Origin of the sequence: Streptococcus sp. NLAE-zl-C503 (assembly GCF_900104285.1) — a bacterium.
Classification (GTDB): Bacteria; Bacillota; Bacilli; order Lactobacillales; family Streptococcaceae; genus Streptococcus.
The window spans coordinates 1-230,500 of the sequence record NZ_FNJT01000003.1 but is presented as its reverse complement, the minus strand read 5'-3'; the positions used below and the strand labels follow the sequence as shown (position 1 = coordinate 230,500).

At 41.6% G+C, this 230,500-nt stretch carries 215 protein-coding genes, 3 tRNA genes, 6 pseudogenes, 1 riboswitch and 1 other annotated feature; of the genes and pseudogenes, 61 read left to right on the top strand and 163 right to left on the bottom strand.

Features of this window, described 5'->3' with window-relative positions:
* From BLS46_RS07360 to BLS46_RS07255, 21 genes are all read right to left on the bottom strand, one after another.
* Positions 1-4,177 (bottom strand): SHIRT domain-containing protein (locus BLS46_RS07360; protein WP_142350466.1); only part of this gene is annotated, 4,177 nt, incomplete at its 3' end.
* A 203-nt stretch (positions 4,178-4,380) separates the two neighbouring features.
* Positions 4,381-5,196, bottom strand: a complete 816-nt coding sequence (locus BLS46_RS07355) for an endonuclease/exonuclease/phosphatase family protein (RefSeq protein WP_093586647.1) — start codon at positions 5,194-5,196, stop codon at positions 4,381-4,383.
* A 51-nt stretch (positions 5,197-5,247) separates the two neighbouring features.
* Entirely contained in the window at positions 5,248-7,434 is a 2,187-nt protein-coding gene (locus BLS46_RS07350; protein WP_093586645.1) for a PTS transporter subunit IIBC, read from the bottom strand.
* Positions 7,435-7,662: 228 nt separating this feature from the next.
* Positions 7,663-8,589, bottom strand: coding sequence for a permease-like cell division protein FtsX (gene ftsX / locus BLS46_RS07345; RefSeq protein ID WP_093586643.1), 927 nt, complete (start codon positions 8,587-8,589; stop codon positions 7,663-7,665).
* A complete protein-coding gene (gene ftsE, locus BLS46_RS07340) occupies positions 8,582-9,274 on the bottom strand; it encodes a cell division ATP-binding protein FtsE (RefSeq protein WP_000022257.1) in 693 nt (230 codons plus the stop codon). Before ftsE ends, ftsX begins: the two co-directional genes overlap by 8 nt.
* 18 nt (positions 9,275-9,292) lie before the next feature.
* A protein-coding gene (gene prfB / locus BLS46_RS07335; RefSeq protein WP_125838340.1) for a peptide chain release factor 2 occupies positions 9,293-10,388 on the bottom strand; the annotation gives its coding sequence in 2 pieces (ribosomal slippage) (positions 9,293-10,315 and positions 10,317-10,388; 1,095 coding nt in all).
* 111 nt (positions 10,389-10,499) lie between these two features.
* Positions 10,500-11,156, bottom strand: coding sequence for a CBS domain-containing protein (locus tag BLS46_RS07325; protein ID WP_000268640.1), 657 nt, complete (start codon positions 11,154-11,156; stop codon positions 10,500-10,502).
* 132 nt (positions 11,157-11,288) lie between these two features.
* Positions 11,289-12,716 carry a cytosine permease gene (locus tag BLS46_RS07320; RefSeq protein ID WP_093586641.1) on the bottom strand — a complete coding sequence of 476 codons (1,428 nt, stop codon included), beginning with the start codon at positions 12,714-12,716 and terminating at the stop codon, positions 11,289-11,291.
* Between the two features lie 132 nt (positions 12,717-12,848).
* The gene (locus tag BLS46_RS07315; protein WP_093586639.1) at positions 12,849-14,276 is read right to left on the bottom strand and encodes a cytosine permease; all 1,428 of its coding nucleotides are present in this window, start codon (positions 14,274-14,276) and stop codon (positions 12,849-12,851) included.
* Between the two features lies 1 nt (position 14,277).
* A complete protein-coding gene (locus tag BLS46_RS07310; RefSeq protein WP_093586637.1) occupies positions 14,278-14,463 on the bottom strand; it encodes a hypothetical protein in 186 nt (61 codons plus the stop codon).
* Position 14,464: 1 nt separating this feature from the next.
* The gene (locus BLS46_RS07305; protein WP_093586635.1) at positions 14,465-16,243 is read right to left on the bottom strand and encodes a phosphotransferase; all 1,779 of its coding nucleotides are present in this window, start codon (positions 16,241-16,243) and stop codon (positions 14,465-14,467) included.
* A gap of 404 nt (positions 16,244-16,647) precedes the next feature.
* Positions 16,648-17,358 carry an ABC transporter ATP-binding protein gene (locus tag BLS46_RS07300; protein WP_000062210.1) on the bottom strand — a complete coding sequence of 237 codons (711 nt, stop codon included), beginning with the start codon at positions 17,356-17,358 and terminating at the stop codon, positions 16,648-16,650.
* Positions 17,358-18,122, bottom strand: a complete 765-nt coding sequence (locus BLS46_RS07295; protein WP_001186011.1) for an ABC transporter ATP-binding protein — start codon at positions 18,120-18,122, stop codon at positions 17,358-17,360. Before BLS46_RS07295 ends, BLS46_RS07300 begins: the two co-directional genes overlap by 1 nt.
* Complete coding sequence (locus tag BLS46_RS07290; protein ID WP_000856261.1) at positions 18,122-19,078, bottom strand: branched-chain amino acid ABC transporter permease; 957 nt, start codon at positions 19,076-19,078, stop codon at positions 18,122-18,124. The genes BLS46_RS07295 and BLS46_RS07290 overlap by 1 nt, the downstream gene beginning before the upstream one ends.
* Positions 19,079-19,081: 3 nt before the next feature.
* On the bottom strand, positions 19,082-19,951 hold the full coding sequence (locus tag BLS46_RS07285; RefSeq protein ID WP_000941418.1) for a branched-chain amino acid ABC transporter permease: 870 nt from the start codon (positions 19,949-19,951) through the stop codon (positions 19,082-19,084).
* A 119-nt stretch (positions 19,952-20,070) separates the two neighbouring features.
* Positions 20,071-21,231, bottom strand: coding sequence for an ABC transporter substrate-binding protein (locus BLS46_RS07280; protein ID WP_000726138.1), 1,161 nt, complete (start codon positions 21,229-21,231; stop codon positions 20,071-20,073).
* 87 nt (positions 21,232-21,318) lie between these two features.
* Positions 21,319-21,588 (bottom strand): YlbG family protein, encoded by a 270-nt coding sequence (locus BLS46_RS07275; RefSeq protein WP_093586633.1) that lies wholly within the window; start codon positions 21,586-21,588, stop codon positions 21,319-21,321.
* A gap of 79 nt (positions 21,589-21,667) precedes the next feature.
* A complete protein-coding gene (gene clpP, locus BLS46_RS07270; protein WP_000613467.1) occupies positions 21,668-22,258 on the bottom strand; it encodes an ATP-dependent Clp protease proteolytic subunit ClpP in 591 nt (196 codons plus the stop codon).
* Positions 22,259-22,436: 178 nt separating this feature from the next.
* Positions 22,437-23,066 (bottom strand): uracil phosphoribosyltransferase, encoded by a 630-nt coding sequence (gene upp / locus BLS46_RS07265; protein WP_084926127.1) that lies wholly within the window; start codon positions 23,064-23,066, stop codon positions 22,437-22,439.
* 88 nt (positions 23,067-23,154) lie between these two features.
* Entirely contained in the window at positions 23,155-23,622 is a 468-nt protein-coding gene (locus BLS46_RS07260) for a deoxycytidylate deaminase (RefSeq protein ID WP_000136990.1), read from the bottom strand.
* 18 nt (positions 23,623-23,640) lie between these two features.
* Positions 23,641-24,198: a TetR/AcrR family transcriptional regulator gene (locus BLS46_RS07255; protein ID WP_093586631.1), complete on the bottom strand. Its 558-nt coding sequence runs from the start codon at positions 24,196-24,198 to the stop codon at positions 23,641-23,643.
* 124 nt (positions 24,199-24,322) lie between these two features.
* On the opposite strand from BLS46_RS07255, the gene BLS46_RS07250 reads away from it, so the two are divergent.
* The 4 genes from BLS46_RS07250 to BLS46_RS07235 are packed head-to-tail and all read left to right on the top strand — an operon-like array spanning position 24,323 to position 27,408.
* Complete coding sequence (locus BLS46_RS07250; protein ID WP_093586629.1) at positions 24,323-25,168, top strand: DegV family protein; 846 nt, start codon at positions 24,323-24,325, stop codon at positions 25,166-25,168.
* A gap of 57 nt (positions 25,169-25,225) precedes the next feature.
* Positions 25,226-26,407, top strand: a complete 1,182-nt coding sequence (locus BLS46_RS07245) for an aminoacetone oxidase (RefSeq protein WP_093586657.1) — start codon at positions 25,226-25,228, stop codon at positions 26,405-26,407.
* 13 nt (positions 26,408-26,420) lie between these two features.
* On the top strand, positions 26,421-26,942 hold the full coding sequence (locus BLS46_RS07240; RefSeq protein WP_093586627.1) for a DUF1697 domain-containing protein: 522 nt from the start codon (positions 26,421-26,423) through the stop codon (positions 26,940-26,942).
* 10 nt (positions 26,943-26,952) lie between these two features.
* Positions 26,953-27,408, top strand: a complete 456-nt coding sequence (locus tag BLS46_RS07235) for an 8-oxo-dGTP diphosphatase (RefSeq protein WP_093586625.1) — start codon at positions 26,953-26,955, stop codon at positions 27,406-27,408.
* Positions 27,409-27,467: 59 nt separating this feature from the next.
* On the opposite strand, the gene BLS46_RS07230 is transcribed toward BLS46_RS07235, so the two are convergent.
* The 4 genes and pseudogenes from BLS46_RS07230 to BLS46_RS07215 all read right to left on the bottom strand — a co-directional run.
* Positions 27,468-28,013: a GNAT family N-acetyltransferase gene (locus BLS46_RS07230; protein WP_093586623.1), complete on the bottom strand. Its 546-nt coding sequence runs from the start codon at positions 28,011-28,013 to the stop codon at positions 27,468-27,470.
* 155 nt (positions 28,014-28,168) lie between these two features.
* Complete coding sequence (nadE, locus tag BLS46_RS07225) at positions 28,169-28,993, bottom strand: ammonia-dependent NAD(+) synthetase (protein WP_093586621.1); 825 nt, start codon at positions 28,991-28,993, stop codon at positions 28,169-28,171.
* On the bottom strand, positions 28,990-30,450 hold the full coding sequence (locus BLS46_RS07220; RefSeq protein ID WP_093586619.1) for a nicotinate phosphoribosyltransferase: 1,461 nt from the start codon (positions 30,448-30,450) through the stop codon (positions 28,990-28,992). Before BLS46_RS07220 ends, nadE begins: the two co-directional genes overlap by 4 nt.
* A gap of 119 nt (positions 30,451-30,569) precedes the next feature.
* Positions 30,570-30,971 (bottom strand): annotated as a pseudogene (locus tag BLS46_RS07215) (DUF6773 family protein); the annotation flags it as partial.
* Between the two features lie 231 nt (positions 30,972-31,202).
* Here BLS46_RS07215 and BLS46_RS07210 point away from each other — a divergent pair.
* The 5 genes and pseudogenes from BLS46_RS07210 to BLS46_RS10040 all read left to right on the top strand — a co-directional run.
* Positions 31,203-31,523, top strand: a complete 321-nt coding sequence (locus tag BLS46_RS07210; RefSeq protein WP_093586617.1) for an IS110 family transposase — start codon at positions 31,203-31,205, stop codon at positions 31,521-31,523.
* Complete coding sequence (locus BLS46_RS10050; RefSeq protein ID WP_257367121.1) at positions 31,510-31,740, top strand: IS110 family transposase; 231 nt, start codon at positions 31,510-31,512, stop codon at positions 31,738-31,740. Before BLS46_RS07210 ends, BLS46_RS10050 begins: the two co-directional genes overlap by 14 nt.
* A gap of 62 nt (positions 31,741-31,802) precedes the next feature.
* Entirely contained in the window at positions 31,803-31,967 is a 165-nt protein-coding gene (locus tag BLS46_RS10045) for a hypothetical protein (RefSeq protein WP_257367119.1), read from the top strand.
* Positions 31,968-32,021: 54 nt separating this feature from the next.
* Complete coding sequence (locus tag BLS46_RS10125) at positions 32,022-32,261, top strand: transposase (RefSeq protein ID WP_093586615.1); 240 nt, start codon at positions 32,022-32,024, stop codon at positions 32,259-32,261.
* Positions 32,225-32,374, top strand: a pseudogene (locus BLS46_RS10040) (IS30 family transposase); the annotation flags it as partial. The gene BLS46_RS10125 and the pseudogene BLS46_RS10040, both read left to right, overlap by 37 nt.
* A 59-nt stretch (positions 32,375-32,433) precedes the next feature.
* On the opposite strand, the gene BLS46_RS07195 reads toward BLS46_RS10040, so the two are convergent.
* The 13 genes from BLS46_RS07195 to nrdR all read right to left on the bottom strand — a co-directional run bounded on the left by BLS46_RS07195 (position 32,434) and on the right by nrdR (position 47,383).
* Positions 32,434-33,417: an acetylxylan esterase gene (locus BLS46_RS07195; protein ID WP_093586613.1), complete on the bottom strand. Its 984-nt coding sequence runs from the start codon at positions 33,415-33,417 to the stop codon at positions 32,434-32,436.
* A 317-nt stretch (positions 33,418-33,734) separates the two neighbouring features.
* Positions 33,735-35,750 carry an ATP-dependent DNA helicase RecG gene (recG, locus tag BLS46_RS07185; RefSeq protein ID WP_093586609.1) on the bottom strand — a complete coding sequence of 672 codons (2,016 nt, stop codon included), beginning with the start codon at positions 35,748-35,750 and terminating at the stop codon, positions 33,735-33,737.
* A gap of 21 nt (positions 35,751-35,771) precedes the next feature.
* Positions 35,772-36,875, bottom strand: a complete 1,104-nt coding sequence (gene alr, locus BLS46_RS07180; protein ID WP_093586607.1) for an alanine racemase — start codon at positions 36,873-36,875, stop codon at positions 35,772-35,774.
* Positions 36,865-37,227, bottom strand: coding sequence for a holo-ACP synthase (gene acpS / locus BLS46_RS07175; RefSeq protein WP_057489321.1), 363 nt, complete (start codon positions 37,225-37,227; stop codon positions 36,865-36,867). The genes alr and acpS overlap by 11 nt, the downstream gene beginning before the upstream one ends.
* Before the next feature lie 44 nt (positions 37,228-37,271).
* Positions 37,272-38,303: a 3-deoxy-7-phosphoheptulonate synthase gene (locus BLS46_RS07170; protein WP_093586605.1), complete on the bottom strand. Its 1,032-nt coding sequence runs from the start codon at positions 38,301-38,303 to the stop codon at positions 37,272-37,274.
* 1 nt (position 38,304) lies between these two features.
* Positions 38,305-39,336 carry a 3-deoxy-7-phosphoheptulonate synthase gene (locus BLS46_RS07165; protein WP_093586603.1) on the bottom strand — a complete coding sequence of 344 codons (1,032 nt, stop codon included), beginning with the start codon at positions 39,334-39,336 and terminating at the stop codon, positions 38,305-38,307.
* A gap of 79 nt (positions 39,337-39,415) precedes the next feature.
* Positions 39,416-41,929 carry a preprotein translocase subunit SecA gene (gene secA, locus BLS46_RS07160; RefSeq protein ID WP_093586601.1) on the bottom strand — a complete coding sequence of 838 codons (2,514 nt, stop codon included), beginning with the start codon at positions 41,927-41,929 and terminating at the stop codon, positions 39,416-39,418.
* Between the two features lie 160 nt (positions 41,930-42,089).
* Entirely contained in the window at positions 42,090-42,380 is a 291-nt protein-coding gene (locus BLS46_RS07155; RefSeq protein WP_093586600.1) for a hypothetical protein, read from the bottom strand.
* Between the two features lie 434 nt (positions 42,381-42,814).
* Positions 42,815-44,125, bottom strand: a complete 1,311-nt coding sequence (gene der, locus BLS46_RS07145) for a ribosome biogenesis GTPase Der (protein WP_093586598.1) — start codon at positions 44,123-44,125, stop codon at positions 42,815-42,817.
* Between the two features lie 13 nt (positions 44,126-44,138).
* Complete coding sequence (locus BLS46_RS07140; protein WP_093586596.1) at positions 44,139-44,852, bottom strand: NADPH-dependent oxidoreductase; 714 nt, start codon at positions 44,850-44,852, stop codon at positions 44,139-44,141.
* Positions 44,849-45,745, bottom strand: coding sequence for a primosomal protein DnaI (gene dnaI / locus BLS46_RS07135; protein ID WP_000446484.1), 897 nt, complete (start codon positions 45,743-45,745; stop codon positions 44,849-44,851). The genes BLS46_RS07140 and dnaI overlap by 4 nt, the downstream gene beginning before the upstream one ends.
* Positions 45,746-46,909, bottom strand: a complete 1,164-nt coding sequence (locus tag BLS46_RS07130) for a DnaD domain protein (protein ID WP_093586594.1) — start codon at positions 46,907-46,909, stop codon at positions 45,746-45,748.
* Positions 46,910-47,383, bottom strand: a complete 474-nt coding sequence (gene nrdR / locus BLS46_RS07125) for a transcriptional regulator NrdR (RefSeq protein ID WP_001203676.1) — start codon at positions 47,381-47,383, stop codon at positions 46,910-46,912. It lies immediately after the preceding gene.
* A 140-nt stretch (positions 47,384-47,523) separates the two neighbouring features.
* Between nrdR and BLS46_RS07120 the strand changes: the two genes are divergently transcribed.
* The 3 genes from BLS46_RS07120 to BLS46_RS07110 are packed head-to-tail and all read left to right on the top strand — an operon-like array spanning position 47,524 to position 49,339.
* Entirely contained in the window at positions 47,524-47,889 is a 366-nt protein-coding gene (locus BLS46_RS07120; RefSeq protein ID WP_093586592.1) for a GntR family transcriptional regulator, read from the top strand.
* A gap of 4 nt (positions 47,890-47,893) precedes the next feature.
* Positions 47,894-48,589, top strand: coding sequence for an ABC transporter ATP-binding protein (locus BLS46_RS07115; protein ID WP_084946298.1), 696 nt, complete (start codon positions 47,894-47,896; stop codon positions 48,587-48,589).
* A 15-nt stretch (positions 48,590-48,604) separates the two neighbouring features.
* A complete protein-coding gene (locus tag BLS46_RS07110; RefSeq protein WP_093586590.1) occupies positions 48,605-49,339 on the top strand; it encodes a hypothetical protein in 735 nt (244 codons plus the stop codon).
* Between the two features lie 31 nt (positions 49,340-49,370).
* On the opposite strand, the gene BLS46_RS07105 is transcribed toward BLS46_RS07110, so the two are convergent.
* Positions 49,371-50,066 carry an LrgB family protein gene (locus BLS46_RS07105; RefSeq protein WP_093586588.1) on the bottom strand — a complete coding sequence of 232 codons (696 nt, stop codon included), beginning with the start codon at positions 50,064-50,066 and terminating at the stop codon, positions 49,371-49,373.
* Positions 50,063-50,437, bottom strand: coding sequence for a CidA/LrgA family protein (locus tag BLS46_RS07100; protein ID WP_061452895.1), 375 nt, complete (start codon positions 50,435-50,437; stop codon positions 50,063-50,065). The genes BLS46_RS07105 and BLS46_RS07100 overlap by 4 nt, the downstream gene beginning before the upstream one ends.
* Before the next feature lie 196 nt (positions 50,438-50,633).
* On the opposite strand from BLS46_RS07100, the gene BLS46_RS07095 reads away from it, so the two are divergent.
* The 7 genes from BLS46_RS07095 to queF all read left to right on the top strand — a co-directional run bounded on the left by BLS46_RS07095 (position 50,634) and on the right by queF (position 54,181).
* On the top strand, positions 50,634-51,014 hold the full coding sequence (locus BLS46_RS07095) for a MarR family winged helix-turn-helix transcriptional regulator (protein WP_093586586.1): 381 nt from the start codon (positions 50,634-50,636) through the stop codon (positions 51,012-51,014).
* Between the two features lie 96 nt (positions 51,015-51,110).
* Complete coding sequence (locus tag BLS46_RS07090) at positions 51,111-51,332, top strand: DUF4649 family protein (protein ID WP_000570263.1); 222 nt, start codon at positions 51,111-51,113, stop codon at positions 51,330-51,332.
* Between the two features lie 15 nt (positions 51,333-51,347).
* Positions 51,348-51,662 (top strand): thioredoxin, encoded by a 315-nt coding sequence (gene trxA / locus BLS46_RS07085; RefSeq protein ID WP_093586584.1) that lies wholly within the window; start codon positions 51,348-51,350, stop codon positions 51,660-51,662.
* 202 nt (positions 51,663-51,864) lie between these two features.
* The gene (gene queC / locus BLS46_RS07080; protein WP_093586582.1) at positions 51,865-52,518 is read left to right on the top strand and encodes a 7-cyano-7-deazaguanine synthase QueC; all 654 of its coding nucleotides are present in this window, start codon (positions 51,865-51,867) and stop codon (positions 52,516-52,518) included.
* Positions 52,518-52,961, top strand: coding sequence for a 6-carboxytetrahydropterin synthase QueD (gene queD / locus BLS46_RS07075; RefSeq protein WP_000464575.1), 444 nt, complete (start codon positions 52,518-52,520; stop codon positions 52,959-52,961). Before queC ends, queD begins: the two co-directional genes overlap by 1 nt.
* On the top strand, positions 52,954-53,670 hold the full coding sequence (gene queE / locus BLS46_RS07070; RefSeq protein ID WP_093586580.1) for a 7-carboxy-7-deazaguanine synthase QueE: 717 nt from the start codon (positions 52,954-52,956) through the stop codon (positions 53,668-53,670). Before queD ends, queE begins: the two co-directional genes overlap by 8 nt.
* Before the next feature lie 19 nt (positions 53,671-53,689).
* The gene (queF, locus tag BLS46_RS07065; RefSeq protein ID WP_093586578.1) at positions 53,690-54,181 is read left to right on the top strand and encodes a preQ(1) synthase; all 492 of its coding nucleotides are present in this window, start codon (positions 53,690-53,692) and stop codon (positions 54,179-54,181) included.
* A 341-nt stretch (positions 54,182-54,522) separates the two neighbouring features.
* Here queF and BLS46_RS07055 read toward each other — a convergent pair whose 3' ends face one another.
* Entirely contained in the window at positions 54,523-55,191 is a 669-nt protein-coding gene (locus BLS46_RS07055; RefSeq protein WP_093586574.1) for an MIP/aquaporin family protein, read from the bottom strand.
* Positions 55,192-55,336: 145 nt separating this feature from the next.
* Positions 55,337-55,684 (bottom strand): winged helix-turn-helix transcriptional regulator, encoded by a 348-nt coding sequence (locus tag BLS46_RS07050; RefSeq protein WP_093586572.1) that lies wholly within the window; start codon positions 55,682-55,684, stop codon positions 55,337-55,339.
* Positions 55,685-55,836: 152 nt separating this feature from the next.
* Between BLS46_RS07050 and BLS46_RS07045 the strand changes: the two genes are divergently transcribed.
* Positions 55,837-56,226, top strand: a complete 390-nt coding sequence (locus BLS46_RS07045; RefSeq protein ID WP_093586570.1) for a nuclear transport factor 2 family protein — start codon at positions 55,837-55,839, stop codon at positions 56,224-56,226.
* Between the two features lie 168 nt (positions 56,227-56,394).
* On the opposite strand, the gene pepF is transcribed toward BLS46_RS07045, so the two are convergent.
* The 7 genes from pepF to BLS46_RS07010 all read right to left on the bottom strand — a co-directional run bounded on the left by pepF (position 56,395) and on the right by BLS46_RS07010 (position 62,490).
* Entirely contained in the window at positions 56,395-58,191 is a 1,797-nt protein-coding gene (pepF, locus tag BLS46_RS07040) for an oligoendopeptidase F (RefSeq protein WP_093586568.1), read from the bottom strand.
* 10 nt (positions 58,192-58,201) lie between these two features.
* A complete protein-coding gene (locus tag BLS46_RS07035) occupies positions 58,202-58,945 on the bottom strand; it encodes a 16S rRNA (uracil(1498)-N(3))-methyltransferase (protein ID WP_093586566.1) in 744 nt (247 codons plus the stop codon).
* A 1-nt stretch (position 58,946) separates the two neighbouring features.
* The gene (gene prmA, locus BLS46_RS07030) at positions 58,947-59,897 is read right to left on the bottom strand and encodes a 50S ribosomal protein L11 methyltransferase (RefSeq protein WP_093586565.1); all 951 of its coding nucleotides are present in this window, start codon (positions 59,895-59,897) and stop codon (positions 58,947-58,949) included.
* 137 nt (positions 59,898-60,034) lie between these two features.
* Complete coding sequence (locus BLS46_RS07025) at positions 60,035-60,508, bottom strand: GNAT family N-acetyltransferase (RefSeq protein ID WP_093586563.1); 474 nt, start codon at positions 60,506-60,508, stop codon at positions 60,035-60,037.
* Complete coding sequence (locus BLS46_RS07020; protein ID WP_093586561.1) at positions 60,495-60,932, bottom strand: NUDIX hydrolase; 438 nt, start codon at positions 60,930-60,932, stop codon at positions 60,495-60,497. The genes BLS46_RS07025 and BLS46_RS07020 overlap by 14 nt, the downstream gene beginning before the upstream one ends.
* Position 60,933: 1 nt before the next feature.
* Entirely contained in the window at positions 60,934-62,001 is a 1,068-nt protein-coding gene (locus BLS46_RS07015; protein ID WP_180364068.1) for a site-2 protease family protein, read from the bottom strand.
* A gap of 18 nt (positions 62,002-62,019) precedes the next feature.
* Positions 62,020-62,490 carry a DUF3013 family protein gene (locus tag BLS46_RS07010; RefSeq protein ID WP_093586557.1) on the bottom strand — a complete coding sequence of 157 codons (471 nt, stop codon included), beginning with the start codon at positions 62,488-62,490 and terminating at the stop codon, positions 62,020-62,022.
* Positions 62,491-62,605: 115 nt separating this feature from the next.
* Between BLS46_RS07010 and BLS46_RS07005 the strand changes: the two genes are divergently transcribed.
* The 4 genes from BLS46_RS07005 (at position 62,606) to BLS46_RS06990 (ending at position 65,219) form a co-directional block, all read left to right on the top strand.
* Entirely contained in the window at positions 62,606-63,877 is a 1,272-nt protein-coding gene (locus BLS46_RS07005; protein WP_093586555.1) for a replication-associated recombination protein A, read from the top strand.
* A 264-nt stretch (positions 63,878-64,141) separates the two neighbouring features.
* Positions 64,142-64,214 (top strand) — tRNA-Lys (locus BLS46_RS07000).
* Positions 64,215-64,568: 354 nt separating this feature from the next.
* On the top strand, positions 64,569-65,084 hold the full coding sequence (locus tag BLS46_RS06995) for a DUF308 domain-containing protein (RefSeq protein ID WP_000672740.1): 516 nt from the start codon (positions 64,569-64,571) through the stop codon (positions 65,082-65,084).
* 62 nt (positions 65,085-65,146) lie between these two features.
* Positions 65,147-65,219: transfer RNA gene (locus tag BLS46_RS06990), tRNA-Lys, on the top strand.
* 140 nt (positions 65,220-65,359) lie between these two features.
* Here the strand turns inward: BLS46_RS06990 and BLS46_RS06985 are convergent.
* Together BLS46_RS06985 and BLS46_RS06980 are read right to left on the bottom strand one after the other, a co-directional pair.
* Positions 65,360-66,448 carry an AI-2E family transporter gene (locus BLS46_RS06985; protein ID WP_180364067.1) on the bottom strand — a complete coding sequence of 363 codons (1,089 nt, stop codon included), beginning with the start codon at positions 66,446-66,448 and terminating at the stop codon, positions 65,360-65,362.
* Positions 66,449-66,457: 9 nt separating this feature from the next.
* Positions 66,458-67,747, bottom strand: coding sequence for a hypothetical protein (locus BLS46_RS06980; RefSeq protein WP_093586553.1), 1,290 nt, complete (start codon positions 67,745-67,747; stop codon positions 66,458-66,460).
* Between the two features lie 806 nt (positions 67,748-68,553).
* Between BLS46_RS06980 and BLS46_RS06970 the strand changes: the two genes are divergently transcribed.
* Entirely contained in the window at positions 68,554-69,699 is a 1,146-nt protein-coding gene (locus BLS46_RS06970; protein WP_093586551.1) for a low temperature requirement protein A, read from the top strand.
* A gap of 48 nt (positions 69,700-69,747) precedes the next feature.
* Here the strand turns inward: BLS46_RS06970 and BLS46_RS06965 are convergent, their stop codons facing one another.
* Positions 69,748-70,203 (bottom strand): GNAT family N-acetyltransferase, encoded by a 456-nt coding sequence (locus BLS46_RS06965; protein ID WP_093586549.1) that lies wholly within the window; start codon positions 70,201-70,203, stop codon positions 69,748-69,750.
* A gap of 69 nt (positions 70,204-70,272) precedes the next feature.
* Here BLS46_RS06965 and BLS46_RS06960 point away from each other — a divergent pair, with 69 nt between their 5' ends.
* A complete protein-coding gene (locus BLS46_RS06960; RefSeq protein ID WP_093586547.1) occupies positions 70,273-70,932 on the top strand; it encodes a prepilin peptidase in 660 nt (219 codons plus the stop codon).
* Here the strand turns inward: BLS46_RS06960 and trpA are convergent.
* From trpA to BLS46_RS06890, 14 genes are all read right to left on the bottom strand, one after another.
* Positions 70,904-71,680, bottom strand: coding sequence for a tryptophan synthase subunit alpha (gene trpA, locus BLS46_RS06955; RefSeq protein WP_093586545.1), 777 nt, complete (start codon positions 71,678-71,680; stop codon positions 70,904-70,906). The two genes, BLS46_RS06960 and trpA, sit on opposite strands and share 29 nt — an antisense overlap.
* Complete coding sequence (gene trpB, locus BLS46_RS06950; RefSeq protein WP_093586543.1) at positions 71,673-72,896, bottom strand: tryptophan synthase subunit beta; 1,224 nt, start codon at positions 72,894-72,896, stop codon at positions 71,673-71,675. Before trpB (BLS46_RS06950) ends, trpA begins: the two co-directional genes overlap by 8 nt.
* Complete coding sequence (locus BLS46_RS06945) at positions 72,874-73,473, bottom strand: phosphoribosylanthranilate isomerase (RefSeq protein ID WP_093586541.1); 600 nt, start codon at positions 73,471-73,473, stop codon at positions 72,874-72,876. The genes trpB (BLS46_RS06950) and BLS46_RS06945 overlap by 23 nt, the downstream gene beginning before the upstream one ends.
* On the bottom strand, positions 73,460-74,227 hold the full coding sequence (trpC, locus tag BLS46_RS06940; RefSeq protein ID WP_093586539.1) for an indole-3-glycerol phosphate synthase TrpC: 768 nt from the start codon (positions 74,225-74,227) through the stop codon (positions 73,460-73,462). Before trpC ends, BLS46_RS06945 begins: the two co-directional genes overlap by 14 nt.
* Complete coding sequence (gene trpD, locus BLS46_RS06935) at positions 74,224-75,228, bottom strand: anthranilate phosphoribosyltransferase (protein WP_050241878.1); 1,005 nt, start codon at positions 75,226-75,228, stop codon at positions 74,224-74,226. Before trpD ends, trpC begins: the two co-directional genes overlap by 4 nt.
* Before the next feature lie 10 nt (positions 75,229-75,238).
* The gene (locus BLS46_RS06930; RefSeq protein WP_093586538.1) at positions 75,239-75,805 is read right to left on the bottom strand and encodes an aminodeoxychorismate/anthranilate synthase component II; all 567 of its coding nucleotides are present in this window, start codon (positions 75,803-75,805) and stop codon (positions 75,239-75,241) included.
* Positions 75,802-77,163: an anthranilate synthase component I gene (gene trpE, locus BLS46_RS06925; protein WP_093586536.1), complete on the bottom strand. Its 1,362-nt coding sequence runs from the start codon at positions 77,161-77,163 to the stop codon at positions 75,802-75,804. The genes BLS46_RS06930 and trpE overlap by 4 nt, the downstream gene beginning before the upstream one ends.
* Before the next feature lie 590 nt (positions 77,164-77,753).
* Positions 77,754-78,932, bottom strand: a complete 1,179-nt coding sequence (gene trpB, locus BLS46_RS06920; protein ID WP_093586534.1) for a tryptophan synthase subunit beta — start codon at positions 78,930-78,932, stop codon at positions 77,754-77,756.
* 65 nt (positions 78,933-78,997) lie between these two features.
* Positions 78,998-79,228, bottom strand: a binding site (T-box leader).
* A gap of 35 nt (positions 79,229-79,263) precedes the next feature.
* Entirely contained in the window at positions 79,264-80,493 is a 1,230-nt protein-coding gene (locus tag BLS46_RS06915; protein WP_180364066.1) for a DegT/DnrJ/EryC1/StrS family aminotransferase, read from the bottom strand.
* A 42-nt stretch (positions 80,494-80,535) separates the two neighbouring features.
* Positions 80,536-81,228 (bottom strand): sugar transferase, encoded by a 693-nt coding sequence (locus BLS46_RS06910; RefSeq protein ID WP_093586530.1) that lies wholly within the window; start codon positions 81,226-81,228, stop codon positions 80,536-80,538.
* A gap of 103 nt (positions 81,229-81,331) precedes the next feature.
* Positions 81,332-83,074: an ABC transporter ATP-binding protein gene (locus BLS46_RS06905; protein ID WP_093586528.1), complete on the bottom strand. Its 1,743-nt coding sequence runs from the start codon at positions 83,072-83,074 to the stop codon at positions 81,332-81,334.
* Positions 83,064-84,809, bottom strand: coding sequence for an ABC transporter ATP-binding protein (locus BLS46_RS06900; protein WP_093586526.1), 1,746 nt, complete (start codon positions 84,807-84,809; stop codon positions 83,064-83,066). Before BLS46_RS06900 ends, BLS46_RS06905 begins: the two co-directional genes overlap by 11 nt.
* 54 nt (positions 84,810-84,863) lie before the next feature.
* On the bottom strand, positions 84,864-85,499 hold the full coding sequence (locus BLS46_RS06895; protein WP_000174452.1) for a DUF421 domain-containing protein: 636 nt from the start codon (positions 85,497-85,499) through the stop codon (positions 84,864-84,866).
* Complete coding sequence (locus BLS46_RS06890) at positions 85,496-85,951, bottom strand: DUF3290 family protein (protein ID WP_033606256.1); 456 nt, start codon at positions 85,949-85,951, stop codon at positions 85,496-85,498. Before BLS46_RS06890 ends, BLS46_RS06895 begins: the two co-directional genes overlap by 4 nt.
* Positions 85,952-86,084: 133 nt before the next feature.
* Between BLS46_RS06890 and BLS46_RS06885 the strand changes: the two genes are divergently transcribed.
* From BLS46_RS06885 to BLS46_RS06870, 4 genes are all read left to right on the top strand, one after another.
* Positions 86,085-86,912, top strand: coding sequence for an exodeoxyribonuclease III (locus BLS46_RS06885; protein ID WP_093586653.1), 828 nt, complete (start codon positions 86,085-86,087; stop codon positions 86,910-86,912).
* 13 nt (positions 86,913-86,925) lie between these two features.
* Positions 86,926-87,312 (top strand): bleomycin resistance protein, encoded by a 387-nt coding sequence (locus BLS46_RS06880; RefSeq protein ID WP_093586524.1) that lies wholly within the window; start codon positions 86,926-86,928, stop codon positions 87,310-87,312.
* 140 nt (positions 87,313-87,452) lie between these two features.
* Positions 87,453-87,548, top strand: a riboswitch (purine riboswitch).
* A gap of 125 nt (positions 87,549-87,673) precedes the next feature.
* The gene (locus tag BLS46_RS06875; RefSeq protein ID WP_093586523.1) at positions 87,674-88,255 is read left to right on the top strand and encodes a xanthine phosphoribosyltransferase; all 582 of its coding nucleotides are present in this window, start codon (positions 87,674-87,676) and stop codon (positions 88,253-88,255) included.
* Positions 88,255-89,517, top strand: coding sequence for a nucleobase:cation symporter-2 family protein (locus tag BLS46_RS06870; RefSeq protein WP_093586521.1), 1,263 nt, complete (start codon positions 88,255-88,257; stop codon positions 89,515-89,517). The genes BLS46_RS06875 and BLS46_RS06870 overlap by 1 nt, the downstream gene beginning before the upstream one ends.
* A 321-nt stretch (positions 89,518-89,838) precedes the next feature.
* Here the strand turns inward: BLS46_RS06870 and BLS46_RS06865 are convergent, their stop codons facing one another.
* Positions 89,839-90,093, bottom strand: coding sequence for a DUF3165 family protein (locus BLS46_RS06865; RefSeq protein ID WP_000262658.1), 255 nt, complete (start codon positions 90,091-90,093; stop codon positions 89,839-89,841).
* A 19-nt stretch (positions 90,094-90,112) separates the two neighbouring features.
* On the bottom strand, positions 90,113-91,954 hold the full coding sequence (typA, locus tag BLS46_RS06860) for a translational GTPase TypA (RefSeq protein ID WP_093586519.1): 1,842 nt from the start codon (positions 91,952-91,954) through the stop codon (positions 90,113-90,115).
* Between the two features lie 158 nt (positions 91,955-92,112).
* On the opposite strand from typA, the gene BLS46_RS06855 reads away from it, so the two are divergent.
* Complete coding sequence (locus BLS46_RS06855) at positions 92,113-92,838, top strand: 16S rRNA pseudouridine(516) synthase (RefSeq protein WP_093586517.1); 726 nt, start codon at positions 92,113-92,115, stop codon at positions 92,836-92,838.
* A gap of 40 nt (positions 92,839-92,878) precedes the next feature.
* On the opposite strand, the gene BLS46_RS06850 is transcribed toward BLS46_RS06855, so the two are convergent.
* From BLS46_RS06850 to BLS46_RS06840, 3 genes are all read right to left on the bottom strand, one after another.
* The gene (locus BLS46_RS06850) at positions 92,879-93,112 is read right to left on the bottom strand and encodes a hypothetical protein (protein ID WP_001088140.1); all 234 of its coding nucleotides are present in this window, start codon (positions 93,110-93,112) and stop codon (positions 92,879-92,881) included.
* Positions 93,113-93,198: 86 nt separating this feature from the next.
* Positions 93,199-93,579, bottom strand: a complete 381-nt coding sequence (locus BLS46_RS06845) for a rhodanese-like domain-containing protein (protein WP_049485369.1) — start codon at positions 93,577-93,579, stop codon at positions 93,199-93,201.
* The gene (locus BLS46_RS06840; protein ID WP_044135604.1) at positions 93,576-93,809 is read right to left on the bottom strand and encodes a YqgQ family protein; all 234 of its coding nucleotides are present in this window, start codon (positions 93,807-93,809) and stop codon (positions 93,576-93,578) included. The genes BLS46_RS06845 and BLS46_RS06840 overlap by 4 nt, the downstream gene beginning before the upstream one ends.
* A gap of 102 nt (positions 93,810-93,911) precedes the next feature.
* Here BLS46_RS06840 and BLS46_RS06835 point away from each other — a divergent pair, with 102 nt between their 5' ends.
* Both BLS46_RS06835 and BLS46_RS06830 read left to right on the top strand, forming a co-directional pair.
* Positions 93,912-94,820, top strand: coding sequence for a LysR family transcriptional regulator (locus tag BLS46_RS06835; RefSeq protein ID WP_001222578.1), 909 nt, complete (start codon positions 93,912-93,914; stop codon positions 94,818-94,820).
* A gap of 44 nt (positions 94,821-94,864) precedes the next feature.
* Complete coding sequence (locus BLS46_RS06830; protein WP_093586515.1) at positions 94,865-96,664, top strand: N-acetylmuramoyl-L-alanine amidase; 1,800 nt, start codon at positions 94,865-94,867, stop codon at positions 96,662-96,664.
* A gap of 31 nt (positions 96,665-96,695) precedes the next feature.
* Here BLS46_RS06830 and BLS46_RS06825 read toward each other — a convergent pair whose 3' ends face one another.
* The 17 genes from BLS46_RS06825 to BLS46_RS06740 form a co-directional block, all read right to left on the bottom strand.
* On the bottom strand, positions 96,696-97,001 hold the full coding sequence (locus BLS46_RS06825; protein ID WP_029707418.1) for a hypothetical protein: 306 nt from the start codon (positions 96,999-97,001) through the stop codon (positions 96,696-96,698).
* A gap of 226 nt (positions 97,002-97,227) precedes the next feature.
* Positions 97,228-98,097 (bottom strand): DUF6287 domain-containing protein, encoded by an 870-nt coding sequence (locus tag BLS46_RS06820; RefSeq protein ID WP_001034386.1) that lies wholly within the window; start codon positions 98,095-98,097, stop codon positions 97,228-97,230.
* 416 nt (positions 98,098-98,513) lie between these two features.
* Complete coding sequence (locus BLS46_RS06815; protein ID WP_093586513.1) at positions 98,514-105,002, bottom strand: S8 family peptidase; 6,489 nt, start codon at positions 105,000-105,002, stop codon at positions 98,514-98,516.
* 430 nt (positions 105,003-105,432) lie between these two features.
* Positions 105,433-106,218 (bottom strand): ABC transporter permease, encoded by a 786-nt coding sequence (locus BLS46_RS06810; RefSeq protein WP_049505222.1) that lies wholly within the window; start codon positions 106,216-106,218, stop codon positions 105,433-105,435.
* A 1-nt stretch (position 106,219) separates the two neighbouring features.
* A complete protein-coding gene (locus BLS46_RS06805) occupies positions 106,220-107,038 on the bottom strand; it encodes an ABC transporter permease (protein ID WP_000240152.1) in 819 nt (272 codons plus the stop codon).
* Between the two features lies 1 nt (position 107,039).
* On the bottom strand, positions 107,040-108,032 hold the full coding sequence (locus tag BLS46_RS06800; protein ID WP_049505223.1) for an ABC transporter ATP-binding protein: 993 nt from the start codon (positions 108,030-108,032) through the stop codon (positions 107,040-107,042).
* Positions 108,033-108,398: 366 nt separating this feature from the next.
* Positions 108,399-109,331: an alpha/beta fold hydrolase gene (locus BLS46_RS06790; protein WP_180364065.1), complete on the bottom strand. Its 933-nt coding sequence runs from the start codon at positions 109,329-109,331 to the stop codon at positions 108,399-108,401.
* A gap of 128 nt (positions 109,332-109,459) precedes the next feature.
* Entirely contained in the window at positions 109,460-110,341 is an 882-nt protein-coding gene (locus BLS46_RS06785) for a class II fructose-bisphosphate aldolase (RefSeq protein WP_001018995.1), read from the bottom strand.
* A gap of 139 nt (positions 110,342-110,480) precedes the next feature.
* Entirely contained in the window at positions 110,481-111,809 is a 1,329-nt protein-coding gene (vncS, locus tag BLS46_RS06780) for a sensor histidine kinase VncS (RefSeq protein ID WP_049505225.1), read from the bottom strand.
* Positions 111,806-112,462 carry a response regulator transcription factor VncR gene (vncR, locus tag BLS46_RS06775; RefSeq protein WP_049505226.1) on the bottom strand — a complete coding sequence of 219 codons (657 nt, stop codon included), beginning with the start codon at positions 112,460-112,462 and terminating at the stop codon, positions 111,806-111,808. Before vncR ends, vncS begins: the two co-directional genes overlap by 4 nt.
* 248 nt (positions 112,463-112,710) lie before the next feature.
* Positions 112,711-114,090: an ABC transporter permease subunit Vex3 gene (gene vex3 / locus BLS46_RS06770; protein ID WP_042902562.1), complete on the bottom strand. Its 1,380-nt coding sequence runs from the start codon at positions 114,088-114,090 to the stop codon at positions 112,711-112,713.
* A gap of 50 nt (positions 114,091-114,140) precedes the next feature.
* Positions 114,141-114,788 (bottom strand): ABC transporter ATP-binding subunit Vex2, encoded by a 648-nt coding sequence (vex2, locus tag BLS46_RS06765; protein WP_000173737.1) that lies wholly within the window; start codon positions 114,786-114,788, stop codon positions 114,141-114,143.
* 12 nt (positions 114,789-114,800) lie between these two features.
* Positions 114,801-116,078 (bottom strand): ABC transporter permease, encoded by a 1,278-nt coding sequence (locus BLS46_RS06760; protein WP_093586509.1) that lies wholly within the window; start codon positions 116,076-116,078, stop codon positions 114,801-114,803.
* Positions 116,079-116,347: 269 nt separating this feature from the next.
* Positions 116,348-116,433, bottom strand: a tRNA-Leu gene (locus BLS46_RS06755).
* Between the two features lie 80 nt (positions 116,434-116,513).
* Positions 116,514-117,089 carry a cysteine hydrolase family protein gene (locus BLS46_RS06750; RefSeq protein WP_093586507.1) on the bottom strand — a complete coding sequence of 192 codons (576 nt, stop codon included), beginning with the start codon at positions 117,087-117,089 and terminating at the stop codon, positions 116,514-116,516.
* Complete coding sequence (codY, locus tag BLS46_RS06745) at positions 117,089-117,877, bottom strand: GTP-sensing pleiotropic transcriptional regulator CodY (RefSeq protein ID WP_004243007.1); 789 nt, start codon at positions 117,875-117,877, stop codon at positions 117,089-117,091. The genes BLS46_RS06750 and codY overlap by 1 nt, the downstream gene beginning before the upstream one ends.
* A 281-nt stretch (positions 117,878-118,158) precedes the next feature.
* Entirely contained in the window at positions 118,159-119,736 is a 1,578-nt protein-coding gene (locus BLS46_RS06740) for a degradosome RNA helicase CshA (protein ID WP_093586505.1), read from the bottom strand.
* Between the two features lie 347 nt (positions 119,737-120,083).
* Between BLS46_RS06740 and BLS46_RS06735 the strand changes: the two genes are divergently transcribed.
* The 7 genes from BLS46_RS06735 to BLS46_RS06705 all read left to right on the top strand — a co-directional run bounded on the left by BLS46_RS06735 (position 120,084) and on the right by BLS46_RS06705 (position 128,691).
* On the top strand, positions 120,084-121,400 hold the full coding sequence (locus BLS46_RS06735; RefSeq protein ID WP_093586503.1) for an FAD-containing oxidoreductase: 1,317 nt from the start codon (positions 120,084-120,086) through the stop codon (positions 121,398-121,400).
* 164 nt (positions 121,401-121,564) lie between these two features.
* On the top strand, positions 121,565-122,770 hold the full coding sequence (locus BLS46_RS06730) for a hypothetical protein (protein WP_093586501.1): 1,206 nt from the start codon (positions 121,565-121,567) through the stop codon (positions 122,768-122,770).
* Between the two features lie 587 nt (positions 122,771-123,357).
* The gene (locus BLS46_RS06725; protein ID WP_093586500.1) at positions 123,358-124,113 is read left to right on the top strand and encodes a hypothetical protein; all 756 of its coding nucleotides are present in this window, start codon (positions 123,358-123,360) and stop codon (positions 124,111-124,113) included.
* Between the two features lie 296 nt (positions 124,114-124,409).
* On the top strand, positions 124,410-125,753 hold the full coding sequence (murT, locus tag BLS46_RS06720; protein WP_093586498.1) for a lipid II isoglutaminyl synthase subunit MurT: 1,344 nt from the start codon (positions 124,410-124,412) through the stop codon (positions 125,751-125,753).
* A complete protein-coding gene (gene gatD, locus BLS46_RS06715) occupies positions 125,753-126,535 on the top strand; it encodes a lipid II isoglutaminyl synthase subunit GatD (RefSeq protein ID WP_093586496.1) in 783 nt (260 codons plus the stop codon). Before murT ends, gatD begins: the two co-directional genes overlap by 1 nt.
* Before the next feature lie 127 nt (positions 126,536-126,662).
* On the top strand, positions 126,663-127,745 hold the full coding sequence (locus tag BLS46_RS06710) for a M24 family metallopeptidase (protein ID WP_093586494.1): 1,083 nt from the start codon (positions 126,663-126,665) through the stop codon (positions 127,743-127,745).
* Positions 127,746-127,758: 13 nt separating this feature from the next.
* Positions 127,759-128,691 (top strand): hypothetical protein, encoded by a 933-nt coding sequence (locus tag BLS46_RS06705; protein ID WP_093586492.1) that lies wholly within the window; start codon positions 127,759-127,761, stop codon positions 128,689-128,691.
* Positions 128,692-128,743: 52 nt separating this feature from the next.
* Here BLS46_RS06705 and BLS46_RS06700 read toward each other — a convergent pair whose 3' ends face one another.
* The 34 genes and pseudogenes from BLS46_RS06700 to recJ form a co-directional block, all read right to left on the bottom strand.
* On the bottom strand, positions 128,744-129,205 hold the full coding sequence (locus BLS46_RS06700; protein WP_093586490.1) for an ECF transporter S component: 462 nt from the start codon (positions 129,203-129,205) through the stop codon (positions 128,744-128,746).
* Entirely contained in the window at positions 129,183-129,956 is a 774-nt protein-coding gene (locus tag BLS46_RS06695) for a bifunctional hydroxymethylpyrimidine kinase/phosphomethylpyrimidine kinase (protein WP_093586489.1), read from the bottom strand. Before BLS46_RS06695 ends, BLS46_RS06700 begins: the two co-directional genes overlap by 23 nt.
* Complete coding sequence (truA, locus tag BLS46_RS06690; protein ID WP_093586487.1) at positions 129,946-130,695, bottom strand: tRNA pseudouridine(38-40) synthase TruA; 750 nt, start codon at positions 130,693-130,695, stop codon at positions 129,946-129,948. The genes BLS46_RS06695 and truA overlap by 11 nt, the downstream gene beginning before the upstream one ends.
* 96 nt (positions 130,696-130,791) lie before the next feature.
* A complete protein-coding gene (locus tag BLS46_RS06685; RefSeq protein ID WP_093586485.1) occupies positions 130,792-131,943 on the bottom strand; it encodes an MFS transporter in 1,152 nt (383 codons plus the stop codon).
* 112 nt (positions 131,944-132,055) lie between these two features.
* Complete coding sequence (locus BLS46_RS06680; RefSeq protein WP_093586483.1) at positions 132,056-132,679, bottom strand: Pr6Pr family membrane protein; 624 nt, start codon at positions 132,677-132,679, stop codon at positions 132,056-132,058.
* Positions 132,680-132,681: 2 nt separating this feature from the next.
* A complete protein-coding gene (locus tag BLS46_RS06675) occupies positions 132,682-133,020 on the bottom strand; it encodes a zinc ribbon domain-containing protein YjdM (protein WP_001061600.1) in 339 nt (112 codons plus the stop codon).
* A gap of 210 nt (positions 133,021-133,230) precedes the next feature.
* The gene (locus BLS46_RS06670; RefSeq protein WP_093586481.1) at positions 133,231-133,749 is read right to left on the bottom strand and encodes a Dps family protein; all 519 of its coding nucleotides are present in this window, start codon (positions 133,747-133,749) and stop codon (positions 133,231-133,233) included.
* Positions 133,750-133,898: 149 nt separating this feature from the next.
* On the bottom strand, positions 133,899-135,680 hold the full coding sequence (locus BLS46_RS06665) for an ABC transporter ATP-binding protein (RefSeq protein WP_093586479.1): 1,782 nt from the start codon (positions 135,678-135,680) through the stop codon (positions 133,899-133,901).
* A gap of 8 nt (positions 135,681-135,688) precedes the next feature.
* Positions 135,689-137,425: an ABC transporter ATP-binding protein gene (locus BLS46_RS06660; protein ID WP_093586477.1), complete on the bottom strand. Its 1,737-nt coding sequence runs from the start codon at positions 137,423-137,425 to the stop codon at positions 135,689-135,691.
* Between the two features lie 178 nt (positions 137,426-137,603).
* A complete protein-coding gene (gene tpiA, locus BLS46_RS06655; RefSeq protein WP_000087891.1) occupies positions 137,604-138,362 on the bottom strand; it encodes a triose-phosphate isomerase in 759 nt (252 codons plus the stop codon).
* Positions 138,363-138,458: 96 nt separating this feature from the next.
* Complete coding sequence (locus BLS46_RS06650; RefSeq protein WP_093586475.1) at positions 138,459-139,136, bottom strand: DnaD domain-containing protein; 678 nt, start codon at positions 139,134-139,136, stop codon at positions 138,459-138,461.
* Between the two features lie 8 nt (positions 139,137-139,144).
* Entirely contained in the window at positions 139,145-140,089 is a 945-nt protein-coding gene (gene metA, locus BLS46_RS06645; protein WP_093586473.1) for a homoserine O-acetyltransferase MetA, read from the bottom strand.
* A 186-nt stretch (positions 140,090-140,275) separates the two neighbouring features.
* Entirely contained in the window at positions 140,276-140,788 is a 513-nt protein-coding gene (locus tag BLS46_RS06640; protein ID WP_001049316.1) for an adenine phosphoribosyltransferase, read from the bottom strand.
* Positions 140,789-140,906: 118 nt separating this feature from the next.
* Entirely contained in the window at positions 140,907-141,344 is a 438-nt protein-coding gene (locus BLS46_RS06635) for a GNAT family N-acetyltransferase (RefSeq protein ID WP_093586471.1), read from the bottom strand.
* 73 nt (positions 141,345-141,417) lie between these two features.
* Positions 141,418-142,107, bottom strand: a complete 690-nt coding sequence (gene rplA / locus BLS46_RS06630; RefSeq protein WP_001085675.1) for a 50S ribosomal protein L1 — start codon at positions 142,105-142,107, stop codon at positions 141,418-141,420.
* Between the two features lie 207 nt (positions 142,108-142,314).
* Positions 142,315-142,740 (bottom strand): 50S ribosomal protein L11, encoded by a 426-nt coding sequence (gene rplK, locus BLS46_RS06625; RefSeq protein WP_001085808.1) that lies wholly within the window; start codon positions 142,738-142,740, stop codon positions 142,315-142,317.
* A 122-nt stretch (positions 142,741-142,862) separates the two neighbouring features.
* Positions 142,863-143,579, bottom strand: coding sequence for an LD-carboxypeptidase LdcB/DacB (ldcB, locus tag BLS46_RS06620; protein WP_093586469.1), 717 nt, complete (start codon positions 143,577-143,579; stop codon positions 142,863-142,865).
* Positions 143,580-143,593: 14 nt separating this feature from the next.
* Positions 143,594-144,055, bottom strand: coding sequence for an HIT family protein (locus BLS46_RS06615; RefSeq protein ID WP_093586467.1), 462 nt, complete (start codon positions 144,053-144,055; stop codon positions 143,594-143,596).
* Position 144,056: 1 nt separating this feature from the next.
* Positions 144,057-145,094 carry a M42 family metallopeptidase gene (locus BLS46_RS06610; RefSeq protein ID WP_093586465.1) on the bottom strand — a complete coding sequence of 346 codons (1,038 nt, stop codon included), beginning with the start codon at positions 145,092-145,094 and terminating at the stop codon, positions 144,057-144,059.
* Between the two features lie 100 nt (positions 145,095-145,194).
* Entirely contained in the window at positions 145,195-146,520 is a 1,326-nt protein-coding gene (gene brnQ, locus BLS46_RS06605; RefSeq protein ID WP_180364064.1) for a branched-chain amino acid transport system II carrier protein, read from the bottom strand.
* 170 nt (positions 146,521-146,690) lie between these two features.
* Positions 146,691-146,900: pseudogene (locus BLS46_RS06600) on the bottom strand (rhodanese-like domain-containing protein).
* Positions 146,901-146,933: 33 nt separating this feature from the next.
* Positions 146,934-147,425 carry a prolyl-tRNA synthetase associated domain-containing protein gene (locus BLS46_RS06595; RefSeq protein ID WP_093586463.1) on the bottom strand — a complete coding sequence of 164 codons (492 nt, stop codon included), beginning with the start codon at positions 147,423-147,425 and terminating at the stop codon, positions 146,934-146,936.
* A gap of 12 nt (positions 147,426-147,437) precedes the next feature.
* Positions 147,438-148,022: a uracil-DNA glycosylase family protein gene (locus BLS46_RS06590; protein ID WP_093586461.1), complete on the bottom strand. Its 585-nt coding sequence runs from the start codon at positions 148,020-148,022 to the stop codon at positions 147,438-147,440.
* 53 nt (positions 148,023-148,075) lie between these two features.
* The gene (gene pepV / locus BLS46_RS06585) at positions 148,076-149,476 is read right to left on the bottom strand and encodes a dipeptidase PepV (RefSeq protein WP_093586459.1); all 1,401 of its coding nucleotides are present in this window, start codon (positions 149,474-149,476) and stop codon (positions 148,076-148,078) included.
* 12 nt (positions 149,477-149,488) lie between these two features.
* Positions 149,489-150,094, bottom strand: coding sequence for a nitroreductase family protein (locus tag BLS46_RS06580; protein WP_093586457.1), 606 nt, complete (start codon positions 150,092-150,094; stop codon positions 149,489-149,491).
* 185 nt (positions 150,095-150,279) lie between these two features.
* On the bottom strand, positions 150,280-150,804 hold the full coding sequence (locus BLS46_RS06575; protein WP_000720917.1) for a hypothetical protein: 525 nt from the start codon (positions 150,802-150,804) through the stop codon (positions 150,280-150,282).
* Between the two features lie 151 nt (positions 150,805-150,955).
* Entirely contained in the window at positions 150,956-151,801 is an 846-nt protein-coding gene (locus tag BLS46_RS06570; RefSeq protein ID WP_093586455.1) for a metallophosphoesterase family protein, read from the bottom strand.
* Positions 151,791-153,638 (bottom strand): excinuclease ABC subunit UvrC, encoded by a 1,848-nt coding sequence (gene uvrC, locus BLS46_RS06565; protein WP_093586453.1) that lies wholly within the window; start codon positions 153,636-153,638, stop codon positions 151,791-151,793. The genes BLS46_RS06570 and uvrC overlap by 11 nt, the downstream gene beginning before the upstream one ends.
* A gap of 101 nt (positions 153,639-153,739) precedes the next feature.
* Positions 153,740-154,441 (bottom strand): M57 family metalloprotease, encoded by a 702-nt coding sequence (locus BLS46_RS06560; RefSeq protein WP_093586451.1) that lies wholly within the window; start codon positions 154,439-154,441, stop codon positions 153,740-153,742.
* 119 nt (positions 154,442-154,560) lie between these two features.
* Positions 154,561-155,727 carry an aminoacyltransferase gene (locus tag BLS46_RS06555; RefSeq protein ID WP_093586449.1) on the bottom strand — a complete coding sequence of 389 codons (1,167 nt, stop codon included), beginning with the start codon at positions 155,725-155,727 and terminating at the stop codon, positions 154,561-154,563.
* Positions 155,728-155,731: 4 nt separating this feature from the next.
* Complete coding sequence (locus BLS46_RS06550) at positions 155,732-156,958, bottom strand: aminoacyltransferase (RefSeq protein WP_093586447.1); 1,227 nt, start codon at positions 156,956-156,958, stop codon at positions 155,732-155,734.
* Between the two features lie 232 nt (positions 156,959-157,190).
* Positions 157,191-157,970, bottom strand: a complete 780-nt coding sequence (locus BLS46_RS06545; protein WP_093586445.1) for an alpha/beta hydrolase — start codon at positions 157,968-157,970, stop codon at positions 157,191-157,193.
* 68 nt (positions 157,971-158,038) lie between these two features.
* Positions 158,039-159,700: a ribonuclease J gene (locus BLS46_RS06540; RefSeq protein ID WP_093586443.1), complete on the bottom strand. Its 1,662-nt coding sequence runs from the start codon at positions 159,698-159,700 to the stop codon at positions 158,039-158,041.
* Positions 159,701-159,873: 173 nt separating this feature from the next.
* Positions 159,874-162,096: a single-stranded-DNA-specific exonuclease RecJ gene (recJ, locus tag BLS46_RS06535; protein ID WP_180364071.1), complete on the bottom strand. Its 2,223-nt coding sequence runs from the start codon at positions 162,094-162,096 to the stop codon at positions 159,874-159,876.
* A 177-nt stretch (positions 162,097-162,273) separates the two neighbouring features.
* Between recJ and BLS46_RS06530 the strand changes: the two genes are divergently transcribed.
* From BLS46_RS06530 to BLS46_RS06515, 4 genes are read left to right on the top strand one after another with little or no spacing between them, the layout of a single operon-like run.
* The gene (locus tag BLS46_RS06530; RefSeq protein WP_093586440.1) at positions 162,274-163,032 is read left to right on the top strand and encodes an amino acid ABC transporter ATP-binding protein; all 759 of its coding nucleotides are present in this window, start codon (positions 162,274-162,276) and stop codon (positions 163,030-163,032) included.
* A gap of 10 nt (positions 163,033-163,042) precedes the next feature.
* Entirely contained in the window at positions 163,043-163,837 is a 795-nt protein-coding gene (locus BLS46_RS06525) for a transporter substrate-binding domain-containing protein (RefSeq protein WP_093586438.1), read from the top strand.
* 12 nt (positions 163,838-163,849) lie between these two features.
* Complete coding sequence (locus BLS46_RS06520; protein WP_093586436.1) at positions 163,850-164,527, top strand: amino acid ABC transporter permease; 678 nt, start codon at positions 163,850-163,852, stop codon at positions 164,525-164,527.
* Between the two features lie 9 nt (positions 164,528-164,536).
* Positions 164,537-165,196 carry an amino acid ABC transporter permease gene (locus BLS46_RS06515; RefSeq protein ID WP_093586434.1) on the top strand — a complete coding sequence of 220 codons (660 nt, stop codon included), beginning with the start codon at positions 164,537-164,539 and terminating at the stop codon, positions 165,194-165,196.
* 39 nt (positions 165,197-165,235) lie between these two features.
* Here the strand turns inward: BLS46_RS06515 and BLS46_RS06510 are convergent, their stop codons facing one another.
* The 3 genes from BLS46_RS06510 to BLS46_RS06500 all read right to left on the bottom strand — a co-directional run bounded on the left by BLS46_RS06510 (position 165,236) and on the right by BLS46_RS06500 (position 167,662).
* The gene (locus tag BLS46_RS06510) at positions 165,236-166,258 is read right to left on the bottom strand and encodes a YdcF family protein (protein ID WP_093586432.1); all 1,023 of its coding nucleotides are present in this window, start codon (positions 166,256-166,258) and stop codon (positions 165,236-165,238) included.
* A 67-nt stretch (positions 166,259-166,325) separates the two neighbouring features.
* Positions 166,326-166,763 (bottom strand): Rrf2 family transcriptional regulator, encoded by a 438-nt coding sequence (locus BLS46_RS06505; protein ID WP_093586430.1) that lies wholly within the window; start codon positions 166,761-166,763, stop codon positions 166,326-166,328.
* Between the two features lie 56 nt (positions 166,764-166,819).
* Positions 166,820-167,662, bottom strand: a complete 843-nt coding sequence (locus tag BLS46_RS06500) for a metallophosphoesterase family protein (RefSeq protein WP_093586428.1) — start codon at positions 167,660-167,662, stop codon at positions 166,820-166,822.
* A gap of 197 nt (positions 167,663-167,859) precedes the next feature.
* On the opposite strand from BLS46_RS06500, the gene BLS46_RS09910 reads away from it, so the two are divergent.
* The 3 genes from BLS46_RS09910 to thrS all read left to right on the top strand — a co-directional run bounded on the left by BLS46_RS09910 (position 167,860) and on the right by thrS (position 171,073).
* The gene (locus tag BLS46_RS09910; protein WP_093586426.1) at positions 167,860-168,234 is read left to right on the top strand and encodes a hypothetical protein; all 375 of its coding nucleotides are present in this window, start codon (positions 167,860-167,862) and stop codon (positions 168,232-168,234) included.
* Between the two features lie 258 nt (positions 168,235-168,492).
* A complete protein-coding gene (locus BLS46_RS06490; protein WP_093586424.1) occupies positions 168,493-169,119 on the top strand; it encodes an adenylate kinase family protein in 627 nt (208 codons plus the stop codon).
* A gap of 10 nt (positions 169,120-169,129) precedes the next feature.
* The gene (gene thrS, locus BLS46_RS06485) at positions 169,130-171,073 is read left to right on the top strand and encodes a threonine--tRNA ligase (RefSeq protein WP_093586422.1); all 1,944 of its coding nucleotides are present in this window, start codon (positions 169,130-169,132) and stop codon (positions 171,071-171,073) included.
* Between the two features lie 212 nt (positions 171,074-171,285).
* Here the strand turns inward: thrS and BLS46_RS06480 are convergent, their stop codons facing one another.
* The 5 genes and pseudogenes from BLS46_RS06480 to BLS46_RS06460 all read right to left on the bottom strand — a co-directional run bounded on the left by BLS46_RS06480 (position 171,286) and on the right by BLS46_RS06460 (position 174,715).
* Positions 171,286-172,335: a DUF389 domain-containing protein gene (locus BLS46_RS06480; RefSeq protein WP_093586420.1), complete on the bottom strand. Its 1,050-nt coding sequence runs from the start codon at positions 172,333-172,335 to the stop codon at positions 171,286-171,288.
* 278 nt (positions 172,336-172,613) lie between these two features.
* Positions 172,614-172,915 (bottom strand): annotated as a pseudogene (locus BLS46_RS06475) (DUF898 family protein).
* A gap of 50 nt (positions 172,916-172,965) precedes the next feature.
* Positions 172,966-173,064, bottom strand: a pseudogene (locus tag BLS46_RS10120) (peptide ABC transporter); the annotation flags it as partial.
* Between the two features lie 6 nt (positions 173,065-173,070).
* Positions 173,071-174,045 (bottom strand): sensor histidine kinase, encoded by a 975-nt coding sequence (locus BLS46_RS06465; protein ID WP_093586418.1) that lies wholly within the window; start codon positions 174,043-174,045, stop codon positions 173,071-173,073.
* Entirely contained in the window at positions 174,038-174,715 is a 678-nt protein-coding gene (locus BLS46_RS06460) for a response regulator transcription factor (protein WP_093586416.1), read from the bottom strand. Before BLS46_RS06460 ends, BLS46_RS06465 begins: the two co-directional genes overlap by 8 nt.
* A gap of 319 nt (positions 174,716-175,034) precedes the next feature.
* Between BLS46_RS06460 and BLS46_RS06455 the strand changes: the two genes are divergently transcribed.
* The 4 genes from BLS46_RS06455 (at position 175,035) to BLS46_RS06440 (ending at position 178,379) form a co-directional block, all read left to right on the top strand.
* Positions 175,035-175,604 (top strand): TetR/AcrR family transcriptional regulator, encoded by a 570-nt coding sequence (locus BLS46_RS06455; RefSeq protein ID WP_093586414.1) that lies wholly within the window; start codon positions 175,035-175,037, stop codon positions 175,602-175,604.
* Positions 175,605-175,689: 85 nt separating this feature from the next.
* Positions 175,690-176,466 (top strand): ferredoxin reductase domain-containing protein, encoded by a 777-nt coding sequence (locus tag BLS46_RS06450; protein WP_093586412.1) that lies wholly within the window; start codon positions 175,690-175,692, stop codon positions 176,464-176,466.
* A 126-nt stretch (positions 176,467-176,592) separates the two neighbouring features.
* Positions 176,593-177,666: a DUF2974 domain-containing protein gene (locus BLS46_RS06445; RefSeq protein WP_093586410.1), complete on the top strand. Its 1,074-nt coding sequence runs from the start codon at positions 176,593-176,595 to the stop codon at positions 177,664-177,666.
* 83 nt (positions 177,667-177,749) lie between these two features.
* A complete protein-coding gene (locus tag BLS46_RS06440) occupies positions 177,750-178,379 on the top strand; it encodes an MBL fold metallo-hydrolase (protein ID WP_093586408.1) in 630 nt (209 codons plus the stop codon).
* A 39-nt stretch (positions 178,380-178,418) separates the two neighbouring features.
* Here the strand turns inward: BLS46_RS06440 and BLS46_RS06435 are convergent, their stop codons facing one another.
* The gene (locus tag BLS46_RS06435; protein WP_093586406.1) at positions 178,419-180,311 is read right to left on the bottom strand and encodes a M13 family metallopeptidase; all 1,893 of its coding nucleotides are present in this window, start codon (positions 180,309-180,311) and stop codon (positions 178,419-178,421) included.
* A gap of 179 nt (positions 180,312-180,490) precedes the next feature.
* Between BLS46_RS06435 and BLS46_RS06430 the strand changes: the two genes are divergently transcribed.
* From BLS46_RS06430 to BLS46_RS06405, 6 genes are all read left to right on the top strand, one after another.
* On the top strand, positions 180,491-181,213 hold the full coding sequence (locus BLS46_RS06430) for a metal ABC transporter ATP-binding protein (protein ID WP_084921356.1): 723 nt from the start codon (positions 180,491-180,493) through the stop codon (positions 181,211-181,213).
* Positions 181,210-182,058 (top strand): metal ABC transporter permease, encoded by an 849-nt coding sequence (locus BLS46_RS06425; protein ID WP_000559799.1) that lies wholly within the window; start codon positions 181,210-181,212, stop codon positions 182,056-182,058. The genes BLS46_RS06430 and BLS46_RS06425 overlap by 4 nt, the downstream gene beginning before the upstream one ends.
* A 26-nt stretch (positions 182,059-182,084) precedes the next feature.
* On the top strand, positions 182,085-183,017 hold the full coding sequence (locus BLS46_RS06420; RefSeq protein WP_093586404.1) for a metal ABC transporter substrate-binding protein: 933 nt from the start codon (positions 182,085-182,087) through the stop codon (positions 183,015-183,017).
* Between the two features lie 123 nt (positions 183,018-183,140).
* Positions 183,141-183,635, top strand: coding sequence for a thiol peroxidase (gene tpx, locus BLS46_RS06415; protein ID WP_093586402.1), 495 nt, complete (start codon positions 183,141-183,143; stop codon positions 183,633-183,635).
* 83 nt (positions 183,636-183,718) lie between these two features.
* The gene (locus BLS46_RS06410; protein WP_038804845.1) at positions 183,719-184,369 is read left to right on the top strand and encodes a metal-dependent transcriptional regulator; all 651 of its coding nucleotides are present in this window, start codon (positions 183,719-183,721) and stop codon (positions 184,367-184,369) included.
* 107 nt (positions 184,370-184,476) lie between these two features.
* The gene (locus tag BLS46_RS06405) at positions 184,477-184,890 is read left to right on the top strand and encodes a hypothetical protein (RefSeq protein WP_093586400.1); all 414 of its coding nucleotides are present in this window, start codon (positions 184,477-184,479) and stop codon (positions 184,888-184,890) included.
* 30 nt (positions 184,891-184,920) lie between these two features.
* On the opposite strand, the gene dtd is transcribed toward BLS46_RS06405, so the two are convergent.
* The 18 genes and pseudogenes from dtd to BLS46_RS06310 form a co-directional block, all read right to left on the bottom strand.
* Positions 184,921-185,364 carry a D-aminoacyl-tRNA deacylase gene (dtd, locus tag BLS46_RS06400; protein WP_093586398.1) on the bottom strand — a complete coding sequence of 148 codons (444 nt, stop codon included), beginning with the start codon at positions 185,362-185,364 and terminating at the stop codon, positions 184,921-184,923.
* 18 nt (positions 185,365-185,382) lie between these two features.
* Positions 185,383-187,599, bottom strand: coding sequence for a RelA/SpoT family protein (locus BLS46_RS06395; protein WP_093586396.1), 2,217 nt, complete (start codon positions 187,597-187,599; stop codon positions 185,383-185,385).
* A 144-nt stretch (positions 187,600-187,743) separates the two neighbouring features.
* Positions 187,744-188,874 carry an ABC transporter ATP-binding protein gene (locus BLS46_RS06390; RefSeq protein WP_093586394.1) on the bottom strand — a complete coding sequence of 377 codons (1,131 nt, stop codon included), beginning with the start codon at positions 188,872-188,874 and terminating at the stop codon, positions 187,744-187,746.
* Between the two features lie 114 nt (positions 188,875-188,988).
* The gene (locus BLS46_RS06385; protein ID WP_093586392.1) at positions 188,989-189,858 is read right to left on the bottom strand and encodes a helix-turn-helix domain-containing protein; all 870 of its coding nucleotides are present in this window, start codon (positions 189,856-189,858) and stop codon (positions 188,989-188,991) included.
* Between the two features lie 2 nt (positions 189,859-189,860).
* A complete protein-coding gene (locus tag BLS46_RS06380) occupies positions 189,861-190,247 on the bottom strand; it encodes a Mini-ribonuclease 3 (protein WP_093586390.1) in 387 nt (128 codons plus the stop codon).
* Complete coding sequence (gene cysS, locus BLS46_RS06375; RefSeq protein ID WP_093586388.1) at positions 190,240-191,583, bottom strand: cysteine--tRNA ligase; 1,344 nt, start codon at positions 191,581-191,583, stop codon at positions 190,240-190,242. Before cysS ends, BLS46_RS06380 begins: the two co-directional genes overlap by 8 nt.
* A 17-nt stretch (positions 191,584-191,600) precedes the next feature.
* Positions 191,601-192,122 carry a dihydrofolate reductase family protein gene (locus BLS46_RS06370; protein WP_093586386.1) on the bottom strand — a complete coding sequence of 174 codons (522 nt, stop codon included), beginning with the start codon at positions 192,120-192,122 and terminating at the stop codon, positions 191,601-191,603.
* Between the two features lie 8 nt (positions 192,123-192,130).
* Positions 192,131-192,895, bottom strand: a complete 765-nt coding sequence (locus BLS46_RS06365; protein ID WP_093586384.1) for a nucleoside phosphorylase — start codon at positions 192,893-192,895, stop codon at positions 192,131-192,133.
* Positions 192,896-193,040: 145 nt separating this feature from the next.
* Entirely contained in the window at positions 193,041-193,658 is a 618-nt protein-coding gene (cysE, locus tag BLS46_RS06360; protein ID WP_093586382.1) for a serine O-acetyltransferase, read from the bottom strand.
* A gap of 15 nt (positions 193,659-193,673) precedes the next feature.
* The gene (pnp, locus tag BLS46_RS06355) at positions 193,674-195,887 is read right to left on the bottom strand and encodes a polyribonucleotide nucleotidyltransferase (protein WP_093586380.1); all 2,214 of its coding nucleotides are present in this window, start codon (positions 195,885-195,887) and stop codon (positions 193,674-193,676) included.
* A 796-nt stretch (positions 195,888-196,683) separates the two neighbouring features.
* Positions 196,684-197,550: a methylenetetrahydrofolate reductase [NAD(P)H] gene (metF, locus tag BLS46_RS06345; protein ID WP_049479138.1), complete on the bottom strand. Its 867-nt coding sequence runs from the start codon at positions 197,548-197,550 to the stop codon at positions 196,684-196,686.
* 94 nt (positions 197,551-197,644) lie between these two features.
* Positions 197,645-199,894, bottom strand: coding sequence for a 5-methyltetrahydropteroyltriglutamate--homocysteine S-methyltransferase (gene metE / locus BLS46_RS06340; RefSeq protein WP_093586378.1), 2,250 nt, complete (start codon positions 199,892-199,894; stop codon positions 197,645-197,647).
* Positions 199,895-200,137: 243 nt separating this feature from the next.
* Positions 200,138-200,500, bottom strand: coding sequence for a TIGR02328 family protein (locus BLS46_RS06335; RefSeq protein ID WP_093586376.1), 363 nt, complete (start codon positions 200,498-200,500; stop codon positions 200,138-200,140).
* Positions 200,484-200,888 (bottom strand): YbgA family protein, encoded by a 405-nt coding sequence (locus BLS46_RS06330; protein WP_093586374.1) that lies wholly within the window; start codon positions 200,886-200,888, stop codon positions 200,484-200,486. Before BLS46_RS06330 ends, BLS46_RS06335 begins: the two co-directional genes overlap by 17 nt.
* A 103-nt stretch (positions 200,889-200,991) precedes the next feature.
* Positions 200,992-201,168 (bottom strand): annotated as a pseudogene (locus tag BLS46_RS06325) (type I restriction-modification system subunit M); the annotation flags it as partial.
* A complete protein-coding gene (locus tag BLS46_RS06320; protein WP_093586370.1) occupies positions 201,161-205,069 on the bottom strand; it encodes a YobI family P-loop NTPase in 3,909 nt (1,302 codons plus the stop codon). The pseudogene BLS46_RS06325 and the gene BLS46_RS06320, both read right to left, overlap by 8 nt.
* Positions 205,070-205,193: 124 nt before the next feature.
* A complete protein-coding gene (locus BLS46_RS09905; protein WP_180364062.1) occupies positions 205,194-205,955 on the bottom strand; it encodes a DUF6261 family protein in 762 nt (253 codons plus the stop codon).
* 405 nt (positions 205,956-206,360) lie between these two features.
* Positions 206,361-208,994: a DEAD/DEAH box helicase family protein gene (locus tag BLS46_RS06310; RefSeq protein ID WP_093586368.1), complete on the bottom strand. Its 2,634-nt coding sequence runs from the start codon at positions 208,992-208,994 to the stop codon at positions 206,361-206,363.
* A 133-nt stretch (positions 208,995-209,127) separates the two neighbouring features.
* On the opposite strand from BLS46_RS06310, the gene BLS46_RS06305 reads away from it, so the two are divergent.
* Positions 209,128-209,745: a TVP38/TMEM64 family protein gene (locus BLS46_RS06305; protein WP_065371614.1), complete on the top strand. Its 618-nt coding sequence runs from the start codon at positions 209,128-209,130 to the stop codon at positions 209,743-209,745.
* A gap of 319 nt (positions 209,746-210,064) precedes the next feature.
* Here BLS46_RS06305 and scrK read toward each other — a convergent pair whose 3' ends face one another.
* Positions 210,065-210,952, bottom strand: a complete 888-nt coding sequence (gene scrK / locus BLS46_RS06300) for a fructokinase ScrK (RefSeq protein WP_093586366.1) — start codon at positions 210,950-210,952, stop codon at positions 210,065-210,067.
* 158 nt (positions 210,953-211,110) lie between these two features.
* The gene (locus BLS46_RS06295; protein WP_093586364.1) at positions 211,111-213,048 is read right to left on the bottom strand and encodes a sucrose-specific PTS transporter subunit IIBC; all 1,938 of its coding nucleotides are present in this window, start codon (positions 213,046-213,048) and stop codon (positions 211,111-211,113) included.
* 369 nt (positions 213,049-213,417) lie between these two features.
* Between BLS46_RS06295 and BLS46_RS06290 the strand changes: the two genes are divergently transcribed.
* Together BLS46_RS06290 and BLS46_RS06285 are read left to right on the top strand one after the other, a co-directional pair.
* A complete protein-coding gene (locus BLS46_RS06290) occupies positions 213,418-214,872 on the top strand; it encodes a sucrose-6-phosphate hydrolase (RefSeq protein WP_093586362.1) in 1,455 nt (484 codons plus the stop codon).
* Positions 214,853-215,818, top strand: a complete 966-nt coding sequence (locus BLS46_RS06285) for a LacI family DNA-binding transcriptional regulator (protein ID WP_000225990.1) — start codon at positions 214,853-214,855, stop codon at positions 215,816-215,818. The genes BLS46_RS06290 and BLS46_RS06285 overlap by 20 nt, the downstream gene beginning before the upstream one ends.
* Before the next feature lie 35 nt (positions 215,819-215,853).
* On the opposite strand, the gene BLS46_RS06280 is transcribed toward BLS46_RS06285, so the two are convergent.
* The 12 genes from BLS46_RS06280 to BLS46_RS06225 all read right to left on the bottom strand — a co-directional run bounded on the left by BLS46_RS06280 (position 215,854) and on the right by BLS46_RS06225 (position 229,787).
* Positions 215,854-217,128: a hydroxymethylglutaryl-CoA reductase, degradative gene (locus BLS46_RS06280; RefSeq protein WP_093586360.1), complete on the bottom strand. Its 1,275-nt coding sequence runs from the start codon at positions 217,126-217,128 to the stop codon at positions 215,854-215,856.
* Positions 217,128-218,300, bottom strand: coding sequence for a hydroxymethylglutaryl-CoA synthase (locus tag BLS46_RS06275; RefSeq protein ID WP_180364070.1), 1,173 nt, complete (start codon positions 218,298-218,300; stop codon positions 217,128-217,130). Before BLS46_RS06275 ends, BLS46_RS06280 begins: the two co-directional genes overlap by 1 nt.
* 118 nt (positions 218,301-218,418) lie before the next feature.
* Positions 218,419-218,874, bottom strand: a complete 456-nt coding sequence (locus BLS46_RS06270) for a threonine/serine exporter family protein (protein ID WP_000176900.1) — start codon at positions 218,872-218,874, stop codon at positions 218,419-218,421.
* A 1-nt stretch (position 218,875) separates the two neighbouring features.
* Positions 218,876-219,634, bottom strand: a complete 759-nt coding sequence (locus tag BLS46_RS06265; protein WP_000344526.1) for a threonine/serine exporter family protein — start codon at positions 219,632-219,634, stop codon at positions 218,876-218,878.
* A gap of 87 nt (positions 219,635-219,721) precedes the next feature.
* Positions 219,722-221,605, bottom strand: a complete 1,884-nt coding sequence (gene pknB / locus BLS46_RS06260) for a Stk1 family PASTA domain-containing Ser/Thr kinase (protein WP_093586356.1) — start codon at positions 221,603-221,605, stop codon at positions 219,722-219,724.
* On the bottom strand, positions 221,602-222,342 hold the full coding sequence (locus tag BLS46_RS06255) for a Stp1/IreP family PP2C-type Ser/Thr phosphatase (protein WP_093586354.1): 741 nt from the start codon (positions 222,340-222,342) through the stop codon (positions 221,602-221,604). Before BLS46_RS06255 ends, pknB begins: the two co-directional genes overlap by 4 nt.
* Positions 222,343-222,357: 15 nt before the next feature.
* Entirely contained in the window at positions 222,358-223,671 is a 1,314-nt protein-coding gene (rsmB, locus tag BLS46_RS06250; protein WP_180364061.1) for a 16S rRNA (cytosine(967)-C(5))-methyltransferase RsmB, read from the bottom strand.
* Entirely contained in the window at positions 223,664-224,599 is a 936-nt protein-coding gene (gene fmt, locus BLS46_RS06245) for a methionyl-tRNA formyltransferase (RefSeq protein WP_093586350.1), read from the bottom strand. Before fmt ends, rsmB begins: the two co-directional genes overlap by 8 nt.
* A gap of 12 nt (positions 224,600-224,611) precedes the next feature.
* Positions 224,612-227,008, bottom strand: coding sequence for a primosomal protein N' (locus tag BLS46_RS06240; protein ID WP_093586348.1), 2,397 nt, complete (start codon positions 227,006-227,008; stop codon positions 224,612-224,614).
* A gap of 65 nt (positions 227,009-227,073) precedes the next feature.
* Positions 227,074-227,388 (bottom strand): DNA-directed RNA polymerase subunit omega, encoded by a 315-nt coding sequence (gene rpoZ / locus BLS46_RS06235; protein ID WP_002874282.1) that lies wholly within the window; start codon positions 227,386-227,388, stop codon positions 227,074-227,076.
* A 24-nt stretch (positions 227,389-227,412) separates the two neighbouring features.
* Positions 227,413-228,039: a guanylate kinase gene (gmk, locus tag BLS46_RS06230; RefSeq protein WP_000775041.1), complete on the bottom strand. Its 627-nt coding sequence runs from the start codon at positions 228,037-228,039 to the stop codon at positions 227,413-227,415.
* 134 nt (positions 228,040-228,173) lie between these two features.
* Positions 228,174-229,787, bottom strand: coding sequence for a ribonuclease Y (locus BLS46_RS06225; protein WP_084975750.1), 1,614 nt, complete (start codon positions 229,785-229,787; stop codon positions 228,174-228,176).
* A 165-nt stretch (positions 229,788-229,952) separates the two neighbouring features.
* Here BLS46_RS06225 and BLS46_RS09900 point away from each other — a divergent pair, with 165 nt between their 5' ends.
* Positions 229,953-230,114: a hypothetical protein gene (locus BLS46_RS09900; protein WP_180364060.1), complete on the top strand. Its 162-nt coding sequence runs from the start codon at positions 229,953-229,955 to the stop codon at positions 230,112-230,114.
* The last annotated feature ends 386 nt before the right edge of the window (positions 230,115-230,500 follow it).

Sequence of the window (230,500 nt, the reverse complement as noted above, 5' to 3'; positions counted from 1 at the left end):
AAGTAGCTTGGTACTTGTTAGCTTCAAAGGACCATTTTCCTACAAATTCAACATTAGCCTTGTTAACTACAGCGCTAGCTGCGTCGTAACCCTTGAAGGTCCATGTGCCGTCGTTCACAGTATCTGTGTATGTAGTTTGAGATGGTTGTTGAGCGGAAACAGAGACACCATTCACATAAGTTGCACTGTCGCTTGGGATTAATGCTGCGATGGCTGCTGGAAGAGCCTTACCTGCTGTTGCGCTCTCGAAGCGGTAAGTAGCTTGGTACTTGTTAGCTTCAAAGGACCATTTTCCTACAAACTCCACATTTGCCTTGTTGACTACAGCGCTAGCTGCGTCATAGCCCTTGAAGGTCCATGTGCCGTCGTTCACTGCGTCGGTGTAAGTGGTTTGGGATGGTTGTTTAGCGGAAACAGAGGCACCATTCACATAAGTTGCACTGTCGCTTGGAGTCAAGGCTGCGATAGCTGCTGGAAGAGTTTTACCTGCTGTCTCACTCTCGAAGCGGTAAGTGGCTTGGTACTTGTTAGCTTCAAACTTCCACTTACCTGTGAAAGTCAAATCAGCTTTTTTCACAATCTTACTTTTGGCATCGTAACCAACGAAAGTCCAGCTACCATCGTTCATATCATCTTTGTAAGTCGTTTTAGTCAACTCTTCTGGTACAACTTTTTGCATGTTGTAATAGCTTGAGCTGTCTTTTGGTGCTTTCTTCTGGATAAATTCAGGCAAATCAACACCAGATGTAACACTTACAAAAGTATAGCTTACATGATGCGGTCTAGGCGTTACTTCCCAGATACCCGTAAATGTCACACGCTTGCCATTATAGGTCGTATTTTTCTGATCATAACCTTTGAAGGTCCAGACATAATCTTTTTCTTCGTCAACTACCGATTCTTTAGCAGGTTGTTTGGCTACAATGGTGTCTCCAACCTTATAAGAAGCTTCATCATTTGGAAGCATTCCCAAAATACTTTGTGGCAATGGAACACCTGCTTTAGATGATTTGAATACATATTCTGGATTTGGAGTAGGCACCCAGCTTCCAAGGAAAGTCTGTCTGCCTTTTCCTACAACAATTTTTTCTTTATCGTATCCTGCAAATGTCCAAGTCACTTTATTTGCTGTATCAACATAAGTCGTTTCACTTGGTTGTTCAGCCAGAATTTCCTTAGGATATAACTTGTAATCATAAGGATTTTTCGGAGTCAACTTGGTGATATGATCTGGTAATGCGAAAGCAGGATTAGTTGATTGGAACTGATAGTCTACACCATTTGGCGTAAAGCTCCAAGATCCTGTGATGGTCTTCACTTTCGTACCTGCAATAGCTTTTCCGTATTTATCCGCATCAAAACCATGGAAGATCCAAGTACCTGTCGGAACAGTTACTGTGGTGGTGTCAAGTTTGCTTGCATCTTTGTAATCGTCAGCTCGTGCAACGAAATCAGTACCAGCTGGAAGCATATCGCGAATCTTATTTGGAAGAGGGTACGCAGGAGTCGAGTTAGTGAATTTATACTCCACTCTGTAGATCATATCAGACTGATTGGTGGGAACCAAGATCCATCTTCCTCTGAAGCGAACATCTTCTGTCCCTACTGTTTTCACACGTGAGGAAATAGTCGTATTATCATCTTCATAGTAGTCATCAAATACCCAAGTCCCTCGGCCATCAGGATCCTCAAATCTTGTTTTAGACGGCATTTTAACGCGAGCTTTTTCACCCTTGACAAATTCTCTTTCGTAAGTGATTAAATTATACAAAGTTGATGGCGGATAGATCGTTTGACCAGAATCATCTTTTGAATCTGTATAGAAGTCATAATAAACACTACGCTTGGTCGGTTCAAAGACCCAGTGGAGTGTGTAAGTAGAGTCCTCATCATCAGATGGTTTTTCTATCTTCTCAGGAGCAATAAACTTCCATGTACCATCATTATCATCATCTGTGTATGTATAGAAACTTTCAATGACATATCTAACATTATCAGAATAATCTTTCGGAGATGTCGTGATAGGAGCTGGAATTTGTGCCTTCAGATCATCTGGAATAGCCTTCCCTGGGGTATCACTGACAAAGTCAAAGGAAACAGTCTTATCTCTGTGTGGTGTGAAAGACCAAGTACCTGTAAAGAGAACTTTATCTTGATTAACTACCTTGCTATTAGCGTCATAGCCATCAAATTTCCAAGTACCCTCGTTATCAAAGTCCATGTAGGTCGTCTCACGTGGATATTCCGCAAATACAGTTTCGCCATTATCGTAAGTATTTGTATTACTTGGCGTCAAGGCCTTAACTGCAGCTGGTAGAGATCGACTAGGATCTGAGCTAACAAACTCATAGTTTTCTGAGTACTTATCCGCTACAAAAGTCCAAGTACCTGTAAACTTAAGGTTCCATCCTTTATGATCCCACTCACTTACTGGTTTTTTAGTAAAATCGTAGCCTGTAAAGGTCCAGGTACCCTTGTTAACTGCATCATAGTAGGACTCTTGAGTCGGTCTAACAGACTGGACCATCTCACCTTTCGGGTATTGCTTTCTCTTTGCATACTCCCATTCAGGCATATCTACCGGCTTCAGATTATTGATCTCAGCAGGTAGTGCTTTGCCAGCAGTCCCACTGAGAAACTCGTAAGTCGGTTTCCGAGGAACCCCTTTAAATACAAACTCCAATGGTATTGTAACTTTTGGTATTTCCCCATATGTAGCCGCCCGCTCTAGTTCACGACTGAAGGTTAAATCTACTACATCTTCCTCAAAGGTCCAATTTCCTTCATTTTCCGCATCATAAAAGGGTTTGTAGAGATTTTGGGCTTCATCGTAGCGAAGCAAAGCTGCTAGCGTATCCAGTATATTTTTAGGTAAATGCTCATCACGTTTATCAAACTGATTGAGAGAAAGCTTGTAATCGTATAGCTTACTTTCTAGATCTTTTATCTCCTTAGGAAGAGGTAATTTATATTCGTCACGTGAGGTCTTAGGACTACTTGGTAAATTATAAAAATTCTCAAAATCGTGCTGGTTCATAGGCTTGTAGGATACAGTGACATCCTCAAAGTATTTCCAAGTTCCTACGAACTCAACATCGCCATTGTTTGCCACTTTACTTGGAGCATCAAAGCCAGTCAAAGCCCAATAGCCTTTTCGGTTAGGATATTCTTCTGAAGTATAAAAAACATAGTGAAATTCTTGTGCTTTTACTACTTCACCCTCAGCAAATCTTCTTTTATCTTCTGGACTCCAATTTGCAACATAAGATGGCAAAGTTTTTCCAGGTGATCCATTAACCGATCTATAGGTAGCCTTGTATGGTGTTGGTGTATATTCCCACTTACCTGTGAAGAAAACATCATCTTTGTCAATCACCTGACTATCATGGTCATAGCCCTTAAAGGTCCATCTACCACTTCCATCATACTCTACATAAGTTGTTTCAGTTGGCTGGATGGCTTTTACTTTATCGCCCTTTTTGTAGATTGTTGTGTCTTCTGGCTTCAAGTAGTTCAGACCAAATGGAACCGTTTTTCCTGGTGTAGCACTTTCAAACTCATAAAGTGCCGAGCGAGGAGTCTTATCCTTTTCTGGAATGAATTTCGGATTTTTATCACGAAGACCAGAATTAACAAAAGTCACGAGATTGCGATAAACTTTATCAATTTCTTCTTGCTTTGTTGCAGTTTGAAGCACGCTATCAGCAGCTGCCATCACGCCGTTCAAGATTTCTAGACTATCGTCTGTCTTACTTGAAAAGTCCTTGCTGCGCAACTCTTTGAGGTAGTTCTCCAAAGTGCTCTTATTGAGACTAGCATTTGCTGGAGTTGCTTGGGCAGTGCCTGCAGCTGACTGGCTTGTGCCTGTAGCTGGCTGAGCATTTTTAAAAGCAGTCAAATCTGTCGCTTGACTTGTTTCTGCTACCGCAGATTCGGAAGATTTCAAAGCAACTTGGTTTTCTTTCTGAGGCTCTGCTTGCTCTGTTGCAGAAGAGCCCACCGAGACCTGATTCTCTGCTTTATTCTCCACTTGTTCAGTAGTTGCAAGCTCATCAGCTTGAGCTACTTGAGCGACTCCAAGCGCCGCAGGCGCAAACAAAAATCCAATCGCAAGTGACACAGTAGCAACTGACAATTTGCGGATTGAATATTTTATCTTTCTATCCTGAAAAAACATTCCAGTCCTCCTTTTATTTCATAATTACTATTTTATCATAAATAGTTGATATTATCGATTTTTTTGACCGTAAATTTTTAAAAACTTATTTGTGGATATTTCCTCATAATATACAAATATACAAAAAACTCCTTCTCCAAAATAGTAATTATAGGAATTTTTGTAAAAAAATGAAAGGAATCGCTCCCTTTCATTTTTTGCTTTTATTTCCAATTTAATACCGCGTTCAAACCATAGTGATCACTGACTTGCGGACTATTCTGACCATCAAAAACTACATGCAAGCTTTCTACTTCTAACTCTTTCGTTGTAAAGACATAGTCAATTCGAAGCGGTTCGGCATTGCCTTTCCAACCATCAATTTCTGGTGGAACTGTATAGCTACCGCTTCTCTTTTTAGCGACCTCAAAAGCATCTTGTAACTCTAGAGGACTAGCTAGAATGGCTTGGTAGCCTTCCTGACCAGCTGGGTTATTGAAATCACCAGCTAAAATCAGAGGTTTGTTCAAATCTTTCAGCACAGCCTCAAATCGTGCCCATTCCTCCTGGAAACCTTTATCCCACCAAGAAAGATGGACACTTGCAAGAGCAAGCTTCTTCCCTTCAACTTCTGTTTCTGCCAAGGCGACACGGCGAGTATGGTAGTCAGTTGGATCATCCACATCTGAAACTAAAATCTCTCTGGCTTCAATAGGTGTTTTAGATAAGATTGCCACACCTTCATGGTAGCGGTCATAGCCGATATGATTGTAAGCCCAAGTCCAGTAATAGGTCTTCTCCTTCTCAGCCAACTTTTCAACCAAAAGTCTCACATAGTGGTCTTGATGAATGGGTTCTGCCGCTGGTAAAGCTTGATAAAGATGATCAACCTCCACTTCTGGAGAAGTAATTTCTTGATTGATTTCTTGGAAACAAATCAAATCATAGTCTTTTTCAAGAATATCTTGGAGCAAGAGCTGGAATTTTTCCTCTGCTTCCTTCTCCATCCAACTGTGGGTATTGAGTGTTAAAAATTTCATGCTTTTCTCCTAAAACAAGAGGTTGGAAAACAGCTTCCAACCTCAAGTATATTACAATTCTACTTTAGCAACTGCTGTTTTAGCTGCAAGAGAACCAGTTTGTTCTAATTTAACAGATTTGAGAACATCTCCATTTGTGAAGACAACCACTGTTGAAGTTTCACGACCTGCTGCACGGATAGCATCCAAGTCAGCTGTGACAAGAAGATCACCAGCAGCAACCTTTTGTCCTTCAGCTACGTGAACTGTGAATGGTTTTCCTTCAAGGCTTACAGTATCCAAACCGATGTGAACAAGTACTTCAAGACCTGCTTCAGTCACAAGACCAAGAGCATGTTTTGTAGGGAAGATACTTGATACAGTACCTGTAACTGGAGATACGATATTTCCATTGGCTGGTTCTACCGCAAATCCGTCACCCATCATTTTTTGAGCAAAAACTGGGTCTTTCACTTGTTCCAAGGCAATGACTTGGCCATCAGCTACTGAGTAAACTTCCTCAGTTACACCCTTGAAATGTACAGTATTTTGTTGAGCTTCCGTCATTTGGCTTGGAAGAGTTTCAGGAATTACTTCACCTGAGTCAAGGATATCTTGGATATCAGATTTCAATACGTCAGCTTTTGGTCCGTAGATAGCTTGGACACCTTGTCCTTTCATGACAAGTCCCATAGCCCCTTCAGCTTTCCATTTTTCCTCAGTACCAACACGATCTGCATCTTTAACAGTTACACGAAGACGAGTCATACATGCATCCACATCAACGATGTTTGCACGTCCACCAAGAAGGTTAATGATATTTACAGCTTGAGAAGCAGCTGCAACTTTTGTTTCACCTGAAGCAGCTCCTTCTGAAGCTCCTTCAGCAGTTTCATAGTTTCCGTTACGTCCTGGGGTTGCATAGTTGAATTTTTGAATCATGAAGTTTGCGATAAAGTACATGATTACAGCAAAGAGAACAGTTACCCAGATAAAGTTAACGATATCCATACCAATACCAGCATTAATTGCTAGTGGTGTACGAGTCAAGAATTCAATTGAACCGAATGAGTGGACACGAAGGTGAACAATATCTGCCATAGCAAAGGCAGCACCTTGAACTACTGCATAAACAAGGTAAAGCGGTGTTGCGATGAACATGAACATATACTCGATTGGTTCAGTAACCCCTGTCAAGAATGTTGCAAGAGCTGTCGCAATCATCATACCTTTATATTGATGTTTCTTATCAGCATCGACATTACGGTAGATAGCCACGATCACACCCATCAAAATACCGAATGAACCGATCATTTGTCCAACTTTGAAACGAGCTGGGTGAACAGTATCTAACAATTGTTGGTAGTGACTTGCATCTGTACCTTTAAGGTTAACAAGGTCTGTTACCCATGCAAGCCATAGTGGGTCTTGACCAAATACTTGAGTACCTTTAGCTGCACCAGTTAAAATGTCATAAGTACCACCAAGAGCTGTGTAGTTCATTGGGATAGTCAACATATGGTGAAGACCAAATGGCAAGAGCAAACGTTCCAAAGTACCATACAAGAATGGTGCGAGAACTGGCGCAGTTTCTTGAGAGTTGGCAATCCAAATACCAAAGTTATTGATACCTGTTTGAACTACTGGCCAGAAAGCTGCAAGTACAATTGCTGCAATAGCTGAACGAAGAATAACAACAAACGGTACAAAACGTTTCCCGTTGAAGAATGAAAGTGCGTCTGGAAGTTTACGGTAGTTGTAGTATTTGTTATAGGCAGTTGCCCCTACAAAACCTGAGATAATCCCTACGAATACACCCATGTTAAGGGCTGGTGCTTCAAGAACACTGATAAAGTAATCAGCAACTTTGATTGAACCACCAAAGAAAGTAGTTACCATAGCATCTGGATTTTTCAACATATCGCCTGATACACCAAAGATTGTACCAGTGATACGGTTAATCAAGATGAAGGCAAGACCAGCGGCGAAAGCACCACCAGCGCGCTCTTTAGCCCAGCTTCCTCCAATAGCGAGGGCAAACAAAATATGAAGGTTACCGATAACCCCCCAACCAATTTGCTCTAGTACGCCACCAGTAATAACTAGGGGAGCAAGGTTTGGGTCAATCATTGCAAGTGACTTACCGATTGAAATCATCAAACCAGCAGCCGGCATAACCGCGATAACCACCATCAAAGCCTTACCGAATTTTTGCCAAAATTCGAAAGACAAGACATTTTTGAATGTAGCTTTCATCATTCAAATCTCCTTTATTTTATTTAGGCAAACGTTTTACGAAAACGTTTGCACTTGTTTATAATTTAATTATACCACTTTATTTTTTTTTGTAAAGGCTTTTATAAAAAAATTTTCCGTTTTTCTTAAATTTTTATACAAGCGCTAAAAGAAAAAAGAGAAGCTCAAGAAAACTTCTCTTTTAAAATTGTATTATTTCTGATTTGGTCTGTAAGTTGCATTTATATCCAACTAGATCTTCAAGAATCGACGCATTGAAATGCCTGATCCGATTGCCCCAATGAAAATACCAATCACAAACAATAGGACTGTCATCAAAGGGATAAACACATCTGGTGTAATCATTGACAAGTTTTGCCCCACCAAGGATTTATTGACAGATTGATAAACCATATTATAAACAAAGAATACAAGGACTGAAGGAATCGCTGCACCTAGTAAGCCGATAAAGGCACCTTCTAGCAAGAATGGACCACGAATATAGCCATTTTTAGCTCCTACTAGACGCATGATTTGAATTTCACGGCTCCGAGAAATAATGGTAATACGAATGGTATTGGAAATCAGGAAGACTGCAATAAAAATCAAGAGCCCTGCAATAACTAATCCCCAAACACGGATAAAGGAAGCCAGTTCGAAAAGTCGTTGAGTGTTGGCACCACCGTCTTGAACCTCAGATACCCCTTCAATTTTCTTGGCCTCTTCTGCTACTTTAGGAACATCACTCGGAGTATTGGTATCAACGATATAGGCATCATAGAGAGGGTTAGCATCTCCTTCAAAGACCTTCCAATCGTCTCCCATCGTTTCAGTCAATTTTTGATACTGCTCTTCCTTGCTTGAAAAAGTGACATTCTTAACACCTTGCATGGCTTTTAAGGCATCATAAACCTTGTGATAGTCATTATTGGTAACTGTCTGACCTTCTTTTTCAATCGTTTCACTATTATCCGCCACATCCTTACGAATGTAAACCATGACACGAACGTTGTTTTCAATATCGGTAGCCAGTTTCGCTGTATTAAAAATTACGGATGCAAACAGGGCAACTAGAGTCAAAGTAATCATAACCGAACTCACTGCTGCTACTGTCATCCAGCCATTTCGTTTTAAACTTTTTAATGATTCAAATAAATGGCGAAAAAATCTACTAATCATCGTATCCATATTCTCCTTTAGCTTCGTCACGAACGACACGGCCATTTTCAATGGCAATGACACGGTGGCGCAAGGTATTTACAATCTGGCTATTGTGGGTCGCCATCAAGACAGTAGTACCTTGGAGATTGATGCGTTCCAACAGATTCATAATTTCCCAAGAATTATCTGGGTCCAAGTTTCCTGTCGGCTCATCGGCAATCAAGACCTTAGGATTGTTCACAATCGCACGGGCAATCGCAATCCGTTGCTGCTCTCCACCTGAGAGTTCATTAGGGAAAGAACGAACCTTGTGTTTCAAACCGACCAAGTCCAAGACTTCCATAACCCGTTTCTTAATATTGCGACGGTTCTCACCGATAACTTCCATTGCGTAAGCAATATTTTCATAAACGGTTTTCTTTGGCAAGAGTTTATAATCTTGGAAGACTACCCCAACACTGCGGCGGAGTAGAGGGATATCTTTCTTCTTGATTTTAACCAAATTAAAGCCTGCAACTGTTAGGCTCCCTTTTTCAATCTTTACTTCTCGATATAAAGCTCGAATAAAGGTTGACTTCCCTGCTCCTGAAGGTCCTACGATGTAGGCAAATTCTCCTGGTTCAATACTAAGAGAGACTCCACGGAGGGCAGTCGTTCCGTTATCGTATTTTTTGACAACATCTCGCATTTCAATGATTGACATGTGAGTTCCTTTCTATTCTTAGCTGATTCGCCACTTGAGATAGGCGTCGATGAAACCATCAAGATCTCCATCCATGACCTTATCTACCTGAGCGACTTCAAAGCTCGTACGGTGGTCTTTTACCATGGTATAAGGTGTGAAGACATAAGAACGAATCTGACTTCCCCAAGTGATTTCTTTTTTCTCACCTTTGAGGGAATCGACTTCCGCAGCTTTCTTTTCTTGCTCCATTTGATAGAGCTTGGCTTGCAACATCTTCATAGCACGATCTCTATTTCCATACTGGGTACGATCGACCGTTGATTGGACGACAGTTCCCGTAGGAATGTGTGTCAAACGCACACCTGTTGAAACTTTATTGACGTTTTGTCCACCAGCACCACCTGAACGGAAGGTATCCATTTTGATATCATCTTCACGAATCTCCACTTCGATGGTATCATCCAACTCAGGCATAACCTCAACGGATGTAAATGAAGTATGGCGACGTTTGGCAGAGTCAAATGGCGAAATACGGACTAAACGGTGAACACCCATTTCCGACTTGAGAAGACCGTAGGCATTTGGACCTTCAAAGGACAAGGTCACAGACTTGATACCTGCTTCATCACCAGCTTGGTAATCCAAGACTTCAACTTTAAAGCCTTTGGCATTTCCATAGCGAGTATACATACGGAGCAACATATCACCCCAGTCCTGAGCCTCAGTACCACCAGATCCTGGATGGATCTCCAAAATCGCATTATTATGGTCATAAGGTTCTGACAAGAGAAGCGTCATCTCGTAGCTGGTCATCATCTTATCCAGTTCTGTCAACTGTTCAACCAGTTCATCACGTACAGACTCGTCTTCTGCCAAAAAGTCCAATAAAATCTCAACTTCATCCTGCAACTCCTCCATTTTACGGAAGGTGTTGTAGGTATTTTTTAATTCATTTAATTCTTGCGACGTTTTTTGGGCCGCGATATTATCGTTCCAAAAATCAGGTTCTGTCATCTTGTTTTCCAAGATGGCAATCTCTTCCTCTAGTCCTTCGAGGTCAAAGAGACCCCCTGAAAGAAGCTAATTTTTCACGATTTGCGTCAATTTTTTGACGAATTTCTGAAATGTCCATAAATACTCCTTTATTCACATCGTTTCATTATACCACATTCTCTCATTTCTTTCCATATTTTGCTTGTTATTTCAAATTGTATACAAAAAAGAGGGCTTTCACCCTCCATATTTATAACTTTTTAGCAGAGGTTCGAGCAATCTCCTCTACTTGGATACCTTGCGCTTCAAATTTCTCCTTCAGAAAGGTTAAATCAATCATCCCATCAATTTGAACTTCAATCACGACCTTACCATCCTTGCGCGGAATATTGACTGTGTGTGAAATATTCAGATTTTCTTCTACAATCAAGGTCACAATCTTGCCCAAAACCCCGACTTCATTTTCCGTAATAAACCGAACACGAATCCCTTCTTCTCCATAACCAGCGATTTCCAAAAAGGCTTGGAAAACATCACGATCCGTAATCACACCATAAACCTGTTGATTGTCCACAACTGGAAGAATACCGATTTTATTCTTTAACATGAGATAAGTCGCATCCTCTAAACTAGCATAACCTGACACTGTGATAACATCGCGAATCATGACGTCTTTAACTTTAGTCTTATTGAGAAGATAATTCATCTCATAGATAGAGAGGCTGGTTGCTTTAGATGGACTGGCTTCCGCAATGGTTCCTTCTGTTACCAGACCAACTAATTGGTCATTTTCGATAACAGGTAAACGGTGCAAACCTTGCTCGCGCATCAAATCTGCTGCGTGTGCTACAGTCGTATCTGGACTGATATAAACTACCTTACGGGTCATGAAATCTTTAACTGCCATGAGACTTCTCCTTCTTTATTGCTACTATAATTATACACTTTCTTACAAAAACTATCAAACGCTTTCATCTCTTTTTCAAGATTTTGTAACATTCAATCACAAAAAAGAGAGAAATAGCCTTCTCTCTTAAACTTAAATCGTAACAGAATCTCTATCCTTAATCATATAGCGTTTTAAAGAAGTTAAGCTAGCTAGCCAGTACAATAGACCACCAAAGATCGCAGTAAAGCCACTACCAGTTGTGAGCAGGAACATAGGACTCTGGATATGCTTTGTTATAGGGTTGTAAACAAATAGTACTGCAACTAACAAGGAAATGATTACACAAGATAATCCCACCAGATTAAATCCTTTGGTAAACTCATAGGCGTCATGTCCTTCAAGGAAATAGGCTGAACGCAAATCGAGTTTTTGTTTTCTTAAGATAAAATAGTCAACAACGATCATTCCGATAATGGGTCCTTGAATATAGGCAGCCAGCGAGATGAAGGAACCAAAGTATTCATCCACTCCTCCCCAGATGGTGAGTAGGCTCACGTAAACCATGGCAATCCAAACCATTAGTTTATAGCTTACTTTAGGCATCCCGCTTTTTACAATCATACAGTTCACGTACGATCCTGTACCCTGAGTTCCAATATTAGCAAAAGCTACCAGTAGTAAACTTAAAAGGGCAAAGGCAGGAGTGCTCAACGTTGAAAGCATCGTTGTTGGGTCACTTTCATAGACACCTGTTTTGACAAACATAGCCAAAGCCATCACTCCACCTGTCGCAGCAAAGAATGGCGCAACAACCCCGTATGACAAGGCTGTAGCCCAATAGCCACTGCGTTCTGATTTTGCCAAACGTGGCAAGACAAAGGCTTGTGTAGACCAAGAAAAGGCTACGGCCACATTTCCTTCCCCTGACATCATAAAACGTTCAATCGGTGTCAAATTTTCTTGAATGGCAGGTTGGACATTCATAATATCCCTAATCGGAACCGCAACAAAACAGATCCCAACGATGATCAGCCCAACAAATAACAAGGCTACCACTAGAAAGCGATTGGTGCCTTTAATCACTTCTGGACCCCCAAGAGCAATCAGCGTTCCAAGGAGAACACAGAGGGTGCCTAGAATCGGTGCCCATACTCCCTTGTCTAAACCAAGTCCAAAATTATTTGCCAAATGAATCATGGAGCTGGCAAAAAGATTGGCGGTAACGGCATACCAACCAAAATTTGCCAGACTAATCACGGTTGATAGAATAGCCACCCCTTTTCTACCTAGAACGGCTCTCAACCAAATCCACAAATCAATTCCATATTTAACAGCAAACAAAATTGGGAGACATTCAATAAAGACCCAGATAATATTGAAACTAAAAATATTAATCAACATTTGATTAAAGGTCAAGTATTGAGCCACATAGGCTCCTTGGGTATAACACCAAGTTGCGATGGCAAAACCACTTGTTGATAAGAAGAGATCCCAGAAAGAATACTGACGATCCTTGTTGGTCATGGGAACGATTCCCGTTATGGTCTCCTGTTGAATAAAGTCATTCATCTTGGACATTTTATTGAATATCTCCTGTCATAGCAAAAATAATCAGAATGAGGTTAACTAAGTTCATGTCAATTACTAATGTAAAATTAACTTTCAAAAAAGAGGAAGCAAATAGATATAGATCAAGGCTTTCATTTATCCTTAAATCGTAACAGAATCTCTATCCTTAATCATATAGCGTTTTAACGGAGTTAAGCTAGCTAGCCAGTACAATAAACCACCAAAAATCGCAGTAAAGCCACTACCCGTTGTGATTAAAAAGATTGGGCTTTGAATCTGTGCTGTCACAGGGTTATAAACAAATAGTACTGCAACCAATAAGGAGATAAATACGCAAGACAAGCCAACTAAGTTAAATCCTTTGGTAAACTCGTAAGCATCGTGTCCTTCAAGGAAATAAGCTGAACGCAAATCAAGTTTTCGTTTTCTTAAGATAAAGTAGTCAACAACGATCATACCAATAATTGGTCCCTGAATATAAGCGGCTAGTGAGATGAAGGAACCGAAGTACTCTTCTACCCCTCCCCAGATAGTGAGTAGACTCACGTAAACCATAGCAATCCAAACCATTAGTTTATAGCTTACTTTTGGCATCCCGCTTTTGACAATCATACAATTCACATACGATCCTGTCCCCTGGGTTCCAATATTGGCAAAGGCTACTAGTAGTAGACTTAAGAGGGCAAAGGCTGGGGTGCTTAGAGTTGACAGCATCGTTGTTGGATCACTTTCATAAACACCTGTTTTGACAAACATGGCTAGAGCCATGACTCCACCTGTCGCAACGAAGAATGGAGCGACAACCCCGTATGATAAGGCTGTAGCCCAATAACCACTGCGTTCTGATTTTGCCAAACGCGGTAAAACCAATGCTTGTGTAGACCAAGAGAAGGCAAAAGCAACATTTCCTTCCCCAGAGAGCATGAAGCGTTCCAAGGGCGTCAAATCTCCTTGGGTAGCTGGTTGAATGTTCATAATGTCAGTGATAGGCACAGCTACAAAGCAGATTCCAACGATAATCAGACCGACAATCAACAAGGCGATTACCAAGAATCGATTGGTCCATTTGATCACTTCTGGACCTCCAAGGGCAATCAGCGTTCCAAGGAGAACACAGAGAGTACCTAAAATCGGTGCCCATACTCCCTTGTCTAAACCAAAACCAAAATTGTTTGCCAAGTGGATCATAGAATTGGCAAAAAGATTAGCCGCAACGGCGTACCAGCCAAAGTTAGCCAAGCTAATAATGGTTGATAGCAAGGCCACCCCTTTTTTTCCTAGGACAGCCCTCAACCAAATCCACAAATCAATTCCATATTTAACCGCAAACAGAATTGGGAGACACTCAATAAAGACCCAAATAATATTAAAACTAAAAATATTAATCAACATTTGATTAAAGGTCAAATATTGAGCCACATAAGCTCCTTGGGTATAACACCAAGTTGCAATGGCAAAACCACTTGTCGACAGGAAGAGATCCCAGAAAGAATACTGACGATCCTTGTTGGTCATGGGAACAATTCCCGTTATCGTCTCCTGTTGAATAAAGTCATTCATCTTAGACATTTTATTGAATACCTCCTGTCATGGCTAGGATAATCAGAATAAGGTTAATTAGAACTAAGACGATGACTATAGTAAAATCACTTTTTAAAAAGGGCTGAGCAAACACATAGTTTGGTGATTCCATTTCTTCTAGCCTTCTTTTCGTTTCATTTGCTACTAATTCTTCAATTTCAGATGTCGGTTTCATCTCAATTCTCCTCTAAGTATAAATCTAATGCAAGTTTTCCATACTGCTTGGTATAACGATACCAGATATAAAGAAATTCACCTACTGGTTTTCCAACGCTTTCTTGGAACAGGGCCCACAAAAACCAATAATACGAAGTCACTGATACATAGGCAAAATAGTGACGTTTGGTTTTCTTGTCTGGAACTTCTTGTAGATAGATTTCAAGTACCTTTTCAGCTTCTTCTACTGTATAATTTGAACACCCGATAAAGGTTCCTAAATCTCCTGCTGGATCTCCCATACCAGAATATTCCCAATCAATCAAGCTCATTTCGCCAGCTTCATTCAGCAAGAAATTTGGGCTATAAGAATCTCCGTGGCAGAGAACCTTTTTCGCTTGATCTTCTTGTAAAAGCTTCTCGAGAACTGAGACATTCTTATCCAACTCTTCAAGTCCATCAAACTCAAAACGATTGCTAGCCTTTAATTTTCGTCTAAAATCATCAATTCCCTCAAATTGATCAAAAGAATGATCCGTTTTTTCTCCAGATTGGTGCAAGCGTCTCAAGAGCTCCATTGCTTTTGCTACATCATCCCAATTATCATAATCTAGTTGCTTAGCATTAGGGATAAATTCTGAAATTTTCCAGCCCTCATCCTTGTTCATGGCAATAAAGGTACGGTCAATCTTCAATTTTGCAGCAATTTCCATGGAAGCCGCTTCACTAGCACGATCGATATAATTCTCCGTTCCTCTACCTGGATGACGGTAAACATATTTCTTACCTAGGCAGTCAAATGAAAACGAAGTGTTGGTTAGACCATCTTTTAGAGGTTTGATATTGACAATATCTGAAGCTATACATCCTAATGTCTTACAGATGTTATCAATGATTTCCGAATTCGTATTCACCAAATAGTGTTCATCAAACTGACGCAACTCATCTAGTGAATCAAACTCCTTAACAATGTCTGCTGAATAATGCCGAGCTTCTAAAGGAAGCTCCTTGACGTGACGACTATAATAATCTTCCCAGAGCTGTTCGCGATATGGTTCGTGCTTAAATTCAGTTTCTAAAATATCTACAAACTTTTCACTAAATGCACGATCAAAATAAACGTGCCCCACCATAGCCCAAGTATTCGTCCCACCGATTTGAATATCGATAATCGTGTGATTGGAGTCTTCCTTAGAGCAGTATTCGTCTGTGTCTCCTTCTGCAAATATTGTAGAATAGTAACCTCTGTAAATGTATCGTTCAAACGGATTTTCTACAAAATAATTATCCGAAGAGCAAATATAAGTGTTAGAAAGTTGATCTCTGACTAGCATGAGAGAAGAACAGTTGTTGTACTTGTAGTAATCATTATTTACAACGATTTTAACGCCAAACTTTTCTGCCAGATAGAACATTTTTTCTTGCAGATATCCTACAATAACTGTAATGTCCTCTATCCCAGCTTCTTGCAACTGCTTGATTTCTCTCTCAATCAAACGCTCACCTTTAACTTGAAGCAATCCTTTAGGTAGCTCATAAGACAGAGGAGCAAAGCGGCTACTCATACCTGCAGCCATGATAATGGCATTCTTTACCTGATACGGAGCTAAAGCCTCCTCACCTAAGTCAGTTAAATGATTTTCCTCACTGATCCACTTCTCTTCTTTACATTCCTTGAGAAGATTATTCACCGTCCCCAAAGCGATGTCTAACTGTTCAGCCAATTGTCTCTGAGTAAAGTTTTCATCTTTGTGAGTCAACAAAAAACGTAAAAGTTTAAATTGTTTTTCTGATAGCATATCTTCAGCCTCTTTTGTTCAATATTTTTATTTATTCTATTATATAATGAACACACGCTTTTGTCAAGTTAGATTCTATATTAAGAAAATGGGTGCTCAAATCAGGTCCATCAAAATAGTGACCAAACGAAGAAAAAGCCCCAAATTGGAGCTCTTCAAATTCATCTACAAAACAATCCAATAGATTGGATGATTACTAACATAATCCTTATCGGACGACTAAAAAGGTCCCTCGGACTAGAGGAGAATTGCTTGAGCAATCCTTATCGGACGACTAAAAAGGCCCCCCGGACTATAGGGGAATTGCTTCCGCAACTCTCATCCACCGACTAAAACAATCCAATGGATCGGATGATTACTTACGTAATCCTTATCTGCCGACTAAAAAGGTCCCCCAGACCTTTTTAGCCACCTAGATATGCTTTTCTGACTTCATCTGATGCTGCGAGTTCTTTTCCTGTTCCTGATAGGACAATCTTTCCTGTTTCAAGTACATAACCTCGGTCAGAGATAGCAAGGGCCTTGTTAGCGTTCTGTTCAATTAGGAGAACTGTTGTTCCTTGCTTCTGAATATCTTGGATGATATCAAAAATTTCTTGGATAAAGATCGGGGCAAGTCCCATTGACGGCTCATCCAAGAGAAGGAGCTTAGGTGTTGACATGAGCGCGCGTCCCATAGCCAGCATCTGCTGTTCACCACCTGAAAGAGTTGCCGCATCTTGGTTTTTGCGTTCTTCCAGACGAGGGAAACGTGAGAAAACTTTTTTCAAGTTAGCTTGATTTTCTTCACGATTTTTCTTTAAAAAGGCTCCCATTTCTAAGTTTTCCATAACAGTCAATCCTGGAAAAACATGGCGTCCTTCAGGAACTTGTGAAAGGCCGCCTGCCACGATTTTTTGCGCTGGCATCTTTTGAATTTCTTTTCCTAAAAACTGAATTTTACCAGCACTTGGACGAACCAAACCTGAAAGGGTACGAAGAATGGTTGTTTTACCAGCACCATTGGCACCAATCAAGGAAACAACTTCACCTTCATTAACCTCGAAACTTACATCACGAACTGCTTGGATCATACCGTAATGCACAGAGAGGTTTTCAACTTTTAACATAGACATTAGGCTTCACCTCCTAGATAAGCTTCGATAACGCGTTTGTTGTTCTTGATCTCATCCGGAGTCCCATGAGCAATCAAACGACCATATTCAAGAACATAGATACGCTCAGTAACTTCCATAACCAAGTTCATATCGTGTTCGATGAGCATGATGGTAATTTTAAATTCGTCTTTGATACGACGGATCAATTCTGTCAATTCAGCTGTTTCTTGTGGATTCATCCCAGCTGCAGGTTCATCCAAAAAGAGGATCTTAGGTTCAGTTGCCAGAGCACGAACGATTTCCAATCGACGTTGTTGACCATAGGCCAGATTTTTAGCAAGTGTATCTGCATCGCCATCCAAATCAAAGATTTTAAGCAAGTCCAAAGCTTTGCTTTTTAATTCTTCCTCATTCTTATAGAAAGCAGGTAAGCGTAGAAAGCTAGCGAGGACATGTTGTTTATGATGATTTCCAAAAGCGATGAGAACATTGTCTAAAACTGTCAGATCCTTGAACAAACGAATATTTTGGAAAGTACGACTGAGTCCAAGTGAAGCAATCTTGTAGGGAGTTTTCCCATTTAGGAGGTGACCATCTAGTGTCACAGTACCTTCGCTTGGTTCATAAACACCGGTCAAGAGATTGAAAAGGGTCGTTTTACCAGCCCCGTTTGGTCCAATCAAACCAACCAATTCTCCCTCGTTCAATTCAAGAGTGACATCTCCAACAGCTGTTAGACCGCCAAAATGTTTGGTTAACTGTTTAACTTCAAGTAATGCCATTAGTTTTGTCCCTCCTTCTTAGATTTTTTAAAGAAACGTGATAGACTCAATTCCCATGTCCCAAGAAGTCCGCCTGGTCTGAAGATCATCACCAATACAAGAGCCAAAGCGTAGATGATCATACGTACGCTAGCCACATCTTGAAGGAGCATATTTAAAATTCCCAAAACAATCGCTGAAACGATGGTACCAGTAATAGATCCAAGTCCACCAAATACAACGATAATCAACACGTTGATGGAATTAATAAAAGTGTAATCTTTTGGCACAACAGAACCGATAAAACCAGCCTGAAGTGAACCAGCAATACTTGCTGTAATGGCTCCAAAGACAAAAGCGATAATCTTGATCTTTGTAGTGTTTACCCCAACAGACTCTGCAGCAATCTCATCCTCACGAACAGATAGAGTAGAGCGTCCAATTGGACTACGTAAGAAGTTGAGGGTTGCAATAGTTGTGATAATTACAAATAGATAAACCATCTGCCAGTTGGTAAAGTTTGGAATACCCAAGATACCAGCAGCACCGTTGGTCAAACTACCACCATTAATGATAAAGATACGAATAATTTCTGAAACACCTAGTGTCGCAACAGCCAGGTAGTCACCCTTCAAACGGAGTGTTGGAATCCCAACGAGCAAAGCAACTGCACCAGAAATCAAAGCGCCCAAGACCATTGCTCCAAAGAAGGCACCATAGGTTGGTGATTTTGAACCAATAATCGCTGCTGCATAAGCCCCAATCGCCATAAAACCTGCATGACCGAGTGAGAATTGTCCTGAAAAACCAACGATTAGGTTCAAACCTACTGCAAGGATGATATTAATCCCAATTTGTTCTAAAATTTGAACATGGAATAGATTGAGAACACCAGCAGAAACCAATACGCTAATCAATCCATAACCCGCTAACAGAAGGAATAACCAGAGAATATTTACTTTAAGATTTGTCTTCATTGTTTACACCTTCTCTTTCACATTCTTACCAAGGATACCTGCAGGACGAACAATCAGAATCAGAAGTAAGATTCCATATACGATGGCATCACGGAAATCAGACATACCAAAGGCAGTTGCAAAAGTTTCCAACAAGCCAATCACAAATCCCCCTAGAGCTGCACCAGGAATAATCCCGATACCACCAAGAACGGCCGCAACGAATGATTTTAGACCTGGAGTCACGCCCATCAACGGTTCAAGAGAGTTGTAGTAAAGGGCAATGAGAACACCTGCCGCTCCAGCAAGGGCTGAACCCAAGGCAAATGTAAAGCTGATAGTACGATTTACATTAATTCCCATCAATTGCGCCGCGTCACTATCAACTGATACAGCACGCATGGCTTTCCCCATTTTTGTTTTTTGAACAATCACTTGCAATAAAATCATCAGGAGTAAGGAAACTGCTAAAATCATTAACTGGACGTTTGTCAAGCTGATTGGTCCCAAATCATAGCGAACTGTTTGAATGGCTTGAGGAAAGGCGCGAGTATTGGCACCGACCAAGTAAACCATCCCGTATTCCAGTAGGAAAGACACTCCGATGGCAGTAATCAATACAGCAATACGTGTAGAGTGTCGCAAAGGACGGTAGGCAAGAAATTCAATCACAACACCAAGCAGTGCGGTTCCTACCATTGAAATAATCAAAGCTAAAAAGAAATTCATTTGGAAAGAATTAATCAAAAAGTAACCAATAAAGGCTCCCATCATATAGATATCACCGTGGGCGAAGTTGATGAGTTTGATAATTCCATAAACCATGGTGTAACCCAGGGCCAAAAGTGCATAAACACTACCCAGAATTAAACCATTCACAAGTTGTTGGAGCATAGCATTCACTCTTTTCTATCGTTATTTTTTAGAAAATTTCTCAATTTTCACAAGTTCATAAACATCGAAACAGGGAGTGAGTCAAAGGCTCATTCCCTATTTCAACTACTATTCTAATGTTATGGTTTTACAACTTCTGCTGCTTCCACTTTACCATTATTCATGGTCATCATGTAAGCCGTTTTCACTGTGTTGTGATCTGCATCAAAGCTCGTTTGACCAGTCACACCATCAAAGTCTTTGGTTTTAGCAAGGTTGTCCTTGATTTCACCTGAGTTTTTAGCACCTTTTGCAGCATTGGCTACTAGATAAACTGAGTCATAGGCCAAAGCTGAGAATGTTGAAGGTTCTTCATTGTATTTTGCTCGGTAGGCTTCAAGGAAAGCTTTAGCTTTAGCAGAAACATCAACTGTAGTTGAGAATCCTGAGATGAAGTAAATGTTTGATGCTCTTTCAGCAGTTGCTTGTTGAACAAATTCTTCACCGTTAAAGCCGTCACCACCAACGATAGGTTTATCAATTCCCATACCACGCGCTTGGTTTACGATTTTACCTGCTTCTGTGTAGTAACCTGGAACAACGATAGCGTCAAACTCTTTCCCTTTCATTTTAGTAAGGGCTGCTTGGAAGTCTGTATCCCCTGCTACGAAAGTTTCGTCTGCAACAATTTCACCTTTGTAGGCTTCGCGGAAAGATTTAGCAATACCTTTAGCATAGTCACTAGCATTGTCCGTATAAAGAACAACCTTCTTAGCATTCAATTTGTTTGTCACATAGTTAGAAATAATCTTCCCTTGGAAGCTATCTTGGAAAGTTCCGATAAATAGATATTCTTGACCTTTGGTCAAACCGTCTTGAGTCGCACTTGGTGAAATCAATGGAACCCCTGCTTGAGTAGCGTTGGCTACAGCTGCAGCAGTTGCACCAGATGTCGCAGGTCCTACGATAGCTGTGACTTTTGATTGGGTCACTAGGTTAGTTGTAACAGAGGCAGCCTCAGCAGTTTCAGATTTGTTGTCTTTGTCTACAACTTCGATTTGTTTTCCGTCGATACCACCAGCAGCGTTGATTTCATCAACAGCAAGTTGAGCACCTTTTTGTTCAGAAGTACCATAGGCAGCTACAGCACCTGTTTCTTCAAAGTTAAAACCGATTTTGATAGTCTTTTCGTCTACTGGGTTACCAGTTGTATTTGACGCTCCTGACTTGACCTCTCCACAGGCAGCGAGAAGAGCTACGCTAGCAAGAGCCACAAAAGATAGGGCAAATTTTTTCTTCATTTTTAATCTCCTTATAGTTGTTTCAAAAATAGTATGTTAAGAATATACCGAATTATCAGAAAATTGTCAACACATTTATCTCATTTTTTAAATGATAACGTTTTCCTCGGTGCGATAGAGATTGCCAACAAAGGGAGTTTCTAACTCTTGAATGTGGCAACGTCTTATTTTTTTGATAAATCTTTCCTTACCTAATCTCTCAACTAAGTCATCTAGCTCCTCAGTTGGAACATAGAGCTGCAAGTAACGATGCTTCTTAGAATGGTAACAGATGTCACCGTATTCCTGAAGTTTTTTTGCATCTCGATTATAGTAAAGATAGATGATTAATCCTGAACGATTGACCTTTTCAAACATGGTGAATCCTCTTTCTAAGAAATCTTCTCCTAATTATATCAAAAAAAGCAAACTCCGTCGAGTTTGCTTTCTAGGTTGCTTAGCTCAAAGAATTGTTAGCCATGATTTCATCAATGAAGCCATATTCGAGCGTTTCTTGGGCACTCATCCAGTAATCACGTTCAGCATCCGCGTGAATTTGCTCAACTGATTTACCTGAGTTATCTGCAAGGATTTGCTCCAAAGTCTTACGAGTTTTGAGCAAGTGTTCTGCAGCGATTGCCATATCTGTTTGTTGGGTACCACCACCTGTACCACCCATTGGTTGGTGAATCATGTACTCTGCATTTGGAAGCATGAAGCGTTTGCCTTTTGCTCCACTTGATGCAATAACAGTCCCCATAGATGCAGCCATCCCCATCACGATGGTTTGGACATCTGCCTTGATAAAGTTCATGGTATCAACGATTGCCAAACCAGCCGAAACAGAACCTCCAGGTGTGTTGACATAAAGGTAAATATCTTTTGTGCTGTCTTGAGCATCCAAGAAGAGCAACTGGGCAATAACTGAGTTGGCCATATTATCTTCGACTGGCCCAGTTAGCATGATGATGCGGTCTTTCAGAAGACGAGAGTAAATGTCATAGGAACGTTCTCCACGGCTTGTTTGTTCAATAACTACAGGAATCATTCATTTCTCCTTTTAATGTTGAATTTTCTTAGTCATGCGACTCAATACAGAACTATTATATCTTTTTGGTCAAAAAAGGTCAAATTTTTGCTCTATACTATCGACAGAATCAAAAATTCAACCTCCTCGCGAAATTAGAAACATCCTCCAATTTCATCTTTAAGACTCTATCTGAGTCTTATTTCGTACCGAACAAGCGGTCTCCAGCATCTCCGAGACCTGGAACAATATAGCCATGTTCATTCAAGTGTTCGTCCAGAGCTGCTGTAAAGATTTCGACATCTGGGTGAGCTGCTTGAAGAGCTTTCACTCCTTCTGGAGCAGCTACCAGACAGACAAACTTGATGTTTGATGCCCCACGTTTTTTAAGGGAGTCAACAGCCAAGATTGCTGAGCCACCTGTTGCCAACATTGGATCCACTACAAAGATTTGACGTTGGTCAATATCTTCAGGCAATTTCACCAAGTATTCAACTGGTTGAAGGGTTTCTTCATCACGGTACATACCGATATGTCCAACTTTTGCTGCTGGAACCAAGCTCAAGAGGCCATCTACCATCCCGATACCTGCACGCAAGATTGGGACAATCGCCAATTTTTTACCAGCCAATTGTTTTTGAACGGTCTTTGTGATAGGTGTTTCGATTTCCACATCTTCAAGTGGAAGATCACGAAGTACTTCATATCCCATCAACATTGCAATCTCATCTACTAGCTCACGAAAAGCTTTTGTAGAAGTGTCTGTACGACGCAAGATTGACAACTTGTGTTGAATAAGTGGATGATTAATGACTTCAAGTTTTCCCATTTTCTGAATTCCTTCTTTCAATTTATTCTTCTTATTATATCAAAAAACGGTTTAAAAAGCTTTCTAAACCATTTATTTTTATTAATTTTTAAATCAAATCTGCCTCTTGAAGAGCTGTCTGAACAGTCTCTAATGGTAAATGGGTTAATTCAGTGCCTTTTTCATGATAAAGGTACTGGGCATAGTCATCCATTCGGTACTGGTTGATATAAACCACGCGCTTGCAACCAACTTGTAGCAGTTGTTTGGTGCAGTTCAGACAAGGGAAATGGGTCACATAGGCTGTAAATCCTCTTGGAACCCCTCGTTCAGCCCCTTGCAAGATGGCGTTGACCTCCGCGTGAAGGGTTCGAACACAGTGTCCTTCAATGACCAAACATTCGTGGTCAATACAGTGCTCCGTTCCTGATACGGAACCATTGTAGCCTGTTGAAATGACCTTATTGTCCTTAACTAGGACAGCTCCTACTTTGGCGCGTTTACAAGTGGAACGATTAGCAATCAGTAAGGCCTGGGCTGCAAAGTACTCATCCCAAGCCAGTCTTTTTTCTGTCATAAGTCTTCTCCTTGTCCTCTATTTTTTGAAAAATGGCAAGCGTAAATCTGCAATCTTTTCAGCTGGAACCTTCATGCCATCCTTGATCCATTTGAGCAGAACCGATACGATGGCAGAACTCCAAAAGGAATGAAGGTAGCTGCTGACGCCTTTTGATTTTCCGTGGTATTTTTCCAGAAATTCCTGCATGGCTTGGACGAAAATCTTTTCCAAGTGGTAGTCCAGAGCAAGTTGGATAACCTTGGCTTCTTTCTTGGCTGCTCGAAAAAGGTGAACCCAGACTAGATAAAGGTCTGTTCTGACATCGTAGTGGCTCAATTGTTCCATGATATTATGAACACTGCGTTTAAAAACACTTTCTAAAATTGCTTCTTTAGAATCATAATTGCGATAGAAGGCAGCGCGTGAGACACCCGCCCGCTTGACCAACTCTGAAATACTAATCTTAGCCAAGTCTTTTTTTTCTAAAAGTTGCAAAAGAGCAGTCTCAATCGCTTCTCTGGTCAAGAAATTGGATTCTTGATTTGATTTTCTGAGATTTTCAAGAGATTTTTCAGATATTTTGCGTTCAGACATAACAATTTCTTTCTACTTGTGACAACAGAGAGGTGATACTTTTGTTTCAAGGGCTTTCATGATATAATTGTAAAAAAAGACAGAACCTTTGTCAATGTATAAGTGACAAAGATGGAGAATTTCTATGACTTGGAAGATTGTAGCTGACTCTGGTTGTGATTATCGTCAACTGGCAACTCCTGCTATTGATACTGAATTTGTTAGTGTTCCTTTAACCATTCAAGTAGCTGATCAGGTCTTTATTGATGATGCCAATCTCGACATTGACCACATGATGAAAACCATGTATGCGACTTCTGAGGCTTCAAAATCAGCTTGCCCTAGCCCTGATGATTACTTGCGTGCATTTGAAGGTGCCAAACATATTTTTGTCGTTACTATCACTGGTACTCTTTCAGGTAGTCATAATAGTGCACAACTCGCTAAAAATATCTACCTTGAAGAACACCCTGACACTCAGATTCATGTGATTGATAGTTTATCTGCAGGTGGGGAAGTTGATTTGATTGTCGAAAAAATCAATGACTTGATTGACCAAGGACTTTCTCATGAGAAAATTGTTGAAGCTATCACAGCCTACCAAGAAAAAACAAAATTGCTCTTTGTCCTCGCTAAAGTTGATAACTTGGTAAAAAATGGCCGTTTAAGCAAGCTTATCGGTACAGTCGTTGGTCTTCTCAACATCCGTATGGTTGGGGAAGCAAGTGAAACTGGAACCCTAGAGCTTCTTCAAAAAGCTCGTGGTGCTAAAAAGTCCCTTCAAGCAGCCTATGAAGAACTCATCAAGGCTGGCTATGCTGGTGGTCGTATCGTCATGGCTCATCGCAGCAATGAAAAATTCTGTCAGCAATTGTCAGAACGCTTGCTGGAAACATTCCCACAAGCCAATATCAAAATCGTTCCAACATCTGGCCTCTGTAGTTTTTATGCAGAAGATGGCGGTTTGTTGATGGGGTATGAAATTAACTAAGATTATGAGCCACAAGAGATGCCAAGCATCTCTTGTTTTTTGTGGTACAATAGAGCTATGAAACATTTTGATACTATAGTCATCGGTGGTGGACCTGCTGGCATGATGGCTACCATTTCCAGTAGCTTTTATGGTCAGAAAACTCTTCTCATCGAAAAAAATCGGAAACTTGGCAAAAAATTAGCTGGAACGGGCGGGGGACGTTGCAATGTAACTAACAACGGAAGTCTAGATGACCTACTAGCTGGCATCCCTGGAAATGGACGCTTTCTATACAGTGTCTTTTCCCAGTTTGATAACCATGATATCGTCAACTTTTTTACGGAAAATGGAGTCAAACTTAAGGTCGAGGACCACGGACGCGTCTTTCCTGCCAGTGACAAGTCTCGGACCATTATCGAGGCCTTAGAAAAGAAAATCACTGAACTCGGTGGTCAAGTCGCTACTCAAACAGAGATTGTTTCGGTTAAAAAGGTAGACGACCAGTTTGTCCTGAAGTCCGCGGAACAGACCTTCACTTGTGATAAACTCATAGTCACAACAGGTGGTAAATCTTATCCTTCTACAGGTTCGACCGGATTTGGTCACGAGATTGCCCGTCATTTTAAGCACACCATTACCGAGCTTGAGGCTGCTGAAAGTCCTTTGTTAACAGATTTTCCGCATAAGGCCTTGCAGGGAATTTCCCTAGATGATGTAACCTTAAGTTATGGCAAGCATGTCATCACCCACGACCTGCTCTTTACCCACTTTGGTTTGTCAGGACCTGCTGCCCTACGCATGTCTAGCTTTGTAAAAGGTGGAGAGGTTCTCTCACTCGATGTTTTACCTCAACTTTCTGAGAGCGACTTGTTGGCATTTCTAGAAGAAAATCGGGAAAAATCCTTGAAAAATGCTTTAAAAACCTTGTTACCAGAACGTTTGGCTGAGTTTTTTGTACAAGGATTTCCTGAAAAAGTCAAACAGCTAACTGAAAAAGAACGGGACCAGATTTCCCAATCTATCAAGGCTCTCAAAATTCCTGTCTCTGGTAAAATGTCATTGGCTAAGTCCTTTGTCACCAAAGGAGGCGTCAGTCTTAAGGAAATCAACCCTAAAACCCTTGAAAGTAAGCTGGTACCTGGCCTCCACTTTGCTGGCGAGGTACTGGATATCAATGCCCACACGGGTGGCTTTAATATCACTTCTGCCCTCTGTACCGGCTGGGTGGCAGGCTCAAATCCAATAAGTACCAAATAAGAAAGGAAGTCCTTTGGAACATATTATTTTACTAAGAGGTGTTACTCCTAATGGAAAAAATGCTATCCCGAAAATGTCTTATTTGGTAGATATTTTGACAGAAACTGGGTTTCAACACGTTCGAACCTATATTCAAAGTGGGAATATCATTCTTGAAAGTGACTTAGATTTAGAAGAAATACGAGAACGCGTTCATACTCTGATAAAGGAAAAAATTGGAGCCGACTTAAAAATGGTTATCAAGAATAAGAACGATCTTGAAAAGATTGTTCATGAGAATCCATTTAAAGATGACTATCTTCATGATCGTGTACATGTGATTCTTTATCAGGGATTTATCCAAAGTCTGCCACTAAAAAAATTGAAAGCTGACTACGGTGAGGAAGAAATTTGTGTAGGCGATCACTGTCTCTACCTCTATCTCCCTAGAACTGCAAAACGAAAAAAGCTCAATACCAACTATCTTGAAAAACTTTTTGGCGTGGATTTAACCATGCGAAAGTTAAACGTCGTGGAAAAGTTACTAACAAAATAGGAAAAACAATATGAACAGACGAGAATTAGTCGAATTTGTCAACATGTGCATGATTAAAAACGGAAACAAGGTTCTTGTCCAAGACCGAGTGAGCCCTGACTGGCCTGGAATCACTTTTCCTGGTGGTCATGTAGAGCGTGGGGAATCTTTTACCGATGCAGTTATCAGAGAAGTCAAGGAAGAAACTGGACTAACCATATCCAAACCTCAACTTTGTGGTATCAAAGACTGGTACGACGACGAGGATTATCGGTATGTTGTCCTTTTTTACAAGACAGAACACTTTACTGGTGAACTCCAATCTTCAGACGAAGGGAAAGTCTGGTGGGAGGATTTTGACAATCTATCTCATCTAAAACTTGCAACCGATGATATGTCTGATATGCTTCGTGTGTTTCTAGAAGAAGATCTCAGTGAATTCTTTTACTATAAAGACGGCAACGACTGGCTTTATGAGTTAAAATAAAAGAGCAGAAGAAAATGACCTGAGCTTCAAAAGTTAGATTTTGAAGCTCAGGTCATTTCTTAGTTCTTTTTAATCTGGCAATAAATAAGGTCCGCAACGTAGTCTTTTCTCTCCACACCATTGGCAATAGTTTTTAGATAGGACATTCCAGCCTTCTCCATCACACGGCCTGAAGCTGGGTTAAGACTGGCATAACGTGCTTTAACTTTTTGAAATCCTGCTTGAGTAAAACAGAAGTCTAACACAGCTTTCAAGGCCTCTGTCATCATACCACGGCCCCAATAGGTTTTACCTAAAATATAGCCAATTTCACAACTAAAATCGGGCTCATTCACCTCAACGATGCTGATATCTCCTATCACTTGCTCTGGTTTTTCTTTGAGACAAATCGCCCATTTATAATAGTTAGGATTGTCATAAGAGGCGACCCAATTGCGAATCGAGTTTCGAGTCACGTCAACATTCGGATGAGGATCCCAGGTGACATAGGTCAGATTCTCAGCAGATGAAGCCCAATTTTGAAACATGGCTTCCGCATCATTCTCCACAAATCTTCTTAAAATCAAACGTTCTGTCTGTAACATTTGCGTACCGATTGCTTTCATAATGTTACCTCGCTTTCTAAGCTTAAGGCTCAAGCTAAAAAGGTCCCCCGGATCTTCTTAACTTTCTCATTTCTAGGCTCAGGGTAAAAACCTCCACTGGAGGTTCCTCGTTTCCCCGTTTCTAGACTCGGGCTGAAAACCTCCACTGGAGGTTTTCACTCCCAAAAGTCATCAAAGACAGTAATTGGCAGGTGGCGTTTGTGTTGGCCTTTATGCCACCAGTTTTCGATAGTTGCTTGAGCTTCTGGGCTGACTTGTTTGCCTTCGAGGTAATCATCAATTTCATTGTAAGTGACTCCCAAGGCTACTTCGTCTGCAATACCTGGTTTTTCTTCTTCTAGGTCTGCTGTTGGGATTTTTTCATAAAGTGCTGGGTCTGCACCAAGTTCCCTCAATAGTTGTTTTCCTTGGCGTTTATTGAGGCGGTAAAGAGGGAGAATGTCTGCACCACCATCACCAAACTTAGTAAAGAATCCTGTGATATTTTCCGCAGCATGGTCTGTTCCAATGACCGCTCCGCTATGGGCACCCGCAAGGGCATATTGGGCAATCATACGACTACGAGCTTTAATATTGCCCTTGTTAAAGTCTGAAACAGGACTTCCTGTCGCTTCGACTGCAACTGTCATAGCATCAGCTGATTCCTTGATATTTACAACTAGACTGACATCTGGTTGGATGAAAGCGAGGGCTTTTTGAGCATCTGCTTCATCAGCCTGCACTCCGTATGGCAGGCGGACAGCGATAAATTGGTAGCTGTCATCTCCTGTCTCTGCTCGCATTTCTTCCATCGCTAATTGCGCCAAACGTCCCGCTAAAGTCGAGTCCTGTCCTCCAGAAATTCCCAACACAAAGCTCTTAAGAAATGGATGTTTTTTCAGGTATTTTTTTAAGTAGTCAATGGAACGACGAATTTCCTCCTGGGCGTCAATCACTGGTTTGACCCCTAGTTGCTGGATAATAGTCTCTTGCAAACTCATTCTTCTTCTCCCTCACCAAGAGCTTCCTTACGCATCTTATCAATCAAGTCCATTTTGTCCTGCCAAATATCACGCGCCAAGTCCACTGGGTAATGTTGCGGATTGAGAACCCGTTTATACTCATCCCAAAGCTTGTCAAATTCCTTGCGAGCATAGGCCTGAATCTCAGTCAAACTGGGCAAATTGTAAACCAATTTCCCTTCTTTGAAGATATCCACCAAGAGAGGAACGGCATCAAAATTACGAACGGTCTTTTTGATATAGGTATAAGTTGGATGGAACATCTTGATTTCAGTCATGCTGGCAACGTCAACACCATCATAAGTGATGTAGTCACCTTCTGACTTGCCTTTTTCACGACTGGTAATACGCCATACCTGCTTCTTACCTGGCGTAGATACTTTTTCAGCATTATTGGACAATTTGATGGTATTGCGCATCTGACCATTCTCATCTTCAATAGCCACAATCTTATAAACTGCCCCAAGAGCAGGCTGATCATAGGCTGTAATCAGCTTGGTTCCCACACCCCAGACATCAATCTTGGCCTTTTGCATCTTGAGATTGAGGATAGTATTTTCATCAAGGTCATTGGAAGCATAAATCTTAGCCTCTGTAAATCCAGCCTCGTCCAGTTGCTGACGGACTTTCTTGGAAATGTAGGCAATGTCCCCAGAGTCGATACGCACACCCATAAAGTTAATCTGATCACCCAGCTCACGCGCCACCTGAATGGCAGCTGGCACACCGATTCGCAACGTGTCATAAGTATCTACTAGAAAGACACAGTCACGATGGGTCGCCGCATAAGCCTTGAAGGCTTCATAGTCGTTTCCATAAACTTGTACCAAGGCATGGGCATGAGTCCCCAATACTGGAATACCAAAGAGCTTCCCTGCTCGCACGTTGCTAGTTCCATTGGCACCACCAATCACGGCTGCGCGTGTTCCCCAGATGGCTGCATCCATTTCTTGCGCACGACGTGTCCCGAACTCCATCAGGGGTTCATCTTCGATAACCGAACGAATACGTGCTGCCTTGGTCGCTATCAAGGTTTGAAAGTTAACGATGTTTAAGAGAGCAGTTTCGACCAATTGACATTGGGCTAGAGGGCCTTCTACCTGTACAATCGGTTCATTAGCAAAAACCAAGTCCCCTTCCTGGGCAGAACGAACCGTCAACTCCAACTTGAGATTGCGGAGGTAGTCTAAGAACGCCCCATGATAGCCAAGCGATTCCAAGTAGGCAATATCGCTATCAGAAAAGCGCAAGTCTTTAAGATAATGTACAATTCTTTCCAAACCAGCAAAAACTGCATAGCCGTTCTGAAAAGGTTGCTGGCGGAAATAAACTTCAAAAACCGCCTTCTTATTGTGAATCCCTTGGTCAAAGTAAACTTGCATCATGTTGATTTGGTACAAGTCCGTGTGCAATGTCAAACTATCATCTGGATACATCTGTTTTCCTTCTTCCTTCTTTACAAAGGCATGAACGTATTCTACCACTTTCACACCATCCGATAAATTAGTACTATTATAACACATTTTACCGAGATTGATAAAAAGCTAACAAGCTTTTCTCTATTCTCCAGTTCATCCATATCTTGCTCAAACTTTTTTTGAGCCCATTCGCCATAACTTTTAAGGCCGAGATTGCCGATAAAAACCCATGGAAGGTAAATCAGATAAGTAATGACCCAAGCAGACAAGTATTTAACGTTCAGAGGATTGTGCTGATAAATTTCAATATTGAATTGATAATTCTGGAGCATCAAGATGGCTGTAATTGCAAGAGTCACTACTAAGCATCCCAAAATCGTAAAATGAAAACGACTATAGTAGGTCACTCCAAGATGTCGTGCACGATTAAAAAAGAATAAAATTCCTAACAAAAGGGTAAGCAGAAGAATATCAGAATTAAAAAGAGCAGGTGCTAATACTGCCACCAAATAATTTAGTAGAATGAGCCCGATAAACACATGAAACTCTAAGCAGGCAGAGCCTGCTAACTCATGACAGAAAAAGAAGTTTAGCTTATAATTAAGCTGAACAATGCAAATCCGTGGTCTTTAATAGGGCTTTTCCTAGCCTGTACATAAAACTGGATGAACAAGAGTCATGAGATAACTCGAATATGTCTTGAACGTGAAAATAAAATTACAATTAACCTCTTGTTCTATTGTTCAAATAGTTAACAGGAGGTTTTTATAATGGAAGTCATGATTGAAACATGTTGTGGCATTGATGTTCACCCAACATCCATTGTTTATTGTATTCTAGATGGTCCACTAGATAGCAATAAGCCAAAGAAAATTCAGAAGAAATTTGAGACAACTACTGTAGCTCTTCACAATGCCTTAGATTGGGTGGTAGAAAATCATGTCACACATGTCTTTTTTGAAAGTACTGAGCAATATTGGCTCCCTCTTTTTAATATCTTTTCAGATTCTAATCTAGTATTAGTACTTGCCAATCCTCAACATATCAAGAATGTACCCGGTCGTAAGACAGACAGATGTGAAGGACGCTGAATGGATTGCTCAACTCGGACGTTGTGGACTGATTGAGCCATCTTACATTCCTAGCTCTGAAGTGATGCAGTTACGTTTACTCACTCGTAGACTACGTTCTTATAAACAATGTCAAACTCAAGTCAAAAATGAAATTCACAATCTCTTACAACAGGTCAATATCAAGCTAACCAGTTATCTTTCTGATATTTTTCTAAGACGGGGCAAGCACTTTTAAAATTATTCATTGACAGAGAAACAGTTGATGTAGAATCTGTTACTCCTTGTATCCATAAACGAGTGAAAGCAAGTCCAGAAGAACTCGTTGAAGCGATGAAAGGAAAGTTGTCACTAGAAGACCGCTTCCTCTTAGAGCAAAGCTTAGAGGAATGTCGGATGTATCAGGAACTCATTGAAAACTTGGCCGATAAGATTCAACACTACATCGAAAAGGAGTCCCCCTGAGGAAAATAGGATGCTTCAAACTATTCCTGGTGTGAACGAAAACTGTGCTGAACTATTTTAGCTGAGATTGGACCAACTGTTACAGCCTTTCCATCCGATGCACACTTAGCATCATGGACTGGACTCTGCCCAGGGTCTTATGAAAGTGCTGGCATTAAAAAATCCTCACACATCACGCAAGGAAATCGATATATCAAACAGGCTTTGACCACGTCGGGATTGATCGCAGCACATTCTAAGGATCCAGCTTTTTCTTCTTGTTACAATCGAATTTCCCAAAGAAAACAGATATAGCCACTATCTCTGATGAGACTTTGAACAAGGCCTTATATGATATCAATCACAGACCGCGAAAATGTTTAGCTTACAGAACTGCTTATGAGGCTCTAGTGGATGAGTTAGAGTAAATGTTGCACTTATTCTTACAATTTATCAAACAAAAAGGGAGCCCAAGGCTCTCTTAAACTTATTTTTTTACATAGGAGAAAGGAATCTCACTACCACAAAGCCAGTTATATACTTGGTCATTGACAAAGACATTCATGGCTTCGTGGGCATACTCAGGCATGATACGATAGGCCTTGTCACAAGTCAAACGGTTGTAAATCGCGAACTGGGTAATAGGATAGCAAACATCGTCATCCAAGCCCGTGATCATCTTGACCTCACCTTGAATGCGATGGGCAAGATTTTTCACATCGATATAGGCAAGGGTCGCCATGACTTCCTCCTCAGTTTCATGGAAGGGATCGTGAAACTTGAAGTAACGGAAAAGTTCGTCATAGGCTTCACTGGTATTGCCAATCTCAAGCACTCGTCTAAAGTCTGACAAGAAAGGATAGATGGCAACTGTTCGCTGAATCCGAGGATTGAGCGCTGATGCAACCAGAGCTAAAGCTCCTCCTTGTGAGGCACCATAGCTAGAAAGTCGCTTCTCATCCACCTGAGGCAGACTAGCAACAATTTCGATCAACTGGTAAATATCTAGATAGACATCCTTATAAAAGAGCTGATTCCGACCTTCAACAGCACCACGAATAATATGTCCCTTAACTGTATTTCCTAGTGGAGAGCGCAAGCCGTCTTGCGAATAGCCCGACTGCCCCCGCACATCCATGGAAACTACACCGTAACCAGCCACAGTATAAGCCAACATGTCAACCCAGTCCCAACCACGTCCCATATAACCATGGAAATGGAAGATTAGCGGAACTTTCTCCTCAGTCTTTGGAAGGACGATGCGTGCATAGACTTTTCCTTCATTAGTTCCCTCAAATGTTAGCTCATAGCACTTGACTTGTGGAATGTGGAAATCTCTTTCCTCCAACTGGTAGGCTGGAAGAGTGGAAACTTTTTTTAATTCCTCATCCCAGAAAGCATCAAAGTCTTCTGGAACCTCATCCCTTCCTAGATAGGTCTTGATTTCTTCTAACAAAGCTGGATGTTTCATAGCATGCTCCTTTTATTTTGTAATCGCTATCATAACTCTAGCATATCTAGGAAAGCAATGCAAGAAAGAATGGCAAATAGAAAGTGATTTTAGATTCTCTAACTTCAAATCTATCATCTGAAAGTAGTTTTAAAAATAAAAAGAGCGTTTCCGCTCTTTATCTATCAATAGGTGCTAGCTTCTTTCTCTAGTTTGACGGTTTGGAATTTCTTTTGGTAGGTTACTTTAATAGTCATGTGAGAGTCCTCGTTTCTTTTTGATGACTCTATTATAAGACCCAAACCTAAAAGCTAGCTTATAAATTTCTTAGAAAAGGCTTAATCCAGATGTTCTCTCTTCTCCAAATGAAGGGCAATCATGCGCCATTCCGGATCCTCTCGCCAACCTTCTATAGAACTAATGTAGCTGGCAACCTTTCTGGCTTCTTCTAAAATCGGAAAATCTTCGATAATATCCGCCACTTGAAACTCTGGAAGTCCTGACTGTCTGGTTCCAAAAATCTCACCAGAACCACGCATTTTCAAATCCTCCTCCGCAAGGACAAATCCATTGGTGGTTTCTGTCATGATGCGCATACGGTTTTTCCCTGACTCGGTCTTGGGATTAGCAACGAGAACAGCATAGGACTGCTTGTCCCCCCGACCGACACGACCTCTGAGCTGGTGAAGCTGGCTGAGACCGAACCGATCGGCATCCATGATAATCATGACGGTCGCATTGGGAACATTGACCCCAACCTCGATAACCGTCGTCGAAACCAGAATATCCGTTTTTCTCTCTTTAAAATCCTGCATGATCTGGTCTTTTTCGTCACTCTTCATCTTACCATGTAGCAGAGCAACCTCTGCCTTTCCTGCAAAATGAGCTGTCAACTCCTCAGATAAGGCAATGGCATTTTTCAGATCCAGAGCTTCAGATTCTTCAATCAAGGGAGAGATGACGTAGGCTTGCGAACCTTTTTGAATTTCTCCCTCTAACCAAGTCAAGACCTGAGGCAGCTGCTCATGCTTAATCCAGCGCGTCACAATAGGCTTCCGACCTGCTGGCATCTGATCAATAATGGAAACATCCATATCGCCAAAGGCTGTGATAGCCAAGGTTCGTGGAATGGGCGTCGCCGTCATCATGAGAACGTCAGGATTGTCCCCTTTTTCCCGTAAAATACGTCTTTGCCCTACGCCAAAACGGTGCTGCTCATCGATGATAATCAAACCAAGGCGAGCATAATCCACCCCGTCCTGAATCAGAGCATGAGTCCCGATAATAAAGTCGGCCTCACCCTTGACAATAGTCTCCAAGACTTCTCTTTTTTCTGCAGCTTTTAGGGAACCTGTCAAGAGAGCGAGTTTCAAGTCTGGAAAGAGACTCTGTAGACTTTCAAAGTGTTGCTCAGCTAGGATTTCGGTCGGTACCATGAGGGCCGCTTGGTAGCCAGCCGTCACTGCAGCAAACATGGCCAAGCCAGCGACTACCGTTTTCCCGCTCCCTACATCTCCTTGCAGGAGACGATTCATGTGGTGGTCGGACTTCATGTCGGCCAAAATTTCCTGCAAACTCTTTTCTTGAGCTGGGGTCAGGGCAAAAGGCAGATTTTCTTTAGCAGCTGTCACCTTTTCCTTAGACCAATTCAGAATCAGACCGCTTCCCTGAACTCTATTTTCAGACTTGAGCGTCTGCAACTGCATTTGGAAGTAAAAGAGTTCCTCAAACTTGATCCGACGAAGTGCCTGCTTGTATTCTGCTAGATCCTTAGGAAAATGCATGGCACGAACGGCCTGACAACGGGACATGAGTTTGTATTTGTCCAGCAAAGACTGGGGAAGATTTTCCTCTATCAAGAGGTCCAACCCCTGATCAAAGGCTGTCTTAATGACCTTGACCAGCCCTGACTGACTGATTCCCTGAGCCAGACGATAGACAGGCTGGAGGTCATCTTCCACCTGAGCTAGAACCTTCATCCCAGTCAGACTAGCCTTGGCACGATCCCATTTCCCAAAAACGGCAAGGGTTGCTCCCAACTCTATCTTATCAGCTAGATAGGGTTGGTTAAAGAAATTCACCGCAAAAACGACTTCTCCCTGCTTGAGGCTAAAGCGCAGACGATTGCGCTTAAAACCATAATACTGGACACTGGCAGGAGTCACGACTTGACCAGATAGGACTGCCTTCTCCCCGTCTTCTAGTTCCAATACTTGCTTGGTCTTGAAGTCTTCATAGCGGAAAGGAAAGTAGAGCAAGAGATCTTGCAAGTTTTCAATTCCTAGTTTGGCGTACTTCTCTGCTGACTTTGGCCCCACACCAGGCAAGACATGCAAGGGTTGATGTAGATTCATGCTCCCCCTCCTTTCTTTGTTTTAATAATACTCTCTCGGAATACGATCACTGAGGAGGCAAACCACCTCATAGTTAATAGTCCCACGGTAGGTCGCTACCTGAGTAGCTGTGATTCCCTTGTCACCGTTGGTGCCGATCAGGGTGACTTTTGTTCCCAAAGGATAAACCTTAGGCAAACGAATGGTGATTTGATCCATAGAAACCCGTCCGACAATTGGGCAAGCTTGGCCATCTACCAAGACGAAGAAATTCTGCATGTCTCGTGTCCAACCATCCGCATAGCCGATTGATACCGTCGCAATGACTTGCTCGCTATCCGCCTGATAGGTCGCCCCATAGCCCATGCAAGCTCCAGCTGGAACCGTCTTGACATGGACCAGAGCAGACTCCAAGGTCAAGGCTGGTGTCAGGTCATAAGGCAAGTCCAAGACCTCTCCGCTGGGATTCAAGCCATACATGGCGTCTCCCATACGGACTGCATTGAAAATAGTCTCTGCATGCCAAAGAGTCGTGGCAGAATTGCTGGCATGGATCAGCTCTGGCACTTCCTTCATACTTGACAGAATGGTTTTAAATCGTTCCAACTGGGCATTAAAGTAAGTATCTGATGCTTCATCTGCAGTCGCAAAGTGAGTAAAGATTCCTTCAACGCGAGCGCCATATTGTTGGAGCAAATCTTGAGCCTGCTCAGCCTCACTGGCATCTCGGAAACCAATTCGTCCCATTCCTGAGTCAATCTTGAGGTGGACAGTCAAGCCAGCTAAATCTGCTTCCTTGTCTAACAGTGCTTGAATCCATTCCAGTCCAGCCACTGTCAAGGTGATGTCGTATTCTTTAGCTAAAGCAACAGCTTCTAGCTCAGAAACTCCTAAGATGAGGATTTTCTTATTTATACCTGCTTGACGCAACTCGATAGCTTCATCGATATTGGAAACACAAAAACCGTCGACATCATCTTGAATCGCCTTGGCAACGGCAACAGCTCCATGACCATAAGCATTGGCCTTGACCACTGCCCACTTGAGCGTTCCTTCAGGGATATGAGCCCCCATTTGTTGAATATTTTGTCGAATGGCTCCCAGATGAATCAGAGCCTTGGTTGGTCTATGTGGACTAGCTTTCATGATTTTCCTCCAAAATGACACTGGCTGTCACAAACTGATCTGTATGGCTGATAGATAGCCAAATTTTTCCTGAAAATGGGGACTGACTAAAATAAGGTGCCCCGCGTTCATTATTCAAAACTTCCAAATCCTGAAAGGTCAGTTTGCCAATTCCTGTTCCCATAGCCTTGGAAAAGGCCTCCTTAGCCGACCAGCGGCCTGCCAAGTATTCAATCTGTCTGCGCCCTTTGAGACTGGCAAAACGCTCCATTTCTTTAGGGGTCAGCACGCGCTTGGCAAAGCCCTCACGTCGTGTAACTGCGTTTTCTATCGAAGCCAATTCTTCGATGTCAATTCCGTGTCCAACTATCATACTCATAAAAGGAGTTGAGATTCCCCCAACTCCATCCTTTTCACTTATTTTGTTAAGGTAGTATAAATTTCTTTTACCAAGGCTACTGTATTCTCCCAACCTAGACAAGGGTCAGTTATGGAGCAACCAAAAACCTCTGGTTGATTTTGGCGACCGTCTGCTAGGTAAGATTCGATCATAAAGCCTCGAACCGTCTTTTTAATCTTTTCATTCCAATCACGATTTAGCAAGGCTTGACGAACAATGCGAATTTGTTCCATATACTGCTTGCCAGAATTGTCATGATTGGTATCGATGATAATGAAGGGATTTTCAAGTCCCATAGTCTCATAGCGATTGATGGCATTTAAGAGGGTTTCATAGTAGAAGTTGGGTTCATTTTTACCATATTCGTTCATGGCGCCACGAAGGATAACGTGGGCCAAAGGATTTCCTGAAGTTTCTACTTCTTGGCCATGGTAAAGGAAGGTTTGCTTGTTTTGAGCCGCATAGATGGCATTAAACATGACCCCAAGGTTCCCAGATGTTGGATTTTTCATTCCAACTGGAGCATCAATCCCAGAGGCTACAAAGCGGTGTTCCTGGTCTTCCACTGAACGAGCCCCTACAGCATGGTAGCTGACCAGGTCATCAACCAAAGCGAGATTTGACGGATAGAGCATCTCATCAGCCGTCGTCAAGCCCGTTTCGGTAATCACACGGTAGTGGAGCTGACGAACAGCCTGCAAACCATTGATGAGACTAGGCGCTTCGCTGGTATTTGGTTGATGAATCATGCCTTTATAGCCATCTCCATTAGTACGAGGTTTAGCCGTATAGACACGCATCACAATAAAGATTTTATCCGCAACTTTTTTCTGCAAGTCTGCTAAACGACGAGCATATTCCAACACAGCCTCTTCATTGTCAGAAGAGCAAGGCCCCATCACCAAAAGAATTCGGTCGTCCTCACCTGAGATAATGGCTGCCAACTCTCGATCACGGGCTTCTTTCTTTCGCAAGGCTTCAGGTGACAACTGGGTCGCAGCCTTGATTGCTTCAATATCTATTTCTTGACCTTTTTCGATAAATGCCATCTTACTCTCCTAGCGTTTGGTAAATTTCGCGAACAAGTGCTTCTGTGTTGTCCCATCCGAGACACGGATCTGTAATGGACTTCCCAAAAACTTCTGGCTCATTTTGACGTCCATCTTCTAGATAGGACTCAATCATAAAACCACGAACATATTTCTTGATCTTCTCATTCCAGTCACGGTTAATCAAGGTCTGACGAACGATACGGATTTGTTCCATGTACTGCTTGCCCGAATTGTCATGATTGGTATCGATGATAATAAAGGGATTTTCCAAGCCCATCTTTTCATACTGGGCAATGGTATCTATCAAATTGTCATAGTAGTAGTTAGGAATATTCTTACCATATTCATTCAAGGCTCCGCGAAGAATGGCGTGGGACAAAGGATTCCCTGTTGTTTCCACCTCTTTACCGAGGAAAAGGAAACTCTGTTTATTTTGCGCTGCGTAAATCCCGTTAAACATAACATTGAGATTTCCAGATGTTGGATTTTTAAATCCTGTTGAGAAATCTGCTCCACTCGCTACAAAACGGTGCTGTTGATCCTCTACAGAACGAGCTCCAACAGCCATATAAGAAATCAAATCATCCACCAGCGGAAGATTTTCAGGATAAAGCATCTCATCAGCTGTTGTCATGCCTGTCTCGGTAATCACACGGTAGTGTAGCTGACGAACAGCCTTGATCCCATTGATCAAGCTAGGAGCTTCTGTCGCATTTGGTTGATGAATCAAGCCCTTATAGCCATCTCCATTGGTACGAGGTTTAGCTGTATAGACACGCATGACCATAAAAATACGGTCTTTGACCTCTTCTTGCAAAGCAGACAAGCGCTTAGCATACTCGAGAACCGCCTCTTCGTTATCAGATGAACATGGTCCAATCACCAAGAGAATACGCTGGTCTTCCCCACGGATGATGGCTTCCAATTCCTGATCACGTTGGTTTTTTCTTGCAAGAGCCGCTCCCTCTAATTTAGACAAGGCGCGAACTTCTTCAATGTTAATTTTAGGACTTTTAGCTGTAAATACCATGATTCATCTCCTTATAAAGCAAACGGACACCAAGCAAAAATGTATTTTCACCAGGTATCCGCCTGTATCTTATCTCATATTATTGTCTCTTACCATGACAGTTCTTGAATTTCTTACCAGATCCACATGGGCATTGGTCATTTCGTCCGATTTGGCTCAAGTCCACATCTGCTGGAAGATGAGTCTGCTGCGCTGCGATATTACGAGTCGCAGTTGTACTGATATTGTGTTCAGTCTGTGGACGTTCTTGTTCATGGATTTGTGCCTTCATCATCAAGCGGGTCACATCGAATTCAATCGAACCAATCATGTCGTTAAACATGCGGAAACCTTCTGCTTGATATTCTACAACAGGGTTGTTTTGGGCATATCCACGAAGACCAACAGCATTTCGCAACTGGTCAAGAGCATCGATATGGTCCGTCCACTTGTTGTCTACAACACGTAGAATCAAGACTTTTTGGAATTCTTTCACTACATCTTCATCACGAAGTTTAGCAACTTGGCTATCATAAACCTTCAATGCACGTTGATAAAGTTCATCTTTGATGGCTTGATCTGACAGACCTGCAAGATCTGAACGGCTGATTGAATCTTCTGGAAGCAAGTTATACTTAGCAAAGTTCAAGATTGCTTCTAGTTTTTCATCTTCTTTCGAACGAGCGTGTGCATCTACGATTCGTCCAATGGTACGACGGATCATAGCATGGATCTCAGGTGCCAAGTCACGGTCGGCAGTGATGACATCATAACGTTGTGCATAGATGATCTCACGTTGTTCACGCATGACATCATCGTATTGAAGGACCTGTTTACGTGTATCGTAGTTATTCCCCTCAACGCGTTTTTGAGCTGCTTCCACTTGACGCGTTAACATACGGGATTCAATGGCTTCGTCAGACATGTTGAGACGTTCAAAGACACCTTTCAAACGTTCAGAACCGAAACGTTTCATCAAGTCATCTTCAAGAGACAAGTAGAATTGTGACTCACCTGGATCTCCTTGACGTCCTGAACGTCCACGAAGCTGATTATCAATACGGCGACTTTCGTGACGCTCTGTACCGATAACACAAAGTCCACCAAGCTCACGAACCCCTTCACCAAGTTTAATGTCGGTACCACGACCGGCCATGTTGGTTGCGATGGTAACCGCACCACGTTGACCAGCGTTCATGATGATTTGCGCTTCTCTGTAGTGGTTCTTCGCATTCAAGACCTCGTGAGGAACACCTGCTGCTACCAATTTCTTAGAAAGGAAATCACTTGTTTCAACGGCAACTGTACCTACCAAGACTGGCTGACCCTTTTGATAACGTGCCTTCACATCTTCAACCACGGCCTTGAATTTTGCATCAAGGCTAGCATAGAGAAGGTCTGAATGGTCAATACGCTGGATTGGTCGGTTGGTTGGGATTGGGATGACGCGAATGTTGTAGATTTCGCGGAATTCTTCTTCTTCTGTTTTACCAGTACCTGTCATACCTGCCAATTTCTTATACATACGGAAGAGGTTTTGGTAGGTGATAGAAGCTGAAGTCTTAGTTTCGTCTTGGATTGGCACACCTTCCTTGGCTTCAATCGCCTGGTGCAAGCCATCAGAGTAACGGCGACCTTCCATGGTACGACCTGTAAATTGATCGACGATCAGGATTTCTTGCTCTTCACTGACCACATAGTCAATATCGAGAATCATGATATAGTTGGCACGGAGGGCATTGTCGATAAAGTGAGTAAGAGCCACATTTTCAATATCGTAGAGATTTTCCAGTTTGAAGTAGCTTTCAGCCTTATCAATCCCTGAATCAGACAAACCAATAGTCTTAGACTGAATGTCGATGATATAGTCATCTTTGTCCAAAGATTTGACAAAGTGATCCGCCATATGATACAGCTGACTAGTTTCCACAGCATTGGCTCCTGAAACGATCAAAGGAGTACGAGCCTCATCAATCAAGATCGAGTCAACCTCATCGACCAAAGCATAGTTGAGCGGACGCTGTACCATATTCTCTGCCCGAACAACCATGTTGTCACGAAGGTAGTCAAAACCAATCTCTGAGTTAGTCGAATAGGTAATATCACAGAGATAGGCTTCTTTCTTCTCCATTGGTGACTTAGCAGCCAAATTAATCCCTACTGACAAACCTAGCCATGAATACAATTCACCCATCTCAGTCGCATCACGTTCGGTTAGATACTCGTTGACCGTTACTACGTGAACCCCTTCACCTGCTAGAGCGTTGAGGTATACAGGCATGGTCGCTGTCAAGGTTTTTCCTTCACCTGTACGCATTTCTGGCACATCTCCATGGTGGAGGACAATCCCACCCATGACCTGAACCTTATAAGGAAACAGTCCAAGGACACGTTTTGCTGCTTCACGTACTACTGCAAAAGCCTCATAGAGCAATGAATCCAGCGATTCACCCTTATTGTAACGTTCCTTAAATTCATCTGTTTTTGCTTTTAGCTGGTCATCCGTCAAGGTTGCCATCTGATCTTCATATTTGAGAACCTTGTCTGCCATCTTTTCCAGACGACGAAGTTCTCCTTTATCATTTTCGATAATCGTTTTTAAAATATTAGCCATTATTTTCCTTACTTTAGATTCTGAATATTTTAGAATGTTCTTTTAATTTTAGCATATTTACTATTATTTTTCAAGAAAGAATCCGCGTTTCAACAGGGAAACGAGGCTAACTTCTAGGTCAGTCTCTTGGCTTTTTATGGACTACATTTCACACAAATAGTTAATTGCCAAGCAGAGCTGGCAAAATTCCAAAAATCAGGAAAAAATTGATCCAGAAGGCCATGCAAAATAGCACTCCAAAGAGGAAGAGACTCATCTTTTTAGTCAGTACTGAGAAAAAGATTGCCAATACACCAAAGAAGACAAAGAGTTTTTTCATGATGAAGAAATAAATCGAAACTCCTCCTATTTGCAAATCCCATGGAAGACAAAAGACCAGCATCCATAACAAGCAAATCGTAAGAATGTAGGTTTTGTAGTATTGATGAATGAACTGCTTTATTTTGAACATCGGAACCTCCTCTAAACTTTAGCTATTGATGGATGTCCTCGTTTTGTTCTCTTGTTTCAGCTTGACCATTCTCTTTAGACAGGCATATATTTTCCAGTCATTCACAAGAGACAAAAAAACTAAAAGGAACCATATCCCCCACCTTGTTAGATCAGCAGGATTTTTCAAGACAATATTGAAAATTAAGAATGAAAAAACGGTAAAAGCTAGACTAATTACAGCAAAAAGGGAAAGATAAATCCAGTAAAAATAATAGAAAAACGCAAATTATTTTCTATTTTTGTCCGCCTTCTCAATCCAATAAAAAAATAAAAGTAGGGTGATAAAAGCAATAATATAAAAAATTTCTCCATTACACACCTCTTTTTGATAACGTTTTCTTTGACTTCATTCTATCAAAAAGATCTGGAAATGTCTTCCCAGATCTTGCTTGTTTATTTCCGCTTTCTCGCAATCAAGTGAATCGGTGTTCCCTCAAAGACAAAGGCCTTGCGGATTTGATTTTCCAAGAAACGCAGGTAAGAGAAGTGCATGAGCTCTTCTTCATTGACAAAGATGACAAAGGTTGGTGGCTTGGTTGCCACTTGGGTCGCGTAGAAGATTTTGAGGCGTTTCCCTTTGTCTGTCGGTGTTGGATTGATAGCAATGGCATCCATAATGACATCGTTCAAGACAGCTGATGGGATACGCGTGTTTTGGCTTTCACTGATTTGCTTGATCATCTCAGGTAGTTTGTGGAGACGTTGCTTGGTAAGAGCTGATACAAAGACAATCGGTGCATAAGGCAGATATTGGAACTGCTCACGAATATCTTCTTCCCATTTCTTCATGGTGTGGTTGTCTTTCTCAAGGGTATCCCACTTATTGACCACGATAATCATCCCTTTACCTGCTTCGTGGGCAAAACCTGCGATACGCTTGTCGTACTCACGAATACCTTCCTCGGCATTGAGGACCATCAAGACCACGTCAGAACGGTCAATGGCACGCATGGCACGCATGACAGAATATTTTTCTGTATTTTCATAGACTTTACCAGACTTACGCATACCAGCTGTATCAATCATGGTAAACTCTTGTCCATCCGCATCCGTAAAATGAGTATCAATGGCGTCACGCGTCGTTCCAGCTACTGGACTAGCAATCACGCGGTCTTCTCCCAAAATAGCGTTGATCAAGCTTGATTTTCCAACATTAGGACGGCCAATCAAGCTAAATTTGATCACGTTAGGATTTTCTTCTTCGACTTCATGTGGTAGATTTTCCACGATGGCATCCAGCACATCCCCTGTCCCGATACCGTGGACAGACGAAATTGGCAATGGTTCGCCCAATCCTAGCGCATAGAAATCAAAAATATCATTTCGCATCTCAGGGTTGTCAACCTTGTTAACGGCAAGGATAACAGGTTTATGGGTTTTATAGAGTTTGCGAGCCACGTACTCGTCCGCATCCGTAATTCCTTCTTTGCCAGACACCACAAAAACGATAACATCTGCTTCTTCCATGGCAATTTCTGCCTGGTGTTTGATTTGCTCCATGAAGGGAGCATCGACGTCGTCAATCCCTCCAGTATCAATCATACTGAAAGAACGGTTGAGCCACTCACCCGTTGCATAGATACGGTCACGTGTCACACCCTCGACATCTTCTACGATTGAGATTCGCTCACCAGCGATTCGGTTAAATAGGGTTGATTTCCCAACATTGGGACGTCCTACAATGGCAACAGTTGGTAAGGCCATGTTTTCTCACTTTCTACAATAACTTTTTCTGTTCTAGATTCTTCCGAGTTGAACTAGGTTCGGCTTGACCAAACTGCTCTGCCAAACGCTGACTCCAAGAGGTCGTCGCACGCGCACCAGCATAGTCTGCCTGTACTTGGTCATAGTCCAAAATCGCTTCAACTGGCTGTTCTTGGTATTCTTCTTCAAAAACTACTTGGTTCAAAGGCAGTCTTGGTTTGACATCATGTTGTTGATTTGGCACACCGAGTGCAATCCCAAAAACGGGATAGGTATAGTCAGGCAAGTTAAAAAGCTCTGCCACTTCTTCTGACTTGTAACGGACCAAACCGATAATAACACCACTATATCCCAGACTTTCAGCTGCAAGCAAGGTATTTTGCCCAGCAAGCGCCGCGTCTACAGACGTGATAAGGAGACCTTCTACCCCTTGAGGTTGGAAAGTGTCCGTATGAAGGCTTGCTCCCTTTTCAGCTCGATTCAAGTCACCTACAAAAAGTAGGAAAGCTGCTGACTGGCGAATGGCTTCCTGCGGAACCAATTCATAAAGAGCATCTTTCTTCTCTTGACTGCGTACAAGAATCACAGAGTAGGATTGGAAATTTTTCCAAGATGACGCCATTTGTCCAGCAGTCAAAATCTCGTCCAAGTCTGCTTGAGGAATCTCTTGCTCCTTAAAGCGACGAACTGAAGTATGAGCTTTCATCAGTTTAATGGTTTCTGTCATCGGCGATTTTCTCCTTCTAGTCTCGTTTCCTCTGCTAAATAACGGATTCGCTCCATAACCCGTCTAGCTTCCCAAGTCTCGTCATTTCCATTCTTTCCTTTGGCAAAATGTTTTTCCAAATCTTGGAAATTAAAGTTGGAAGTAAAGAAGGTCGGCAAATCTTCCTGCATGCGGTACTGAAGAATGACTTGGAGAATCTCATCACGTACCCAAGGGGTCGACTGCTCTGCACCAATATCATCCAATACTAAGACCTCTGCTAACTTGATGTCATCCACCAAAGTCTTCACAGATCCTTCACCGATAGCATTTTTCACATCAATCACAAAACTTGGATAGTGGAGAATAGTCGTTGATGCCCCACGTTTTTCAGATAGGTCATGGGCAAGGGCCGCCATCATGAAACTCTTACCGACACCAAAATCTCCGTAAAGATAGAGACCTTTTCGGATGCTTGGGTAAAGATCGACAAAGGCATAGAGTCTCTCAAAAATCGGCAAACGACCTAGATCATCTAGGTCAATCTGAGCCAATTTCGCTTTCTTGAGACTTGCTGGTAGATTGATCAACTTGAGACGATTCTTAATTGCCGCCTCTTTTTCAGCCGCGATTAGCTCTGGTGTTTCTTCATAAGATACATCTGCATAGCCGTGATTCATGACCAAGATAGGCTTGTAGCCACGCGCTATATAGTCCGCATCCCCACGAAGAAACTTATCCCGTTCTGTGATATATTGGTTGAACTTGGAGATGCTACGATTCAACTCCTCTGGGCTGAGGGATTCTTTCTGGATAAAAGCCGCTACATCTGGGTCCTTCATGATCTGCTGGACTAGGTCCTGATACTGAAAACGACTTGTCTGACGTTTGATAACGTCACCCACACTTTCCATCTAGTCTCCTCCTTCTTCTAATCGAGCTAACATTTCTTGTTTTTTGCGTTCTAGTTCCAGACGAGTTTCCTCACTGGTTTGATTTTTGTATTCTGGATTACTCCACTTGGGAACATTTGTCTTAGTCGAGCTAGTTTTCGATTTCTGGACTTCCTGGCCTTTTTGCTGACGCTCTCGAATCCGAAGCACAGCTTCCTCTGCTGTCCGAATTTTGCGATAGGCATAGTCGTTGGCAACTTTCATGGCATATTTTTCATTGACATTGGCCGAATCAACCTTGTTAAAGGTTAAAAGCAAGACGATATTGATGACTTCGTCCAACAAGCCTAAAGACTCTATCTGGTGAAGGAGCTCCCTTTCACTCTGGGTGATGTGCCCTTTGCGCTCTTGTTTGAGAACTTGTAAAAAATCTCGGGGAGTTTTACTCTTTGCTTCCCTGATAATGGCCCTTTCTTTGGGGCTAAAGTCAGAAGACACTGGTTTTTGTGCTATCTTTTCACGCATGCGTTTGACTGAAATAACCTGAGCCACCGCTGTCGCCTTGGCTAATTGATAGGTTTCAAACCAGGTCCATTTTTTTTCATCTGCAATGGCAAACAATTCCAAAACATCTGCCTGCTCATTTTCAAAACGCAAACCATCTCGAGCCATCAGGCGCTGAAAATGTTCCAAGTCAAAATCATTTTTCATCTTGATTTTAGACTCGGTTGGTGTCACTTCTTCAGTCAGGGTTGGAAAGACTTGACTCAAAGAAACCGAGAGTGCTTCTCCCTCACTTGGAACCTGCTTCATAGCAGAAACAGCTGTATCCCCTATCTTTTTCTCCAATAGTCTGCTATAGACAGAATGACTTAAAAAATCCTGAATAGGTAGGGGAGGATGTAGCTGCAATTCATAGACTTCCCCCTTCTGATAAAGAGTCAACAGATCCACAGCAAATAAGATTTTAAAAGACTGGAGGAGCGTATTCATCCCGAAATTCAAATGATTAAGAATGTTAGCAAAAAGGTGTTCCTTTTGCCCACCATCCCAAAAGGTAATGGCATATAGATAGAGGCTCAGTGCCTCCTGACCGATAATCGGGAGGTAGCACTGCACCAGAGAAGAGGTATCTTGCGACACCCGATTATTCTTTAGAAAAGAAAAACGGTCATTTGGCTTCATCTATTTTTCCTTTTTCTTTTTAGAGGACTGGGTGATCTGCTGGAGCAGACTCTCCAACTCACTCACATCCTTAAAACTACGGTAAACGCTGGCAAAACGAACATAGGTAATCTCATCCAGCTCCGCCAATTCTTCCATGACTAAAGACCCAATATATTCACTTTGGATCTCATTCTCACTGCGACTACGGAGTTTTTGCTCGATACGATTGACCACCATGCCGATTTCATCACTTGAAACAGGGCGTTTCTGGGCTGAGCGAATAATCCCATTAAAGATTTTATCTCTCGAAAACTGCTCTCGCGTACCGTCTTTTTTGACGACAACCAGTGTTCTTTCTTCTACTCGTTCATAGGTTGTAAAACGATGCTGACACTCATCGCACTCACGTCTTCGACGGATAGTATTTCCTTCTTCGGCTTGTCGACTATCAACAACACTAGACTTGGTAGCCCCACATTTTGGACAACGCATGCATTTCCCTCCTTGTCGTTTTCTTTTCATTATACCATTTTTTGAGCAATTCCCAAAACAATTCTTATTTTTACTTGACAAGTTTTTTGTTTTATTGTATTATTTAATTAGAACAACAAAGAAAAAGAAAGGAGACTATGATGTCCTGGTCATTTGATAATACAAAACCCATTTATTTGCAGATTATGGAAAAAATCAAATTACAGATTGTTTCCCATGAACTAGAACCCAACCAACAGCTCCCAACCGTAAGGGAACTAGCGAGCGAGGCTGGGGTCAATCCCAATACAATTCAGCGTGCCTTGTCTGATCTTGAGCGCGAGGGCTTCGTTTATAGCAAGCGAACAACTGGCCGTTTTGTCACTGAGGACTTAAATCTCATCGTTCAGTCCCGCAAACAGCTTTCTGAGGAGCAACTGAAAAACTTTGTAACGGGCATGCTTCAATTTGGATATCAAAAAGAAGAACTGCCAAGTGTGCTTAGCGAATACATCAAAGGAGTGTAAAATTATGACATTACTAGCATTTGAAAATGTATCCAAATCCTATGGGGCTACAGCAGCCCTTAACAATGTTTCCCTTGAGATTCCCGCTGGAAAAATCGTCGGGCTTCTCGGCCCAAACGGATCTGGAAAAACAACCTTGATCAAGCTGATCAACGGACTTCTCCAACCAGACCAAGGTCGTGTCCTCATTAACAACATGGACCCAAGTCCTGCTACCAAGGCCATTGTCTCTTATCTACCAGACACGACTTATCTGAATGAACAGATGAAAATCAAGGAAGCACTGACCTACTTTAAAACTTTCTACCAAGATTTCAATCTTGAGCGGGCTCAGCACCTTTTAGCAGATCTTGGCATTGATGAAAACAGTCGCCTCAAGAAATTGTCAAAAGGAAACAAGGAAAAGGTTCAATTAATCCTGGTTATGAGCCGTGAAGCTCGTCTCTACGTGCTCGACGAACCGATTGGTGGTGTGGACCCGGCTGCCCGTGACTATATCTTGAACACCATCATCAACAACTACTCACCAACTTCAACTGTCTTGATTTCTACCCACTTGATTTCAGATATCGAACCGATCTTGGATGAAATCATCTTCCTCAATAACGGAAAAGTCGTCCGTCAAGGAAATGTAGATGATATTCGTTACGAGTCAGGTGAGTCGATTGACCAGCTCTTCCGCCAGGAGTTTAAAGCTTAGTTAAAGGAGATTATTATGTTTTGGAATTTAGTTCGTTATGAATTTAAAAATGTTAACAAATGGTATCTAGCTCTCTACGGTGCTGTGCTTGCAATTTCGGTTTTGATTGGTGCATCTATTTCTGGTATTAGTCAGACCTACACCAGCTATGGTAATAATCCCTACTATCTGTTAGGCTTTCTGATCTTAGTTTTTGGTGGGCTCAGCGTTACTCTTTGGATTGCAACAATCTTTTTAATCATTCGACGCTTCAAGGGAAGTGTCTACGATCGTCAGGGCTATCTGACATTGACTCTGCCCGTCTCTGAACACCAGATCATCACCGCCAAATTACTAGGTGCTCTCATTTGGTCAATCATAAGCTATATTGTATTTATCTTGAGTATCATTATTATCTTCTCACTCACCCCTGTAGTGAAAGATTTGCCACTCCTCTATCGATTTATCTCTCCTTATCTCGGTTACGGTTGGCTCTATGCCCTCTCTCTTCTGGTGGGTTCAATTACTTGGATTTTATCTATTTACCTTTGTATCTCAATTGGTCAACTATTTAACGAATATCGTACCGCTATGGGAATTTTAGCCTATATCGTGCTTAACATCGTGATTGGCTATATTTCTATCTTCTTCCGAATGGATTATGATTTTAACCTCCTAATTAGCGTTGATATCCTCAAAGATTTCATTCTAGCAATTATCTACTACCTCGGAACCTACTATATCTTGAAAAATAAGGTTAACTTGCAATAAAAAATGCCCAGCTAGAAAGCTGGGTTTTTCTTTAACTCAATATCAAACTGGCTACAATGGGACTAACAAAAACATAGAGAATACCGGTGACACCGATCGCCAAGCCACCCATGGCGCCTGCTACAGAGCCGTACCGGAAAGCCGTTCCCGTTCCGACAGCATGCCCTGTTCCTCCAAGGGAGAGCCCAACAGCTACTGGATCGTCAATTTTCAACCACTTCAAAAGGGTTGGTCCGATAACACTGGTTAAAATCCCAGTCGCCACTACGACGACCAAGGTTACAGTCGTCAAACCTTGCAATTTTTCTGTGATTCCCACTGCCATGGCGGTTGTCACTGACTTGGGAAAGAGAGAAATGGCTAGGAAAAAGTCCATGCCAAAGATTTTGGCCACTATGGCAGTGAAGCTAGTATTGACAACTACTGCTAGCAGACTACCAAAGAGAATACTCCGAGCATGGTGCTTCATCAGATGAAAACTTTTATAAAGCGGAATCCCTAGAGCTACGGTCGATGGGACTATTAAGTTATTCAGATAAACCCCACCTTGGTAGTAATCTTGGTAAGAAATACCCGTCACCTTAAGAAGGATGATAATGAAAATTGCCGACAAAAGCAAAGGCGTTGTCAATGGATGGGGGAAACGCCTATAAATCAACATTCCTACTAGATAAGCTAGTATAGATAATGCAATCCCAAACAGAGGATTCGATACAAATTCACTCATTTGGCTTCTCCTTTCTCATAATCTCCCTCAAATCGTCTCTTGATGAACTGAACCACTAGGGCGATGAGGATAATGTTGATGACAGCTGCAAAAAAGACAATTAAGACGATGGGCAAGAGATAGGGGGCAATCACATCAAACTTTTCCATGATACCCACTGCTGGCGGCAAAAAGAGAATGGTCATATTAGCCAGCAAGAAATTCCCGACCATGTTAACATGCCTGGTTCTCAGCCATTTGAACTGCAGGGCTAGAAAAAGAATAATCAAACCGATAATACTGCCTGGGATAGGCAGATGAAAGAAACTGGAGATTCCCTCACCGATTAGAGAAATCACAAAGAGAATCATTAATTGAACATATAACTTCATCTCAAACTCCTTGAAATAGAATTCTTGCATACCAGTTTACTCTTTTTTCAGGAAATTTCAAGGAAATACCGAAATTTTTCTTTCTTGCAAGGATTAGTTAAAAGTAGTATAATCATTGCATGCGCAATCATCTTGTGTTACAAAGATAATCAGTAATGACTTTGTGATTTTTACTTTGAAAAGAAAGGAGAAAGCAATGAGCTATTTGGAAAAGTGGTTTGACTACAACCGCCGTCAAAAGGAAATGGAATCCTTGTTGGAAGAAACTATTGCCCAGCAGAGCGAACAAAGGTTGACCTTGAAAGAGTTTTACCTACTCTACTATCTGGACCTAGCCGATGAAAAATCTTTACGACAGATTGACCTGCCAGATAAACTCCATCTCAGTCCGAGCGCTGTTTCTCGAATGGTGGCTCGCTTGGAAGAGAAAAACTGTGGTTTGCTTAGTCGCCGGTGTTGCGATCAGGATAGACGGGCTAGCTTTATCTGCCTGACTGACGAGGGACAGACAACTCTAGCTTACCTGCAAAAGGCTGTCGAAGAAAGACTGGAGATGAGTCTTGATTTCATTTCATAATCAGATTTTCTAAAAAGTTGCGTGCGCAATCATTTTTCTTGACATTCCTCTTTTCAAGGAGTAAAATAAAGTCAAGATCGAACAAAGGAGTTTTATATGATCGAAATTACTTATCTAGACGCCAGTAAGCAAGAGAGAACCATGACTTTCGAGTCTTACCAAGACTTTGAACGTTCTCAACATGCCTGCCTCATCGGCGTTGCTGATTACTATACTGTCCAAAAATTAACCTACAATGGTCATGATTTGGACTACCATGGGACTTATGGAGATGTCTTCTTCTATCTCATGAAACAAGATTTAAGCCAATATAACTAAAAAAGGAGAAATACAATGGCAAAAGCAATTACAGATGCAACATTTGAACAAGAAACAAAAGACGGTTTGGTCTTGGTAGACTTCTGGGCAACTTGGTGTGGTCCATGTCGTATGCAAGGTCCAATCTTAGACAAATTGTCTGAAGAACTTTCAGAAGATGTCTTGAAAATCGTTAAAATGGACGTTGATGAAAATCCAAACACAGCTCGTGATTTTGGAATCATGTCTATCCCAACTCTTCTCTTCAAAAAAGACGGCCAAGTGGTGAAACAAGTTGCAGGTGTTCATACTGCAGAACAAATCAAGGCCATCGTTGCTGAATTGAGCTAATCACACTAGAGACCAAGTGCTTCATTTGGTCTCTTTTTTCTTGCCCTTTGCCATTTTTCAAAAAATATGCTAGACTGTATGTAGAATATTACGATGTTTGGGACATGCCATCGCTAAAAAAAACCTCTACTTGGTATTTTTTAGCTCCCCTCAAGGGAGCTTTTTGCGTGCTCTGAACATTTCCCATTTTAGAAGGAGTACTATGAAACGTCAATCAGCCTTGGTCGTCTTTAGTGGTGGCCAAGATTCCACAACCTGCCTCTTTTGGGCTAAAGAACACTATGAAACGGTCGAAGCCGTCACCTTTGCCTACGGCCAACGCCATCATCTCGAAATTCAAGTTGCTAGAGAAATCGCTAAGGAACAAGGCATTCGTCATCACATCCTAGATATGTCTCTGCTGGGACAAATCACTGAAAATGCCTTGACCTCTGATATGGAAATCGAGCAAAAAGAGGGAGAGGTGCCCAATACCTTTGTTGACGGTCGCAACCACCTCTTTCTATCCTTTGCGGCAGTTCTTGCCAAGCAACTGGGCATTAAAGATATCGTGACAGGTGTCTGCGAGACAGATTTTTCTGGCTACCCTGACTGCCGGGATGTCTTTGTCAAATCCCTTAATGTTACCCTCAACCTTGCCATGGATTATGACTTTGTTATCCAAACACCTCTCATGTGGCTAGACAAGGCTGAAACTTGGGAATTAGCCGACCAACTCGGTGCCTTTGACTACGTTCGTGAAAAAACCTTGACCTGCTACAGTGGGATTATCGGAAGTGGCTGCGGTGATTGTCCAGCCTGCCACCTACGTCAACATGGTTTAGATGTTTATCTCTCACAGAAAGGAGAGGCCTAATGTTTTTTGCACCCAAAGAAATCAAGCAGGAAACTGGGGAGTCTCTTGTCTACAATCCTCACAGAACCTTGGTCTCAAAAGAGTTTACTTTCGATGCTGCCCACCACCTCTTTCACTATGAGGGAAAATGCAAATCCCTGCACGGCCACACCTACCATCTGCAGATTGCTGTCAGTGGATTTTTAGATGAACGGGGCATGACCTATGACTTTGGAGACATCAAAGCTATCTACAAGAACTACTTAGAACCCCACTTGGATCATCGCTATCTCAATGAAACCCTGCCCTATATGAACACAACTGCTGAAAATATGGTTTACTGGATTTTCCAAACCATGAGTCAAGAGTTGCCAGACGAACGCGGTCTCCGTTTGGAATACGTTCGCCTCTATGAGACTCCGACTGCCTTTGCGGAGTTTAGACGGGAGTGGTTAGATGACTAGGGAACGTGTCCTCAAACTACCTGTTCTGGAAATTTTCGGCCCAACCTTTCAAGGTGAAGGTCGTGCTATCGGGCAGAAAACTATGTTTGTCCGTACTGCAGGTTGCGACTACCACTGCGACTGGTGCGACTCTGCCTTTACTTGGGATGGTTCTGAAAAACCAACTCGTATGACGGCTGATGAAGTCATTGCTACCTTAGATAGATTGGGAAGCTACGACTACGTTACCTTGTCTGGCGGAAATCCTGCTATCCTAGCAGCCAACATGGCTCAACTGGTCACCAAGCTCAAAGAACGTGGAGTCACTCTGGCTGTTGAGACTCAAGGCTCCCGCTGGCAAAATTGGTTAAAAGATATCGACCAAGTCACTCTGAGCCCCAAACCTCCTTCCTCCAAGATGGAGGTCAACTTCGAGACCTTGGACTTCATCGTTTCCCAACTGGATCCCGACAAAGTCACCTTTAAAATTCCTGTCTTTGACGATGCCGATTTGGCCTTTGCCAAAGGCATTCAAGAACGCTACCAACCCGATGTTCTTTTCTTATCAGCTGGAAATCCTGATCCCAAGGCTACAGGTAATATTGTCCAAGACCAACTAGACCGACTCAAAGAACTCTGGGAACGCGTCGCCGCTGATGATAGCTGGGGCAATGTCCGCGTCCTCCCTCAACTGCATACTCTCCTCTACGATAACCAACGTGGTGTTTAAGATTAGAAAGAAAAAAATCATGTCACAACAAGAAGAATTGAAAAACCTAAGCCTACTGGGCAACAAAGAAACCAACTACATCTTTGACTATCAGCCAGAAGTTCTCGAATCTTTTGACAATCGTCATGTGGAAAATGACTATTTTATCAAATTCAACTGTCCTGAATTTACCTCACTTTGTCCTATTACGGCTCAACCAGACTTTGCGACCATTTATATTTCCTACATTCCTGACAAACTCTGTGTCGAGTCAAAATCCCTCAAACTCTACCTCTTTAGCTACCGAAATCATGGGGATTTTCACGAAAACTGTATCAACACCATCGGGAAAGACTTGGTCAACTTGCTAGATCCTCGCTATTTAGAAGTCTGGGGAAAATTCACTCCGCGAGGTGGCATCTCAATCGACCCCTACTACAACTACGGTAGACCTGGAAGCAAGTATGAAGGCTTGGCAGAACAACGCCTCTTCCAACACGACCTTTATCCAGAGAAAATTGACAACCGCTAATGCTCTTCGAAAATCTCTTCAACCCGCGTCAACGTCGCCTTGCCGTATATATGTTACTGACTTCGTCAGTTCTATCCACAACCTCAAAACAGTGTTTTGAGCTGACTTCGTCAGTTCTATCCACAACCTCAAAGCAGTGCTTTGAGCTGACTTCGTCAGTTCTATCCACAACCTCAAAACAGTGTTTTGAGCTGACTTCGTCAGTTTCATCTACAACCTCAAAACCATGTTTTGAGCAACCTGTGGCTAGTTTCCTAGTTTGCTCTTTGATTTTCATTGAGTATAAACAGATACGAAAAAGCCCTGTTCCTCAAGATGAGGAGCAAGGCTCTTTTTGTTTATTATTCTTCTGTGCCAAGGCAGTTTTTTGCAACAAGAGCTGCAAGAACGCCACCAACGATTGGAGCAAGGATAAAAATCCATACTTGTTGAAGGGCTGCGCCACCTACGAAGACAGCTGGTGCCAAGCTACGAGCTGGGTTAACTGAAAGTCCAGTGATGTTCAAACCCACAAGGATCATAGCTGTCAATGATAAACCAATCACCAAACCAGCAATCGCACCATTGCCTTTGCTTGCTGATGTTACAGTCATGATAACTAGGACAAACAAGAAGGTTGCGATGACTTCAAACAAGAAACCACCAAAGACAGTGACACCGTTTGCCAAGGCATTTTCACCAAGACTAGCAGTTGACATTCCTGAGTTAGACAAGAGGAAGAATACTGCAGCTGACGCAAGGAAAGCTCCAACTACTTGTCCAAGGATGTAGTTTACAAGCTCTGAAGATGACAAACGTTTGTTTACAAACATAGCGATCGAAACAGCTGGGTTCAAGTGAGCACCTGAAACAGTTCCGATTGAGAAAGCTGCGACTACGATTGCCAAACCAAAGGCAAAAGCAATTCCAAGGTGTCCAAGACCTTCAACACCATTTCCAAAAACAACAGCTCCTGTTCCGATGAACACAAGCATAAATGTACCGATTAATTCAGCAACAAATTTTTTCATATTAAGTCTCCTTTTTTCAAACTATGTATTAGTCTATCAGAAGAAGGAAAGGGTTTCAAGAAATGTGCTTGGAAAATAATGGTTTGCCTTACTATCTTTTAATTGAGGAATTAAACAGAAAAATACATTTCCTCTATAGGGCTTATCAGTCGCTTATCTCACTAGCATTTAGCAACTTGATATAATCCAGACCCCAGTTTTCGACAGCATCTAAAACAACTCTGAATTCCTGCCCCATTTCGGTTAAGCTGTACTCAACTCGTGGGGGAACTTCGGCATAGACCTTTCGTTGAACAATCTTATCCTTTTCTAATTGACGGAGATGACGGGTCAAAATAGTTTGAGTAATCCCAGGCAATAATCTCTGCAATTCTTTAAATCGTTTGGTACCCGTACTCAACTGATAAATGATTACCAGTGCCCATTTCCCTGTTAAAACCCTCTGCGTTGTCGCAAATGGACAAATACCATACTCACTCACTTTATTTGGCATAAAATATCTTCTTTCTATTTTTTTAAAAAAAATTTTATCTTTTAGTATCAACAATAGTACTAGTTTTGATACCAGCTATCGAAAAAGTGTCTACTTGTTTTTTTGATTTTAACTGTTACAATTATACCATAAAAAAGAAATGGAGAATAGATATGTCAACAAACTTAGAAATTTTCAATGCTTATAACCAAGCTCTAATTGCTGGTGACTTTCCTGGTATCTTTGAAACGATGGCAGATGATATTGTCTGGCATCAACCCGGTAATCATAGTATATCTGGTACAGTTGTTGGTAAGGACCTACTAGGATCTCACCTAGCTACATTTGCTGAGAAAACTAATGGAACCTTTAAGGTGATAACAAATTGGGTTTCTGACAATAAGGATTTAATCGCAGCTAATGTTACTTTTCTCGGAACACGTGCTGATGGTACTGAACTCAATATGAACGGGATTGACCTCTTCCGTATTGAAGACGGAAAAATCAAAGAAGTTTGGCTCTTCTCTTCAGATCAAGCTGAAGAAGATAGCTTTTGGGGATAATTTAAGAGGCCGGGACAAAAAATTTTGATTTTAGGAATTCTTTATTATAAATTTCTAAAATCGATAGATTAGAAAAAAAGCAAACAAAACAGTATTCTGAGTGTCAGATAACTCGTTTTGTTCGCTTTTTATATTTAAGGTTAGACTTTTGTCCCAGACTCTTTTAATTTACTCTCCCAACTCAGCACTGTAGGCGATAATCTGGTCAACTGTATCAGACAAGAACTGGATGGTATCACGGAGTGGTTTGTCTGTTGAGATATCCGCTCCAATAATCATGGCTGACTCAAGCGGCGTCTTACTTCCACCTGATTTGAGAAGATTGAGCCAGTCTTCGGCTCCAGTTTCTGAATGTTTCAGATGAAGATAACCCGCAGTCGAGATGACTAGTCCTGCTGAGTAAGTGTAACTATACAAGCCCATGTAGTAGTGAGCTTGGCGCATCCAAGTCAGAGCTGCATCGTCGTCGATTTCAATGGCATCTCCCCAGAAATCCGTCAAAACTTCCTTCATAATACTGTTAAGTTTGCTTGCTCCGAAGGTTTCTCCTTCTTCAATCAATGTATAAACCTTGCGCTGGAAGGCTGCTTCCAAGAGGTGGGTAATAAAGTTATGGAAGTAGGTGTCTGTCAAACGGTGAGCAAGGGCAAAGCGTTTTTGACGCGGATCATCAGACTGATGTTCCAAATAATCACTTAAAAGCAATTCATTAAAGGTTGACGGTGCTTCGACATAGTAGGTCGACATGTGGGCATTAAAGTAACTTTGGTGATTGTCAGAAAAGATGAATTGACCAGAATGCCCGATCTCATGAATCAAGGTATAGACATCACTCAAACGGCCTGTCCAGCTCATGAGGACATAAGGGTGCACGCGATATGGATCCGCCGCATAACCACCAGAATCCTTGCCACTATTGGCAGCGAAGTCAACCCAGCGCTCTTCTTGATAGCGAGCAACTTCCTGACAATATTCCTGCCCCAAAGGTTCTACCGACTTCATGACCAAATCATAGGCGTCGTCAATAGTCACTTCAGGATTCAGGACGCTGTCCAAATCCAATTTCCAGTCTGCAAAGGTCATCTTTTCAAGACCATTTACCTTGGCAACATGCTTGAGGTATCTCTGAGCTACTGGTGCAAAGTCCTTCATGATGAGGTCAATCTGGCGGTCAAACATGGCACGATCCACTTCTTGCTCAGCTAGAAGATAATCAAAGACGGAGTCATATCCCTTCATATCTGCCAACAATTTCTCAGACTTGACCTGAGCAAGATAGGCTGCCGCAGCTGTATTTTGGTGCTTACGAAGTCCTTCTGAGAAAGAACGGAAGGATTTCTCACGAACCTCAGCGTCCTCGTGGTTTTGGTAGAAATTCTCATAGGTCACAAAGCTGTTTTTGTAGGTCTTGCCATGGGCTTCAAAGTCAGCCATTTCAAAGTCCCCAGCTCGCATCTTAGTGTAGATATCTTGTGGACTGTAGAAAACTTCACCGAGATTAGTCAAGGCCTTTTCCACATCAGCCCCAAGATAGTGGGCTTTTTTGATTTTTGCCTGACGAATGGCTGCCGTCAAGTGAGGCAATTCACCCAAACGGTCCAAGACTTCCTCATCAGCTTCCACCAAGGCGTCGTCAAAGAAGGTCAAGGCTACACTGGCGTCTGTTTCAAATTCCATCCCAGCTTGGGCGATATTAGCAAAATCTTCATTGCTATAGTCCGTCGTCTGAGGCATAAAGGCATAATTACCTATATGGCTCATCTGGATATAGATTTGCTCCAATTCCGCAAAGGCCTTCTCGAAATCCTCAAAAGTGTGAAGATTACCCTTGTAGTCACGGCTAAATTGATTGATGTCTTCACGCGTTTTCTCGATTGCACGTAAGAAATCCTCACGGTCTTGGTATAGGGCAGTTAAATCCCAAAGTTCCTTTTCAGGAAATTCTGAACGGTGTTTTTGTTCCATTTTCTTCCTCTTATTTTTCTAATTCTAATAAAACACTAATGGCTGATAAGGCATAAAGCGGCGCTGTTTCTGCTCGCAAGATGCGAGGTCCAAGACCTGCCAAAACAGCTCCTTTGGCTTCAAAACTTTCAATTTCCGCAGGTGATAAACCACCTTCTGGGCCAAAGATAAAGAGCAATTTGGCTCCTTTTTCAAGACCAGTGACTGCTTGCAGAAGCGCAGCAGCTTCTCCCTCTTTTGCTGATTCTTCATAGGCTACTACAATAGAGTCAAACTGGTCAAACTGAGCTAGAAAATCTGCTTTTTTCTCAAAAAGTTTGACACTTGGGACCAGATTACGCTTGCTTTGTTCGGCTGCTCCAAGGGCGATTTTTTCTAGTTTTTCGACTTTCTTGCCTAATTTCTTGCCGTCCCACTTGGCTACCGACCAATCGGCAGGAAAGGCCCAGATTTGGCTAGCACCCAGTTCTGTCACTTTTTGAGTGATGAATTCCAGCTTATCTCCCTTGGGAAAGCCAGATGCGATGGTCACTTGAACTGGCAATTCCACATTGTCAGCTAATTCTTGGATCAACTCAAACTGACGGTTTTCCACATCTAGCACGCGAGCCAAGCGCTTAATGCCATCATCAAAGACCAAGGTCACCTGATCATCTTCCTTCAAGCGCATGACCTGAAACATGTGCTTGCTGGTTTCCTTGTCCTCAATGGTCACAGGTGATGTAGGACTGCCTTTGACAAAATACTGTTGCATGCTAGCCTCCAATCACACCTGAAATATCCTTAGTCTTCTTAAAGACACAGGCGTTCCATTCCCCTTGAACCATGTGAGTTTCGAGGAAAAATCCAGCTAACTCAGCCGACTCGCGCACCATGTCCCACTTGTCCTTGATAATGCCACTCATGATGAGGTAGCCCTCATCCTTGACCAAGCGATAAGCATCCTCTGTCAGATGAATGAGAATATCCGCCAAGATATTAGCCACGATGACATCTGCCTCAATTTCAACACCCTTAAGCAAATCTCCAGCCGCTACATGAATATTTTCCATGCCAGGGTTGAGTTCAATATTTTCCTGAGCGACCCGAACCGCCACATCATCGAGGTCATAGGCGAAAATCTCCTTAGCACCAAGAAGCGAGCTGGCAATGGAAAGAACTCCTGATCCAGTTCCCACATCAAGCACCGTTTCGCCACCACGAAGGACCTGCTCCAAGGCAAAAAGGCTCATCTTAGTAGTTGGATGCGTCCCAGTTCCGAAGGCCATACCAGGATCTAGCTTGATAATCTTTTCTCCCGTAGTCGCCTCATAGTCTGTCCAGGACGGCACGATGGTCAAATCATGAGTGATGCGAGCGGGTTCATAGTATTTCTTCCAGTTGTCTGCCCAGTCTTCCTCAGCCAAGGCGGTCGTTCCCATCTTGACTTCTCCCAAGTCTATAAAATCCGTCAAGTCTGCCAAGCGAGCCTGCAAATCCGCCTCAACCACTGCCACATCAACCGTATCAGGGTAGTAGGCTGTCACCACGATTTCTTCCTGCTGCTCGACCTCTGGGAAAATCTCACCAAAACGATCCACATTCCCCACATAATCCATGCTGTCTTCGATCGCAACACCTTGAGCACCTAGCTCAATCAAGAGATTGGAGACCAACTCCTCTCCCTCACGCTTCACTGTAACTTTTAACTCTTGCCATGTTTCCATAATTAAGATACCAAGCCCGTAAAACACAAAGCCAAAATAGGAAACTCTCTGAAGACGCTTGTGTCTAAGAGAAGTTTATCTTTTTGGCACAGTGTTTAGGGCGGGTTCAGTTTAGAAATTTAACTGAACCATCCTTTCTATTTGTCAATCAATTTTTTCATGTAGACCATATCCATACCTTCTTTTTCAGGTTCGATATGGGTTTGACGGTAACCATTTTTCTCATAAAAAGCGACCATGCCCGCATCCTGTAATACCGTACACAAATCCCACTGCTTAATCGTCGGAAATTCCTTTTCCAGCAATTCCAATCCTTCAGAACCATAACCTTTTCCTTGATACTGGGGTAAAATCGCTGCCGTTCCCAACCAAGCCTCCGTCAACTCTTCATTGGTCTGAACTCGTAAAAATCCGATATTTTCGTCCTTTTCTTTCACAAAGTAGTAATAGCTATTGGGACGCTCAACCAATTTCCACTTGATTCGTTCACGATCCTCGAGATAAGGATCATACTCATCTTGGTATTTTTCATAGACAGCCTTAAAGCTAGCTCTTTGAATCGCAATGATGGTCTCCAAATCCTCTGCTCCTGCTCTCTCAAGTGTTATCATAATTCTCCTCCAAATACTCCCTCACTCTGTCCTGCAACTGGGGGACAACCTTATCTGAGCTAAGAAACTCCTCAATGCTCATCAGTCTATATCCCTGCCCTTCGTCACCAAAGACAATCTTGTCAAATTGTTCCTGAGCCAACTTACCAACCAAAAAGACGGATTTCTTCCCCTCAAAAAGCATACTTGGATAAACCTTACTCAAAAGCAGACAATCTTTAGTCAGACGAATCCCCAGTTCCTCAAAAACTTCACGCGCTGCGCACTCAAAAGGACTTTCATCCCCTTCACGCCCACCACCTGGTAGTTCCCACATATTGGGCCATGGGATGTTTTCCTTGTCATCACGTAAGATAGTTAAGAGCTTATCACCACAAAAGAGGGCAATTTTGCAACCTGTGAAATCAGAAATTTCTATTTCCATGTTAGACTCCTTCAGCTAATTCCTTTTCCAGCTCTGCTAACCAGTTTTCATAATAGCGTTTCTCGTCCCGTAGCATTCGGCTGCTATTCATTTTCTGTCTAGCAATCTTCATAGCCTTGCGAGTTTGAGCTATATTTTTCTTTACCTTAAATTGATACCAGGCTTGAATCATCTGCACATCTGCCATTTTTAGAGATAAAAAGGATTTAACACTTCGAATACTTGCATATTTCTCCGCTTTCTCATTATCTCCTTCCAGCAAGGCGATTTGAAGAAGGTATAGCTGGCAAAAAGTTTCAGACAGCGAGTGTTCTGTTCTCTCTAGTAAAGATTGAAATAGCTTTTTAGCTGTCTCCAAATGACCATCCAATATGAAAACCACTCCCTGAAGAGTTTGAATACTTTCTGCAAAACTCCCACTTGCATCCTCAGGAACAGGCATGATAAAGTCTTTCAAATCATATTCTTGAGGAGCTAGCAGGGTCTGGGCAGAATGCCTCAACACCATGTAGGCGTATTTGGTATTTTCAGGGTGTTGTCGCAATTCCCATATTTTTGCTCCATCGGTGATGCCGACTGGCAAAGTGTTGTTTAGGAAGAAAGACAAATTCAGAAAAATCCAAGTACCAGCAAAATACCAGCTTCTTGTCAAAAATCCAAACAATATCGCCAATAATATCAAGCTAAGATGAACCAGCAAACCTCCTGAAAGCATCAAGATGATTCTTTGATCGCTTTCATCTTCTTTCAATCCAATATACTGAGCACCAACATTTTTCAGAACGGCTGTTCGACTAAGATGAAACCTGCCTGACTTTTTGGTCAAAAGAAAATGTCCTAATCCAAAAGCCACCAGCCGATAGCCTGTCAAGTAGCCACAAAAAGCATGACCCAGCTCATGAAGAATAAAGATTAAATACATACTTAAAAGAGCGAAGGAATAACCAAAAGTGAATGCTAAAACTGCGGAATACCCCAACTCTGCAAATGCGATAGTGCCACAAGCAAAAGCTAGCATAATAAAGGCAAAAGCTAGCACATAAACCAAATAAATCCCAATTTTCTTCATAAAATCTCCAACCAACTCCTAGTATCTCGGATAAGGATAAAACTCTCCCTCTTCCAAGCCGACTTTTCCTTCTTCAAAGACTTCTTGGTTCCATTCCATGACGAATTCTTCTGCTTCTGGGTCTTCCAAAAAATCCATGAGCGCATCTAGCCCAACCTCAGCAGTATCTTTGAGAAATAGCGCAAAATAAGTTAAAAATTCACGAGAGAAACCTTTCTTCGGCAGGTAAGGGATAACTGTCAAGTAGTCTTCTGCATTAACAGTTGACTTGGCAGGATTGTAAAAGAGTACCGCTTCTTCAAATAGAATATCGTCTGATGACACCTCTCCGTCTTCATCCAGCATCTCTACCCCAGCAGCATTTTGCGCTTCCAAGAGAAAACTCACTTCAACCGCATGGTTGCGCTTGTCCCAGCTAATCTCAAAGTCAAAAGGAAAGTTCTTGTCCAATTCTTCCTCTAAAACATCTAAAAATCCGTATGTTGCCATTTTGTCCTCTTTCTATGCGACTCTTAAATCGCCCCGATTGCTCGGAAATATGCTAAAATAGATACTACCATCTTACCACATATACATCAGAAAATCCATGTTAGAAAGGACTGCTATGCCAGACAATCTCGCGCTTCGCATGCGCCCAAAAACCATTGACCAGGTCATCGGTCAAGAGCATCTGGTCGGACCTGGAAAAATTATCCGTCGCATGGTGGAAGCCAATCGTCTGTCCTCCATGATTCTCTACGGACCTCCAGGAATCGGCAAGACCAGTATCGCCTCAGCCATCGCTGGAACCACCAAGTATGCCTTTCGGACCTTTAATGCGACTGTTGATAGTAAGAAACGACTGCAAGAAATCGCTGAAGAGGCTAAATTCTCTGGTGGCTTGGTGCTGTTACTAGACGAGATTCATCGTCTCGATAAGACCAAGCAAGACTTTCTTCTGCCACTCTTGGAAAGTGGTCTGGTTATCATGATTGGCGCTACGACTGAAAATCCCTTCTTTTCGGTCACTCCTGCCATCCGTAGCCGTGTTCAGATTTTTGAATTGGAGCCCTTGTCTAACCAAGATGTTAAAGAAGCCATTCAAATCGCCCTGACTGACCCTGAGCGCGGTTTTGACTTCCCAGTTGAGCTAGATGAGGATGCGCTGGATTTCATCGCAACATCTACAAACGGTGATCTGCGTTCTGCCTTTAACTCACTGGATTTGGCAGCTCTCTCTACCCCTGAGAATGACGAGGGCATCCGCCATATCACCCTAGACATCATGGAAAATAGCCTGCAGCGGAGCTACATTACCATGGACAAGGATGGAGACGGTCACTATGATGTTCTATCTGCTCTGCAAAAGTCTATCCGTGGCTCAGATGTGGATGCCAGTCTCCACTATGCTGCCCGCTTGATTGAGGCTGGTGATTTGCCAAGTCTCGCTCGTCGTTTGACTGTTATCGCCTATGAAGATATCGGCTTAGCCAATCCTGAAGCCCAGATTCACACCGTGACTGCTCTGGATGCCGCCCAAAAGATTGGTTTCCCAGAAGCACGTATTCTCATTGCCAATGTCGTGATTGATTTGGCCCTTTCTCCAAAATCCAACTCAGCTTATGTGGCTATGGATAAGGCACTTGCTGACCTCAAAACATCAGGGCACTTGCCTATTCCGCGACACCTGCGTGATGGGCACTACAGCGGAAGCAAGGAACTGGGGAATGCCCAAGACTATCTCTATCCTCACAACTATCCTGGAAATTGGATTAAACAAAACTATCTGCCAGAAAAAATTCGTAATCATCACTATTTCCAAGCAGAAGATACTGGTAAATATGAACGGGCTTTGGCTCAAAGAAAGGAAGCTATCGACCGTTTGCGAAAAATCTGAAATCCTTTTCAAAAAATTGCACTTTCCTCTTGATTTTTTTTGAAAAAGTGGTATTATATAAACATAGAAACGCTGTGGTGTACGACTTCACACTTAAGTGTTGACCGACTATTTTTTGTATTATTAGGGAAACAAAAGTCTTCTAACAGCATGTAGGCCGTCTCACACGGAAACAGCTTCAGTTAGAGCGAGTTGCCCACCTGCTTAATTGCGCGGGTTCAATACAAACCGTGAAGTTTCGGCACCAATACAGCTTTTTTCTTTGCCTCCTTAGCTCAGCTGGCAGAGCAGCGGACTCTTAATCCGTGGGTCACAGGTTCGATCCCTGTAGGGGGCATCTAAATACAACAGGAAAAAGCCTTGTAAATCAAGGCTTTTTTTGCTTGTCTATAACTGATTTACCCCATCATTTGTCCCACATTTTAAATCTATCTTTTCTTTTTGAATCAAATTACATCTTTACAAATAGTGTAAAGCCAGTTACTTTTGCTTTGATTCCATACAATATTTTCATGTAGAGAAGACAAATTTTATCTTCTCTTTTTATTTTCAAAATAATAAAAACTGATTTTCTTTTCATAAATCAGACTGAAACTTCCAAATTTTCCATTTTGTTTATTGACATTTCCTCTAAAAAGGTGTATAATATTTTTATTATCAAACTATACTATACTATATAGGGGGTATTGAAATGAAATTTTCTAATCGTTTACTGCTATTCCTTGCAGGAGTTGTTTTTGTCCTTTTAGGACTTTTCCTATTTACAAACCCAGTAGCTAATCTTGTTGCTTACAGCTGGTGGATTGCATTTGGTTTACTGGTTTCTTCTATAGCAGCTATTTTAGGCTATTTCTCTGTACCAAAAGAGCTTCGCTCACCAGCTCATCTTTTCCAAGGGATTGTTAATCTTCTCTTAGCTCTTTACCTCGTTGCCTATGGCTTTGTGACGCTGCCAGTTGTCATTCCAACTATTTTAGGAATTTGGTTAATTGTAGAAGCCATTATAGTTTTCTTTAAAGGCAATCGTCTGGGATTGATTTTCCCTATTATTGGCAACCATATCATGTGGATAGCGTTGCTTGCATTTTTACTAGGTCTAGTGATTTTGTTCAATCCAGTAGCTACAAGTGTCTTTGTCGTTTATGTCGTTGCCTTTGCATTTTTAATTGTTGGTTTCACCTATATCCTTGATGCCTTTCGTAAATAATCTAGCTGCCATTTTGGGCATATTAAAATAGCTGGGAAGTTACATTCTCAGCTTTTTCTGTTGCCTCCTTAGCTCAGTTGGTAGAGCAGTAGACTCTTAAGCTATGGGGCGCAGGTTCGAGCCCTGCAGGGGGCACATCTAAATCAACAGAAATAAGCCTTGAAACCAAGGCTTTTTTTAACGTCTAATAGCTTTTTGTAGAAAAGTATTTAAAAATAAAAGAGAAGAGAATCTCTCACTCTCTTCTCAGTATATCTTATTAAATTTAGTTTTTCTTAATCTAGCTGATTTTCCTTTGCAACGACAAATTCCTTAACCAATCGATAGATAACAGCAAATATCGGTGTAAAGAATATCATCCCAAGTAAGCCAAAGAGATTGCCTCCAATACTAGCAGCCGCAAGCGTGAAAATAGCTGGCAAACCAATAGATTGACCTACAACTCTAGGATAAATAAGGTTTCCTTCAATCAGCTGTATAACTTGATATAGAAGAAGAGAAAGTAAGGCTTGAGTAGGACTCACTGTGAAGATAAAAATCGCTCCCACAACACAAGCAATCATAGGCCCTACATAAGGAATGAACGATAGCACTCCTGCAAATATACCTGTCATTACCCCATAAGGTAGTCCAAACAGGCTGTAGCCAACCGCTATCATAACTCCTATGATGACTGCTTCAATCAGCTGACTCATCAAAAATTGGTCATAAGTCTCTAGTGCTACTTGTCCAATGTAAGTTAACTTTGTCACCACTTTCTCTGGAAATATAACTTTTAGAAGTCTACTCGTCATCGCTGCCAGATGTTCCTTACTGGATAAAAATAAAAAGGTAAATACTATAATCAGAAAGGCATTCATCAAACTTGAAAAAATATTGCCGATATTACTAGTCAGACCTGATAAAAAACCTATCAAAGCTTGGCTAATAGAACTAGATTGTCCCTGTATGCCTGATACGATAGTTGACAACATGTCTTTGGTTACAAATTCCGAGCTGCCTAGCAATTTCCCAAGTTGAGTCAGGACTGTTGAAAGGACTGTTCCCAGCTGACTAATAGTCTGGGCTAGGGTTGGCAGCACCAAAACCAAAAGAGCAATCACGATTAAGATAAGAGCTAGGAAAACAAGTACCATGGCAATCGGACGACGCAACTCTGCCTTTACCTTCAATTTAACTAAGTACTGTTCAATTTTTTTCATAGGAACATTAAGCACAAAAGCAATAACAGCACCATAAATCAAGGTTGATATTACATCAAAGAGAGAGATTGCTCCTGATATAAAGCTCGATGCATTCAGAATTACAAGAGCAACCAGCCCTATAAAAAGTATTAACGGGGTGTATTTTTTTACTAAGTTCATAAATTCTCCTTAATAAACATGTTTAGATACGACTATACTATTTGGTTTTTCAAACTCTCGATTAAGGTAGGCTTGGTAAGTTCCTGGAGCGATAAATCCTTTGGGTGAGAGGATATCGGTGCCAGCCTGACCGACTATGGTATCAGCCAAGAGCACACAGTTTGTAGATAAGACAAAGTAGGATTTAAACTTAGATTTGATAAATTTATAAAGTTCCCCATCTGTCTCATGTCTGATTTTATAAGCGTAGGTGTAGTCTTCCTTACCATCACCTGTCATGATTTTATCTGCACTTGGCTCCCATGGAATCGTCAGTTGTTTCAATTCAGCCAACTTTTTCTGAACTGCTTTTTCCATTTCAGGCGTCAAATCTATCCCATAACCAAAAAGCGTTTTTTGACTCTCACGTTTACATAGGTCAATGTACTTGTCACGATCACAGAAATATAAGACACCATCTCCTACCATGCCAAATAAGGTCTCAGAAGACGGATCATAGTTGCCATAAGAAATAACACGGCCTTGATAGCAGATATCCACATGACCAATTGCCGAAAACAGAGAGGTCTCAGCTGTATGAACAAAAATTTCAAGCTCCGCTGTCTTACCAGACTTCACCATTCCAAGATGGATATCTTCTTCCTCATCAGCATTTTCCAGCATAAATTTGTTAATTTTTGCTAAAGTTCTTGCAGGGATGAGAGCGGCTAGGACAATAGGTAAGCTAATTCTAATGCGACGTTTGAGATGGTTTTTCCCAATTTCCTCCTCAAACAAGAAACCGTCACGGATATTGGACACACCATAAAGGAAAAAATAAGCCCCTAATACAAAGAGTTGAAAGACAGAATTTCCTGTAGAGGACAAAAGACTAGTCCCACCAAGAAAAACTAGTACGAGTCCATCTAGTAAGAGACGAAAACGAGGTCGAATTTTGTTTTTGCGGTAGAGAACATAGGTGACAAGGTTGATAGTAGCATGAAAAATCTGATAAACTCCAATCACAAGAGCCAAAATATAAATCGGCACATCCGTCGCAAAATTGGAGCCAAGCAAATATCCCAGCACTAACAATTTAACCAGTGCAACTCCCAAGGTGTCCGTTGACTGACTTTTTTTGAAAATACGTAATACTAAATCTAAGACCGTTGCTATCCAAGCTAAAAACAGAACCAGTCGAATAACCGTTACTGGCAACCAAGTCCCCGTAACCATCAAGATAAGACCTAGCAGAACAAATAAGAAACCCTGAGCAAGTAATTTCCTACCTGTCAGACCTAAAGATAGAATTTTCGCCATATAAAAACCTTTCAACAATAAAAATTAAACACTCCGATTAAACTGACTAGTAAATAGCCAACACTACAAACAGCCTGTGCCAGCAACATATGGTGACTAGAAATGACTGTAGTAATGTCACCATCTTGTCTTATGCACTTCTAAAATTTGTTATATTGATTAGAAACCAGAGCTTATAAAAACTAGCTAAACTCGAGAGATAGACACAATTGCGACGAAAAAATGTATAACCAATTCAACTTGTTAAGGTAAGAAAGCATTATTTCCAATCTATTAATTATTCATCTATTACTTATTATGACACAATATTCCCTATAGTTCAACTTTCTACTTGTTTTTATATTACACGGACTAAAAAGTTTTCAACAGTTGATTGCATGTGTTTTAATAAGTTTTAACCTTTCTTGGTTAGATAAAAAAAGAACCATACAGTTTAGAATCTGTATGGTTTTTGCCCCACTTTTGTCCCATTTTTAAATCATGACATTGAAAATACCTAAAATCACTTATATTTCAATATTTTTAATTGCTCTCAATATGAAAGTCCTTTCCAAATCCCTGTAGGGGGCATCTAAATACAACAGGAAAAAGCCTTGATTTACTAGGCTTTTTTGTGTAGTCTTAGCACTAAAAAACGATAGAAAAAACACCCCTTCTGAACTGCACCCCAAAAGTTAGACAGAAAAAACCTAACTTTTGTGGCGCAGTTCATTCGCGTCACATGAAGTTATTTAAGCATCTCCCTTTTTTTTTATTACCATTTTCTGTTATAATAAATTGTACTTCTAAAATAGAAAGGTCTTAAGATGACAACTCTTATTAAACATAAACGTGTAGAATTTTCAGAACTTTTTTATGACCTAGTTTTTGTTTTTGCAATTTCAAAAGTAACTACTTTAATTGACCATCTTCATAACGGTATTTTGACTTGGAATTCTTTCCTTGATTTTTTCATTGCTACTTTGTTTCTCATCGATTCCTGGATGATTCAAACCGATTATACCAATCGCTATGGAAAGAACTCTTTATTTAACATAGTAATCATGTTTATCAAAATGGGAATTTTACTCTTTATAGCCAATATGATTGGACCTGATTGGCAACAATATTTTCATTATCTCTGTTGGGCTATTGGTACATTAACCCTTACCTTATTTTTTCAATATTTGGTTGAATTTTTTAGAAAATCAACCGATGATGCTAATCGGGAAAGTATCAAAGGTTTTCTATGGATAACAGGTCTAGGAAGTTTAGGATTCTATCTAGCAGCTCTTCTTCCTATTTACCTTAGAGTCTATATCTTATTTGCTAGTATTCTGCTAACATTTATTATGCCAAGTATCTTGCTTAATAAAGATAAGCATTACCAGGTAAATCTCCCCCATTTAATCGAGCGCATCTCCCTTCTTGTCATTATTACGTTTGGAGAGATGATTACGGAGCTAGCTAACTTCTTTACAATCGAGAATTTCTCGATTTATTCGGTTCTTTATTTCATTATTATGATTTCTCTGTTCTTGTTTTATTTTGGTCAATTCGACCATGCTATTGATGAAGAATCTAATCAAAAGGGACTATTTCTAATTTACAGTCACTATCCTATTTTTATTGGAATTCTTATGATGACCGTTTCGATGAGTTTTCTTCTGAATCCTGAAGCTAATCTTCTCTTTGCAACCAGCTTCTTTTATATCGGAATTGGCCTCTTCCAAGCTGCTGTCCTAGCAAATGGGCCCTATAACAAACACTATCTTCGCTATTCGAAAAGTTACTACTGTGTCCAAGCTACACTCTATCTGGCTGCCTTGATTCTCTCTTTAATCTTTGCTTCTAATCCTATAATAGTAGTAAGTATTACAACCATTTTAGCTCTAGCTATAGCTATTCATTCTATTTATTTTTATATGACACAGAATAAAAAATATTCCAAATCTAACTGGGAGTTATTTTAATGAGTTTATAAGATTAAAAAAGCTTTGGGAACCAAGGCTTTTTGCTTTCTATCTAAACTTTTTCATAACGTATTTTCGTACAGGTGCTTCAATGGTTTTAACGATTTCAAATCCTTCTTTTTGATAAAGATGCTTGGCTGCCTGATTTGCCTCGAAGACATTTAGAGAAATACTATCTATGTCTCCATTTTCAAAGACCAAACTAACAAATTTCCTTAAGGCCTGACTACCTAAGCCTTGCCCCTGTTTCTGGGGATTGATTAAAAACCGTCCGATATGTAGATTCCTGTCTTCTAGCCTGATTTTCTGGACAAGCCCGACAAACTCTTGTCCAGCAAAGATTGAAAAGATTCCTTCCAAATCTTGCAAGACTTGAATTGTCAAGGGAAAAGGAATCATTGTTCCCATCCATTGTTCTTGAAAGGATTTGCCTAGGGAGTTGGACCATTGGCATACGAGCTGAGCATTTTCTGTGCTCACATTTTCTTCAAAACGAATTATCATCTTTGCCTCACCATCTTATCTATGTTTCTCCATTATACTACTTCTCCTATTTTTTACGAATAGATAAGTATGATTGATATTTATTTTTTTCTTGTCGGGAGTATTCTCGCTTCCTTTCTTGGTTTGGTCATTGACCGTTTTCCAGAGCAATCCATTATCCAACCTGCTAGTCACTGCGATTCCTGTCAGACTCGCTTGCGCCCCTTAGATTTGATTCCGATTCTCTCGCAGGTGCTCAATCGCTTTCGCTGTCGCTACTGCAAGGCTCCTTATCCTGTCTGGTATGCCCTCTTTGAACTAGGCTTAGGGCTCCTCTTTCTATCTTGGTATTGGGGCTTTCTTTCCTTGGGACAAGTCATCCTAATCACTGCTGGTTTGACCTTGGGCATCTACGACTTTCACCATCAGGAATATCCCTTACTGGTCTGGATGACTTTCCACCTAATCCTCATGGTTTCCTCTGGCTGGGATCTGGTCATGGTCTTTTTCCTTGTCCTAGGAATTCTAGCTCATTTTATCGATATCCGCATGGGCTCAGGGGATTTTCTCTTTCTTGCTTCTTGCGCTCTCGTCTTTAGTGCGACTGAACTACTGATCTTGATTCAGTTCGCTTCTGCGACGGGAATCCTAGCCTTTCTCCTGCAAAAGAAAAAGGAAAGACTTCCTTTCGTGCCTTTCCTCTTACTCGCTGCTTGTTTGATTATTTTTGGTAAGCTACTGCTTGTTTGATAAAGTTCTCAATTGGCTCTCCTTGGTGGAGGGCTTTTACGATTTTTGAACCGACGATCACGCCATCTGACACCGCATTGAAGCGTTCTACATCGGCTTGACTAGATACGCCAAAACCTGTCAAGACTGGGATGTCAGCTACTTGATGCAATTGCGCCAAGTGCTTATCCAAGTCTGCACGGTAATTTCCTGACTTCCCTGTCACCCCATTGATGGCAACAGCATAGACAAAACCTTCTGCTCCCTTGATCAACTCTTTTTGACGTTCAAGTCCTGTTGTCAAACTAACTAAGGGAATCAAAGCAATGTCTGTATCTGCCAAATAAGGCTCCACAAAGTTAGCATGTTCATGAGGCAGGTCTGGAATAATCAATCCTTTAACCGCTGTATCTGCCAAATCTTTGACAAATTTCTCCACACCGTACTGAAAGAGGGGGTTGAAGTAGGTCATGATGACAAGTGGCACCTCTGTTTGAATGGTTTTCAAGGTTTCCACCAAAGCCTGGGTAGAAGTCCCGTTAGCTAGACTGCGCAATCCTGCTTCTTCGATCACAGGTCCATCTGCAACAGGGTCTGAAAAGGGAATGCCCACTTCAATGGCTGAAACGCCTAAATCTTCTAAAAAGTGGATTGTTTCAGCGAGACCATCCAAACCTTTCTCATAGTCTCCAGCCATGATATAGGGAACAAAAATTCCTTTTCCAGCTGCTTTGATAGCATTCAATTTTTCTGTTAGAGTCTTAGGCATGAGCTTCTCCCTTCTTTGCTGCATCTGCTTCCAAGCGGTCTTTGACTTGAACCACATCCTTGTCCCCACGACCTGATAGGCAGACAATCATAGACTTTTCTGGTCCAAGTTCTTTGGCCAATTTCACCGCAAAAGCAATAGCGTGGCTAGATTCCAAGGCTGGGATAATCCCTTCCACACGAGACAAGAGTTGGAATCCTTCCAAGGCTTCTTCGTCTGTCACAGGGACATAGCTGGCACGTTTAATATCGTGGTAGTGAGAATGTTCTGGACCGATACCAGGATAGTCCAAGCCTGCTGAGATAGAGAAGGCTTCAAGAATTTGACCATGGGCATCTTGGAGCACATCCATGAGGGAACCGTGAAGGACACCAGGACGACCCTTGGTCAAGGTAGCTGCATGGTGCTCCGTATCCACACCAAGCCCAGCTGCTTCAGCCCCATACATAGCTACTGACTCATCTTCTACAAATGGATGGAAGAGCCCGATAGCATTCGACCCACCACCAACACAGGCTACTAGGGCATCTGGTAAGTCTTGACCTGTCATATTGCGATACTGTTGTTTAGCTTCTCGACCAATGACACTTTGGAAGTCACGAACAATTTCTGGGAAAGGATGAGGCCCCAAGGCAGAACCAAGGATATAGTGGGTATCATCGATATTAGCCACCCATGAACGAAGGGCTGCATTAACAGCATCCTTGAGCACGCGCGAACCGTCTGTCACTGCCTCAACCTTGGCTCCTAAAAGCTCCATGCGGAAGACATTGAGAGCTTGGCGTTTAACATCCTCTTCACCCATATAGATGGTACATTCCATGTTAAAGAGGGCTGCAGCTGTTGCAGTTGCCACACCGTGCTGACCAGCACCTGTTTCAGCGATAATTTTCTTTTTACCCATGCGTTTAGCAAGCAAAACTTGTCCTAAGGCATTGTTAATCTTATGGGCCCCTGTATGGTTGAGGTCTTCACGTTTGAGATAAATCTTGGCTCCGCCAATATGCTGGGTCAAGTTTTTTGCGTAGTAAAGGGGAGTTTCACGTCCTACATACTGGCGCAAAAGTTGGTTTAATTCCTCTTGGAAACTTGGGTCTGCCTGACTTTCACGGTAGGCCTTCTCCAACTCCAAAACTGCTGTCATCAATGTTTCTGGGACGAAACGTCCGCCGAATTTTCCGTAAAATCCATCTTTATTTGGTTCTTGATATGCCATTCTTTACCCTCTCTATAAATCTTATAATCTTTTCATGATCTTTTTGTCCGTCTGTCTCCACTCCACTCGATACATCTACTGCATAGGGAGTAAAGTGTTGAATTGCTTTTACTACATTATCTTCCTTAAGCCCACCTGCGATAAAGAAGGGCTGAGTTAGTCCAGTCGTATCCAGTTGGCCCCAGTCAAAGGTCTGGCCACTCCCAGCCACAGGGGCATCAAAGAGTAGATAGTCTGCCTGAGAATTGGGCACATGACCCTCTCCATCCACCTGCACAGCCTGAATACTGGCAGAAGGCAAATTCTCAAACAAATCATCTGCCACCTGACCGTGAACTTGAACCAAGTCCAAGCCAACTTTGTCAATGACTTCTAACAGTTGAGCCCGACTTGGTGAAACAAATACACCAACCTTTTTGACATCTGTAGGAATAAGCTTTGCCAGCTCAGCAGCCTGATCCAAGGTCACCTGTCTTTTACTAGGTGCGAAGACAAAACCGATGTAGTCGGCCCCTACTGATACGGCTGTTTCCACCGCTTCTTTGGTCGATAGTCCACAAATCTTAACCTTTGTCAATCTGCAACTCCTTGATTCTCTGGGCTACATCTTCTGCCTGCATGAGAGCTGTCCCTATTAAAATTCCGTTAAAGTATGGTGCTACTCGCTCTGCATCCTGCCCTGTGAAAATAGCCGATTCAGAAATGTACAAGCAATCATCTTTGAAATGTTTAGCCAAATCTACACTGGTCTGCAAGTCAACTTCAAAGGTAGTTAAGTTGCGGTTATTGACCCCAATAATCTGGGCACCAAGTCTGTGAGCCACTTCTAGTTCAGCTAGATTGTGAGTCTCCACTAAAACTTCCAGACCAAGCTCTGTCGCATAGTCGTACAGTTCCTTGAGACGTTCTTCTGACAAGGCAGCCACAATGAGCAAGATGACTGTCGCACCTGCATTACGAGCACGAATGATTTGTTTTTCATCAATGATAAAGTCCTTGTTAAGCGTCGGAATCTGTACCTGACTGGAAATCTCCCGCAGATAATCCAAATGACCTTTAAAGAAAACTTCATCTGTCAGAACAGAAATCATCACTGCTCCGTTTTCTTCATAAGTCTGAGCCTGTTGCACAATATCCACATCGAGATTGATATCTCCCAGACTAGGGCTAGCCTTCTTGACTTCAGCGATCACCTGCAAGCGGTCTTGGTGTTGTTTTAGATAGTCAGCCAAGCGATAGGTCTGGCGCAGGGGCTGGATTTCCTCCAGCTGCATCTGCTCAACCTCACGCGCCTTCTGCTCCAAAATTCGTGCTAAAAATTCCTGACTCATTTTTGGTACTCCTGTAACAGTCTGAGTTTTTCAAGGGCCTTGCCACTAGCAATCACTTGACGGGCCAAGGCAACTCCTTCCTTGATACTAGCTACCTTACCATTAGCATAGAAACCAAGACCAGCATTTAAAACTGTAGTTTCCAAGAATGGACTTGGTTCATTTTTAAGAACGCTGAGCAAAATTTCTGCATTTTCCTGAGCATTGCCTCCACGAATATCGTCGATAGCGTAGCCTTCCATCCCCAGATCTTCTGGAGTAAAGCTTGACAAGGTGATTTCGCCATTTTCAAGCAGAGCAATCTTGGTTGTTCCGTTCAAGCCAGCTTCATCCAGTCCTTCTGGTCCAGCAACTACGATGGCACGTTTGCGACCCATATTTTTCAATACCTGAGCTGTACTTTCTAGCAGTTCTGGACGACTAATACCAAGAAGCTGTGTTTCCAAGGCCATTGGGTGAATCAGGGGACCAGTCAAGTTCATAATCGTTGGAATTCCTAGTTCCAAACGAGCTGGCATGATGTATTTCATAGCTGGGTGCATATTTTTAGCAAAGAGAAAGACGATGCCAGTTTTATCAAAAACCTTACCTAGTTCAGCTGGTTTGAGGTCTAGGTTGATACCCAAGGCTTCGAGGACATCTGCAGAACCAGATTTAGAAGAAATCGAGCGGTTACCATGCTTGGCCATGTGAACACCACCACCAGCCAAGACAAAGGCTGCAGTTGTGGAAATATTAAAACTGAAAGACTTGTCCCCACCTGTACCACAGTTGTCCATGGCATCATGAATTTCAGTCGGAATATGTTGAGCATGTCCTCTCATGACTTGAGCAATGGCTGTGCGTTCTTCAGGTGTTTCCCCCTTCATCTTAAGAGCCAAAAGGAGAGAAGCAATCTGCGCTTCAGTTACACGCCCAGTTACGATACGCTCAATGACATCCGTCATTTCCACACCTGATAAATTTTCAAATTTTGCTAGTTTTTCAATAATCTCTTTCATCCTAGTTTCCTCACTTTACAACCTTCTCGATAAAATTCCGAATAGAAGACAAGCCATCTGGCGTTCCAATACTCTCTGGATGGTACTGGAAGCCATAAATCGGTAGGTTTTTATGTTGAATCCCCATGATGGCTTGGTCATCAGTAGAACGAGCTGTCACTTCAAATTCTTCTGGCATTTCTTCAATTAAAATACTGTGATAACGCATGACCGCACGGCCATCCTCAATGCCTTGATACAAAACAGATGGCGCTTCAAAGCTGATATTGCTCTGTTTCCCATGCATGACTTTTGGAGCCAAACCTAACTTACCACCAAAGACTTCTGCAATGGCTTGGTGGCCCAAACAAATCCCAAGAATCGGCTTCTTGCCAGCAAAATCACGAATCATGTCTTCCATCTTTCCAGCATCAACTGGCCAACCTGGGCCGGGCGAAAAGACCAGACCATCTGCTTTTTCAGCTTCTTCATACAGCTTGGGATCATCATTTCTCAAGACCTGCACTTCTGTAAAATTCCCAATGTACTGCGCCAAGTTATAGGTAAAAGAATCATAGTTGTCAATCAATAAAATCATGGTCTTAGTTCTCCAATTCTAGTCATAGATTTAGCCTTGTTAATGGTTTCTTGGTATTCGTTTTGGGCAATAGAGTCATAGACAATCCCTGCCCCAGCCTGCACATAGGCTGTTTGATCTTTAAGAATCATGGTTCGGATGGCAATGGCCAAATCCATATCACCCGTCGCAGACAAGTAGCCGATTGCTCCTGCGTATACGCCTCGTTTTTCCGTCTCCAGTTCATAGATGCGTCTCATAGCTCGAATCTTTGGAGCTCCTGACACTGTTCCAGCTGGAAGTGTAGCTTTCAATGCATCCATGGCAGTGAGTTCTGGAAGCAAACGTCCCTTGACCACGCTGGTCAAATGCATGACATAGCGGAAGAGCTCCACTTCCATATACTTGGTGACTTGAACACTGGCTGTTTCAGAGATACGACCAATATCATTGCGTCCCAAGTCTACCAACATCCGATGTTCTGCTGTTTCCTTCTCGTCAGAAAGGAGGTCTGTCGCCAAAGCCTTGTCCTCTTCATCTGTAGCTCCTCTTGGTCGTGTCCCTGCAATCGGATTAGTTGTCACGATGCCATTTTTGACAGAAACCAAACTTTCAGGACTAGCACCGATGATTTGATAATCACCAAAGTCATAGAAATAGAGGTAATTAGATGGATTGGTCACGCGAAGATTTCTGTAGAAGTCAAATGAATTTCCAGTAACTTCTGCTGAGAAGCGCTGACTGAGCACGCATTGGAACATATCGCCATTTCGAATCAAGTCACGAGCTGTTTCTACCATTTCCTCAAATTTCTGAGGAGCGATATGGGGTTTGAAGTCAAGCGGAGATAAATCCAAGTCTTCAAATTCATTTGCTGCAGGAATGCGTAATTCCTCAAGTACTTGGTTCAAAGCTTTTTCCAAGTCTTCTTGAACACGCTCGCTGTAAAGAGCATCCTCGATGACATGGATTTTTTCCTTCTTGTGGTCAAAGACCATGTAGCTCTCATAGACAAAGAAATGCATGTCTGGCGTCCCAATGGTATCCTCAGGGATTTGACCAATTTCTTCATAAAGCGAAATCATATCGTAACCCACAAAGCCAATGGCTCCCCCACCAAAAGGTAGGTCTGAATGATGTTGGCTCTTATGAGTAACTTCATAAAGGAAATCCAAGGGATCACGATCAATCACTTGCCCATTTTGATAAAGAACTCCATTTTCAAACTTAATCTCAAAAACTGGATTATAGGCTAGGATAGAAAAACGAGCTGTTTCCTTGTCTCTCGGAATACTTTCTAAAATAACCTTGTGTTGCCCCTTTAGGCGCATATAAGCCAAGATTGGCGATAAGACATCTCCATGAATGATTCGTTCCATTGTAATTTCCCTTTCAGTTCCTTATTTTTATTTTTTTCTATTTCCCTTAAATAGTGCGGACGGGAGGTAAAATTATCCAGTGGATGATTTTAGAAAACCATGAAATGAAAGACCTAATTTTTGAGCTCCTCGCTCATTCATTTCTAGGCTCAGGCTAAAATAGTTCCCCAAACTATTTTACTCTCAAAAATTCCGTTCTAGAGAAGCATCTTTGCTTCTCTAGGATACCACTATGGCGGGAAACATCTTTTAGAAACTCACTTCGTTCGTAAATATTTTATAGAAATCTATCTATTGATGAAGCATAATTTAAAACTGATGACCATATCTACGATAAATATATAAAAATCCCCACGCAAAATAACTTGCGTGAGGACGAAATTCGCGGTGCCACCTCAATTATAGGATTTCTCCCATCTCTCATTCCTGTCTCAGAACCTTCTTGTAACAGGCTGTGCGATAAAGGGCACTCCCTTGAGAATTATGTTTTCTTCTCTCGTTTCAGATGGACCCAACCTTACAGCTTTCTCTGCTTGTTTCCAGCAACCACAAGCTCTCTGTGAAAGAAATAACTGTAATTTTTCCATCTCTTATTTTTTAGCTTCTAGGTAGTCTGCAATCGCAGCTACGTCCTTGTCTCCACGACCAGAGACATTGATGATAATAATCTCATCTTTACTTAGTTTCGGTGCACGTTTAACTGCTTCTGCGATAGCATGTGAGTTTTCAATCGCTGGGATAATTCCTTCAGTCTTACTAAGAAGGAGCAAGGCTTGAACCGCTTCTTCATCCGTCGCAGCCACATATTCCACGCGACCTGAATCTTTAAAGTAGGCGTGTTCTGGGCCAACCCCTGGATAGTCCAAACCAGCTGAGATAGAGTAAACTGGCGCCAGCTCTCCATCTTCCTTAAAGACTGCATAGGTCTTCATTCCGTCGACAATTCCAACACTACCTTTTGTCATAGTAGCTGCGTGCTTGTCTGTATCGAGTCCATGACCAGCGGCTTCGACCCCAACCAATTTGACTTCTTCATCAGCCACATACTGTGAAAAAGCACCGATGGCATTAGAACCACCACCTACACAGGCAATAACGTAGTCTGGTAAACGACCTTCTTTTTCTAAGATTTGACGGCGAGATTCTTCACTGATGACCTTTTGGAATTCATGAACAATGGTAGGATAAGGGTGAGGTCCTACAGCAGATCCCAGAACATAAAAGGCTTCAAGGTCATTCATCCATGCTCCAAAAGCCGCATCAACCGCATCCTTGAGGGTACGAGTGCCTGTTTCAACTGCATGCACAGTTGCTCCCATCATCTCCATGCGGAAGACATTGAGACGTTGACGTTCCACATCCTCTGCTCCCATGTAGACATCACAGGCCATACCAAATTTGGCTGCTGCAGCTGCAGTCGCAACTCCATGCTGACCAGCCCCTGTTTCTGCGATCACTCGTTTTTTGCCCATACGTTTGGCAAGAAGAATTTGACCTAGAACATTGTTAAGCTTGTGAGAACCAAGGTGGTTCAGGTCTTCGCGCTTGAGATAAATCTTAGCGCCACCTAGGTGGTCTGTCAAACTTTCCGCAAAATAAAGCGGTGTTTCGCGACCTGAATAGTCTTTTAAGTAATGGCGAAATTCTGCCAAAAACTCTGGATCATCCTTGTATTTGTCAAATGTCACTTCCAGCTCATCCAACAAAGCCTGAATCGGCTCTGGCACAAAACTACCACCAAATTGTCCAAAATAACCTTTAATTGTCATAAATTTTTCCTCTTTCAGTATTGATTTCAAGATATGAAAAAGCCCACACACGGAATTCACTTCCGTGTGAGGGCGTTGGTAACGCGGTGCCACCTCAATTGTAAAGGGACTATCCCCTTTACATCTCTGCCTTGTCTAACAACAAGTTGCACTGTAAGGTGTGCGCACCGAATTTTCATTGTTTCAAATTCATTTTTAAAATCAGCCCACTTTCACTACTTCCAACCACCTGTTCACAATCACCACAGGCTCCCTGAAGATCAAAAATAGTTACTTTTCTGATTTATTGAAAATATTATATGTTATTGTTCTATCTTTGTCAAGATTTTTTTTATGATTTTTTTCCTGAACCGAGGATTTCTTCGGAAATTCTTACCAAAGTCTTAACGATGTAGTCTACTTCTTCATCGCTTAATTTAGTGTGAAGAGGAAGCGTAATTTCATTTTCAAAGAAGGCATAGGCTCTTGGATAATCTGCCATATCAAAACCAAGATTCTTATAGGCTGTCAAGAGCGGAAGCGGTTTGTAGTGAACATTACTTGCAATTCCTGCTTTGGCCAATTCTTGGATTATGAGATTGCGTTCTTCTAAACTTGCTCCTTCTACATGGGTGATGTAGAGGTGACGACAAGATTCGACAGTATCAGTCTTGTGCGCCAATGGGTGAATACGAGTATCCGCAAATCCACGATCATAGCGGTCCACGATATCCTTACGACGTTGTAGCAAACCAGGGTAACGGTCCAATTGTACCAAACCAATCGAAGCCATGATATCCGTCATGTTACACTTGTAGGCCGGCGTTACGATATCGTATTCCCATGAACCGAGTTGCATCTTGGCAAGGGCATCCTTTGTTTGACCATGAAGGGAAAGGATTTGGAATTCCTTGTACATCTCTTCGTCGTTAATCGCTGGGTTGGCTTTCCAAGTCGCACTTCCTCCCTCAGCAGTTGTAAAGTTTTTAACGGCATGGAATGAGAAGGAAGTAAAGTCAGCAATAGAACCAGCTGGTTGCCCTTTATAAGTAGATCCCAAAGCATGGGCACTATCAGAGACAATCACGATACGGTTAAAAACCCTTTGCCACTTGCTAGCAGCAGTAAAGAGATTGCGTTTTTTCTCCACCATTTGGAACAAACGGTCATAGTTGCAAACAATCCCTGCAAGGTCTACTGGGATGATGACCTTAGTCTTTTCAGTGATGGCTTGCTCAAGAAGGTCATAGTCCATCTCAAAAGTATCTGCTTGGATATCCACCATGACAGGGGTTGCTCCTACGTGAGTGATGACACTACATGAAGCTGTATAGGTCATGGCTGGAACGATGACTTCATCACCAGGTCCCACTTCCAAGACGCGCAAAATCAACTCAAGAGCGGCTGTCGCAGAGTTGAGGCAGACAGTCTTAGGTGTCTGTGTGTATTGGGACAAGCGACGCTCCAGTTCTTTTGTCTTAGGACCCGTTGTGATCCAACCAGAACGTAGGGTATCCGCTACTTCAGCAATTTCAGCTTCTGTAATATCGGGTGGTGAAAATGGAATATTGTAATTTGGCATTGATTTGCTCCTTTTATCTGTACTCATTTTCTCATGACTACTTTATTTTAGTACCTCAAACACGGTTTGAAACATGATTTTGATGTCTCCAAGGAAACTAAACTCTCGGAGATAGGCGAGGTTATAGCGCATCTTTTCAGGGAGGACATGTTCGACATAGGCCTGGTCAACTGATAGACCTTTCTCCGTCATTTGACTGATGATCGTATCCTCATCCTTGTAGTTGATGCTAGCTGGAGAGGTAATCCCTGCTGGCAAGAGCAAGGTCGCCATCATTTCAGGACTATACTGCTCGGTGTAACGTGGCACCTCAGGTCTTGTGCCTACAAAGGACATCTCGCCTTTAAGGACATTGACCAGCTGAGGCAGTTCGTCCAAGCGCACACGGCGGATGAAATTTCCCACTTTGGTAATGCGACTATCATTAGCTGAAGTCACTAGACTTCCTTTTTTATCCGCATCCGTTACCATGGTACGGAACTTCCAAATCTTGAACGGACGATTGTACTGGGTCACGCGCTCTTGCTTGTAAATGACAGGTCCCTTGCTATCCAACTTGATCCAAATGCTCAAGATGAGAAAGATTGGGGAAGTCAAAATCAGTAAAACCAAGGCCAGAACCCAGTCCAGACAACGCTTGAAAATCAGCGAACCCTTCCTTTTAGAGACAAGCTGGTAGTAAGACTCAACCTCGCTTGATTTCATTTCCACGGGCAAGTCTTCCCATTTCAGCATGCTGTTTCTCCTTTGTTTTTATTATACTATTTGTCAACATTTTTCATTATACCACAAAATGGAAAAGGCGGTGCAAGAAAGCTGTAATTTGGAGGAATTCTTATTAGGACATGGCCCCAGCCTGCAAACTATACATCTTGTGATAGATTCCTCCCAAGGTCAAGAGTTCCTCATGGGTTCCACTCTCGATGATGCGCCCCTTGTCCAAGACATAAATGCAGTTGGCGTCTTGAATGGTAGAAAGGCGATGAGCGATGGCAATGGTCGTCCGCCCCTGCCTCATTTTAGCCAGAGAATCTTGAACCAAGCTTTCTGTTTCAGAGTCAATATTGGCTGTCGCTTCATCCAAAATCAGGATTTTAGGCTGACTGGCGACTGTTCTAGCAAAGGCAAGAAGCTGGCGCTGTCCAGTAGAAAAGCTCGAACCACGCTCGGAAACAGGAGCATCATAGCCCAGAGGAAGATCCTGAATAAAGGAATCTGCATCTACAAAGGTAGCTGCGTCCTTTACTTGATCATCACTGATATCTTGGTACATGGCGATATTGGACTTGATAGTCCCATGATAGAGGAAGGGATCCTGCAAGACCAGACCGATGTTCTTCCTCAGCTCTTCCTGACTGTAGTCTCTAATATCCATATCATCTAAGAGAACTCGCCCTGACTGAAATTCGTAAAAGCGCATGAGGACATTGATAATCGAAGATTTCCCCGAACCTGTATGACCGACAAAGGCAATGGTCTCACCCTTGTTAACAGAAAAAGAAATATCATCTAGGATCTGGTGTTTGCCATCATATGAGAAACACACATGTTCAAAACGGATATTGCCTTCTTGAACTTTGGCTTGCCCATCGTTTTGAAGAGGCTCATAGTTCGTCTCGTCAATCAAGGCAAATACACGCCCTGCAGAAACCATAGACGTTTGCAGGGTTGAAAAGTTTTGCGTCACCTCAATCAAGGGGTCAAAGAGCCGATTGATGTACTGGATAAAGGCATACATGGTTCCTGCTGTTATTCCCAGATAAAGCCCACGGTAGCCAAAGTAGGCCATCAAGACGGCATATCCTAGCAGTTTCAGTAAACTCATGGCAGGTCTCAAAAAGAGGGCATCCAAGGCCACAGAACGGTTGGCATAGACCAAGTGTTCTTGGTTGATTTCATCAAATTCTGCCTGCAGGCGCTTCTCTTGATTAAAGGCCTGGATAATCCTGATTCCCTCGATATTCTCTGCCAGCTTACTATTGATATCCGACAAGAGACTTCTGGTTTTCTCGATAATTTTCACTGATTTTTTCCGATAGAGATTGACCAAAAGGAAAATCAAGGGAAGAAAGAGCAAGACTAATGCTGTCAAACGAAAATCCAGTACCAACATGGTATACAGAGTTGTCAGAAAGATAAAAACTGCTGAAATAAAGCTGGATAAAATCCCCGAAAACATATCACTGATGGTCTCGGTATCATTTGTCAAACGAGAGACGATGGAACCTGCTGGAGTCTTGTCAAAATAAGACATGCCCAGTTTTTCCATATTGGCAAAGGCATCCCGACGAATATCCCTAACAATGCTGTAGGACACTCTCGCAAAGAGAAGATTGCCGACATACTGAACTAGAGTTTGTAGGAGATAAAGACCATAGTAGGCCAGCAAAACGGTCACGGCAAGTTGGTTAAGATTGCTGAGATACTGGTCGATAAAGTGCGAAGCTACAAGGGGAATGACACTTTTAATGACCGTAGTCGCGAGGAGAAAACTTAATGCCAAAAAGGTCAGAAGACCATAAGGCTTGAGATAGGACAGTAGGCGTTTTAACACAGCCCATTGTTCTTGTTTATTCTGCATCTTCTTCTCCTTTCATTTCCAACTGCTGAGACTGGTAGGTTTGGGCATACCAGCCATCCAGAGCTAGCAGCTCATCGTGCGTGCCCCGTTCGATAATCTGTCCATTTTGCAGGACTAAAATCAAATCTGCATGGACTACTGCACTGAGGCGATGAGCCGTAATAATGGTTGTCTTGTCCTTTCGCGTCTCCTTGAGGTTGTCGATAATCGCATACTCTGTCTTGGCATCCACAGCTGACAAGGAATCATCTAGAATCAAGATATCAGGGTCTAAAATCATAGCCCGACTCATGGCCAGACGTTGCTTTTGCCCACCAGATAAACTAACTCCTTTTTCACCGATTAGTGTATCAAATCCCTGAGGCATGACTATAATATCTTGGTAAACTTGGGCTAGCTTAGTCGCTTCCTCGACCGTTGAAAGGGGCAAATTAGGATTGCCAAAGCGGATATTGTCTAAGATCGAAGTCGCAAAGAGGAACTGGTCCTGAGGAACATAGCCCATAAGGCTGCGAAGGTCTGTCAGACGATAGTCCCGAATATCGTGACCGTTTAGGTAAATGGCTCCCTTATCCACATCGTATTCACGCAAGAGGAGCTTAATCAAGGACGTTTTCCCAGAGCCTGTCTGTCCGACCAAGCCAAGGGTTTGCCCTTTTTCCAAGCTAAAGTGAATATCCGTCAGCGTTTCTTCATCTTCAAAGGCAAAGCTTTCAACGGCATACTCCAAGCGCCCATTTTCAATACTGTCCAGAGGGAACTCGGGGTCTTGTACAGGTGATTCCTGAGACAAAAGATCCTCAATCCGCTGATAGGACACTTTCCCTCGCTGGGTAATATTAAAGAGGAAACCAATAGCCATAAGAGGCCAAACCAACATATCCAAGTAGCTGATAAAGGTAACCAGATTTCCAACCGTAATCTGCCCCTCCTGAACCATCAAGGAACCGACCAAAAGAGTTAAAACATAGGACGAACCAACAAACAAGAGAACCATGGGATCAAAGAGGCTATCGTATTTCATGGTTTGCAGGTTCTTTTGAAAGGTCAATTCATTAACTGTCTGAAAGGACTTCAACTCATCCGCCTGATAACCGAAAGACTTGGTCACTTTTATACCTGATACAGACTCCTGCACCTTGTTATTGAGTTCAGAGAAAGCAGCTTGCGATTCGCCAAAGGCCTTGTGGGTCTTTCTCCCTAAACGACTGGTCGCATAAGCCATGAAAGGCAGGGGCAAAATGGCAACCAGAGTCATTTGCCATGAAATGCTAAAAAGCATAGTCAGTAAAGTCACCAGAGCCGTGATAGAGGCATCGACCGCAGACATGACACCACCACCTGCGAGACGAGTCAAGGCGTTGATATCATTGGTGGCGTGTGCCATCAGATCTCCCGTTCGATAGGTCTGATAAAAGGCTGGCGACATCTTGGTAAAGTGTTCAAATAAGCGTGAACGCATGATTTGCCCCAGACGGTAGGAAGTCCCAAGGATATACATGCGCCAAACATAGCGCAGATAATACATCCCAAAGGCTGCAAGCATCAGATAAAATAGATTAAGAAGGAGGTCCTGCTGGGTTAATTGTCCCCCAGTGATGGCATCAATGACCCGTCCCATGACCATGGGGGGAATGAGATTGAGGACAGAAACCAAGACCAAGGCCACAATCCCGACTAGATAACGGCGTTTTTCTAACTTGAAAAACCACCAGAGTTTTTGAATAATGGACATAAACTCCCTTTCTGATTGCAAATGGAAACCTGAGGCAGATACCCCAGGTTTTTCTTATTCATAAGTTACGACTGAGACGGCACCCTTGTCATACTCAGCGATAAAGATATTGGCCACATTGTCATGCCCTTGTTTGCTGAGATTATCAAGCAACCACTCTTCGCTACGGTCAATATATTCCAAAACATCGACTTGGATCACACCGTCAGTCACAACTGGATACTTAGGATTTTCATCTCCCATTTGGACCACGATGAGTTGGCCATTTTGCTCATGCACAGCTCGTTTGACCTGTTTCATCTGGAAAATTCCTTGGCTACGAAGTTTGAGAGCAACTTCTGCTGCAGACAAACCAACTGAACGACAGGCTTCTGGGTCAATCTGCCCATTTTTGATAAGGAGAGTTGGTTTTCCATCAATCAAGCGTTTGACAAAACGAACATTGTTATTGAGCCACTTGAGGGTCAAGACCAAAATCGTCCACATCATCAAAATCACTGCGTACTGCAGAATGCTGATTGAACTATTGTAAATCACCCCACCGATGATACCACCAAGAACATAGTTCTGAATTTGGTCTGTAGCAGAGTTAGGTGCTAGATTCCCCTTTCCTGTCACATTAATAACAAAAACAAGAGAGAAAAGACCCAAGGCCAGTTTGATTAAAATTTCCATATAATTGAGTGTCATTTGTTTACCTCCACCAATTCAATAGCGTCTGTTTGATGCAATTCTAATTTCTCTAAAAGATACTTGTCTGGTTGGCTCCCGTTCATGGCACGATAGAAATTTGAACCTACCTTGATAAGTGCTCCATCAGTGGCTGCAGAAGTATTGACATAAACTTCTGATTTATCCACTCCCAAGTCTTTGGAAACAACCTCTATGAAATGAAGGGAAGTTTGAAATTGGTTGTTAGAGGCTTGATTGGTCTGGTATTTTGAGATTGTTACCAAAAGCATGGCTACCAAGGTCAAGGCCAAAATCATGACCAATTCCCGAAACTTAGTCCCCTTTTTATCTCGATAGGCTTTAAAAGCAAAAAATCCTGTGATAGCTAGGAGCACAATCCCAAAGCCAATCATGATGCCATTTTGCTGACCAATTTGGCTGAGGACATAGTCATATGAGTAAAATTTCATTTATTTTCACTCCCTTTCATAAAATCATTCTTAATTATAAACGAAAGAGAGTGATTTTTCAAGCCATACGTTGGGGAAATGGACCTTTTTTTGGTATAATAAAATCTATAATCTGAATGAAAAAGGTAACTTTATGAAACTCATCTCATGGAATATTGATTCCCTCAATGCTGCCCTAACTAGTGACTCAACTCGTGCCAAATTGTCCCAAGAAGTACTACAAACCTTGGTCGCTGAAAATGCTGATATCATCGCTATCCAAGAAACCAAGCTTTCTGCCAAGGGTCCTACTAAAAAACACTTGGAAATTTTAGCTGAACTCTTTCCAAACTACGAAAACACGTGGCGTTCTTCTCAAGAACCTGCCCGCAAAGGCTATGCTGGAACCATGTTCCTTTATAAGAAAGAACTCACACCCACTGTCACTTTTCCAGAAATCGGTGCCCCTTCTACCATGGACTTAGAAGGTCGCATCATCACTCTAGAATTTGATGAATTTTTCGTGACCCAAGTTTACACTCCAAACGCTGGCGACGGCCTCAAACGTTTGGAAGAACGCCAAGTCTGGGATGTCAAATATGCGGAGTACTTGGCTGAACTAGACAAAGAAAAACCAGTCCTTGCGACCGGTGACTACAATGTAGCCCACAATGAAATTGACCTTGCAAATCCTGCCAGCAACCGCCGTTCACCTGGATTTACCGACGAGGAACGTGCTGGATTTACCAACCTCTTGGCAACTGGATTTACCGACACCTTCCGTCATCTTCACGGCGATGTCCCAGAACGTTATACTTGGTGGGCACAACGCAGCAAGACTTCTAAAATCAACAATACAGGCTGGAGAATCGACTACTGGCTCACCAGTAACCGCGTCGCTGACAAGGTAACCAAGTCAGACATGATTGACTCAGGAGCTCGTCAAGACCATACACCGATTGTATTGGAAATTGAACTTTAAGGGGGTTGTCTTCATGAACTACAATGCAGTTATTCCCGAGTTTGTTGTATCGAATATCGAACAGTCTCGTTCCTTCTACTGCGATTTGCTCGGTTTTAGGATCGAATACGAGCGTCCAGAAGAAAACTTTCTCTTTCTTTCTCTTGAAGAGTGTCAGCTAATGCTAGAGGAAGGAACCCCCGAGGAGCTGGCTAACCTTACCTACCCTTTTGGAAAAGGTGTCAATATTTCCTTTGGCATTGAAGATGTCCCTCAGCTCCACCAAAAACTGCTGGAAGCTGACTATCCTATTTATCGTCCGCTGACCAAAAGAAAATTTCGTGTTGGAGATCACTATATCTATCCTCACGAATTTGCAGTCTTGGATCCAGATGGTTATTTTTTAAGATTTAGCGAATAGAAGAATAAAAGAATAAAAGGCTACAATATTTTCTAGTGTTGCAACCTTTTATTCGTTCGCTTTTATGATCTATTTACTAACAAAATATTTGATTTCTAAAGCTATTTAGTGTAAAATAATGACATTAACGCTATTGCGTTTGATAATAGTACCATTTTACTTGTTTATGTCGTGAATTGGCACGACGTTTCTACAAGGTGCCGGAACACCTAACAATGAGTATGTCAGCTGAAGGTATGGTGTTGGCCATGCCTATTTTGGGGACTTACTTAGGGGATTAAGTAGGTCCTTTTTTCTAGCCCTTTTTGAGATGATAAAGGCGATAGAAAAACACAAAAGAGTTTAGACTTTAGGAGGTCTTATGAAATTATTAGAAGAGCGCATCCTTCAGGATGGGCACATCTTGGGTGACAACATCCTCAAGGTGGATTCCTTTTTAACCCACCAAGTTGACTTTAGCTTGATGCGAGAGATTGGTAAGGTATTTGCGGAAAAATTCGCTTCTGCTGGCATTACCAAAGTTGTAACGATTGAAGCTTCAGGTATCGCCCCAGCTGTTTTTACAGCTGAAGCCTTAGACGTTCCCATGATTTTCGCAAAGAAAGCTAAAAACATCACCATGAACGAAGGCATCTTAACTGCTGAAGTTTACTCCTTTACCAAACAGGTGACCAGCACGGTTTCCATCGCTGGAAAATTCCTCTCACCTGAGGACAAGGTCTTGATTATCGATGATTTCCTAGCAAATGGACAAGCTGCCAAAGGCTTGATCCAAATCATCGAACAGGCTGGAGCCAAAGTCGAAGCCATCGGTATTGTTATCGAAAAATCCTTCCAGGATGGTCGTGATTTGCTCGAGAAAGCTGGCTATCCAGTTCTATCACTCGCTCGTTTGGAACGTTTTGAAAACGGTCAGGTCGTATTTAAGGAGGCAGATCTCTAATGCAAAAACAAGAAAAACACTCGCAAGCAGCCGTTCTTGGCTTACAGCACTTACTAGCCATGTACTCAGGCTCTATCCTAGTTCCTATTATGATTGCGACAGCTCTTGGCTATTCAGCTGAGCAGTTGACCTACCTGATTTCAACAGATATCTTCATGTGTGGGGTGGCCACCTTCCTCCAACTCCAACTCAACAAACACTTTGGTGTTGGACTACCAGTCGTTCTTGGAGTTGCCTTCCAGTCAGTTGCTCCTTTGATTATGATTGGGCAGAGTCACGGTAGCGGAGCCATGTTTGGTGCCCTTATCGTTTCAGGGATTTATGTGGTTCTGATTTCAGGCATTTTCTCAAAAGTTGCCAATCTCTTCCCATCTATCGTTACAGGATCTGTCATTACCACGATTGGATTAACCCTGATTCCTGTCGCTATTGGAAATATGGGAAATAACGTCCCAGAGCCAACTGGTCAAAGTCTCTTGCTTGCAGCCATCACTGTTCTGATCATCCTCTTGATCAACATCTTTACCAAAGGATTTATCAAGTCTATCTCCATTTTGATTGGTCTGGTTGTCGGAACCGCCATTGCTGCTACTATGGGCTTGGTTGATTTCTCTCCTGTTGCGGTAGCACCACTAGTCCATGTCCCAACTCCCCTCTACTTTGGGATGCCAACCTTTGAAATCTCTTCTATCGTCATGATGTGTATCATCGCAACGGTTTCCATGGTGGAGTCGACTGGTGTTTACCTAGCCTTGTCAGATATTACCAATGACCCAATCGACAGCACGCGCCTTCGCAACGGTTACCGAGCAGAAGGTTTGGCCGTACTTCTCGGAGGAATCTTTAACACCTTCCCTTACACAGGATTTTCACAAAACGTTGGCTTGGTCAAATTGTCAGGTATCAAAACCCGTCTGCCAATCTACTACGCAGCTGGTTTCCTAGTCCTCCTTGGACTCCTTCCTAAGTTTGGTGCCCTCGCCCAAATCATTCCGAGTCCTGTCCTTGGTGGTGCCATGCTGGTTATGTTTGGCTTTGTTTCCCTTCAAGGGATGCAAATCCTCGCCCGCGTTGACTTTGCTAATAATGAACATAACTTCCTTATCGCAGCTGTTTCAATCGCTGCAGGTGTTGGACTCAACAATAGCAATCTCTTTGTCAGCATGCCAACAGCCTTCCAAATGTTCTTCTCAAACGGAATCGTCGTAGCCAGCCTACTTGCCATTGTACTCAATGCCGTATTAAATCGGAAAAAGAAATAAGAAAAAGAGGTGTGAGCCTCCAGATTGAAGAAAAGTTCATTTTGGACGATTTTTCAATCTTTTTCTTTCGGTCCAAAATGAGACTACCCTTAAAAAAGTTGGAATAATAGCCCTTCTGAGAAAATATTCGTTAAATCAGAAATTAAATTATTTCCAAAATAATTGTAAGAGTATCCACTTTCTAATAGGTCGCTCAAAAAGTTTTAAAAATCATAAAAACGCATAATATCAGGCATTCAAAAACCTTAATATTATGCGTTTTATCAGGGAAAAATTTGCTAGATTTTCTCCTCAAATTGAGTCATTACCCAGCCTCTTCTATTATCTTCTTTTACCCTTTTTTACAGGCATGAGCGTAATATCTCTCAAGCTAAAGTAGGCTAGAGCCAGCATGGCGATTGTGACAAAGAATTCTGTTGGTAACTGGAAGATTTGCAAGATGGACAACATCAGCAAAATCAAGAGTGCAACAACTAAAAAGACCAAGATAACGATGTTGACTGTTCCTTTGATACTTTGGGGTGTCGCAAATACATAGAGTAGTAATAAGAGTATCCCTATGATTAAATAGACCATCTTTATCTCTTTCTAGCTGTTACTCAGCTGATTTTTTCTTTTTGTTGGCTTTCTCACGCTCTGCCTTGTTGAGGATTTGTTTACGCAAACGGATAGACTCAGGCGTTACTTCCATGTACTCATCGTCATTCAAGAACTCAAGAGACTCTTCAAGCGTCAAGATACGAGGTGTCTTGATAACCGCTGTTTGGTCCTTGGTTGCAGAACGAACGTTGGTCATTTGTTTGGCCTTAGTGATGTTAACGGTCAAATCGTTTTCACGAGAGTTTTCACCGATAATCATTCCTTCGTAAACCTCAGTACCTGGGTTGACAAAGATGGTTCCACGTTCTTCGATAGACATGATTGAGTATGTTGTTGCCTTACCAGCATCGATGGAAACAAGGGCACCACGATGACGTCCCCCAATTTCACCTGGAATCAATGGCAAGTATTGGTCGAAGGTATGGTTCATGATACCGTAACCACGAGTCATTGACAAGAACTCAGTTGAGTATCCGATCAAACCACGCGCTGGAACAAGGAAGACCAAACGAGTTTGACCATTACCAGTTGAAATCATATCCAACATTTCACCCTTACGTTCAGAGAGGCTTTGGATAACAGATCCTTGGTATTCTTCTGGAGTATCGATTTGAACACGTTCAAATGGCTCACATTTCACACCATCGATTTCTTTTACGATAACTTCTGGACGAGATACTTGAAGTTCATATCCCTCACGGCGCATTGTTTCGATAAGGATTGATAAGTGCAATTCTCCACGTCCTGAAACAGTCCATTTATCTGGTGAATCAGTTGGGTCAACACGAAGGGAAACGTCTGTTTGCAATTCAGCCTGTAAACGTTCTTCCACCTTACGAGAAGTCACCCATTTACCTTCTTTACCAGCAAATGGTGAGTTGTTGACCAAGAAAGTCATTTGAAGAGTTGGCTCATCGATGTGTAGGATTGGAAGAGCTTCAATGGCATCTGTCGGAGTAATAGTTTCACCAACAAAGATATCTTCCATACCGGATACGGCAATCAAGTCACCTGCTTTGGCTTCTTGGATTTCACGACGTTCCAAACCAAAGAAACCGAAGAGTTTTGTGACACGGAAGTTCTTCGTTGTACCATCTAGTTTAGAAAGGGTAACTTGGTCCCCAACCTTAACAGTACCACGGAAGACACGACCGATACCGATACGACCAACGAAGTCATTGTAGTCCAAAAGTGAGACTTGGAACTGTAACGGTTCATCTGAGTTGTCCACTGGAGCTGGGATATGGTCGATGATGGTGTCAAAGATTGGCGCCATTGTTTTTTCTTGATCAGCTGGATCATCTGACAATGAAGAAGTCCCGTTGATAGCTGAAGCATACACCACTGGGAAATCAAGCTGGTCATCGTCTGCACCAAGCTCAATGAAGAGCTCCAATACTTCGTCTACTACTTCTGCTGGACGAGCTGATGGTTTATCGATTTTGTTGACAACCACGATTGGGACAAGGTCTTGTTCCAAGGCTTTTTTCAATACGAAACGAGTCTGTGGCATTGTTCCTTCGTAGGCATCTACGACCAAGACAACACCATCAACCATTTTCATGATACGCTCAACTTCTCCACCGAAGTCCGCGTGTCCTGGTGTGTCCATTATATTGATACGAGTTCCGTTGTAGGCTACGGCTGTATTTTTCGCAAGGATAGTAATTCCACGCTCTTTTTCGATATCGTTTGAGTCCATAGCACGCTCTGCCAATTCAGTACGTGCATCAAGAGTTTCAGACTGCTTCAATAATTCATCAACGAGGGTTGTTTTACCGTGGTCAACGTGGGCGATAATCGCAATGTTACGGATATCTTCTCTTAATTTTGTCATGATTTCCTCTAATATTTAAATTTTTATTTCTAACTGAACAATTATACCACAGTCTCATTCAAAAATCACAGTTCAGCTAAGTGTAAATGTTTTCACTCTGCTTTTCTAGTCAAGGCAACTCTTTTCAAAGTCAGAGACTTATGATAAGATAAGCTGGTATGCGTTTAGATAGATTATTAGCCCAAGAAAAGGTCAGTCGCAAGGCTATGAAACAGGCTCTATTAAAAAAAGAAATCCTAATCGACGATTGTCCAGCTCGCTCCCTGGCTCAAAATGTCGACACTGGATTACAGAAATTAGTCTTTCAAGGACGACAAATCCAAGGCTACGAGCACAACTACCTCATGCTTCATAAGCCAAACGGAGTCGTTACAGCTAGCAAGGATAAGAAACTTCCAACCGTCATGGACCTCCTTCCTCCGGACATCCAGTCTGACCAACTCTATGCTGTCGGCAGACTAGACCGCGATACGACGGGACTACTGCTTTTGACAGACAATGGACCTCTTGGTTTTCAACTCCTTCATCCCCAGTACCATGTCGATAAATCCTATCAAGTGGTGGTCAACGGACTGCTCACACCAGACCATATTCAGTACTTCAAAGAGGGGATTGTCTTTTTAGATGGGACCACTTGTAAACCTGCAAAACTAGATATTCTGTCCGCAAGCCCAACAGAGAGCCGTGCCTCCATCACCATCTCAGAAGGCAAATTTCATCAGGTTAAAAAAATGTTCCTCTCAGTTGGTGTCAAGGTGACCTCTCTCAAACGAGTTCAGTTCGGTGATTTTACGTTAGATTCAGAACTTGCAGAAGGGCAATACCGTCCCTTGAATCCAGAGGAATTGGAAATCATAAAAAACTATTTAGAGATGGGGCGATAAAACAAAAAAAGCTTTATGTTTAAAGCTTTTTGTTTTTTGCTTATCTAAAAAATACTGCGACGGCTAGAATCCAGTTAAGAACAGAAACTACAAGTCCTATGATATTCAGAATTTTTTCTGTTTGATAGTTTAGTCCAGATTCTTTTTGGTATGAAAAAGCCAAGACCAATCCTATGATCCCCAAAATCAGACCCACTATTGGAGAAAGCAAACCAAGGACGATAGATAAGATACCTAAAATAAGTGAAGGTTTTTTCTTTTGTTGTGAATTCATATTACAAAATCTCCTTAAATTTAATATAAATGATGATACCTTAAGATACTAGCTTTATCTACCATTCGACAGATTTTAATAGAATGTTAACTCGTCTTCACTTTCCCTTTCCAAGAATCTAGTCCATAAGAAAGAATATAAATCTCAGAGAAACCTTGTTTTTTCAAATAAAGTGCTGCATTGGTCACTCGTTGTCCACGTTGATTTTCGTAGAGAAGGACAGGTTTATCCTTGCGAAGGGCTGCAAGGCTTGACTTCAACTGATTTGAAGGAATATTGCGAGCTCCGAGGATATGTTTTCTGTGAAATTCTGCTGGTTCACGGACATCAATCAATTGCCCTTTTCGAATCAAGGCTTCAAATTCTGCATTATCCACTATCTTAGCCGCACGACGAATACGAAGGTAGTTATACCCCATCCATGCCGCCATCGCTAGTACGATTCCCCACAAAACCCAAATTGTCATAAGTTCTTATCTCCATTTTTCTCTATGTAGTCTAATTCTATCTTGTGCTCTCTACGAAGAACAGCTTCCGCTTCTAGGTAATCTAGCTTGTCCATGAGACCTGCATCATAAATCCGAGAGAGTTCGAGCTTCATCAGTTCAATATCATACAAACGCTTCCCCATGTAAACAATAATGCCAAATTGTTTGAGAAATTGCTGCACATCATAGAATGTTTTCATAGCTTCCATTCTAACAGATTTTAGACTTTTTTTCAATACTGGACCGGTTCTTTCCCCCTATTTTCTTCGTCTTCATTGCCCATTCTTCCGCAAGTATGGTACAATAAAAACATGAGAATTCAACAACTACACTATATTATCAAAATCGTCGAAACTGGCTCTATGAATGAGGCAGCCAAGCAACTCTTTATCACCCAACCCAGTCTCTCTAATGCTGTTCGAGACTTGGAAAATGAAATGGGCATTGAAATCTTTATCCGCAATCCCAAGGGAATTACCTTGACGCGTGATGGGATGGAGTTTCTCTCCTACGCTCGTCAAGTTGTCGAGCAAACTCAGCTTCTGGAGGAACGTTATAAAAATCCTATCGCCCACCGCGAACTTTTCAGCGTTTCCTCTCAGCACTATGCCTTTGTAGTCAATGCCTTTGTCTCTCTGCTCAAGAAAAGTGATATGGAGAAATACGAGCTCTTCCTTCGTGAAACTCGGACTTGGGAGATTATCGATGACGTCAAGAACTTCCGTAGCGAGGTCGGTGTCCTCTTTTTAAACAGCTACAATCGTGATGTTTTAACGAAAATGCTGGATGACAATCACCTGCTAGCCCACCACCTCTTTACCGCTCAACCCCATATCTTTGTCAGCAAGACCAACCCTCTAGCTAAAAAAGACAAGGTCAAACTGGCTGATTTGGAAGACTTTCCTTATCTGAGTTATGACCAGGGGACGCACAACTCCTTCTACTTTTCAGAGGAGATTCTTTCACAAGAGCACCACAAGAAATCCATCGTAGTCAGTGACCGTGCCACCCTCTTTAATCTTTTGATTGGTTTGGATGGTTACACCATTGCAACAGGGATATTGAACAGCAACCTCAACGGAGACAATATCGTTTCCATTCCACTGGACATTGACGACCCGATTGAACTAGTCTATATCCAACATGAAAAAACCAGCCTGTCTAAGATGGGCGAACGCTTTATCGAATACTTACTAGAAGAAGTTCAATTCGATAATTAATAGAAAAATGAAAAAGGGAAAAAGAAAAAGTTAGGAAATAAAAAGTGAAAAAGATACTACTGACCAGTGCTTTAATCCTTTCAATCGCAGGATTAGCACCCGCATCCGTCTTAGGAGAAGAAAACACAACTCAATCCACATCTGCTGTCAAGGAAGCAATTGCCAAAGAAGAAAAGAAAGAGTCGAGTGTTGAGGAAAACTCTAAATCAGAAGTTCTTCCTAAAGTAGATGTGCAAGAAGACAAGCCCAAAAAAGAAGGATGGTACCAAGAAAATCATCACTGGCGCTTTTACCAAGATGATAAACCTGCTTTGAACTGGAAACAAATCCAAGGCAAATGGTACTACTTCGATCAAGATGGTAATCGTCTTCATTCTACTGTCTACAAAGGTTATGCCTTTGACCAAGATGGTGTCATGACAGAAAATAGCTGGACCAAACTGGACAATCAATGGTATTATGCTGATTCCTCTGGACGACTTGCTCAGAACACCTGGAAAAAAATCAATGGTTCTTGGTATTATTTTGACCAAACTGGAAGCATGCTCAGCAACACTGCCGTTGACGGCTATCTGCTCACAAAAAGCGGGGCTATGGCGGAAAAGGGCTGGACAAAATTAGATCAAATTTGGTACTATGTCGCTCCTTCTGGAAAGATCTCGCAGGATAAATGGGAGAAAATCAACGGTTCTTGGTATTACTTTGACAAAGACGGTGGAATGCTGAGTGCGACAACCTTCAAGGGCTACCTCTTCAACCAGAGCGGAGCTATGGCAGAAAACAACTGGGTCAAAATCAAGGATACTTGGTTCTATGCGAACGGGTCAGGGAGATATGTCCAAGAAAACTGGCAAAAGATTCAAGGTTCCTGGTACTCATTTGACCAGAATGGTGGGATGCTAGCAGACAAATGGAAAGAAAGCTACTACCTTAAAACCAGTGGAGCCATGGCGGAGAATGAGTGGATCTTCGATAAAGCCTACAAGAGCTGGTTCTATCTAAAAGCGGATGGTCGTTATGCAAATCAGGAGTGGATTGGAGCATACTACCTCAAGTCAGGTGGTTACATGGCAAAGAGCGAATGGATTTACGATAACTCTGACAAAGCACGCTACTACCTAGATGATAATGGGCATTATGTTTCAGGAACTTACAAGATAGACGGTAAGGAACACCTGTTCCAAAAATACGGCCAATGGATTTCAGAAGTTTCAACTGAAGGCGGATTTACAAAAGGCCTATACAGCAATACCATTTTCCTAGACCCTGGGCATGGTGGTCGAGATTCAGGTGCCTTTTACTACAATGTAGCTGAAAAAGATCTCAACATGCAGATTTACCGTAAGCTTCGTACTAAGTTAGAAGAACTAGGCTACAAGGTCCTCACTTCTCGTGATAGTGATATTGACGTTGATTTTGTTACCGAACGTTCTCGTATGGTTAATAAGACCAACTCTGATATTTTTATCAGTATTCACTTCAACGCTACTGGTAATACCTACTCAAAAGCGAGCGGTATTCAAACCTACTCCTATAGCGATGAACCTGATTATCCAAGTAAGATTAATAAATACTGGCACAATCACCCTGATCGTATGAGTGAAAGCAAACGCCTCGCCGCTGCCATCCACTCCTCTCTTCTAGCAGAAACAGGAGCCAAGGATGCTGGCCTGTTGGAGAGCAGCTATGCCGTACTACGCGAAACCGCCAAACCAGCCGTCCTCCTTGAACTTGGTTATATGGATAATTTCTCCGAAAACCAACAAATCAGAGATAGCCACTACCAAGATAAACTGGTCGCAGGCATCGTAAAGGGGATCCAAAAATATTACGCTGGTAAATAAAAACAAAGTCTCGAGAAAACTCGAGACTTTTCTATTTATCTTTATCAGGAAAGAGGTAGCCAAGTCCTACACAAGCTAGCACACCGGCACCAATCACCAAACCACTTGAAATGGGCAAGAGATCAAAAATAGCATTTGCAATGATAAAGGCAATGATCAAGCACATCAGACTAGCCTTGTAGTCTTTTTTCAAAAAGTTTTCTAGCGTGAAATAGAGGAACAATCCTACCGGAATGAGTGACCAGAGGTTGACATCCAAACTTGGCCAGCCAACAGATCCGAAATACAATACTAGCGCTGCTGCTACTAAAAATACAAGTCCTAATAATTTTTTCATTTTTTTGTCTCCATTTTCTTTTTTTGGTTCTTGAGTTGTCTGATACTGACCCCTCACGTCCCTTACATGAACCATTATAGCAGAGGAATTTTTCAAGAACAAGCCCTTTTGCCTATCTGGTCAATATCTCTGTCTAAGTGGTTGAGTATTTGTAACAAAAGAAAAAGAAGCTCTAATGGGCTTCTTGATTCTGCCGATTATAACAGTATTTTTGAACGAATACAACCTAGTTTTTCTTTTCCTTTGCCTCAAGAGAAGATTTGATTGATTCACGATCTGCTTGTAGTTGAGCTAAGTTCTTTTCTTCTTCCTCAAGTTTACTGGTATCTGGTTTCACACGATAATAAACATTTTCTGGTTTCATTAACATAGACCCATAATCTTGTCCTGAAAGTAGTCTTTCTTCAGCATGATTGCTTTTATCCGTAATCTTTCCATCATCAGCAGGTTGCATAACAACTCCACTTGGAACAGCAACTACTACAAATCCTCCAGCAACAGAATCTTTTACCCATGCACTGATAGAAGCTGTCTCAGGATTACGACTATCTTGACCTTTTGATACCTTTAATCCAACTACAGATTCGTACTTTTGATCATTTGTAAACCAAGTCGCACGTACTTCTCCAGAATCATTAATAATGTATTCATTACCAGATTGACTACGCCAAGTACCCTCTAAACTAGACAAGTCATTGTTCTTAATTGCTTCAATATCTAATTTTGGAACGGTAGTTTCTTTCTTCAACTTGCTAACAAGTGCTTCTGCTTCCGTAATCTTGGTATCTAAAGCAGCAAGTTGATTCTTGAGTTTCTGAATTTCCTCTTGTTTATCCTTATCAGTCTCATCCGTTTTTCCTTGGCTTGTAGAAGCTTGACTTGTTGTCTCTGTAGTTGAAACTGCAGACGATGCTTGATTTGGCTCTTTCTTTCCAATCAGAAGATATGAGAAAATACTTACCAAGATGAGAGTGACTAAAACAGAGAGTGCTAGGCCAATATAGATTTTTATATTTTTATTCGGAGCCGACTTTGATTCAGACCGCTTAGGTCCATTGATCTCTTCAAATTGTTTTTCCCGTTCTTTCTTATTCATAATTTTCTCCTTTTTGATTGATATTCAGCCAAGCTTACGATACTTCATTCGTTACTATCCATGAACTTTTATGACTTTTAAAAAAAATCCAAGCAAAAATTTCTAGAATAAATAACTATAAAAATATCTCTAGATTGGTATCAAAACAAGTATTTATTACAATACATTATACCACAAAATATAAACCATAGTTTGTATTTATATTTTTATAAGCCGAAGAAATGGATTTTAAACAGAACCCATCTCCATTAGAAAAAGCCTGTCCTGTGACAAGGCTTTTACATATATCTCTTTAAAATCTCCTATTTTCATAGAAATCTAAATAATATATTTATAAATCAATATTTTCACAAAACTATGTCATCACCTCACTATCTAATCTCAGTACTTAAAGCATTTTTTCTATAGCTTTTGTCTTAATCTTTATTTTTTCTCTTCAATCCAAGAAAAGCTCCTACTATAAACATGATTCCGGCAGCTAATAGTGTCTGGGCTCCGCTTGCTGTTCCGGTTTTTGGCAACTGATTAGGATTGTTACTAGTTGATTTACTATTGATGTTAGTATTTTTATTAGTTAAGTTCCCTTGTTCATTTAGATAAACGTTCTTGTCAATTTCAAAGTTTTTATCATTTTCATCAGAAACAATACTGTTGACATCATTAGTTGAATCAGATTGTGTTTTTTCTTTCTTTTTCGATACATCAAAAGTAGGTTTATTTTCCTCCTCCTTTTTCTCCTCTATTTTCTTGAATACAGGTTTTATAAAGGTATCTTTTGATAGATTAAGAACATAGCCGGCGTCTTTTTTCCCTTCGAAACCAGAAATTTCCCAACCATCAAATTGGTATCCTTTTTCTAATTCACCCTTATAGACAGGTAACATAAAATCTTCTTCCGACACTATCGTTGAACTCATTTCTTTTCCATTTTGAATGGTCACAGTTACCCTATGAGGTTTTAGTTCACTTACCTCTCCCGTATCTTTGTTTAAAATGAATTCTTTTACGGTTGTATTTCTTGCAAAATCTTTTACAACAATCTTAATGTTTAGTGTCTTATCTGTTATTTGTTTAATATCATCAAGTGATCTATATTCTTTTCCATTTACATAAATATGTTGTTCTTGAATTTCACCATCGAATCCATTATTTCTTTTATCATTGATGTTAAAGACTACAGATTTTCCGTTAGCATATTCGATACTAGTATTTCCCTTAGGGTCAATGTTTACTTCTGGTTTGACATTATCATATAAAAATTGATAGTGTACTCCAACCGCTTTTGCATTCAAATCGCTATAGCCAGTTTGAAGATAAACATTTCCATCCATATCTGTTACCTTATCTGGAAATCCGTTTGCTTTATAGTCTTTCATCCCCCAGTCCATGATGTCACCGTCTTTAACATTAAGCTTAATGTTAAAATCTCTAGTGTTATCAATGTGTAAATCTCCGTAGATTAAATAATTATCTACAACCGATTCATTAACTCTCAACTCCCAGTTAAAACCACCCTTATCAGAAATCTTACCTCTTAAATAAAATTCTGGATTTCGTACATAAATTTTATTAGTTTTAGATGGATTAAAGTAGTTCTTGTCCATTGAAAGATTTACTGGTTTTGCATCAATAAATAACGTAGAGCCATCTTCTTTTATAGCTTCTACATTGGACTTATCCTCTCCTGTGTACTCTTTACCATCCTTACCAAATAATACCAGTTTAGAAGGATCTGTCACAAGATTGCCATCTTTATCGATTGCCTCCCCTTTATCATTCATTTTAAAGGTAAACACTTGATATCTTACAATGTTAAAGCCGTCCAAAGCCGACATTAATACTGATTGAGTACTTCTTCCATCTTCAACATTTCTACTATCAGCATAAATTGTTGTTTCTGATAAGACTCTTAGATTAGGATTGGCCTTTTGGATTTTTGCTATATCTTCCTGGCTATAAACTCCATTCCCTTCTAACATATCCGTTTTTCCAGGATTATAGGTAGTCACTTTTAGTGCATAGCCTTTTCTCAGAATGATATTATCCTTTAACAGATATTGTTGTTTTTCTGAATCAGCATAGATTTTACCAGATTCCATGTCCGTTAAATTGTTTGGTTTGTTTTTTGAGAGATCTCCTTCTCCTAATTCTATTACATTCCCATAACTTGATGCATACGGATATTCTGCTTTAGTTTCCTTATTTTTTTCAGGCATTCTAATTTTAGTTTCAGCTTTTATCTGACCATCATCTTTGACAAAAAACCTCATATCTCCTGCAAAAGCTAATCCATCCACAATATCATTAATATTAGCGTATAAATCAAATGTCATCGTTTTTGAGTGGGAATCATACTTGGTCGTTTTGATTTCTATCGATTTATAATTATTGCCATAATATACCTTGGCATTTTTAGAAACATTACTGATCTTTCCAAGAATTTCAAAGTGTCCATCTTTAGACGGGTTTAGAATGCCATAAATTTTTGATTTGATTTCATCAAGTTTTTCAGTTTCATATTGTAAGGCACTACCATCGTCATAAGCAATGATATTTCCCTTATCATCGTATTTATAATCGTATTCCTCTATTCTCTTACCAGTTTCACTTGTAAAGTCATCAACTTCTCTAAATTTCTTTTTAATGAGTTTCTTTAAGTCTTTGCTTTCAAAATCTCTAATTGTTGAAATAGTTTTATGAATAGTCAAGCTAGATTTTTTTTCGATAGACTCTTCATTTTCTTGATGATGTTCTACTTCAGTTGTATCTTTTTTAAGACTATCCTCTTTTCTATTTTCTAAATTTTTAAATTTAGATTCGGAAATCTCGCCAAGCTTTTGGTATTTAGATGAATCCTGATCAGGATCTACTAGATAATAGGAAATCATCCCATTTTCATCAGCATGATCAGCAAATTTAATTCTATGAATCTTTGTGAAATTGCTAGAACCGTCTAATGCAATCACTTCAATGATTTTGCCCCTTAAATCTCCTGCACCTTTAATTTCATAAATGGTATTTCCGTCTTTGTCAAGTTTCCTATTCCTTCCTTGACCCTCACCTGCATAAGTTACTTCAAGATTTTTCTCAACCTCTCCATCTTCATTAACAAGAGCGGCCCCAGCATACCAAACTTCGTTGGCAATCTCGTCAAATTTTTCAGGATGTTCTTTTTGATCTCTCGCAAATAGCGTTTCATTCTTGTATTGCTCTTTGACCTTGTGATAAGTATCCTTTGTAATCAACTTAATTTTTTCAGGGTTTGAAAAATCAATTGAAACAATCTTTGGAGGGGTGTTATCAATTTTTACAGGAATATAGGAAACCTGCCATGGGTAATCCTTGGTTAATCTATATTTAAATTTATAGAAATATTGGCCTTCCGCAATCGGTTCAAATTGTCCTCGTATCTTAGTAGCAGGATCTTTTTTGTCATTACTTTCTGGGGCATTTTCTTCTCTACCTCTAGGGTTATAAATGAGTCCATCCCATTTCAAATCACCCCAAACTTTTAGCTTAGAAGATTTAATGCCCTTTGCATCATTTCTTTTAGAGTTTAAAATTCCTTTAATAAAGTGTTCTCTCGAAATGACTTTTAAGTCTCTTTGATTTTCTCCTTCTTTATTTGTATTTACTATTGAAATCACTCCTTCTTCTGCACTTCTTAATACAAGTGGAGAAGGCGTTAATCCTCTCTCAAGTTGAGCATCTTGAGGATTTCCATTTGAATCTAAAGGATAAATTTTAGCAATATTAGAACCACTTGATGAGGGTGCGTTGATTCCTTCGTTATTGAAAGCAAATAGTTCTGGATTTTGATCTAGGGATGTTGTATTTTTATCTTTTCTATTTTGGATAACTCCTGCTGGATTAAATTTATCTATACCATGTTCTCCACCAATCCCCTTATTTAAGGTACCTGGAATTTTTGGTTTACCATCATCATCATAACCTTCCATTGCTTTTGATTTTGATCCTTCTTCCCAGGCCCATTTATCAAGGATTGGTTCGTGGTTCCAATTCCCAGCAAATCCCATTAGAGGCATCGACAAAGAAGGTTGGAAGTTTCTTTTCTTACCGTTGGAGTTTAGAGCTTCCATTTCTTCCACTGACTCAAAATGAATAAATGATTCTACAAATTTATTTTTGTTTTTAGCTTCTCCAACATTTATAACCGCATTTAAATCAAAGCTGGAATTTGGACCTATAGTGAAAGTATCATGCTCAAATGTGATATTTGCTCCTTTGACTTTTTCTGGGTGAATTTCTGGAACAATTTGCTTCCCGTCCGGAGATTTTTCATCTTTATATGTTTCATCGAGTTTTAGTCTATCAGTTAGAGCATCTGTAGTTACTGCGGATGCTGAAACTTTAAAGGTTAGAGGTCTATTTGAGGTATTGTGAAGCTTGATTGTAAAGTATTTTTTATCACCTTTTATTTCTTTAAGAGAAATGGAACCATATGAATTTACCAAACCTTTAGAATCCGTGTTTTTAAAAGTAGCTACAACTTCATTTCTCAAAGCATTAGCAACATTAATTAGCCCCGCTCCCTGCTGTCTAGGTGATGCAAAGTATTGACTCTTTTCTTTCCAAGAGGTTGCATCCATCATAGGTCTTGCAGTATTTTGTAGGGCTATTTTTGTAAGACTTGTGAGGTCTATTTTGTCATCTCCCTTAAGATTTTTCAAGACAGGTCTTTCAAGCAATTCCTTTAATTTTGGCCGAATCAAAACAGTAGAAGCTGCTACGATTGGAGTTGCCATGCTAGTTCCTGACATATAACCATAAGTGGATTTACCATTAATAACATTTAGAGTGGATTTAATATTTTTACCAGGTGCTGAAACATCCGGTTTTAAAAGCAAGTCTGTTCTTGGCCCCCAAGATGTAGACCCTGCTGGAACGATAATATCTTCTTTATAAAGTTCTTTGTCTGTGTCAGCTGCAAATTTAAAGTCAATTTCTTTTTCATCACCTACATTCGGTTTATTAGAATTATAGCTTTCCATATCAATTGGATAGTATTGTTCTAAGTTATCTTTAAAATCTTCCTTATTATTTCTTTTGACTTCAGTTTTTTTATCAGGGTTAATCATGTTCCATAATTTTACACCATCATCTCCTGAAATTGAAAATACTTGACTTTTAGTCCCTTCATCCGCTTCATATCCCATAGCTGGAAGGTCTGTCCAATTATCTCTATTGTAGTAATTTACAGTATTTACAACCATAATGGCACGTGCGCCTTTATCCATAGCTCTTTTAAAAGCATCTTTTAAATCCTTGGTATAAATTCTATCCATTACTGCAATTTTGCCCTTAAGATCCAAGCCTATCAAATCTTGGTCTTGACCTTTGCCTATATATACAAATTTTAATTTATTTGGAGTTTTTGAGCCATCCTCATTTGTTATGATTTTATTCTTATCGAAAAAAGCTCCTATATTTCTGTATTTAAAACTTTGTCCACCTATGTTAACTTTATCAAACTCAATGGTTTGATTTTTAGCAGAAGCGACCGCTATCGCATCTTCATGTGCGGCAGTTCGTGTTACATTTCCAGTATCTGTCATTTTCAGATTATTATTTGCTACTAAATCCCAAGAAGAACTTGAAGCAGAAGTCGCAAAATTACCTGTAGCAACAACCATTGGGATTCCAGCTTTTCTTAATGCTCTAATAGCCTCCCAGTATTTCTCACCTACAAGACCTGTTCCCGTAAAGCCAGATGATACCGAAACAACATCGACATTGTGTTTGATCGAATCTTCAATAGCATGAAACATTGTTTCATCACCCGCAAACCCAGATCCTGCGTCAGAGTACATTTTATAAGAGAAAATTTGTGCATTAGGCGCAATTCCATCTATGCCATTAAAGTTCTTGATGTCTTTTTCAGTATCATTTCCAGCAAGAATCCCTGCAATATGCATCCCATGTGGGTCAAAATAATCCCTACCATCATCATATTTTTCTACAGTGATTTTACCACCATTATAATAATTGAACGCATGAGGGATTTTATCACTCAACCAATAATTTTTATCAGTGCCTTTTAAGTCATCTTTTTTAAATTTCATCGAGTCTTTGGCATCATCATCGATTCTCATAGCCTTATGCCTATAATCTGTTCCAGTATCGATATTTGAAATAACCATACCTCTACCATCAAAATTTTTCCCAAATGGAGCATTAATAGACTTTAGGTAATCAATAGCTTCCTCAACTCCAATTTCCTTTCTGGCATGATTCATCATTGGTTGGACTTTTTGTGATCGTTCAACCGACGAAACACCTTCTATTTGTTTAATTTTGTCCAAATTATCTGGAGTTGTTTCAATGGCAGCGCCATTAAAAATCGTATTATAGGTATATAAAACTTTTGTATCCTTAAGATTGGATAGTTCCTTGATTGCTTTTTCTCCAGATTCTTTATCTTTAAATTCAGCAATATAGACAAGTTTATCTTCTTTTTTCGGATTTTCTGTATCTTTATTTACAAATGAGTCCGCATCATCTCCTTTGGGTTGCTTGGAGTCTTCTTTGATACTTGCTCCTTCGTTACTAGTTTTTTTGTCTATCTCAGACTTTCTACTAACAACCTCTTTTTCCTCAATAACTGTTGTCTTCTTCTCCTCAATATCCTTTGAAGTTTCTATAACATTATGAATATCTTCAGATTGTTCATTGTTTTCTGTTTCTTTATCTGCTACTACTTTTTCTTTACCAGAAATTTTTAAAGCATCTTCAGAACTAGGTGCATCTGCTACTACTTTTTCTTTATCAGAAATTCTTAAAGCATCTTCAGAACTAGGTGCATCTGCTAAAATTACCTCATTGGGGGCATATGCTGCTAAAATAACTGCAGCAGTAGTTAATGACAATACCGTACTTTTTTTCATTATAATTCCTTCATTTTTTATTTTAAACCCAATAGATAGAAAACTTTAACTTTGCTAGCCTTTGTTATAAAAAGTTTTATGACGTATTATCTAGTGGGATAGAGTAGTACATTTATATATAATTGTTAGCTCTCTGAAAAATAGTATATCAATTAAAAAAATTTAAGTCAAGAAAAATTAACCCAGGTTAATTTTTTTTTTAATCCATGTTAACAAATAGGTTAGTCAATAAATATTATAGTTAACTGGGTACAATATAAACTCATTCCTCCCATCAAAAATAGTAGCAATCAACTGGAATAATTACCAAAATCGCAAAAAGGGGTATGGATAGAATATATGCCTTAATAAACATGCAAAAACAACCGCTATAATTTTCAACGGTTGTTTGTAACATATTTAATGTTTAAATCTCATCCTATTTTATATCTTACGAACCCGCACTTTCGTATGCGTCCAAGCCCCTGTCCCAGAGTTTTAAAGAAATAACAAAGAAAACAAGGGAAATCAAAATCAACCCACCAATGTTAAAGAGCCCGTCTTTATCCTGCAAGAAATAGCTGGCAGGATAGTAGGCTGTAAAGGCGAAAGGTACGATAAAGCTAATCAACCAACGAAGGAGCGAATTGTAAATGGAAATCGGGTACTTGGCAAAATCATTAAACATATAGAAAATATAAATCATGGCACCTGACTGCTTGGTCCAAAAAGCGATGCTGGCAGTCGCGATTTTCAAGGAAGTATAGATCAAGGTCGCAAAAGGAATGCAGACTAAGAAAAGCAGGAATTTGGGAAAAGTCCAAGCAATACTAGTTACCGTTGTCGCTAGCAAAATACCTCCGACCAAAAGTTCGCCCAAGGCATCAATCTGAAAGGTCTCAACGAGGATATGGAAGAGCGGATTGATAGGACGAGTCAGATACTTATCAAACTCTCCCTTTCGCACCAAGCGCTGCCCTAGTGCCCAGAGATTGTCAAAAAAGAGATGGTCCAGTCCCTTGGGAATCAAGGAAAAACCATAGATAAAGGCTATTTCTTGAAAGGTCCAGCCTTCAAGGGATGGGATGTGTTGAAAGATGACATTGAGAAACAAGAGATTCAAACCTTGGGTCAGAAAGACACCTAAAACACCAACCACAAAATCAACCTTGTATTCCATGATTTGCTTGATGTATTGTCTGATAAAAATCAAATGCATGCGTTGATATTTTTTCATACTAACCTCCTTGAATGGTGATGAAGGACTGGACTCGTTTCCAAATCAGCTGAGACAAGCCCACCATCACTAAGAGCCAGAAAACCTGTAGCAAGATAGCTTGAAGAATCTGATTGGCATCGTATTTCCCAACAATGATCATGACAGGAGTGTAGATCAAGGATGAAAAAGGCAAGAAGGACAGAATATCTGAAACCACCTTTGGAAAGAAAGCCAAGGGAATCAGACTTCCAGACATAAAGGCCACTATGGAAGTCTTGAGTAGATTGGAACCCCATAGATTTTTAAAGACAAAGGCTGAAAATCCAAAGCAGATATTAAAGAAAAAGTTAATCAGGTAGGCCAGCATTAAGCTAAAAAGATATAGGACCGTTAATCCCAGCACTTCTACAATCCCTTGCCCCGATAAGATTTTCATCAAGACAATGACACTTAAAAATGGCAGTCCAACAGAGATAAAAATCAACCACTTGGAGCCAAGCTCGGTGAAGAGATATGAGGCCGCAAAATGCACTGGTCTCAGCAAGCGCATGATAATGGAGCCATCCTTAACCTCCTCCCCAATCATAAAGGAAGAATCTGACTTGGTCAAGAGATTGGTCACAAAACTCATGATGATGTAGAGGGTGATATCAGCCATACTGAAGCCTTGAATCAAGGACTCTTGTGAGGAATCAAAGACGGCCTTCCAGAGATAAAAGGCCACAAAAGCTCCCATCACATCACCAATCCGATAGAGAAGAAAATTCACTCGATAGGTAATCAACTCCTGAATCCCTGCATTGATAAAGGGTTTATAACGTCTCCACAATTTGACCATCTTAGAGCTCCTTTCGGTAGAAGCGACGGATAATATCCTCAATATCCGTATCCAACATCTTCAAATCGCGAATTTCAAAATCAGACAGGGTTTGCTTGATAATATCAGCTGACTGGTAGCGGGAACTATCAAATTCAATGTTGAGGCTATTTCCTTGTCTATCAATAGTCATATCAGACAGGCCTTCATAGTGAGAGACGAGATGACTTTGACCTGGTACCAGTTCAAAAGAAAGAGTCTTCATCTTGCCAAAAGTTTCCTTGAGCTGACTCACCGTTCCATCAAAAATCTCTTGCCCCTTATCAATCATAAAAATCCGATCACAAAGTTGCTCAATGTCGCTCAAGTCGTGAGTGGTCAAGAGAATAGTGGTCTCTTCCTCTTGATTGATCTGAGTAATGGCGCGACGAATATTATCCTTAACGGAAACATCCAAACCAATAGTCGGTTCATCTAAAAAGAGAACTTTAGGATTGTGGAGCAAGGAAGCCGCAATGTCCGCCCGCATCCGTTGGCCAAGTGAAAGAGTCCGCACGGGATCCTTGATAAATTCCTTTAAATCCAAGACCTCATTCAAAAAGTCCATGCGCTTATGGAAGAGCGAGTCTGGCACATCGTAAATCTCTTTCAAGACCGTGTAGGTCTCTTGAAGAGCCAAATCCCACCATAGCTGAGTACGTTGACCAAAGACCACCCCAATATCCTTGACATAGTCTTGACGATTGTTCTGCGGAATCTTGCCGTTAATCCGACAAAAACCAGATGTCGGTTTCAAAATCCCTGTCAGCATTTTGATGGTTGTCGACTTCCCAGCACCATTGGCTCCGATAAAGCCTAAAATCTGGCCCTTTGGTACCTCGAAGGTCAAATCCTTGACCGCTTCAAAAGTCTGCTTTTCAGGATGAATAAAGGAGCGCAAAGCCCCCTTTAATCCAGGTTCCTTTACTGTCTTCACAAAATTTTTCTGAAGATGTTCCACTTCTATCATTGCCATATCTATCTCCCTGTCGCAAGGAATAGCAACATTGTATTTTTGACTACAAAAATTCTAAATCCTTACCTTCTAAACCCTCTACATTTTATTATTACAGAAGGCCTTATACCAAACTATTATAGTCCAATAAAAAACGGAATGCAAGCGTTTGCCTGTAGATTATAAAATTAGAAATTTCACTCTTAAAATAATAGTTTTAATCAAAAATTCTGGTTTGATATTTTCCTTAAAACATCAAAAAAACCTGCCCAATGGGCAGGATTTTGGGTAAGAAAAAGAATTTTTTTAATCGAAAAAATTCACGATTCTACTGTTAATTCTTCAGCATTTAATTATTGGCATCAATCCAAATAGATTTATAACCTCTCAATTATTCTCTAAAAATTCTTTAATGCGAGAAACAATAGCATCGCTTTGATAATGATAGAGGTCATGAGGAGCATCCATATAAACGACTTGAACATTAGACTGGTCGCTTGCAAATCTCTCTGCATAACGTTGCCATTCTGATTGGCTAAAACTAGTACCATCACCATTAGGAACCATTAGTAAGGCCGGAATTTTCGGATTAATGTTTGAAGTAACTTTCTTGGCATTTTCCTTTACCGTTTGGGATTCATGAAACATAGCTTGTGACATCAACTGCTTATAAGCTAGAAGTTTATATTGTTTTCGTTCACTTTCGATCAGAGTTTGATTTTTTATATAAAAGGACTCAGGGAAATAACGTAATAACCCAATCTTACTGCTCCAATAGGCCAACGTAAGCAAGGCCTGATTATCCTTTAAATTCTCATAACTTGACGGCAGTGCCCAATCTAAACCAATCAAGGCTTTCACTTCATTAGGATATTTCTCCTGCCAAGCCAGACTCTCAAGACTCGCTATGGAATGAGACAGAATGATAAAAGGACCTGTTACATTTGCTTGTGAAAGTGCTTGACGAGTCTCAGACAAAACTTCCATCACATCTCTTGAATGATTGCTATCATCACTATAACCATATCCCGCTCGCTCCACGATGACTACCTTATATCGTTTCGATAAGGATTCCGATACATTTTTAAAGTCCAATATGGGAGAAGCAATACCAGCACCTGAGAGAACTACTATAGTCTCAGGTCCATCCCCTTCAACGTAAATATTTATTTGATGTCCATTGACAAGAACTTGTTGTCCCATAGGTGATAGTGAGGCTTCTTCCTTTTCCAAACTGATACGGTGAAAGATGAATGTAGCGAGTAAAAACAAAAGAATGAAACTAAGAATGCCAAGAAACCATTTTTTCAGTATTTTCATAGCATTATTGTACAAAAAATAGAACCTTTTAGCAACTTAAGATTGGTTCTTCTACAGTATATTCGCTATATATCCAGACACAAAAAACCCACCCAATGGGCAGGTTTCATCTGTATTGTTCAGCTAGATTATGCTTTACCTTCTGAACCGAATACGTCGATACGTTCTTCAACTGATGCTTGGATAGCTTTTACACCGTCAGCCAAGAATTTACGTGGGTCGAAGAGTTTTTTCTTGTCGTATTCTGCTTCGTTTGCTTCGTAGTCACGAGCAAATTTACGAGTTGCGTTAGCGAATGCGATTTGGCATTCAGTGTTAACGTTAACTTTCGCAACACCAAGTTTGATAGCTGCTTGGATTTGGTCATCAGGAATACCTGAACCACCGTGCAATACGATTGGGAAGCCTGGAAGAGCTTCTGTCAATTTCTTCAAGTGGTCAAGGTCAAGACCTTCCCAGTTTGCTGGGTAAGGACCGTGGATGTTACCGATACCAGCTGCCAAGAAGTCGATACCAGTTGCAACCATTGCTTTAGCGTCTTCGATTGGAGCCAATTCACCTTTACCGATGATACCGTCTTCTTCACCACCGATAGTACCAACTTCAGCTTCTACTGAGATACCTTTAGCGTGTGCTTTTTCAACAACGTCTTTAGCCAATTTAAGGTTTTCTTCAACTGGAAGGTGTGAACCGTCAAACATGATTGAAGTGTAACCAACTTCGATACACTCAAGTGCATCTTCGTAGTGACCGTGGTCAAGATGGATAGCTACTGGTACAGTGATACCCATTGACTCAACAAGGTTAGCGATCAAGTTGCGAGCAACTTTGTAACCACCCATGTATTTAGCAGCACCCATTGAAGTTTGGATCAAAACTGGAGCTTTTTTAGCTTCTGCTGCACGCAAGATAGCTTGAGTCCACTCAAGGTTGTTTGTGTTAAATCCACCAACTGCATAACCGTTGTCACGAGCTGCTTGGACAAATTTTTCTGCTGAAACGATTGCCATTTGTCAGGCCTCCTATATATTTTTTGGGACATCCCATTTACATTGTTCATTTTATCACTTTTTGATAAAAAAAGCTAGTTTTTCCCATACTTTAGATTGAATTTCTTCCAATCCAATCAATGTAACCCCTTTCTTCTCCTTAGTCCTGAGTGACTTTGGGATAACGTATGAAGAAGGTCAATCGAGCATCCTGCATCTCAAAATGATAAGGTAATTTCTCGTGTTCTAATAAACTTTTGACCACAAAGAGTCCCATCCCCGAACCCTTGGCCTTACGACTAGCATTTTCAGAAAAAGACTGGGCCAGTTTTTCTTGTTCTTCAGGACTACAGCTATTCTCGATAAAGAGTTCTCCTTCTCTCTCGCCGATATGAACCAAACCACCTGGAGTGGAGTGCTTGATAGCATTGCTGATGAGATTCGATAATATCAGTTTCATGACAGATGGGTTTATGTAAGCCTGCTGATGGGTTAGGCTAATGTCTACCTGAAGTTCTCGCTCCTTGGCGAGCAAAGCATAATCCTTGACCAAACTTTGCGTCATCTGAAGGAGGTCAACCTCTTCTTTCTCGTCTCGCAATTCCTGCACAGAAGAGAGAGACAATATCTGGAGAACGTGGTGACTGAGGTCGTCCACAATCCTCAAGGCAACTCCAAGATAATGGTCTCTATCCTTATAACGACCGATATTTTCTTTCATATTTTCGATTAGGATTTTGAGACTAGCCAGAGGGGTTTTCAGTTCATGAGAAGCCCCTCGTAGGAACTCAACCTTCATCTTCTCCAGCTGGAGAATAGCTTCATTCTTGTCATGCAAGTCCGCAATAACAGTCAAGAGATGCTGGTAAAGGCTATTGATTTGTTCCTTGAGATCACCTATCTCATCCTTAGAATCCACGCGCAATCGCACTTGGGCATCCAAATCCATCATCCGACGGGTCACCCGCTTGATTTCCAAAATAGGGGCAACAATGGTCCGAGCATAGATGTAGGCCACCAAGAGGGAAATCAGAAAGGATGCCAACAAAGTATAGGGAAGAAACTGGAGACTGATCTGCTCTGCTTCTTTTTGCAAGTCCATGGACGCTAAAAACTGGAGAGTCATAGTGCTACCATCTTGCGTTTTCACCTCACGCTCCTCAATAAAGAGAGAGGTAGTCTGGCGGTCCGTATCCAGAGGAAGATTGTCCTTGACTTCTAACTTGTCCTCGGTCATCTCTCCCTTGACAGCTCCTTTGATATCACTGGTCTGGGAATACAAGTCTAAGACTTGCTCAATATTCTGCCTATCTTTTCCATCCAGGGACTGGGCAATGGCTGTCGCTTTCTGGTCAATGGTTTCCTGACGATGGCTTAGATAAGTTGACGGAAAGAGAAAATAAATGGCTAAATGAAGACAAATAACCAGAACACTAAAAATCGAGAAGGTATAGATAAATATCTTTGTAAATAAACCTGTTCGTTTCATTTTCTCTCCAATTTATAACCAACGTTGCGCACAGTAAGGATACAATCCAAGTCTAGCTTTTTCCGCAGTTCCTTGATATAGACATCAATGACACGATCAAAAGGAATCTCATCTGTTGCCTTCCAGACAGCATCGATAATCTGAGAACGAGTCAAGGCCCGTCCCTCATTTTTCACCAGATAGTCCAGAATTTCCAACTCTTTGGCATTAATGGCCACTTCTTGACCTGCGAGGCTTGCACTGTAACTCTCAAAATCCACCTTGGTATCCTTATAGGAGAAGACTCGTCCCGTATCGTAGTTTCGCTTGAAAATTGCATCCACCCTCACTTTTAAGAGAGACAGGGAGAAGGGTTTTTCCAGATAGCCGTCTGCCAGAGAGGCAAAGGCGCTCATCTTGTATTCTTCATCCTGAAAGGCGGTCAGCATCAAGACAGGAACCTGACTGGTCTTACGAATCTCTGCTAGGACTTCGAGGCCATTGAGCTTGGGCATCTGGATATCCAGCAGTACTAGGGCTACTTCATAGCTGGAAAATTTTTCCAGAGCTTCTTGTCCATCTGCTGCCTCAATGGTTTCATAACCACAATCCGTCAAATAGTCACTGATTCCCTCACGGATCATCTCTTCATCTTCTACAATTAAAATTTTCATAGAAAAAACGTTTCACATTCCTTTAAATTTCTTGTAAATCTTCTCTGTTTCATCCTGATAAGAAGAGTCCTTATACTCAATGAAAATCAAAGAGCAAACTAGGAAGCTAGCCGCAGGCTGTACTTGAGTACGGCAAGGTGAAGCTGACGTGGTTTGAATTTGATTTTCGAAGAGTATTATCAAGATGAAATAGATAAAAATGCTACCTATATTATACCCCATTTAGGGGAGAATAGGTAGCAAGTTTTTTATTCGCTATCGAGCAAGAGCTCTTTTGGTTGTTTTCTGAGGAGATTGCTTGAAGCAAGCGCCATAACGAGAACCACTAGAACCAAAGCAAGGACAAAGACGATGATAAAGTCTGATGTCTGAATGGAAATATCTAAGCTCGACAAGGTCTTGCTAAAGCCATCTACTTCTGCACCACCACCAAGATTAGAGGCTTGAGCAGCCTTACTGGCTTGCTTGGCAACACCTGAAGTGACATTGGCAAGAACAGTATTTCCGATGGCACGAGCTGTGTAGTTGGCTAGGAAGTAAGCAGAAACGAGAGCAGGGATGGCAATCAAGATAGATTCGGTAATGAATTGCCCCAAGATACTTGCCTGCTTGAGACCGATAGAGAGGAGGATTCCTACTTCCTTGCGACGGGCATTGATCCAAAGACTGAGCAAGAGGGCAAGGAGAAGAACTGAGAAGCTCAAGCTACCCCAGAAGAGGAGGTTGGCCATCTTGTACATACCAGAGATGGATTGCTCTAGAGCTGGGTAGTTAGAGGAGCTCTTCACAAGTGTGTAGCTCTTCCAGTTGATACCACTGATACCATTCAACTCTTTCATGACGTCATCCAAGTTCTTGTCTGCTGTTACAAAGAAGGTTGCGTCCCCATAAATAGCTGTGTCTTCTGTGTATCCATAAAGTTTTGCAGCTGTGTGAATGTCTGTGATAGCTGTATTTTCATAGAGTTCTTGTGAATAGGTTACTGCTGACTTATTGTGACCATCAAAGAGTCCCTTGATTGTCACTTCAACTGTTTCCTTGGCACCTTTTTCATTGTCTGCATCGTAAACATTGGAGTCTAGTTTGACCTTATCTCCGACTTTCCATCCGTGTTTGGCTGCCAAGTCCTTGTGCATGAGGATCTTGTCTTTGTCGTCGTTGGTTAGGTGCTCACCTTCAACCAGCTTATATGAGCCAGAGACAAACTTATCTTCTTTAGAGGAGTCATTGACACCTGTAATCATCAAACTACTTCCAAAACGCTTGGCACGGTCTGCAGTGAGATTTTTCTTGGTTTCTGGCGTTTCGATGAGATCATATCCAGTCAAATCTCCGATAGCGTTGATGCGTTTAACATAAGACTCGATGGCCTTATTTTCGGTGATTTTTTTGATATCCTCACCCTTGATATTCCCAGAACCACGTGGCGTTCCTTGATTGACGCGACGATTGATTTGCATGGAGAAGCTATTGGTGATATTTTTAAAGGTCTCCTGAGAAGCCTTGGCAGTAGCTCCCTTAATCGACAAGCCGACCAAACTCAAGCTCGCCATGAGGAGAATAATCAGGAAGATAACAATCGATTTGAAAAACTTCCTTGTAACATAGGCAAATGCGTTGTGTAACATAGGTTCCCTTTCTAGATTTGATTTCATAATTCTATCAAAACAAACTCATCTTATTTTGTAGTATTGCGAGTTTCAGTCAGTTTCTTGTCCTTCAATTCAAGTGTAATATCTGACGCTTGTGCCACTTCTTTACTGTGGGTGACGACGATCACACATTTACCTGTTTTCTGGGCAAGTGATTTGAGCAGTTCGATAATATCTCCAGCAGTTTTAGGGTCCAGATTTCCTGTTGGCTCATCAGCTAGAATAACTGGAGCTTCTGAGACTAAACTGCGAGCGATGGCTACACGTTGCTGTTGACCACCTGATAACTGGAGAACGTTCCGCTTGATCTGACTTTCATCCAAACCAAGCTCAAGAAGTGTATCCTTGCTTGCTTTTTTGTTGACCAAGCGGATATTTTCCAGCGGAGAAAGATAATCTATCAAGTTATAATTTTGAAAGACCAGGGAAATATGGTGCATGCGATGGTAAGAATACCCCTTATTCCGAATGTCCTCTCCTTGGAAAAGGATAGAACCTTCAACAGGACTATCTAGACCAGCAAGGAGGGACAAGAGAGTGGATTTCCCTGCTCCTGACTCACCAATGATACTATAAAATTTTCCGGGTTCAAAATTATACTTGATCTGATATAAAACTGCTTCAGCAGTGTTCTTATAACGGTAGGTAACATCTTGCAATTGTAATAAAGTCATGATTTCTCCTTCTTAACTAATAGATGATAAAATTTCTTTCGGCGATTTTCTAAATAGAAATACGAAACAAAGGGCTACAGACAAGCAACCAATCAGGAGCAGAAAGACATAGGATTCTGCAAAGGATAGGAGACTGGTTGATAGACCACTTGCTTTGGCTAGTGTGTCTTGTAAGGTTGCCTGATCTCCACTGGCTAGTACAGTTTGAAGTAGATAGGATGTGATGGCGTTTCCAGCGATAAAGGATGGAAGCAAAGCTCCGATTGATACCAAAACTACCTCTAAACAGAACTGGAGGAAGATCGAGCTCTTACCTTTTCCAAGTGCGAGTAAAATCCCCACTTCGTAGACCCTTTCTCTCAACCAGAGAGACAAGACCAAAATTAAGGCTCCAGCTCCAGCTATCAACATCCCATAAAGGAAGATGGTGAGGAAGGTTTGGAAGGTTGCAACTGAGTCTTTGATTTGTTCAAAGGCCTTGTTTTCCTTCTCTACTTGGTAACCTTGATTTTCTAAAGCCAAGCTTTCCACTTGCTTCATGAGTCCGTCCATTTCCTTAGGATTTTCTACATAGAAGCGCGCTGCACTGACTTGAGCTTCACTATTTCCCAGAAGGGTTTGGCTACTTTCATAGTCTGTAAAGACATTGTTTTCACTGAAGTCAGAAGACAAGCCTGTAAATTTCTCTTGCTTTTTACCAGAAAAGATGCCGACAATCTCAAACTCAACTGTTTGCCCTTTTCCAACTTCGGATTGACCAGCATCCAAGCGAATCTTGTCATGAAGCGAAAGACCGTTCTTCTTGGCCAACTCTTCGTGGATAAGGATTTTCTTAGAATCTCCTTTTTGAAGGTGTCGCCCTTCTTTTAGGTTGAAAGCTGAACTAGTAAAGGTGACATCCTTGGATGAATCCTCAAGAGCCGTTAAGCTAACCAAGTTCTTATCCGCAGCTGACAAATCATCGCGTTCTACGCTCTGCTCACCACTCACCGCTTCCTTGTCTTTCAGTTTTGCGACCGTTTCGAGTTCAGGAGAGACATTTTCCAGTCCCTTAATCTTGCTCACGGATGCTAGGTCTGACAACTTGAAGGTCTGTCCATTTTCTATCTTTTTGATAGAAAAAGAAGCATTGAGTGATTTGTAAAGATTGCTTTCTACTGTTTTGTTGGACTTCATCAGAGTCAAACAGGCTGAAATTCCGGCCAATAGGACCAATAAAATCAGAAATAAAATAAAACTTCTCAGTCGTTTTCTGCTGACATAAGCCCAAGCTCTTTGGATTGGATTCATTTGTCACCTCCATATTTGTAAGACTATTATAAAATCCAAATATGAAATGTTTATGAAATCGAAAATATTTTTTGATTTATTTTTTGAAAAAATGAAGAAAGCTAGCAACTGCTAACTTTCTTCATATTAGAACACGTTTTACCAATCAAAAAAACAACTCCATTCCATAAATGATAGTTCTTGATGCCAAGTTCTTCCGATAGTCGAACTGTACCTCTAACCTTCTTTGGAAAAACAAAAAGAGCTAGCCACAGCTAACTCTTATCCTATGCGGAGAGAGGGACTTGAACCCTCACGACCTAAAGCGGTCACAGGATCCTTAGTCCTGCGCGTCTGCCAATTCCGCCATCCCCGCGTCGATTACTTTACTAGTATATCAACTTTCAAAATCTTTGTCAACACTTTTTTCAGATTTTTTTCATTTTTCCAAGGGAATCATTCTTTAATTTCAGCCAAATTTTCATCCAACAATTTAGCTCCCAGAGTGTTCTTAAAATGTCCAAGAGCAAACTGATGATTTTCTGGCCAGATAGAGGCAACCGCAGGTTTGACAACTTCAATATTATAACCTAAATTGTAGGCATCAATAGCCGTATGGAGGACACAAATATCTGTCAAAACACCAGTTAAGATGACTGTATCAACTCGACGTTCTCGCAGGCGAATATCGAGATCCGTTCCTGAAAATGCTGAATAGTGACGCTTGTCCATCCAAAAGACGCGACTATCGTCCTTATTTTCCGCATAGAAATCAGCTAGGGAGTCATAGAGGTTACGGCCACTAGTCCCAATGATATTGTGCGGTGGAAAGAGTTTACTTTCCGGGTGGAAGGTATCCTTCTCCTCATGAGCATCAATAGTGAAGAAGACATAGTCTCCTCGATCAAAAGCCAGTCTGGTTACTTGATTGATTGCCTCTGATATGGCTTGAGCAGGAGCACCTGCTGTCAATTTTCCCTGATCTGCTACAAAATCCTCTGTATAGTCAATCGAGATTAAAGCCTTTGCCATTAGTAGTCCCTCTTTTTCACTTCCTCAAAGATATCTGAAATCAATACCTTGAGATAGGTTCCCTTCATTCCTAGTGAACGGCTTTCAATAATTCCTGCCGACTCCAGCTTACGGAGAGCATTGACGATTACTGAGCGCGTAATACCGATACGATCTGCAATGACAGATGCAGTCAATTGTCCTTCATTTCCATTTAGCTCAGATAAAATAGCTGAAACAGCACGAAGTTCTGAGTAGGAGAGGGTATTGACTGCCATGGTTACAGCAGTACGACGGCGAATATTTTTCTCGTCTTCTTCGCGTTGGAAGTTCAAGAGTTGAATCCCTACCACTGTACTCGCAATCTCAACAAGAATCAAATCCTCATCTTCAAATTTCTTATCATTGCGCCAAATAATCAAGGAACCTAGGCGAATCCCTGATACATGAATGGGAGCAATGGTTGTCAAACCATCTGGAAAATCCGCACGGCTCTCTACTGGGAAAATGGTCAAATCATGTTCAATAGGAAGATTGGCCTCCGTATCGTAGATCATGTTTGCCCCTTGTACATAGTCATCTGGGAACGTCTTGGTTTGGAAAAACTGCTCTACACGGTCTGTATTGGTTTTATAGCGCATAAAATAGCCCAAAAGTCGTCCCTTGCTATTGACAATACAGGCATTGCAATCAATAATGTCTGCTAGTTGACGTGTAATGGCATTGTATGGAAGTTCATCCTGCATTTGCTCTTCTGAGCGTTTTAAAATTGATGTAATTTTTCTTGTTTTTTCTAATAAATGTGCCATTTTTCACCTCGCATTTAATCGCTATCATTATAACATAAAGAACCTGAAATTTCAATAATTATCTGAAAATTGCTTATTGAATTGCAATTTTTAAAAGCAAAAATATTTTAGAAAAAATTATTATTTTTCATTGACAAAACTTCATTTTTTGATATTATAATATTATAAGAAGATGAGTTAAGGATCCCTTCCCATCTCACCTTTCCTTTACTATTATCCATCTTCTTTTCCCCTTGGTCTCCTTATATATAAAAGCGATTCACCCAGTGAATCGCTTTTTCCTATTTGTCTCCCTTGTTACGAATAACAAAGCCTGTTTGCTTTTCGCTTGAAGTGTTGCGAGGTTTTTTATTGTCTTTATTACGGTAACGTCTGTCTTTATCAAAACGATCATTTCCACGACTGCCTTTCTTGAACTCATCACGACGACCATTGCCACGGCGATCACGGTCTCGACGGTCGTCCCCACGACGGCCTCCACGACCTCCCTTAGCTTTGCCAGCAAAGCCATTACCTGATGGTTTAAATGGCAGTGGTTTTTCACGTGCAATCTCCACTTCTGGAAGGCTGTCAGGATCTTGAACAGTGAGACTCAAGATATACATAGCCAATTCTTCTGGACTAAATTCAGCAGCCAATTTACGGGCATCTTTAGCAAATTTCTCAAAGTTCCCACGAATGGTTTCATCTGCGAAATCACGTTCGATTTTCTTGAGAGCTACTTGTTTCTTAGCTTGGAAGGCTTCTTCTGCTGTCGCTGGTTTCAAGCCTTTCATGCGTTTCTTAGTCAAGTTTTCGATAATTTGAAGGTAACCCATTTCATTTGGCGCTACGAAAGTAATAGACTGACCTGACTTACCAGCACGACCTGTACGGCCGATACGGTGAACATAACTTTCAGGATCTTGAGGGATGTCGTAGTTATATACATGAGTAACACCAGAAATATCCAAACCACGAGCTGCTACGTCCGTCGCAACCAGAACATCTAGATTGCCATTTTTAAAGTCACGAAGGACACGAAGACGTTTATTTTGATCTAGGTCACCATGAATTCCCTCTGCACGGAAGCCACGGATTTTAAGTCCACGAGTCAATTCATCCACACGGCGTTTGGTACGACCAAATACAATGGACAATTCAGGTTGTTCAACATCCATAAGACGGGTCATGGTATCAAATTTTTCTTGTTCCTTGACACGGATATAGTACTGGTCAACCAGTTCTGTTGTCAATTCCTTGGCAGCAATTTTGACATGTTCAGGGTCTTTCATAAACTGGACACCGATACGTTTGATAGCATCTGGCATGGTTGCTGAGAAGAGCAAGGTTTGACGATTTGCAGGAACACGAGAGATAATGGCTTCGATGTCTTCAAGGAAGCCCATGTTGAGCATTTCATCCGCTTCATCAAGGATAAGCGTTTCAATATCTTGTAATTTCAAGGCCTTGCGTTTAATCAAGTCCAAGAGACGGCCTGGTGTTCCTACCACGATATGGGCACCAGATTTAAGGGCCTTGATTTGTTTTTCAATGCTTGAACCACCGTAAACTGAGCGAACTTTCACTCCCTTGCTACGGCCAAAGCGGAACAATTCCTCTTGGCTTTGAACAGCGAGTTCACGAGTTGGAGCGATGACCAAGGCTTGGATGGTCGCTTCTTCTGTACGGATTTTTTCAAGGGTTGGCAAGCCAAATGCCGCAGTTTTTCCTGTACCAGTCTGAGCTTGACCGATAACGTCTTTTCCTTCAAGAGCCAAAGGAATAGTTTGCTCTTGGATGGGACTTGCTTCTACAAATCCAGCTTTTTCAATCTCTGCTAGCAATTCAGCAGACAAGTTAAATTCATTAAATTTCACGTTTTTCTTCTTTCTAAAGGTGGTGCGAAGCCACCCTATAGCGCTTAGCATATACTTTTCTTTTCATGACGTATCTTCTTCAAAACGAGATACCGTGTTGCTTCTTTTCCACGAAAGAAAAGTACGAGTTTCTTTGCAACCTATCTAGTATAACACAAGAGAGAAGCAAAAGATAGTAGAATCCATTAGGAAAATCATGTAAACGATTTTCTAGCAGTAAAGTGGCATGAAAGTTGTTTATCAAAGAATTTGAAGGGAGCATTTCAAGCTCACTTCATTTCCCGTAGCAGATTTGTGCAAAAAGTGTTTTCTTGTGCTAGAATGAAAATCAAATAGGAGGACTATAAATGTTAACATATGATTTAATCGTTATTGGATTTGGTAAAGCTGGTAAAACACTAGCTGGTAAATTGGCTTCAGCTGGCAAAAAAGTTGCCCTTATTGAACGTAGCAAAGCTATGTACGGTGGAACTTGTATCAATATCGGCTGTATCCCAACTAAAACCTTGCTAGTCGCTGCTGAGAAAGATTTGTCTTTTGAAGAAGTCATTGCTACCAAAAATACCATCACTGGTCGCCTCAATGGTAAAAACTATGCCACTGTTGCGGGAACAGGTGTGGATATCTTTGATGCGGAAGCTCACTTCCTTTCAAACAAAGTCATCGAAATCCAAGCAGGTGACGAAAAACAAGAACTCACTGCTGAAACAATCGTCATCAACACTGGCGCTGTTTCAAACGTCTTGCCAATTCCTGGACTTGCTACAAGTAAAAATGTCTTTGACTCGACAGGTATCCAAAACTTGGATAAATTGCCTGAAAAACTTGGTGTCCTTGGTGGCGGAAATATCGGTCTTGAATTTGCAGGACTCTACAATAGACTTGGTAGTAAAGTTACAGTCCTAGATGCCTTGGATACTTTCCTACCTCGTGCAGAACCTTCCATCGCAGCTCTTGCTAAACAATACATGGAAGAAGACGGTATTGAATTGCTTCAAAACATCCGTACTACTGAAATCAAAAACGACGGTGACCAAGTCCTTGTCGTAACTGAAAAGGAAACTTACCGTTTCGATGCTCTTCTCTACGCAACTGGACGTAAGCCAAACGTAGAACCACTTCAACTTGAGAATACTAATATTGAACTAACAGAGCGTGGTGCTATCAAAGTAGACAAACATTGTCAAACAAACGTTCCTGGTGTCTTCGCAGTTGGAGACGTCAACGGTGGACCTCAATTTACCTACATTTCACTTGATGACTTCCGCGTTGTCTACAGCTATCTTGCTGGTGATGGCAGCTACACACTTGAAGACCGTCTCAACGTGCCAAACACCATGTTCATCACACCTGCACTTTCACAAGTCGGTTTGACGGAAAGCCAAGCAGCTGATTTGAAACTTCCATACGCTGTGAAGGAAATTCCTGTTGCTGCGATGCCTCGTGGTCACGTAAATGGAGACCTTCGTGGAGCCTTCAAAGCTGTTGTCAACACTGAAACAAAAGAAATTCTCGGTGCAAGCATCTTCTCAGAAGGTTCTCAAGAAATCATCAATATCATCACTGTTGCGATGGACAACAAGATTCCTTACACTTACTTCACAAAACAAATCTTCACTCACCCAACCTTGGCTGAGAACTTGAATGACTTGTTTGCGATCTAGATTTTCAGATATTCTCCACAAGACAAGCATCCATTTCGATGTTTGTCTTTTTCTATCCAGTCTATAGTTTCTTTGCAAGATTATTTGTGCTTTTATCTGTAAAAGCTTATAATATAGGTGTAGGATGTTGTCTTCATTTTCTGTTCAAAAAGGAGGCTAGTCAAATGGGAAAGCAAGTTAAACCACCAAAACACTCTCCTTTTTCCTTTCTATCCAAAGAAAAAAGTACGACTGTGAAAACACTGGTTTTCTGTGTCAGTATAGTCTTCATTTTTCTCCTACTTTGTTGGATGCTTTTTCGCTTGATTTCACCTCAAAAACAGCGATTCACAGTCAATCAAGCTGCTGATTTTTACCTTGTCAATTCGAAATCCATTCAAAGTTATCAGTTGCAAAACGATCAGTTTCAGCTCATGAAGACTGAGGATGTCTCCACTGCAGAAGATGTCAATTTCTGGTTTCCTCAGGGACGGTTTGACAATCGCTATCTCGTCTTTTCATCTGGAAATACCAGAGGGAAGGCATCCACTCAGAACATCGTATCTCTTGACTTTCAGACAGGGGACATACGGAAAACTTCAACTCCCTTCTATGCTTATTCAGGAGCTGGAGTATCAGACAAGTTCTTCTACACAGGCCAAACTACAACTGAGGATGGGGTGCTCAGTATGTTTGACATCTCAGGAAAGCTGATTACTCAAAAAACATTCTCCGAATCCACTTCCTTTCCGATCCAGTTTCATGGAAGAGGAAATCGCCTCTATCTCGGTCTGGGGTTTCATGATGAGTCCCGTCAACGACCCGCTTTAGTGTTCGATGGCTATTTAGTTGAATTGGACGAAAATGACCAACTAAAAGAATTGTCTCGCACGCCTCTGACAAGCGAAGGCAAAATCGTTGAAATGCTGACTTCTTCTGAATTAATCGGTGACAATTATTACAGTAGCGTTGCATATACCCGAAATACAGAAACTTTCTCCAAGGATCCAGACAATCGCATACTTGTCATGAACTTGTCTAGTAAGGAAAAGCACTTCATTACGCTACCAGAGGATAATCCCAATCTTCTCTATAAAACTCCAAAAGAGGATCGATTGATTGTTAAACATGAAGCGGATGGAAATGATCGCTGTGCCTTATCTATTGTTAATCTCTCTGATGAATCCAGCTATCTAATCAATGTCAGAAAAGATTTACCTGACTCTACAGAAGAGATAATACACATCGATACAAGTTTGACAAACAAGGTATTGATCGTAACTAATCAACATTTCTTATTGTATTCATTAGAAAATGGTCAACTTCTAACCAAAACAAAACTGGAACTGAAACAAAACGACTTTCCAATCGCAACTTGGTTTCAGAACTAATCACTCACAGCCCTCATCGGGCTGTTTTTGTTTCTGCGAAATCTCAAATCTGTCTTTTCTTTCTTTTATGATATAATGTCCACACTTTACTTAGCAGTCCTAATTATATATTGAGTCTCAGGTCGCTCTTTTAAATATCAGCAATACATATGACTTTAAATAACTTGCTTCAGCTCATCGTTTTATGGGTAATTTAAAAAGTATATTTTGCAATGATTGTTTCATGCCTAATTAGTAAACTATCCACTCTTTGCGCGGGTCGTATGTGTATTTTCATCATTTGTGAGAAGATTTTACTGTTTGCAAATTGATGGCTAAGTCGATATATTTTTTCTTCTTAAATATTTTACAAATTATTTGATCTTTTTAAAGATAAGAATCACTTTCTAATCAATCAAAGGATACTTCAAATTTCTTCGTTCTTGATAATATGAGCAATACTCCGCAAAATGTTTAAACTTTATCATTGTAAAAAATATCGAAAGAAATCCCATATTACATTAGTATATATTTGGTATGGGATGAAATTGACTTTCGAAAACATTAACTATATAATGTCTGTAAACAAGAAACAATGAGGTAACGATATGAATAAAACAGAATTACTATTACAAAGACTAAATAATATTGGTCAGTCTCTAAAAGATTCTAGACAAGCACTAGCTTTACTGGCACTTGGTTCTTGCGGAGCAGAAAGAGAACGATTGGATCAGTACTCCGATTTAGATTTCTTTGTTATTGTAAAAGATGGCTACAAGCAGGCCTATATCCAGGACCTAACCTGGTTAAGTAAGCTAGAACCAATTGCATTTCACTACCAAAATACAGTGGACGGACATAAAGTTTTATTTGAAGATGATGTTTTTTGTGAATTTGCTATCTTTGAAGCTCATGAACTAGTAAACATTCCCTTCGCTGAAGGCAAGATTATCTGGAAGGAGGTCGGTTTTGATGGAACAATCTGCCGGCCACAAAGATTGCCATCAAAAGAAAATAGAGACCGCGAATGGCTGTTGGGAGAAATTTTATGCAACCTATATATAGGACTAGGTCGCTATCAACGAGGCGAAAAATTGGCTGCTTATGATTTCATCCAAAACAGATCTGTCAAGCTCTGGACTGAACTAATCAATTTGGAAAAAACTTCTAAATCTAATTTTATAGATATTTTTAACAGCAACAGACGATTTGAAAAAGGTTATCCAAATGAAGCCAAACAATTACCCTACTTTTTGCAAGGTTACGAACGAATTTCTGAATCTGCTCAGGCACTCCTAGAATATCTTGATAAACACTATCCTCTTAACGCATTTATAAAAGAAAAAATTCGTAATTTATTATAAAAGAGACTTTCCAAAAAATAATCTAAATCCCAAAAGTTAGGTATCTTTGTCAACTATAATGGATTAATGAAATTTTAAAACCTGTAGAGGATAATCGATGTCCTCTCCTTTCTTATATTCAGAGTGAGAAAGATTTATTTCTTAAAGTTGCCAAAGTTATCAAATCCAAAGATATTGTATTTGATTGGTTTGGTTTAATCAGAACCTAAAAAGCACTTCTAAGGTTACTTCTTTAGTTGATCTTAGAGGTTACTTTAGTTATTGGACTGCTGGGCGCAGTATGATATAATAGAAACATGAAATTAAAAACTACTTTGGGCCTCCTAGCTGGGCGTTCTTCTCACTTCATCTTGAGCCGTCTTGGCCGTGGAAGTACGCTCCCAGGAAAACTCGCCCTTCAATTTGATAAAGATATTTTACAAAATTTAGCTAAGAACTACGAAATTGTCGTGGTCACTGGAACCAACGGGAAAACCCTGACAACTGCCCTCACTGTCGGCATTTTAAAAGAGGTTTATGGTCAGGTTCTGACCAATCCAAGCGGTGCCAATATGATTACAGGGATTACGACAACCTTCTTGACGGCCAAATCCTCTAAAACTGGGAAAAACATTGCCGTTCTAGAAATTGACGAGGCCAGTCTATCTCGTATCTGTGACTACATCCATCCTAGCCTTTTTGTCATTACTAATATTTTCCGTGACCAGATGGACCGCTACGGTGAGATTTACACAACTTATAAGATGATTTTGGATGCCATTCGTAAGGTGCCTACGGCTACTGTTCTCCTCAATGGTGACAGTCCACTTTTCTACAAACCAGCTATTCCAAATCCTGTACAGTATTTTGGTTTTGACTTGGAAAAAGGGCCAGCCCAACTAGCTCACTACAATACCGAAGGAATCCTCTGTCCTGACTGTCAAGGCATCCTCAAATATGAGCACAATACCTATGCCAACTTGGGTGCCTATATCTGCGAAAATTGTGGCTGCAAACGACCTGACTTGGACTACCGTCTGACAGACTTGGTTGAGTTAACCAACAATCGCTCCCGCTTTGTCATTGACGGACAAGAATACGGCATTCAAATCGGTGGACTTTACAACATCTACAATGCACTAGCTGCGGTTGCTATTGCCCGTTTCCTCGGCGCTGATTCACAACTCATCAAGCAAGGATTTGATAAGAGTCGCGCTGTCTTTGGACGCCAGGAAACCTTCCATATCGGCGACAAGGAATGTACTCTCGTCTTGATTAAGAATCCAGTCGGTGCAACTCAGGCTATCGAGATGATTAAACTAGCGCCTTATCCATTTAGCCTATCTGTTCTCCTCAATGCCAACTATGCAGACGGAATTGACACTAGCTGGATCTGGGATGCTGATTTTGAACAAATCATTGACATGGACATTCCAGAAATCAACGCTGGTGGTGTTCGTCATTCTGAAATCGCGCGTCGTCTACGGGTGACAGGATACCCAGCTGATAAAATCACTGAAACAAGCAATCTGGAGCAAGTTCTCAAAACCATTGAGAACCAAGACTGCAAGCATGCCTATATCCTAGCTACCTATACTGCGATGCTTGAACTCCGCGAACTGCTGGCTAGTCGTCAGATTGTTAGAAAGGAGATGAACTAATGGTTTATACTTCACTTTCCTCAAAAGATGGCAACTACCCTTATCAGCTCAACATTGCCCACCTCTATGGAAACCTCATGAATACCTACGGGGACAATGGAAACATCCTCATGCTCAAGTATGTGGCTGAAAAACTGGGAGCTCATGTAACAGTTGATATTGTTTCTCTCCATGATGACTTTGACGAAAACCACTATGATATCGCCTTTTTCGGCGGCGGTCAAGATTTTGAACAAAGTATTATCGCTAGCGATCTTCCTGCTAAAAAAGAGAGCATTGACAACTACATCCAAAATGACGGTGTGGTTCTCGCTATCTGCGGTGGTTTCCAACTATTGGGGCAATATTATGTTGAAGCTTCAGGCAAACGCATCGAAGGGCTAGGGGTCATGGGCCACTATACCCTCAACCAGACCAATAATCGCTTTATCGGTGACATCAAGATCCATAATGACGAATTCAATGAAACCTACTATGGATTTGAAAATCACCAAGGCCGTACCTTCCTCTCAGATGACCAAAAACCGCTGGGTCAGGTTGTCTATGGAAATGGAAATAACGAAGAAAAGATCGGTGAAGGGGTTCATTATAAGAATGTCTTTGGTTCCTACTTCCACGGACCTATCCTCTCTCGTAATGCCAATCTAGCTTATCGTCTGGTCACTACTGCCCTTAAGAAGAAATACGGCCAGAACATCCAACTCCCTGCCTATGAAGATATTCTCAGCCAAGAAGTTGCTGAAGAATACAACGATGTCAAAAGCAAGGCTGACTTTTCATAAAATAACGAAAGCTATACCAAAGGACTCCACAAAATTATCGGAGTTCTTTTTGCCTGCTCTTTTACCCTTCTCCCTTGCATTTTCTCTCTTTTTTTGCCAAAATAGAGGGGTAGAAAGAAGGTAGCATATGTCTAAATTACAACAAATCCTAACATATCTTGAATCAGAAAAACTAGACGTCGCTGTCGTATCTGACCCCGTCACTATTAATTACCTCACTGGCTTTTACAGTGATCCCCATGAACGCCAAATGTTCCTTTTTGTCTTAGCGGACCGGGAACCTCTCCTTTTTGTCCCAGCCCTTGAAGTGGAGCGTGCAAGCAGCACTGTAGCTTTCCCAGTTGTGGGCTATGTGGATTCTGAAAATCCATGGCAAAAAATCAAAAACGCTTTGCCTCAGCACGACTTCAAACGTGTCGCTGTTGAGTTTGATAATCTCATCTTGACCAAATACCATGGTTTGAAAACTGTCTTTGAAACTGCTGAGTTTGAAAATCTCACTCCTCGCATCCAACGCATGCGCCTCATCAAATCAGCTGACGAAGTGCAAAAAATGATGGTTGCAGGTCTCTATGCTGATAAGGCTGTTAAGGTTGGTTTTGACAATATTTCTCTTGATAAGACAGAGACAGATATCATTGCACAAATCGACTTTGCTATGAAACGTGAAGGCTATGAAATGAGCTTTGATACTATGGTCTTGACTGGCGATAACGCCGCAAATCCGCACGGAATTCCTGGTGCAAACAAGGTCGAAAAGGACGCCCTTCTCCTCTTTGACCTCGGTGTCATGGTCAATGGCTATGCATCAGATATGACTCGTACAGTCGCTGTCGGTAAACCTGACCAATTCAAGAAAGATATCTACAACTTGACCCTTGAAGCCCAACAAGCTGCCCTTGACTTTATAAAGCCAGGTGTGACTGCTCATGAAGTAGACCGCGCCGCCCGTGAAGTCATCGAAAAAGCTGGTTACGGTGAGTACTTCAACCACCGTCTCGGTCACGGTATCGGTATGGATGTCCACGAATTCCCATCTATCATGGAAGGAAACGACATGGTCATCGAAGAAGGCATGTGCTTCTCTGTTGAACCAGGTATCTATATCCCTGGTAAAGTCGGCGTTCGTATCGAAGACTGTGGTGTCGTAACCAAGGATGGCTTTGACCTCTTTACAAGCACCAGCAAAGATTTGCTTTATTTTGATTAAAGGAATTGTTTTTATGTTAGATGGGCTCTTTAAATTTGTAGATGATGTAGCTAACGAAACTTCTAAAGTCGTAAATGATATCGTCAATGAATCTTCAAAGGTTGTAAATAATATTGCAAATGAATCCTCAAAAGTTGTAAATGATATTGCAAATGAATCCTCAAAAGTTGTAAATGATATTGCAAATGAGACAGCAAAAGCCGTTAAAGTAGTTGTAGATGAAACTTCTAAAATAACCACCAATACTGTAGATGGAGCTGTTTGTATTGCCAATAATACTATGACAGGAATTTCTAATTTTATAAGTGTACCTAGTAAAGTTGTAAATTTAATTTTTGAAATACATTCATGGAATAATCAAGAGCGTCTTGAAAAGAAACAAGATGAAGAACTTAGACAATCTTTATCCATTCAATTCCCTGAATTCTTAACTCAAGAAGACTTTAATAGAATAATTCACGAAGAAACCAGTCAAATTATTCGAATTAAAAAGGTAGAAATTAATCAAGCTTTAATTAATTTTGAGGTGTATTCAATTAGCAGAATTTCAACTTGGTTTTTTACTTTAGATTATAATGATTATGGCAGTTTAACGGGAAAAGTTAGAATTTCAAGAGATAATACTGACTCAAGCATCCCTAAAAATATTAGTTTGCGAATTTCTGAGCGACTAAATGATATTTTAAAGAATCAGTATATACTTTCACCTGATGATTATGATATTTTACTTACAAAAGAACCTACAGATGTAAAAGAGCTTTTTGAAAATATTGGATTCCATAGTGTAACATTACTTGAAGAAAAATATGAAAAATTACCTCATTTTATTAAGGATTACAAAATACGTAGCATTACAATAGGAAATTGCAAATATTTTGATAAAGATTCCTATTTTGATAGTAATTCTTCTGTTGTGATTTCCTATTATCTACGAGAAGACCAATAAAACCGTAAAGTTAGCAGTAATGATTTTTCTGCTAACTTTACGGTTTTTATAATTACCTAATCTTCTTGATACTTTGACTAAGCACAAACCCTACAACCATTCCCACGATATTTTGCAGGAAGTTTGGTAGGATTTCTGGTAGGGCTGCTGCCCAGCCATTCATCAAAGTTGAACCCAAGGCGTAGCCTCCTACCATCGCAATAGTAGCTAAGATAAGGCCTAGCCACTGAGATTTCCCTTTAAATCCTGCGAAAAATCCCTGCAAGCCATGGTTTACCAAGCTAAAGAACATCCACTGTGGATAGCCTGATAAGAGGTCAATCAAGAAACCTGCTAGTCCTCCAACGACAGCCCCTTCACGACTACCAAAGTAGAAGGCTGCAAAGAAGACACCCGCATCTAAGAGAGTTAGAATGCCTGTTGGTGTTGGGATTTTTAAGAAATAACCTAGAACCACAGAAAGGGCTGTCAAAAGAGATACAAGGGCGATTTTAGTTGTTTTGGTTTGCTTCATATTGTCTTACTCCATATTGATCTGCTTGTGCAATAGCACGGTAAACGAAAGCCTTAGAGCTCTCTACTGCTTGTAAAAGTTCATCACCTTTAACCAAGTGACTGGCAATGCTTGAGGCAAAGGTACAACCTGCACCAGCATTCTGCCCTTGGATAACAGGATTTTCTAGGACTGTGAAAGTTTGTCCATCATAAAAGACATCTATAGCCACGTCCTGACTGAGGCGATTGCCTCCCTTGATAATAACTGCTGACGCTCCTAATTCATGCAATTTCTGCGCTGCAGCCTTCATATCTTCCAAGGTTTTAATCTCCTGACCAGCTAATAATTCTGCTTCAGGGAGATTTGGCGTAATCACGCTAACATGAGGGAAAAAGCGGATCAATTCTTGACAAAGTTCACTCACAGCCACGTCGTGCGTTTCCTTGCAGACCAAGACAGGGTCCAATACCACCGGCACTCCAGGACGTTGCTTGATAAAGTCCAAGGCCTTCTCAGCCACACTAACAGTAGGGAGAAGACCAATCTTGATCCCCGCAAAGTCCACATCACGCAAACTATCCAACTCATGTTGAAAAATAGTATCGTCCGTAGGAAAGACTTCAAAGCCCTTTTCTGTCAAGGCCGTCAAACAAGTCACTGCTACAAAACCATGCAAGCCATTCAAAGTATAGGTGGCCAAATCAGCTGACAAACCGCCACCACTAAAAATATCATTCCCAGAAAGGGCTAAAATACGATTATTCTTCATAATGAATCTCCTTCAAATACAAGCCATTTGGTGCTGCTGTTGGGCCTGCAAGTTGCCTGTCCTTCTTCTCCAAAATCAAGTCAATCTGCTCTACTGGCATTCGATTATTTCCGATTTTGAGTAGCGTCCCCACCATATTGCGAATCTGCTTATACAAGAAACCATTTCCTGAAAAGGTAAAGGTCAAAAACTGGCCTGTCTCATCGACTGTTAGACTTGCTTCTGTAATGGTGCGAACCTTGTCCTCCACACTAGTACCAGAGGCTGTAAAACCAGTGAAATCATGGGTTCCCTCTAACTTTTTGATTGCCATCTGCATCCGCTCAACATCAAGCGGATAGGGAAAGTGAGTAGCATAGTGACGGCGCATGGGATTTTTAGGACGGCCCCTATCCACGATAAACTCATAGGTCTTGCTATGTTTTGCATAACGGCAATGAAAATCATCCGCCACGATCTTAATCGAAATCACATCAATATCTTCAGGTGACTGGGTATCCAGAGCAAAACGGAGTTTTTCCTCATTCATTTGATAAGGCAGGTCAAAATGGATAACCTGTCCCAGGGCATGAACCCCACTATCCGTCCTACCAGCACCGTGAACAGTGATGGCTTGCCCCTTATTAAGTCTCGTTAAGGTTTTTTCAATTTCTTCCTGAACGCTCCGCGCATGGGGCTGACGCTGAAAGCCCGCAAAAGAGTAGCCGTCATAGGAAATGATTGCTTTATATCTTGTCATGTGTCTATTTTATCAGGAAATAATAGTACAAACAAGTTTAAAAAACAATAATTGTCTGGGGACAAAAATGAAAAAGAAAAACTTAGGAAATCAATCCTAAGCTTTCTTTCGAAGAGAAAACATGACAAATACGGAAGTAACTATTAACCAGCATCCTAGAATAGTGAAGACCAACATACCGTTTTGAGTGACCATACCGACAGCCCCCAGTACGAAAGGTGTGGTAAAGGCACCAAAGCTGCATCCTAGCACTGCAAAAGATGTTGCCTGATTAAGGAGTTTAGCTGGAATTCTTTCAGAAAGAAGCTGAAAGGCAGTGGTCAAGGCCACACTATAAGAAAAACCTGCCACAATACTTCCAACTACCATCACACCCAATGACGGAGACAAGGCAATCACAATCTGCCCCAATCCAAAGGCGATGCCTGACCACAGGAGCAATCTTTCTTTAAAGAGAGAAATCAAGACAGAAAAACTCACGCCAGCCACAATCCCAATCAACTGCATGACACTAAGAACAAAACTAGATAATTGAGCATCCCCGAGGCCTCTTTCCACCATCAGACTAGGAATACGAATGGTGATAGCTGTATTGGTGCAGACAACAACTGCTGCTTCGACAGCCAAGAGAAAAATCAAGCCCTTCATCTGTCCTGTCAAACGAGTCGTTTCGGTCTCTTTTTTCTTGGTTTCTTTCTTTTCCTTCCCATAAGGGACAAAGAGCAGGTAAAGGATCAATACTAAAAATCCCGCACTGTAGGCCAAGAAGGTCACTGTCCATCCCAAGGATAAGAGTTGACCTACCACTAGAGTCAAAATCGATGCCCCGACAACTTCTGCTGATCCGCGAAGACCCAACATCTGGATCCGTGTCTTTCCATGATAGCGTTCGCTGATGATGGAAATGGCCTTGGCATTGATCATCCCAACACCCAAGCCAAATAAAATCCGCATCGCAAAGACAAAGTTGTACTCCTGATACCAGAAAGGGGCTGTTCCACCGATAGAAAGGATGATAAGTCCTAGACTAATCTGAAGTCGCTCAGGAAACAATCGCTCCAAAAACCCATTTAAAACCAGCATAATCATGATCCCAAAAGAAGGGAGACTGACCAGGAGCTCGATTTGTTCTTTGGGGTAGCCTTGATAATAGTCAAACATGGCTGGCAGAGCACTTGAGATGGAAAAGGAGGTAATCAAAACGAGGGAGAGGGCCAAAATACTAGCCCGTTCTAAAAATTGTTTCATGAATTTTCTTTCTGTATATTTCTCACTGTTGATCCTTTTAAAAGGAAGATGGCAAGAAAAGAAGGAGCCCGATTGAACTAAAGACTCCGTCCTAACTTTCCTAATAGGAAGACTATTTTCGCTTGATTTGCTTGATCAGATAGAAGATAAAGCCTGCAACCATATACGCCGCAAAAATGATCAAACACCATTTGATAACCACGTCCCAACCCTTGTTCACATTTAAAAAGAAATAAGGGAAGGGATTGTCCTTGGAATTCGGAATATTGAGTTTTAAGACCAGGCCGTTAAACAAGGCAAAAATCATATAAACCAAGGGCAAGATGGTCCACAAGACTGGATCCCAGATCTTGTATTGACCCTGTTTATCAAAGAAGAGGGTATCGGCTAAAAACCAGAGTGGAACGATATAGTGACAAAGGAAATTCTCCACACGGTAAAAGTCTGTCGCAATCGGAGCAAGCATAAAATGATAAATCACACAAGTAATCATAATACTCATGGTAACGCCACCCTTGAGACGAAGCAGGGTCGGGCTTTGCCAATCTTCACCTGAACGACTCATCACACGGAGTAGATAGCCAGTGAAAATCGTTACCAAAAGATTGGACAATACTGTGTAGTAAAGGAGCATTCCAAAGCCACCGTGCTTGGTAATCTCTAAATAAACTCCTGTAAATGCCGCTAAGAACAAGAGCACACGACTATAAAAGATAAATTTGTAATTCAGTTTCATGGCTAGATTTTCTTAACAAACTCTGACTTCAATTTCATAGCTCCAAAACCATCAATCTTACAGTCGATGTTGTGGTCACCTTCTACGATACGGATATTTTTAACACGAGTTCCTTGTTTCAAATCCTTTGGCGCACCTTTTACTTTCAAGTCCTTGATTAGGGTTACAGTATCGCCGTCGGCTAATTTATTTCCGTTGGCATCGATAGCAACAACACCTTCTTCTACTTCTGCAACTTCTGCAGGGTTCCATTCATAGGCGCACTCTGGGCAGACCAAGAGACTTCCGTCCTCGTAGACATATTCTGAATTACATTTTGGGCAATTTGGTAAATTGTTCATGGGTTCTCCTTATAACATTTCACTATTTTTTGAAAATCAAAATTTCTCGAACAACAACTATTATACCGTAAAATCCTACTTTTGACAATGTGTCCTAAGTCTAGCAGACAAAAAAGTCATGCAACTTTTTACAGTTACATGACTTTTAAAAGATGATTGGTCATGGGCACTTATCAAGCACCTCATGATAAAAGGGGTAGCAACTATATCTTACAGACCAGGAGCTTGTCCTAGTTCTGCCGCAATCATCCAAACTGTTTTCTCAAGTTCAGCCTTAGCACCAACAAAGATATCGTTTGTAACATCATCGCTTTCTTCGTCAGTCACATCCAAAGCTTTTTGGAAAAGAGTGATGAGGTAGCGATAAATAGCTAGAACACGTTCCAAGCTTTCTTCAACGTTACGGAATTCTCCTTCTTCTTCTTCGATTTCACTGTGTTGAAGGAATTCTGTCAAAGTTGAGTAAGGTTTCCCACCAAGGGTAATTAAACGTTCGCTGATTTCGTCAAGATAGCCATCAAGGCTGTCCATGTATTCATCCATTTTTGGATGCCACACGAGGAAACCACGACCACGCATATACCAGTGAACTTGGTGAAGGGCAATGTGAGCCACATACAAGTCTGCTACTGCTTGGTTCAATACTTCTTTTGTTTTTGCCAATGCTACTGGCGCTGTTTTAGATAATGTTGTTACGTCTTTTACTGCTTCTTTTTTCAATTCAACCATATTTCTTACCTCTTTTCATTTTTTTATAACTACTTCACAGTAGCTATAATACAAGTATACTACTATCAGAAAACGATAGCAAGGAAAGTGTACTATCTGAGAAAAGTTGCAATAGACTGATAATTTAAGAAAAATCTGGACAGTTTTGATTAGCTGACTTGATCAGATTTACCCGAAAATTGACTTTGGTACAAATCATAATAAAAGCCTCTTGCTTGGAGCAAGCTTTCATGATTTCCCTGCTCAATAATCTGTCCATCCTTAAGAACGAGAATCTTATCCGCTTCTTGAATGGTAGAGAGACGGTGGGCGATGACAAAGCTAGTTCTTCCCTTCATCAAGCGTTTCATAGCTTTTTGAATCAAGAGTTCCAAACGGGTATCAACAGAGGAAGTTGCTTCATCCAGAATGAGAATTTTAGGATTGGCTAGGAGAGCACGCGCGATGGTCAAGAGTTGTTTTTGCCCGAGGGAAATATTACTTGACTCTTGGTTCATCTCCATGTTGTAACCGCCAGGAAGAGTTCGGATAAAGTGGTCTACATTTGCTGCTTTGGCAGCTTCTATTATTTCCTCGTCACTGGCGTCAAGATTTCCAAAACGTAGGTTTTCTTTGATCGTACCTTCATAAAGCCAAGCATCCTGCAAGACCATCCCAAACTGACGGCGATAGTCTTGACGTGACAACTGGCGAATATCCTGCCCGTCAACCAAGATTGCGCCTGCTGTGACATCGTAAAAGCGCATAAGCAGATTGATTAAGGTCGTCTTACCAGCTCCAGTAGGACCGACAATCGCCACCATCTCTCCCGGTTGAACTTCCAGATTAAAGTCTCGAATCAATGGTTTGTTTTCAACATACTGGAAGTCAACAAGTTGGAAGGTCACCTGACCTGTTAAGGGTTCAAGGATTTCGAGTTCTTCTCCCTTGACTTCCTCTGTCTCATCCAAGATATCGAAGATGCGGTCTAGCGAAGACTTAGCACTTTGCATTTGACCCGCAAGTTGTGTGATGTTTTGAATAGGCTGGCTGATCTGCCAAACGTACTGAACAAAGGCCTGCATATTCCCCACTGTCAAACGACCCGCAATCACTTGCAAACCACCAAGAACTGCAACGATCAGATAGGTTAAGTCCGATACAGCATGAAGGGCTGGCATCATAAGCCCAGAGATAAAGCTGGCTTTAAAGCCAACACGTTGGAGGTCGTCAGTAATCTTAGAAAATTCTTTATGAGAAGTTTCCTCACGACCGTAGAGTTTCAAGACATTAAAACCTGTAAGATTTTCCTGCACATAGCCATTCATCCGTCCTAAAATAGCCGCCTGCTCTTTAAAATAAGGCTGAGAACGTTTCAGGATACTTCTTGCACCGAAATAGGTCACTGGAATGGATAGAATCACCACTATAGCCAGTTGAAAGTTCAAGTATAAAACCATTCCCATGACGAGAACAATCGTCAAAACGGCATTTACAATTTGGAGAAAAGACTGTTGAAGAGCATTAGACACTGTCTCAACGTCACTGGTAAAGCGCCCCAATAAATCACCAAATTGGTGTTTGTCAAAGAAAGATACTGGGATACGATTGATTTTCTCGGTCATTTCATTTCGCAGATCCTGGGTCATAGACTGGACCGCATTGGTCATGAAATAGTTAGAATAATAAGAACCAAGTTCATACAAGAGACCTCTAAAGAGGTAAATGATTAAAACAGTTCCGATGTAGCCAGTATTGATACGAGCGCCTGAAAGACCATTAGCCATATCTAAGAAATTTTTTGTCAACTCCGTAATGGCTAGCCCCAAGACAAAAGGCTCCAAGACACTCATGACCACACTCAAAATTTTTAGAAAGACTGCAAAGAAGACAGAAAAACGGTAGGCTTTCAAATAGCTCCACAAACGAGCCAAACTAGATTGTGTTTTCATATTTCCTCCTATTCTTCTGTTAGAGATGCATTTTTCAACTGCGACTCAGCAATCTCACGATAGATGGCATTTGTCTCCATCAATTCTTCATGTCGACCACGACCCACGATTTCACCCTTATCCAGAACGATGATCTGGTCCGCATCCATGATGGTTCCGACACGTTGAGCAACAATTAAAACCGTTGCATTCTGTGTTACTTCCTTGAGACGACGGCGCAAAATGGCATCCGTACGATAATCCAAGGCTGAGAAAGAATCGTCAAAAATATAGATATCAGGATTCTTTATAACCGCTCTGGCAATTGAGAGACGTTGTTTCTGTCCTCCGGAAAGGTTGCTTCCACCTTCAGCTAGATGGGTCGCAAAGCCTTCTTCTCGGCTTTCGATAAAATCTTTAGCTTGCGCCACATCCGCTGCCTGATGTAGGTCTTTGTGACTAGCATCTTCCTTCCCATAGCGGATATTTTCAGCGATAGTTCCTGTAAACAGCAAGGCCTTCTGCGGGATAAAACCAATCTTTTGACGGAGAGACTTGAGGCGGTAATCCCTCACATCGACACCATCAACCTTGATTTTCCCAAGGGTGACGTCGTAAAAACGTGGAATCAATTGCACAAGAGAGGACTTTCCAGATCCGGTCGATCCGATAAAAGCAATGGTTTCACCTGGTTTGGCGCAGAACGAAATGTTGTGCAAAACAGGATTTTCCGTCTCACCAGGATAGGCAAAGGTGACATTTTCAAATTCCAAATAGCCGTGAGTTTCAGTTTCTCTGATACCTCCTTCATTTGGATCAATGGAAATCGGCATATCCATGACTTCTTTCAAGCGTTCACTCGAAACAGCTGTACGAGGGTACATGGTGAAGAGGCTGGATAAGAAAAGGAAGGACAAGAGAGCGTGGAAACTATATTCGATAAAGGCTACGAGGTCCCCAATTTGAAGAGAACCTTGCTTGATAGGATCCAGAGCGAACCAAACAATAGCCACAATCATAGCAATAATAATCTGAACAAACAAGGGTTCTGTCAAGCCAGTTAGTTTAAACAGACGATTGGAATTAGCTGCATAGACAGCATTTTGTCCTGCAAAGCGTTCCTCTTGAAACTCCTCACGAGCAAAGGCACGAATGACACGGAGTCCCATCAGATTTTCCCTGGCATATTGGTTTATCTTATCTAAGGTAGCCTGCTGTTTCTCTGACAGAGGTCGCGTCTTGACCGCTACATAAATGACCACCACGGCTAAGAAAGGTACTGCAAAAGCTACTATCCAAGCTAATGACGGGCTGGTCAAAAAGATCATTAAAATACTAGACAACATCATCATGGGAGTAATGACACCCAGTTTTAAGGTCTGTTCTGCAAACTGCATGAGAACAAAGGCATCACTGGTGATACGAGTAACCAGTGAAGATACTCCTATCTTTTCATATTCATGATGAGAATACTCTTGTAATTTGGCATAGAGATCATCCCTCATATCCTTGACCATATTGGTCGTCAGCTTACTAGCTGCGTAGGCCAAGACTATACGCCCTAAGGTTCCACATAGGATAATCACCAGCATAATAGCGGCCCAAACATACAATTGATGTTCATTCCCTTTATTCACTCCTTCATCAATCATCCGAGCCAGAACAGTTGGCAGTCCAAGATTGACGATAACAAAGAAAATAGCGCCAAAGAAATCCAAGAATAACCACTTGGGATATTTTTTCAAATAAGACCAAATATAGAGCATGACTCCTCCTTTCATAACTTTTTGATACAGAAAAGAGCGCGCATCCGCACGCCTTTCCTTCCCTAAGGAACTTTCCTAGACCAGAAAATTTCTCTTTCACAAGAATGCTCCAAGTAAAAATAAGACAGGCAGTCAAAGTCACCTAGTCCTTTTAACTGTCTGTCTGGAAAAACCTAGATTATTTTACAAAGTCAAGCAATGCCAAGAAGCTTTCAGCTTCAAGTGACGCACCACCAACAAGGGCACCGTCAACGTCTGGGCAAGCCATGTATGAAGCAACGTTTTCAGGTTTAACTGAACCACCGTATTGAACACGAACTTTGTCCGCAACTTCTTGACCAAAGTCAGCCGCTACAACGTCACGTACAACTTTACACATTTTTTGTGCGTCGTCTTGTGAAGCTGATTTACCAGTACCGATAGCCCAGATTGGCTCATAAGCGATAACGGATGCAGCAACTTGTTCAGCAGTCAATCCAGCCAAAGCAGCAGATACTTGAGCACCTACGAATTCAGCTGCTTTACCAGCTTCGTAAGTTTCAAGTGACTCACCACAACAGATGATTGGAAGCATACCGTTTGCAAAGATTGCTTTTGCTTTTTTGTTGATATCTTCGTCAGTTTCATGGAAGTAGTCACGACGTTCTGAGTGACCGATAACAACGTAGTCTGTACCGATTTCTTTCAAAACTTGTGGGCTAGTTTCACCAGTGAAAGCACCTGCATTTTCAAAGTAGCAGTTTTGAGCAGCAACTTTAAGGTTTGAACCTTTAGCAGCAGCAAGAACAGCTGTCAAATCAAGAGCTGGAGCTGCGATACCTGCTTCAACAAGGTCTGATGAAGGAAGTTTTGAGGCAACGGCTTCAACGAATGCTTTTGCTTCTTCTGGATTTTTGTTCATTTTCCAGTTACCAGCGATAAATGGTTTACGTGACATTTCACATACCTCTTTTTTCATTTTATTCACTATTATTCTATCATATTTATAAGGAGCTTGCAAACCTTACTCTAATTTTCAAGAGTTTTCAAGCGACTAATCTTGCCACAAATTCATGGCATCGAGGAAATCAGCCGAAGCTTGAACTTGTTTGGGATTGTTAGCCTCTCGCTCTGCTCGTTTGGCCTCTACTTGGGCAACAGATTGAATGCCTTCATGGCGCCAGTTTCGTAAGATTGCCTGAATATATTTCCAGTTTGGCTTGCCATTGAGAACGGCCTCTCGGAGAGCTTCCTTGATTAAATCCGCCTTAACTCTGTCTTCTTTGACCGTCTTAGAAAGATCTTCGATTTCAAATGGTGTTAATAAGCGTCCCAATTCCTGCTGAAAAGTTTCAACCAGATCCTTCAACTGATTCTGCGGGTTTGGGGCAGTTGTAGCTGGAGCTTGGGTATCTAGCAAGCTATCCAAGCGTTCAAAAGCCAAACTAGCATCAAAAATCAGCTCAATTTCCCCATTTAGTTCAATGGTCCGATATTGTAGCAAACCATTTTCAGTCAAATTCGAAATGGATTGGTTGACATCTGCAAGTTCTTTTCCAATAGTTTCTGCAATTTGGCTTGGCGATAGCTCATCCAAAGCAGATGTATTTTGCAGATAAAAGAATTGCCAGACGAGAAAATCATCACTAGAAGGAAAGAGTTCTTTAAAATGCAAGAGCAGGGCACTTGGCAAAACCAAGTTCCCTGATTTAAAAGCGTCAAAATATGTCATAATTCCTCTTATAAATATCCAAATGAAGCCGCATCGTCCTCTACCTTTTTCCAATCAAAGGGAGTTTCCTGATAAACAGCATAGTTAACCCAATTACTGAAAAAGAGGGCAGCTGATGAAGACCAACAAAGACACGGTTTCTCATTCACATCATCATTTTTGAAGTAATTTTCTGGAATGTGAGGATTAAGTCCTGCCTCACAATCACGAAAATACTCTTTTGCTAGAGTATCACGGTCATATTCTAAATGACCAAAACTATAAATCTCACGAAGATCCCGACTGGCTAAAATAGAAACTCCGACTTGTTCTCCCTCAGAGAGGATTTCCAGATTGGTTTTTCCTAATATCTCTTCCTTATAGATTTCTGTATGACGTGAATGGGGAGCTACATAGCGATCATCAAAACCACGAAAGAGAAGATGCCCCTCTTTCAAGGTATCCTGCGGGTAAATGCCTGACAGTTTCTGGTCCATCTGGTGTTTTTCAACTCCATAGCGAGCATAAAGACCTGCTTGGGCACCCCAACAGATATGTAGGGTAGAAAAAACGTGCGTCTTGGACCATTCGATGACCTGTTTAAACTCCTCCCAGTAGTCCACCTCCTCAAAAGGTAAGTGCTCCACGGGTGCTCCTGTGATAATCATTCCATCAAAAAAGTCATCCTTGACCTCTGGAAAGGTCTTATAGAAGGTTTCCATATGTTCGGCACGAGTCGTCTTGGAACGATGTGTTTCCATATATAAGAAATCAATATCCAATTGCAAAGGGGTATTAGCCAAATGCCGTAAGAGTTGCGTTTCTGTTACCATTTTTTGAGGCATGAGATTTAAAATCAAAATCTTCAAGGGGCGAATATCTTGGTGAGCAGCCCGTTGGTCATCCATAACAAAGATATTTTCTGTCCTTAAAATCTCCACAGCTGGTAATTTTTTATCAATTCGAATCGGCATAATACCCTCCTAACAGTTCTCTATTTCGGGAATGATGTTGTCTGTTTGAAAGTAAAAACCTCCAAATACTTCTTCCCTTTATTATACTGTATGAAGATATAGTTTTCAATTATAGTTTTTCTCTAACTAGCTATAGTTAATTTATATAGCAGATGAAGACAAAACAGCCCCAAGGACTGTTTTTCATTAATAATGCATAAGTACCTTGTAATCGTAATCTCCGATTTTTTCACGGCCTTTAAGCTCATCCAACTCAATCAAGAAAGCACAACCTGCCACAACTCCACCAAGTCTTTCGATCATCTCAATTGTTGCCTTGACAGTTCCACCTGTTGCCAAGAGATCATCTACGATGAGAACGCGTTGACCTGGTTTAATCGCATCAGCATGCATGGTCAAGGTATCAATACCGTACTCTTTCTCATAATCAGCAGAAATGACTTCACGTGGCAGTTTCCCTGGTTTACGAACAGGAGCAAAGCCAATTCCCAACTCAAAAGCAACTGGGCAACCAACAATAAATCCACGAGCCTCTGGACCCACAATCATGTCGATCTTCTTGTCTGTTGCATACTGAACAATTTCACGAACAGCGTAGCTATAGGCATTACCATCTGCCATCAAAGGGCTGATATCACGGAAGGTGATGCCTTCTTTAGGATAGTTTTCAATCGTTGCGATATAATCTTTTAAATTCATCTTTTTCTTTCTTTCAAAGTTTTTACTCTCTATTATACCACATTTTCTGTGAAAGAAGAAATAGAAGATTTTTATTTGCTACTCCATGATTTCATCCTGACTATTTGAGATTCAAGCTTTAATCCAACCATTGAATATAGGCTGTTTTATCTTCACTATTATAACCAGCTCCTTTATAAAAATTCTGAGTACTTTCATTTTTAGAACCTGTCAGGAGCATCATCTTATAACAATTTTCCTCTTTAGCTATCTGTTTAGCATATTCAAGGCAAGCGCTCGCATAGCCCTTCCCTCTATCTTCTTCTCTAGTTACCACATTTTCGATCAAAGCATAGGGTCTCACACCTCTTGTCAAATTGGGAATAATGACACAAATACAGGAGGAGACCATTCTTCCTTCCACCTCCTTTACGATAACATGATGGTGCAGGTCAGAAATCATCTCACTCCATACTTGCTGCAAATGAAAACTATCTTCTGGAATCTCTTTCTCATGTAAGGACAGGTAGAGATTTAATAACTCAAATAAATCCTCCTGTACAGCTTCTCTCAACACTTTTATTTCCTCCAATCCTTTATTGATAGATTTGAATAAAAAAACTCTGACCGAAGCCAGAGATTCTAGTTGATTAAAGTGAGTTCACGTCAACCTTGATACCGACACCTTGAGTAGTTGTGATTGTCAAGTTTGTTACGTAAGTTCCTTTAGCTGTAGCTGGTTTTGCTTTTTGGATTGTTTCGTTGAAAGCTTTAAAGTTTTCAACCAATTTTTCAGCTTCAAATGATACTTTACCGATGATTGCTTGAACGTTACCTGCACGGTCAGCACGGTAAGTGATTTTACCACCTTTAGACTCTTCAACTGCTTTAGCAACATCCATTGTTACAGTACCAGTTTTAGGGTTTGGCATCAAGTTACGTGGTCCAAGGACACGTCCAAGACGTCCAACAAGAGCCATCATATCAGGTGTAGCGATAACTACGTCGAAGTCCAACCAACCGTCGTTGATTTTCGCAACAAGGTCATCTTCACCAACGAAGTCTGCACCAGCAGCTTTTGCTTCTTCAGCTTTTGCACCACGTGCGAAAACAAGAACGCGTGAAGTTTTACCAGTACCGTTTGGCAATACCATTGCGCCACGGATTTGTTGGTCAGCTTTTTTAACGTCGATGTTCAAGTTGTAAGCAACTTCTACAGTTGCGTCAAATTTTGCAAAGTTAGTTTCTTTTGCAAGTGCTACAGCTTCTTCTACACTGTATGCTTTTGTGCTGTCGATTTTCTCAAGAGCAGCACGAAGTTGTTTGCTTTTTTTAGCCATTTTCTATTCTCCTTGTAAGTGGTTCAATCGATTTTCATCTCCCACGTCACTCCTCGAAATGATGAAGTCTTGCGGGTTTTCAGTCTATTATTTTCCTTTTCCTACTTCGTTAAGTTCCTTTGCTGTACCCAAGTACAAGCATCAGTCACTTGCCTAGTATGAAAAGCAACTAATAGACTGCTGTGAGATTTTCTACTGTGTTATTGATTAGTCAACAACAGTGAATCCCATAGAACGAGCAGTACCTTCGATCATACGCATTGCAGACTCAATGTTTGCTGCGTTCAAATCTGGCATCTTAGTTTCTGCAATTTCTTGTACTTGTGCACGAGTAACTGTAGCAACTTTAGTTTTGTTAGGTGTACCTGATCCTTTTTCAACACCTGCAGCTTTTTTCAAAAGAACAGCAGCTGGTGGTGTTTTTGTAACGAAAGTAAATGATTTGTCTTCGTATACTGAGATAACAACTGGAATGATCATACCAGCTTGGTCAGCTGTACGAGCGTTGAACTCTTTTGTGAATCCCATGATGTTGATACCAGCTTGACCAAGAGCAGGTCCAACCGGTGGAGCTGGTGTAGCTTTACCAGCAGGGATTTGCAATTTTACAAGTTTTTCGACTTTTTTAGCCATTTTTAAATCCTCCTTTGTGGTTTTGGCGGTAATTAAAGATTTTTACCTCCCACAAGTATGCTTTACACATACCTTTCCATTATACACTATTTATCTAAAAATGCAAGAGAAAACTTTCATTTTTAATCGACATAATCTCCGCCTTCAAAGCCATAGTACTCTTCTAAACTGAGACCACTTGCAGCAATTTCTTTGGCTTCTTTTCCAACGTAGCGAAGATGCCATTCTTCTGCCATGTAGCCAGTCTCCTTTTCCTTTCCTTTGAGATAGCGAACAACAAAGCCATAGTCAGCCGCATGATCCAAGAGCCACTGGGCTGCCTTTTCTTCAGTAACTAAATCACCATCTGTCCCGATAAGGTCAAAAGCAAGACCCGTTTGGTGTTCACTGTATCCTGGGCGAGCTGAGTAGCGATCTGCTGCTTCCTTACCGTCTTGATTCACATAGTCTTGATAAAGTTTGGTTTGGGTTTCATAACTTCTAAAACCACTGTAGTGATCGCTGATTGGGTAGCCAGCTGCTTGCATTGCTGCAATGAGTTTGACCAACTCTGCTTTAGCTGTTGGATTTTCTCCTGGATTATAGTCTTTTGACAAAGGATAGTGCTTATTAGCTATAACGATTTCATCGTACTTCCCTTGGATACTATAGTGGTCTCCCTTATTCACAACCTCCGCCTTCTTCTGACTAGAGGCTTGAGATTTGCTCCCTACAGTTCCCTCAGGTTGACTAGTTTGCTCCGTCTTTTGAGTGTTTTCTTCATTTTTAGGTTTTTCCTGAGAACATGCTGCTAGGGTTAATGCTAGTAAACCAGATAAAACGATGTATCTTTTTTTCATTTTTTCTTCCTCTCTTAGACCAAGTGCTTCTCTAATTCATCGGATAAGGCTTTAATCATTTGTTCCAACTCATGGGATTTCACTTGGCAATCTTCTGCCGCCATTTCTTCCCATGGCACCCACCAGACTGGACCACGGCCATTAAGTCCGTGACCCTTAATATCACCTGACCGTCTTGGAAAGAGGTGCCAGTGAGCGTGGGCATCTCCATTTCCTAGAAGTTCGATGTTCATCTTTTCAGCTTTAAACGCTTTGGCAACAGCTTCTTGAACCAAACTCATTTCCTCTAGAAAACGAAGTTTTACAGAAGTCTCCATTTGGTGGAGTTCTGTGACATGCTCTTTTGCCAGAAATAAGGTATAGCCCTTAAAGTATTGGTGGTCTCCAATAACCACATAGCCTGTTTCTAGTTCTTTGACAAAGTAGGGATTTTCCCCAGCTTTGATGAGTTCAATTCTCTGACAGATTAAGCACATTCTATGATACCGCCTCGCTCTTGAGATAGGCATCAACCATACACTCAGTCGCCACTACTGAATCAATGTGTGTTCGTTCGTAAGAGTGACTGGACTCAATACCAGCTCCAAGGAGGGCATGTTTGACCTCGGCTCCTGCTGACATTGCTGCTGAAGCGTCCGATCCATAAAATGGATAGATATCCAGTTTAAATGGAATATCTTGCTCTTTCGCCAAAGCTACTAAGTGTTGACGGAAGTCGTAGTGGTAGGGACCTGAAGCGTCCTTGACACAGATAGACACTGTATACTCATCTGTCTGTTGATCATCGCCCATAGCTCCCATATCCACAGCCAAATATTCTACTACCTGAGCAGGAATATTGGAATTAGCTCCATGACCCACTTCTTCAAACACTGAAAAGGCAAAATGTGTCGTCATCGGCAAGTCGATTCCTTCTTCTTTATAAACTCGAAGGAGATTGAGCAAAATGGCTGCACTGACCTTGTCATCCAAGTGGCGAGACTTGATAAAACCAGTTTCCGTCACAACTGTTCGCGGATCGAAACTAATAAAGTCTCCAACCTCAATACCCAAGGCACGCGTTTCTTTTTCATTGGTCACTTTTTCGTCCAAACGCACTTCCATATTGTCCTGCGTGCGTTCAGCAGTTCCAGCATCTTTGTAGACATGGCAAGAAGTCTGGTGGATGAGGATGGTTCCAGATACCTTTTGACCTGTGCTAGCCACATGAACCGTACAGTTCTCCCCTTCAATCATGTTCCAAGGAAAACCACCGATACGGTCCAATTTGAGACGGCCATCTGGTTTGACAGCACGGACAATAGCACCCAGCGTATCCACGTGGGCAGTCACATAGCGCTGTTGCTCATCATTTTGACCTTTAACGGTCACATTGACACCGCCCTTGGCTGTACGAACCGGCTGGTAACCAAGCTCTTCTAAAGTATGGACTAGGTAGTCTGAAATCTCACGAGTAAAGCCTGTTGGAGATGCAATAGCGGTTAATTCTTTGATATAGTTTACAGTTTGATTCATTTCTTCACCTCTTTTGCTACCTATTATAGCACATTTCAGTAGAGAGGAAAAAAGAAAAATCACTCCTGTAGAGTTGACTTACAAAAGTGATTTCTATTTTTTATTCCATTTCAAAAACATCGCTTTCTTGCTTGTTCGGAAGGATCAATGAAAGCAAGATTCCGATAATTGCTGGCACCAACCATGGTAGAGAGGCGGCTGCAAAAGGTAGAGCATTCACAAGATTTGCTAGAAACTCAATTTTAAAGGAGCTTCCAAGAACACTTGCAACAGCGATTACTGTGACAACTCCCATTGTTAGTTGCATACCCGGTTTTGATAGGGCGACAAACTTATTAACAATCACAATCATCACAATGGCAATGGTGATTGGGTACAAGATTACCAGTACTGGAACTGAATACTTAATAATTGCATCAAGACCAAGATTTGCAATTGCAAACCCAATCAATGTAAAGGCAGTTGCATAGACCTTGTAGCTGATTTGTGGGAAACGTCCGTTAAAGAACTCTGCTGTCGACACAATCAAGCCAACCGTCGTTGTGAAACAGGTTACAGTTACCATAACAGCAAGGAAGAGTTGAGCTGTTGAACCAAAGATTTCCTGAGTTGCTTGCGACAAGATATAAACACCTGGTGTTCCACCCTTCATCGCTTCTGCTGGTACTGGGAAGTGATTTCCAAGGAATCCTAAACCGATGTAGAGAGCGCTAAAGGCAAGAGCTACAACGATACCAACCACCCAAATAGTTGAAATGTATTCTTTCTTACTGGAGAATCCAAGTTGTTTCAAGGTTTGAACAGCGATGACACTGAAGGCCACTGAGGCAAGGGCATCCAAGGTGTTATACCCCTCTAGGAAACCTGTTCCGAAAGCAGATGCTTGATAGGCTTCTGAAGCTACTTGAGGATTTGTTCCACCATATTTAAAGGCACCTAGCACAACTAAGATAACGATCAACAAAGCAAAGACTGGCGTCAAGATTCGTCCGATACGATCCAAAATCTTTGATGGATTGAGCGAGATCAGATAGGCTGCGACAAAGTACAGTACGGTAAAGATAATCAAGCCAAGCCCTTTATTTGCTTCAGACAAGAGGGGGCTGATACCGACCTCGTAAGCTGTTGTTGCTGTACGCGGAATGGCAAAGAAGGGGCCAATCGATAGATAGAGGACTGCAAGATAAAGCGTCGCAAACCAAGGTGAGATTTTCTTAGAAATCTCGTGAATGTAACCTTTAGGGTTTAGCGTTCCGATGATGAGCGTTAGGACAGCAATCCCGACACCCGAAAATACAAAACCTGCGATGGCAGGAAGAAACTGTTCTCCAGATAGGGCACCTAGAGAAGGCGGAAAAATCAAGTTCCCCGCACCAAAAAATATTCCAAACAGGAGCAAGCCTGTTAGGGCACCTTTTTTAGCCATAAAAATCTCCTTCATATTTCTAAAATACTGACCTAGTATACCATGATTAGGACTTTGAAAAAAGCATCCAAAATTAATCATTGAATGTTTTCAATATTTTTAAAAATAAGAATTATCTAAAAACAAATTTCTCCTACCTAGTCCACACCAAGTAAGAGAAATACAAAATTTTAAAGATTTTCAAAGGCCGTCATGCCACCTTGAACATTGATGGCCTTATATCCATGCTCCTCCAAGAACTGGTAAGCACAAGCTGATCTCATCCCTGATTTACAAATGACATAATGCAACTGCTCATTGTCCAACTCTTCCACTTCTCTCACATCTACTAGAGAAAGTTGATAGTTTTGGTAAAACTAGTAAAATGCGACAAAGGAAATTTCTTCCGTTCTTTTTCTCCTTTTTTGATGCCATTAAGGCAAGATTAAAACCCCATAGGTAAATCCAATCGACTCTAAAAATCGGAACAAGTCTTTGCTTTTGATAAAGATGGTCTTTTCATTAGTATTGGGATGGAAAGTCATGATATCCTCCGATACAATGTCCTTATCAAAATAAACTAGAATATCTTTTTCTTCATTATTTAACAAACCAAAAGGCGATACCGTTCCTGCTGGTAGGGTCATTTTCTCAGCCAAGGAGTCCAATGAGGCCATTCGAATCCGATCGGCTCCCACTTGAACTTTAAAGTCATCCATATCCAATCGTTTCTTGTCGTCCATGATGAGCAGATAGTACTGGGTTTTCTTTCTATTGGTCAAAAACATGGACTTAGTCCGGACTCCTTCCATTCCTTCAATATAGCTATCTGCCTGCTCTGTCGTAAATACAGGTGGGTGCTCCACCACATCAAAGGTAATTCCCAACTCTTGCAACTTATTAGCCACTTGTTGATAAGCATCCATAGTTTTTCTCCGTTATTGATGAATAATCTTTTGTACCAATGCTTTCAAATCTGGCACCACTTCTGACTCAAACCAAGGATTCTTAGCCATCCAGATTTGATTACGAGGAGAAGGGTGAACTAGAGGAAAATATTCTGGCAAATAGTCTTTGTAGTGTTTTACCCGCTCTGTTACCTTGCCACTGACTTTCTCATTTAGATAGTAGGCTTGGGCATACTGCCCGATTAAAAGAGTTAATTGGATATCGGGTAATTCTTGCAAGAGTTGGGGATGCCATTTTTCGGCAAAACCTTTACGCGGTGGAAGGTCGCCTGATTTTCCATGCCCTGGAAAATAGAAATCCATGGGGATAACTGCAAACAACCCTGAATTGTAAAAGGTGTCTTCATCAACACCTAACCACTCACGCAGACGATCACCACTCTTATCCTTCCAATAAATCCCAGCTTCTTGTGTTTTAAAGCCCGGAGCTTGTCCGACAATATTGATGCGAGCAGTCTTTGGCGCCGCAAAGAGAGGTTCGATTCCGCGTTCTGTGTAGCTGGCATTCTGTGGATCCACCATAATGGCCTGCTTGATTCTTTCGATTTGAGACATCTGTTTTCCCTCCAAAAAGAAGCCCAAGCATAAAATCTCAGACTTCTATCGTTTTATTTGATTAATTCATAGATAGCTTCTGCATAGATTGCTGCTGCTCGGAAGAGATCGTCTAAGGCGATGAATTCATTGGCTTGGTGCATGGTATCAATAGAATCTGGGAACATAGCACCGTAGGCAACACCACGTTCTAGCAAACGGCCGAAGGTTCCACCACCAATGACTTGCTCGTGACCTTTAAGACCAGTTTGTTTTTCATAGACATTCAACAAGGTTTGAACGAGTGGATCTTCCATTGGCACATAGTGAGGGGTGTGACCGTGTTCAGAAAGACTAACAGAAGCAACTGGCAAGTTTTCAAGAACTGATTTGATTTGTTCTGGACTTGTTCCTTTTGGATAACGGAAGTTGAGGGCAATGGTATTATCAGTACTTGCTTCGTCAAAGCGGAAAACACCCGCATTCATAGAAAGGGCACCCATCTTTTCATCAACATGAGCAACCTTGAGATTTTCACCCTCATGGTCATTCAAGAGAATCTTACCAGCGATATCGAGGTAGTCTTTGGCTGGTCCTGCAAAGTCAAACTGACTGAGGAAGAGGGCAAGGTAGGTCGCACCATTTACACCTGAAGCAGGCATAGCACCATGAGCTGATTTACCAATGATGGTCACCTTGTATTTGCCAGCCTCTTCTTGAATTTCTCCTCTGAGTTTGTGTTCTGCAACAAAGGCATCTAGTTTAACTTGCAAGTCAGCCAGGTCACCTGAAACGACTGCTGTCGCTGACTCCGGTACCATGTTTTCACGCAAGCCACCTTTAAAACTGTGAAGACGAGCTGCACCAGTATTTTCACCTGCAAAGTGAAGATATTCTGTGATGTTTCCTTTTTCACCGTTGATGATAGGAAATTCAGCATCTGGAGAGAAACCGAAGTCTGGTTTTGCAAGTCCTACGTGCTCGAAGTAGTAGTCCATATCTGCCCAGCCTGATTCTTCGTCTGTTCCGACAATAAAACGAACTTTCTTAGAAGTTGGAAGGCCCAATTCTTTGATGATTTTCAAACCATAATAGCAAGCTGTTGTGGGGCCCTTGTCGTCAGATGCTCCACGCGCATAGAGGCGTCCATCTTTGATAGTTGGCGTATAAGGGTCTGTGTCCCAACCGCTACCAGCTGGCACCACGTCCATATGGGCAAAGATTCCGAGAACTTCTTCTCCATCACCAAACTCAAAATGTCCTGCGTAGTTATCAACATTTTTAGTTGGATAGCCATCGCGGTCTGCGATTTCAAGGAATTTTTCCAAGGCTTTTACTGGCCCAGGTCCAAATGGATGCTCAGCATCCGCCTTGCTATCATCACGTTCTGAGTTGATTTCCAAAAGGCTAAACAAGTCAGCCAATAGGTCTTCTTTGCGTTTTTCTACTTCTGCTGTAAAATCAATTGCTGTCATTTTTTCTTCTTTCTATCTTTTCTCAATGATTTCATCTACTGGCAAGCGGTAGCTTGGTTCCAATTTTTCGTCTGTGTAACCCACTGTGATCAAAAGTTCTGGGCGGAAACGGTCTTCAATTTCCAAAACCTCATTGACTTTTGATTTGTCAAATCCAAGAATTAGATTTGATCCGATTCCTTGATCTGTAAGAGCCAAAACCAAGTTCATGGCAACCAAACCAGCATTGAGGGCTAGGTAGTCGCTGACTTGTTGTTCACTGTAACGTGCAAACTCAGCAGGCAAATTTTTCATAAAGTATTGAAGTTGCTCTTCTGAGAAATTGTTAGCACCACCAACTCGGGCAATCTTACGAGCACGTTTAGCTAGGTCTGTATCTGTAAACAAGGCAATGGTTACAGGTGCTGATGATACCTGCTCAAAGTTCGAACCATAAGCCAATTTTGCCAATTCAGCATTTTTCTCACGAACAACCACAAACTTCCATGGCTGGCTGTTGTGAGCACTTGGGGCCAAGGTTGCGATTTCGATAGCTGTACGAACGTCTTTTGGATCCACAGGATTATCAATAAAATGCTTAGTCGCATGACGTTTTTTATTCAATTCAAGAAATTTCATAATCGATTTCCTTTTCTAATTCTACTGCTTCCATTCTACCATATTTTGAAAGAGCTTGCAGGGATTTTTCATAGAATTAGTACTTCTTTCAAACTCTCTGCTATTAATTTGGAGCTATTTAAGTAGGTATCGCTTTAGATTTGAAGCAATCAAAAAGCAGGTGATCGAACACCTACTTTCTTATATTATTGACCAGATGTGTATGGAGCAATTGCTTTATAAGCCGCTTCCAGCGCTTTCTTCATTGTGTCACGTCCAGTTTTCAACTGTTGAACAAATAGAGTACGAGTTTGTTCTGGCACTACTGTATCATCAGAACCAATACTTGAAAGGCTTTCGTTAAATGACTCTCTTACAGTCTCCATAGACTTAAGCGCTGGTTCAACTTGGGCGTTATATGCTTCTTTTCCACTCTCTGGAATTTTTTCCCCAATTTCAACTGCATGCTTTTTATAATTGTCGACTAGTTTACCAAAGACTTTCTTCACATCTCCAACAGTTTTAGCATTGTCAATTTCTTCATCGGTGATCAAAACAACCTCATTATTTTCTGTCTTTGAACTAGACGTTGTTGATGAAGTCTCTGAAGAAGAAGTTTGTTCTACAGAGCTTGAAGTCTTAGTCGAAGAATCAGACGTTGTTTTCCCTGAACATGCTGCTAAAACAACAACAGATAAAAGAGCCATACTGGCTGTAATAATTTTCTTCATAATGTTCTCCTTTATATTAAGAATTAAGTTCATTGTATAACAAAATAATTTCAATGTCAAATTTTAGCTAAGCCATCTTTTCTTCCTTATCGTCTGACTCTCTTCTAAGCGATTCGACTACCAACCTCACTTCAAATTAAGGGTGTCCATTTTATTTCTCACTTTGCAAAAAATCAAAATAATTCTTTACATCCTCTACATACCCATGCTTTTCAATTAATCTAGCTAAGAGTTCTAGATTGTGCCCCTGATAATTGTCATCTCGGCGTAGCTCTTCATACATTTCGATAAAGGGAAGGCCCTTGGACTTGGCCAATTCTAACTCCGCTTCATAGTCATAAGCAACCTTACGAAATTGGATATTTACCAATTCCCCATCCTCAACTTCTATCACGGTATACTGGGCACGGTGATTTTTTAACGCCTTCCAGTCAAAATAGGGCATGCCAATCGAACCAGGGTTGATAATTTGTTGCCCTTGACTTCCATAACGAAGCAACTGCTTGTGAACATGACCATAGACTGCCACGTCCGTTTCCTCATCTAGGAGTTGGTCAAATTTCTCCGTATCATTGTCAACCAGTAAGTCACTCCCATAGTTCTTATCAGGCAGGTTATGCGAGAGTGAAAAATGCAACCCATCAATTTCTTTCTTCACAACCATCGGCAGATTCCGCAGCCAAGCAATCTGATCGGGAGCCATTCGCTCCATTAAAAACTGGGTCATACGCAAGAGCTGAACTTCCTGTGGGTCTTCTAAGCCATATTGCCCATCTAAAGCCTCAAGGACACAATCATCCCAATTGCCTCGAACACTTGCTGTAATAGGAAGTTCCTTTAACAGAGCGACCAAGTCATTTGCACCTGGACCAGGGAGAAAAATGTCTCCCATAAGCCAATATTCACTGGCTCCTTGAGTTTTAGCATCTGCAATCACTGCTTCTAAGGCAGTCACATTTCCATGAATATCTGATAAAATTGCGATTTTATGGTTCATGATAGTTTCCTTCCGTTTGGTAATTTACTCTCTCTTCCGCTACTTGAGCCAACTCCACTTCTTCCTGCGGGTTCAACTTTCTCTGAACAGCTTCTGCGACTGCCCTTGGTACCCCAACTTCGACAATCTCATCCACACTGGCTTCCTTGATTTTAGTGAGAGATTTAAAATGCTTCATGAGATTCTGCTTGCGTTTAGGTCCCAGACCTTCAATTCCATCCAATTGTGATGAAAAGGAGTTTTTGGAGCGCAGTTGACGGTGAAAGGTGATGGCAAAGCGGTGTACCTCATCTTGGATGCGTTGGAGGAGGAAAAATTCCTGAGAATTGCGAGATAACTCCACCACTTCCAGCGGATCTCCAAAGAGCAGCTCGTGGGTTTGGTGCTTGTCATTCTTTTGCAGACCTGCAATAGGAATATCCAAACCTAGCTCCTTTTGGATAACCTGCTTAGCGATATTGACCTGACCTTGTCCCCCATCGATGACAATCAAATCTGGCGGGGTTAAACCATCACGCTGAACTCGACCATAACGTCTGCGAATAACCTCTCGCATACTCGCATAATCGTCTGGACCCACAACCGTTTTTATCTTGTACTTTCGGTAGTCCTTCTTACTCGGTTTGCCATTGACAAAGACTACCATAGCTGAAACAGGGCTAGTTCCCATGATATTAGAGTTATCGAAGGACTCGATGCGAACTGGAGTCGGAATTTGTAGGAGTCGTCCTAAATTTTCAATAGCTCCTTGGGTCTTTTCGACAGATTTTTCTAGCAGATTGAATTTCTGCTCTAGACTGACTCGAGCGTTCTTTATAGCCAGATTGACCAGTTGTTTTTTCTCACCACGTTGGGGCTTGAGAATCTTAGTATCCACCAAGGCCTTAACGGCTTCTTCATCAATATCCTGCGGAATCAATACCTCATTGGGAACCAGGTGAGATTTTTCTTGATAAAACTGCCCCACATAGGTCAAAAAGTCCTCGTCCGGATCGTTGTAGTAAGGGAAGAGATTGACATCCCGCTCAATGAGCTTGCCTTGACGGACAAAGAAAACCTGGACACACATCCAGCCCTTATCCACATAGTAGCCAAAGACATCGCGATTTTGCAAATCTTTCGCCATAACCCGTTGCTTAGTCCGAAGCGTTCCAATGGCCTGAATCAGGTCACGGTATTCCGCTGCCCGTTCAAACTCCATACTCTGAGCAGACATTGCCATCTTTCCTTTGAGGTCATCGATGATTTTGTCATCCTGCCCTTTTAAGAAATCAGAAACCTCCTGAGCCATGGACTTGAAATAGGCCTCATCTTTCTTACAGATGGTATGGGCCATACATTGGCCGATATGGTAGTAAAAACAGACCTTAGACGGTGGATTGGTACACTTACGAAAAGGGAAAATCCGATCCAGTAGTCGCTTGATTTCATTAGCTGCCCCCACATCTGGATAAGGGCCAAAATAAAGACCACCGTCCTTTTTAACCTGACGGGTAATAATCAGACGAGGATAGCGCTCATTGGTAATCTTGATGAAAGGATAAGACTTGTCATCCTTGAGCATGATATTGTACTTGGGCTTGTTTTCCTTAATGAGGTTGATTTCCAGCAGAAGCGCCTCAATATTGGACTCAGTGACGATAAATTCAAAATCTACAATCTCAGATACCAGAGCTTCCGTCTTGGTATCGTGACTCCCACGAAAATAGGAGCGCACACGGTTGCGTAGATTTTTAGCCTTTCCTACATAAATAATGGTACCATTTTTATCTTTGTGAATGTAACAACCAGGGCTGGTCGGCAAGAGCTCTAGTTTCGATTTGATCAAGTTATTCATAGTTCCATTATAGCAAAAAGCCTGTAACAGGACGAACAAAAAGCCCCACCGATCACTTGATGGAGGAGCTTTGATTTCATTTCAGATTGCACTGACTTCATCTAGTCGCTACTGGTATAGAGTTTTTGAACAGCTGTCACATCCTGAGGCTGAATCCCATAGTAGGAACCTGCTGGCTGCATTACAGAAGTTTCGTTGGTATGATCCAATCCGATGGCATGCCCCAGCTCGTGCTCCGCCGTGTGCACGATCCGTTCATAAGAATAACCATAGTTTGGATTGGATAGGTAATAGTGATTCAAGCGAACTGTTACAGATATAAATTGATTGGTCAACAGATTGGTTTGACTCTCGGCTTGACCAGCTACAGCGGTCGATCCATCATTCATCTCACTTGCCACAATATCTGCCTGACTAGGATCCGCAACCACCTCAAAGGTAAAGGCTCCCGTTTGATTCCAGTTTTTAATCGCTTCTGCATAGGCACCTTGGAAGGTCTCATCCATTTGAGGCTCAATATAGATGCGAGCTGAGGCTTGAGCCCACTTGCCTTCCGCGTGTTGGTGACTGTCTGTCTGAGACAAGACTTCCAGCGTTCCCGTTTCCTTCCATTGATTCCAGCCACCTTGACCAATCTGGCTCATTTTTTCAGCCTGATTGACCGCAGAATGAAAATCACCAGTCAGGTACCAAAGCACTCCAAAGGCAATGAGAAGTAGAATGACCACAGTCCAAACCAGACGCCAGAAGAAACGCCAAATTCCCAAAAGAAATCGGAACAATAATCGAATAATCCAGAACATGACGCTCCACCTTTCATAAAAATAAGAACCTATCTTGAAATCACATTCTCCTTGATCAAGATAGATTCTCTATTTTACTGAAGAAAGCTGAAAGAAACCTAAACACTGACTCTTCAAACTCAACGTCTTAATAATTTCTTTAACAATTGAATACACTTATATTTCAATGGAGATGGATAATAACGAAATGTTCCAGGCTTACGCACAATATAGCCATTAAAATTTTGTTTAAAGCGTAATACGCCATCACTGCCATCAAAAATCCCCTGAATACCTAGGAAATTGTATCGATGGATGTTTCGTTGCATTGTCTGCTTCATAGCATGATATTGAAGTAAAAATGGAGCTGAAAACTTCTGGTACTCTGCATATGAGCCCCCAAACAAGTAAGTTGCCTCTGTATTTGTGTAGATTATTAAAGCACAAGCTAAAACAACATTGCCAGAGTCACTATCCAAGCTAGTTAGAAAATCTTTTTTCTTTTGTAAGGCTTGATATTGCTGGTAAAATTGTTTCGACTTCTTGTCAAGACTAGCCATCTTCACATTTAAAGCATCTATCGACTGTTGCATATTGACTTCAGCAATTAGAAAATTCGCCTTATCTCCAAACATATCATACAACTTAAAATAGTAATCTAAATTCTTATCCTCAAAACCTTGTCTTTTACCTGTTTCTTCGATAATTTTTTTGAATGTTGGTATTTCTTCCCGTTCTGCATTTCGAACAAGAAGATTAAAATCAAAAGCTGATTGAATGTTGCGAATACTATTTTTATTAAAAGATTTCAATAAGGAAACAGCATCATAATCTTGCAAATCTTTGATGTAATGCCAGCTGACTTCTCCATTAGGATAACCTGTTGTCAATCCATCAAATTGATATCCTAAATCAGTCAAACTTTGAATAATACTTTTTTTCTCAGCATCTATTGGATTACCTTCACTATCAAAAGTTTGATAAGTTTCATAAGGTTTTACAACCAACTCCAATGCACCATTTTGTTTTGCATATTCCTTTAAAGCAAAATAAAATTCTGAAAGAAACTCTTTTTTAGTATAGATTGGACCAGAATTGATTTCCATATGAAATCCACCTAACATCGGTAAGCAATAAACTAGAGCAGCAACCTGAATTTCTCCTTTCTGTTTTAAAGAAAGGTAAGTTACTTTAGCTCCCCTTTTTTCTAGTAAATTTCCCATCTGGACAGACTGCATAAAAGAACGACAAGAAACCTGATCAGAATAAGTCTGAAAATCCTCTTTCGTGAGTGTAATTAGTACCATATACTTACTTTCTATGTTTTTTTCTTAATGTTTTACGAAGTTGATAAAGATAGTTAGCCAAATGATACAAAAAATTTACTGGCAGAGTGAACTCTCCAATATATTCTTGAACAACAGGACTAAAGTTAGATTTAAAATCAGTCAATCCATCATCTAAAGTACCTTCAATACCTCCCATATTAGCCCAAATTTTACCATCTTTATACGATTCCTCAAACACTTTTGGATAAAGAATATATTGGGGGTAAAACTTTTTAAACCTATCGTCCATTCCAGCATAAAGCATTTCAAGTGTATTACCAAATGACACAGAAAGTATCCCAGCTATAACTATTTCTTTTGGATATTGTTGAACAAGTTTTTCAAACTCTACAATATATTTTTCAATAGATTTTTCCTGCTGTTTTAGTTTGGTTAGACGCTTTTTTTGATGCTCGCCTGTTTCAGCTAAATCTTTTTTTATCTGGGACAACTGCTCCTTATACTTTATCAGACGATCCGGAAGGTTAATCTTCGCTAGATGTAAATAGGCATCATCTCCATAGATTTCCATTAATCTTTGGAAATATTCCTGATTACGAAGTGCAACATTCTTCCGACGTTCTGTAAAAGATATAATAGTCCCAAAATCTGATATATCTGACAAGGTCCCTCTATATGTAACAACACCTCTGTTTATAGCATCTTTCATTAACCTCTTGGTATGCTTTGGAAAATCCGAATCTACCCCTTCTTTAAGTATTCTATTAGCCTGATAACGTGGTTGTATTGTTTCAGCCATAGCTTTAGTTCTACCAGACCATTGGCAATTGGCAGATTTTAAATTTTGAACAGCTTCTATAGTTGTCCTACTGTCAGTAAATTCTTTAGAAGATTTGTCAATAGGGTATTGTTTTAAGATTAGAGACGGATCAAACTTAATAAAAACAGACCGTCTACAAGACCCAAATTGTTTTAAACTTTTCATCACAAATTTTACCAAGTCCTTATCTTGATAATCCATTATTGGCCCTCTTGGAATATACATCATAGTGTAACCAAGTGGTAATTTTTTTATAAGAATACTCGCAACAGCTACCAACTCTCCATTTTTATAAAAACCTAAACGCTCATTCCCCCAATTATCTTTTATCTTTGCCCAAGAACTACTCTGTAACAGATTAACTTGTGGGTGTTGAATAACGAATGTATCATGCTCTTCTTCAGAAATTCCTATTTTATAATCAAACATCTGTCTCCCTTTCTTTTAGCACCTACTTAATTAGTATAAATTAATTCACTATTACTAATTCATATACTATGTAAATATCCATTGGAATACTAGTTTTCTTGATAAGATTCTCTCTTTCAACTAGTATCTCTCTACTATTCTACTACTTTCGTTTGAAAAGTCTAGCGAAAACTGACTTCCATCATTATTTTTAAGCCAAAAACAACTATAAATATTGGTTCATTTATAAAAACTAACTTAGTCTCTCTTCTAATTTGAAATCAATTGGTAGTGTAGCTAAAAAACGCTCCAATTGTTTTTCCCAGTAGTACCACTCGTGCTTACCTGGGCTATGACTATAGGTCACCTCAAAACCTAGTTTTTTGAGGTTTTTCACTGCGAGATTATTGGCAGAGTAGAGATAGTCTTGCTCTCCACACCAAGCCCATAGTTTGGTCTTTTTATCCGATTTCGCAGCTAGACTTTCAATCGAATGAGGACTAGCTATCCAGTCTTTGATTTCTCCAAAAACTCCTCGCCAGTAGGCAAGAGATTCCAGATCTTGGCTTTCAGGAGAGAATTCTTGAAAACTGAGCGCGCCAGAAAAACTAGCCGCATGAGAAAAATGATCGGTAGCGAGAGCGAGTTTGAAGGAGCCGTAGCCACCCATGGACAGACCTGCTATGAAGGTCTTTTCTCGCTTGCTGGTCATATTGGGAAAGAAACGTTTCATGACTTGGGGGAGTTCTTCTGCTAGAGCTGTATAGTAGTTATAGCCATACTGAGTATCTGTGTACCAGCCATTATTTGTATTGGGCATGATAACAATGAGATTGGTCCCGCGCAACAAGCGTTCGACATTAGTTCGCTTGAGCCAGCTATTTTGATTTCCTGACATTCCGTGCAAAAGATAAAGGACAGGAATATCTGTGCAATCTTGTTCAGTCACCCGACTGCCATCTGGATAGAGTACGGTAACACCCCACTCCATATCCAAAACTTCTGAGTAATACTCAATATTCATAACTGCCATGAATTTCTCCTTTTACTATTCTATAAGAAAAAGCCGAATTTCGACTTTTTCCGTAGGTATTCTGCTTATTATTTTGCTTCCATCACGACTGGCAAGATTGCTGGGCGACGCTTGGTTTGATCAAAGAGGTACTTGGTCAGATTGTCACGAACCTTGCCTTTGAGATCTGCCCAATCAAAGTCGTCACCTTGAAGATACTCTTCTACCGTTTGGTTAATCAATTCGGAACTTTCACGGAGAATGTCGCGACTCTTCTTAAGGTAGATAAATCCACGCGTATGAACACGAGCCTTAGCCACAATCTTCTTCTCACGACGGTTAACAGTGATCGCCACGATAAAGATTCCATCCTCCGACAAGACCTTACGGTCGCGAAGAACGACATTCCCAACATCACCAATGGCATTTCCATCAATCATGACATCGCCTGCAGAAACTGCTCCAGCTGGAACGAAGTCTCCATGTTCATAGGACATGGTCGTTCCCTTTTTAGGGATGAAAATGCGCTCTGGCAACATTCCAACTGCCATAGCAGCCTTGGCATGTGCATCCAACTCACGGTATTCCCCTTGGATAGGGAAGAGATACTTAGGTTGCAAGAGATTGATCATCAACTGTAGATCACGCGCATTCCCGTGTCCAGATACTCGCAAACTTTGGGTAATGAGTTTCACCACACCACCAGCTTGGTAGATCATATTTTCAACACGCGCCATGACGGCTTCTTTGGCAATAGATGGAGTCGTTACGATATAAACCAAGTCCCCATCTTTGATTTCCACATAGCGGTGGCGGCCGATGGACATCTTACGAAGTCCATTGATAGGCTCACCCATACGACCAGTCTCAAGGATAATCAACTCACGGTCTTCAAAACGAGACATTTCTTTTGGTTTGATTAACAGACTTTCATTGGCCAAAGACAATTTTTTGAGACGAATCGCTGTTCGGACAATATTTTCAACATCAAATCCAGTCAAAACAACTCGACGACCTGTGTCCGCTGCAGCATCAAAGACCTGCTGGATACGAGAGAGGTTGCTGGCAACAGCTGCAACGATGATACGACCTTCCCAGTCTGCAATGGTCTGGGTAATTTCCTCTCCAACTTCACTCTCGCTCGCTACCTGGATATTGCTGTCTGCATTCGCAGAATCACTGAGGAGCGCCAAGACACCATCACGACCAATCTCTGCCAAACGAGCAAAATCAGTCGCATAGGATTCACTAGCAGTCTGGTCAAACTTGAAGTCCCCTGTGTAAACAATGCTACCTTTTGGAGTTTTCAAGACGACTCCCAAACTTTCTGGAATGGAGTGAGTTGTACGGAAGAAGGAAACCACCGTCCCCCCAAAGTCAATCTCCGTATTCTCATCAATCACATGGAAGTCATTGAATTTCTTAACAGCATCATTTCCTTTGACAAAGAGTTTCGCCAACTCAATGGTCAACTCAGAGCCAAACACAGGCACCTTAGCCTCTGCCAAAAGGTAAGGCAGAGCTCCAATGGCATCCGCATGCCCGTGGGTCAAGAAGACCCCAGCGATACGATCACTATTTTCAAAAAGGTATTCCATATTTGGAATGACGACGTCAACCCCAAGCTGTTCATTTTCAGGGTATTTAAGCCCCGCATCCAAAACAAAAATTGAATTGCCAATCTCAGCAATGTACATATTTTTCCCGTTTTCTCGTACACCACCTAGTGTTGTTAAACTGATATTACTCATTTTTCCTCCGAAACTTAATTTATCTTGATTATAGGGTAGGTTCACCCTCTTATTCTAAAAGTTCTCAAACTCTCAGCCGAATCTTTTCCTACCATTATACCATTTTTTTGATGATTTTCAAAATGAAGATTTGTTTTCAAAAAAGAGCTGGTTGCCCAACTCTTTCCTATTCTTTAGTTTTCTTCCATCAAAAAATTATACATTTCTTGCACCGTACATAGCGCCATCATTTCTTGGTCTTTAACGGTTTGTTTGAGATTTTGGTAAATCTGACTTTCTCCTATCTCTCGCTTTGGTGCTTCTTTATTGACTGTCATAACACCATCTTTAATCGTCACAAAGCCTAGCTCTTCAAATACTTGAATCATCTTGACCAGCAAGATTTGTTGGATATTGAGATAAGTCGCCAAATCCTTGAGTTTATAGCGAATATCAAACTCTGGGAACTGATAAATCGTCTTGTACAATTTGGCAAACTGCTCTCTAGTCCCATAACCTGTCAGATAGTAAGCCTTGTCAATGTCGTTCTTGAAATAGACCGCAGAGAAATTTTGTTCCTGAAAAACGGTCTTAAGCAAGGTAATATCCTCAGGAATGGTTTTTACAACAACCGCCTCACTGGTCGCTAGATCTGGCAATTCTCCAGCAAAGTCCAAGACTGGAACCCCTTCTGGCAAGACTGCATTCTTCCCACGAATATTAAAGAGTTGAACACCTTCCACACGCGCATCTACCATCATCAACTGGAGGGCAGTTTGACCATTCCATTGATTGACAGACAAGGTGACTGCCAATTCTAGATTTTTTGTCTGAGCAAACTCTGTCGCCCATCTTCCTCGACCAAAGGCTACCACTTCAAAACTCACCTCACCCTTGGAGATCTTTAGTTTGAGGTGGGCATTGCCTGCCCCCATAGTACGGGCACTTTCGACCTGAAAATCCTTGATATAAAAGACAGGTTTCTGATTGTCCATTCCAAAAGGTGCCAAGCGTTCAAAGCTTTTGACCGTTTCCAAGCTAAGCGTCTCCAAGTCTAGCTCTTCATCTAGATTTAACTTATTCTTGCCGCTAGCATCTGCGCCTTTTTCACAGACATAGTCTTCCAAAACCTGAGATAAATCTGAAAGTTTCTCAACTTCCAGCGTCATCCCTGCTGCACCAGCATGGCCGCCAAAGGCGATAAAGAGGTCTCGATGGGGATCCAGAGCCTCAAAAATATCGACAGCTTCCACGCTACGAGCACTGCCCTTGGCACGACCGTCCTCTATGTTAAGAACGATGACTGTCTGCCCTAGTTCTTCCAACAAACGACCAGCAACGATACCCAGAACGCCAGGATTCCAGCCTTCCTTGGCCAAGACTTGGACCTTCTTCTCAGGATCCACCATAGTCTTGGCTTCTTCATAGATTGACTGAACGATTTCCTTACGTTCTTCATTTTTCTGATGAATCCTGAGGGCAATCTCATGCGCTTCCTCATCATCAAAGCCAGTCAACAAATCAATGGCCGGATTAGGATCATCCAAACGTCCCAAGGCATTTAAACGAGGGGCAATCTGGAAACCAACCGTTTCTTCTGTCACTTCATTAGCAGCAATCCCAGCCATGTCTAGCATTTCTTGCAGACCGATGCGCTGAGTATGTCCCAACATTTCCAGACCATATTGAACCAAAATGCGATTCTCATCCGTCAAACTCACCATATCCGCAATGGTACCGATAGCGACCAAATCAAGTAATTCTACTTGCACTTCTTCTAAAAGGGCACAAGCCAGCTTGAAGGCCACTCCACAACCAGCCAAATATCTGAAGGGATAGTCCGAATCTGGATGCTCAGGATGAACGATAGCATAGGCATCGGGCAGAGTTTCAGGCATGGAATGGTGGTCGGTCACAATGACATCCACTCCCATAGACTGGGCCAGTTCAATAGCTTCGTGCCCTGCAACTCCATTATCCACTGTCACAATCAAGGAAATTCCCTCTTGCTCGATAAAGTATTTATAAACACTGGCATTGGGGCCATAGCCATCTGTAAAGCGATTTGGCAGATAGACACGGCACTCGGCGCCAAGCTGTTCCAAACTTTCCTTAACAATAGAAGCTGAAGTCATACCATCCGCATCGTAGTCTCCATAGATGAGAATATTTTCCCCTTCTTCAATGGCCTGACGAATCCGTTCCACTGCCTTGTTCATATCATGAAGCAGATAGGGATTATGCAAGTCCTCCAAAGAAGGTTCTAAAAACTTCTTCAGACTTTCTTCGTCCTGAATCCCTCTTTCAAATAATAACCGAGCCACCTCAGGACCCAGCCCTGCCTTCTTGGCTATCTTTGTAAAATCCGCATCTTCAACCTGCGGGGCAAACTGCCATTCATAAGTAGGAGTTATCAAAAAAACATCCACTCTTTCTAAGAATTCTATCGCTTCATTATAACATGATTTAGGCTTTTTCTCTATCCTGATTGCTTTTTTATAAAATTTTAGTGAATTTTTTTCAGATATGATTTGACAAGAACATTCTTTTGTTGTAGAATCATGTTATAAAACCTAACACAAAGGAGATCTCTCATGGCTTTAGTAGAATTTAAAAACGTCGAAAAATATTACGGAGACTACCACGCACTCCGCGACATCAATCTCCGTTTTGAAAAAGGACAAGTTGTTGTCATCCTTGGTCCGTCTGGTTCCGGGAAGTCAACTCTTATACGCACCATCAATGGTTTGGAGGCTGTCGACAAAGGAAGTCTCCTAGTCAATGGACACCAAGTAGCAGGTGCTAGCCAGAAAGATTTAGTTCCTCTTCGTAAGGAAGTCGGCATGGTTTTCCAGCATTTTAACCTTTATCCACACAAAACGGTGTTAGAAAACGTAACACTAGCGTCCATAAAAGTTCTAGGAATTGATAAAAAAGAAGCTGAAAAAACAGCCCAAAAATATCTGGAATTTGTAAATATGTGGGACAAGAAAGATTCCTATCCATCCATGCTATCTGGTGGACAAAAACAACGGATTGCCATCGCACGTGGTCTTGCCATGCATCCGGAGCTCCTCCTCTTTGATGAGCCAACATCTGCTCTTGACCCTGAGACCATCGGCGATGTTCTAGCAGTTATGCAGAAACTGGCACATGACGGGATGAATATGATCATCGTTACCCACGAAATGGGATTTGCTCGAGAGGTTGCGGACCGCATCATCTTTATGGCAGACGGAGAAGTTTTGGTGGATACGACAGATGTCGATGACTTTTTCGACAATCCAAGCGAACCTCGTGCCCAACAATTCCTCAGCAAAATTATCAACCACGAAAGTGACAAAGTCAAATAAGGAGGCACCTATGAAAAAGAAATTTTTTTTATCCGCATTATTGATTAGCCTTTTCAGCCTTGCTACTGCAAAACCAGTTCAAGCTGATACGAGTGTCGCAGACATTCAAAAAAGAGGTGAACTAGTTGTCGGTGTGAAACAAGACGTTCCGAATTTTGGCTACAAAGATCCCAAGACCGGGACTTATTCTGGTATTGAAACAGACCTGGCCAAGATGATTGCAGATGAACTCAAGGTCAAGATTCGCTATGTGCCTGTTACCGCTCAAACCCGTGGCCCACTTCTTGACAATGAACAGGTCGATTTGGATATCGCGACCTTTACCATCACAGAAGAACGTAAAAAACTCTACAACTTCACCAGTCCCTACTATACGGACGCTTCTGGCTTTTTGGTCAATAAATCTGCCAATATCAAAAGCATTGAGGACCTAAACGGTAAAACTATTGGGGTTGCCCAAGGATCCATCACCCAACGCTTGATTACCGAACTGGGTAAAAAGAAAGGTCTAACCTTTAAATTCGTCGAACTTGGTTCCTACCCAGAATTGATTACTTCCCTTCACGCTCACCGTATTGACGCATTCTCTGTGGACCGCTCTATCCTGTCTGGCTACACCAGTAAACGAACAGAACTACTAGATGATAGTTTTAAACCATCTGACTACGGTATTGTTACCAAGAAATCAAACACTGAGCTCAACGATTATCTTGATAACTTGGTCACTAAATGGAGCAAGGATGGTAGTTTGCAGAAACTCTATGACCGTTACAAGCTCAAACCATCTAGCCATACCGCAGATTAAGGAGGACACCCCATGACAGATTTATCATCTTGGACAGCCTATTTTCAGGATTTTGGACAATTTTTCAATGGTTTCCTCTTCACCCTTGCCCTAGCTATTGGATCCTTTATCCTCGCCATGGTTTTGGGCATCTTCTTTGGGGCCATGTCAACTAGTAAACGCCCATTCTTGCGTGTTTTGGCTCGTATCTTTGTCGAATTTTACCAAAACACCCCCCTCTTGGTACAGTTTGTTATTGTTTTTTATGGCCTACCTCTTATCAGTAATCACACCATCATGATTCCGATTTATTGGACAGCTGTTCTCTGCGTGGGACTCTATCACGGTGCTTATATCGCTGAGGTTATTCGTTCAGGGATTCAGTCTATTCCTAGTGGTCAGATGGAAGCTGCTCTCTCACAAGGATTTACCTATATCAGCGCCATGCGCTTGATTATCTTGCCTCAGGCCTTCCGTATCATTCTCCCTCCTTTGACCAACCAAATCGTTAACCTCATCAAGAATACCTCTACAGTCGCTATCATCTCTGGAGTAGACTTGATGTTTGTGACCAAATCTTGGTCGGCTCTCAACGGAAACTATATTCCAGCCTTTTTAGGTGCTGCCCTTCTCTACTTTGCCCTATGCTTCCCTGTTGCCCAGTTTGGTCGCAAGATGGAGCAAGCCAACAAAAAAGCCTATTCACTTTAGGAGGTTACTATGGAATCTATTTTAGAAGTTTTGACCCCAGATAACCTAGTCTTTATCTTTAAAGGATTTGGCTTGACCCTCTATATTTCTCTGATTGCCATTGTCCTTTCTACCCTTATAGGGACAGTGCTAGCCGTCATGAGAAATGGGAAAAATCCTGTCTTATGGATCATCTCCAGCATTTATATCGAGTTTGTACGTAACGTTCCCAACCTTCTCTGGATTTTCACCATCTTTTTGGTGTTTAAGATGAAGTCTACACCAGCAGGTATTACTGCCTTTACCCTTTTTACCTCAGCAGCCTTGGCTGAGATTATCCGAGGTGGTCTCAATGCCGTGGACAAGAGCCAGTACGAAGCAGGAATGTCGCAAGGATTCACTTCAGCTCAAATCCTCTACTACATCATTCTCCCACAAGCAATCCGTAAAATGCTGCCAGCTATCATTTCTCAGTTTGTAACTGTGATTAAGGATACCAGCCTTCTCTACTCTGTTATCGCGCTGCAAGAACTCTTTGGAGCCAGCCAAATTCTCATGGGTCGTTATTTCGAACCAGAGCAGGTCTTCAGTCTTTATATCTTGATTGCTCTGATCTATTTCAGCTTTAACCTAGCAATTTCAAGTCTGTCTCGCATGCTAGCCAAACGTTGGAAGCAAGCCGCAGAATAAAAATCAGCTCTCCTTAAGCATGGAGAGCTATTTTTTTGATTACCATAGAACACCTCTATAGGAGAAAATCAGAGCTAAAATTAATAAAATATAGAAGGCGATAAAAATCCATCTCATCTTCACACATAGAGCAATATATTCTCTGATAAAGGCCGATGGGATATAGTAGGCGGCTGTACGGCAACCAAGACCATCTCCCTTCATCCCAATACGGCGAGCATAGGTACTGGTACGAAAAACATGGTAATCATTGGTCACAAAGAGAAAACGTGGACTGGTCACCAGCCTCTCTCCCATTTCTTTTGAGAAGAGAAGATTCTCATAGGTTGTCGTTGAGTCTTCCTCTAGGAGAATTGCTTCTCTCGGAACATCCGTCTCTTCCAGCAAATAATTACAAATTGCCTGAGATTCGGAAATCTTCTCATCCCCACCTCGACCACCACTTGCGATGATTTTAACATTTGGATTGAGAGACTGGTGATAAGCTTCTACTGCCTTATCAATGCGACTCTTCAGTAAGGGAGTCACTTTTTCTCCATTCAACAAACCTGCTCCGTGAATGATAATAAAATCATAATAATTTTTCTTAGGAATAAAAAGATACAGGATAGAATAAAGCAGAAATCCTGCAAAGGCAAAACCAAAAATCAAATACGAATAAATCAAAAAGAAAAAGATAATATTCACTAGATGATTGGTGTAGAACAAGCCCTTGGTATCGCTCACTCGAATCGCCATGATTACAAAAAAGAATAGAATCACGCAGCCTAATCCTAGAGACAAATAATTTGCCTTGGATTTTCCTTCTTTTTTCAATAACACAAATCCATTATAAATAAGGAAAAAACCACTTAGAAAAACTAAAAGAGGTAGCAGGAGAAAAATCCCTGCAAAGAAAATCATGTGCACTTCTTCCTGTCCAGCTTCATAAAAAAGATTGGCAATAGACAGGTAAGAAAAGAGCAGAGATAAAAGCAAGAGAGCTGGATTCCAGAGACTGCGATTGTCCCTAAAAAATGAAATCAGAAAAAGTAGGACGAAAAATCCTGTAATAAAGTACATAGTCTCCTCCTTTGATGACTACATTGTACCATAATTGTGGCAATAGAAAAAGAGGAGCCTAGCCCTCTTATTTTACTATTCTTGCTTCTGCATCTGCCACAACCTGAGCCAGACTCGTCTGACGAAGTTGGTTTTCCATCGCCTCTTGGATATCTAGTAGTTTTTGATCCAAAACTTCATGGATATTGGCCCCTACTGGACAGTTGGGGTTGGGATTGTCATGGAAACTAAAGAGTTTACCAGATTTTCCTAAACATTCAACAGCCTGATAAACATCAAAAAGGCTGATATCTTGGAGGTCTTTGATAATCTCGGTACCGCCCGTCCCACGCGCAACTGATATCAGTTCAGCTTTTTTGAGTTGGGACAAGGTTTTGCGAATAATGACCGGATTGACCCCAACACTGGCTGCGAGAAAATCACTGGTCACTTTGCTGTCTTGACTCTTGATGGCAATAATGATTAACATATGAGTCGCAATCGTAAATCGACTTGAAATTTGCATCTTCTTCTCCTTTCACATCCTATCTGATACTCATTATACCCTTTTACGTTGTAATGTCAATTATTACCACTATCCAGCCATGCATCCAACTCGGCATCATGCCCCTGTTCTTGGGCAATTTCATACAGAAGTTCCTGATTATGAGTATGGTGAATCCCATTTACCAAACTTTCATAGTAGACCTGGAAATAGGGGAGCTTCAAATCCTTAGCCAGCTGCAACTCAGCTTCTACATCATAATCCACTCGACGAAAATCAATATCAGCCAAACCTGCCTCATCAAACTCTAAAATCATATATTGAGCCCGCAGGTCCTTACGCAACTTCGCATCTAAAAAGAAGGGTTGCCCAATCGATCCTGGATTAAGAATCAACTGTCCGTCACTTCCGTAACGAAGCAACTGTTGGTGGATATGCCCATATACTGCGATAGAGGCATGTGGCTCCGTCACCAATCTATCAAAATCTTCTTGTTTTCCCGTATGAATCAACTCTCTACCCCAGTTTTTATCAGGGAGATGGTGAGTGATTCCTACCGTCAAATCACCGAACCGACGGTGAACTTGCATGGGTTGATTGTGGAGGTCTTCGATTTCTTCAGGGCTAATCTCTTCTAAGATATACTGGCATTGGCGCAGGAGATAGCGATGACTCGCTTTTGTTGGATCTAGCTCGCGATGCAAGCCACGCCAGAGACTATTCTCCCAATTTCCCAGCACTCTTGCAGTGATGGGCAAGCTAGCTAAGAGATCCAATATCCTTCTACGTCCTGTTCCAGGCATGAGAATATCTCCCAAAAGCCAGTACTCATCTACCTTTTCCGCTTTTGCATCAGCCAATACAGCTTCCAGAGCTGTCATATTTCCATGTATATCTGAAAGAACTGCTATTTTAGTCATTCTTTCTCCTCATTTCCTCTTACTTCTTCTGTTAGTATTATAGCAGAAAACACTGCAAAAAATCACTATCACTACTTACCTGATCAACTTGTAAGAGCTTCCAAATCGTGCTATAATATAGGTAGAGAGCTCCCCTTCATTTAGGATTATGTGGTATTCAACCTCTCTCAATTTTTGCAGATTGGAGGACTATTGCCATGCGGAACCATCTTAAGTATATCCCATACTACCTTGTCATATTCTTCTTTTACTGGCCTCTCTATGAGTTGCTGTTACTGCTGATTTCTGACCCTTATACGCTGAAAGGACTTTACATTTATAACATCATCCTCTTTTCACCTTTGGCAACCTTCATCGTATCCCTTCTTTATAGCTACCGTTTCCAATTCTCACTGTGGTGGCTGCTCGGTATTGCTCTTCTCTATTGCTTTACCATCATCACTTTCAATGAATTCATTCTCGTTTATTTCCTAGCTTATGAATTCTTTGCCCTACTTGGTATGGCTTCAGGTTCAGGTATTAAATATATGCTCCAGCAAGGAAAAAATAAAAAACTTTCACAAAATCCTTGAAAATTCTCGCAATCATGCTATAATAATGCATAGAGACAAGTCACTTAGTCCCCTTTCTACTAGAGAGTGCGTGGTTGCTGGAAACGCATAGAGAGCCTAAACTGATACTACTCTACTGACTTTTATGAAAACATAAAACGGTGGCCACGTTAAAGCCAATCAGAGGTGTAGGTCTTTTTGACCTGCATAAATGAAGGTGGAACCACGTTGCGACGTCCTTTCGAGGATGTCGTTTTTATTTTGTCAGAAGGAGGAAGAATGATGTTTTATATGATTGGCGGATCGCCTTGTAGTGGAAAATCAACAATTGCCTCACTTCTTGCTAGACAGTATCAACTACTTCATATCAAACTGGATGATTTGGTAGAAGAGATGATGAGTCAAGCAAGTGCAGACTCACAGCCGATTTGCCTTCTGAGACAGGACAGAAGTCCAGAACAAATCTGGATGAGAAATCCAGAAGAGATGGCAGACGAAGAATGGTGCTTTTATGAAGAGATTTTTCCTTATGTAAAATCTTACTTAATAAAAAATCAAGATAGACCTCTCTTGGTTGAGGGAGCAGGACTTTTGCCTCACTTGGTAAAGGAGCTTGAATGCCCAGCGTCTTCCTATCTATGCTTGACTCCGACAGCTGATTTTCAGAAAAAGTACTATAAACAGAGAGAATGGGTTCCTTATGTCTTAGAGGGAACTACCAATCCTGAGAAAGCTTTTGAAAACTGGATGCAACGAGACATTCTTTTTGCCCAAATGGTTCGGCAGGAAGCGATGAAATTAGGCTATCCTAGCCTCATAACAGATGGTAGTCAGTCAGAAAATCAGACTGTGGAAGAAGTTGCTCGGCTCTTAAAATTGTCCAATAAAAATAGAATAAATATTTAAGGAGAAAACCATGATTAAGATTACTTTCCCAGATGGCGCTGTTCGTGAATTCGAATCTGGCGTTACAACTTTTGAAATTGCTCAATCCATCAGCAATTCCCTAGCTAAAAAAGCTCTCGCTGGTAAATTCAACGGTAAACTCATCGACACGACTCGTGCCATCACTGAAGATGGTGCTATTGAAATCGTGACACCTGATCACGAAGATGCTCTGCCAATCTTGCGCCACTCAGCTGCTCACTTGTTCGCCCAAGCAGCTCGCCGTCTTTTCCCAGACATTCACTTGGGAGTTGGTCCAGCTATCGAAGATGGCTTCTACTACGATACAGACAACCAAGCGGGTCAAATCTCTAACGAAGACCTTCCTCGTATCGAAGAAGAAATGCAAAAAATCGTTAAAGAAAATTTCCCTTCTATTCGTGAGGAAGTATCGAAAGATGAAGCGCGTGAAATCTTCAAGAATGACCCTTATAAGTTGGAATTGATAGAAGAACACTCTGAAGACGAAGGTGGTTTGACCATCTACCGTCAAGGTGAATACGTGGACCTTTGCCGTGGTCCGCACGTCCCATCAACAGGTCGTATCCAAATCTTCCACCTGCTCAACGTAGCTGGTGCCTACTGGCGTGGAAATAGCGACAACGCGATGATGCAACGAATCTACGGTACAGCTTGGTTTGACAAGAAAGACTTGAAGAACTACCTTCAAATGCGTGAAGAAGCCAAGGAACGTGACCACCGTAAACTCGGTAAAGAGCTTGATCTCTTCATGATTTCACAAGAAGTCGGACAAGGTTTACCATTCTGGTTACCAAATGGTGCCACTATCCGTCGTGAATTGGAACGCTACATTGTTGACAAGGAAATCGCTGCAGGCTACCAACATGTTTACACTCCACCAATTGCCTCAGTGGAACTCTATAAAACTTCTGGTCACTGGGATCACTACCGTGAAGATATGTTCCCAACTATGGACATGGGGGACGGTGAAGAGTTTGTCCTCCGCCCAATGAACTGTCCTCACCATATCGAAGTTTATAAACACCATGTACACTCATACCGTGAATTACCAATCCGCATCGCTGAGATTGGCATGATGCACCGATATGAAAAATCTGGCGCCCTTACAGGTCTTCAACGTGTACGTGAAATGTCCCTAAATGATGGCCATACTTTTGTAGCTCCAGAACAAATTGAGGAAGAATTCAAGAAAATTCTTCAATTGATTATCGACGTGTATGAAGACTTTAATTTGACAGATTACCGTTTCCGCTTGTCTTACCGCGATCCTGAAGATAAACACAAATACTTTGACAACGATGAAATGTGGGAAAATGCACAACGCATGTTGAAGGCAGCTATGGATGATATGGAACTGGACTACTTTGAAGCTGAAGGTGAAGCAGCCTTCTATGGTCCGAAACTCGATATCCAAGTGAAGACTGCCCTAGGAAAAGAAGAAACTCTTTCTACGATCCAGCTCGATTTCTTGTTGCCAGAACGCTTCGACCTCAAATACATCGGAGCTGATGGCGAAGAGCACCGTCCAGTCATGATTCACCGTGGGGTTATCTCAACTATGGAACGCTTCACAGCTATCTTGATTGAGAACTACAAGGGCGCCTTCCCAACATGGCTTGCACCACACCAAGTAACCCTCATTCCGGTATCTAACGAAAAACACGTGGACTACGCATGGGAAGTTGCTAAGAAACTCCGTGACTGCGGTGTCCGTGCCGATGTGGATGAGCGCAATGAAAAAATGCAGTTCAAGATTCGTGCCTCACAAACCAGCAAAGTTCCTTATCAGCTCATCGTTGGTGACAAGGAAATGGAAGACGGAACTGTCAACGTTCGTCGCTACGGCCAAAAAGAAACAAACACTGTCCCAGTAGATGAGTTTGTATCAGCAATCCTAGCTGATATCGCCAACAAATCACGCGTTGAGAAATAAAACAATCACAGTCTGAGAAACATTTTTCAGTAAGAAAAAGCAACAACTGAAATAGTTGTTGCTTTTTTATATTTTATTTAACCTGAGCTAGTAGTGATTGGTCAAACCACCACAAATGGTATCCTCATCAACAATCCTTTCTATCAACTAACTGTTGGATATAGGATATCCTCCCAAAATTTGCTTCCATGAGTTAGATAAGTTGACTATCCTCAATCCTTGTCTGCCTCATTTTCTTTTACGAGATCTTTTTGCGAATCCTTTTCAGAGAGTTTTTGATCGATATACTTGTCAATGGTTTCATAAAATTCCTTGGTCGTATCACTGTCTAATTTTGTCGAATTATGAACTTGATTGACTTTTAATTGAACAGATTGAATACCGTAAGAGGCTTGTTTTTGATGGAGCGTTTCTAATTCTTCTTCTGAAATCGGATCTCCAACAACCGTTAAGACCAATTCATTGTTTCTTGACTTGTAGACTTGATTAATGACCGTGTGATTGGCGAACTCTTTTGCTACAAACTGTTTGATTCCTTCTTTTCGCGCTTGATCTATCGACAGAGTGACTGCTGAATAGCTGGCTGGAAGAACCAATAATACAATCAAGGATGTCAAGCCAATTTTCATTTTAATGTTTAACTCTTTAAATGAACTTAAGGGAGATTTTCTCATCAAAATTCTTGTTCCAACAATATTGGCTAGCATGATAAAGACACAGTTGATCAAGAAAAGATAGAGAGCCCCAAATAAAAATCGTACATTTCCGTTAGCTAAACCATATCCTGCAGTACAGATAGGTGGCATCAGAGCTGTTGCAATGGCTACTCCTGGCACGATATTGTTTGCTTCTTTTTTCCTTGATCCAATTACACCTGCTATCCCACCAGCAATAGCAATGAGAACATCCCAAATGGTTGGAGAGGTTCGTGCAATCAGTTCGCTACTTGCATAAGATAAGGGAGAAATCCAGAAATACAGAGTCGAGACAAGCAAACTGACCAATACTTGAGTAAATAAAACCTCTAGAGATTGTTTGATTAAACGGGTATCAAAAATAGCTAAACCAAAACCCAGTCCAACAATCGGTGTCATAAGAGGGGAAATCAGCATGGCTCCAATAATGACAGCTGTTGAATTCATATTTAAACCTATAGAGGCAATAAAAATCGCACACATCAAAATCACTGTATCTCTTAATCGAACATGAAGATCATCATATAATTTCTCACGATATTCACGTGTTGAATAGTTTCCGGTCATTGGTTACTCCTTTTATTTCATATACTCTTGTTTCTGCTTGGATGATGGCAGAGAGACTTCTTTTCAATCTTACATATTTTTAATTCTCACCTGTTATATTTTTGAAAATTATCCTTTAAGCATCCGTCAGTCTATCCTTAACATTATATCAAAAATTTTACAGTCTTTCTCTGGAAAAATATATCAATTTAAAAGATAGAGAAAGGAAGAAAATTTTGTTTCCTTATCCGAAAAAGAAAAAACGGTATCTCCTCTGAAAGAAGATGCCGTTTTAATGTTTAAACTTGATGAGTGTGTTTGACATTCCATTGCTCCATTTTTATTTTCAACCAGAAGCCATAGATCCCAAACGTGATGATGGTTAGAAGAAACCCCTTGATCCAGTTACCGAACAGTTGTGCTCCAGTCCCGTCAAAGTATAGACGTTGACCATCCACTACCGTGTGTTTGGTTTTCAATTTTGCATCATGCAAACCGCCCAAGGTGTTGCGATCCCAAAAGTAAGTCCGCAAATTATGGCTGCTAAGATAGAGTATCCAATATAATCTAGGATTCCTCCGTCAAAATAACTTTCTTTCACATCTTTTATTTTTTGACTATATTCTAGTCGTTTCCTAATGTAATATTTTTTTACATCTGGACAATCTTACGGTAACTTCTAGACGTTATCATGAAAATAGAGATATCGACTAAAACAAAAATTCCACAGATGGATAAGGTTATCATCAACTATGCTCACTCAATCATCAGATTCATATTGGAAAATTTAATGCGTACGGTCGTTCCCTTTCCAACCTCAGAATCGATACGAATCTGGTGGCCCAGTTCTTCAGAAATTTTCTTGGATAGGTAGAGGCCCAGTCCAGATGACTGCTGGGTCAAGCGACCATTGTAGCCTGAAAAGCCACGTTCAAAGACTCGGAGCACATCGCTGTTTTTAATCCCGATTCCCGTATCCTTGATACAGAGCTCCTGGCCCTCCATATAAATCTCCAAACCGCCTTCCCTGGTGTACTTGAGGCTGTTTGAGAGGATTTGTTCAATGACGACCAACAGCCACTTCTTATCGGTCACGATAGTTTTGTCGAGGTCATGGAGATTGACCGCCAGTCCTTTTTGGATAAAGAAAAGAGCATACTTGCGAACCACTTCCTTCACCAAGTCCTCCACTTGAACCTTTTCAAATACCAAGTCATCGTGGAAGCTCTCCAAACGAAGATACTGCAATACCAGATTGGTATAGGAGTCAATCTTGAAGATTTCCTGTTCCAGTTGCTGCTTGACCTCCCGATCAGAGACTTCTGCTACTAAGAGACGGCTCGCCGCAATGGGGGTCTTAATCTGGTGAACCCACAAGGTATAGTAATCAAGCAAATCCGTCAGCTTGCTTTGGGCTTCCGACTTCTTTTGATACAATTCAGATTCAAGCTCTTCGAGCTTTTCTGCTAGCGCACATTCCAGAGGAGACTTGGGGTCTCGCTCAGCATAGAGTGCTTCCTGACGGTAAACCTGAGCTTCTGCAAATATATCCCAAGCCAAAAATAAGAAGGTCAAAAAGCCACTGAGCAGAAAGAAATAAAGAAAATAAGTTCCTAGACTAGCAAATAAAAACTGAAAGAGAAGGACGAGAAAGCCCAATGAAAAGATATAGGCAAAAACGCGACTGCGAGAGCGCAGATAGGCTAGAAAAAATTGTCTCCAATCAAGCATGTTTCAGTCCGTATCCTATTCCTTTCTTGGTCTCGATAAATCCAACCAAACCTTGCTCTTCCAATTTTTTACGCAATCGAGCCACATTAACAGACAGGGTATTGTCATCGATGAAAAAGTCGCTATTCCAGAGTTCCCGCATCAGGTCATCACGCGCCACGATATTGCCCGCATGTTCAAACAAAACCCGCAAAATTTGAAATTCATTCTTGGTCAAACTCAGGACTTCCCCCTGATAGTGCAAATCCATAGACTTGGTGTTGAGGATCACACCCGCATACTCCAGCAGACTCTCATCTCGGCCAAATTCATAAGAACGGCGCAACAAGCCCTGAACCTTTGCAAGAAGCACCTGCTGGTCAAAAGGCTTGGTCACAAAGTCATCCGCTCCCATGTTGATTGCCATGACGATATCCATAGCCTGGTCTCTCGAAGACAGAAACATGATGGGAACCTTGGAAATCTTGCGAATTTCCTGACACCAGTGGTAACCATTAAAAAGAGGCAAACCAATATCCATGAGGACCAAATGAGGTTCTGACTGAACAAAAAGGCTCAATACTTCCATAAAATCTTCTACCAAAACGACCTCAAAGCCCCACTCAGAGAGCAGTTTCCCAACTTGTTTCCGAATGACTTGGTCATCCTCTACTAGCAAAATTTTGTGCATGCGCTCCTCCTTTGTTATTTATCAAAGTATCAAACCCCTTAAAAAAATTCTCTGGATTAGTACCTCAATTGTCTAGCTACCTATTTTTCAAATTCAGATTAGTAAACAGATGCTAAATAGAGAACATTCCCACTGATATCATACCTTATTTTTAAGTATAGTTCCAGCCTTATCCTATATTTTCCTTTTTGTGCTCATTTAGTTAGCGTTTCTTTCACTTATTTAATAGATCTGGCCTTCTTATTGACAAGCTAGCCATGATTTGTTAGAATGTGAATGAATAAATCGATTTATTCATTCATTAAATAAAGGAGGTTAAATCAGATTGGACAAAAAACAAGCTTTAAAGACAGCGGCCTATGAAGTTTTTTCGAAAAAAGGTTACAAGGCAACAGGAATTTCAGAAATTGCTAGGCAAGCTGGTGTTGCAGTTGGTTCTTTTTATAACTATTACGAGAGTAAAGAAGCCATTTTTCTAGACATCTATATAGATGAAAACAATCGTGTTCGCCAAGCTATGATCGAAGAACTGGATTGGGAAATTGACATGATCGACCTCATTGGTCAACTATTTTCTCATTCCAGAACTCTCGTTTCTTCCAATAAAATCCTTGCAGAATGGTACAATCCTGCCATAGCAGATGAGTTACACAGCTACTATTCCTCGGAAGAAGGCAAAGTCGCAAATCCATTTCATCAGTTTCTAGTTAAAACTTTTACAAATCGTATGCAGGCTGAAGGGTACTCGCCAGAAAAGATTCAAGAGATTTTACAAGTTTACAACCTATTTTACTACATGGATATGCATATCACGGAAAAAGATTTTCCAGATATTGGCAAGACCGTTGAAATACTTGCAACCAACTTCATAAAAGGAGTTCTAAAATAAAGAATGGATTTCTTTATTTTTTGGAAAAATATGAATGAATTATTTTATAGTTCATTCATAAAATTAAGAATAGGAGTCATAAAAAATGAAAAGAGGTAAAAAAATGTTTATTATCATTCTATCAACACTTGGAGTCTTAGGCCTTATAACTTGGGGCACCATCGCTTATCTTGGACGAAACCAGACATTATCGATAAAATCCATCGAAAATCCCAGCGGAGATCTGTATTTAATTCACATCACAAAACCAAGTTATCAAAACTGGAAAGCTGGGGCTTATGCCAAGTTTACACTCCCTGATACTTCTTCTACTACTAATAAAAACGAAGCTAAGGGAGAGCAAACCAGTCGATGGATAACCATTGCCTCAACACCTGATGAAGATGAAATCCTCATTTTAACTCATAATAGTGGTAGCCTCTTTAAGGAAACCTTGACACATTTACCGGCTGGCAGTGAGATTGAGATGAGTTGGCTGGATTCCTCTTTGACTGTTAAAGATACGAATAAGCCACTAGTTTGCTTTGCATCTGATGTTGGTATTTCTGCTCTACGCCCCCTTATCAAAGAATGGGCTGGTAAATGTCCGATTATTCTCAATCATTTTGACAAAGGAGTTACTATTTTCGATAATGAGATGAAAGGACTGGCTCAAAAAACATCGAATTTTACTTATAAAACTAGCGATGAACTTTCTCAAAGTCAAGCATTTTTAAAACATGCTATTGATGAATACGGCAATCAAGCCAGCTATCTCATCACAGGTCAGCCTGATGATGTAAATGAGATGAAGAATTTTTTAAAGGAAAATGGGATTGATAGCAATAATATCCAAGTTAGCTCGTTTAGAGGATTGAAATAAAAGCATTCTGTCTTCTGTATCTCTGAATCAAACCTAACTACTAGTTCATTATGGAGAGGGACTAAGCAAGCCTACTAGCTAATTCTCTGTAAATGTGGTAGGATAAACATAGAGAAAGGAGCTTTTATGGCCAATATTTTTGACTACTTGAATGATGTAGCATACGATTCCTTTTATGACCTCTCAATGAACGAGCTGGATGTTCTTGCCTTGACTGAATTAACCTATCTTCCTTTTGATGATGTAGTCGCCCAAGAACCAAAGCGTCTCATAGATCTAGCACCTCAAATCCCTAGAGAAACGACGATGTTGACTAGCAAAAACCGCCTCCAGTTGTTGGATCAGCTCGCTCAACACAAACGCTTTAAAAATTGCAAGCTCTCAGACTTTATCAACGATATTGATCCTGAATTGCAAAAACAGTTTGCGGCTATGACTTATCGTATCAGTCTCGATACTTATTTACTTGTTTTTCGTGGGACAGATGATAGTATCATCGGTTGGAAAGAAGATTTCCATATGACCTATATGAAGGAAATTCCAGCTCAAAAACATGCCCTCCAGTATTTACAAGACTTTTTTGTTCAACATCCTAACCAAAAGGTTGTCCTAGCAGGGCACTCAAAGGGGGGCAATTTAGCTGTCTATGCTGCTAGTCAACTCGACCCACTTTTACAAAAAAACATTGTCGCCGTCTATACTTTTGATGCGCCTGGACTTCACGAGGAACTGACCGAAACAGCTGGCTATCAAAACATGATGGAAAGAACGAAAGTATTTGTCCCACAAGGGTCTATCATCGGAATGATGCTGGAAATCCCTGATAAGAAAATCGTCGTTCGAAGCACTGCCCTAGGTGGTCTTGCTCAGCACGACACCTTTAGTTGGCAGATTGAAGACAAACACTTTGTCCAACTAGACGAGACCAATAGTGACAGCCAACAAGTCGATACTACTCTCAAGGAATGGGTTGAGACGGTCCCTGATACGGAACTGCAACTCTACTTCGACCTCTTTTTTGGAATCATTCTTGATGCAGGCATCTCCTCTATCAATGATCTTTCTTCCTTCAAGGTCATTGAACACATTCACCATCTCTTTGTCCAAGCCCAATCCCTCACTCCCGAAGAAAGAGAAACCATGGGACGACTAACCCAGCTCTTGATCGACACCCGCTACCAAGCTTGGAAAAATCGTTAAGGTAGAAAAAGACCTTCTGATACCCTAAGCATTCTCTTCTGTGTTATACTGATATCAGTACATTCTTTGAGAGAGGAAATCCTATGAAAATCCATAAAACTGTCAATCCTGTTGCCTATGAAAACACCTACTACATAGAGGGAGACCATCACCTGATTGTGGTTGACCCAGGTAGCCATTGGGAAGCTATTCGCAAGACTATTGAGAAAATCAACAAACCAGTCTGCGCGATTCTCCTGACCCACACCCACTACGACCATATTATGAGTCTGGACTTGGTTCGCGAGACTTTTGGAAATCCCCCAGTTTATGTAGCAGAGAGCGAAGCCAGCTGGCTTTACACTCCAGTCGATAATCTCTCTGGTCTCCCTCGTCATGATGATCTGGCAGATGTGGTCGCAAAACCAGCAGAGCACACCTTTGTCTTTCATGAAGAATACCAGCTTGAAGAATTCCGTTTTACTGCCCTACCAACCCCAGGCCACTCTATCGGTGGTGTTTCCCTCGTCTTTCCTGATGCCCATCTAGTCTTGACTGGAGATGCTCTTTTCCGCGAAACCATCGGACGGACCGACCTCCCTACTGGTAGTATGGAACAACTCCTCCATAGCATTCAGACTCAACTCTTCACTCTTCCTAACTACGACGTCTACCCCGGCCATGGTCCAGCTACGACTATCGCTCACGAAAAGACTTTTAATCCCTTTTTCTAGCAAGCAAAAAAACCAAGGATGCTATCCTTGGTTTTAGTCTTACCAAATAATCACACGGTCCTCTGGTGAACGCCACATACCATCGCCTTCTTTGACATCATAGGTTGTAAAGAAGTCATCGAAGTTTGGTACTTGGACGTTGACACGAAGTTTGGCAGGTGCGTGCACGTCAACACTGGCCATGAGTTTCATCAACTCAGGACGGCCTTTCATGCGCCAGATACGAGCAAAGTTGTGGAAGAATTCTTCAGCAGAGAAGTCTGGTTCTCTCTTGGCAGCTTCAAGGGCTGCAGCAATTCCTCCCAGGTCGGCAACGTTTTCGGATACGGTTAATTTTCCGTTGATTCTTGCGCCGTAAGATTCTTGGCCATCAAATTGGTCGATAACTTTTTGCGTTTTTTCTTTAAAGGCGGCATAGTCACTCTCTGTCCACCAATCCTTGAGACTACCATTTTCATCAAAGGACGCACCATTTGTATCAAAGGCATGAGAAATCTCGTGGGCAATAACAGCACCAATACCACCGTAGTTGGCAGAAGACGACTGATGCAAGTCATAGAATGGAGCCTGTAGAATGGCTGCTGGGAAGACAATCAAGTTCTTCTGAGGATTGTAGTAGGCATTAACCATGTGAGCAGGCATGCCCCACTCCTTGTAGTCAACCGGTTGGTTCCACTTGCTCCAACTATGCTTGATTTCCACACGCGCAAAGGCTAGGGCATTGTCAAAAAGACTAGCCGTTTCATCGACCACCTTGTCCTTGTAGCGTGCTGGTAATTCCTCTGGATAACCGATATAAGGCTTGATGACATTGAGTTTGACAATGGCCTTATCACGTGTTTCAGGCGTGAGCCAGTCGTTCTTAGCCAAGCGTTCCTTATAAACGTCAATCATAGTCGCTACTTTTTTCTCTACGTCTGCCTTAGCTTCTGGAGAGAATTTTTCATGCGCATACCAGAGACCCAGAGCCTGCTTGAAAGGTCCTTGGGCCAAGTGATAAGCTGCCTTGACCTTGTCCTGAGCTTCTGGAACACCTGAAAGGGCACGTCCATAGGCACCTGACAAGACACGAATCTCGTCTGTGAGATAGCTGGTTGAAAGATTGACCACAGCCAAAATCAAGGTTGCCTTGAGCAAAGGCCATGCTTCTTCACTATAAAATTGGTCTGCTGCTTGCCAGAAACGTTCTTCATCTACAATGACCTTGTCCGGCGTTTGTCCAATCACCTTTTGGAAGAAGTCATCTAGAGGTAGGGCAGGGGCGAATTTCTTGAAGTCTTCATAAGCGTATGGATGATAGAGTTTGGCATATTCTGAGCTTTCTTCATTAGAAAGTACCACAGCTGCAACTCGACGGTCCAACTCCAATCTCTTCTCTAGTAAGTCTGCGATTTCCTCATCTGAAAAATCATAGGCTTTGAGAAGATTTGTGGTACTTTCCTTCCACAAACCTAGCAACTCCTCACGTTGAGGATGGTCTTCAACATAGTAAGTCGTATCTGGCAAAATCGTCCCTGGTGCACTTGCCCAGAGAACATTGGTTCTGGCATCCATAAAGTCTGGTGAAACACCAAATGGCAAGAAGTTTGGTTTACCAGCTAGTTCAAACGCTGCTAGTTTGCTGGTAAAATCTGCAAAACTCTCCAAATCTTGGTATTCCTTGAGTAGAGGAAGGACGGGCTTGATCCCATCTGCTTCTCTCTTGTCAAAATCACGTACCATGCGATGGTACTTGACAAAGTTGGCGAGGATGGCATCCTCTGGGACATCCTCACCTGCCAACCACTTGTCCGTAGTCGCCAGCATAAGCTCCTCAATTTCCTCATCAAGGTCAATAAAACCACCTGTTCGAGATTTGTCAGCTGGAATGACAGCTGTTTTTTCCCATTCGCCATTAATAGCGTCATAAAAATCATCTTGATAACGTGTCATCTTGTTCTCGCTTTCATATTTTCACTTATTCCTAGCTTAGCAAAAAAATCTAGGGAATGCAATCAAAAATAAATTTCTTATATCTTTCATTTTATTGTTATTTTATTAAATTTTTTAAAAATTAACTTGACTTAATTTTTTTTTTAATGTATATTAAATACAGGAGGGAGGAATTTGTTATGATACGTATTGAACACCTCAGTGTCTCCTACAAGGAAACGTTGGCACTAAAGGATATTTCACTAGTGCTCCAAGGACCAACGATTACCGGAATTATTGGTCCAAATGGTGCTGGAAAATCAACTTTATTAAAAGGTATGTTGGGAATTATCCCACATGAAGGTCAGGCCTTTCTCGACGACAAAGAAGTCAAGAAATCTTTAAATCGAGTTGCCTATGTCGAGCAAAAAATCCATATCGACTACAATTTTCCTATCAAGGTCAAGGAATGTGTCTCACTGGGACTCTATCCATCCATACCGCTCTTCCACACTTTAAAGGCCAGCCACTGGAAAAAAGTGGCAGATGCACTTGAAATCGTTGGACTCTCAGACTATGCTGATCGCCAAATCAGCCAGCTCTCAGGCGGACAATTCCAACGTGTTTTGATTGCCCGTTGCTTAGTACAGGAAGCTGACTACATCTTTTTAGATGAGCCTTTTGTCGGGATTGACTCGATCAGTGAAGAGATTATCATGAATACGCTGAGAGACCTTAAAAAAGCTGGTAAAACAGTTCTCATCGTCCATCATGACCTCAGCAAAGTCCCCCATTATTTCGACCAAGTTTTGCTTCTCAATCGAGAACTAATAGACCTTGGCTCGACCGAAGAAACCTTTACCGAGGCCAATCTCAAAAAGGCCTACGGTAGCAAACTCTTTTTCAATGGAGGTGACCTATGATAGCAGAATTTATCAATGGATTGCAAAATTTCCATTTCCTACAAAACGCCTTGATCACAGCTATTGTTATTGGAGTCGTTGCTGGAGCTGTGGGATGTTTTATCATCCTGCGTGGAATGTCTCTCATGGGAGATGCCATCTCTCACGCAGTTTTGCCTGGCGTAGCCCTTTCCTTTATCCTGGGAATTGATTTCTTTATTGGAGCAATCATCTTTGGTTTGATGGCTTCCATCATCATTACCTACATCAAGGGTAACTCTATCATCAAGAGTGACACCGCCATTGGTATTACCTTTTCATCTTTCTTAGCCTTAGGTGTCATCTTGATTAGTGTTGCCAAGAGTTCGACAGATCTCTTCCATATCCTTTTTGGGAATATCCTCGCTGTCCAAGATACGGACATGTGGATTACCATTGGTGTGGGGGCATTGATTCTCTTGATTATTGGGATTTTCTTTAAACAACTATTGATTACATCCTTTGACGAGCTCCTGGCTAAAGCCATGGGAATGCCCGTTAATTTCTACCACTATCTGCTCATGGTGCTCCTGACCCTTGTATCCGTCACCGCCATGCAAAGTGTTGGAACTATTCTTATCGTGGCCATGTTGATTACCCCAGCTGCGACGGCTTACCTTTATGCTAATAGCCTAAAGAGCATGATTTTTCTTTCATCAACCCTAGGGGCAACCGCTTCTGTCTTGGGACTCTTTATCGGCTATAGTTTCAATCTCGCAGCAGGATCCAGCATCGTGCTCACATCCGCCAGCTTCTTTCTAATCAGTTTCTTTATCTCTCCTAAGCAACGATACTTGAAACTGAAAAACAAAAAAATCATTAAATAACGGGGAAACCCTTCTGGAGGAATCTAATGAAAAAATTAGGTACTTTGCTTGTTCTTTTTCTTTCTATCATTGGATTAGCTGCCTGTGCTAGCGGAAAAAAAGACACAGCATCTACAAACCAAAAACTAAAGGTTGTAGCGACTAACTCAATCATCGCTGATATTACCAAGAATATCGCTGGTGACAAGATTGATCTTCACAGTATCGTTCCTGTTGGTCAAGACCCACATGAGTACGAACCACTTCCTGAAGACGTAAAGAAAACTTCTCAAGCTGATTTGATTTTCTATAACGGAATCAATCTTGAAACAGGTGGCAATGCTTGGTTTACCAAATTGGTCGAAAATGCCAAGAAAACTGAAAACAAAGACTACTTTGCAGTTAGCGACGGTGTAGACATCATCTACCTTGAAGGTCAAAACGAGAAAGGCAAAGAAGATCCACACGCTTGGCTCAACCTTGAAAATGGGATGATTTATGCTAAAAATATCGCTAAACAGCTGATCGCTAAGGATCCTAGCAACAAGGAATTCTACGAAAAAAATCTCAAAGACTATACTGAAAAACTAGACAAACTGGACAAGGAAGCCAAAGAGAAATTTAACAATATCCCTGCTGAGAAGAAACTCATCGTAACCAGCGAAGGATGCTTCAAATACTTCTCTAAAGCCTACGGAGTTCCAAGTGCCTACATCTGGGAAATCAACACGGAAGAGGAAGGAACACCTGAACAAATCAAGACCTTGGTTGAAAAGCTTCGCCAAACAAAAGTTCCATCACTCTTTGTTGAATCAAGTGTCGATGACCGTCCAATGAAGACTGTTTCACAAGACACAGATATTCCAATTTACGCACAAATCTTTACTGACTCAATTGCTGAAGAAGGTAAAGAAGGCGACAGCTACTACAGCATGATGAAATACAACCTTGACAAGATTGCTGAAGGTTTGTCAAAATAATCCATTAAAAAACGTCGTTCTCACATGAACAGGCGTTTTTTTTATCTTTTAATTTCCAGTCAAATCATTGGTAAAATCTGACAATTCTCGGTAAAATAAAAGAAAAAAGAATGGAGTAGTTTCATGACCACTTTTCTCGGAAATCCTGTAACCTTTACAGGTAAACAACTGCAAGTCGGAGACAAGGCACTTGACTTTTCTCTCACGACAACCGATCTCTCTAAAAAAACGCTAGCTGACTTTGATGGAAAGAAAAAAGTCTTGAGTGTCGTCCCTTCTATCGATACTGGTATCTGCTCAACGCAAACACGTCGCTTCAACCAAGAACTTGCTAGCCTTGATAATACCGTCGTTCTCACCGTTTCTATGGACCTACCATTTGCCCAAGGACGCTGGTGCGGGGCTGAAGGTCTTGACAATGCCATCATGCTATCAGACTACTTTGATCATTCTTTTGGACGTGATTATGCCCTCTTGATCAACGAATGGCATCTCCTTGCACGTGCCGTCTTTGTTCTCGATGCTGACAATATCATCCGTTATGTAGAATACGTTGACAATATCAATACGGAGCCAAACTTTGAAGCTGCTATTGCTGCAGTGAAAGAACTGGACTAAAATCAAAGCCATTACGGCAGAAGGCTAGAGAAATCTAGCTTTTTTTGATATACTAGATGGAGAGAAAAGACAAGAGGGAACGAATGACGCCAAATAAAGAAGACTACCTAAAATGTATTTATGAAATCGGTACGGAAATGCAAAAAATCACCAATAAAGAAATTGCTGCCCGTATGCAGGTCTCTCCACCTGCCGTAACAGAGATGATCAAACGTATGAAAAGTGAAAATCTCATCCTCAAGGATAAGGAGAATGGCTATCTATTGACAGATATTGGCCTCAAACTGGTCTCTGAGCTTTATCGTAAACACCGTTTGATTGAAGTCTTTCTAGTTCACCATCTAGACTATACCAGCGATCAAATCCACGAAGAAGCTGAGGTCCTAGAGCACACTGTCTCTGACCTCTTTGTGGAGAGATTGGATAAACTGCTTGGCTTCCCTCAAACCTGTCCCCACGGTGGAACTATTCCTGTTAAAGGAGAACTCTTGGTTGAGATCAACAACCTACCTCTAGCAGATACCAAAGAGGCTGGAACCTATCTCCTGACTCGGGTTCATGATAGCTTTGATCTACTCAAATACTTAGAAAAGCATGAAATTCATATCGGTGACCAACTCCAAGTCAAACAGTTTGATAATTTTTCCAATACCTTTACACTGGTCAACAAAGGTGAAGATCTCCAAGTTAGCATCGATATCGCCAAACAACTCTATGTCGAAAAAATCAACTAACCCCTTATTCCTGAAAGAAGTTCCTTTCAGGGATTTTTTATCATTTTAGTTGTAAGTTCCATTCGTTTGGTGTAGAATGAAGCTAGATAAAAGAGGGAGGTTTTCCTATGAAAAAGCTCTTTAGAATACACTTCGCAGCCATTGCAGTCTCCGATTTGCTACTATTAGCAATTTTTATCTCCAAAACCGATCCCTCTGTAGAGTGGATGCTACTCTCTGGCTTTATTTTCATCCTTGCTCAGGGACTACCGCTATTTCGCTTAGTCAACCGACTCAAACATCAATTCGCTGAGATTTATCCTCAGATTAGTAAAAAAAATCGCCTCTACTATCTAGGGGTTCTCACCATTGATTTTCTATTAATTGTTCTTTTAGCCTTCACGAGTTCTCAACGTTTTTCCTCTCTTATGCCAATCGTTACTTCTTGTCATTCTACTTTTTATTATATAATGGCTAGCCACATAAGAGAAAACTATCCAGACTTTTACGACAAACATATCTCTTTCTGGGAGTGTCTATAAACAAAAACCAAGCCGACTGGCTTGGTTTTCTTATCTATTTTTAGTATCAAGGATAATGGTGACTGGTCCGTCATTGACCAGCTCAACCTGCATATCTGCTCCAAAGATGCCTGTCTGAACAGATACTTCTTGTACTAGTTTTTGATTGAAAGCGTCATAGAAGGCAGCTGCCATATCCGGCTTAGCTGCACCTGTAAAGGCTGGACGATTGCCCTTCTTAGTATCTGCAAAGAGGGTAAACTGAGAAATAGAAAGGATTTCCCCCTCAATATCCTTAACAGACAGGTTCATCCTGCCTTCTGCGTCTGAAAAGATCCGCATATTGACGAGCTTTCGGACAGCATAATCCAGATCTTCCTCTTGGTCCTCTGGTCCTACTCCGACCAGCAATAAAAGCCCTTGATTGATTTTTCCCTGAACCTGACCTTCAATACTCACTCGAGCTTTCTTAACTCGTTGAACGACGATTTTCATAAAAATCCTTTCTAGATCTTAGCCATTGGTTCGTTTGACAGAGTAGACTTCTGGCACACTTTTAATCTTATCAACTACTGTCGTTAGAGTTGAGAGATTTGAGATACCAAAAGACACATGGATATTAGCAAATTTCATATCCTTGGTTGGTTGGGCGTTAACGGTTGAGATATTCTTAGCTGTGTTGGAAAGAACTTGCAGAACATCATTTAAGAGACCTGTACGGTTGAGGCCGTAGATATCGATGTGGGCAATATATTCCTTGCTTGAGAATTGATCTTCCCATTCCACATCAAGGAGGCGTTGTTCGTAGTTTTCTTGGGCGCGAAGGTTCATACAGTCCACACGGTGAATAGCCACACCACGCCCCTTGGTGATGTAGCCGACAATGTTGTCACCCGGCACTGGATTACAACACTTAGCAATCCGAACTAGGAGACCTGAGGCGCCTTCAATGACCACACCGCCCTCATGCTTGACCTTGAGCTTCTCCTTATTCTCAACCTTAACCTCACCACCCTTAACTAACTCATCAGCCTCTGCCCTAGCTTTGGCACGTTCCTCCTCACGGCGTTCCTTTTCAGTCAGACGGTTAAAGACGGTAGTAGCACTGATTTCTCCAAAACCAATAGCAGCAAAGAGGGAGTCTTCTGTCTTGTAGCTGGTCTTTTGAAGGACTTGGTCCATGTGCCGCTTGTCCATATACTTATTAGCCACATAGCCATTCTCTTGGAGCTGATTAATCAGCAGTTCGCGTCCCTTATTAACAGACAATTCCTTGTCTTGGTTTTTAAAGAACTGACGAATCTTGTTGCGCGCCTTGCTGGTCTTAACCATGTTGAGCCAGTCACGACTCGGGCCAAAAGAATTAGGGTTGGTTACAATTTCGACCTGATCCCCAGTTTTGAGCTTGGTTGTCAGAGGAACCATACGGCCATTGACCTTGGCACCAGTCGCTTTTTCACCGACTTTGGTATGAATTTCATAGGCAAAGTCAATCGGGCCTGAATCTTTTGGCAAGGAACGTACAGCCCCATCTGGGGTAAAGACGTAAATCTCCTCCGCCAGATACTCTTCCTTAACGGACTCGACAAATTCCTTGGCATCGTCAGCCTGGTCCTGTAATTCCATCATTTCCTTGATCCAGTTCATACCAATCGCAGACTCTTTGCTGTTGACCTGACCTTTGACTCCTTTCTTATAAGCCCAGTGAGCCGCAACCCCGTACTCAGCCACTTCGTGCATTTCTTTGGTCCGAATCTGGAATTCAATCGGTCCTTTTGGTCCATAGACAGTCGTATGGATAGACTGGTAACCATTGGCCTTACGGTTTGCGATATAATCTTTAAAACGCCCTGGCATGGGTTTCCACAGCTCATGAACATAGCCCAGCATGGCATAGACATCACTCTGGGTATCCAAGATACAGCGAATGGCAATCAGGTCATAAATCTCCTCAAAACGTTTCTTCTTATCCTGCATCTTGCGATAGATAGAGTAGATATGCTTGGGACGGCCATAGATTTTCCCTTTTAGATTGCGTTCGGAAGTGTAGTCCTCTAACTTTGTCACGACTTCATCGACCAAAGCCTCACGCTCTCTGCGTTTTTCCTTCATCATATGAGTAATCTTGTAAAACTCAGTTGGATTGAGATAGCGGAAGGACAAGTCTTCCAACTCCCACTTGACGCTGGAAATCCCCAGACGATGAGCAAGTGGTGCATAGATTTCCATGGTTTCTCTGGAAATGCGTTCCTGCTTGTCTTTTCGTAGGTGGTTAAGAGTTCTCATGTTATGCAAGCGGTCAGATAGTTTGACCAAGATAACACGGATATCCTCAGACATGGCCATGAGCATCTTACGGTGATTTTCCGCTAATTGCTCCTCGATTGATTTGTACTCGACCTTACCAAGCTTAGTCACCCCATCAACAATAATGCGAACATCATGACCAAACTCTTGCTCTAAATCATCCAGTGTCGCATCTGTATCTTCAACCACGTCATGCAAAAAACCACAGGCAACTGTCACGGCATCTAGCTTAAGCTTGGCTAAAATCCCTGCCACCTGAATGGGATGAATAATATAGGGTTCGCCAGATTTACGATATTGACCACTATGGCATTCAACTGCGTAAACCAAGGCTTTATGTACAAAAGCAACATCTTCTTTCGATAAATATTTTTGCGTTAAAGCGACAACCTCATCGCCCGTCAAATTCACTTCTTTCGGCATCTATTCTCTCCAATTCTTCCTACCATTTTATCACTTTTTTAAGAATATTAAAACTAGAAAAGCCTGTTTTCATGCCTAGCCTAAGCAATTAAAAGAAAAAACACTGCAAGAGAGACTCTGCAGTGCTTTGTTATTTTATTTATCTTAGTAAACTGTTTTCTCGGTTTCTACGTCGAAGAAGTGTGCTTTGTTCAAGTCAAATCCAAGTTCAACTGTTGCACCTGTTTGCAAGTAGTCACGAGCATCCACTTTGGCAACAAATTCGTCTTTACCAACTTGGCAGTAAAGGTGAGATTCTGAACCAAGCAATTCTGATACTGAGATTGTTGCTTTGACAACTGATTCTGGGAATGTTTCAAGGAAAGCAGGTTCCGCATTCACGTCTTCTGGACGGATACCGAAGATCAATTCTTTTCCTTCGTAGCCTTTTTCACGAAGAACTTTCAATGCTCCTTCTGGCACTTTCAAACGGAAACCGTCAGAAACAATTTCGTTGCCTTCTAATTTCACATTGATGAAGTTCATAGCTGGGCTTCCGATGAATCCTGCTACGAATTTGTTAACTGGGTTTTTGTAAACTTCTTGAGGAGTTCCGATTTGTTCAACACGTCCGATAGTACCTGTACCAGCAGGGTTTTTAGTTGCTGACATGATAACGATACGGTCAGCAAGTGTCATCGCTTCTGTTTGGTCGTGAGTTACATAGATAGTTGTAGCACCGATACGACGGTGGATTTTCGCAATTTCTGCACGCATTGATACACGAAGTTTGGCATCCAAGTTTGACAAAGGCTCGTCCATCAAGAACACTTTTGCATCACGGACGATTGCACGACCCATGGCAACACGTTGACGTTGACCACCTGAAAGGTCAGCTGGTTTACGATCCAAGAATTCTTTCAAACCAAGGATTGCTGCAGCTTCTTGAACACGTTTGTCGATGTCTTCTTTGCTGTACTTACGCAATTTCAAACCGAAAGCCATGTTGTCATATACAGTCATGTGTGGGTAAAGAGCGTAGTTTTGGAATACCATGGCGATGTCACGGTCTTTTGGAGCCACGTCGTTGACAATCACGCCGTCGATAGATGCAGTACCTTCTGTGATGTCTTCAAGACCAGCAATCATACGAAGAGTTGTTGATTTACCACATCCTGAAGGACCTACGAAAACGATAAATTCTTTATCTTTGATGTCCAAGTTGAAGTCTTCAACTGAGTAGTGTTCGCTGTTTGGATATTTTTTGTAAATATTTTTAAGATTTAATTCTACCATGGAAGGTGAACTCCTTTAATTATTTGATAGATTTATTATATATGAAAACGCTTTACTTTTCTATGGCAAGGTGACCAAAAAAACAAAAAAGTTCTGTGCAACTTGCACAAAACTTTAGAGAATATCTGATAAAATCAACTGATAGCACAAGGTGAGATCGGTCAACTCCTTCAACTGAAGCCCAGTTAATTCTTCCCATCTATCAATCTTGTATTGGAGAGAGTTGCGGTGAAGATAAAGTTGCTGGGCTGTTTTAGTTAGGACGGCACTGTTTTCCCAAAGGGAGAGAATGATTTCCTGAATCTGATCCTGATCCAAGATCATCTGGTGCAGGTATTCCTTGATTGCCTTCAGGTCCACAAGCCTTTCTCCCATACTCCAAAGATAGAGCTGTGAAAAGGTATGAACACCTTGGTGACCCTGACGCCACCATGTCTTAAACAAGTCCCGCTCCGCTTTGATTAAGTCTGATAGGGCTTGATGTCCTGCCTGAGACCACACCTGGCCTAACATGATGGACAGACGAAGGCCAAAGTCATACTCTACTGCCTCAATCGTATCAGATAAGATTGAACGAACAGAGCTGTATTTATCTTGTTGAAGCACGAAAACATAGTCCTGAGCACCGACCTGTAGCACTGTCTGGCAGTTTGGAAAGAGAGTCCGCATCATATCCAGCCAAGAGGCTAGATTTTCCTGTTGGTAATAAGACAGATGGCAATAAACCAACTGAATCTTCTTAAAAGTTTGAGGCGCCTGCCCCTTACCCTCAATCAGATAGGAATACCAAGGATTGAGCGACCTAGCCTGCTCCTGCTGGGTTAAAAGAGCAATTAACTGCTTTTCACGTTCAGTGAGATTGGTCTCTTCCAGTAAAATCCACTGCTGTGAAGACAGAGGAAGAGTAAGATATCCTAGCTTCTCTATTGGCTGATCTGAAATCTGAGCCTCAGGAAACCAGTCTAGTAATTCTTTTGCAAGCATTTCTACTCCTCCACTTTTTGGATACACCACGAAATCAAGGTCTCTAGACGCTCCATATTTCCAGTCAGATGGAGATAGCCCATCACCGCTTCAAAGCCTGTAGACATGCGATAAGTTACGACATCCGCATTTTTAGCCTTTGTGTGGCTATTGGTATTGCGCCCACGTTTATAGATTTCTTCTTCTTTTTCCGTAAGGACTTGCTCCTCCAACATGAGGGAAATCAGGTGAGCCTGAGCCTTTGCTGAGACATACTTGGTCGCCTCTTGGTGAAGTTTATTGGGCTTGCTTATGCCTTTGAGGATGAGGTGGCGACGAATATACATGGAGTAAACTGCATCTCCCTCAAAAGCCAGCGCAATCCCATTAATGAGATTGACCTCAATCACGTATCCACCTCACTCCATCCTTAGTGTCAAGGAGCTTAATTCCTTGAGCAGCCAATTGGTCACGGATTTGGTCCGCTGTCGCAAAGTCACGATTAGCACGCGCTTCTTGGCGTTTTTGAATCAAGGCTTCGATCTCTGCATCCAAAACTTCCTCGACAAAGACAATACCGAAGACCTCTAACATAGCCGCAAGAGTTTGCTTGACACTTGCATCATAGTTGCCGGAGTTGATCCATTTGGCCATTTCAAAGACTACTGTGATACCGTTGGCAGAGTTGAAATCCTCATCCATAGTGGCAACAAACTTATCTTTAAAAGCCTGTAACTCTTGAGCATCTACAGTTCCAAAAAATGGTTGCTCGTAAGTGTTCTTCAGATATTTGAGATTGGTCTCGGCATCATGGACTGCTTTTTCCGTAAAGTTGATTGGTTTACGGTAATGCTGAGTGGCAAAGAAGAATCTAAGGACTTGGCCATCAAGAGTTTTGAGGGCATCATGGACTGTGATAAAGTTACCCAAGGACTTAGACATCTTAACATCGTCAATATTGACAAAGCCATTATGCATCCAGTAGTTGGCAAAAGTCTGACCAGTCTTGGCCTCTGACTGGGCAATTTCGTTGGTATGATGAGGAAACTCTAGGTCAGCTCCACCACCGTGGATATCAATGGTATCGCCTAGAATCTCTGTTGACATAACCGAACACTCGATATGCCAGCCCGGACGGCCTGCTCCCCAAGGGCTGTCCCAGGAAATCTCATCTGGCTTAGCTGCCTTCCAGAGAGCAAAGTCCACTGGATTTTCCTTACGGGCGGTCTCCTCATCTGTCCGACCAGAAGCACCCAGCTCCAAATCTTCCAAGGTTTTATTAGCCAATTTAGCATAGTTGTGGGATTTTTCCACACGGAAGTAAACATCCCCTTGACTCTCATAGGCATAGCCTTTTTCAATCAAGTCTTCCACAAAGCGGATAATGTTAGCCATAAACTCGACTACACGCGGATGGCGAGTCGCAGGTTTCACGCCCAAGGCCGTCACATCCTCACGAAAGGCCGCGATGTACTTGTCCGCGACCTCCTGAGGTGTGATGCCTTCTTCCTTGGCGCGATTGATAATCTTATCATCTACATCTGTAAAATTGGAAATATAGTTGACCTCAAATCCCCGATACTCAAAATAGCGACGAACCGTGTCAAAAGCTACTGTTGAGCGGGCATTGCCGACATGGATATAGTTATAAACCGTCGGACCGCAGACATACATGCGAACCTTGCCCTCTTCAATGGGCACAAATTCACGTAGGCTGCGGGTCATGGTGTCGTAAATTTTAATCATGCGGTCCACTCCCTTCTCTATTTCTGATTTTTTCGGCTGAAAACCAGCTCTGCAAAAGGGCCAAATTGTCTGAGGCTATCCAGTTGGTAAAAGCGCTGCCCTTCCTCTTGGGTAAAGAGGGGAACCCCCTTTCCTAGGATAAGAGGCGCTATCTGAATAATGAGGTGGTCGAAAAGATCCGCATCCAAGAGCGGTCCTACCAAGGAATTACCACCAATCACAAAGACATTTTTGCCTTTGTCAATCTGGTGAACAAAGTCCACCACATCCCCAGCTACTGGCTGGTAATTGCTGACAGGTAGGTGCCTATCATGCGTAAAGACATAGTTTTCCGTAGCTTGATAAAAACTTTCTACATCTTGCAAATCTTGGATTTCCTCAAAGGTTCGCTTGCCCATGATGGTGATATCCATTTGCCTGTAAAAGTCATCATAGCCTGTATCCTCTACAGAACCAAGCTGATGCAGCCAGTCTATTCTGTGCTGGCTGTCTGCCAAGTAGCCATCCATGGTGATACAGCCGTAAAAATATACTGCCATTCTTGTAGTTACCTTTCTAGTTCCTTTGCTATTGTCAAAGCGATAGTGAAAAAAGTCATGGCATCAGCTGTCCGCTCTTCATGGCGTGCATCCCAGGTTCGGTTATGATGATCCACATAGTCAGCTGTGTAGAAGAACTGATAGACTTTACTCTTGCGAAATTGACTCCAAGCCATGATAGCTGAAGCTTCCATATCCACCACTTTGGCTCCAGCAGCCAAGCGACGCTTGACCTTATCAGGCGTTTCTCGATAAAAGGCATCAGTCGTCCAAGACTTGGTGCGGATATGCTCGATATTGTGCTTATCAAAGATGGCTTCCAACTTAATCAACAGTGATTCGTTATAGGCGACTTCATCACCCGGTGGGGCATAGTGATAGCTAGTTCCTTCATCTCGCAAAGCAGCAGCCGGCAGGATGATCTTATCCGCCTCAATTGAGTGGTCCAAAACGCCACAGGAACCTAGCATGATGAAATTCTTGAAGCCTCTGGCCGCCAACTCCTCCAGCTGGCCAATCACTGATGGAGCTCCAATAAGCGCAGTCATGACCGCAACTTGATTTCCATCATAATTATATACATACCAAGGGAATTGACCGTTAAGATTTTTTAAATAGCCTCCTTGATAGACTTTTTCTGACTCAATCAAACGTTGCAGAATTTCTCCATTAAAGGACAGGATGATAGTTTCACAAACCTCACCCTTGTCCATAATCTGCCTATCTGTTGGCTCAATAACCCCAGCTACATCTTCAAATTCCTCTAATAGCATAACTTCTCTTTCTTTAAGGCTTCAGCAAATCCACCTTCATCTTTTCGGCTTCACTTATAGTGAGCCCATTGAGTTACAGTTTGCCAAATTACTCCTTGACAAGACCTCCCAAGATATCTTGTTAGCTGTCCAAAGCAGGCCTTTTTTAGAGCTCCGACGAATGGTGGCTGGCTTCGCGGGCATGCTCCAGCTTGTCCAAATAATATTCTCGCTGTTCTTCCACCTCATGGATGGTCGGCTCATCTTTCTGACCATGAACTCGGACGATCTTAGCAGGAATTCCGACCACTGTCACATCACTTGGAACATCTGCAACAACTACTGCTGCTGCACCTACCTTGGCATTTTCACCAATTTCCACCGGTCCGATAACTTGGGCATGGGCCGATATGAGAGCTCCTTTACGCACAGTCGGATGGCGTTTGCCACAGTCTTTCCCTGTTCCCCCAAGAGTCACCCCATGATAGAGGAGAACTCCCGTCTCAACGATAGCCGTCTCTCCAATCACCAAGCCAGAACCGTGGTCGATAAAGACACCTGATTCTATCTGGGCACCCGGATGAATCTCAATCTGGGTCCAAAAGCGCCAAAACTGACTGTGCATTCGAGCCAGGAGTTTGAAGCCGTGCTTCCAGAGAAAATGCGAGAGACGGTGGGCAGCCAAGGCCTTGACACCTGGATAAGTCAGCAAAACTTCCAAACTGTTGCGTGCCGCTGGATCATTTTCTTTTACAATATCAATGGTTTCGCGCCACCATCCCATACATTTCTCCTTTTCTTATTCTGAATCTTTTGGTGTTTCTGTAAATTCTTTCTTAGGTTTGTGGTCCTTGTGATGACGTGGACGGTGAGGTCGCTCAGACTTTTCGCCTTTTTCATCATGCTCAGGTTTTGGCGGACGAGGAAGAAGCACCTTCATAGAGGCATCGATACGGCCTTTTTCATCAATCTTGATAACCTTGACATCGACTTCATCACCGATAGCTACCAAGTCCTCGACACGGTTGGTACGAGTCCAAGCCATTTCAGAAATGTGCACAAGTGCATCTGTCTTATCAAAGAGATTGACAAAGGCACCGAATTTCTCGATACGAACAACTTTAGCATGGTAAACTTCATCCACTTTCGCTTCACGAACCAAGCCAGCAATGATTTCTTTGGTACGGTTGATAGCATCTTGGTCGCTAGAGTAGATGGACACATTACCCTCTTCGTCGATATCAATCTTAACGCCTGTTTCAGCGATAATCTTGTCGATGGTTTCTCCACCTTTACCGATGACAATCTTAATCTTGTCCACATCAATCTTGATGGTATCAATTTTCGGTGCAGTTGGAGCCAATTCTGGACGAACTTCTGGGATGGTTGCTTCAATCACATCAAGGATTTCAAAACGGGCTTTCTTGGCTTGAGCAAGAGCCTCAGTCAAAATTTCTGCAGTAATTCCTTGGATCTTGATATCCATTTGGAGAGCTGTAATCCCGTCACGAGTACCTGCAACCTTGAAGTCCATGTCTCCAAAGTGGTCTTCCAAACCTTGGATATCGGTCAAGACTGTGTAGTTGTTTCCATCTGAGATAAGTCCCATAGCAATACCAGCTACTGGCGCCTTGATTGGCACACCACCAGCCATAAGGGCAAGCGTTCCCGCACAGATAGAGGCTTGAGATGAAGAACCGTTTGATTCCAAGACTTCTGCTACCAAACGGATAGCGTATGGGAATTCTTCCAAACTTGGCAAGACTTGAGCAAGAGCACGCTCACCAAGAGCACCGTGACCAATTTCACGACGACCTGGTGCACCGTAACGACCCGTTTCCCCTACAGAGTATTGAGGGAAGTTGTAGTGGTGCATAAAGCGTTTCTTGTACTCTGGATCCAAACCATCGATGATTTGAGTTTCACCCATTGGGGCCAAGGTCAAGACTGAAAGAGCCTGAGTTTGTCCACGAGTAAAGAGACCGGAACCGTGCACACGAGGAAGGAAGTCAACAACCGCATCCAAAGGACGGATTTCATCAACCTTACGACCGTCAGGACGAACCTTATCTTCTGTGATCAAACGGCGCACTTCAGCGTGTTCCATTTGTTCTAAGATTTCAGCCACATCACGCATGATACGGTCAAATTCTTCGTGGTCTGCATATTTTTCTTCATACACAGCAGTCACTTGGTCTTTGACTGCTTGAGTTGCAGCTTCACGAGCCAATTTTTCTTCTACTTGGACCGCTTTTTGGAGGTCGCTGTTGTAGGCTGCGATGATTTCAGCCTGCAATTCAGCATCCACATGAAGCAATTTCACTTCCGCTTTTTCCTTACCAACTGCCGCAACGATTTCTTCTTGAAAGGCAATCAATTCTTTAACGGCTTCGTGCCCTTTAAGAAGGGCTTCCAACATGATTTCTTCTGACAATTCTTTGGCACCAGACTCAACCATGTTAATAGCGTGCTTGGTACCAGCTACTGTCAATTCAAGAAGTGAACGCTCTGCTTGTTCTTGACTTGGGTTGATGATGATTTGGCCATCTACATAACCCACTTGTACCCCAGCGATTGGGCCGTCAAATGGAATATCTGAGATAGACAATGCCAATGATGAACCAAACATAGCTGCCATTGGAGCAGAGGCATCTTCATCATAAGAAAGCACGGTGTTGATCACTTGGACTTCATTACGAAAACCTTCCGCAAACATAGGACGGATTGGACGGTCAATCAAACGCGCTGTCAAGGTCGCATCCGTTGAAGGACGTCCTTCACGTTTCATAAAGCCACCAGGAAACTTTCCAGCCGCATACATTTTTTCTTCGTAGTTGACTTGAAGTGGGAAGAAATCCCCAGTTGCCATCTTCTTAGACATAACGGCAGCAGTCAAAACCGTTGACTCACCGTAACGCACAACAACTGAGCCATTTGCTTGTTTAGCAACCTGGCCAGTCTCTACAACCAACTCACGACCCGCAAAAGTCGTTTGAAATACTTGTTTTGTCATTAAAATCCCCTTTGGATTAATTATATTATACGTCTTGCCTACAAAGATCAAGATACTAAGGACGTCAAAAGCAAAGTAAAAATAGGAAACTGACGAAGTCTTCGATGAAGACAAGACAGTTTATCGTTTTTACACAGCTTTTCGGACGGGTTCAATTACACAAGATACTAAGCCGTTAAGCAACTCAAAGGAAAATAGAAAATCGAACGACGGAGCGACTGCTCCTAGGCAGATTTATCTTTTTCCACAGAGTTGTAGGCGTGTTCAGTTACACAGGATACAAAGGGCGTAAAGAATCCCGTATGAAAATAGGAGATTGACGCAGTGTGCGATGCACACTGGGAAATCTATCTTTTTCACTAGGGATTTAGCCCGTGTTCAACTATCTAGATACTTTGAAACATCTAAGAATAATATTCTCTAGCATCTGTCTATTTTTGTTAGATTTAAATTGCTAAAAATCTTTTTATACCCTCATCTTTGTATCAAGTACGTACAGAGTCTATTTTATCATATTTTTCTTAAAAAGTGCGGGCTTTTCTATTAAAAAGGAACCATTCCCCCATGAAAAGAGGAATGGTTTGTTGTTTATTTTATTTAGCGAATTCTTTAGCTCTCACAACTGTCATTTTTCATTAAAAAGCAAGTAAATGACAAGCTGTCGTCTCAGTGGTTAAAGCAAGGTTAGTCTCGCTAACGTTACAGGCAAACTGAAAGACCAAGGCTTGCAGTTTAGCCATGAAATCGAAGATTTGCTGCGGCCTAACCACTTTAGACGAAGTGCTAAAAGAATCGATTATCCTAGAGACTGATGATTAAACAAGGCATGAGTTGCTTGATGGATGTATTTTGCTGTTTCAGCATTGTTCATGGTGTAGAGATGCACACCTGCGACATCCTGGGTTACCAAGTCCACGATTTGATCCACTGCATAGGCAAGTCCTGCTGCTCTGAGCGACTCAGGGTCGTGCTCATACTTGTCTAAGATGGCCTTAAATTTGCGTGGAAGATGGATATTCTCACATGTTTTCAAGAGACGAAGCGCTTGGTTACGGTTAAGAATGGGCATGATTCCCGCATGAATAGGAACATCAATACCTGCCAAGGTACACTTATCTTGGAAATCATAGAAGCGCTCATTGTCAAAGAAAAGCTGCGTTACGAGACTTGAACAGCCTGCATCCACTTTTTTCTTTAGATTTTGAATATCCGAGATCTGGTTTGGCGAATCAGGATGGCCCTCTGGGTAGCAAGCGCCAACAATATCAAAGTGAGGGGCTTGTTCCTTGATGAACTCAATCAAGTCCGTTGCGTAGCGGAAATCCTTTTGTGGTTCCACATCAGGGATAATATCCCCACGTAGAGCCAAGATTTTTCGCACACCAACCTTGTCCAAGTCCGCAAGTGTCTCTGCAACCTTCTCCTTAGTCAGATAGATAGCTGGTAGGTGAGCAATGGTTGGAATCGCCAAGTCATTCTGGATAAAGTCAGCCAAACGAACCGTTGTTTCCTTGATATTAAATTTATTATTGCTGGCAGTCACACTGATAAAGTGAGGTGTCAGCTCCCGCATATCCTGCAAGGCTGAAATAATTTTATCATTACCCACAGCTGGGTTTGGAGGGAACACTTCAAATGAAAGTGACGGAGTTTGGCGTGACATAGTCATTATCCTTTTCTTTTTGATTTCATGATTGCTAAGCCGGCTTGGGCCAAGCAGTTCCTTGATCAGTCAGTGTCACGAGAGAAATCTTATCTTATAATTTCTCACGCGCAGCTTTTGCTGCTTCGACAAGGCGGATCAAGCTTTCTTTCGTTTCTGGAATACCACGTGTTTTCAAACCACAGTCAGGGTTGATCCAAACTTTCTTGCTTGGAACTTTAGCAAGGATTGCTTCGATGGTGTGGTCGATTTCGCCTTCGTTAGGCACACGAGGTGAGTGGATATCGTAAACCCCAGGTCCAACTTCTGTTTGGAAGTTTTTCGCTTTGAGTTCGTCCAAGATTTCAAGGTTTGAACGGCTAGCTTCAAATGAGATAACGTCTGCATCCATGTTGTCGATAGCTGGGATGATATCTGTAAATTCTGAGTAACACATGTGAGTGTGGATTTGTGTGTCTGGCGCTACTGTTGAGTGTACCAAGCGGAAGGCTGGAATAGCCCAGTCAAGGTAGTCTTCGTACCAGTCACTACGACGAAGTGGCAATTTCTCACGAAGAGCAGCCTCGTCGATTTGGATGATTTTCACACCTGCAGCTTCAAGGTCAAGAACTTCATCCTTGATGGCAAGAGCGATTTGAAGAGTTGAGTCCTTGATAGAGATGTCTTCACGTGGGAATGACCAGTTAAGGATGGTAACTGGTCCAGTCAACATACCCTTAACAGGTTTGTCAGTACGGCTTTGTGCGTAGCTAGACCATTTGACAGTGATTGGGTTAAGACGAGTGACATCACCCCAGATGATCGGTGGTTTCACCCCACGCATACCGTATGATTGTACCCAACCATTCTTAGAGAAGAGGTAACCTGATAAGTTTTGACCGAAGTACTCAACCATGTCATTACGCTCAAACTCACCGTGTACCAGCACGTCAAATCCAACTTCTTCTTGCCATTTGATCCATTCGTCGATGGTTTCAGCAAGGAAAGCGTCGTATTCTTCTTGTGACAATTCACCCTTACGGAAGGCCAAACGTTTGGCACGGACTTCCTTAGTTTGAGGGAATGAACCGATGGTTGTTGTTGGAAGGGCTGGAAGTTTAAAGGCTTCTTCTTGGATAGCTTCACGTTCAGCAAAGGCTGGCAAACGAGTGTAGTCTGCGTCTGTCAATCCAGCGATACGCGCACGAAGTTCTGCATTTTCACCCACACGCTCAGTCGCAAAGAGTTCTTTGTTAGCTGCAAGAGCTTCTGCACCTTGACCATTGCGGATAGCATCCAAGTCACGAAGTTCTTCCAATTTTTCAACTGCAAAGGCAAAGTGGTTCAAGATTGCTGGTTCAAATTCTTCGTTAGCAGTTGTAAATGGCACATGAAGAAGTGAGCATGAGCTTGTCAATACGATGTTTTCAGCTGGGATTTGCTCAAGAACAGCCAAGCTCTTTTCGTAGTTATTGCGCCAGATGTTTTTACCATTGACAATACCTGCATAAAGAGTCTTGTCAGCTGGGAAACCACCTTTGACCAATTCAAGAGTTTTCTTACCTTCAACGAAGTCCAAACCAATGGCATCTACTGGCAAGTTCACAAGCTCAGAGTAGACGTCACGAACATCACCGAAGTAAGTTTGAAGCAATACTTCAAGACCTTTTTTATCAGCCAAAAGTTTGTTGTAGAGGTTCAAGAAGAGAGCTTTTTCTTCAGCTGTCAAATCTTTTACAAGAGCAGCTTCATCGAGTTGGATACGAGTTGCACCAAGTTCAGCCAATTTAGCAAAAACTTCTTGGTAAGCAGCTACAAAGCTATCTACGAAGTCTTCTGCTTTCACACCTTCTTCAAAGTCTGATAATTGAAGGAAGGTGAATGGACCTACAAGGACTGGACGAGTGTTGAGATCAAGTTCTTTAGCTTCTTGGAATTCGTCAAAGATCTTGTGACCTGCAAGTTTGACTTGAGTGTCTTTTTCAAATTTAGGCACGATGTAGTGGTAGTTAGTGTTGAACCATTTCTTCATCGGAAGGGCACGCACGTCCCCTTTTTCTCCTTGGTAACCACGAGCCAAAGCAAAGTAGCGTTCAAGTTCTGATAATTCCAAGTTTTGAACGGATGCAGGAACCACGTTAAAGAGGAAGGCTGCATCTAGGAAGTTGTCATAGTGAGAAAAGTCATTTGATGGGATTTCAGTGATGCCTTTTTCTTTGACAATGTTCCAGTGTTTGACACGCAAATCTTTTGCTGCGGCAAGGAGTTCGTCTGCTGAGATTTCTTTTCTAAAGTATTTTTCAGTTGTAAATTTTAATTCGCGGAATTCACCCAAACGAGGGAAACCGATGATTGTAGTTGACATGATGTGTCCTCCAAAATTTGTTGTTAAAACTATCTTAACAGAAAAGAAAGCGCCTGTATAATTGTAAAAAATTAGGCTTTGATATAGCTTGAAACTATATCTCTCTTTTGGACCAAAGAAAAGGACTTGAGACTAGTGTCTCAAATCCTTTGTATAGCTTGTTTTATGTTGCCTTTTAGTTAGAATACTCAAACGAGCTATTTATGTTTCTTATAAGTGACTATGGCTTGTTATTAGAAAAGACTATAGGTTGATACCCTTCTCTCGGAGATTAGCCAGACAGTCCTCATAGTAGGTGTCGTCATGTTCGCTATAGATGGGGCTATTCAGCTTTTCCTCAAACAAGTCTTGATAAGGAGGGCAGATCTTGCCACGGTAGTTCTTGTCCAACCATTCTGGACTGACCTTATAGCCACGGTCAGCCATCTCCTCCATGATCAAGCGATGATAGGCATAGAGACGATAGGGCGAGTGAGTAAAGACATAGTCCACCGTCGCATGCTTTCTGCCCCAGCCATTGCCGCGCAGGGCGCAGCATTCTCGATGTTGCCCCAAAAGTTGAGGACGAGGAAGTTGTGAAATCAAAGCCTCATGCCAAAGTCTCATGGAAGTCTCCTTTCAGTAAAGTCGAATGTTGCAAGTAGGTATTTGGATAGCGTTCCAGCAAGTCTCGAGTCTTAGAAATCAAGTCTTCCTTGGAAGCTTGACCAAAGCGATAGCGATCCAGCAAGAGCATATAGTCCTTTCGCTCAGCATCTGTCGCTTTCTTTTTGAAATAGCCCCAAATATGCTGAAAGGCATTGCAAACCTGACCTCTATGCTCAGGGATTTGACAGGCACGGTCAATCAGTTCTTGTACATGACTGACCTCCACCTGTTCATTCTTGAGATACTGGCGAATCTCATTGTAAATATTGCTGGAATGGCTCAAAACGAGGTATTTGTTTCTAGCCCAGAGTTGTTGGCATTGGGATTTTTTGTTAGTTTGTTCCATGTTTCTCTTTGTTTTCTATCAGTTTCCAGGAAATATGGAAACAAAGTTAAATCTTAAAAATGAGCGAATTATGAGCGGAATATGAGCGAATAAATTACTCTCATCACCCTTTAAAGTTTTTCAAAAACTCTTTGAGCTCTGCATCGGCTTCTGGTGTGGTTCCGTGGAGTTGGCTCAGCATTTCGAGTAGGGAAGCTGTTTGCTTTTCAATCTCATCATTGGTCTTATTAATCTTGCTGACAATGTCCGTCAGCGGCTTGACTTCTTCCTCCTCACCAGTACCTAATCTCATCTTCTCTAAAACCATTCAACCGAATTCCTAGAGGTTGTATGGACGAACTGCTAATCAAGCCCTTAGATAAAAGATAATTTCTCATTTTTTCGTTGAAATTACTTTTCTTAACTATGACATCATTGTTTCCTTTTTCGTTCCTATTTAATTTTTCAAAAGCTTTTTCCCATTCTTTATATACATCAGAATCACCTAAAAAATCCATTATCTCCCACAGTTCAAATAGATTTAGATATTCCCCTAACAAAGTTAACCTATGTGTTGACATTTCTGGATTAGATAGTAAATTATCCTTTAGCAGACTTTTACGTTCTAAAGTCTCAATATCGTCCATAGCCAATAACTCTCTGCATAACTGAATACTAATTTCTTCACTATCTAATCTAATCAAGTCATCCCAGTTTTCTTTAGCTAACTGTCTTATCTTAATTTTGATAGATTCATCTGCATTGTCATAATAATTGGAACTAATTATATAACTTAAATCATCCATATCAAATTTAGAATCAAGGATATGAGCAACAAGTTTAAGAGAAAATTGCTTATTTTTCAAGCTTACATGATCCAGAATATCTATTATTTGTAGCTTATAGGAATCATCTATTTCCTCATATTGCAACAAATCATTGAGTTCCGTTTCATCATGAACGTCTTCTTCAATCTCAAGATACTTTTCAATATTCCTTGAAATGAAATAATTTTTCATTGATGGATATTTTTCTCTGATGAACTTAAGTTTATTAGCATTAAATTTTATAACCTCCAAATCTATCAAAACTTCCAATCTATCATCTGAAAGCCCCGTTACATCAAAGTCTTCGTAATGCCGTTGCATTGCTACAAGCATCGATTTATAGATAGTTAATGCTAAATTATCTGCAGATACAACTTGAACAAAAAAATCTTCCTGTACTTCCTCATCAAGTTGTACAAAAATCTCTCGGTTCAATACAAAATTGGGATCTTGATTAATAAAAGGAACCAGATATTCAGCAATATTCCCAAATAAAGAAAAGTAGGAACAAACAATCTCAGAATTAACTTGCCCTTTTTTAAGCAGTACAAGATTTTTTATCAGTTCTATATCATTAGATAATCCTTCAAACTTCTCTATGGTGTATTTAATGGAGAAGTCTGGAATACTATTGAATATACTTTCGGCAGGTGTTACCTCCCCAACTTCGTAACCCTCATCTCTAAATAAAATATCATGTTTAAGCAAGTGTTCAATATAAGAAGAATCATCGTCCATTTTCCCGTTTGATATTTTTATATAAACATTGGTGTATTGTAACAAATTATCTTCCGAATCTAAACAGTAGTCCAACAGTGATTTCAACTCAATATTTTTATTAATAAGTTCAAAATTCTTGTGAGTATATTCATAATTAGTATATCTTTTTCCCAAGTTCCATTTTATAAAAAATTTCAAATTATTCTCAGAAATCAAATATAAATTATTCTGATAAGTATAATCCAGTATTCTCTTATCATAGATATCATCTCGATAAAAATATTCCTTAAACTTTATATCAATATTTGATAAATTTTTAGTAAACTGCTGAATTTCATAACTCATATTTGGAGAAAGAAGCTCTTGATTATCATTTATATATCCTGAAATCAATACTTTTGTTTTTTCAGGAATGTCACTCAAATCAACTAAATTCATCAATGATAGTATTAGACTATTTTTATTTGGAGCAGCATATCCTCCATTTTTAATTTCTAAATACTCGTTAAAAAGACTAACATTGTGCTCCAACCATTTCTTAAGAAATAATTTAATGGTCTCTTTTTTATAAATTACACCTTGACCTGATATAGCTCTATCTAATGTATTATAAAAGTTAATCAAGAAATCCAAAACATTCTCTTGTTTAAATATTTGAGCTAAACACTCATTATCATTTTCTTTTTTGGAATTTAGTAAATAGTCAAATAAATTATAATTTAGCACATAACTATATCTATAATCTTTAATAGTCAAGCGATTAACTATTTCATTTGTATTGGTTAAAGAAATATCATAATTACCATCACGTCCAGAAACAACATTTCTTAGATATTCTTTTTCTTCTACCGTTATAGTATTTTCATAGAAATGATTCAAATAATCTTGATAGCTCTCATCAATATAAGCATTTCTAATTAGGAAAGAAATTATTGAGGATTGAGGATTCTTTCTTATTTCTTCTGTAAAATCACTTTTAAAATCATCAATATCTGTACCATATTGATAAACATCTGATAATCTATAACTATCTAGTTTCCCAAGCTCATCGTTCATTTTCTTAATTTCTTTTTCCAATTTTTCTATGAGCTTCTTATTCCTAATATTTTCTAAACGTTCTTGGAATTCTGGAGTATTTTTATCTGGAAATACAGAATCAATATCCTCAGTTCGTTTAGATTGATTATTATCTGCATCCCAATAATCTTGAAAGGTAATAATTTCACTGTCATCTGCCAGTAACTCTTTTATATAATCCGAACGTGATGAAAAATCTGATTCAGATTTACCATTTACTTTAATTACTTTTCTACCGAGCGGTACTTTCAAAATAGTTCCATATAATTCAAGCTCATCGTTTAATTGTTCTTCCTCTGCCTTCTCTATCTTTTTCTCCAATTCTTTTATCTTACTATATAATTCCTCCCTACGATTTTTTAATGTTATTTCTTTTGAGTTCAACAATTCATATAAATATCCTTGATTTCTTTGCAAAAGTGAAAAATCTTTAGGGAAAATATTCTTGTAGACTACCATTGAAAAAATTTTCTCACGCTCTAACGGTAACTTACTTAATGTTTCTTTATAAGTCAGATACTCATTACAAATATTATTGATTAATCTCATATCGTCAAGATATAAAGAAATATTAAATAAAAACGTCTTGTCTAAACTACCATATTCGCACATTTCTGTGAGCAATTCTTTTAGCTTTTCATTGGAATTTGAGGCTGTTACAACAGGAACTATAGGAATAATAAAATCAAAAAACTTCGTTCTCTCTTGTGATTCAAATAAATCATCTTTTACAAGATAGAAAAATACCAGTTTACGTTTGTGATTTGCCTTTCGATTTCTATTAATAATTATATTTAGTTCCTTCAATTTTTCAAAAATTCTAGAATCATTAAAACGTTCAATATCTTCAAATACTATGACATTTGCTCCTGATTGCTTGAATAAATAAAGGACATCATCTAAGTATCGATCAAAATAGGATACTTTAGAATTATCATTTGAAAAAATTTCGATATCAGTTTCAATTTTTTCTGCTTTTAAGGATAATTTTTTGATAAAACCAAAATCTTTTTGTAGCTTCAGTAAATAATAAATTCCATATACAATTAAAACAAATAAAATTACTAGTACAAGAAGGAAACTGATAGGTTTCGTAGCCCAAGATAACCAAGAAAAGTTATGAATTAAGCCATTCCATGAAGAAATATTTAGCAAGTACAAGGATAATAATATTACTAAACCTAAATAGATAGAGATATTAAAAGGTTTAATCTGCGATTCTGCATCAAGAGTTTTAAAAATTGATTTTCTTATTTGATTAGGATTAATTTGATGAAGTAATTGATTGATTATTTTGCCTTCTATGGTATTGATTTGACGATTATTGAGCCCATTTTTTTCACTACCTATTGTTTCATCATACTGCCCTAAAGATATATAGAGGAATGTTTTATCTGTACATCTCCTCTCAAAGCTCTCAACAATGCTACTTTTCCCCGCTCCATAATTCCCAGTAATAGCTACGTTGGTTACTTCCGATTTTTTGTCAATCGCAAACTGAAGTGCTTCTAGTGTTACTTGCTTTATTTCAACATCTTTATTTGAAGTAAGTGATCGAAATTTATATTCTCTTTCCATTAATTTATCTCTCCCAATAATTACTATATGTTTAAACTAATACCATTATATCAATTCTTACTGAGTATATAAAGCTTTTATATACAAAATAACCCCTTAGAAATTAATTCCTAAGGGGTTGTATTTATCCTGCTACTGGTGTAGCTTCTTCTACTTTAACTTTCTTATCCTTCTTACCTGAACTGGTCAATCGTCGTTTACTATCTCGGATTGTATTGAGGTCTTTAAGGAGTTTGGTTAGGTGTTCCTTTTCAGGATAGGCTTCTGCACTGGCTGCGGTATAGCGCATAAAGAGGTCGTAGATACTAGTTAATTCGGTACGGACTTGTCTGGTCTTGCCAACTTCCTTGGCAGACTTATGCGCACGCGCCTGACTTTCCACCTGATCATAGTCTTCCTGCGCACTGATCACTGCCGTCAGCATAGGTGTCAGTCCTAGACTGGTCACTGCTGTCTGGTAGGGTTCTTCGCTTAGAGTTTTGAGCAGACTCTTGATTTCTGCCGTTTCCACATCATTGCTATGCTTGGTGATATCCTTGTACTTTGCAAAGACTGGTTTCAAGGTCTCATGGGCTTCTTTGAGTTTGGTCTCCTTGATCTTAGCAAATCCTCGATGAAGAGTAAAGAGACCGACTAGGGCACTATCACGATTGCGATCGACTTCGGTCAGGTTCGTCGCCTCTTTCTTTTCTACAATAGCTAGTTGGCCTTGAAAGTCTGCTAGCTTGCTCTTGAAGGAATCGAGATGCCTGCCATACATAGGCTCGTCCTTATGTGTCTTGGCAAAGACTTCTAGTAGTTGACCCGTATCTACCATGAGACTTTCAAACTCACGGTTGGTAAAATTGGTGTAGCTTAGCGGGCGGATGGTAAATGTTTTTATCATATTGATAACCTTTCTATTTCCATTAAATAAGGAATTCTTTCTTTAAGTTGACAAATCCATTCTAACAGTTACTTTAAAAGATTTGTCCCACTTCCGCTCAACTGTCTACTTTATCATCCCAACAGCACTTTTTCAGTATATTTCTTACTTTTACAGGATAAATCAATCATTTCAGAAACAGAAAATCCCTATCTGACTGGACACACATCCCATCTGTCAGATAGAGACTCTTATTATTTTTAGATTTTAACTTTTCTAGCTTTAGAACACATATAAACTTTAGGAAAGACGGCTATTCGAAGCTTAGAATACTCATAAATTTATGTATTTCTTATCATTCGAAGATTAGAATACATCTAAACTTTAGGAGGTCTATGTCTTCGAAACTTCGAATAGCTACCTCCCCTACTCCAACCGGCTTTTAACCTTCTTCTTAGTCAAGATACGGTCGTTTTTGTTAGAGAGAGCTTGGATACGAGCTTCAAGAAGGATTTTCCGTCCAGCCTCTGTCCGTGTGTAGATCAGGTGATAACGTCCGATAGTTGGCGTCAGAAAGTCAAGGAATTTCTGTGCTTCTTCCTTGCGCTTGTCAAAAAGACTAGGAACGGCATAGTAAGGTGACTGGCCTTCTCGGACTTTCTCCGCCTTCAAGAGATAGCGCTGGTTGTCCACTGGAGCAAAGAACTCTCCCACAGTCTGAGCAAACAACTCCTTGTCTCTCATGCTTCCTCCCTTGAGATAGGCAAAAATCATATAATTCTCCTTGTCCTCCTCTACCCGAACACGGGATTGATCGTCCGTTAGGTGTCCCAAATCTAGCAGAGCCTTTCGGATCTGCTCACCCAGAGACTGCAATCGTTTATAGGGACTCTTATAGCAGAGGTAGCGCCAAGATACAAAGGCAAAAAAGAGGAAACAGGCTGCCGTAAGCCACCAAACACCGATCAGTCTCATTCTAAATAGCAAGACCAACAAATCCACTGCTAACAAGAGCAATGACATGCGAACCCATTTTAATGCATCAAGCAATAGTATGACTGGGATCTTCTTTTTTTGGGTTGCGACTTCTGTAACTATCTCAAATTGTTCCGCTACGACGAGAGCATCTTGCCATTTTTGTCTCAAGCCTGCTCGATCCTTGGAGAGACTCTTAACTCGCTCATTATACTCGCTGATTTGCTTTTTCTTAAAAGGGGGCTTGGGAAAATCCAAACGATCCAAACCGGTCTCAATACTCTCCCAATTATAGGCCAAGCCAAGAAAATGCTCCATCCGTCGCGACAAGGTCTGCAGATCCTGATTGCTCTCTGGTCTAGGCTCCTCACCAGGAAGAGTGATGAGTGCTTGCGCTTGAACGGCTACCAGATGCCAGATGTTGCTGGTCTTTTCTGGATGTCCCGGCCAGATACGAATGGCACGCCCGCGCATCTGGTTACTCAGCATAAAGCTCCCCACAAAGCTTCCTAGGATTAGGGAGTTGACACAAGGAGCATCCCACCCCTCTCCAAGGAGAGATTTAGTTCCGACTAGGACTTGAATCCGCCCTCGTTGAAAAAGCTCCGTCACCGCTGCCACGATTCCCTTAGCTGAGCTCGGAAAAACGACTTGCACATAATGCTTTTGATCCAAGTGACCAATAGACGAAAAACTGAGACGAACCTGAGGCAAGAACTCCTTCAACTCTGATGCCACATCAGTAGGCAAAATAACGACACTACCTGACAAGACAGCCAAAGACACAGGTATCTCTTGCTCCTGAGCTTTTCGGCGAATGCTTTCAAAATAAGGGAGAACCCCCAACTGAGAAATGGTCGCCTGATCATCTCCCAGATAAGTAGCAAAATCCTTGCGAATATAGTCGGCTAGTACTAACTGTCTCAGTTCCTGACCTAGACTTTCATACTCTGTCCAGAAGATATCGGCGATGGCAGACAATTTCCCCAGAGATTGAGTTAAAAGCTGATCAGAAGCCTTAGACTTAACCAGATAAACCTGACGTTTTTCCACCAACCCGCGCGCCTTCAAGTCAGCCTCTAACTTTTTCCTATATCCATCTAGATCCTCATACCAATCTGGTGTCTGATAGAGCATGCTCTGCAATAGTGTCTCCAACCAGTAGGAGGTCAACGGTGGAAGCTTCTGAGTCCCCAGTAAATTTTGCAAAGAGGGAGGAATCGTTAATCCCTGAGAATGCATATAAATCAACATAGCGGACAAATACTTGGGATCTTCTAAGAGAAAATCAGATGAAATATCCCCTTTGAGGACCTTTGAATCTGCTACAAATGTTTGAAAATCAGGATCGACTATAAGGTGATGAATATAGTCCCACTTAGTCTCCTCAAACCGCTTGAGACGTTCCGACTCTTCAGCTGTTGGTGAACACACATAGACAAAATCCTGATGAGGGCAAAGAGTGTCTTCCTTGACTAGTTCGGGTACCGTGATTTCTTGATCGATCTCCCCGCACATTCGGATATAGCGTTCCCAGAGTTCTGGCTCGCTGTCATATGGTGGTGTGGCTGTCAGGGAGATGACTTGCAACTGTTCATACTGCTTGCGAAAGGCTTCCAGACTTTTCCACCATTCATTGCGCAGATGGTGGCATTCATCCAAGCAAAGAGTCGCAACTTTCTGAGCTCTTAGGTTTGAAAGCAAATCAAACCCCACAAAATCCTCTGCTTCACCATCTTCTTGTGATTGCAATTGGTTCATGGCACTATGAAAGGCCTGATAGGTCACAATCGTTAGGGGCCTCATCTCCTTTAAGTTTTGGGAAACGAGGTCTGAAATCTTCTGTTCGTTCTCTAAAAAGGCTGTTTGAATCCTCTCTACCCATTGTTCACGAATGGTGACAGTCGGAACTAAGATGAGGGCTGGGTTGCCAAAACGAGCGATTAGCTCGATACCAATGGTTGTCTTTCCAGACCCTGGAGCAGCCACTAGATGAACATGACCGTCTGCTTGATAGTCCTGAAAACGATCCAAGACCTGTTTTTGGTATTGGCGCCAGCTTCCTTTAAAGTTTAAACCTAACATGATACCCTCTCATTCTATACCGTCATTTTCTTATTCTCATTTTACCACACTTATTTCACCAGCTAGATAATCCAGATAGTTTTTCTCCACAAAATATGATATAGTAGTATCATACTATCTATAAGGAGTTCCTATGTCACAGCATAAGCAAATGAAAGCTGTTTCTCCCCTTCTACAGCAAGTCATCAATATTTCGTCTATCGTCGGGGGAGTCGGTACCTTGATTTTCTGTATTTGGGCCTATCAGGCGGGGGTTTTACAGTCCAAGGAAACCCTATCGGCCTTTATCCAGCAAGCTGGGGTATGGGGACCACCGCTCTTTATCTTTTTACAGATCCTACAAACCGTTGTTCCGATCATTCCGGGTGCTTTGACCTCAGTGGCTGGGGTCTTTATTTACGGCCACATCATCGGAACCATCTATAACTATATCGGCATCGTGATTGGCTGTGCCATTATCTTTTATCTCGTGCGCCTCTACGGGGCTGCCTTTGTCCAGTCCGTCGTCAGCAAGCGCACTTATGACAAATACATCGGTTGGTTAGATAAGGGCAATCGTTTCGAGCGTTTCTTTATCTTTATGATGATCTGGCCAGTTAGCCCAGCTGACTTTCTCTGTATGCTGGCAGCATTGACCAAGATGACCTTCAAGCGCTATATGATTATTATCGTTTTGACCAAACCCTTTACCCTAGTGGTTTATACCTATGGTTTGACCTATATTATTGATTTCTTCTGGCAGATGTTTTGAGAATAGAAAAATCCGTTTGGTTTCCCAAGCGGATTTTTTGAACATAGACAGCCTATTACTTGATACTAAATATACTTTGGTATGGAAATCATGCCTATTTTTCGCGAGTAAAGCGAGGACTTACCTAGCCTTTCCGCCGTGATAGAAACACCTGAAATATAATGATTTCAGGTGTTCGGAAACTTTGAGACTTTAGGCTCAAAGTTTAGGTATGGAATTTCGAAGAAAGTCGCTACCGTCCGTAATCACTTAAGGAAAGGCTCAAAAAACATTGTCTTCAATCTAAATATCCGTTTGGTTTTCCAAACGGATGCTTTTTTTATTTTGAAACTTCTTTTGCAAGGACAAAATTCCCAAGTGTTGCGGAACCATTGCCTGCGACTGCTGGCGTCACGATGTAGTCACGCACGTCTGGTACTGGTAGATAGCCGTTGAGAAGAGCTGTGAATTTCTCACGTACACGGTCCAGCATGTGTTGTTGGGCCATGACTCCACCACCAAAGACAATCACATCTGGACGGAAAGTCACTGTCGCGTTGACCGCGGCTTGAGCGATATAGTAGGCTTGAACATCCCAGACAGGGTTGTTGAGTTCGATGTTTTCACCACGAACACCTGTACGAGCTTCCAGACTTGGTCCAGCCGCAAAGCCTTCCAAACAGCCCTTGTGGAAAGGACAAACGCCGTTAAACTCTTTCTCCTCGTCCATTGGGTGTTTGGCTACATAGTAGTGACCCATTTCAGGGTGACCTACACCACCGATAAATTCACCACGTTGGATGACACCTGCACCGATCCCTGTACCGATAGTGTAGTAGACCAAGTTTTCGATACGACCACCAGCATTGTTACGAGCAACTACTTCACCGTAGGCAGAGCTGTTTACGTCTGTGGTGAAGTACATTGGCACGTTTAGGGCACGACGAAGGGCACCAAGCAAGTCTACATTTGCCCAGTTAGGTTTTGGAGTCGTTGTGATAAAGCCATAGGTTTTTGAGTTTTTGTCGATATCGATCGGACCAAATGATCCGACAGCAAGACCAGCAAGATTATCGAATTTTGAAAAGAACTCGATGGTTTTATCGATGGTCTCGATTGGAGTTGTTGTAGGAAATTGTGTTTTTTCTACAACATTAAAGTTTTCATCTCCGACAGCACAGACAAACTTTGTACCGCCCGCTTCTAAGCTTCCATATAATTTTGTCATGATAAACCTCTTATCTTTGTTTTCTCTATTATAGCACATTTTAAAGAGCTAGATTTCTCAATATTTTAGATTTTCCTCTGTAAATCTTACCATCCAAGTAAAAACGAACAAACATAATATTTGTTCGTTTTGTTTTTAGATTTGATTTTCGAAAAGGACTAGGCTTTCACTTCGATGATAGCGTCACCCTTGACAACTGAACCGCTTGCGACTGGTGTCACAGAAGCGTAGTCTGCTGTGTTGGTTACGATAACCATTGTTGTGTCATCAAGGCCTGCAGCAGCGATTTTGCTTGAGTCAAAAGTTCCGAGAACATCACCAGCTTTGACCTTGTCGCCTTGAGAAACTTTTTGTTCAAAGCCTTCACCGTTCATAGATACAGTATCGATACCAACGTGAATCAAGATTTCAGCTCCGTTAGTTGTCTTCAAACCGTAAGCATGTCCTGTAGCAAAGGCGATTGATACTTCTGCATCAGCTGGTGCGTAAACCACACCTTGGCTTGGTTTTACAGCGATCCCTTGTCCCATTGCACCACTTGAAAAGACTGGGTCGTTGACATTCTCAAGAGCAACAACATCACCAACGATCGGAGTTTGGATTGTTTCATTTTTGTTAGTTACAGTTTCTTCGGCGTTTGCCTCTTCAACTTTAGTTTCAGCAACACTTGTAGCTGCTACTGTTGCTGCCTCATCAGCAAAGACACCTGCTGCTTTTGTTTTACCATAGAAATAAGTCAAGGCAAAGGCTGCGGCAAATGAAATCACTTCTGCAACTACATACATAGGGATTGAACCTGCTTTAATAGATAGGAATCCGATAAATCCAGCTGCTCCCAAAGAAACAGCAATGACATGGGTCAAACCTGCCACAAAGGCACCAACCGCTGAACCAGCAAGAGCACAGAAGAATGGGAATTTGTATTTTAAGTTTACCCCAAATAGGGCAGGCTCAGTAATACCAAGGAAAGCAGAGACAGCCGCAGAACTTGACAAGCCTTTAGTTTTAGCATTTTTAGTCAAGAAGTAGATAGCAAGAGTGGCTGCACCTTGCGCAACGTTTGCCATTGAAGCAACAACAAAGATGTAGTCACCAAATCCAGTACCGTTATTATTGTATGCCGATAATAACTGTGTTTCAATAGCAGGGAATGATTGGTGAAGCCCTGTCATAACAATCAATGAATATGTTCCACCAAAGAGCCCCATACCAAATGCACCTGTAGTATTGTATAGCCATACAATAGCATTAGTAATCGCATCAGAAACCACCAACATCACAGGACCAATAACTGTAAAAGTTAGGAATCCTGTAATCATAACTGATAAAAGCGGAGTAAAGGTGAAGTCAACTGCAGATGGCAATTTTTTGTGGAAGAATTTTTCTAAAGTTGCCAACAACCAGACAGCTACCAGGACAGGGATTACTTGATAAGCATAGTTTGTTTGTGTAACATGGAAACCTAAAATATCCCAAAAAGCTTCTTTACCACCCAAATCTGGTGTGGTCATAATCATACCGATAGCCGCACCAAGAAATTGGTTTGCCCCAAAGCGTTTAGCCGCTGAAATCCCTACTAAAACAGGTAAGAACATAAATGGGGCAGCAGACATCAATTGAATCATCGCTGAGATCCCTTTGATAGCAGGGTACATGTCTTCAATAGATTGAGGTCCAAATAAGTCTGGTGATGTCAAGAAGTTACGTAATGCCATCAAAAGACCACCCGCAACCAATGCAGGAATGATTGGAACAAAGATGTCTGACAAAAGCTTAATCAAATCCATCAATGGATTAAATTTTTTGTCTCTATTCACAATCTCTTTTAAGTCATCTGTGGAAGCTTCTTTCAAACCTGTTTTTTTGATGATTTCTGCATATACAAAGTTAACGTCTCCGGGACCAATAATAATTTGGTATTGTCCGTTTGTGCTAAATGTACCTTTAACATCAGCATTGTTATCTAGAGCTGCTTGGTTTACTTTTGTTTCATCTTTTAATACCAGACGAAGGCGGGTCGCACAATGTGCTGCAGCTACAAGATTCTCTTTACCGACAGCCTCAATGACCTCGGCAGCAACTTTACTATAATCCATAGCAAAAATCTCCTTATAAAAATTTTGTTCTTGTTTGAAAGCGATTTTATTCGCCCTACGACTATTATTTTATCATGTTTCTAAAATATGTCAAGCGTTTTGCAGAATTTTTTATTTTTGTTCTCTTCCTTATACTCATTTATGATAGTTTTTGATCGTATTCTTCTATTTCCTTATAAAAATATCCTTATATTAGAAGGCTCAAAGCTTTTATTTTTCATATTTTCATGATAATTAACCAAATTCTCTTCTTTTATTTTGTGACAATCGTTTGACATTTTTTTCTTTTTTTTAACATAAAAGACTTGCTTTTTTTTCCGAAAACGTTTACTATTAATAATAGAATAGAACTTATGGAGGAAAGATAAAATGGAATGGACAACTGAGCGTCGTTATAGACCCTATGAAGATTGGACGCAAGAAGAAATTCAACATATAAAGGAAAAGATGGCACAATCTCCCTGGCATACTCATTACCATGTTGAGCCAAAAGCAGGACTTCTCAACGACCCAAATGGCTTTTCTTACTTTGATGGCAAATGGATTCTCTTTTACCAAAACTTCCCCTTTGGTGCAGCCCATGGGTTGAAGTCTTGGGTGCAGCTTGAAAGTGATGATTTGGTGCACTTTACAGAAACTGGAGTCAAAGTTTTGCCAGATACTCCATTAGATAGCCACGGTGCCTACTCTGGTTCTGCCATGCAGTTCGGCGATCAGTTGTTCCTATTTTATACTGGAAATGTCCGTGATGAAAACTGGATCCGTCACCCCTACCAGATCGGGGCTCTTTTAGATAAGGATGGCAAGATTACAAAGATTGGCAAGATCTTGATTGACCAGCCATCAGACTCTACTGACCACTTCCGCGATCCGCAAATTTTTAACTTCAAGGGACAATATTATGCTATCGTCGGTGGACAGGACTTGGAGAAAAAAGGCTTCGTCCGTCTCTACAAGGCTGTGGACAATGATTACACAAACTGGCAAACAGTTGGCGACCTTGACTTTGCTAACGACCGCACTGCCTACATGATGGAATGTCCAAATCTAGTCTTTGTAGGGGAGCAACCTGTCCTTCTCTACTGCCCACAAGGATTGGATAAGAGTGTTCTAGACTATGATAATATTTATCCAAACATGTACAAAATCGGAGCTTCCTTTGATCCTAAAAATGCCAAAATGGTAGATGTGTCTCCATTGCAAAATCTAGACTATGGTTTTGAAGCCTATGCAACTCAAGCTTTCAACGCTCCAGATGGACGTGCACTAGCAGTAAGTTGGCTTGGGTTACCAGATGTTTCCTACCCATCTGACCGTTTTGACCACCAAGGAACCTTCTCATTGGTCAAAGAACTCACTATCAAAGATGGGAAACTCTACCAATATCCTGTCTCAGCCGTCAAAGAACTTCGTTCTTCTGAAGAGGTCTTCTCAAATCGTACTCAAACCAAGAACACCTATGAACTCGAGCTCAACTTGGAAGCCAATAGCCAAAGCGAGATTGTCTTGCTCGCTGACAAAGAAGGCAAGGGGCTTTCAATCAACTTTGACCTTGTCAATGGACAGGTGACAGTGGATCGTAGTCAGGCTGGTGAGCAGTACGCCCAAGAATTTGGTACGACTCGTTCTTGCCCTATCGATAACCAAGCTACTACTGCCACTATCTTCATCGACAAGTCGGTCTTTGAAATTTTCATCAATAAAGGAGAAAAAGTATTTTCTGGTCGTGTCTTCCCACATGCGGACCAAAATGGTATCCTCATCAAGTCTGGAAATCCAACTGGAACTTACTATGAATTAGATTATGGTCGCAAAACTAACTGATGTCGCAAAACTTGCAGGCGTCAGCCCCACTACCGTCTCACGAGTCATCAATAAAAAGGGTTATCTATCTGAGAAAACCATTCAAAAAGTCAATGAGGCCATGCGAGAATTGGGCTATAAACCCAACAATCTGGCTCGTAGTCTTCAAGGGAAATCGGCTAAGTTGATTGGACTTATTTTTCCAAATATCAGTCATGTCTTTTATGCGGAGTTGATTGACAAGTTGGAACACCAACTCTTTAAGAATGGTTACAAGACCATCATCTGTAACAGTGAGCACGATTCTGAAAAAGAACGGGAGTACATTGAAATGCTGGAGGCCAACCAGGTCGATGGTATCATTTCTGGAAGTCACAATCTTGGAATCGAGGACTACAATCGTGTGACGGCACCGATTATTTCCTTTGACCGAAATCTATCACCGGACATCCCTGTCGTCTCCTCTGATAACTACGGCGGCGGGGTCCTCGCAGCCCAAACTCTCGTCAAGACAGGCGCCCAGTCTATCATCATGATTACAGGAAATGATAACTCGAATTCACCAACTGGACTCCGCCACGCTGGCTTTGCCTCTGTTCTCCCGAAAGCGCCTATTATCAATGTTTCGAGCGACTTTTCTCCCGTCAGAAAAGAAATGGAAATCAAGAATATCTTGACCCATCAGAAACCAGATGCGATTTTTGCTTCGGATGATTTAACAGCTATTCTGGTGATCAAAATCGCTCAGGAGCTAGGTATCTCTGTTCCTGATGAGCTCAAGGTCATCGGCTATGATGGGACTTACTTTATCGAGAACTACTATCCTCACCTGACAACGATTAAGCAACCTATGAAAGAGATTGCCCACCTCACTGTTGATCTTCTCTTGCAGAAGATTGAGGGCAAGGAAGTTGCGACAACTGGTTACTTCTTACCCGTTACTCTATTACCCGGAAAAAGTATTTAAACACAAGAAAACTCAGACTGATTCGTCTGAGTTTTTTATGATCTTAAATTTTCCAAATAGCGCTGGGCTGTCTCTAAGTTAAAGGTTTTATCTGCGATGAGGCGCTCAACGAGGGGAGCAACTTCGGACTCACTAGCACCTGCTAGGAGAGCTAGGGATTTGACCTGTAATTTCATGTGGCCTTGCTGGATGCCCGTACTTACCAAGGCTTTAAGGGCCGCAAAGTTTTGGGCAAGACCAATAGACACGATAATCTGAGCTAATTCCTTGGCAGAAGGATTTCCCAATAGTTCATGGCTGAGGGCTACACGTGGATTGAGACCGATAGATCCACCCTTGGTCGCTACCGGCATGGGTAGTGTCATCTGGCCCACCAATTCTTCTTTTTCCATGTCCAGCGTCCATTGACTAAGACCTTGATAGCGTCCATCTCGACTGGCAAAGGCATGGGCCCCAGCTTCGATGGCACGCCAGTCATTACCCGTGGCGATTAAAATGGCATCAATACCATTAAAAATCCCTTTATTGTGAGTCGCTGCTCGGTAAGGATCAGCCTGCGCAAACTGGCTGGCCAAGGCTATTTTCTCCGCAATTTCTCGTCCTTGATCCCTTTGAGGGCTCAAGTAGCGAAAGGCGATACGACAGCTTGCAGTCACCAGAGAATCGGTCGCGTAGTTGGACAAAATTCCCATAAGGCTCTGTCCTTGACTGAGTTCTTCTAAGACTGGTTTCAAGGCTTCCAGCATGGTGTTAAGCATATTGGCTCCCATAGCTTCCTGAGTATCGACATGGAGATAAACAACGAGAAAGTCTGTTTCACCTTTGATCTGCTCTACATGCAAATCACGTGCCCCGCCACCACGTTTGACGATAGAAGGATAGGCTTGATTGGCAATTTCCAAGAGCTCCGCTTTCTTGCTGGCAATCTTCTCTTGCGCTATATCTGAATTAGCAACTTGATAAAGGGCTACCTGCCCAATCATCTGACGCTGATGGACTTGAGCAGTAAAACCGCCTGCACGCTTGATGATTTTGCTGGCATAGCTGGCCGCAGCAACCACAGAAGGTTCTTCTGTCACATAGGGAACTGTGTAGTCCTGACCGTTCACCAAAAGTTCTGGAATGATAGAATAAGGCAGAGAAAAAGTTCCCACCACATTCTCACTCAGCTGGTCTGCAACAGCCAAGCTGACTTGTTCATCCTGCTCCAGACCCGTTTGCTTTTCAGGACTAAGGAGCGCCTGAGCTCGCAACAACTCAAGGCGCTCATGGTATGATTTTTTAGAAAATCCATTCCAACTTTTCTTCATTATTTTTCAACCTTGCTATAACGGCGTTGGTGGTTGAGAATTTCAACCAAGGCATAGTCTTGATGTTCATAGCCTGCAAATTGGGCTGAACCAGATTCATCCAACTGCAATTCTTCGAAGAAGACTTTTTCATAATCTGCAACAGACAGGGCAGTACGTTGATTGAGCTTGTTCAAGCGATCCTTATCAAGGTAAGCCTCATAGCCTTCGACCAATTCACCACTAAAGAACTCTGAAACCGCTCCACTTCCGTAACTGTAGAGGGCAATTTTATCTCCAGCCTTCAAAGTCTCTGCATTTTCCAAAAGAGAGAGAAGCCCGAGAAAGAGGGAACCTGTATAGATATTTCCAATCATCTGACTGTAGAGAATGGACTTATCAAAATTTTCTTGCAAACTATCCTTTTTTTCCTGAGATAAAGTCTTATCCATCATCTTGCGCAATCCTTTTAGGGCCAACTTAGGATAAGGCAAGTGGAAGCAGATAGCCGCAAAGTCATCTATAGTCCAATCATAGCGTTTCTTGTATTCACCCCAAGTCGTTGTCAGGCAATCAAGATACTGTTGGGTCGAGTACATGCCATTTACATAAGGAGTGCTTGAATAGTTCGGACGCCAGAAATCCATGATGTCGCGTGTTTGAGCAACATTATCATTGTTAAAGGCCATGATGCGCGGATTTTGGGTGATCAACATCGCTACACTTCCAGCACCCTGAGTTGGTTCACCTGGAGTTCCCACACCATACTTGGCAATATCACTGGCAATGACCAAAACCTTAGACTCTGGAGAATTTTCCACATGCAATTTAGCATAATGAAGGGCAGCTGTTGCTCCATAGCAGGCTTCTTTGATTTCAAAGCTACGGGCAAAAGGCTGAATGCCTAATAGGCCATGAACAAAGACTGCCGCTGCCTTACTCTGGTCAATCCCTGACTCGGTCGCCACGATGACCATATTGATTTCTTCTTTTTCTTTGTCTGTTAAAATGGAGTTGCTTGCACTAGCTGCCAAGGTAACAATGTCCTCAGTCAGTGGCGCAATACTAATTTCATTTAACAAGAGTCCCTTGCTAAATTTTTCGGGATCAACTCCCCTCGCTTCTGCTAAGTCTTGTAATTTCAAGACATATTGACTGGTCGCAAAACCAATCTTATCAATACCGATTGTCATATTTACCTCTGTTTTTTCATTCATTGTAAAAAATCGTTTCATTCTATTTTATCACAAATAGGGACAAAAGAGAGAAAAAAGACTTGATTCAACAAATCAAGTCTTTGCTTTGACTGCATTAGGAAGATATTCCTCGCTGTTTTCGGATGTAGTAATAAAGCTTTAAAATTACCGTTCCACTTGCCATTCCAATAGAAATAACAAGGGCTAACATAACCACCAAAGTCGCGCTGGCAAGGGCATGACTGTAATCGCCTGTCACAAAGAACGCTGTCGTTCGATAGGATAGATAACCTGGCACCAAGGGGGCAAGAATAGCCAAGACAAAAACCACTGCTGGTGTCTTATAGACAATACTTAAAATCTGACTGATACAAGAGCCTACCACCGCCGCGATAAAGGTCGCAACTATGACATTGGTTGGTTCTTTGAGCACGAGATAGAGGAGCCAAACGCCCATTCCCAAAACCCCACCAGGCAGAAGCATGGAGCGTTGGACATTCAGTACGATTAGAAAGTTGATAATGGCGAGCAAACTCGCCACTGCTTGGAGTAAAATACTTGTTAGAGTCATCTTATGTCATCAAAACCAGGGCGACAGAGGTGCCGGCCCCTAAAGCGAGGGTAATGAGCAGGGATTCAAACATCTTGCTCATACCAGAGTTGATATGGTTGGTCATGATATCCCGAACCGCATTGGTCAGAGCAATCCCTGGAACAAAGGGCATGACGGCTCCTGCTATGATCAGGTCTGCCGTCGAAGGAAATCCAGTATAGCGAGCCCAGAACTGGGCAATCAAGCCAAAAACAAAGGCACCCGCAAAAGCTGTTACAAAAGGAATTCGGATAAACTTCTCGACATAGAGAGAGAAAGCAAAACCAAACAAGGTCGCAACGCCTGCTCCAAAAGCATCATAGACATTGCCGCCAAACATAATCGAGAAGAAAGGGGCGCTGAGGGTTGCTGCTACAGTCACTTGGAGCTTGCTATAAGGAAGAGCTTGATTTCTGATTTCCTTCAGCTTTTTAAAAGCTGTAGAAAGATCAATCTGGCCACCCACAAGTTCTCGTGATACTTGGTTGACATCACAGACTTTTTCGATGTTATAGGAGGATGACGTCACCCGTTTCATCCGAGAAATATTGGTGTTTTCAATCGAAAAGAAAATAGCTGCGGGCATGGCAAGAACATTGCAATCCACTATTCCCTGTGAATGGGCAATGCGAATCATGGTGTCCTCAACCCGATGAATCTCCGAACCACTTTTCAAGAGAATGGTTCCAGCTAGCATAATCACATCAATGACAGCATTTAACTCTTTTGATTCGTCCATTTTCTACTCCTATTTTCTACTCCCTTTATTCTATCACAAAAGTTCATGAAAAAAAATCTTTGTCATGATTTCATGACAAAGATTAGGTTAATTTCGTTCATTGCTTGACGTTCTACTGCCATCTGAAGAATCCGTTGTAGGGTTGCTACCTTGATTGTTACTCTGTGAAGGCGTCGTGTCTGTTCCTGAATTTCCGTGTTGAGACGAACTTGATGAAGAAGGAAGTGGTTTTGGTTTATAAATAGAAATCTTAACACGTGTTTTATTGAGATCTACCTTTTCTCCAGGTTTAGGGTCCTGACTAACAACTGTTCCTGCAGTAGTTCCTTCAGGAGCAGTTGATACTTCCACAACTTCGATATTGGCCTCTTTTACACCAACAATCTGAGTCAAATTGTTCTTAGTAAATTCGAGACTTGAACCAATGTAACTTGGCATCGAAACGCTGGTCACCTTCTTAGCAACTGTCAATACAATACTTGTTGCCTTTGTTAGGTCGTAAGTGCTTCCTGCAGCTGGGGTCTGCCTAATGACTGTTCCTGGATCGCTTTCGCTAGATTCCTCTTCCTCGATCTTGATAAGATTTTCTGGAACCTTTTTCTCTTTGAGCTCTGCGACAACATCCGAGGACTTACGTCCTACATAGTTACTTAGTTGGAAGGATTGCTTACCTGATGAAACGATTAGATTTACTTTGCTTCCTTCTTTTCGACCGCTTCCAGCTTCTGGATCTGTTCGAATGACGCGACCTTCGGCTACTGTGTCGCTGGCCTCTGACTTTTCTTCACCTACCTCAAAATTAGCTTTCTTCAGTGTTTCTTTAGCTTCAGCAACTGTCTGTCCCGATACATCTGGAATAGCAATAGTCGCTGGAGTTCGGGAGAAGATCCAAATCAAAGAGGCTGCAACTAGCAAGGCACTGGCCAGTAAAATCATATAGCGAGCTTTAAACTTCCGTTTTTTCGCTGGTTTTGGTACTGGTGCTTCATCTACCACCTGCTGAGTCTGCTGTTTTGATTGAGGTCGTTCTGGCTGTGGATTTGCCTTCGGAATAGAGGTTAAAGTGCTTTGTGGAACCTTAGGCAGGGTCTTAGTATCAACCTTGCTTGCCTCGTCAAAGACTAGCTTTGGTTCTCTCCTACGATTATGAGACAAACAACTTGACAAGTCCACATACATTTCTGATACAGACTGATAGCGATCTGTTAATTTCTTGGCCGTTGCCTTGATAACGACATTTTCCAAAGCTTGTGGTACTGCTGGATTCTCAGCAATAACAGATGGGAGTGGTTTTTGGAAATGCTGGAGGGCAATAGTCACTGCACTATCCCCATCATAAGGGATATGTCCAGTCAACATTTCATAGAAAATAATCCCCATAGCATAGATGTCACTCTGCACAGTTGCCTTGGAACCACGGGCCTGCTCAGGTGAGAGATAGTGGACTGAACCGAGCATGGAGTTGGTCTGTGTCAGACTGGTCTCTGCAAAAGCCACGGCAATCCCAAAGTCTGTAACTTTGGCAGTTCCATCTGGTGTCAATAGGATATTTTGAGGTTTCAAATCTCGGTGGATAATTCCTCTCGTATGCGCCAGACGCATCGCCAAGAGAATCTGTCCCATAATACGGACGGCTTCTTCATTTGAGAGAGGGGAGTGTTCTTTGATATAACGTTTGAGGTCAAGCCCTGCCACATACTCCATAGCTAGATACTGCTGACCGTCTTCCTCACCGATATCTGTTATTCGAACGATATGGGGATGATCCAGATCCGCCATGGCTCTCGCTTCACGTTGAAAACGTGCCACAGCAATCGGATCTGTCTGATAGTTAGTCCTCAGGACCTTAACCGCCACTTCTTCCCCGTCTAGGATCAAATCCTTGGCCAAGTAAACATCCGCCATGCCTCCTCGACCAATCTGTTTGATAATCCGATATCGTCCGGCAAAAATCTTGCCGATCTGGATCATTCTACTTCCTCCTCATTCATGTGAACAAGGGCAACCGTGATATTGTCTAAACCACCTGCATTGTTGGCAAAACGAATCAAAGTTGCCGCCTTGTCTGCCAAGGAAATATCACTCGTTACAATATCGTAGATATCGCTTCCTGAGATCATATTGGTCAAGCCGTCACTGTTGAGCAAGAGGTAGTCTCCTGACTCTAGGCTAACCATGCCAAAATCTGGTTGAATTTCATCTTTTTGCCCAATGGATTGGGTAATGATATTTTTCTGCGGATGAATTTCTGCCTCCTCTGGAGTTAGCTGACCAGCCTTTAGCAGAGCATTAACCAAAGAATGATCACTTGTGAGCTGGCGATAATCTTCACCACGGATCAAACCGATACGAGAATCACCAATATGGGCATAAATAGCTTGATTTCCAATAATGGCTACTGCTTCAAGCGTTGTTCCCATCCCCTTATAGGCTTCGTCTTTCCCCATCTGATGAATTTTTTGATTTTCAAGTTCCAGATAGTGGGCAAACCATTCACGGACCTCATTGACGGTGTCGATTTGGGTATCAACCCAAGCCACACCCAGGTCTGTTACCGCCATCTCACTAGCGATATTTCCTGCACGGTGTCCTCCCATCCCGTCAGCCAAGATGATCATAGTGCGCCCTGCTCGGTTGACAAAGTGATTGACATAGTCTTGGTTATTTGTTCGTTTCTGACCAACATCTGTTAATAATGCTATTTCCATTGTGTCAGTTCCTTCCTAATCAGATATCTTGCGGAATTGGCTGATAAAGAATCCATCACTTCCGTACAATTCAGGAGTAATTAAGATACAGCCGTCCTTCAAAATATCCTTGCATTCATGTTCTAGTTTAACCTGCTCAAACTCGGGGTGACTTTCTAAAAATGCCTCAACGACGTGAAAGTTTTCCTCTGAGACGATAGTACAGGTACTATACGTTATTATACCACCTTTTCGTAAGGTTTGACAAACACTACCTAGTATTTCCAGCTGAATTTGCTGTAATGTTGCGAAATCCGCCGTTTCTTTATTGTATTTGATATCTGGTTTGCGACGTAAAAGTCCAATTCCAGAACAAGGAGCATCTACTAAAATCTTATCAAACGAATCCTTCCCAAAAAACTCATGTACTTTTCTGGCATCCAATTTTTGCGTTTGAACCCGATCTGCCACACCCAGACGCTGGGCGTTTTCTTGGATCAAGTCCAACTTGTGATCATAAAGGTCCAAAGCTGTCACCTTACCGGATGTGAGGTAAGAAGCCATATGGGCTGTTTTCCCACCCGGAGCGGCACAGGCATCCAGGACCTGTTCATCACCTTGTAGATCAAGAGTCGGAGCAACCAGTTGACTGGACTCGTCTTGGATGGTAATGGCCCCTTCTGCGAACAAATCATGTCCTGCAAAGTAGCCTTGCTCCTTGACCAGACCAGTGGCCGCCAAAGGGGAATCAGCCGCCTCTAACACAGCCTTGATTTCCTCTTTTCGACTCAAGTCAGTCACCCGAATACTGGCTTTGTTGCGCACCAAGAGACTTTTAAAGATGGCTTGTGCTCGCTCTTCACCGTATTCTTCCTTGAGCTTAGATACTAGCCAAACTGGGAGAGAATAGGCAATGGAATCACGTTTATTTTTTCGTTTGATGCTGTCAATATCTGGCCAACCTTCTCGCAAAATACGACGAAGGACGGCGTTGACCAATTTTTCACTGCCTTTTTTACGGGCTTTGGCTAGCTCTACCGCTTCATTGACTACAGCGTGATTAGGAATCTTATCCAGATACCGAAGTTGGTAGGCGCTCAGAAGAAGCAGGATATAGAGCCAGTTATCTAGCTTATCCCGGTCTTGGATAAAGTGGGACAGGTACCATTCTAAGGTGAGTTTGCGGGCTACCGTTCCGTAGACAATCTCTGTCACCAAACCCTTGTCTGCTGCTGAGAGTTGACTCCCCTTGAGGTGTTTGTTTAAAGCAATATTTGAGTATGCTTGGTTAACCAAAACATCCTCTAGCACTGCTAGAGCTAGACTTCTAGCCGTTTCTACTTTAGTCACCAAATCGTTCTCCTACAGTCAATGTCCGTCCCACTCCATTGAGGAAGGAAGCAATGTCCATCTTAGGCTTCCCAGCTGGCTGCACTTGCTTGAGAGACAGAGCCCCTTCTGCCGTAGCGACAATCAATTCCTTCTTGCCAATTGAAAGGATCTCGCCTGGAGCTCCCTGACCTTCTACAGGTAGGGCTTCATAGATCTTAAAGCGGTCTCCCTTGAGAAAAGTATGGGCAACAGGCCATGGATTCATCCCTCGGATTTGGTTAAAGAGTTGACGGTTAGTCTTATTCCAGTCCAACTTTTCTTCCTCTGGCTTGATATTTGGCGAGAAAGTGACCTGGCTTGGGTCCTGAGGTTCAGGTTTGATCTCCCCAGCAATATAGGCAGGCAAAGTATCCAAAAGCAAATCTCGACCAACTATGGCCAATTTCTCAAACAAGGTTCCAACGTTGTCATCATCAGTGATAGGAATACTGCGACGGGAAATCATATCTCCTGCATCCATTTCTTTAACCATTTCCATAATGGTCACACCAGCTTCCTCATCCCCTTGAATCAGGGCATAATGAATGGGTGCGCCACCACGGTGTTTGGGAAGGAGGGAGGCGTGAACATTGACCGCAAAGTCCATGCTATCAAGAAGTTTGCTTGGGAGAAACTGCCCAAAAGCAGCGGTCACAATCCCATCCGCTCCTAAATTCATAATAGCTTCCAGCTCTGGGCTTCCAGATAATTTTTCAGGTTGGTAGATAGAGAGACCCGCTTCTTTGGCGGCCTGCTTGACTGGGGTTTCTTGGATCACTTTTTTACGGCCGACAGCGCGGTCTGGCTGGGTCACAACAGCTAGGACCTCGTAACGGTCGTCCGATAACAAACCCTTCAAAACTGTCGCTGAAAAATCAGGTGTCCCCATAAAGATTAGTTTTGTCATTTCTTCTCCTTCTTATAAAAATTGCTGCGGTTCGTGGTCAATGCTGAGACGAAGCTCGCTATTTTCACGTTCTTGAGTCAAGGTCAAAACCTGATTGAGGGTTGGACCCAGCTCATCTTCTAAACGGTATTTAATCAAAATCTGGTAATGATAAAGGTTGTGGGTACGGGCGATTGGTTTTGGTGTTGGTCCAAGGATTTTACTAGTTTCTGATAATCCTGAGCGCAAAATTCCCATAACTTCATAGGCACGTTTGACAACCTCTTCTTCTTTCTTGTGAGAGAGGGTAATCCCAATCGTAAAATAATAAGGCGGATAGCCGAGTTGGCGCCTGATACTCATTTCATAGGCATAAAAACCTTCATAATCCTGATCTTTTGCAAAACGAATAGCATAGTGCTCAGGATTGTAAGACTGGATCAAGACCTGCCCAGCCTTTTCTGCACGACCTGCACGGCCTGCCACCTGGGTTAAGAGTTGGAAGGTTCTCTCAGAAGAACGGAAATCAGGCAAGTTTAGGGCTGTATCCGCATTGAGAACTCCGACTAGGGTCACATTTGGAAAATCCAAGCCCTTGGCAATCATCTGAGTTCCCAGCAAGATATCTGCCTCCCCTCGGCCAAACTGGTCAAGAAGAGCTTGGTGACTGCCTTTCTTGCGAGTCGTATCCACATCCATCCGCAAAATGCGGACCTGAGGAAAGAGTTCTGCTAGCTCATCGTAGGCTTTCTGAGTCCCTGTACCGTAGTAACGAATACTGCGGCTCTGACAGTTGGGACAGACATGAGGAATCCCCTTAGAAAAGCCACAGTAATGGCAGTTCATGGTCTTGGTATCCATGTGGAGAGTCAGAGAAATATCGCAGTTGGGGCAGCTATCTACCGTCCCACACTCCCGACACATAACAAAGCTAGAATAACCCCGACGGTTGAGCATGAGGACTACCTGTTCTTTTTTATCCAGGCGATCTTGAATGGCTTCCAGCAAAGGAGGCGTAAAGTTTGATGTCTCATTCTGCCCGATATAGTCACGAAAGTCAATCACTTGAACCTCGGGAATTGTGGCCAAAGGATTGGCCCGCTGAGTTAGTCGCAAGTGATGATAGACACCTTTTCCAGCCCGCGCACGGCTTTCTAAGCTCGGTGTCGCCGAACCAAGGACTAGGGCTGCTTGATTGTACTGAGCCCGTAGAATAGCGACCTCTCTGGCATGATAACGGGGATTGCTGTCTTGTTTGTAGCTAGCTTCATGTTCCTCATCGATAATCATGACACCCAGGCTTTTAAGTGGAGCAAAGATAGCTGATCGAGCGCCAACAACAACTTGGGCATCTCCACGCTCAACCTTGCGCCATTCGTCGTACTTCTCACCATTGGACAGACCTGAGTGGAGAATGGCTACTTTCTCGCCGAAACGAGCAATGAACCGCTCCGTCATTTGTGACGTCAGAGAAATCTCAGGTACCAGTAGAATGGCTGTCTTACCCTTGTCCAAGGCTCCTTGGATAATCTGTAAGTAAACCTCCGTTTTCCCACTTCCTGTAATCCCTTGAAGGAGGAATGGAGGCTGTTGACTACCAATAGCACTGACAACGGCATCACGCGCCTGTCTTTGTTCAGGATTCAATTCCAAAGGTGTACTTGTTTCAATACCTTCGAAATAAGCAGCTGAGCGTTGCACTTCCTTTTGGATTATGGACACAGCACCTTGTTCCACAAAGAAGTTGACTTGCTCGCGTGAGTAGGATTCTAACAAGCTAGCCAGAGGAGCACTCTCAGGATGAGCTAGCAGATAGTCTCTCAGCTCTGCCTTTTTCTTGGCACGCGCAGAAATCTCAATCTTCTCTAGCTGAGTAGCATCAACCTCATACCAAGATTGGGTCTTAACCTTTTTTTGATCGATTGCCTGGTATTCTAGACGGAGTAGCCCTTTCCTGGTCAAGCGCATCATTTCTGCCTGCTTGGCAAGGTCTAGAGAAGAAAAGGCAAGCGAATCTTCTGAACCAAACAGACGCTCTCGGTCTGCCTGGCTTAGACCTTCCAGAGGGTAGAGGATCTTATCATAACTGGAGTTTAAAAATCCTGGCAACATGGCTTTTAGGATGGAGATTTTGTAAGAAAAGACGGACTTGCGTAGCTCCTTAGCCAGCCAGAGTTGCTCTTGAGTGAGAACCGGGGAAAAATCCAGCACCTCTGCAATCTCTTTCAAGTCCTGATTGGCAACCTCTTCATCCGACTGGGACTCCAAGCCAAGCACAATTCCTTGAATCAAACGATTGCCTTTGCCAAAAGGAACATGGACCCGCATACCGACTTCCAGCATCTCTACAAATTCCTCTGGGACCTTATAACTATAGGGCTGGTCTGTCTGCATCAGGGGAACATCCACGATAATCTTTGCTATAACCATCTTCTCACCTCCTTCTTGTCAGTAAATTCTTGCAATAGAAAAAATAAGATTGAGTCCCCCCAACCTTAAATTTTTTCACCATCTTCTTTTTCTTTAGCGATTTGCTCTTTGATTTTCTTTTCTTCTTCTTCTTTGCGGCGTTTTTCTTCTTCGATACGGAGACGAACCGCTTCACGTTTTCCTTCTGGATCTGGGTGAATGGTTACATTTCCTGACTCGATTTCTTCCAAAGCACGAAGAGTTGATTTTTCAGACTTAAACTCTTGAGTCGCTGGCGCGCCTGCTTCTAGTTCGTGGGCACGTTTTGCTTCCAAGATTACGAGTGAATATTTTGATGGTACCTTGTCCAGCAAGGTATCGATAGAGGGTTTTAACATCATTTGCTTGTACCTGTTTCCTATAGTTTATCGAGTAGTTGGAGATTTTGGCAACATCTCCTGGTAGTGACCAATGACACGGTCCACACGGAAGTGTTCTGCTTCGATCACACGCTTGACACGTTCAGCAGCGAGGGGCACCTGATCGTTGACAATGGCATAATCGTACTCACGCATGAGAGCAATTTCTTCCTTGGCTTTTTCGATTCGTTGGGCAATCACTTCAGCGCTATCTGTTCCACGACCAACCAAACGATCTTGCAATTCATCCAAATCTGGTGGCGTTAGAAAGATAAAGACAGCATCTGGAACCTTTTTCTTAACCTGAAGGGCTCCCTGCACTTCAATCTCAAGAAAGACATCGATTCCCTTGTCCAGAGTTTCATTGACATAGGTCAGAGGAGTTCCATAGTAGTTACCGACATATTCTGCATATTCCAACATCTGACCTTGACGGATCAGCTCTTCAAACTCTTCACGAGTACGGAAGAAATAGTCCACCCCGTCCACTTCACCAGGACGTTGCGCACGCGTCGTCATCGATACAGAGTATTGAAATTGATTCTCAGAACTCTCAAAAATCTCTCTTCTAACCGTTCCTTTCCCAACTCCTGAAGGACCAGAAAAAACGATTAGCAAGCCTCGGTCTGCCATTATGTCTCCTTTAGTTAGTCTGTGAAATAAAGTAAAATTTCTCTCGGATACTGATGATCGCGTCAGTTATCCTTCTACAGTCTTTCTATCTAGTGTAACAAAAAAGCAGTAATTTTTCAACTGCTCTTTCTTATTTATTTAGCATAATCTACTGCACGAAGTTCGCGGATCACGGTTACCTTGATATTTCCTGGGTAATCGAGATTATTTTCAATTTTCTCACGAACTTTGTGAGCCAAGATTGTGACTTTGTCGTCCTTGATTTGTCCTGGATTAACCATGATACGGATTTCACGTCCTGCTTGAAGGGCAAAGCTATTTTGCACTCCTTCAAAGCCATTGGCGATTTCTTCCAAATCATGGAGACGCTTGATATAACTTTCAAGAGATTCACTACGAGCACCTGGACGCGCTGCACTCAAGGCATCTGCTGCAGCAACGATCACCGCAATGACGCTTTCAGCTTCGACATCGCCGTGGTGGCTAGCAATAGTATTCACCACAACTGGGTGTTCCTTGTACTTACGAGCCAACTCTGTACCAATCTCAACGTGGCTACCTTCAACCTCGCGGTCAATAGCTTTCCCGATGTCGTGAAGGAATCCAGCACGACGGGCAAGAGCTGCATTTTCACCAAGTTCACTCGCGATGATACCAGATAACTTAGCAACCTCAATCGAATGACGCAAGACATTTTGTCCATAAGAAGTACGGAACTGCAAACGTCCCATGATCTTCATCAAGTCTGGATGGAGGTTTGGCGCACCAATCTCATAGGCAGCAGCCTCACCGTATTCACGGATTTTATTGTCAATCTCTTGACGGTTTTTCTCCACCAACTCCTCGATACGAGCTGGGTGGATACGACCATCCTTGAGCAACATTTCCATGGTCATACGAGCAATTTCACGACGAATTGGATCAAATCCTGACAAGGTTACCACTTCCGGTGTATCGTCGATAATCACATCGACCCCTGTCAAACTTTCAAAGGTACGAATATTACGCCCTTCACGACCGATAATGCGCCCCTTCATGGTATCATCTGGCAGGTGAACTGTCGAGTTTGTTGACTCTGCTACATAGTCACCAGCGATACGCTGCATAGCCTGAACCAAGATATCTTTAGCAATCTTGTCTGAACGTTCCTTCACTTCTTGCTCAGCCTCACGAATGCGACTAGCAATTTCCTTAGTCAAGTTTTCCTCTGTCTGAGCCAAGATAATATCTCGAGCCTCAGCTTGGGAAAGGGAACCGATACGTTCAAGTTCAGCTTCTTTTTGTCTTTCGACTTCCTCTAATTGCTCTTCACGTGCATCAAGGTTTTTTGCTCTATCAGAAATACTTTGTTCTTTTTGTTCAAGTGTTTTTTCTTTGTTCGTCAAATTGTCGTCTTTGCGGTCAAGGCTCGCAGCTCTCTCCGTCAAACGACTTTCAATTTGCTTGAGCTCCTGACGTTCTGACTTAAATTCAGCGTCCACTTCTTCACGGTATTTTCTGGCTTCCTCTTTGGCCTCCAATAGTGCTTCTTTTTTAAGAGACTTGCTTTCGCTCTTGGCTTCATTTAGCAATAAATCCGCTTCGCGCTCAGCTTGTCCTCGTAAATTAGTTGCTTCTTGTTCAGCATTTAGAAGCATCAACTCTGCAGCCTCTTGAGATGATTTCATCTTAGCTGAGATGCTGACATATCCAATGACTAAACCAATGATGACGGCAAAAACAACAATCGCAATGGTCATGATTTCCATGTTTTTACCTCATTAAATTTGTTTATCGAATGACATACATTCCTTAATATTCTATCATAAAAAACCGATTTCCACAAACCCAAATTGAAGAGTTTTGTGTGAATTTTTGAAGAAATTCCTTAGATTTTCAAGCAAAATTAAGAATCTTTAAAAATTTAAATTTTCATGAAAGCCGAGGCAAAAAAGAGTAATCACCCACCAAAGACTACTTCTACAAATGGCTTAGAGAAAGTTCAGGAACAAGTAAAAGCGATTCACTGTGGACAGATTCAACAGCCAGATCCCTATCGTCACACTACTTCAAAATACCAAAATTATACTGAATAAATTTCACATATTCCAACATCTCAGTCGCGCTATAATAAAGCCTTTTATCCTCAAATTTTCAGGGAAACTTTAACACCTTGTAAGACTGACAGCCAGACGTTGACTTGTTCTGGTAAACTTCGCCATTAGTTGAAAGCAATCCGCAAGAATATAAGATGTCTAGTATTTGATTTTCAAAATTTCAAAAATTTAGAGTGATAATTCTCGTTACTTTGAATGTTAGAAAAGAGAGAATCAATCTGACTCTCTCTCATGCTTAGTTAGATGTCACTCTCCACAGTTGACAAAGATCCAAAAACCCCAGATAGCCTTAGGCCATCTGGGGTTCTTGTTTTCATCGCTAAAATGATATCAACAATTTCATTTTAGTCGATTTTTGGGACTTA

Coding starts and splice junctions, on each gene's coding strand:
- BLS46_RS07250 (WP_093586629.1), top strand. CDS start 24,323: ATGACTTGGAAGATTGTAGCTGACTCTGGTTGTGATTATCGTCAACTG.
- BLS46_RS07005 (WP_093586555.1), top strand. CDS start 62,606: ATGCCAGACAATCTCGCGCTTCGCATGCGCCCAAAAACCATTGACCAG.
- BLS46_RS06500 (WP_093586428.1), bottom strand. CDS start 167,662: ATGACTAAAATAGCAGTTCTTTCAGATATACATGGAAATATGACAGCT.
- BLS46_RS06450 (WP_093586412.1), top strand. CDS start 175,690: ATGAAAAGAGGTAAAAAAATGTTTATTATCATTCTATCAACACTTGGA.
- BLS46_RS06435 (WP_093586406.1), bottom strand. CDS start 180,311: ATGACACGTTATCAAGATGATTTTTATGACGCTATTAATGGCGAATGG.
- BLS46_RS06670 (WP_093586481.1), bottom strand. CDS start 133,749: ATGGTTGAATTGAAAAAAGAAGCAGTAAAAGACGTAACAACATTATCT.
- BLS46_RS06420 (WP_093586404.1), top strand. CDS start 182,085: ATGAAAAAATTAGGTACTTTGCTTGTTCTTTTTCTTTCTATCATTGGA.
- BLS46_RS06810 (WP_049505222.1), bottom strand. CDS start 106,218: ATGAAAAAATATCAACGCATGCATTTGATTTTTATCAGACAATACATC.
- BLS46_RS07295 (WP_001186011.1), bottom strand. CDS start 18,122: ATGGCATTACTTGAAGTTAAACAGTTAACCAAACATTTTGGCGGTCTA.
- ftsX (WP_093586643.1), bottom strand. CDS start 8,589: ATGATTAGTAGATTTTTTCGCCATTTATTTGAATCATTAAAAAGTTTA.
- BLS46_RS06365 (WP_093586384.1), bottom strand. CDS start 192,895: ATGCTATTAGAGGAATTTGAAGATGTAGCTGGGGTTATTGAGCCAACA.
- BLS46_RS07245 (WP_093586657.1), top strand. CDS start 25,226: ATGAAACATTTTGATACTATAGTCATCGGTGGTGGACCTGCTGGCATG.
- BLS46_RS06430 (WP_084921356.1), top strand. CDS start 180,491: ATGATACGTATTGAACACCTCAGTGTCTCCTACAAGGAAACGTTGGCA.
- scrK (WP_093586366.1), bottom strand. CDS start 210,952: ATGACAAAATTATATGGAAGCTTAGAAGCGGGCGGTACAAAGTTTGTC.
- queC (WP_093586582.1), top strand. CDS start 51,865: ATGAAACGTCAATCAGCCTTGGTCGTCTTTAGTGGTGGCCAAGATTCC.
- BLS46_RS06330 (WP_093586374.1), bottom strand. CDS start 200,888: ATGGAACAAACTAACAAAAAATCCCAATGCCAACAACTCTGGGCTAGA.
- trpB (WP_093586534.1), bottom strand. CDS start 78,932: ATGACAATTAAAGGTTATTTTGGACAATTTGGTGGTAGTTTTGTGCCA.
- BLS46_RS06530 (WP_093586440.1), top strand. CDS start 162,274: ATGGCTTTAGTAGAATTTAAAAACGTCGAAAAATATTACGGAGACTAC.
- BLS46_RS06270 (WP_000176900.1), bottom strand. CDS start 218,874: ATGACTCTAACAAGTATTTTACTCCAAGCAGTGGCGAGTTTGCTCGCC.
- BLS46_RS07320 (WP_093586641.1), bottom strand. CDS start 12,716: ATGTCCAAGATGAATGACTTTATTCAACAGGAGACCATAACGGGAATC.
- BLS46_RS07260 (WP_000136990.1), bottom strand. CDS start 23,622: ATGACAGAAAAAAGACTGGCTTGGGATGAGTACTTTGCAGCCCAGGCC.
- BLS46_RS06855 (WP_093586517.1), top strand. CDS start 92,113: ATGCGTTTAGATAGATTATTAGCCCAAGAAAAGGTCAGTCGCAAGGCT.
- BLS46_RS06835 (WP_001222578.1), top strand. CDS start 93,912: ATGAGAATTCAACAACTACACTATATTATCAAAATCGTCGAAACTGGC.
- BLS46_RS06640 (WP_001049316.1), bottom strand. CDS start 140,788: ATGAATTTAAAAGATTATATCGCAACGATTGAAAACTATCCTAAAGAA.
- BLS46_RS06930 (WP_093586538.1), bottom strand. CDS start 75,805: ATGATTTTATTGATTGACAACTATGATTCTTTTACCTATAACTTGGCG.
- BLS46_RS06590 (WP_093586461.1), bottom strand. CDS start 148,022: ATGTCTCAAATCGAAAGAATCAAGCAGGCCATTATGGTGGATCCACAG.
- BLS46_RS06865 (WP_000262658.1), bottom strand. CDS start 90,093: ATGGTCTATTTAATCATAGGGATACTCTTATTACTACTCTATGTATTT.
- BLS46_RS07095 (WP_093586586.1), top strand. CDS start 50,634: ATGAGCTATTTGGAAAAGTGGTTTGACTACAACCGCCGTCAAAAGGAA.
- BLS46_RS06820 (WP_001034386.1), bottom strand. CDS start 98,097: ATGAATAAGAAAGAACGGGAAAAACAATTTGAAGAGATCAATGGACCT.
- BLS46_RS06510 (WP_093586432.1), bottom strand. CDS start 166,258: ATGTACTTTATTACAGGATTTTTCGTCCTACTTTTTCTGATTTCATTT.
- trpA (WP_093586545.1), bottom strand. CDS start 71,680: ATGCCTAAGACTCTAACAGAAAAATTGAATGCTATCAAAGCAGCTGGA.
- BLS46_RS07020 (WP_093586561.1), bottom strand. CDS start 60,932: ATGGAAATAGAAATTTCTGATTTCACAGGTTGCAAAATTGCCCTCTTT.
- BLS46_RS06695 (WP_093586489.1), bottom strand. CDS start 129,956: ATGAAGAATAATCGTATTTTAGCCCTTTCTGGGAATGATATTTTTAGT.
- BLS46_RS06910 (WP_093586530.1), bottom strand. CDS start 81,228: ATGCTGAAATGGGAAGACTTGCCCGTGGAAATGAAATCAAGCGAGGTT.
- BLS46_RS06970 (WP_093586551.1), top strand. CDS start 68,554: ATGACAACTCTTATTAAACATAAACGTGTAGAATTTTCAGAACTTTTT.
- acpS (WP_057489321.1), bottom strand. CDS start 37,227: ATGATAGTTGGACACGGAATTGACATCGAAGAATTGGCTTCGATAGAA.
- BLS46_RS06870 (WP_093586521.1), top strand. CDS start 88,255: ATGCAAAAACAAGAAAAACACTCGCAAGCAGCCGTTCTTGGCTTACAG.
- BLS46_RS07090 (WP_000570263.1), top strand. CDS start 51,111: ATGATCGAAATTACTTATCTAGACGCCAGTAAGCAAGAGAGAACCATG.
- BLS46_RS06320 (WP_093586370.1), bottom strand. CDS start 205,069: ATGGAAAGAGAATATAAATTTCGATCACTTACTTCAAATAAAGATGTT.
- BLS46_RS06575 (WP_000720917.1), bottom strand. CDS start 150,804: ATGAAGAAAATTATTACAGCCAGTATGGCTCTTTTATCTGTTGTTGTT.
- BLS46_RS07355 (WP_093586647.1), bottom strand. CDS start 5,196: ATGAAATTTTTAACACTCAATACCCACAGTTGGATGGAGAAGGAAGCA.
- BLS46_RS06890 (WP_033606256.1), bottom strand. CDS start 85,951: ATGAAATTTTACTCATATGACTATGTCCTCAGCCAAATTGGTCAGCAA.
- BLS46_RS07195 (WP_093586613.1), bottom strand. CDS start 33,417: ATGAAACATCCAGCTTTGTTAGAAGAAATCAAGACCTATCTAGGAAGG.
- BLS46_RS07315 (WP_093586639.1), bottom strand. CDS start 14,276: ATGTCTAAGATGAATGACTTTATTCAACAGGAGACGATAACGGGAATT.
- BLS46_RS06985 (WP_180364067.1), bottom strand. CDS start 66,448: ATGAACTTAGTAAAAAAATACACCCCGTTAATACTTTTTATAGGGCTG.
- BLS46_RS07055 (WP_093586574.1), bottom strand. CDS start 55,191: ATGAAAAAATTTGTTGCTGAATTAATCGGTACATTTATGCTTGTGTTC.
- BLS46_RS06680 (WP_093586483.1), bottom strand. CDS start 132,679: ATGAAACTGAATTACAAATTTATCTTTTATAGTCGTGTGCTCTTGTTC.
- gmk (WP_000775041.1), bottom strand. CDS start 228,039: ATGGCAGACCGAGGCTTGCTAATCGTTTTTTCTGGTCCTTCAGGAGTT.
- BLS46_RS06660 (WP_093586477.1), bottom strand. CDS start 137,425: ATGCTCTATATTTGGTCTTATTTGAAAAAATATCCCAAGTGGTTATTC.
- BLS46_RS06490 (WP_093586424.1), top strand. CDS start 168,493: ATGATGTTTTATATGATTGGCGGATCGCCTTGTAGTGGAAAATCAACA.
- BLS46_RS06665 (WP_093586479.1), bottom strand. CDS start 135,680: ATGAAAACACAATCTAGTTTGGCTCGTTTGTGGAGCTATTTGAAAGCC.
- trpE (WP_093586536.1), bottom strand. CDS start 77,163: ATGGAACGAATCATTCATGGAGATGTCTTATCGCCAATCTTGGCTTAT.
- BLS46_RS06275 (WP_180364070.1), bottom strand. CDS start 218,300: ATGACAATCGGTATTGATAAGATTGGTTTTGCGACCAGTCAATATGTC.
- pepV (WP_093586459.1), bottom strand. CDS start 149,476: ATGACAGCAATTGATTTTACAGCAGAAGTAGAAAAACGCAAAGAAGAC.
- secA (WP_093586601.1), bottom strand. CDS start 41,929: ATGGCTAATATTTTAAAAACGATTATCGAAAATGATAAAGGAGAACTT.
- trpD (WP_050241878.1), bottom strand. CDS start 75,228: ATGAAAGAGATTATTGAAAAACTAGCAAAATTTGAAAATTTATCAGGT.
- BLS46_RS07310 (WP_093586637.1), bottom strand. CDS start 14,463: ATGAAACCGACATCTGAAATTGAAGAATTAGTAGCAAATGAAACGAAA.
- BLS46_RS06675 (WP_001061600.1), bottom strand. CDS start 133,020: ATGAACAATTTACCAAATTGCCCAAAATGTAATTCAGAATATGTCTAC.
- codY (WP_004243007.1), bottom strand. CDS start 117,877: ATGGCACATTTATTAGAAAAAACAAGAAAAATTACATCAATTTTAAAA.
- queE (WP_093586580.1), top strand. CDS start 52,954: ATGACTAGGGAACGTGTCCTCAAACTACCTGTTCTGGAAATTTTCGGC.
- BLS46_RS06335 (WP_093586376.1), bottom strand. CDS start 200,500: ATGAGACTTTGGCATGAGGCTTTGATTTCACAACTTCCTCGTCCTCAA.
- BLS46_RS06515 (WP_093586434.1), top strand. CDS start 164,537: ATGGAATCTATTTTAGAAGTTTTGACCCCAGATAACCTAGTCTTTATC.
- BLS46_RS07290 (WP_000856261.1), bottom strand. CDS start 19,078: ATGAAGACAAATCTTAAAGTAAATATTCTCTGGTTATTCCTTCTGTTA.
- BLS46_RS06395 (WP_093586396.1), bottom strand. CDS start 187,599: ATGCCGAAAGAAGTGAATTTGACGGGCGATGAGGTTGTCGCTTTAACG.
- BLS46_RS06915 (WP_180364066.1), bottom strand. CDS start 80,493: ATGCCAAATTACAATATTCCATTTTCACCACCCGATATTACAGAAGCT.
- BLS46_RS07255 (WP_093586631.1), bottom strand. CDS start 24,198: ATGTCTGAACGCAAAATATCTGAAAAATCTCTTGAAAATCTCAGAAAA.
- BLS46_RS06480 (WP_093586420.1), bottom strand. CDS start 172,335: ATGACCGGAAACTATTCAACACGTGAATATCGTGAGAAATTATATGAT.
- BLS46_RS09905 (WP_180364062.1), bottom strand. CDS start 205,955: ATGATAAAAACATTTACCATCCGCCCGCTAAGCTACACCAATTTTACC.
- BLS46_RS06555 (WP_093586449.1), bottom strand. CDS start 155,727: ATGGTACTAATTACACTCACGAAAGAGGATTTTCAGACTTATTCTGAT.
- uvrC (WP_093586453.1), bottom strand. CDS start 153,638: ATGAATAACTTGATCAAATCGAAACTAGAGCTCTTGCCGACCAGCCCT.
- BLS46_RS06965 (WP_093586549.1), bottom strand. CDS start 70,203: ATGATAATTCGTTTTGAAGAAAATGTGAGCACAGAAAATGCTCAGCTC.
- BLS46_RS07325 (WP_000268640.1), bottom strand. CDS start 11,156: ATGGCAGTTAAAGATTTCATGACCCGTAAGGTAGTTTATATCAGTCCA.
- trpB (WP_093586543.1), bottom strand. CDS start 72,896: ATGGCATATCAAGAACCAAATAAAGATGGATTTTACGGAAAATTCGGC.
- BLS46_RS07130 (WP_093586594.1), bottom strand. CDS start 46,909: ATGAAGCCAAATGACCGTTTTTCTTTTCTAAAGAATAATCGGGTGTCG.
- BLS46_RS06560 (WP_093586451.1), bottom strand. CDS start 154,441: ATGTTCTGGATTATTCGATTATTGTTCCGATTTCTTTTGGGAATTTGG.
- BLS46_RS07285 (WP_000941418.1), bottom strand. CDS start 19,951: ATGCTCCAACAACTTGTGAATGGTTTAATTCTGGGTAGTGTTTATGCA.
- BLS46_RS07045 (WP_093586570.1), top strand. CDS start 55,837: ATGTCAACAAACTTAGAAATTTTCAATGCTTATAACCAAGCTCTAATT.
- BLS46_RS06525 (WP_093586438.1), top strand. CDS start 163,043: ATGAAAAAGAAATTTTTTTTATCCGCATTATTGATTAGCCTTTTCAGC.
- trpC (WP_093586539.1), bottom strand. CDS start 74,227: ATGAGTCAGGAATTTTTAGCACGAATTTTGGAGCAGAAGGCGCGTGAG.
- tpiA (WP_000087891.1), bottom strand. CDS start 138,362: ATGTCACGTAAACCATTTATCGCTGGTAACTGGAAAATGAACAAAAAT.
- metA (WP_093586473.1), bottom strand. CDS start 140,089: ATGCCGATTCGAATTGATAAAAAATTACCAGCTGTGGAGATTTTAAGG.
- vncR (WP_049505226.1), bottom strand. CDS start 112,462: ATGAAAATTTTAATTGTAGAAGATGAAGAGATGATCCGTGAGGGAATC.
- thrS (WP_093586422.1), top strand. CDS start 169,130: ATGATTAAGATTACTTTCCCAGATGGCGCTGTTCGTGAATTCGAATCT.
- BLS46_RS07010 (WP_093586557.1), bottom strand. CDS start 62,490: ATGGCAACATACGGATTTTTAGATGTTTTAGAGGAAGAATTGGACAAG.
- BLS46_RS07025 (WP_093586563.1), bottom strand. CDS start 60,508: ATGATAACACTTGAGAGAGCAGGAGCAGAGGATTTGGAGACCATCATT.
- rpoZ (WP_002874282.1), bottom strand. CDS start 227,388: ATGATGTTAAAACCCTCTATCGATACCTTGCTGGACAAGGTACCATCA.
- BLS46_RS06735 (WP_093586503.1), top strand. CDS start 120,084: ATGTTAACATATGATTTAATCGTTATTGGATTTGGTAAAGCTGGTAAA.
- BLS46_RS07140 (WP_093586596.1), bottom strand. CDS start 44,852: ATGACAGAAACCATTAAACTGATGAAAGCTCATACTTCAGTTCGTCGC.
- vncS (WP_049505225.1), bottom strand. CDS start 111,809: ATGAAACGAACAGGTTTATTTACAAAGATATTTATCTATACCTTCTCG.
- BLS46_RS07115 (WP_084946298.1), top strand. CDS start 47,894: ATGACATTACTAGCATTTGAAAATGTATCCAAATCCTATGGGGCTACA.
- BLS46_RS06520 (WP_093586436.1), top strand. CDS start 163,850: ATGACAGATTTATCATCTTGGACAGCCTATTTTCAGGATTTTGGACAA.
- BLS46_RS07300 (WP_000062210.1), bottom strand. CDS start 17,358: ATGTCTATGTTAAAAGTTGAAAACCTCTCTGTGCATTACGGTATGATC.
- BLS46_RS07120 (WP_093586592.1), top strand. CDS start 47,524: ATGTCCTGGTCATTTGATAATACAAAACCCATTTATTTGCAGATTATG.
- BLS46_RS06550 (WP_093586447.1), bottom strand. CDS start 156,958: ATGTTTGATTATAAAATAGGAATTTCTGAAGAAGAGCATGATACATTC.
- BLS46_RS06995 (WP_000672740.1), top strand. CDS start 64,569: ATGAAATTTTCTAATCGTTTACTGCTATTCCTTGCAGGAGTTGTTTTT.
- brnQ (WP_180364064.1), bottom strand. CDS start 146,520: ATGGCTAAAAAAGGTGCCCTAACAGGCTTGCTCCTGTTTGGAATATTT.
- clpP (WP_000613467.1), bottom strand. CDS start 22,258: ATGATTCCTGTAGTTATTGAACAAACAAGCCGTGGAGAACGTTCCTAT.
- tpx (WP_093586402.1), top strand. CDS start 183,141: ATGACCACTTTTCTCGGAAATCCTGTAACCTTTACAGGTAAACAACTG.
- BLS46_RS06425 (WP_000559799.1), top strand. CDS start 181,210: ATGATAGCAGAATTTATCAATGGATTGCAAAATTTCCATTTCCTACAA.
- BLS46_RS06885 (WP_093586653.1), top strand. CDS start 86,085: ATGAAACTCATCTCATGGAATATTGATTCCCTCAATGCTGCCCTAACT.
- BLS46_RS06845 (WP_049485369.1), bottom strand. CDS start 93,579: ATGACAATTTGGGTTTTGTGGGGAATCGTACTAGCGATGGCGGCATGG.
- cysS (WP_093586388.1), bottom strand. CDS start 191,583: ATGATTAAAATTTACGACACCATGACCCGCAGCCTACGTGAATTTGTG.
- cysE (WP_093586382.1), bottom strand. CDS start 193,658: ATGGGATGGTGGCGCGAAACCATTGATATTGTAAAAGAAAATGATCCA.
- BLS46_RS09900 (WP_180364060.1), top strand. CDS start 229,953: ATGAAAGCCGAGGCAAAAAAGAGTAATCACCCACCAAAGACTACTTCT.
- BLS46_RS06385 (WP_093586392.1), bottom strand. CDS start 189,858: ATGCTTGCAAAAGAATTACTAGACTGGTTTCCTGAGGCTCAGATTTCA.
- BLS46_RS07165 (WP_093586603.1), bottom strand. CDS start 39,336: ATGGTATTTACAGCTAAAAGTCCTAAAATTAACATTGAAGAAGTTCGC.
- BLS46_RS06895 (WP_000174452.1), bottom strand. CDS start 85,499: ATGACACTCAATTATATGGAAATTTTAATCAAACTGGCCTTGGGTCTT.
- BLS46_RS07350 (WP_093586645.1), bottom strand. CDS start 7,434: ATGATGAAAGCTACATTCAAAAATGTCTTGTCTTTCGAATTTTGGCAA.
- BLS46_RS06410 (WP_038804845.1), top strand. CDS start 183,719: ATGACGCCAAATAAAGAAGACTACCTAAAATGTATTTATGAAATCGGT.
- BLS46_RS06880 (WP_093586524.1), top strand. CDS start 86,926: ATGAACTACAATGCAGTTATTCCCGAGTTTGTTGTATCGAATATCGAA.
- BLS46_RS06225 (WP_084975750.1), bottom strand. CDS start 229,787: ATGGAAATCATGACCATTGCGATTGTTGTTTTTGCCGTCATCATTGGT.
- pknB (WP_093586356.1), bottom strand. CDS start 221,605: ATGATCCAGATCGGCAAGATTTTTGCCGGACGATATCGGATTATCAAA.
- BLS46_RS06825 (WP_029707418.1), bottom strand. CDS start 97,001: ATGAAAAAATTATTAGGACTTGTATTTTTAGTAGCAGCAGCGCTAGTA.
- BLS46_RS06725 (WP_093586500.1), top strand. CDS start 123,358: ATGAATAAAACAGAATTACTATTACAAAGACTAAATAATATTGGTCAG.
- nadE (WP_093586621.1), bottom strand. CDS start 28,993: ATGAGTTTGCAAGAGACTATTATCCAGCAACTAGGGGTCAAACCAGTG.
- BLS46_RS07280 (WP_000726138.1), bottom strand. CDS start 21,231: ATGAAGAAAAAATTTGCCCTATCTTTTGTGGCTCTTGCTAGCGTAGCT.
- rplA (WP_001085675.1), bottom strand. CDS start 142,107: ATGGCTAAAAAAAGCAAACAACTTCGTGCTGCTCTTGAGAAAATCGAC.
- trxA (WP_093586584.1), top strand. CDS start 51,348: ATGGCAAAAGCAATTACAGATGCAACATTTGAACAAGAAACAAAAGAC.
- BLS46_RS07235 (WP_093586625.1), top strand. CDS start 26,953: ATGAACAGACGAGAATTAGTCGAATTTGTCAACATGTGCATGATTAAA.
- BLS46_RS07210 (WP_093586617.1), top strand. CDS start 31,203: ATGGAAGTCATGATTGAAACATGTTGTGGCATTGATGTTCACCCAACA.
- dnaI (WP_000446484.1), bottom strand. CDS start 45,745: ATGGAAAGTGTGGGTGACGTTATCAAACGTCAGACAAGTCGTTTTCAG.
- BLS46_RS06850 (WP_001088140.1), bottom strand. CDS start 93,112: ATGAATTCACAACAAAAGAAAAAACCTTCACTTATTTTAGGTATCTTA.
- truA (WP_093586487.1), bottom strand. CDS start 130,695: ATGACAAGATATAAAGCAATCATTTCCTATGACGGCTACTCTTTTGCG.
- BLS46_RS06540 (WP_093586443.1), bottom strand. CDS start 159,700: ATGAGTAATATCAGTTTAACAACACTAGGTGGTGTACGAGAAAACGGG.
- BLS46_RS06730 (WP_093586501.1), top strand. CDS start 121,565: ATGGGAAAGCAAGTTAAACCACCAAAACACTCTCCTTTTTCCTTTCTA.
- queD (WP_000464575.1), top strand. CDS start 52,518: ATGTTTTTTGCACCCAAAGAAATCAAGCAGGAAACTGGGGAGTCTCTT.
- BLS46_RS06980 (WP_093586553.1), bottom strand. CDS start 67,747: ATGGCGAAAATTCTATCTTTAGGTCTGACAGGTAGGAAATTACTTGCT.
- BLS46_RS09910 (WP_093586426.1), top strand. CDS start 167,860: ATGCGGAACCATCTTAAGTATATCCCATACTACCTTGTCATATTCTTC.
- BLS46_RS06705 (WP_093586492.1), top strand. CDS start 127,759: ATGTTAGATGGGCTCTTTAAATTTGTAGATGATGTAGCTAACGAAACT.
- prmA (WP_093586565.1), bottom strand. CDS start 59,897: ATGGAAACATGGCAAGAGTTAAAAGTTACAGTGAAGCGTGAGGGAGAG.
- BLS46_RS06840 (WP_044135604.1), bottom strand. CDS start 93,809: ATGGAAGCTATGAAAACATTCTATGATGTGCAGCAATTTCTCAAACAA.
- BLS46_RS06790 (WP_180364065.1), bottom strand. CDS start 109,331: ATGAAAATACTGAAAAAATGGTTTCTTGGCATTCTTAGTTTCATTCTT.
- recG (WP_093586609.1), bottom strand. CDS start 35,750: ATGAATCTACATCAACCCTTGCATGTCTTGCCTGGTGTGGGGCCAAAG.
- ftsE (WP_000022257.1), bottom strand. CDS start 9,274: ATGTCAATCATTGAAATGCGAGATGTTGTCAAAAAATACGATAACGGA.
- BLS46_RS06465 (WP_093586418.1), bottom strand. CDS start 174,045: ATGCTTGATTGGAGACAATTTTTTCTAGCCTATCTGCGCTCTCGCAGT.
- BLS46_RS06785 (WP_001018995.1), bottom strand. CDS start 110,341: ATGGCAATCGTTTCAGCAGAAAAATTTGTCCAAGCAGCTCGTGACAAC.
- gatD (WP_093586496.1), top strand. CDS start 125,753: ATGGTTTATACTTCACTTTCCTCAAAAGATGGCAACTACCCTTATCAG.
- BLS46_RS07110 (WP_093586590.1), top strand. CDS start 48,605: ATGTTTTGGAATTTAGTTCGTTATGAATTTAAAAATGTTAACAAATGG.
- BLS46_RS06805 (WP_000240152.1), bottom strand. CDS start 107,038: ATGGTCAAATTGTGGAGACGTTATAAACCCTTTATCAATGCAGGGATT.
- BLS46_RS06305 (WP_065371614.1), top strand. CDS start 209,128: ATGTCACAGCATAAGCAAATGAAAGCTGTTTCTCCCCTTCTACAGCAA.
- BLS46_RS06615 (WP_093586467.1), bottom strand. CDS start 144,055: ATGTGCTTAATCTGTCAGAGAATTGAACTCATCAAAGCTGGGGAAAAT.
- BLS46_RS07170 (WP_093586605.1), bottom strand. CDS start 38,303: ATGGCATTTATCGAAAAAGGTCAAGAAATAGATATTGAAGCAATCAAG.
- BLS46_RS06405 (WP_093586400.1), top strand. CDS start 184,477: ATGAAAAAGCTCTTTAGAATACACTTCGCAGCCATTGCAGTCTCCGAT.
- BLS46_RS06295 (WP_093586364.1), bottom strand. CDS start 213,048: ATGGATTATAGTAAAGTTGCTGCCGAGGTCATTGAGGCTGTCGGTAAA.
- BLS46_RS06650 (WP_093586475.1), bottom strand. CDS start 139,136: ATGACATATTTTGACGCTTTTAAATCAGGGAACTTGGTTTTGCCAAGT.
- queF (WP_093586578.1), top strand. CDS start 53,690: ATGTCACAACAAGAAGAATTGAAAAACCTAAGCCTACTGGGCAACAAA.
- BLS46_RS07230 (WP_093586623.1), bottom strand. CDS start 28,013: ATGAAAGCAATCGGTACGCAAATGTTACAGACAGAACGTTTGATTTTA.
- BLS46_RS07050 (WP_093586572.1), bottom strand. CDS start 55,684: ATGCCAAATAAAGTGAGTGAGTATGGTATTTGTCCATTTGCGACAACG.
- BLS46_RS06760 (WP_093586509.1), bottom strand. CDS start 116,078: ATGAATCCAATCCAAAGAGCTTGGGCTTATGTCAGCAGAAAACGACTG.
- vex2 (WP_000173737.1), bottom strand. CDS start 114,788: ATGACTTTATTACAATTGCAAGATGTTACCTACCGTTATAAGAACACT.
- BLS46_RS06265 (WP_000344526.1), bottom strand. CDS start 219,634: ATGGACGAATCAAAAGAGTTAAATGCTGTCATTGATGTGATTATGCTA.
- metF (WP_049479138.1), bottom strand. CDS start 197,550: ATGTCACGCCAAACTCCGTCACTTTCATTTGAAGTGTTCCCTCCAAAC.
- metE (WP_093586378.1), bottom strand. CDS start 199,894: ATGTCAACTACAATCATCGGTTTCCCTCGTTTGGGTGAATTCCGCGAA.
- fmt (WP_093586350.1), bottom strand. CDS start 224,599: ATGACAAAACTAATCTTTATGGGGACACCTGATTTTTCAGCGACAGTT.
- murT (WP_093586498.1), top strand. CDS start 124,410: ATGAAATTAAAAACTACTTTGGGCCTCCTAGCTGGGCGTTCTTCTCAC.
- nrdR (WP_001203676.1), bottom strand. CDS start 47,383: ATGCGTTGTCCAAAATGTGGGGCTACCAAGTCTAGTGTTGTTGATAGT.
- BLS46_RS06610 (WP_093586465.1), bottom strand. CDS start 145,094: ATGAATCAAACTGTAAACTATATCAAAGAATTAACCGCTATTGCATCT.
- BLS46_RS06710 (WP_093586494.1), top strand. CDS start 126,663: ATGTCTAAATTACAACAAATCCTAACATATCTTGAATCAGAAAAACTA.
- BLS46_RS06595 (WP_093586463.1), bottom strand. CDS start 147,425: ATGGATGCTTATCAACAAGTGGCTAATAAGTTGCAAGAGTTGGGAATT.
- BLS46_RS07275 (WP_093586633.1), bottom strand. CDS start 21,588: ATGTTTGAAAAGGTCAATCGTTCAGGATTAATCATCTATCTTTACTAT.
- BLS46_RS06255 (WP_093586354.1), bottom strand. CDS start 222,342: ATGGAAATAGCATTATTAACAGATGTTGGTCAGAAACGAACAAATAAC.
- BLS46_RS07105 (WP_093586588.1), bottom strand. CDS start 50,066: ATGAGTGAATTTGTATCGAATCCTCTGTTTGGGATTGCATTATCTATA.
- BLS46_RS07015 (WP_180364068.1), bottom strand. CDS start 62,001: ATGAAGAAAATTGGGATTTATTTGGTTTATGTGCTAGCTTTTGCCTTT.
- BLS46_RS07155 (WP_093586600.1), bottom strand. CDS start 42,380: ATGTTCAAAATAAAGCAGTTCATTCATCAATACTACAAAACCTACATT.
- BLS46_RS07100 (WP_061452895.1), bottom strand. CDS start 50,437: ATGAAGTTATATGTTCAATTAATGATTCTCTTTGTGATTTCTCTAATC.
- dtd (WP_093586398.1), bottom strand. CDS start 185,364: ATGAAAATCGTCGTTCAACGAGTTAAGAAAGCTCGAGTGAGTATTGAA.
- BLS46_RS06290 (WP_093586362.1), top strand. CDS start 213,418: ATGGAATGGACAACTGAGCGTCGTTATAGACCCTATGAAGATTGGACG.
- BLS46_RS06905 (WP_093586528.1), bottom strand. CDS start 83,074: ATGCAGAATAAACAAGAACAATGGGCTGTGTTAAAACGCCTACTGTCC.
- ldcB (WP_093586469.1), bottom strand. CDS start 143,579: ATGAAAAAAAGATACATCGTTTTATCTGGTTTACTAGCATTAACCCTA.
- BLS46_RS06370 (WP_093586386.1), bottom strand. CDS start 192,122: ATGGCAGTATATTTTTACGGCTGTATCACCATGGATGGCTACTTGGCA.
- BLS46_RS06750 (WP_093586507.1), bottom strand. CDS start 117,089: ATGGCAAAGGCTTTAATCTCGATTGACTATACAGAGGATTTTGTAGCA.
- BLS46_RS06700 (WP_093586490.1), bottom strand. CDS start 129,205: ATGAAGCAAACCAAAACAACTAAAATCGCCCTTGTATCTCTTTTGACA.
- upp (WP_084926127.1), bottom strand. CDS start 23,066: ATGGGAAAACTTGAAGTCATTAATCATCCACTTATTCAACACAAGTTG.
- der (WP_093586598.1), bottom strand. CDS start 44,125: ATGGCCTTACCAACTGTTGCCATTGTAGGACGTCCCAATGTTGGGAAA.
- BLS46_RS06460 (WP_093586416.1), bottom strand. CDS start 174,715: ATGCACAAAATTTTGCTAGTAGAGGATGACCAAGTCATTCGGAAACAA.
- pepF (WP_093586568.1), bottom strand. CDS start 58,191: ATGGAACAAAAACACCGTTCAGAATTTCCTGAAAAGGAACTTTGGGAT.
- BLS46_RS07305 (WP_093586635.1), bottom strand. CDS start 16,243: ATGCTATCAGAAAAACAATTTAAACTTTTACGTTTTTTGTTGACTCAC.
- BLS46_RS06875 (WP_093586523.1), top strand. CDS start 87,674: ATGAAATTATTAGAAGAGCGCATCCTTCAGGATGGGCACATCTTGGGT.
- typA (WP_093586519.1), bottom strand. CDS start 91,954: ATGACAAAATTAAGAGAAGATATCCGTAACATTGCGATTATCGCCCAC.
- BLS46_RS06445 (WP_093586410.1), top strand. CDS start 176,593: ATGGCCAATATTTTTGACTACTTGAATGATGTAGCATACGATTCCTTT.
- BLS46_RS06900 (WP_093586526.1), bottom strand. CDS start 84,809: ATGTCCATTATTCAAAAACTCTGGTGGTTTTTCAAGTTAGAAAAACGC.
- BLS46_RS06815 (WP_093586513.1), bottom strand. CDS start 105,002: ATGAAAAAAAGTACGGTATTGTCATTAACTACTGCTGCAGTTATTTTA.
- BLS46_RS06240 (WP_093586348.1), bottom strand. CDS start 227,008: ATGGTTATAGCAAAGATTATCGTGGATGTTCCCCTGATGCAGACAGAC.
- BLS46_RS06280 (WP_093586360.1), bottom strand. CDS start 217,128: ATGAAGAAAAGTTGGAATGGATTTTCTAAAAAATCATACCATGAGCGC.
- BLS46_RS07220 (WP_093586619.1), bottom strand. CDS start 30,450: ATGTATCCAGATGATAGTTTGACATTGCACACGGACTTGTACCAAATC.
- BLS46_RS06310 (WP_093586368.1), bottom strand. CDS start 208,994: ATGTTAGGTTTAAACTTTAAAGGAAGCTGGCGCCAATACCAAAAACAG.
- alr (WP_093586607.1), bottom strand. CDS start 36,875: ATGAAAGCTAGTCCACATAGACCAACCAAGGCTCTGATTCATCTGGGA.
- BLS46_RS06505 (WP_093586430.1), bottom strand. CDS start 166,763: ATGCAAATTTCAAGTCGATTTACGATTGCGACTCATATGTTAATCATT.
- BLS46_RS06285 (WP_000225990.1), top strand. CDS start 214,853: ATGGTCGCAAAACTAACTGATGTCGCAAAACTTGCAGGCGTCAGCCCC.
- BLS46_RS06685 (WP_093586485.1), bottom strand. CDS start 131,943: ATGAAACAATTTTTAGAACGGGCTAGTATTTTGGCCCTCTCCCTCGTT.
- pnp (WP_093586380.1), bottom strand. CDS start 195,887: ATGACAAAACAAGTATTTCAAACGACTTTTGCGGGTCGTGAGTTGGTT.
- BLS46_RS06800 (WP_049505223.1), bottom strand. CDS start 108,032: ATGGCAATGATAGAAGTGGAACATCTTCAGAAAAATTTTGTGAAGACA.
- BLS46_RS06580 (WP_093586457.1), bottom strand. CDS start 150,094: ATGAAATTTCTTGAATTGAATAAAAAACGTCATGCGACTAAGCATTTT.
- BLS46_RS06440 (WP_093586408.1), top strand. CDS start 177,750: ATGAAAATCCATAAAACTGTCAATCCTGTTGCCTATGAAAACACCTAC.
- BLS46_RS06960 (WP_093586547.1), top strand. CDS start 70,273: ATGATTGATATTTATTTTTTTCTTGTCGGGAGTATTCTCGCTTCCTTT.
- vex3 (WP_042902562.1), bottom strand. CDS start 114,090: ATGTTACACAACGCATTTGCCTATGTTACAAGGAAGTTTTTCAAATCG.
- rplK (WP_001085808.1), bottom strand. CDS start 142,740: ATGGCTAAAAAAGTCGAAAAACTTGTAAAATTGCAAATCCCTGCTGGT.
- BLS46_RS06545 (WP_093586445.1), bottom strand. CDS start 157,970: ATGGCAGTTATGAATATTGAGTATTACTCAGAAGTTTTGGATATGGAG.
- BLS46_RS07035 (WP_093586566.1), bottom strand. CDS start 58,945: ATGCAACAGTATTTTGTCAAAGGCAGTCCTACATCACCTGTGACCATT.
- BLS46_RS06390 (WP_093586394.1), bottom strand. CDS start 188,874: ATGGTAGAATTAAATCTTAAAAATATTTACAAAAAATATCCAAACAGC.
- BLS46_RS06570 (WP_093586455.1), bottom strand. CDS start 151,801: ATGAACCATAAAATCGCAATTTTATCAGATATTCATGGAAATGTGACT.